The sequence below is a fragment of the Streptomyces sp. NPDC002403 genome, assembly GCF_053593015.1.
Genome location: NZ_JBSFBQ010000004.1, coordinates 53,532 through 280,548, shown reverse-complemented (window position 1 = coordinate 280,548; position 227,017 = coordinate 53,532). Strand labels below are relative to the sequence as shown.

202 protein-coding genes, 3 tRNA genes, 3 pseudogenes and 1 riboswitch (1 of these 209 running past the window's edge) are annotated in these 227,017 nt (G+C 71.6%); of the genes and pseudogenes, 116 read left to right on the top strand and 92 right to left on the bottom strand.

Annotation, left to right across the window (positions count from 1 at the left end):
• From ACWCPY_RS07725 to ACWCPY_RS07710, 4 genes are all read left to right on the top strand, one after another.
• Window positions 1–200, top strand: partial view of a RidA family protein gene (locus tag ACWCPY_RS07725; protein ID WP_451263431.1) — the 3' portion only. The gene continues 199 nt to the left of window position 1, outside the view; only the last 200 of its 399 coding nucleotides appear in the window; its start codon lies beyond the left edge, outside the window; the stop codon is at window positions 198–200.
• Window positions 197–952 (top strand): imidazole glycerol phosphate synthase subunit HisF, encoded by a 756-nt coding sequence (gene hisF, locus ACWCPY_RS07720; protein ID WP_451263429.1) that lies wholly within the window; start codon window positions 197–199, stop codon window positions 950–952. The genes ACWCPY_RS07725 and hisF overlap by 4 nt, the downstream gene beginning before the upstream one ends.
• Window positions 953–1,094: 142 nt before the next feature.
• Window positions 1,095–1,682 carry a winged helix-turn-helix domain-containing protein gene (locus tag ACWCPY_RS07715; protein ID WP_451263428.1) on the top strand — a complete coding sequence of 196 codons (588 nt, stop codon included), beginning with the start codon at window positions 1,095–1,097 and terminating at the stop codon, window positions 1,680–1,682.
• Between the two features lie 25 nt (window positions 1,683–1,707).
• Entirely contained in the window at window positions 1,708–2,958 is a 1,251-nt protein-coding gene (locus ACWCPY_RS07710; protein WP_451263427.1) for an MFS transporter, read from the top strand.
• Between the two features lie 17 nt (window positions 2,959–2,975).
• On the opposite strand, the gene ACWCPY_RS07705 is transcribed toward ACWCPY_RS07710, so the two are convergent.
• The gene (locus tag ACWCPY_RS07705) at window positions 2,976–3,608 is read right to left on the bottom strand and encodes a TIGR03085 family metal-binding protein (RefSeq protein ID WP_451263426.1); all 633 of its coding nucleotides are present in this window, start codon (window positions 3,606–3,608) and stop codon (window positions 2,976–2,978) included.
• A gap of 84 nt (window positions 3,609–3,692) precedes the next feature.
• On the opposite strand from ACWCPY_RS07705, the gene hisI reads away from it, so the two are divergent.
• The 11 genes from hisI (at window position 3,693) to lgt (ending at window position 12,536) form a co-directional block, all read left to right on the top strand.
• Complete coding sequence (gene hisI, locus ACWCPY_RS07700) at window positions 3,693–4,076, top strand: phosphoribosyl-AMP cyclohydrolase (RefSeq protein WP_451263425.1); 384 nt, start codon at window positions 3,693–3,695, stop codon at window positions 4,074–4,076.
• Between the two features lie 12 nt (window positions 4,077–4,088).
• The gene (locus ACWCPY_RS07695; RefSeq protein ID WP_451263424.1) at window positions 4,089–5,582 is read left to right on the top strand and encodes an anthranilate synthase component I; all 1,494 of its coding nucleotides are present in this window, start codon (window positions 4,089–4,091) and stop codon (window positions 5,580–5,582) included.
• 14 nt (window positions 5,583–5,596) lie between these two features.
• Complete coding sequence (locus ACWCPY_RS07690) at window positions 5,597–6,262, top strand: TIGR02234 family membrane protein (protein ID WP_451263423.1); 666 nt, start codon at window positions 5,597–5,599, stop codon at window positions 6,260–6,262.
• A gap of 133 nt (window positions 6,263–6,395) precedes the next feature.
• Complete coding sequence (locus ACWCPY_RS07685; RefSeq protein WP_266420573.1) at window positions 6,396–6,644, top strand: HGxxPAAW family protein; 249 nt, start codon at window positions 6,396–6,398, stop codon at window positions 6,642–6,644.
• Between the two features lie 80 nt (window positions 6,645–6,724).
• Window positions 6,725–7,180: a DUF2752 domain-containing protein gene (locus ACWCPY_RS07680; RefSeq protein WP_451263422.1), complete on the top strand. Its 456-nt coding sequence runs from the start codon at window positions 6,725–6,727 to the stop codon at window positions 7,178–7,180.
• Window positions 7,181–7,295: 115 nt separating this feature from the next.
• A complete protein-coding gene (trpC, locus tag ACWCPY_RS07675; RefSeq protein ID WP_451263421.1) occupies window positions 7,296–8,105 on the top strand; it encodes an indole-3-glycerol phosphate synthase TrpC in 810 nt (269 codons plus the stop codon).
• A gap of 8 nt (window positions 8,106–8,113) precedes the next feature.
• On the top strand, window positions 8,114–8,329 hold the full coding sequence (gene trpM, locus ACWCPY_RS07670) for a tryptophan biosynthesis modulator TrpM (RefSeq protein ID WP_362443636.1): 216 nt from the start codon (window positions 8,114–8,116) through the stop codon (window positions 8,327–8,329).
• Between the two features lie 133 nt (window positions 8,330–8,462).
• Complete coding sequence (gene trpB / locus ACWCPY_RS07665; protein ID WP_451263420.1) at window positions 8,463–9,743, top strand: tryptophan synthase subunit beta; 1,281 nt, start codon at window positions 8,463–8,465, stop codon at window positions 9,741–9,743.
• Window positions 9,740–10,552 (top strand): tryptophan synthase subunit alpha, encoded by an 813-nt coding sequence (trpA, locus tag ACWCPY_RS07660; RefSeq protein WP_451263418.1) that lies wholly within the window; start codon window positions 9,740–9,742, stop codon window positions 10,550–10,552. Before trpB ends, trpA begins: the two co-directional genes overlap by 4 nt.
• Window positions 10,553–10,626: 74 nt before the next feature.
• Entirely contained in the window at window positions 10,627–11,451 is an 825-nt protein-coding gene (locus tag ACWCPY_RS07655) for a DsbA family protein (RefSeq protein ID WP_451263417.1), read from the top strand.
• A gap of 107 nt (window positions 11,452–11,558) precedes the next feature.
• Window positions 11,559–12,536 (top strand): prolipoprotein diacylglyceryl transferase, encoded by a 978-nt coding sequence (gene lgt, locus ACWCPY_RS07650; protein WP_451263416.1) that lies wholly within the window; start codon window positions 11,559–11,561, stop codon window positions 12,534–12,536.
• A 63-nt stretch (window positions 12,537–12,599) separates the two neighbouring features.
• Here the strand turns inward: lgt and ACWCPY_RS07645 are convergent, their stop codons facing one another.
• The 7 genes and pseudogenes from ACWCPY_RS07645 to ACWCPY_RS07615 form a co-directional block, all read right to left on the bottom strand.
• On the bottom strand, window positions 12,600–13,406 hold the full coding sequence (locus ACWCPY_RS07645) for an HpcH/HpaI aldolase/citrate lyase family protein (protein WP_451263415.1): 807 nt from the start codon (window positions 13,404–13,406) through the stop codon (window positions 12,600–12,602).
• On the bottom strand, window positions 13,403–14,602 hold the full coding sequence (locus ACWCPY_RS07640; protein ID WP_451263414.1) for a CaiB/BaiF CoA transferase family protein: 1,200 nt from the start codon (window positions 14,600–14,602) through the stop codon (window positions 13,403–13,405). Before ACWCPY_RS07640 ends, ACWCPY_RS07645 begins: the two co-directional genes overlap by 4 nt.
• Window positions 14,599–15,483 carry a ribokinase gene (gene rbsK / locus ACWCPY_RS07635; protein WP_451263413.1) on the bottom strand — a complete coding sequence of 295 codons (885 nt, stop codon included), beginning with the start codon at window positions 15,481–15,483 and terminating at the stop codon, window positions 14,599–14,601. The genes ACWCPY_RS07640 and rbsK overlap by 4 nt, the downstream gene beginning before the upstream one ends.
• A complete protein-coding gene (locus ACWCPY_RS07630) occupies window positions 15,480–16,853 on the bottom strand; it encodes an ADP-ribosylglycohydrolase family protein (RefSeq protein WP_451263412.1) in 1,374 nt (457 codons plus the stop codon). The genes rbsK and ACWCPY_RS07630 overlap by 4 nt, the downstream gene beginning before the upstream one ends.
• Window positions 16,850–18,037 (bottom strand): ADP-ribosylglycohydrolase family protein, encoded by a 1,188-nt coding sequence (locus ACWCPY_RS07625; protein ID WP_451263411.1) that lies wholly within the window; start codon window positions 18,035–18,037, stop codon window positions 16,850–16,852. Before ACWCPY_RS07625 ends, ACWCPY_RS07630 begins: the two co-directional genes overlap by 4 nt.
• Window positions 17,979–19,157, bottom strand: coding sequence for an ADP-ribosylglycohydrolase family protein (locus tag ACWCPY_RS07620; RefSeq protein WP_451263491.1), 1,179 nt, complete (start codon window positions 19,155–19,157; stop codon window positions 17,979–17,981). Before ACWCPY_RS07620 ends, ACWCPY_RS07625 begins: the two co-directional genes overlap by 59 nt.
• A gap of 375 nt (window positions 19,158–19,532) precedes the next feature.
• Window positions 19,533–20,351: pseudogene (locus tag ACWCPY_RS07615) on the bottom strand (ADP-ribosylglycohydrolase family protein); the annotation flags it as partial.
• Window positions 20,352–20,685: 334 nt separating this feature from the next.
• Between ACWCPY_RS07615 and ACWCPY_RS07610 the strand changes: the two are divergent.
• The 3 genes from ACWCPY_RS07610 to ACWCPY_RS07600 all read left to right on the top strand — a co-directional run bounded on the left by ACWCPY_RS07610 (window position 20,686) and on the right by ACWCPY_RS07600 (window position 27,855).
• The gene (locus ACWCPY_RS07610; RefSeq protein ID WP_362443606.1) at window positions 20,686–21,420 is read left to right on the top strand and encodes a VIT1/CCC1 transporter family protein; all 735 of its coding nucleotides are present in this window, start codon (window positions 20,686–20,688) and stop codon (window positions 21,418–21,420) included.
• A gap of 413 nt (window positions 21,421–21,833) precedes the next feature.
• Window positions 21,834–26,402 (top strand): glutamate synthase large subunit, encoded by a 4,569-nt coding sequence (gene gltB / locus ACWCPY_RS07605; RefSeq protein WP_451263410.1) that lies wholly within the window; start codon window positions 21,834–21,836, stop codon window positions 26,400–26,402.
• A complete protein-coding gene (locus ACWCPY_RS07600; protein ID WP_451263409.1) occupies window positions 26,395–27,855 on the top strand; it encodes a glutamate synthase subunit beta in 1,461 nt (486 codons plus the stop codon). The genes gltB and ACWCPY_RS07600 overlap by 8 nt, the downstream gene beginning before the upstream one ends.
• Window positions 27,856–27,978: 123 nt before the next feature.
• Here ACWCPY_RS07600 and ACWCPY_RS07595 read toward each other — a convergent pair whose 3' ends face one another.
• Complete coding sequence (locus ACWCPY_RS07595; protein WP_451263408.1) at window positions 27,979–28,902, bottom strand: rhomboid family intramembrane serine protease; 924 nt, start codon at window positions 28,900–28,902, stop codon at window positions 27,979–27,981.
• Window positions 28,903–29,066: 164 nt separating this feature from the next.
• On the opposite strand from ACWCPY_RS07595, the gene ACWCPY_RS07590 reads away from it, so the two are divergent.
• From ACWCPY_RS07590 to ACWCPY_RS07580, 3 genes are all read left to right on the top strand, one after another.
• Window positions 29,067–29,813, top strand: a complete 747-nt coding sequence (locus tag ACWCPY_RS07590; RefSeq protein ID WP_451263407.1) for a vWA domain-containing protein — start codon at window positions 29,067–29,069, stop codon at window positions 29,811–29,813.
• Window positions 29,810–30,373 carry a HutD/Ves family protein gene (locus ACWCPY_RS07585; protein WP_451263406.1) on the top strand — a complete coding sequence of 188 codons (564 nt, stop codon included), beginning with the start codon at window positions 29,810–29,812 and terminating at the stop codon, window positions 30,371–30,373. The genes ACWCPY_RS07590 and ACWCPY_RS07585 overlap by 4 nt, the downstream gene beginning before the upstream one ends.
• 88 nt (window positions 30,374–30,461) lie before the next feature.
• The gene (locus tag ACWCPY_RS07580) at window positions 30,462–30,962 is read left to right on the top strand and encodes a pyridoxamine 5'-phosphate oxidase family protein (protein ID WP_451263405.1); all 501 of its coding nucleotides are present in this window, start codon (window positions 30,462–30,464) and stop codon (window positions 30,960–30,962) included.
• A 9-nt stretch (window positions 30,963–30,971) separates the two neighbouring features.
• On the opposite strand, the gene ACWCPY_RS07575 is transcribed toward ACWCPY_RS07580, so the two are convergent.
• From ACWCPY_RS07575 to ACWCPY_RS07565, 3 genes are read right to left on the bottom strand one after another with little or no spacing between them, the layout of a single operon-like run.
• Entirely contained in the window at window positions 30,972–31,961 is a 990-nt protein-coding gene (locus ACWCPY_RS07575) for an acyl-CoA dehydrogenase family protein (protein WP_451263404.1), read from the bottom strand.
• The gene (locus ACWCPY_RS07570; RefSeq protein WP_451263403.1) at window positions 31,961–33,106 is read right to left on the bottom strand and encodes an acyl-CoA dehydrogenase family protein; all 1,146 of its coding nucleotides are present in this window, start codon (window positions 33,104–33,106) and stop codon (window positions 31,961–31,963) included. The genes ACWCPY_RS07575 and ACWCPY_RS07570 overlap by 1 nt, the downstream gene beginning before the upstream one ends.
• On the bottom strand, window positions 33,106–33,984 hold the full coding sequence (locus ACWCPY_RS07565) for an enoyl-CoA hydratase (protein ID WP_451263402.1): 879 nt from the start codon (window positions 33,982–33,984) through the stop codon (window positions 33,106–33,108). The genes ACWCPY_RS07570 and ACWCPY_RS07565 overlap by 1 nt, the downstream gene beginning before the upstream one ends.
• A 94-nt stretch (window positions 33,985–34,078) precedes the next feature.
• Here ACWCPY_RS07565 and ACWCPY_RS07560 point away from each other — a divergent pair, with 94 nt between their 5' ends.
• The 5 genes from ACWCPY_RS07560 to ACWCPY_RS07540 all read left to right on the top strand — a co-directional run bounded on the left by ACWCPY_RS07560 (window position 34,079) and on the right by ACWCPY_RS07540 (window position 39,131).
• Window positions 34,079–34,861 carry an SDR family oxidoreductase gene (locus ACWCPY_RS07560; protein WP_451263400.1) on the top strand — a complete coding sequence of 261 codons (783 nt, stop codon included), beginning with the start codon at window positions 34,079–34,081 and terminating at the stop codon, window positions 34,859–34,861.
• A 45-nt stretch (window positions 34,862–34,906) separates the two neighbouring features.
• Entirely contained in the window at window positions 34,907–35,518 is a 612-nt protein-coding gene (locus ACWCPY_RS07555) for a TetR/AcrR family transcriptional regulator (protein WP_451263399.1), read from the top strand.
• 31 nt (window positions 35,519–35,549) lie between these two features.
• The gene (locus ACWCPY_RS07550; RefSeq protein WP_451263398.1) at window positions 35,550–36,707 is read left to right on the top strand and encodes an acetyl-CoA C-acetyltransferase; all 1,158 of its coding nucleotides are present in this window, start codon (window positions 35,550–35,552) and stop codon (window positions 36,705–36,707) included.
• A gap of 335 nt (window positions 36,708–37,042) precedes the next feature.
• Window positions 37,043–37,246 carry a cold-shock protein gene (locus ACWCPY_RS07545; protein WP_003969786.1) on the top strand — a complete coding sequence of 68 codons (204 nt, stop codon included), beginning with the start codon at window positions 37,043–37,045 and terminating at the stop codon, window positions 37,244–37,246.
• A 214-nt stretch (window positions 37,247–37,460) separates the two neighbouring features.
• Window positions 37,461–39,131 carry a DEAD/DEAH box helicase gene (locus tag ACWCPY_RS07540; RefSeq protein ID WP_451263397.1) on the top strand — a complete coding sequence of 557 codons (1,671 nt, stop codon included), beginning with the start codon at window positions 37,461–37,463 and terminating at the stop codon, window positions 39,129–39,131.
• 52 nt (window positions 39,132–39,183) lie between these two features.
• Here the strand turns inward: ACWCPY_RS07540 and ACWCPY_RS07535 are convergent, their stop codons facing one another.
• From ACWCPY_RS07535 to ACWCPY_RS07520, 4 genes are read right to left on the bottom strand one after another with little or no spacing between them, the layout of a single operon-like run.
• The gene (locus ACWCPY_RS07535; RefSeq protein WP_451263396.1) at window positions 39,184–40,254 is read right to left on the bottom strand and encodes an NAD(P)H-dependent flavin oxidoreductase; all 1,071 of its coding nucleotides are present in this window, start codon (window positions 40,252–40,254) and stop codon (window positions 39,184–39,186) included.
• On the bottom strand, window positions 40,254–41,009 hold the full coding sequence (locus ACWCPY_RS07530; protein ID WP_451263395.1) for a CoA-transferase subunit beta: 756 nt from the start codon (window positions 41,007–41,009) through the stop codon (window positions 40,254–40,256). The genes ACWCPY_RS07535 and ACWCPY_RS07530 overlap by 1 nt, the downstream gene beginning before the upstream one ends.
• Complete coding sequence (locus ACWCPY_RS07525) at window positions 41,006–41,875, bottom strand: CoA transferase subunit A (protein WP_451263394.1); 870 nt, start codon at window positions 41,873–41,875, stop codon at window positions 41,006–41,008. Before ACWCPY_RS07525 ends, ACWCPY_RS07530 begins: the two co-directional genes overlap by 4 nt.
• A 2-nt stretch (window positions 41,876–41,877) precedes the next feature.
• Window positions 41,878–42,621, bottom strand: coding sequence for an enoyl-CoA hydratase family protein (locus tag ACWCPY_RS07520; RefSeq protein ID WP_451263393.1), 744 nt, complete (start codon window positions 42,619–42,621; stop codon window positions 41,878–41,880).
• 98 nt (window positions 42,622–42,719) lie between these two features.
• Here ACWCPY_RS07520 and ACWCPY_RS07515 point away from each other — a divergent pair, with 98 nt between their 5' ends.
• On the top strand, window positions 42,720–43,631 hold the full coding sequence (locus ACWCPY_RS07515) for an SDR family oxidoreductase (RefSeq protein ID WP_451263392.1): 912 nt from the start codon (window positions 42,720–42,722) through the stop codon (window positions 43,629–43,631).
• Between the two features lie 256 nt (window positions 43,632–43,887).
• Window positions 43,888–45,147 (top strand): NADH:flavin oxidoreductase, encoded by a 1,260-nt coding sequence (locus ACWCPY_RS07510; RefSeq protein ID WP_451263391.1) that lies wholly within the window; start codon window positions 43,888–43,890, stop codon window positions 45,145–45,147.
• A gap of 46 nt (window positions 45,148–45,193) precedes the next feature.
• On the opposite strand, the gene ACWCPY_RS07505 is transcribed toward ACWCPY_RS07510, so the two are convergent.
• A complete protein-coding gene (locus ACWCPY_RS07505; protein ID WP_451263390.1) occupies window positions 45,194–46,114 on the bottom strand; it encodes a hypothetical protein in 921 nt (306 codons plus the stop codon).
• A 244-nt stretch (window positions 46,115–46,358) separates the two neighbouring features.
• Between ACWCPY_RS07505 and ACWCPY_RS07500 the strand changes: the two genes are divergently transcribed.
• The gene (locus ACWCPY_RS07500) at window positions 46,359–47,135 is read left to right on the top strand and encodes a S1 family peptidase (RefSeq protein WP_451263389.1); all 777 of its coding nucleotides are present in this window, start codon (window positions 46,359–46,361) and stop codon (window positions 47,133–47,135) included.
• Window positions 47,136–47,159: 24 nt separating this feature from the next.
• Here ACWCPY_RS07500 and ACWCPY_RS07495 read toward each other — a convergent pair whose 3' ends face one another.
• Entirely contained in the window at window positions 47,160–48,965 is a 1,806-nt protein-coding gene (locus ACWCPY_RS07495) for a glycoside hydrolase family 35 protein (protein WP_451263388.1), read from the bottom strand.
• Window positions 48,966–49,197: 232 nt separating this feature from the next.
• Between ACWCPY_RS07495 and ACWCPY_RS07490 the strand changes: the two genes are divergently transcribed.
• Window positions 49,198–50,091 carry a helix-turn-helix domain-containing protein gene (locus ACWCPY_RS07490; RefSeq protein WP_451263387.1) on the top strand — a complete coding sequence of 298 codons (894 nt, stop codon included), beginning with the start codon at window positions 49,198–49,200 and terminating at the stop codon, window positions 50,089–50,091.
• Between the two features lie 11 nt (window positions 50,092–50,102).
• Window positions 50,103–50,429: a chorismate mutase gene (locus ACWCPY_RS07485; RefSeq protein ID WP_451263386.1), complete on the top strand. Its 327-nt coding sequence runs from the start codon at window positions 50,103–50,105 to the stop codon at window positions 50,427–50,429.
• Here the strand turns inward: ACWCPY_RS07485 and ACWCPY_RS07480 are convergent.
• Window positions 50,410–51,171 (bottom strand): hypothetical protein, encoded by a 762-nt coding sequence (locus ACWCPY_RS07480; protein ID WP_451263385.1) that lies wholly within the window; start codon window positions 51,169–51,171, stop codon window positions 50,410–50,412. The genes ACWCPY_RS07485 and ACWCPY_RS07480 overlap by 20 nt on opposite strands.
• 135 nt (window positions 51,172–51,306) lie before the next feature.
• On the opposite strand from ACWCPY_RS07480, the gene ACWCPY_RS07475 reads away from it, so the two are divergent.
• From ACWCPY_RS07475 to ACWCPY_RS07460, 4 genes are all read left to right on the top strand, one after another.
• Complete coding sequence (locus tag ACWCPY_RS07475) at window positions 51,307–51,744, top strand: SMI1/KNR4 family protein (protein ID WP_451263384.1); 438 nt, start codon at window positions 51,307–51,309, stop codon at window positions 51,742–51,744.
• The gene (pepN, locus tag ACWCPY_RS07470) at window positions 51,732–54,236 is read left to right on the top strand and encodes an aminopeptidase N (RefSeq protein WP_451263383.1); all 2,505 of its coding nucleotides are present in this window, start codon (window positions 51,732–51,734) and stop codon (window positions 54,234–54,236) included. Before ACWCPY_RS07475 ends, pepN begins: the two co-directional genes overlap by 13 nt.
• A gap of 218 nt (window positions 54,237–54,454) precedes the next feature.
• The gene (locus tag ACWCPY_RS07465; RefSeq protein ID WP_451263381.1) at window positions 54,455–55,852 is read left to right on the top strand and encodes a pyridoxal phosphate-dependent decarboxylase family protein; all 1,398 of its coding nucleotides are present in this window, start codon (window positions 54,455–54,457) and stop codon (window positions 55,850–55,852) included.
• Window positions 55,849–57,267, top strand: coding sequence for a lysine N(6)-hydroxylase/L-ornithine N(5)-oxygenase family protein (locus tag ACWCPY_RS07460; RefSeq protein ID WP_451263380.1), 1,419 nt, complete (start codon window positions 55,849–55,851; stop codon window positions 57,265–57,267). The genes ACWCPY_RS07465 and ACWCPY_RS07460 overlap by 4 nt, the downstream gene beginning before the upstream one ends.
• Before the next feature lie 69 nt (window positions 57,268–57,336).
• On the opposite strand, the gene ACWCPY_RS07455 is transcribed toward ACWCPY_RS07460, so the two are convergent.
• A complete protein-coding gene (locus ACWCPY_RS07455) occupies window positions 57,337–59,148 on the bottom strand; it encodes a bifunctional metallophosphatase/5'-nucleotidase (protein ID WP_451263378.1) in 1,812 nt (603 codons plus the stop codon).
• A gap of 181 nt (window positions 59,149–59,329) precedes the next feature.
• Between ACWCPY_RS07455 and ACWCPY_RS07450 the strand changes: the two genes are divergently transcribed.
• Window positions 59,330–60,028, top strand: a complete 699-nt coding sequence (locus ACWCPY_RS07450; RefSeq protein ID WP_451263377.1) for an SIMPL domain-containing protein — start codon at window positions 59,330–59,332, stop codon at window positions 60,026–60,028.
• A 125-nt stretch (window positions 60,029–60,153) separates the two neighbouring features.
• Window positions 60,154–61,587 (top strand): pyruvate kinase, encoded by a 1,434-nt coding sequence (pyk, locus tag ACWCPY_RS07445; RefSeq protein WP_451263376.1) that lies wholly within the window; start codon window positions 60,154–60,156, stop codon window positions 61,585–61,587.
• Window positions 61,588–61,595: 8 nt separating this feature from the next.
• On the opposite strand, the pseudogene ACWCPY_RS07440 reads toward pyk, so the two are convergent.
• Together ACWCPY_RS07440 and ACWCPY_RS07435 are read right to left on the bottom strand one after the other, a co-directional pair.
• Window positions 61,596–62,361, bottom strand: a pseudogene (locus ACWCPY_RS07440) (transcriptional regulator).
• 108 nt (window positions 62,362–62,469) lie between these two features.
• Window positions 62,470–62,544 (bottom strand) — tRNA-Leu (locus tag ACWCPY_RS07435).
• A gap of 99 nt (window positions 62,545–62,643) precedes the next feature.
• On the opposite strand from ACWCPY_RS07435, the gene ACWCPY_RS07430 reads away from it, so the two are divergent.
• Window positions 62,644–63,294, top strand: a complete 651-nt coding sequence (locus ACWCPY_RS07430; protein WP_451263375.1) for an ANTAR domain-containing response regulator — start codon at window positions 62,644–62,646, stop codon at window positions 63,292–63,294.
• A 66-nt stretch (window positions 63,295–63,360) separates the two neighbouring features.
• Here the strand turns inward: ACWCPY_RS07430 and ACWCPY_RS07425 are convergent, their stop codons facing one another.
• The 7 genes from ACWCPY_RS07425 to ACWCPY_RS07395 form a co-directional block, all read right to left on the bottom strand.
• Window positions 63,361–64,077: an ABC transporter ATP-binding protein gene (locus ACWCPY_RS07425; protein WP_451263374.1), complete on the bottom strand. Its 717-nt coding sequence runs from the start codon at window positions 64,075–64,077 to the stop codon at window positions 63,361–63,363.
• Window positions 64,074–64,961, bottom strand: coding sequence for an ABC transporter ATP-binding protein (locus ACWCPY_RS07420; RefSeq protein ID WP_451263372.1), 888 nt, complete (start codon window positions 64,959–64,961; stop codon window positions 64,074–64,076). The genes ACWCPY_RS07425 and ACWCPY_RS07420 overlap by 4 nt, the downstream gene beginning before the upstream one ends.
• Window positions 64,958–66,748, bottom strand: a complete 1,791-nt coding sequence (locus ACWCPY_RS07415; RefSeq protein WP_451263371.1) for a branched-chain amino acid ABC transporter permease — start codon at window positions 66,746–66,748, stop codon at window positions 64,958–64,960. The genes ACWCPY_RS07420 and ACWCPY_RS07415 overlap by 4 nt, the downstream gene beginning before the upstream one ends.
• 5 nt (window positions 66,749–66,753) lie before the next feature.
• The gene (locus ACWCPY_RS07410) at window positions 66,754–67,683 is read right to left on the bottom strand and encodes a branched-chain amino acid ABC transporter permease (RefSeq protein WP_072483127.1); all 930 of its coding nucleotides are present in this window, start codon (window positions 67,681–67,683) and stop codon (window positions 66,754–66,756) included.
• A gap of 101 nt (window positions 67,684–67,784) precedes the next feature.
• Window positions 67,785–69,002, bottom strand: a complete 1,218-nt coding sequence (locus ACWCPY_RS07405) for a branched-chain amino acid ABC transporter substrate-binding protein (RefSeq protein ID WP_451263490.1) — start codon at window positions 69,000–69,002, stop codon at window positions 67,785–67,787.
• Window positions 69,003–69,673: 671 nt separating this feature from the next.
• Entirely contained in the window at window positions 69,674–70,144 is a 471-nt protein-coding gene (locus ACWCPY_RS07400; protein WP_451263370.1) for a PaaI family thioesterase, read from the bottom strand.
• Between the two features lie 100 nt (window positions 70,145–70,244).
• Window positions 70,245–72,521, bottom strand: a complete 2,277-nt coding sequence (locus ACWCPY_RS07395; RefSeq protein ID WP_451263369.1) for an FdhF/YdeP family oxidoreductase — start codon at window positions 72,519–72,521, stop codon at window positions 70,245–70,247.
• A 171-nt stretch (window positions 72,522–72,692) separates the two neighbouring features.
• Between ACWCPY_RS07395 and polA the strand changes: the two genes are divergently transcribed.
• Window positions 72,693–75,404, top strand: a complete 2,712-nt coding sequence (gene polA, locus ACWCPY_RS07390) for a DNA polymerase I (RefSeq protein ID WP_451263368.1) — start codon at window positions 72,693–72,695, stop codon at window positions 75,402–75,404.
• A gap of 32 nt (window positions 75,405–75,436) precedes the next feature.
• Window positions 75,437–76,237 (top strand): annotated as a pseudogene (locus ACWCPY_RS07385) (hypothetical protein); the annotation flags it as partial.
• Window positions 76,238–76,244: 7 nt separating this feature from the next.
• On the opposite strand, the gene ACWCPY_RS07380 reads toward ACWCPY_RS07385, so the two are convergent.
• The 3 genes from ACWCPY_RS07380 to ACWCPY_RS07370 form a co-directional block, all read right to left on the bottom strand.
• Complete coding sequence (locus ACWCPY_RS07380; RefSeq protein ID WP_451263367.1) at window positions 76,245–77,378, bottom strand: IS630 family transposase; 1,134 nt, start codon at window positions 77,376–77,378, stop codon at window positions 76,245–76,247.
• Between the two features lie 85 nt (window positions 77,379–77,463).
• Window positions 77,464–77,976: a DinB family protein gene (locus ACWCPY_RS07375; RefSeq protein WP_451263365.1), complete on the bottom strand. Its 513-nt coding sequence runs from the start codon at window positions 77,974–77,976 to the stop codon at window positions 77,464–77,466.
• Window positions 77,977–78,063: 87 nt separating this feature from the next.
• Window positions 78,064–78,888, bottom strand: coding sequence for a DUF4184 family protein (locus ACWCPY_RS07370; RefSeq protein WP_451263364.1), 825 nt, complete (start codon window positions 78,886–78,888; stop codon window positions 78,064–78,066).
• Window positions 78,889–79,075: 187 nt separating this feature from the next.
• Here ACWCPY_RS07370 and ACWCPY_RS07365 point away from each other — a divergent pair, with 187 nt between their 5' ends.
• The 3 genes from ACWCPY_RS07365 to ACWCPY_RS07355 all read left to right on the top strand — a co-directional run bounded on the left by ACWCPY_RS07365 (window position 79,076) and on the right by ACWCPY_RS07355 (window position 82,086).
• Window positions 79,076–80,752 carry a lytic transglycosylase domain-containing protein gene (locus ACWCPY_RS07365; RefSeq protein WP_451263363.1) on the top strand — a complete coding sequence of 559 codons (1,677 nt, stop codon included), beginning with the start codon at window positions 79,076–79,078 and terminating at the stop codon, window positions 80,750–80,752.
• 143 nt (window positions 80,753–80,895) lie between these two features.
• Window positions 80,896–81,033, top strand: a complete 138-nt coding sequence (locus ACWCPY_RS07360) for an SPW_0924 family protein (protein ID WP_451263362.1) — start codon at window positions 80,896–80,898, stop codon at window positions 81,031–81,033.
• 57 nt (window positions 81,034–81,090) lie between these two features.
• A complete protein-coding gene (locus ACWCPY_RS07355) occupies window positions 81,091–82,086 on the top strand; it encodes a DUF3068 domain-containing protein (protein WP_451263361.1) in 996 nt (331 codons plus the stop codon).
• Here the strand turns inward: ACWCPY_RS07355 and hrpB are convergent.
• Window positions 82,061–84,574: an ATP-dependent helicase HrpB gene (gene hrpB, locus ACWCPY_RS07350; RefSeq protein WP_451263360.1), complete on the bottom strand. Its 2,514-nt coding sequence runs from the start codon at window positions 84,572–84,574 to the stop codon at window positions 82,061–82,063. The two genes, ACWCPY_RS07355 and hrpB, sit on opposite strands and share 26 nt — an antisense overlap.
• A gap of 55 nt (window positions 84,575–84,629) precedes the next feature.
• The gene (locus tag ACWCPY_RS07345) at window positions 84,630–85,454 is read right to left on the bottom strand and encodes a class I SAM-dependent methyltransferase (protein WP_451263359.1); all 825 of its coding nucleotides are present in this window, start codon (window positions 85,452–85,454) and stop codon (window positions 84,630–84,632) included.
• Between the two features lie 398 nt (window positions 85,455–85,852).
• Between ACWCPY_RS07345 and rpsA the strand changes: the two genes are divergently transcribed.
• Window positions 85,853–87,364: a 30S ribosomal protein S1 gene (rpsA, locus tag ACWCPY_RS07340; protein WP_072483117.1), complete on the top strand. Its 1,512-nt coding sequence runs from the start codon at window positions 85,853–85,855 to the stop codon at window positions 87,362–87,364.
• A gap of 97 nt (window positions 87,365–87,461) precedes the next feature.
• On the opposite strand, the gene ACWCPY_RS07335 is transcribed toward rpsA, so the two are convergent.
• Window positions 87,462–88,424 carry a right-handed parallel beta-helix repeat-containing protein gene (locus ACWCPY_RS07335; RefSeq protein ID WP_451263358.1) on the bottom strand — a complete coding sequence of 321 codons (963 nt, stop codon included), beginning with the start codon at window positions 88,422–88,424 and terminating at the stop codon, window positions 87,462–87,464.
• A 472-nt stretch (window positions 88,425–88,896) separates the two neighbouring features.
• Between ACWCPY_RS07335 and ACWCPY_RS07330 the strand changes: the two genes are divergently transcribed.
• The 3 genes from ACWCPY_RS07330 (at window position 88,897) to ACWCPY_RS07320 (ending at window position 90,934) form a co-directional block, all read left to right on the top strand.
• Window positions 88,897–89,835 carry a PAC2 family protein gene (locus tag ACWCPY_RS07330; protein ID WP_451263357.1) on the top strand — a complete coding sequence of 313 codons (939 nt, stop codon included), beginning with the start codon at window positions 88,897–88,899 and terminating at the stop codon, window positions 89,833–89,835.
• Window positions 89,836–89,874: 39 nt separating this feature from the next.
• Window positions 89,875–90,477: a dephospho-CoA kinase gene (coaE, locus tag ACWCPY_RS07325; protein ID WP_451263356.1), complete on the top strand. Its 603-nt coding sequence runs from the start codon at window positions 89,875–89,877 to the stop codon at window positions 90,475–90,477.
• Between the two features lie 88 nt (window positions 90,478–90,565).
• Complete coding sequence (locus ACWCPY_RS07320; protein ID WP_329816973.1) at window positions 90,566–90,934, top strand: tetratricopeptide repeat protein; 369 nt, start codon at window positions 90,566–90,568, stop codon at window positions 90,932–90,934.
• Between the two features lie 40 nt (window positions 90,935–90,974).
• Here the strand turns inward: ACWCPY_RS07320 and ACWCPY_RS07315 are convergent, their stop codons facing one another.
• Window positions 90,975–91,253 (bottom strand): DUF6343 family protein, encoded by a 279-nt coding sequence (locus tag ACWCPY_RS07315; RefSeq protein WP_451263355.1) that lies wholly within the window; start codon window positions 91,251–91,253, stop codon window positions 90,975–90,977.
• Window positions 91,254–91,334: 81 nt separating this feature from the next.
• Between ACWCPY_RS07315 and ACWCPY_RS07310 the strand changes: the two genes are divergently transcribed.
• A complete protein-coding gene (locus tag ACWCPY_RS07310; RefSeq protein ID WP_451263354.1) occupies window positions 91,335–92,462 on the top strand; it encodes an ADP-ribosylglycohydrolase family protein in 1,128 nt (375 codons plus the stop codon).
• 64 nt (window positions 92,463–92,526) lie between these two features.
• On the opposite strand, the gene ACWCPY_RS07305 is transcribed toward ACWCPY_RS07310, so the two are convergent.
• Genes ACWCPY_RS07305 through ACWCPY_RS07295 form a run of 3 tightly spaced genes read right to left on the bottom strand, consistent with a single transcriptional unit; the run spans window position 92,527 to window position 96,556 of the window.
• On the bottom strand, window positions 92,527–93,624 hold the full coding sequence (locus ACWCPY_RS07305; protein ID WP_451263353.1) for a tyrosine-protein phosphatase: 1,098 nt from the start codon (window positions 93,622–93,624) through the stop codon (window positions 92,527–92,529).
• Window positions 93,625–93,664: 40 nt separating this feature from the next.
• On the bottom strand, window positions 93,665–95,656 hold the full coding sequence (locus tag ACWCPY_RS07300; protein WP_451263352.1) for a hypothetical protein: 1,992 nt from the start codon (window positions 95,654–95,656) through the stop codon (window positions 93,665–93,667).
• Window positions 95,657–95,662: 6 nt separating this feature from the next.
• Window positions 95,663–96,556 (bottom strand): SGNH/GDSL hydrolase family protein, encoded by an 894-nt coding sequence (locus ACWCPY_RS07295; RefSeq protein WP_451263351.1) that lies wholly within the window; start codon window positions 96,554–96,556, stop codon window positions 95,663–95,665.
• A gap of 193 nt (window positions 96,557–96,749) precedes the next feature.
• Here ACWCPY_RS07295 and ACWCPY_RS07290 point away from each other — a divergent pair, with 193 nt between their 5' ends.
• A complete protein-coding gene (locus ACWCPY_RS07290) occupies window positions 96,750–97,964 on the top strand; it encodes a PucR family transcriptional regulator (RefSeq protein WP_451263489.1) in 1,215 nt (404 codons plus the stop codon).
• A 278-nt stretch (window positions 97,965–98,242) separates the two neighbouring features.
• Here ACWCPY_RS07290 and ACWCPY_RS07285 read toward each other — a convergent pair whose 3' ends face one another.
• Window positions 98,243–98,590, bottom strand: a complete 348-nt coding sequence (locus ACWCPY_RS07285) for a hypothetical protein (protein WP_451263350.1) — start codon at window positions 98,588–98,590, stop codon at window positions 98,243–98,245.
• Between the two features lie 225 nt (window positions 98,591–98,815).
• Between ACWCPY_RS07285 and ACWCPY_RS07280 the strand changes: the two genes are divergently transcribed.
• From ACWCPY_RS07280 to ACWCPY_RS07270, 3 genes are all read left to right on the top strand, one after another.
• Window positions 98,816–99,847 carry an SPFH domain-containing protein gene (locus ACWCPY_RS07280; RefSeq protein WP_451263349.1) on the top strand — a complete coding sequence of 344 codons (1,032 nt, stop codon included), beginning with the start codon at window positions 98,816–98,818 and terminating at the stop codon, window positions 99,845–99,847.
• Window positions 99,848–99,937: 90 nt separating this feature from the next.
• A complete protein-coding gene (locus ACWCPY_RS07275; protein ID WP_451263347.1) occupies window positions 99,938–102,862 on the top strand; it encodes a DEAD/DEAH box helicase in 2,925 nt (974 codons plus the stop codon).
• Entirely contained in the window at window positions 102,859–104,157 is a 1,299-nt protein-coding gene (locus ACWCPY_RS07270) for an SWIM zinc finger family protein (RefSeq protein WP_451263346.1), read from the top strand. Before ACWCPY_RS07275 ends, ACWCPY_RS07270 begins: the two co-directional genes overlap by 4 nt.
• Before the next feature lie 39 nt (window positions 104,158–104,196).
• Here ACWCPY_RS07270 and ACWCPY_RS07265 read toward each other — a convergent pair whose 3' ends face one another.
• Window positions 104,197–104,508, bottom strand: a complete 312-nt coding sequence (locus tag ACWCPY_RS07265; RefSeq protein ID WP_451263344.1) for a hypothetical protein — start codon at window positions 104,506–104,508, stop codon at window positions 104,197–104,199.
• A gap of 88 nt (window positions 104,509–104,596) precedes the next feature.
• Entirely contained in the window at window positions 104,597–105,175 is a 579-nt protein-coding gene (locus ACWCPY_RS07260; protein WP_451263343.1) for a TetR/AcrR family transcriptional regulator, read from the bottom strand.
• Between the two features lie 100 nt (window positions 105,176–105,275).
• On the opposite strand from ACWCPY_RS07260, the gene ACWCPY_RS07255 reads away from it, so the two are divergent.
• The gene (locus ACWCPY_RS07255; RefSeq protein WP_451263342.1) at window positions 105,276–105,824 is read left to right on the top strand and encodes an HXXEE domain-containing protein; all 549 of its coding nucleotides are present in this window, start codon (window positions 105,276–105,278) and stop codon (window positions 105,822–105,824) included.
• 104 nt (window positions 105,825–105,928) lie between these two features.
• On the opposite strand, the gene ACWCPY_RS07250 is transcribed toward ACWCPY_RS07255, so the two are convergent.
• Window positions 105,929–106,447 carry a DUF3574 domain-containing protein gene (locus tag ACWCPY_RS07250; protein WP_451263341.1) on the bottom strand — a complete coding sequence of 173 codons (519 nt, stop codon included), beginning with the start codon at window positions 106,445–106,447 and terminating at the stop codon, window positions 105,929–105,931.
• 266 nt (window positions 106,448–106,713) lie between these two features.
• On the opposite strand from ACWCPY_RS07250, the gene ACWCPY_RS07245 reads away from it, so the two are divergent.
• Both ACWCPY_RS07245 and ACWCPY_RS07240 read left to right on the top strand, forming a co-directional pair.
• A complete protein-coding gene (locus ACWCPY_RS07245) occupies window positions 106,714–107,445 on the top strand; it encodes a DUF7873 family protein (protein WP_072483100.1) in 732 nt (243 codons plus the stop codon).
• 32 nt (window positions 107,446–107,477) lie between these two features.
• Window positions 107,478–107,563, top strand: a tRNA-OTHER gene (locus ACWCPY_RS07240).
• Between the two features lie 331 nt (window positions 107,564–107,894).
• Here the strand turns inward: ACWCPY_RS07240 and ACWCPY_RS07235 are convergent.
• A complete protein-coding gene (locus tag ACWCPY_RS07235) occupies window positions 107,895–108,512 on the bottom strand; it encodes a peptidase (protein ID WP_451263340.1) in 618 nt (205 codons plus the stop codon).
• Window positions 108,513–108,525: 13 nt separating this feature from the next.
• Window positions 108,526–109,737 (bottom strand): pyridoxal phosphate-dependent aminotransferase, encoded by a 1,212-nt coding sequence (locus ACWCPY_RS07230; RefSeq protein ID WP_451263339.1) that lies wholly within the window; start codon window positions 109,735–109,737, stop codon window positions 108,526–108,528.
• An 86-nt stretch (window positions 109,738–109,823) separates the two neighbouring features.
• On the opposite strand from ACWCPY_RS07230, the gene ACWCPY_RS07225 reads away from it, so the two are divergent.
• Window positions 109,824–110,492 carry a winged helix-turn-helix transcriptional regulator gene (locus ACWCPY_RS07225; protein WP_451263338.1) on the top strand — a complete coding sequence of 223 codons (669 nt, stop codon included), beginning with the start codon at window positions 109,824–109,826 and terminating at the stop codon, window positions 110,490–110,492.
• A gap of 66 nt (window positions 110,493–110,558) precedes the next feature.
• Here ACWCPY_RS07225 and ACWCPY_RS07220 read toward each other — a convergent pair whose 3' ends face one another.
• Entirely contained in the window at window positions 110,559–110,924 is a 366-nt protein-coding gene (locus ACWCPY_RS07220) for a nuclear transport factor 2 family protein (RefSeq protein WP_451263337.1), read from the bottom strand.
• A gap of 66 nt (window positions 110,925–110,990) precedes the next feature.
• On the opposite strand from ACWCPY_RS07220, the gene ACWCPY_RS07215 reads away from it, so the two are divergent.
• Window positions 110,991–112,154: a hypothetical protein gene (locus ACWCPY_RS07215; RefSeq protein WP_451263336.1), complete on the top strand. Its 1,164-nt coding sequence runs from the start codon at window positions 110,991–110,993 to the stop codon at window positions 112,152–112,154.
• Between the two features lie 7 nt (window positions 112,155–112,161).
• Window positions 112,162–112,818: a uridine kinase gene (locus ACWCPY_RS07210; RefSeq protein ID WP_451263335.1), complete on the top strand. Its 657-nt coding sequence runs from the start codon at window positions 112,162–112,164 to the stop codon at window positions 112,816–112,818.
• A gap of 70 nt (window positions 112,819–112,888) precedes the next feature.
• Here the strand turns inward: ACWCPY_RS07210 and ACWCPY_RS07205 are convergent, their stop codons facing one another.
• The gene (locus ACWCPY_RS07205) at window positions 112,889–113,785 is read right to left on the bottom strand and encodes a carbohydrate kinase family protein (protein WP_451263334.1); all 897 of its coding nucleotides are present in this window, start codon (window positions 113,783–113,785) and stop codon (window positions 112,889–112,891) included.
• Window positions 113,782–114,747 (bottom strand): pseudouridine-5'-phosphate glycosidase, encoded by a 966-nt coding sequence (locus ACWCPY_RS07200; RefSeq protein ID WP_451263333.1) that lies wholly within the window; start codon window positions 114,745–114,747, stop codon window positions 113,782–113,784. Before ACWCPY_RS07200 ends, ACWCPY_RS07205 begins: the two co-directional genes overlap by 4 nt.
• Before the next feature lie 200 nt (window positions 114,748–114,947).
• Here ACWCPY_RS07200 and ACWCPY_RS07195 point away from each other — a divergent pair, with 200 nt between their 5' ends.
• Window positions 114,948–115,310 carry a cupin domain-containing protein gene (locus tag ACWCPY_RS07195; RefSeq protein ID WP_329816937.1) on the top strand — a complete coding sequence of 121 codons (363 nt, stop codon included), beginning with the start codon at window positions 114,948–114,950 and terminating at the stop codon, window positions 115,308–115,310.
• Window positions 115,311–115,409: 99 nt separating this feature from the next.
• On the opposite strand, the gene ACWCPY_RS07190 is transcribed toward ACWCPY_RS07195, so the two are convergent.
• The 3 genes from ACWCPY_RS07190 to ACWCPY_RS07180 all read right to left on the bottom strand — a co-directional run bounded on the left by ACWCPY_RS07190 (window position 115,410) and on the right by ACWCPY_RS07180 (window position 118,343).
• Entirely contained in the window at window positions 115,410–116,729 is a 1,320-nt protein-coding gene (locus ACWCPY_RS07190) for an MFS transporter (protein ID WP_451263332.1), read from the bottom strand.
• Window positions 116,730–116,847: 118 nt separating this feature from the next.
• On the bottom strand, window positions 116,848–117,390 hold the full coding sequence (locus ACWCPY_RS07185) for a methylated-DNA--[protein]-cysteine S-methyltransferase (protein WP_451263331.1): 543 nt from the start codon (window positions 117,388–117,390) through the stop codon (window positions 116,848–116,850).
• A gap of 47 nt (window positions 117,391–117,437) precedes the next feature.
• Window positions 117,438–118,343 (bottom strand): glycerophosphodiester phosphodiesterase, encoded by a 906-nt coding sequence (locus tag ACWCPY_RS07180; protein ID WP_451263487.1) that lies wholly within the window; start codon window positions 118,341–118,343, stop codon window positions 117,438–117,440.
• A gap of 261 nt (window positions 118,344–118,604) precedes the next feature.
• Between ACWCPY_RS07180 and ACWCPY_RS07175 the strand changes: the two genes are divergently transcribed.
• The 5 genes from ACWCPY_RS07175 to ACWCPY_RS07155 all read left to right on the top strand — a co-directional run bounded on the left by ACWCPY_RS07175 (window position 118,605) and on the right by ACWCPY_RS07155 (window position 125,830).
• A complete protein-coding gene (locus ACWCPY_RS07175; RefSeq protein WP_451263330.1) occupies window positions 118,605–119,489 on the top strand; it encodes an MHYT domain-containing protein in 885 nt (294 codons plus the stop codon).
• A gap of 62 nt (window positions 119,490–119,551) precedes the next feature.
• A complete protein-coding gene (uvrB, locus tag ACWCPY_RS07170; protein WP_451263329.1) occupies window positions 119,552–121,672 on the top strand; it encodes an excinuclease ABC subunit UvrB in 2,121 nt (706 codons plus the stop codon).
• A gap of 131 nt (window positions 121,673–121,803) precedes the next feature.
• Window positions 121,804–122,382 (top strand): TerD family protein, encoded by a 579-nt coding sequence (locus ACWCPY_RS07165; protein ID WP_362443411.1) that lies wholly within the window; start codon window positions 121,804–121,806, stop codon window positions 122,380–122,382.
• 196 nt (window positions 122,383–122,578) lie between these two features.
• Complete coding sequence (locus ACWCPY_RS07160; protein ID WP_451263328.1) at window positions 122,579–124,513, top strand: TerD family protein; 1,935 nt, start codon at window positions 122,579–122,581, stop codon at window positions 124,511–124,513.
• A 312-nt stretch (window positions 124,514–124,825) separates the two neighbouring features.
• The gene (locus ACWCPY_RS07155) at window positions 124,826–125,830 is read left to right on the top strand and encodes a TerC family protein (RefSeq protein ID WP_451263327.1); all 1,005 of its coding nucleotides are present in this window, start codon (window positions 124,826–124,828) and stop codon (window positions 125,828–125,830) included.
• 102 nt (window positions 125,831–125,932) lie between these two features.
• Here the strand turns inward: ACWCPY_RS07155 and ACWCPY_RS07150 are convergent, their stop codons facing one another.
• On the bottom strand, window positions 125,933–126,589 hold the full coding sequence (locus ACWCPY_RS07150) for an MBL fold metallo-hydrolase (protein WP_451263326.1): 657 nt from the start codon (window positions 126,587–126,589) through the stop codon (window positions 125,933–125,935).
• Window positions 126,590–126,599: 10 nt separating this feature from the next.
• On the bottom strand, window positions 126,600–127,289 hold the full coding sequence (locus ACWCPY_RS07145; protein WP_451263325.1) for a maleylpyruvate isomerase family mycothiol-dependent enzyme: 690 nt from the start codon (window positions 127,287–127,289) through the stop codon (window positions 126,600–126,602).
• A 175-nt stretch (window positions 127,290–127,464) separates the two neighbouring features.
• Between ACWCPY_RS07145 and uvrA the strand changes: the two genes are divergently transcribed.
• Together uvrA and ACWCPY_RS07135 are read left to right on the top strand one after the other, a co-directional pair.
• A complete protein-coding gene (gene uvrA, locus ACWCPY_RS07140; protein WP_451263324.1) occupies window positions 127,465–130,500 on the top strand; it encodes an excinuclease ABC subunit UvrA in 3,036 nt (1,011 codons plus the stop codon).
• Between the two features lie 261 nt (window positions 130,501–130,761).
• Complete coding sequence (locus ACWCPY_RS07135; RefSeq protein ID WP_451263323.1) at window positions 130,762–131,190, top strand: Rieske (2Fe-2S) protein; 429 nt, start codon at window positions 130,762–130,764, stop codon at window positions 131,188–131,190.
• Window positions 131,191–131,232: 42 nt separating this feature from the next.
• Here the strand turns inward: ACWCPY_RS07135 and ACWCPY_RS07130 are convergent, their stop codons facing one another.
• Complete coding sequence (locus tag ACWCPY_RS07130; RefSeq protein ID WP_451263322.1) at window positions 131,233–132,159, bottom strand: hypothetical protein; 927 nt, start codon at window positions 132,157–132,159, stop codon at window positions 131,233–131,235.
• Between the two features lie 227 nt (window positions 132,160–132,386).
• On the opposite strand from ACWCPY_RS07130, the gene ACWCPY_RS07125 reads away from it, so the two are divergent.
• The 14 genes from ACWCPY_RS07125 (at window position 132,387) to ACWCPY_RS07060 (ending at window position 147,138) form a co-directional block, all read left to right on the top strand.
• The gene (locus ACWCPY_RS07125) at window positions 132,387–133,022 is read left to right on the top strand and encodes a papain-like cysteine protease family protein (protein ID WP_451263321.1); all 636 of its coding nucleotides are present in this window, start codon (window positions 132,387–132,389) and stop codon (window positions 133,020–133,022) included.
• 4 nt (window positions 133,023–133,026) lie between these two features.
• Window positions 133,027–133,887, top strand: a complete 861-nt coding sequence (locus ACWCPY_RS07120) for a hypothetical protein (RefSeq protein ID WP_451263320.1) — start codon at window positions 133,027–133,029, stop codon at window positions 133,885–133,887.
• A 118-nt stretch (window positions 133,888–134,005) separates the two neighbouring features.
• Window positions 134,006–136,042 (top strand): excinuclease ABC subunit UvrC, encoded by a 2,037-nt coding sequence (gene uvrC, locus ACWCPY_RS07115; protein WP_451263319.1) that lies wholly within the window; start codon window positions 134,006–134,008, stop codon window positions 136,040–136,042.
• Window positions 136,039–137,028: an RNase adapter RapZ gene (gene rapZ / locus ACWCPY_RS07110; protein ID WP_451263318.1), complete on the top strand. Its 990-nt coding sequence runs from the start codon at window positions 136,039–136,041 to the stop codon at window positions 137,026–137,028. The genes uvrC and rapZ overlap by 4 nt, the downstream gene beginning before the upstream one ends.
• The gene (locus ACWCPY_RS07105; RefSeq protein WP_451263317.1) at window positions 137,025–138,059 is read left to right on the top strand and encodes a gluconeogenesis factor YvcK family protein; all 1,035 of its coding nucleotides are present in this window, start codon (window positions 137,025–137,027) and stop codon (window positions 138,057–138,059) included. Before rapZ ends, ACWCPY_RS07105 begins: the two co-directional genes overlap by 4 nt.
• Complete coding sequence (gene whiA, locus ACWCPY_RS07100) at window positions 138,050–139,039, top strand: DNA-binding protein WhiA (protein ID WP_030919772.1); 990 nt, start codon at window positions 138,050–138,052, stop codon at window positions 139,037–139,039. The genes ACWCPY_RS07105 and whiA overlap by 10 nt, the downstream gene beginning before the upstream one ends.
• 260 nt (window positions 139,040–139,299) lie before the next feature.
• Window positions 139,300–140,310: a type I glyceraldehyde-3-phosphate dehydrogenase gene (gene gap / locus ACWCPY_RS07095; RefSeq protein WP_329816903.1), complete on the top strand. Its 1,011-nt coding sequence runs from the start codon at window positions 139,300–139,302 to the stop codon at window positions 140,308–140,310.
• Between the two features lie 108 nt (window positions 140,311–140,418).
• Complete coding sequence (locus tag ACWCPY_RS07090; RefSeq protein WP_451263316.1) at window positions 140,419–141,630, top strand: phosphoglycerate kinase; 1,212 nt, start codon at window positions 140,419–140,421, stop codon at window positions 141,628–141,630.
• Between the two features lie 6 nt (window positions 141,631–141,636).
• Window positions 141,637–142,413 carry a triose-phosphate isomerase gene (gene tpiA / locus ACWCPY_RS07085; protein WP_362443371.1) on the top strand — a complete coding sequence of 259 codons (777 nt, stop codon included), beginning with the start codon at window positions 141,637–141,639 and terminating at the stop codon, window positions 142,411–142,413.
• Between the two features lie 115 nt (window positions 142,414–142,528).
• The gene (secG, locus tag ACWCPY_RS07080) at window positions 142,529–142,765 is read left to right on the top strand and encodes a preprotein translocase subunit SecG (RefSeq protein ID WP_093539669.1); all 237 of its coding nucleotides are present in this window, start codon (window positions 142,529–142,531) and stop codon (window positions 142,763–142,765) included.
• 109 nt (window positions 142,766–142,874) lie between these two features.
• Entirely contained in the window at window positions 142,875–143,210 is a 336-nt protein-coding gene (locus ACWCPY_RS07075; protein ID WP_072483070.1) for an RNA polymerase-binding protein RbpA, read from the top strand.
• Window positions 143,211–143,397: 187 nt separating this feature from the next.
• Window positions 143,398–145,050: a glucose-6-phosphate isomerase gene (pgi, locus tag ACWCPY_RS07070; protein ID WP_451263315.1), complete on the top strand. Its 1,653-nt coding sequence runs from the start codon at window positions 143,398–143,400 to the stop codon at window positions 145,048–145,050.
• A 4-nt stretch (window positions 145,051–145,054) separates the two neighbouring features.
• On the top strand, window positions 145,055–145,558 hold the full coding sequence (locus ACWCPY_RS07065) for a PH domain-containing protein (protein ID WP_451263314.1): 504 nt from the start codon (window positions 145,055–145,057) through the stop codon (window positions 145,556–145,558).
• Complete coding sequence (locus ACWCPY_RS07060; protein ID WP_451263313.1) at window positions 145,555–147,138, top strand: PH domain-containing protein; 1,584 nt, start codon at window positions 145,555–145,557, stop codon at window positions 147,136–147,138. The genes ACWCPY_RS07065 and ACWCPY_RS07060 overlap by 4 nt, the downstream gene beginning before the upstream one ends.
• Window positions 147,139–147,144: 6 nt before the next feature.
• Here the strand turns inward: ACWCPY_RS07060 and ACWCPY_RS07055 are convergent, their stop codons facing one another.
• The 6 genes from ACWCPY_RS07055 to tkt all read right to left on the bottom strand — a co-directional run bounded on the left by ACWCPY_RS07055 (window position 147,145) and on the right by tkt (window position 154,159).
• Window positions 147,145–147,504 carry a VOC family protein gene (locus ACWCPY_RS07055; protein WP_451263312.1) on the bottom strand — a complete coding sequence of 120 codons (360 nt, stop codon included), beginning with the start codon at window positions 147,502–147,504 and terminating at the stop codon, window positions 147,145–147,147.
• 87 nt (window positions 147,505–147,591) lie between these two features.
• Window positions 147,592–148,374 carry a 6-phosphogluconolactonase gene (gene pgl / locus ACWCPY_RS07050; RefSeq protein ID WP_362443356.1) on the bottom strand — a complete coding sequence of 261 codons (783 nt, stop codon included), beginning with the start codon at window positions 148,372–148,374 and terminating at the stop codon, window positions 147,592–147,594.
• Window positions 148,371–149,384 (bottom strand): glucose-6-phosphate dehydrogenase assembly protein OpcA, encoded by a 1,014-nt coding sequence (opcA, locus tag ACWCPY_RS07045; protein WP_451263311.1) that lies wholly within the window; start codon window positions 149,382–149,384, stop codon window positions 148,371–148,373. The genes pgl and opcA overlap by 4 nt, the downstream gene beginning before the upstream one ends.
• A complete protein-coding gene (gene zwf, locus ACWCPY_RS07040) occupies window positions 149,381–150,913 on the bottom strand; it encodes a glucose-6-phosphate dehydrogenase (protein WP_451263309.1) in 1,533 nt (510 codons plus the stop codon). Before zwf ends, opcA begins: the two co-directional genes overlap by 4 nt.
• Before the next feature lie 5 nt (window positions 150,914–150,918).
• On the bottom strand, window positions 150,919–152,037 hold the full coding sequence (gene tal, locus ACWCPY_RS07035; RefSeq protein WP_451263308.1) for a transaldolase: 1,119 nt from the start codon (window positions 152,035–152,037) through the stop codon (window positions 150,919–150,921).
• Window positions 152,038–152,071: 34 nt separating this feature from the next.
• Window positions 152,072–154,159: a transketolase gene (gene tkt, locus ACWCPY_RS07030; protein WP_451263307.1), complete on the bottom strand. Its 2,088-nt coding sequence runs from the start codon at window positions 154,157–154,159 to the stop codon at window positions 152,072–152,074.
• Between the two features lie 394 nt (window positions 154,160–154,553).
• Here tkt and ACWCPY_RS07025 point away from each other — a divergent pair, with 394 nt between their 5' ends.
• Together ACWCPY_RS07025 and ACWCPY_RS07020 are read left to right on the top strand one after the other, a co-directional pair.
• On the top strand, window positions 154,554–155,507 hold the full coding sequence (locus ACWCPY_RS07025) for a heme o synthase (RefSeq protein WP_451263306.1): 954 nt from the start codon (window positions 154,554–154,556) through the stop codon (window positions 155,505–155,507).
• Window positions 155,508–155,617: 110 nt separating this feature from the next.
• Entirely contained in the window at window positions 155,618–155,974 is a 357-nt protein-coding gene (locus ACWCPY_RS07020) for a hypothetical protein (RefSeq protein ID WP_329816885.1), read from the top strand.
• Between the two features lie 99 nt (window positions 155,975–156,073).
• On the opposite strand, the gene ACWCPY_RS07015 is transcribed toward ACWCPY_RS07020, so the two are convergent.
• From ACWCPY_RS07015 to ACWCPY_RS07005, 3 genes are all read right to left on the bottom strand, one after another.
• Entirely contained in the window at window positions 156,074–157,087 is a 1,014-nt protein-coding gene (locus tag ACWCPY_RS07015) for a COX15/CtaA family protein (RefSeq protein ID WP_451263305.1), read from the bottom strand.
• Window positions 157,088–157,163: 76 nt separating this feature from the next.
• A complete protein-coding gene (locus ACWCPY_RS07010; protein ID WP_451263304.1) occupies window positions 157,164–157,931 on the bottom strand; it encodes an ABC transporter permease in 768 nt (255 codons plus the stop codon).
• Window positions 157,928–158,854, bottom strand: a complete 927-nt coding sequence (locus ACWCPY_RS07005; RefSeq protein ID WP_451263303.1) for an ABC transporter ATP-binding protein — start codon at window positions 158,852–158,854, stop codon at window positions 157,928–157,930. Before ACWCPY_RS07005 ends, ACWCPY_RS07010 begins: the two co-directional genes overlap by 4 nt.
• Before the next feature lie 136 nt (window positions 158,855–158,990).
• On the opposite strand from ACWCPY_RS07005, the gene ACWCPY_RS07000 reads away from it, so the two are divergent.
• The 9 genes from ACWCPY_RS07000 to ACWCPY_RS06960 all read left to right on the top strand — a co-directional run bounded on the left by ACWCPY_RS07000 (window position 158,991) and on the right by ACWCPY_RS06960 (window position 167,115).
• Window positions 158,991–159,731: a helix-turn-helix transcriptional regulator gene (locus tag ACWCPY_RS07000; protein WP_362443329.1), complete on the top strand. Its 741-nt coding sequence runs from the start codon at window positions 158,991–158,993 to the stop codon at window positions 159,729–159,731.
• Window positions 159,728–161,149 (top strand): Fe-S cluster assembly protein SufB, encoded by a 1,422-nt coding sequence (sufB, locus tag ACWCPY_RS06995; protein WP_362443326.1) that lies wholly within the window; start codon window positions 159,728–159,730, stop codon window positions 161,147–161,149. Before ACWCPY_RS07000 ends, sufB begins: the two co-directional genes overlap by 4 nt.
• Window positions 161,150–161,208: 59 nt before the next feature.
• Window positions 161,209–162,390, top strand: a complete 1,182-nt coding sequence (sufD, locus tag ACWCPY_RS06990) for a Fe-S cluster assembly protein SufD (RefSeq protein WP_451263302.1) — start codon at window positions 161,209–161,211, stop codon at window positions 162,388–162,390.
• A complete protein-coding gene (locus tag ACWCPY_RS06985; protein WP_072483053.1) occupies window positions 162,390–162,707 on the top strand; it encodes a bifunctional 3-phenylpropionate/cinnamic acid dioxygenase ferredoxin subunit in 318 nt (105 codons plus the stop codon). Before sufD ends, ACWCPY_RS06985 begins: the two co-directional genes overlap by 1 nt.
• Window positions 162,708–162,714: 7 nt before the next feature.
• Window positions 162,715–163,479 carry a Fe-S cluster assembly ATPase SufC gene (gene sufC, locus ACWCPY_RS06980; protein WP_266736468.1) on the top strand — a complete coding sequence of 255 codons (765 nt, stop codon included), beginning with the start codon at window positions 162,715–162,717 and terminating at the stop codon, window positions 163,477–163,479.
• Window positions 163,476–164,732 carry a cysteine desulfurase gene (locus ACWCPY_RS06975; protein ID WP_266420966.1) on the top strand — a complete coding sequence of 419 codons (1,257 nt, stop codon included), beginning with the start codon at window positions 163,476–163,478 and terminating at the stop codon, window positions 164,730–164,732. The genes sufC and ACWCPY_RS06975 overlap by 4 nt, the downstream gene beginning before the upstream one ends.
• Window positions 164,733–164,757: 25 nt before the next feature.
• Complete coding sequence (gene sufU / locus ACWCPY_RS06970) at window positions 164,758–165,213, top strand: Fe-S cluster assembly sulfur transfer protein SufU (protein WP_072483050.1); 456 nt, start codon at window positions 164,758–164,760, stop codon at window positions 165,211–165,213.
• Window positions 165,210–165,548 carry a metal-sulfur cluster assembly factor gene (locus ACWCPY_RS06965; RefSeq protein ID WP_093539690.1) on the top strand — a complete coding sequence of 113 codons (339 nt, stop codon included), beginning with the start codon at window positions 165,210–165,212 and terminating at the stop codon, window positions 165,546–165,548. Before sufU ends, ACWCPY_RS06965 begins: the two co-directional genes overlap by 4 nt.
• A 172-nt stretch (window positions 165,549–165,720) precedes the next feature.
• A complete protein-coding gene (locus tag ACWCPY_RS06960; protein WP_451263301.1) occupies window positions 165,721–167,115 on the top strand; it encodes a DUF3616 domain-containing protein in 1,395 nt (464 codons plus the stop codon).
• A 128-nt stretch (window positions 167,116–167,243) separates the two neighbouring features.
• Here ACWCPY_RS06960 and ACWCPY_RS06955 read toward each other — a convergent pair whose 3' ends face one another.
• Window positions 167,244–168,239 (bottom strand): hypothetical protein, encoded by a 996-nt coding sequence (locus ACWCPY_RS06955; RefSeq protein WP_451263300.1) that lies wholly within the window; start codon window positions 168,237–168,239, stop codon window positions 167,244–167,246.
• Between the two features lie 217 nt (window positions 168,240–168,456).
• On the opposite strand from ACWCPY_RS06955, the gene ACWCPY_RS06950 reads away from it, so the two are divergent.
• Together ACWCPY_RS06950 and ACWCPY_RS06945 are read left to right on the top strand one after the other, a co-directional pair.
• Entirely contained in the window at window positions 168,457–168,777 is a 321-nt protein-coding gene (locus ACWCPY_RS06950) for a DMT family transporter (protein ID WP_124718537.1), read from the top strand.
• Window positions 168,777–169,313, top strand: a complete 537-nt coding sequence (locus ACWCPY_RS06945) for a TetR/AcrR family transcriptional regulator (protein ID WP_451263299.1) — start codon at window positions 168,777–168,779, stop codon at window positions 169,311–169,313. Before ACWCPY_RS06950 ends, ACWCPY_RS06945 begins: the two co-directional genes overlap by 1 nt.
• Before the next feature lie 42 nt (window positions 169,314–169,355).
• On the opposite strand, the gene ACWCPY_RS06940 is transcribed toward ACWCPY_RS06945, so the two are convergent.
• On the bottom strand, window positions 169,356–170,243 hold the full coding sequence (locus tag ACWCPY_RS06940; RefSeq protein ID WP_451263297.1) for a winged helix-turn-helix transcriptional regulator: 888 nt from the start codon (window positions 170,241–170,243) through the stop codon (window positions 169,356–169,358).
• Between the two features lie 108 nt (window positions 170,244–170,351).
• Between ACWCPY_RS06940 and ACWCPY_RS06935 the strand changes: the two genes are divergently transcribed.
• Together ACWCPY_RS06935 and dapD are read left to right on the top strand one after the other, a co-directional pair.
• The gene (locus ACWCPY_RS06935) at window positions 170,352–171,581 is read left to right on the top strand and encodes an MFS transporter (RefSeq protein ID WP_451263296.1); all 1,230 of its coding nucleotides are present in this window, start codon (window positions 170,352–170,354) and stop codon (window positions 171,579–171,581) included.
• An 88-nt stretch (window positions 171,582–171,669) separates the two neighbouring features.
• Window positions 171,670–172,659 (top strand): 2,3,4,5-tetrahydropyridine-2,6-dicarboxylate N-succinyltransferase, encoded by a 990-nt coding sequence (gene dapD, locus ACWCPY_RS06930; RefSeq protein ID WP_451263294.1) that lies wholly within the window; start codon window positions 171,670–171,672, stop codon window positions 172,657–172,659.
• Here dapD and dapA read toward each other — a convergent pair.
• On the bottom strand, window positions 172,656–173,540 hold the full coding sequence (gene dapA, locus ACWCPY_RS06925) for a 4-hydroxy-tetrahydrodipicolinate synthase (protein ID WP_451263293.1): 885 nt from the start codon (window positions 173,538–173,540) through the stop codon (window positions 172,656–172,658). The two genes, dapD and dapA, sit on opposite strands and share 4 nt — an antisense overlap.
• A gap of 150 nt (window positions 173,541–173,690) precedes the next feature.
• On the opposite strand from dapA, the gene ACWCPY_RS06920 reads away from it, so the two are divergent.
• Window positions 173,691–174,383 (top strand): DUF4232 domain-containing protein, encoded by a 693-nt coding sequence (locus ACWCPY_RS06920; RefSeq protein WP_451263292.1) that lies wholly within the window; start codon window positions 173,691–173,693, stop codon window positions 174,381–174,383.
• A gap of 12 nt (window positions 174,384–174,395) precedes the next feature.
• On the opposite strand, the gene ACWCPY_RS06915 is transcribed toward ACWCPY_RS06920, so the two are convergent.
• Together ACWCPY_RS06915 and ACWCPY_RS06910 are read right to left on the bottom strand one after the other, a co-directional pair.
• Complete coding sequence (locus ACWCPY_RS06915) at window positions 174,396–174,839, bottom strand: N-acetyltransferase family protein (protein ID WP_451263290.1); 444 nt, start codon at window positions 174,837–174,839, stop codon at window positions 174,396–174,398.
• 31 nt (window positions 174,840–174,870) lie between these two features.
• A complete protein-coding gene (locus ACWCPY_RS06910; RefSeq protein ID WP_451263288.1) occupies window positions 174,871–176,004 on the bottom strand; it encodes a lipid II:glycine glycyltransferase FemX in 1,134 nt (377 codons plus the stop codon).
• Between the two features lie 136 nt (window positions 176,005–176,140).
• Here ACWCPY_RS06910 and ACWCPY_RS06905 point away from each other — a divergent pair, with 136 nt between their 5' ends.
• Complete coding sequence (locus tag ACWCPY_RS06905; RefSeq protein WP_451263287.1) at window positions 176,141–176,857, top strand: antibiotic biosynthesis monooxygenase; 717 nt, start codon at window positions 176,141–176,143, stop codon at window positions 176,855–176,857.
• An 8-nt stretch (window positions 176,858–176,865) separates the two neighbouring features.
• Here the strand turns inward: ACWCPY_RS06905 and ACWCPY_RS06900 are convergent, their stop codons facing one another.
• Window positions 176,866–178,725 carry an endonuclease/exonuclease/phosphatase family protein gene (locus ACWCPY_RS06900; protein WP_451263286.1) on the bottom strand — a complete coding sequence of 620 codons (1,860 nt, stop codon included), beginning with the start codon at window positions 178,723–178,725 and terminating at the stop codon, window positions 176,866–176,868.
• 195 nt (window positions 178,726–178,920) lie between these two features.
• Between ACWCPY_RS06900 and ACWCPY_RS06895 the strand changes: the two genes are divergently transcribed.
• The 5 genes from ACWCPY_RS06895 to ACWCPY_RS06875 all read left to right on the top strand — a co-directional run bounded on the left by ACWCPY_RS06895 (window position 178,921) and on the right by ACWCPY_RS06875 (window position 184,476).
• A complete protein-coding gene (locus tag ACWCPY_RS06895) occupies window positions 178,921–180,384 on the top strand; it encodes a hypothetical protein (protein WP_451263285.1) in 1,464 nt (487 codons plus the stop codon).
• 190 nt (window positions 180,385–180,574) lie between these two features.
• Window positions 180,575–182,047 (top strand): alkaline phosphatase PhoX, encoded by a 1,473-nt coding sequence (locus ACWCPY_RS06890; protein ID WP_451263284.1) that lies wholly within the window; start codon window positions 180,575–180,577, stop codon window positions 182,045–182,047.
• Window positions 182,048–182,161: 114 nt separating this feature from the next.
• Window positions 182,162–182,231: transfer RNA gene (locus tag ACWCPY_RS06885), tRNA-Ile, on the top strand.
• 355 nt (window positions 182,232–182,586) lie between these two features.
• Window positions 182,587–184,167, top strand: coding sequence for a TROVE domain-containing protein (locus tag ACWCPY_RS06880; RefSeq protein ID WP_451263283.1), 1,581 nt, complete (start codon window positions 182,587–182,589; stop codon window positions 184,165–184,167).
• A gap of 78 nt (window positions 184,168–184,245) precedes the next feature.
• Complete coding sequence (locus ACWCPY_RS06875) at window positions 184,246–184,476, top strand: hypothetical protein (protein ID WP_072483039.1); 231 nt, start codon at window positions 184,246–184,248, stop codon at window positions 184,474–184,476.
• 106 nt (window positions 184,477–184,582) lie between these two features.
• On the opposite strand, the gene ACWCPY_RS06870 is transcribed toward ACWCPY_RS06875, so the two are convergent.
• From ACWCPY_RS06870 to ACWCPY_RS06860, 3 genes are all read right to left on the bottom strand, one after another.
• Entirely contained in the window at window positions 184,583–185,794 is a 1,212-nt protein-coding gene (locus tag ACWCPY_RS06870) for a TerD family protein (protein ID WP_451263282.1), read from the bottom strand.
• A gap of 116 nt (window positions 185,795–185,910) precedes the next feature.
• On the bottom strand, window positions 185,911–186,129 hold the full coding sequence (locus tag ACWCPY_RS06865) for a hypothetical protein (protein WP_451263281.1): 219 nt from the start codon (window positions 186,127–186,129) through the stop codon (window positions 185,911–185,913).
• Window positions 186,130–186,194: 65 nt separating this feature from the next.
• Window positions 186,195–187,004, bottom strand: a complete 810-nt coding sequence (locus tag ACWCPY_RS06860) for an NAD-dependent epimerase/dehydratase family protein (RefSeq protein ID WP_451263280.1) — start codon at window positions 187,002–187,004, stop codon at window positions 186,195–186,197.
• A gap of 270 nt (window positions 187,005–187,274) precedes the next feature.
• On the opposite strand from ACWCPY_RS06860, the gene ACWCPY_RS06855 reads away from it, so the two are divergent.
• A complete protein-coding gene (locus tag ACWCPY_RS06855) occupies window positions 187,275–188,234 on the top strand; it encodes a 5-dehydro-4-deoxyglucarate dehydratase (RefSeq protein WP_451263279.1) in 960 nt (319 codons plus the stop codon).
• Window positions 188,231–189,409: a hypothetical protein gene (locus ACWCPY_RS06850; RefSeq protein ID WP_451263278.1), complete on the top strand. Its 1,179-nt coding sequence runs from the start codon at window positions 188,231–188,233 to the stop codon at window positions 189,407–189,409. The genes ACWCPY_RS06855 and ACWCPY_RS06850 overlap by 4 nt, the downstream gene beginning before the upstream one ends.
• Here ACWCPY_RS06850 and ACWCPY_RS06845 read toward each other — a convergent pair.
• From ACWCPY_RS06845 to ACWCPY_RS06830, 4 genes are all read right to left on the bottom strand, one after another.
• The gene (locus tag ACWCPY_RS06845) at window positions 189,392–190,624 is read right to left on the bottom strand and encodes an MFS transporter (RefSeq protein WP_451263277.1); all 1,233 of its coding nucleotides are present in this window, start codon (window positions 190,622–190,624) and stop codon (window positions 189,392–189,394) included. The genes ACWCPY_RS06850 and ACWCPY_RS06845 overlap by 18 nt on opposite strands.
• A 237-nt stretch (window positions 190,625–190,861) precedes the next feature.
• Window positions 190,862–192,313: a peptidoglycan D,D-transpeptidase FtsI family protein gene (locus tag ACWCPY_RS06840; RefSeq protein ID WP_451263276.1), complete on the bottom strand. Its 1,452-nt coding sequence runs from the start codon at window positions 192,311–192,313 to the stop codon at window positions 190,862–190,864.
• Between the two features lie 114 nt (window positions 192,314–192,427).
• A complete protein-coding gene (locus tag ACWCPY_RS06835; protein WP_451263275.1) occupies window positions 192,428–192,901 on the bottom strand; it encodes a GNAT family N-acetyltransferase in 474 nt (157 codons plus the stop codon).
• Between the two features lie 3 nt (window positions 192,902–192,904).
• Entirely contained in the window at window positions 192,905–193,675 is a 771-nt protein-coding gene (locus ACWCPY_RS06830) for an IclR family transcriptional regulator (RefSeq protein ID WP_072483027.1), read from the bottom strand.
• A 171-nt stretch (window positions 193,676–193,846) separates the two neighbouring features.
• Between ACWCPY_RS06830 and ACWCPY_RS06825 the strand changes: the two genes are divergently transcribed.
• Window positions 193,847–195,367, top strand: coding sequence for an aldehyde dehydrogenase (NADP(+)) (locus tag ACWCPY_RS06825; protein WP_451263274.1), 1,521 nt, complete (start codon window positions 193,847–193,849; stop codon window positions 195,365–195,367).
• A complete protein-coding gene (locus ACWCPY_RS06820; RefSeq protein WP_451263273.1) occupies window positions 195,364–195,975 on the top strand; it encodes a DUF1349 domain-containing protein in 612 nt (203 codons plus the stop codon). Before ACWCPY_RS06825 ends, ACWCPY_RS06820 begins: the two co-directional genes overlap by 4 nt.
• 41 nt (window positions 195,976–196,016) lie before the next feature.
• On the opposite strand, the gene ACWCPY_RS06815 is transcribed toward ACWCPY_RS06820, so the two are convergent.
• Window positions 196,017–197,438: a serine/threonine-protein kinase gene (locus ACWCPY_RS06815; RefSeq protein WP_451263272.1), complete on the bottom strand. Its 1,422-nt coding sequence runs from the start codon at window positions 197,436–197,438 to the stop codon at window positions 196,017–196,019.
• Between the two features lie 620 nt (window positions 197,439–198,058).
• On the opposite strand from ACWCPY_RS06815, the gene ACWCPY_RS06810 reads away from it, so the two are divergent.
• Both ACWCPY_RS06810 and ACWCPY_RS06805 read left to right on the top strand, forming a co-directional pair.
• On the top strand, window positions 198,059–198,766 hold the full coding sequence (locus tag ACWCPY_RS06810; RefSeq protein ID WP_451263271.1) for a DsbA family oxidoreductase: 708 nt from the start codon (window positions 198,059–198,061) through the stop codon (window positions 198,764–198,766).
• Between the two features lie 107 nt (window positions 198,767–198,873).
• A complete protein-coding gene (locus ACWCPY_RS06805) occupies window positions 198,874–199,935 on the top strand; it encodes an aminotransferase class V-fold PLP-dependent enzyme (protein ID WP_451263270.1) in 1,062 nt (353 codons plus the stop codon).
• 16 nt (window positions 199,936–199,951) lie between these two features.
• Here the strand turns inward: ACWCPY_RS06805 and ACWCPY_RS06800 are convergent, their stop codons facing one another.
• The gene (locus tag ACWCPY_RS06800; protein ID WP_451263269.1) at window positions 199,952–200,446 is read right to left on the bottom strand and encodes a MarR family winged helix-turn-helix transcriptional regulator; all 495 of its coding nucleotides are present in this window, start codon (window positions 200,444–200,446) and stop codon (window positions 199,952–199,954) included.
• A gap of 146 nt (window positions 200,447–200,592) precedes the next feature.
• Here ACWCPY_RS06800 and ACWCPY_RS06795 point away from each other — a divergent pair, with 146 nt between their 5' ends.
• Window positions 200,593–201,663 carry an alkene reductase gene (locus ACWCPY_RS06795; protein WP_451263268.1) on the top strand — a complete coding sequence of 357 codons (1,071 nt, stop codon included), beginning with the start codon at window positions 200,593–200,595 and terminating at the stop codon, window positions 201,661–201,663.
• Window positions 201,664–201,729: 66 nt separating this feature from the next.
• Here the strand turns inward: ACWCPY_RS06795 and ACWCPY_RS06790 are convergent, their stop codons facing one another.
• The 4 genes from ACWCPY_RS06790 to ACWCPY_RS06775 form a co-directional block, all read right to left on the bottom strand.
• The gene (locus tag ACWCPY_RS06790; RefSeq protein ID WP_451263267.1) at window positions 201,730–202,755 is read right to left on the bottom strand and encodes a VOC family protein; all 1,026 of its coding nucleotides are present in this window, start codon (window positions 202,753–202,755) and stop codon (window positions 201,730–201,732) included.
• Between the two features lie 42 nt (window positions 202,756–202,797).
• Window positions 202,798–204,075 carry a hypothetical protein gene (locus ACWCPY_RS06785; protein ID WP_451263266.1) on the bottom strand — a complete coding sequence of 426 codons (1,278 nt, stop codon included), beginning with the start codon at window positions 204,073–204,075 and terminating at the stop codon, window positions 202,798–202,800.
• Window positions 204,072–204,947 (bottom strand): class I SAM-dependent methyltransferase, encoded by an 876-nt coding sequence (locus ACWCPY_RS06780; protein ID WP_451263265.1) that lies wholly within the window; start codon window positions 204,945–204,947, stop codon window positions 204,072–204,074. The genes ACWCPY_RS06785 and ACWCPY_RS06780 overlap by 4 nt, the downstream gene beginning before the upstream one ends.
• A 207-nt stretch (window positions 204,948–205,154) precedes the next feature.
• Window positions 205,155–206,261: a pyridoxal-phosphate-dependent aminotransferase family protein gene (locus tag ACWCPY_RS06775; protein ID WP_451263264.1), complete on the bottom strand. Its 1,107-nt coding sequence runs from the start codon at window positions 206,259–206,261 to the stop codon at window positions 205,155–205,157.
• A 110-nt stretch (window positions 206,262–206,371) separates the two neighbouring features.
• Between ACWCPY_RS06775 and ACWCPY_RS06770 the strand changes: the two genes are divergently transcribed.
• Both ACWCPY_RS06770 and ACWCPY_RS06765 read left to right on the top strand, forming a co-directional pair.
• Window positions 206,372–207,472: an amidohydrolase family protein gene (locus ACWCPY_RS06770; RefSeq protein ID WP_451263263.1), complete on the top strand. Its 1,101-nt coding sequence runs from the start codon at window positions 206,372–206,374 to the stop codon at window positions 207,470–207,472.
• Window positions 207,473–207,797: 325 nt separating this feature from the next.
• Window positions 207,798–208,862, top strand: a complete 1,065-nt coding sequence (locus ACWCPY_RS06765; protein ID WP_451263262.1) for an SCO1860 family LAETG-anchored protein — start codon at window positions 207,798–207,800, stop codon at window positions 208,860–208,862.
• A gap of 55 nt (window positions 208,863–208,917) precedes the next feature.
• On the opposite strand, the gene cobC is transcribed toward ACWCPY_RS06765, so the two are convergent.
• Window positions 208,918–210,600 carry an Rv2231c family pyridoxal phosphate-dependent protein CobC gene (gene cobC, locus ACWCPY_RS06760; RefSeq protein WP_451263261.1) on the bottom strand — a complete coding sequence of 561 codons (1,683 nt, stop codon included), beginning with the start codon at window positions 210,598–210,600 and terminating at the stop codon, window positions 208,918–208,920.
• Window positions 210,601–210,692: 92 nt separating this feature from the next.
• On the opposite strand from cobC, the gene ACWCPY_RS06755 reads away from it, so the two are divergent.
• A complete protein-coding gene (locus ACWCPY_RS06755) occupies window positions 210,693–211,415 on the top strand; it encodes a ZIP family metal transporter (RefSeq protein WP_451263260.1) in 723 nt (240 codons plus the stop codon).
• Window positions 211,416–211,429: 14 nt separating this feature from the next.
• On the opposite strand, the gene ACWCPY_RS06750 is transcribed toward ACWCPY_RS06755, so the two are convergent.
• The 7 genes from ACWCPY_RS06750 to ACWCPY_RS06720 form a co-directional block, all read right to left on the bottom strand.
• Window positions 211,430–212,809 carry a cobyrinate a,c-diamide synthase gene (locus tag ACWCPY_RS06750; protein WP_451263259.1) on the bottom strand — a complete coding sequence of 460 codons (1,380 nt, stop codon included), beginning with the start codon at window positions 212,807–212,809 and terminating at the stop codon, window positions 211,430–211,432.
• 10 nt (window positions 212,810–212,819) lie between these two features.
• On the bottom strand, window positions 212,820–213,419 hold the full coding sequence (cobO, locus tag ACWCPY_RS06745) for a cob(I)yrinic acid a,c-diamide adenosyltransferase (protein ID WP_329816798.1): 600 nt from the start codon (window positions 213,417–213,419) through the stop codon (window positions 212,820–212,822).
• Window positions 213,419–215,437 carry a putative cobaltochelatase gene (locus tag ACWCPY_RS06740; protein ID WP_451263258.1) on the bottom strand — a complete coding sequence of 673 codons (2,019 nt, stop codon included), beginning with the start codon at window positions 215,435–215,437 and terminating at the stop codon, window positions 213,419–213,421. Before ACWCPY_RS06740 ends, cobO begins: the two co-directional genes overlap by 1 nt.
• Window positions 215,438–215,498: 61 nt before the next feature.
• Window positions 215,499–217,025: a cobyric acid synthase gene (locus ACWCPY_RS06735; protein ID WP_451263257.1), complete on the bottom strand. Its 1,527-nt coding sequence runs from the start codon at window positions 217,023–217,025 to the stop codon at window positions 215,499–215,501.
• A complete protein-coding gene (locus tag ACWCPY_RS06730) occupies window positions 217,022–218,020 on the bottom strand; it encodes a cobalamin biosynthesis protein (RefSeq protein ID WP_451263256.1) in 999 nt (332 codons plus the stop codon). The genes ACWCPY_RS06735 and ACWCPY_RS06730 overlap by 4 nt, the downstream gene beginning before the upstream one ends.
• Before the next feature lie 145 nt (window positions 218,021–218,165).
• Window positions 218,166–218,294, bottom strand: a riboswitch (cobalamin riboswitch).
• A 152-nt stretch (window positions 218,295–218,446) separates the two neighbouring features.
• Window positions 218,447–218,677, bottom strand: a complete 231-nt coding sequence (locus ACWCPY_RS06725) for a hypothetical protein (protein WP_329816790.1) — start codon at window positions 218,675–218,677, stop codon at window positions 218,447–218,449.
• 22 nt (window positions 218,678–218,699) lie between these two features.
• A complete protein-coding gene (locus ACWCPY_RS06720) occupies window positions 218,700–219,965 on the bottom strand; it encodes an anion permease (RefSeq protein WP_451263255.1) in 1,266 nt (421 codons plus the stop codon).
• A 209-nt stretch (window positions 219,966–220,174) separates the two neighbouring features.
• Between ACWCPY_RS06720 and ACWCPY_RS06715 the strand changes: the two genes are divergently transcribed.
• The 3 genes from ACWCPY_RS06715 (at window position 220,175) to ACWCPY_RS06705 (ending at window position 223,525) form a co-directional block, all read left to right on the top strand.
• Window positions 220,175–220,834, top strand: coding sequence for a class II aldolase/adducin family protein (locus ACWCPY_RS06715; protein ID WP_451263254.1), 660 nt, complete (start codon window positions 220,175–220,177; stop codon window positions 220,832–220,834).
• A 68-nt stretch (window positions 220,835–220,902) separates the two neighbouring features.
• Window positions 220,903–222,030 carry an alpha/beta hydrolase gene (locus ACWCPY_RS06710; protein WP_451263252.1) on the top strand — a complete coding sequence of 376 codons (1,128 nt, stop codon included), beginning with the start codon at window positions 220,903–220,905 and terminating at the stop codon, window positions 222,028–222,030.
• A 184-nt stretch (window positions 222,031–222,214) separates the two neighbouring features.
• Complete coding sequence (locus ACWCPY_RS06705) at window positions 222,215–223,525, top strand: hypothetical protein (RefSeq protein WP_451263486.1); 1,311 nt, start codon at window positions 222,215–222,217, stop codon at window positions 223,523–223,525.
• Between the two features lie 42 nt (window positions 223,526–223,567).
• Here ACWCPY_RS06705 and ACWCPY_RS06700 read toward each other — a convergent pair whose 3' ends face one another.
• Together ACWCPY_RS06700 and ypfJ are read right to left on the bottom strand one after the other, a co-directional pair.
• A complete protein-coding gene (locus ACWCPY_RS06700) occupies window positions 223,568–223,981 on the bottom strand; it encodes a VOC family protein (protein ID WP_451263251.1) in 414 nt (137 codons plus the stop codon).
• Between the two features lie 102 nt (window positions 223,982–224,083).
• Window positions 224,084–224,974 carry a KPN_02809 family neutral zinc metallopeptidase gene (ypfJ, locus tag ACWCPY_RS06695; protein WP_451263250.1) on the bottom strand — a complete coding sequence of 297 codons (891 nt, stop codon included), beginning with the start codon at window positions 224,972–224,974 and terminating at the stop codon, window positions 224,084–224,086.
• Window positions 224,975–225,249: 275 nt separating this feature from the next.
• Between ypfJ and ACWCPY_RS06690 the strand changes: the two genes are divergently transcribed.
• A complete protein-coding gene (locus ACWCPY_RS06690) occupies window positions 225,250–226,848 on the top strand; it encodes an ABC-F family ATP-binding cassette domain-containing protein (protein WP_451263249.1) in 1,599 nt (532 codons plus the stop codon).
• The last annotated feature ends 169 nt before the right edge of the window (window positions 226,849–227,017 follow it).

Sequence of the window (227,017 nt, the reverse complement as noted above, 5' to 3'; positions counted from 1 at the left end):
TCGGCCTGGGCCGCGAGGACGTCGTCCGTACCCGGATGTACATCACGCACGCCCGGGACGTGGACGAGGTCGGCCGCGCCCACAAGGAGCTCTTCGACGACGTGCGCCCCGCCGCCTCGATGATCATCGTGTCCGGTTTCGTGGACCCGAGCCTGGTCGTCGAGGTCGAGGTCGAGGCCTACCGGGCGGGTGCGCGATGAGCCTCGCGGTACGCGTCATCCCCTGCCTGGACGTCGACAACGGCCGGGTCGTCAAGGGCGTCAACTTCCAGAACCTGCGCGACGCGGGCGACCCCGTCGAGATGGCGAAGCTGTACGACGCCGAGGGCGCCGACGAGCTGACCTTCCTGGACATCACCGCCTCCAGCGGGGACCGGGAGACCACCTACGACGTGGTGCGCCGCACCGCCGAACAGGTGTTCATCCCGCTCACGGTCGGCGGCGGCGTCCGCACCGCCGACGACGTCGACAAGCTGCTGCGGGCCGGCGCGGACAAGGTCGGCGTCAACACCGCCGCCATCGCCCGCCCCGACCTCATCCGGGAGATCGCCGAACGCTTCGGCCGCCAGGTCCTGGTGCTCTCCGTGGACGCCCGGCGCACCCCCGCGGGCACCTTCGAGGTCACCACGCACGGCGGCCGCAGGGGCACCGGCATCGACGCCGTCGAGTGGGCGCACCGCGCCGCCGAGCTGGGCGCGGGCGAGATCCTGCTCAACTCGATGGACGCGGACGGCACCAAGGACGGCTACGACACCGAGATGATCACGGCGGTACGGAAGCACGTGACCGTCCCCGTCATCGCCTCCGGCGGCGCCGGCCGGCTCGCGGACTTCGCACCCGCCATCGAGGCGGGCGCCGACGCGGTGCTCGCCGCCTCCGTCTTCCACTTCGGCGATCTGCGGATCTCCGAGGTCAAGGACGCGCTCAGGGAGGCCGGACACCCGGTCCGCTGAGCAGCCGTACGTACGAGCCCGACGCCGGGCGGAGCCGGGGAACCGGCCCCGCCCGGCGTCGGGCTCTTTCTGCCCATGATTCCGCAACTTTTATTGCGCAATAAAGATTGCGCAAGTTTTCTTTTCCATCTACGGTCGGGGCATGGCAAGCAAGGAATCACGCCGGGTCTCGGACCTGGAGACCCTGAAGGCGTTCGGACACCCCCTGCGGATGCGCCTCTACCGGGCGCTCTACATCGCCCGCAAGGCCACCGCCTCCCAACTGGCCGACCAGGTCGACGAGGCGGTCTCGCTCGTCAGCTACCACCTGCGCAAGCTCGCCGACCACGGCCTGATCGAGGAGGCCGAGCAGCAGGGCGCGGATGCCCGCGAACGGTGGTGGCAGCCCGCCTCGAAGGGGCTGAACTTCCACGAGGAGGACTTCACCGACGCCCCCGAGAAGGCCGCCACGCACGCCGCCGTCGGCCGGCTCTCCTTCGACCAGCACATCGAGCTGTACCGCCGCTACCTCGACTCGGCCCCGAGCTGGCCGCTGGAGTGGCGCAGCGCCGCCTCCAGCTCCGAGTACCTGGCCCGGCTCACCGCCGAGGAGCTCGCCGCGCTCACCCGCGAGATGCACGAGGTGGTCGACCGCTACGAGGAACGCGGCCGCGCCCGCGAGGAGGCCGGTGACACGGAAGGCCGCGAGAACGTCGCCGTACACCTGTACACATTCCCGTTCCGCCCCTGACCCGCCGTCCCGGGAGGCCGACCCCATGACCGTCACCGACACCGGAACGACCGCCCCGGCCGCCGGACGCCCCGCCCACCGCGACGGCAACGTCCTGCGCTGGCTCGGCGCCTACACCGCCTCGATGATCGGCGACAGCGTCTACTACATGGCGCTCGCCTGGGCCGCAGCCCGCACCGGCGGCGACACCCGGACCGGGGTCGTCCTCGCCGTCGGCTCCCTGCCCCGGGCCGTACTGATGCTCGGCGGGGGAGTGCTCGCCGACCGGATCGGACCGCGCCGCGTCGTCATCGGCAGCGACGCCGTCCGCTGCCTGGTCGTCCTCGCCCTGGCCGGCACGCTGCTGCTCACCTCGCCCGCCCTGTGGATGCTGATCGCCGTCGCCCTCGTCTTCGGCGTGGTCGACGCCCTCTTCCTGCCCGCCGTCGGCGCCCTGCCGCCCCGGGTCACCGCCACCGGACAGCTGGCCCGCGTCCAGGGGATGCGCGGCCTGGCCACCCGGCTCGCCAATGTCGTCGGAGCCCCGCTCGGCGGCGTCGCGGTGGCCCTCGGCGGACCGGCGGCCGCCTTCGCCGCGGCCGGAGTGCTCTTCGCGGTGTCGCTGCCGCTGCTGATGTCCCTGCGGATCCGCCCGCTGCCCGAGCAGGCCGGCGCCGAACCGTCCGGCACCGCCTGGCACGACCTGGCCGACGGGCTGCGCCACATCCGCCGCCACCCGCTGCTCGGCCCCCTGATGCTCGTCGTCGCCGTCAGCGAACTGGGCTTCGTCGGGCCGCTCAACCTCGGCCTGATCCTGCTCGCCCAGGAGCGCCACTGGGGCGCGTCCGGCATGGGCTGGATCATCGCAGCCTTCGGGATCGGCGCCGGTGCGACGGCACTGCTGCTCGCCGTGCGCGGCCGGGTGCCGCGCGCCGGACTGGTGATGTGCCTGGCCGTGCTGGTCGGCGCGGTCGCCATCGGCACCCTGGCCCAGCTGCCCTCGGTGGCCCTCGCCGCCGCCGCGGCGGTCTGCGTCGGGCTCTTCGCGGGCCTCGGCGGCTCGCTGTGCGGGGCCCTGATCCAGACCGTCACCGAACCCGCCTATCTCGGCCGGGTCACCTCGGTCTCGACGCTCTTCACCCACGCGATCGCCCCGCTCAGCTACCCGGTCACGGGAGCCGCCGTCGCGATCTGGGGGACCGGCCCGGTCTTCACCACCAGCGCCGCGCTGTGCGCCGCCGGAGCGCTGACGGGCCTGGCCTTCACCCGGCTGCGCCGCGCGGAACTCCCCGGCTGAGCCCGCCCCCGTACGCCCTACATCCCCAGCTCCGCCGTGTGCAGCCGGTCCACAGCCTCCTTGTCGCCCTCCAGGCCCACCACGGCCGCGTCCTGCCGCCCGAACGCGAAGAGCAGCAGCTCGCCCGGCTCGCCGGTGACCGTCACCACCGGGGTGCCCTTGTGCGCCACCGCCGTCTGGCCGTCCGGGCGGCGCAGTACCAGTCCCACCGGGGACCTGCGGCCCAGCAGCCGGGCCGTCCTCTCGGCGCGCGACCACAGCAGATCGGCGAAGACCGGGTCCAGCTCGCGCCGCGACCAGTCCGGCTGGGCCCGGCGGACGTCCTCCGTGTGGATGTAGAACTCGACGGTGTTGGCGGCCTCGTCGACCTGCTTCACGGCGTACGGGGAGAACCTCGGCGGTCCCGTACGGATCAGCTGGATCAGCTCCTCGTAGGGCTTCGCGGCGAATTCGGCCTGCACCCGTTCGAGCCGGTTCCTCAGCACAGCCAGCAGGATCCCGCCCGCCGCGTCCGGCCGGCGCTCCCGGACCACCACATGGGCGGCCAGGTCCCGGGTCGTCCAGCCGTGGCACAGGGTCGGTGCCTCCGGCCCCGCCGCCTCCAACAGGTCGGCGAGCAGAAGTCGTTCGCGCTTCGCATGGGTCGACATGGTCGCCAGCGTACGACCGTCGCGCGCGGTCCGCCCAGTGGACGCCGCACGGAAACGGCCCCGCGGCCACGGCACAATGGGCGCATGACCAGCGCGCCCACGCCCAGCACTCCGCCGCCGTCCGGCAACCTCGATCCGGCCATCGCGGCCCGACTCAAGCGCGGTGCCGACGGACTCGTCCCGGCCATCGCCCAGCAGTACGACACCGGCGAGGTACTGATGCTCGGCTGGATGGACGACGAGGCCCTGCACCGCACCCTCACCACCGGCCGTTGCACCTACTGGTCCCGCAGCCGCCAGGAGTACTGGGTCAAGGGCGACACCTCGGGCCACATCCAGCGGGTCAAGTCCGTCGCCCTCGACTGCGACGCCGACACCGTCCTCGTCCGGGTCGACCAGACGGGTGCCGCCTGCCACACCGGCGACCGCACCTGCTTCGACGCCGACGTCCTCCCGCTCACGCAGTAAGGGCCGCCCGCCATGGATCTCGACACCTTCCGCAAACTCGCCGTCGACCGGCGCGTCATCCCCGTCAGCCGCAGGCTCCTCGCGGACGGCGACACCCCCGTCGGGCTCTACCGCAAACTCGCGGCCGAGCGCAGCGGCACCTTCCTCCTGGAGTCCGCGGAGAACGGCCGCACCTGGTCGCGCTACTCCTTCATCGGGGTACGCAGCGCCGCCACCCTCACCGCGCGCGACGGACAGGCCCACTGGCTGGGCGTCCCGCCCGTCGGCGTCCCCGTCGACGGGGACCCGCTGGAGGCCCTGCGCGCCACCATCGAGACCCTGCACACCCCGCACGACCTGGTCGTCGACGACGGACTGCCCCCGTTCACCGGCGGCATGGTCGGCTACCTCGGCTACGACATCGTGCGCCGCCTGGAGAAGATCGGCGACAGCGGCGAGGACGACCTGCACCTCCCCGAGCTGACCATGCTGCTCACCTCGGACCTGGCCGTGCTGGACCACTGGGACGGCAGCGTCCTGCTGATCGCCAACGCGATCAACCACAACGACCTCTCGACCGGTGTCGACGAGGCGTACGCGGACGCCGTCGCCCGCCTCGACGCCATGGAACGCGACCTCTCGCGCCCCGTCGAGAACGCCCCCGCCACCCTCCCGCCGTCCGAGCTGCCCCCGTACACCGCACTGTGGGGCGGCAAGGCGTACCAGGACGCCGTCGAGGACGTGAAGGAGCGCATCAGGGCCGGCGAGGCCTTCCAGGTCGTCCCCTCCCAGCGCTTCGAAACCCCGTGCACGGCAAGCGCGTTGGACGTCTACCGGGTGCTGCGCGCCACCAACCCCTCGCCGTACATGTACCTCTTCCGGTTCGACGGCTTCGACGTCGTCGGCTCCAGCCCGGAGGCCCTCGTCAAGGTCGAGGACGGACGCGCCATGGTCCACCCGATCGCCGGGACCAGGCACCGCGGCGCCACCCCGCAGGAGGACCAGGCGCTCGCCGAGGAACTCCTCGCCGACCCGAAGGAACGCGCCGAGCACCTGATGCTGGTCGACCTCGGCCGCAACGACCTGGGGCGGGTCTGCGCACCCGGCTCCGTCGAGGTCGTCGACTTCATGTCGGTCGAGCGGTACTCGCACGTGATGCACATCGTCTCCACCGTCACCGGCCGCGTCGCCGAGGGCCGCACCGCCTTCGACGTCCTCACCGCGTGCTTCCCCGCGGGCACCCTCTCCGGCGCCCCCAAGCCCCGCGCGATGCAGATCATCGAGGAGCTCGAACCGGCCCGCCGCGGACTGTACGGAGGCTGCGTCGGCTATCTCGACTTCGCCGGGGACTCCGACACCGCCATCGCCATCCGCACCGCCCTGCTCCGCGACGGCACGGCGTACGTCCAGGCCGGAGCGGGCGTCGTCGCCGACTCCGACCCGGTCGCCGAGGACACCGAATGCCGCAACAAGGCGGCGGCGGTGCTCCGCGCGGTGCATACGGCCAACCGGCTCCACCCGGCCTGAGACGGTAGGGGATAGTGGAGTACGTGAGCGCTGTCCCCGTACCCCAGCCCCGTACCCGAGCCGTCGCCGCGCCCGACGCGGCGCCCGACGCCTCGGGAAGCCGTCGCAGTCTGGCCGCCGGTCTGCTCCTCGGGGCGGCCGGCGCCACCGTCGTGCTCCTCGCCTCCGGCCAGACCTGGGCCGAGGGCGAGGCGTCCGTCGGCGGCGGCGCGCTGCCCCTGACCGCCGACGGGCAGGACGTCACCGGCCTCCCCGCGGCTCTCGCCATAGTCGGCCTGGCCGCCCTCGTCGCCGTCTTCGCGGTCCGGGGCGCCGGCCGGCTGGTCGTCGCCGGGCTCCTCGCCCTCAGCGGCCTCGGCGCCGGACTGAGCGCCTGCCTCGGCGCCTCCGACAGCGCGGCGCTCGACGAGAAGGCGGCCCAGTCCACCGGCGACGCCTCGGCGACCATCGGCGCGCTCGCCCACACCGCGTGGCCCTACGTCACCGCGGCCGGCGGCCTGCTGATCCTGCTCGCCGGGCTGCTCGCCCTGCGCTACGGGAAGCTCTGGCCCACCATGTCGGGACGGTACGAACGGGACGGCACCCCCCGCCCCCGCAAGGCCGCCCGAACAGCCCCGGACCCGGACCGGCCGGAGGACCTCTGGAAGGCCCTGGACCGCGGCGAGGACCCGACGCGCTAGGAGACACCCCCAGCTGACGGCCTACCCGCACGTACGGGACAATGAAGCCGAGCTTTCAGCACAGCGGCACCAACAGCGGCACCAGCTTTGCGTACAGCGATACCAACAGCGCAACACCAACAAGGAGCAACTCATGGCGGGCAGCAGCCACGGACACACCCCGGCCGCCTGGACCGGTGTCATCATCTCCTTCATCGGCTTCTGCGTCGCAGGCGTCTTCATGGTCGCGGCCAACCCCGTCGGCTTCTGGGCCGGAATCGCCGTCGTCCTCCTGGGTGGGGTCGTCGGCCTCGCGATGAAGGCCGCGGGCCTCGGCATGCCGAAGGAGTCCGCCGAGATGGCCCAGGCACGGGCGCGCGCCGCACAGGCCCAGGTCTCCTGACGCCGCGCGGCACCCGTACGCATGCGAGGCGCAGCCCGGCCCGGGCTGCGCCTTTCGGCGTCAGCGGGGACAATCACGGGGTGGACGCATCGCCTACCCCCGCCGCCCCGCCGGTCTTCCCCCCGGCCCCCGTACCGGCCTCGCGCATCCGGCGGCTGACCACGCCGGCCGGCGTCATGGCCGTCGTCGTCGGCGCGTTCGGCTACGTCGGTGCCGTCGACCCCAACGAGCCCGGCCACTACCCGCTCTGCCCGCTGCTGAGGTTCACCGGGCTCTACTGTCCGGGCTGCGGCGGACTGCGCAGCGCCCACGCCGTCGCGCACGGCGACATCGCCGCGGCCCTCGGCTCCAACGCGATGGCCGTCGCCGGCTACGCGGCCTTCGCCGTCCTGTGGGCCGTCTGGGCGGTCCGCGCCGCCCGGGGCAGACCCATGAGCCTCGCCGCGAAACCCGTCGTCTGGTGGGGGATCGGGGCCGTGCTGCTGGCCTTCTCGGTCGTCCGGAATCTACCGATCGGTTCGTTTCTGGCGCCTTGAATGCCCAGGTAGTGGGACATTCGCCCACCGGATTCGGGCCCTTCGCCCTCCTGCGGATAGCATTGACATGGCTGATCCTGTTCCCTCATCACCGTCCCGGAAGGGGGCCGCTCGCGTGAGTGTGCTCGACGAGATCATCGACGGCGTACGCGCCGACCTCGCAGAGCGGCAGGCGCGTGTCAGCCTCGACGAGCTGAAGGAGCGCGCGGCGCGCGCTCCCGGGGCCAAGGACGGAGTCGCCGCCCTGCGCGGCGAGGGCGTCACCGTCATCTGCGAGGTCAAGCGTTCCAGCCCCTCCAAGGGGGCCCTGGCCGCGATCGCCGACCCGGCCGCGCTCGCCGCGGACTACGAGGCGGGCGGCGCGTCCGTCATCTCGGTCCTCACCGAGGAGCGCCGCTTCGGCGGCTCGCTCGCCGACCTGGAGGCCGTCCGCGCCAAGGTCGACATCCCGGTCCTGCGCAAGGACTTCATCGTCACCTCGTACCAGCTCTGGGAGGCCCGCGCCTACGGCGCCGACCTCGCCCTGCTGATCGTCGCCGCCCTCGACCAGGAGGCCCTGGTCTCCCTGATCGAGCGCGCCGAGTCCATCGGCCTGACGCCGCTGGTCGAGGTGCACGACGAGGAGGAGGCCGAGCGCGCCGTGGACGCCGGGGCGAAGGTCATCGGTGTCAACGCGCGCAACCTGAAGGACCTCAAGGTCGACCGCTCCGTCTTCGAGCGCGTCGCCCCCGAGATCCCGGCCCACATCGTCAAGGTCGCCGAGTCCGGTGTACGGGGCCCGCACGACCTGATCGCGTACGCCAACGCGGGCGCCGACGCGGTGCTCGTGGGCGAGTCCCTGGTCACCGGCCGCGACCCGCGGGCCGCCGTCGCCGACCTGGTCGCCGCCGGCGCCCACCCGGCGCTCCGGCACGGACGGAGCTGACCCGACCCGTGTCCGCCGAACGTCCCGCGTCCCGTCGCCGGCGGGGCCTGCGCCCCACCGGGACCACGGTCCGGGTCCCGCACGCCCCGCTGGCACGCGGCTGCCGCCCCCGCGGCTGCCGCGCTCCCGCGCGCCGTGTGCACGGCCGGCGGGTGCGGTACGTGATCGGCGACGAGCCCGGCCAGGTCAACGGCATGCGATGGCGCACGGGGACCGCGCTGTAGCGAGCCCCGGCCGACGTACCCGCACCACTCCAGTCGTACGTACGACCGCACCGCCCGACCGCCGGTCGCGGTGGCGCTCCGCTCACGGCGCATACGGTGAATCCACCCATTGCGATGTCGAGGAGCACGTCGGATGTCATCTGACTTCTTCATTCCGGACCCGGAGGGTCTGATCCCCAGCGCCGAGGGGTACTTCGGTGCGTTCGGCGGCAAGTTCATCCCGGAGGCGCTCGTCGCCGCCGTGGACGAGGTCGCCGTCGAGTACGACAAGGCCAAGGCCGACCCGGCCTTCGCCGCCGAGCTCAACGAGCTCATGGTCAACTACACCGGCCGGCCCAGCGCGCTGACCGAGGTCCCGCGCTTCGCGGAGCACGCGGGCGGCGCCCGGATCTTCCTCAAGCGCGAGGACCTCAACCACACCGGCTCGCACAAGATCAACAACGTGCTGGGCCAGGCGCTGCTCACCAAGCGCATGGGCAAGACCCGGGTCATCGCCGAGACCGGCGCCGGGCAGCACGGCGTCGCCACCGCGACCGCCTGCGCGCTCTTCGGCCTCGAATGCACCATCTACATGGGCGAGATCGACACCGAGCGGCAGGCGCTGAACGTGGCGCGGATGCGGATGCTCGGCGCCGAGGTCATCGCCGTGAAGTCCGGCTCCAGGACCCTGAAGGACGCCATCAACGAGGCGTTCCGCGACTGGGTCGCCAATGTGGACCGCACGCACTACCTCTTCGGTACCGTCGCGGGACCGCACCCCTTCCCGGCCATGGTCCGCGACTTCCACCGGGTCATCGGTGTCGAGGCCCGCCGCCAGATCCTGGAGCGGACCGGCCGGCTGCCGGACGCCGCCGTCGCCTGCGTCGGCGGCGGTTCCAACGCCATCGGGCTCTTCCACGCCTTCATCCCGGACGCGCACGTCCGGCTGATCGGCTGCGAGCCCGCCGGACACGGCGTGGAGACCGGCGAGCACGCGGCGACCCTGACCGCGGGCGAGCCCGGCATCCTGCACGGCTCGCGCAGCTACGTCCTCCAGGACGACGAGGGCCAGATCACCGAGCCGTACTCCATCTCGGCCGGTCTCGACTACCCGGGCATCGGCCCGGAGCACTCGTACCTCAAGGACATCGGCCGCGGCGAGTACCGCGCGGTCACCGACGACGCGGCCATGCAGTCGCTGCGTCTCCTCTCCCGCACCGAAGGGATCATTCCGGCCATCGAGAGCGCCCACGCTCTGGCCGGAGCCCTGGAGGTCGGCAAGGAGCTCGGCAAGGACGGGCTGATCGTGGTCAACCTGTCCGGCCGCGGCGACAAGGACATGGACACCGCAGCCCGCTACTTCGGGCTGTACGACGGGACCGACGGGGTCGTCGAGGCCGATGTGGCCGACGGGGAAGAGGAGGTCACCAAGTGAGCGGCAACGTGGAGCTGTTGAACACCTCCCTCGCGCAGGCGAAGGCGGAGGACCGGGCCGCGCTCATCGCGTACCTCCCGGCCGGGTTCCCGACCGTCGACGGCGCGATCGAGGCCGTGAAGGCGGTCGTGGCGGGCGGCGCGGACATCGTCGAGGTGGGGCTGCCGCACAGCGACCCGGTGCTCGACGGACCGGTCATCCAGACCGCCGACGACATCGCCCTGCGCGGTGGCGTGAAGATCGCCGACGTGATGCGCACGGTCCGTGAGGCGTACGGGGCGACCGGTGTCCCGATCCTCGTCATGACGTACTGGAACCCGATCGACCGGTACGGCGTCGAGCGCTTCACCGCCGAGCTCGCCGAGGCGGGAGGCGCCGGGTGCATCCTGCCCGACCTGCCGGTCCAGGAGTCCGCGCTGTGGCGCGAGCACGCCGACAAGCACGGTCTCGCGACCGTCTTCGTCGTCGCGCCCAGCAGCAAGGACGAGCGCCTCGCCACCATCACCGCGGCCGGCTCCGGCTTCGTCTACGCGGCCTCGCTGATGGGTGTCACCGGCACCCGCGAGTCGGTCGGCGACCAGGCCCAGGACCTGGTCCGGCGCACCCGCGCCACGACGGACCTGCCGGTCTGCGTCGGCCTGGGCGTCTCCAACGCCCGGCAGGCCGCAGAGGTGGCGGGCTTCGCCGACGGGGTGATCGTCGGCTCCGCGTTCGTCAAGGCGATGCTGGACGCCCCCGACGAGGCGGCCGGGCTGGCCGCCGTCCGCTCCCTGGCGGGCGAACTCGCCGAAGGCGTTCGAAAGCGCTGAATCGGGTGTAACCCAAACGGGTGGACCTGGACCGGGGAGGCACGCACGTGCCTCCCCGGTTCGTTGCTGCGGGTGTGAGCGAGAAGAACGAACAGGGAAAAAGGGCCGCGCGAGACCGGCTCGTACAGCAGCGTGAGCGCCAGAAGGCCGGTGAGCGCCGCAGGCGCACACTGATCGTCTCCAGTGCGGTGGTGGGTGTGCTGGCGCTGGCCGCCGTCGTCGGCGTGATCGCCGCGAATTCGGGCGGCAAGAGCGACAAGAGCGAGGCGGGCCCCCTCGTCGCACCGTCCGGCGCGACCGGGAAGGACAGTCTGGCCATCCAGGTGGGCGCGGACGGTGCCCCGTCCACGCTCACCATCTGGGAGGACTTCCGCTGCCCGGTCTGCGCCCAGTTCGAGAACGCGTTCCGCGACACGATCCACCAGCTGGAGAGCACCGGACAGATCAAGGTCGAGTACCACCTCGCCACGATCATCGACGGCAATCTCGGCGGCAGCGGCTCGCTGCGCGCGGCCAATGCCGCGGCCTGTGCCCAGGACGCCGGCAAGTTCTCCGCGTACCACGACGTGCTCTACCGCAACCAGCCGCAGGAGACCGACGACGCCTTCGGTGACAACGCCAAGCTGATCGAGCTCTCGGGGAAGGTACCGGGGCTCGACACCCCCGGATTCCGCGGCTGTGTGGAGGACGGCAAGCACGACAGCTGGGTCAAGAAGTCCAACACGGCGTTCCAGAACGGCGGATTCCAGGGGACGCCGACCGCGCTGCTCAACGGGGAATCGATCTTCCCGAAGAAGGGGACCGAGCCGATCACCGTGGCCAACCTGAAGAAGTGGGTGGCCGAGGCCAACAAGGGCAAGAAGCCGGGCACGGCCACCCCGGCCCCGTCGGGTTCCTGACCGGTCCACACGCGGGGCGGGCAGGGGAAACGATGACCTGCCGTTACCCACACGTTGTCGGGTGGGTTGCCGTACGCCCCACCCGGCAAGGTAGCGTCGACCTTGCCATGGACCTTGCCTACATTCCCAGCCCGTCGACCGGCGTGATCGAGCTCGGCCCGATCCCGCTCCGCGGCTACGCGTTCTGCATCATCATCGGTGTCTTCGTCGCCGTCTGGTTCGGCAACAAGCGCTGGGTCGCCCGGGGCGGCAGATCCGGCACTGTTGCCGACATCGCCGTCTGGGCCGTGCCCTTCGGCCTCGTCGGCGGCCGGCTCTACCACGTCATCACCGACTACCAGCTGTACTTCAGCGACGGTGAGAACTGGGTCGACGCCTTCAAGATCTGGCAGGGCGGCCTCGGCATCTGGGGCGCGATCGCGCTCGGTGCCGTCGGCGCCTGGATCGGCTGCCGCCGCCGCGGGATCCCGCTGCCCGCCTGGGCCGACGCGCTCGCTCCCGGCATCGCCCTGGCCCAGGCCTGCGGCCGCTGGGGCAACTGGTTCAACCAGGAGCTGTACGGCAAGCCGACCGATCTGCCGTGGGCGCTGAAGATCAGCGAGGGCCCCAACCGGGTCGCCGGCACCTATCACCCGACGTTCCTCTACGAGTCGCTGTGGTGCATCGGTGTCGCCCTGCTGGTGATCTGGGCGGACCGCCGCTTCAAGCTCGGACACGGCCGGGCGTTCGCCCTGTACGTCGCCGCGTACTGCGCGGGGCGGGGCTGGATCGAGTACATGCGGGTCGACGAGGCCCACCACATCCTGGGCCTGCGCCTGAACGTGTGGACCGCGCTGATCGTGTTCGTGCTGGCGGTGGTGTACATGGTGATCTCGGCGAAGGTACGGCCGGGGCGCGAGGAGGTCGTGGAGCCGGGCGCCGCGGAGGAAGCGGCCCGGGCGGCGGATGCGAAGGCCGGCGACGCGGAGGACGACGCGGGCTCCAAGAGCGACGCGGATTCCGAGGACGCCGAGGACGAGGCGGTCAAGACCGCCGTCACGACACTGGAGAAGAGCGACACCGCGGAGACGGCCAAGAACGGCTGAGCCGTGTGAACCCGTGGAACGGGGCCCCGGACCGACCGGTCCGGGGCCCCGTCGCATGTGGCCTCACCCGTCGGCCAGCGCCAGCGTCCTCCTGGCCGAGGCCACCACCGCCGCGTCGACGAACCGGCCGTCCGGCAGGGCCAGCGCGCCCTCGTCCGTCACGGCCGCCGCCACGATCTCCTCCGCCGCCTCGATCTCCCTCGGCGTCGGGCGGTACGCCCGCTCGATCACCGGGAGCTGGCGGGGATGGATCGCGGCCCGGCCCAGGAAGCCCAGCGCACGGCCGTGCGCGCAGGATGCCCACAGGCCGTCCAGGTCCCGGACGTCCGGGAACACCGACTGGGCGGGTGGGGCCAGTCCGGCCGCGCGGGCGGCGACCACCACCCGGCTGCGCGACCAGTCGAGCCCGGCGTCCTCCCGTACCCCCAGATCGGCCCGGAGGTCCGCCTCGCCGAGGGCGATGGAACGCACCTGGGGATGGGAGGCGGCGACCGTGTACGCGTGCTCGATGCCGAGCGCCGACTCCAGCAGCGGACAGAGTGCGACGCCCGGCGCCACGGCCGCGATGTGATGGACGGACGCCGCGTGCGTGATCTTGGGCAGCCGCAGCTCGTCGAGGCCCGGCAGCCCGGCCAGGGCGAGGATGTCCGCCTCGGTGTGGACCCGGACGTGGATCGGCACGGCCGCATCCCCGGCCGCTTCGGACAGCAGCTCGGCGGTGGCCGCGCGCGCGTACTCCTTGCGGTCCGGTGCCACCGCGTCCTCCAGGTCCACGATCACCACGTCCGCGCCCGAATCCCGCGCCTTGCGCACCACCTCCGGCCGGTCCCCGGGGACATACAGCCAGGTGAGCGGGACCGCCGCCGTCACAGCACCCGCTCCGCCCGCAGCGCGGCGATCTCCGGGGCCGACAGCCCCAGCCCGGTCAGGATCTCCTCGGTGTCCGCGCCGTGCGGCCGGCCCGCCCAGCGGATCGCGCCCGGCGTCGCCGAGAGACGGAAGAGCACGTTCTGCATCCTCAGCGGACCCAGCTCCGGGTCGTCGACCTCGGTGACCGAGTCCAGCGCCCGGTACTGCGGGTCCTCCATCACGTCCTGGACGTCGTGGATCGGTGCGATGGCCGCCTCCGCCTTCTCGAAGGCCGAGACCGCCTCCTGACGGGTGTGCCGGGCGATCCAGTTGCCGACCGCCCCGTCGAGCTCGTCGGCGTGCTCGGCCCGGGTGGTGCCGGAGGCGAACCACGGCTCGTCGATCAGCTCGGCCCGGCCGACCAGGCGCATCACCCGCTCCGCGATCGACTGCGCGGAGGTGGAGACCGCCACCCAGTGCCCGTCCGAGGTGCGGTACGTGTTGCGCGGGGCGTTGTTCCGGGAGCGGTTGCCGGTGCGCGGCTGTACGTAGCCGAGCTGGTCGTACCAGATGGGCTGCGGGCCGAGCACGGTCAGGATCGGCTCGATGATCGCCATGTCGACGATCTGCCCCTGACCGGTGCGCTCGCGCCCGGCGAGCGCGGCCATCACGGCGTACGCGGTGGCCAGCGCCGCGATCGAGTCGGCGAGCCCGAACGGCGGCAGCGTGGGCGGCCCGTCCGGCTCCCCGGTGATCGCGGCGAACCCGCTCATCGCCTCGGCCAGGGTGCCGAAGCCGGGGCGGTGCGCGTACGGGCCGAACTGACCGAAACCGGTGACCCTGACCAGGACCAGCCGCGGGTTGGCCGCGTGCAGCTCCGGCCAGCCCAGACCCCAGCGCTCCAGCGTGCCCGGCCGGAAGTTCTCGATGATCACATCCGTCCCGGCGGCCAGCCGGAGCAGGACGTCACGGCCGCCGGGGGCGGACAGGTCGAGGGTCAGATTGCGCTTGTTGCGGCCGAGCAGCTTCCACCACAGGCCGACGCCGTTCTTCGTGGGGCCGTGGCCGCGAGAGGGGTCGGGCCTGCGCGGATGCTCGACCTTGATCACCTCCGCGCCGAAGTCGCCGAGCATGGTGGCGGAGAGCGGACCGGCGAAGAGCGTGGCGAGGTCGACGACCCGCAGCCCGGTCAGCGGAGCCTGCGCGGGCGCGGTCATGCGGCGTCGATCTCGGTGCGGTACGGCATGGAGGTCGAGGCACCAGGCCGCTGGACGCAGAGCGCGGCGGCCGACGACGCCCAGGCCAGCGACTCCGGTACGGGGCGCCGCTCGCCGAGCGCGACGGCGAGCGTGCCGACGAAGGTGTCGCCCGCCCCGGTGGTGTCGACGGCGGTGACCTCGGGGGCGGGGAAGAGGACGGGCTCGCCGCCCCGGGCCGCGTACAGGCAGCCCTTCGCGCCGAGCGTGACGATCACCGCGGGGACCTGGCTGAGCAGATGGCGTGCCGCCGCATGGGGGTCGGTGAAGCCGGTCAGCGCCGCCGCCTCGTGCTCATTGGGGATCAACAGATCGACACAGTCCAGGAGTTCGGCGGGCAGGGGCTGCACGGGGGAGGGGGTGAGGATGGTCCGTACGCCCTGGGCGTGGGCCACCCGTGCGCCCTCGATCACCGCGGACAGCGGCAGCTCCAGCTGGAGCAGCAGCAGATCGGCGCCCGCGATGGCGGCCATCTCCCCGGGGCCGAGGGCGGTGACGGTGCCGTTGGCGCCGGGGACCACCACGATGGAGTTGGCGCCCGTGTCGTCGACGACGATGTGCGCGGTACCGCTGGGGCCCTCGGCGGTGTGCAGCAGATCGGTGTCGAGGCCCGCGTGCTCCAGCCCGGCCCGGAGCAGCTCGCCGTACGCGTCGTCGCCCACCGCGCCGATCATCGTCACATCGCCGCCCGCGCGGACGGCGGCGACGGCCTGGTTGGCGCCCTTGCCGCCGGGGACGGTGCGGAACTCCCGCCCGGTGACGGTCTCGCCGGGCCCGGGAGCCCGTGCGACGTACGCGACGAGGTCCATATTGGTGCTGCCGAGCACCGCGATACGGGTCATGGGCACAGCGCCTCCTTCTGGGCGAGCCGGTGGGTCTGTTCGGCGAGTTCGTCGAAGCCGATGGAGTCGAAACCGGGGACGGACGAGGCGAGCCGGTTCTTCAGCGGGGTGGTCCAGCGGCCGGGCAGCAGCGGTGGGGCCCCGGCCAGCAGTCCGGCGAGCGAACCGGCGGTCGCGCCGTTGGAGTCGGTGTCCCAGCCACCCGACACCGCACGGCAGATGGAGAGCGAGAAGTCGCCGTCGGCATGGGTGAGGGCGGCGGCGAGCAGCGCGGCGTTGGGCAGCACATGGACCCAGTGGTACCTGCCGTACTCGGCGTGCAGCCGGTCGGCCACCGCGTCGAAACCGGCGCTGCTCCGGGCCGCCTCGACACCGAGGAGCACCGCGTGCGCGAAGCGCGAACGCGGCGGTACGACCCGCAGCCCGGCGGCCAGGCACCCGTGCACATCGCTCTCGCCCCCGGCCGCCTCGGCGAGCGCCGCGGCGGTGAACATCGCCCCGTACACCCCGTTGGCGGTGTGGCTGAGCACGGCGTCCCGGTGTGCCTGCTCGGCCGCGGCCGAGGGGTCGCCCGGATGGGTCCAGCCGTGTACATCGGCCCGGATCTGCGCGCCGATCCACTCCCGGAAGGGGTTGCGGTGGCGGGCGGTGTGCGGGGGCTCGATGCCGTCCAGCAGATTGCGGTACGCGACCCGCTCGGCGGTGAAGGTCCGGCCGGCCGGGAGCTCGTCGAGCCAGAGCCTCGCGAGATCCCCGGTGGTGAAGGACGATCCGTGCCGCTGGAGCAACAGCACAGTGAGCAATGGGTAGTTGAGGTCGTCGTCCTCGGGCATGCCGTCGATGTTCTCGGCCAGCGAGTTGGGCGCGGAGCGGCGGTTCCAGGGGTAGGTGGCGGCCAGTGGGGCGGGCAGGTTCACGGCGGTGAACCAGGTGGTCAGCGGCCAGTTGCCGGTGGCGCGGGCCAGGGCGCGGATGCCGTCCAGCGGCAGCTTCTCGACGGGCTTGCCGAGCAGACAGCCGGCCGCCCGGCCCAGCCAGGCGGCGTGCAGCCGGTCCCGGCTCACCGGCGGTGCGTCGGGGCGGGACTCCGGCCAGTCCGGGCACGCGGCCCGGATCGCGGCCAGCTCCGTCGGTTCGTCCCTCTCCAACGGCGAGTCCAGCAGGGCGAGTTCATCGAGCAGCAGCTCCGCGAGGGTGCGCAGCTCCGGTGCCGGGGGCGTGGAGGCGCCCGCGCGCTCCGGGGCGGGGGAACCGCCCGCCTCGTACCACCGGCGTGCGACGGCCCGTGCGTCCCGCCCGTCCTCGGCCGCCTGCCGCAGTTCGTGCCCGACGAGGTCCTCGGGCTGCACCCATGTCACCCGTACGGTCATGGCGTACCCGCCAGTGCGGCGAACGCCGACTCGTGCGCGCGGCGCCGGGCCGTGTCGCGTACGAACACCTCGCGGGCGACGTCCGCCAGGGTCCGCGCGGGTGCGCAAAGATCGAGGCGGCTGGCCTCGGCGACCGTTCTCACCCAGGTGGCGGGGATCGCCCGCTCCCCGTGGAGCGCGCCCGCGACGGCGCCGCTCATCGTGGCGATCGAGTCGCAGTCCCGGCCGTAGTTGACCGAGCCGAGGACCGTGTGCCGGTAGTCGCCGTCCGCGACGAGCAGCATCCCGAGCGCGATCGGCAGCTCCTCGATGGCATGCAGCCGCGACGGCCGGCGGGCGCCGAGGGACGGGGCGCGGTAGTCGGGGCCGACCGTGTCGAAGGGGGCGACCGCTTCACGCAGCGGGGTCAGCGCCGACTCGAAGTCACTGTGTCCGGCGGCCGCTTCGCACACCGCCTCGATCGCCGAGCGGGTGCCGTCCTTGGCGAGCGACAGACAGGTGTCGACGACGCTCGTGGGGGTCGCGCCCGGGACGCAGGCGGCGGCGACGGCCGCCGCGAAGACTCCGGCGGCCTCCCTGCCGTAGCTCGACTGGTGGGCACCGGCGACATCCAGCGCCTCGGCGTACGCGGCCTCCGGGTGGGCGGCGTTGACCAGGCCGACCGGGGCCATGTACATCGCCGCACCGCAGTTGACGATGTTCCCGTTGCCGGCCTCGCGCGGATCGACGTGGCCGTAGTGCAGCCGGGCGACGATCCACTTCTCGGCGAGGAAGATCCGCTGGAGCGGCAGCGCCTCGGCCTCCAGCTCCGGGATCCAGCGGGGGCCCGAGATCAGCTCGGGCACGAGATGCCCGGCGACCGCGTAGGCGTCCAGATGGTCGCGCACCGCGCCGTACACCCGTACCAGCGCATGGGTCATCAAGGTGTCGTCGGTGACGTGCCCGTCGCCCTTGTGGTACGGGGCGATGGGGCGTGCGGTGCGCCAGTTCTCGCCGTCCCACGGGCCCACGACGCCGTCGATCCGCCCGCCGTGACGGGCCACGATCTGCTCGGGGGACCGGCCCTCCACCGGACCGCCGAGCGCGTCGCCGACAGCGGCGCCGACGAGTGCGCCCGTGATCCGTTCATCGAGTGCGAGTGTCGTGGGTCCGGCCTCGGGCCGCAGGGGCATCGTGGATGTCATGTCCGAATTGTCCACCCGGGGGCTTCGGTTCCGTGTCTGCCAGCAGCCCGGCGAGTTCGATGAGATCGGTCCCCGCGAGCCGGGGCAGCGCACAGCCCGCGAGGGTGCGGCAGGACTCGCGCCAGCCGTCCGGGACGGCACCGATTCCGCCGAGCGCACCGGTCAGCGCGCCGGCCAGCGCGGGTGCCGAGTCGGCCACCCGGGACAGGCAGGCAGCGGCGGGAACGGCCTGGGCGATCTGGCCGCGGGCGGCGGTGGCCAGGGCGAGAGCGACCGGGACGGTCTCGGCGGCGGCGATCCCGTAGCTGTAGACATGGTCGACGATCTGATGCTCCAGCACCGGCACCAGGGCGAAGGCGCCCGCCGCCTCCCCGACGAAGTCACGGGCGATCCGGACGGCGTGGGCGGCGTTGCGGGCGATCTCGGTGCCGTCGGGGAGCTGGGCGAGCGCGGCGTTCACCGCGGTGTCCACGTCCGCGCCGCCGAGCGCCTCGGCGACCGCCGCCGCCATCGCGCGGGCCCCGTGGACCCCGTCCCCGTCCTGGGTGTAGCGCGCGTCGAACTCGGCGAGGTCGGCGGCGGCGGTGGGGTTTGCGGGGTGGGCGACGGCGAGCACGGCGGCCCGCACGCAGGCCGCGTCGTCGAAGTAGTGCGGGTTGTCGTGGCCGGTGGCGGGCGGGCGCAGCCCGGCGGCGAGATTGCCGAGCCCGGCCCGTACCGAGATCCGGGCGCGCAGCGGGAGCACCGCGGATTCGACCTCGGGGGCGCGGGCGGCGGCCGCGGCGACCTCGGCCGCCAGGGCGTTCCAGGCGACGTCGACGGCGGCCCGCAGCCGGCGTCCGGGGGAGAGCCCGTGCAGCGGACCGGCCGCGGAGGTGAGCAGGGTCCCGGCGGCGAAGGCCGCCCATTCGGCGTCGTCGGAGGGCCCCAGCCGCAACGGCTCGGGCGGCTGGTTGAGCGCGATGGGGACGGGCAGCGTGGTCGTGGCGTTCTGTTCGGCGAAGGTGTCGAGCTCCCGGGTCAGCCGCCGGGTCCACTCGGGCATCCGGGCCGCCCGGTGCCGTGCGGCGGGCCACCCGGCGGCATCCCCGGCGGCGAGCCCGAGCAGCAGTCCCTCGATCCGGGCCCGGTGCCCGGCGGTGGAGCGGGTACGGGGACGGGCGGCCGGGGACGCGGAGGCACGGGGGGTGCCGGCGTCCGCGGGCCGCGTCTGCCGTGTGCCCGCGTCCGCGGATGAACGGTGCCCGGCCGGGGCCCCGCCGCCGGGGCGGCCGCCGCGCGGGGCGGCGTTCTCGTACGCCCGGCCCGCCTCGTACACCCCACCCGTGTCGTCGGCCTCGTCCGGGGTGAGCAACTCCGCGATGTCCAGGACGTGATGGCCCCGCATGGTCGGCAGACAGCTGCCCCGGACCGGGCCGATGGCGTCCCCCCACTGCGGCGGGATCGCGGACTCCCCGTTCAGGGCGCCGGCCAGGGCCCCCGCCAGCGCGGCCGTGGTGTCCGCGTCGCGGCCCATGTTGACCGCCGTCAGCACCGCCGTGCGGAAGTCGCCGCGCGCCGCCGCGAACGCCCCGAAGGCCAGGCCCACCGCCTCGGGCGCCAGGTCCGTCCACGGGTAGCCGCCGATCACCACCGCGGAGCGCACCGCGCGTTCCATGGTGAGCCGGTCGGGGTGGGCGCGCTGCGCGGCGGTCACCGCGCGCCGCAGCGAACGCGCCGTCCAGGAGTCCATGGGGACGACCGACAGCGCGGCGGCGATCACCGACGCGACCCCGGCACCCGTCATCGCGGCGGCCACCCCGGCCGCCACCGCCTGGCCGCCGTAGATGCCCTCCCCGTCATGGCTGACCCGCCCGTCCACCGCGACCAGCCGCGCCGCCTCGGCCGGCCGGCCCGCCGCGAAGACCCCGAACGGTGCCGCTCTCATCGCCAGACCGTCGCTCCAGGCGTGCCGGTGCTGGGCGGAGATCGGGGCGGCGAGACCCCGGCGCAGATTCTCCAGCGTCCCCCGTTCGCTGAACCCGGCACCGCGGAACTGGCCCTCGTCGAGATCGGCGATCCACAGATGCCAGGCCCGCTCCACATGCGTGACGGTCAGTGCGGAGCCGTGCCGGGCGAGCAGCAGCCCGGAGAAGATCGCGTACTCCGTGTCATCGGTCCCCGCGGGGTCGTCGCTCACGAAGCCCTCGATCCGGCCCCAGCGGTGGCGGATCTCCGACGGCCGCAGATTCTCCGCCGGTGCGCCCAGCGCGTCCCCGACGGCGAGACCGAGCAGGCAGCCGCGGGCCCGGTCGGCGAGGTCTCCCCGGGGCATCTCGGACCGGCCCGTACCGCCCGTCCGCGGCTCCGCCGGATCCCCTGTGATCAACTCCATCGCGTCGACCCTTCGCTCGCGCCGAGCCAGTTCTCGTACTCCCTCGATCTGTGCCACGCGGAGCCCCGACATCGGCCGACAATCACAACAAAAGGGCCAGTCGGATGAAGAGTCGGACGTGGCGAGGAAGGCCGTACTCGGGCCGTACGACCTGCTCACGGAGGGTGGTAAGTACGGCCTGCCTTGCTGGCGGGGGGCGTTTTTCGTGCGTACTTTCGATGGTGTCGAGCGGGGGTGGGGCGAGTGGATTCCGCCGCCGGAGAAGGGGAGAGCTGTGTCCATCATCGAGACCGACGCCGTACTGCACGAAGCACACCGCGACAACCACACCCACCGTGACGTGAACGGCGGCTGGCTGCGTCCGGCGGTGTTCGGTGCCATGGACGGGCTGGTCTCCAACCTCGCGCTGATGACCGGCGTCGCGGGCGGCTCGGTCTCCCAGCAGACGATCGTGATCACCGGTCTGGCGGGGCTGGCCGCCGGTGCGTTCTCCATGGCGGCCGGCGAATACACCTCCGTGGCCTCGCAACGCGAGCTCGTCGAGGCCGAACTCGACGTCGAGCGACGGGAGTTGCGCAAGCACCCCAAGGACGAGGAGCGGGAGCTCGCCGAGCTCTACGAGTCCCGCGGAGTGGAGCCCGAACTCGCCCGCGAGGTCGCGCGGCAGCTGTCGCGCGACCCGGAGCAGGCCCTGGAGATACACGCCCGCGAGGAGCTGGGCATCGACCCCGGCGATCTTCCCTCGCCACTCGTCGCCGCGGTGTCGTCGTTCGGCGCCTTCGCGCTGGGCGCCCTGCTGCCCGTGCTGCCGTATCTGCTCGGGGCGAGCGCGCTGTGGCCTGCCGTGCTGCTCGCACTGGTCGGGCTGTTCGCCTGCGGCGCGGTGGTGGCCAGGGTGACGGCCCGCAGCTGGCTGTACAGCGGGCTGCGTCAGCTGGCGCTCGGCGGGGCCGCGGCGGCCATCACCTACGGTCTGGGCACGCTGTTCGGCGTGGCCGTCGGGAGCTGACCCCTCGAAGCTCCGGGCACCCATTCCCGCAGGCGGGCATGGGTGCCCTTCGTGTGTCCGCCATCCGTGTGACGTACGTCTTGGTGACTGCCCCTGGGCGGAGCAGCTCCCACGGGCGTAAAATGAGTCCCTATGCAGGGCTACACATAAGTAGCCATTACCTGGCGGTTTCATTTCCCTTGCCGCCGGGCAAGCCGTAGACACCGCGGGCAACGACGCCTGCTCTCTGCGGTCCCCCAGGGCGCCGATCCTCCGACTGCGACCCGCCCCCACTGCCTCGGGCGGTGTCCGTATGTTGGAACGAACTATCCGCTTCTTGAGAAGCGCCCCATTATGTAACCTGCACGAAATTTCGCAGAGGGCCAACGTCGTCCCTCGGCACTGCATATGCCACGACGACGACGGGAGAGCCGATGCGTTCCGACGCCTGGTCGCCCATGGACGGTCGCCCCGCCCAGCAGGGGATGTACGACCCCCGTAACGAGCACGACGCCTGTGGTGTCGGGTTCGTGGCCACTCTGACCGGTGTGGCCAGCCATGAGCTGGTCGAGCAGGCGCTGACCGTACTGCGCAACCTCGAACACCGCGGTGCCACCGGATCCGAGCCCGACTCCGGGGACGGCGCCGGGATCCTCCTCCAGGTGCCGGACGCCTTCCTGCGCGAGGAGACCGCCTTCGACCTCCCCGAGGCCGGCGGCTACGCCGTCGGAATCGCCTTCCTGCCCGCCGACGACTCCACCGAGGCCGTCCGCAAGCTGGAGAAGGTCGCCACCGAGGAGGGCCTGAAGGTCCTCGGCTGGCGCCAGGTCCCCGTCACCCCCGGAATCCTCGGCAAGGGCGCCCGCGCCACCATGCCCGAGTTCCGGCAGCTCTTCGTGGCGGACGGCGAGAACACCGGCATCGCCCTCGACCGCAAGGCCTTCGTACTGCGCAAGCGCGCCGAGCGGGAGGCCGGGGTGTACTTCCCCTCGCTCTCCGCCCGCACGATCGTCTACAAGGGCATGCTCACCACCGGGCAGCTGGAGCCGTTCTTCCCGGACCTCTCCGACCGCCGCTTCGCCACCGCGGTCGCGCTGGTCCACTCGCGGTTCTCCACCAACACCTTCCCGAGCTGGCCGCTCGCCCACCCGTACCGCTTCGTCGCGCACAACGGCGAGATCAACACGGTCAAGGGCAACCGCAACTGGATGAAGGCCCGCGAGTCCCAGCTCGCCTCCGGCCTCTTCGGCGAGGCCCAGCTCGACCGGATCTTCCCCGTCTGCACCCCCGACGCCTCCGACTCCGCCTCCTTCGACGAGGTCCTGGAGCTGCTCCACCTCGGTGGCCGTTCGCTGCCGCACTCGGTGCTGATGATGGTTCCCGAGGCGTGGGAGAGCCCCGAATCCATGAACGCCATGGATACAGCCCGCCGCGCCTTCTACCAGTACCACTCCACGATGATGGAGCCCTGGGACGGCCCGGCCTGCGTCACCTTCACCGACGGCACCCAGGTCGGCGCGGTCCTGGACCGCAACGGTCTGCGCCCCGGCCGCTACTGGGTCACCGACGACGGCCTCGTCGTGCTCTCCTCCGAGGTAGGTGTCCTGGACATCGACCCCGCGAAGGTCGTCCGCAAGGGCCGCCTCCAGCCCGGGAAGATGTTCCTCGTCGACACGGCCGAGGGCCGCATCATCGAGGACGACGAGATCAAGGCCGCCCTCGCCTCCGAGCAGCCGTACGGTGACTGGCTGGAGACCGGCGAGATCGAGCTGGAGGACCTCCCCGAGCGGGAGCACATCGTGCACACGCACGCCTCCGTCACCCGCCGCCAGCAGACCTTCGGCTACACCGAGGAAGAGCTCCGCGTCATCCTCGCGCCGATGGCCCGCACCGCCGGCGAGCCGCTCGGCTCGATGGGCACGGACTCGCCGATCGCCGCGCTCTCCGAGCGCCCCCGGCTGCTCTTCGACTACTTCACCCAGCTGTTCGCGCAGGTCACCAACCCGCCGCTGGACGCCATCCGCGAGGAGCTCGTCACCTCGCTGCGCTCCACGCTCGGCCCGTCGGGCAACCTGCTGGAGCCGACCGCCGCGTCGTGCCGCAGCGTCACGCTGCCCTTCCCGGTGATCGACAACGACGAGCTGGCCAAGCTGATACACATCAACGCCGACGGCGACATGCCGGGCATGAAGGCCGCCACGCTCTCCGGTCTCTACCGGGTCGGCGGCGGCGGCGAGGCCCTCGCCACGCGGATCGAACAGATCTGCGCCGAGGTCGACGCCGCCATGGAGGACGGCGCCCGCCTGGTCGTCCTCTCCGACCGGCACTCCGACGCCGAGCACGCCCCGATCCCGTCGCTGCTGCTCACCTCGTCCGTCCACCACCACCTCATCCGCACCAAGCAGCGCACCCAGGTGGGTCTGCTGGTCGAGGCCGGGGACGTCCGCGAGGTCCACCACGTCGCGCTGCTCATCGGCTACGGCGCCGCCGCGGTCAACCCGTACCTCGCGATGGAGTCCGTCGAGGACCTGGTCCGCGCCGGTACGTTCATCGAGGGCATCGAGCCCGAGAAGGCCATCCGGAACCTGATCTACGCGCTCGGCAAGGGCGTCCTGAAGGTCATGTCCAAGATGGGCATCTCGACGGTCGCCTCCTACCGGGGCGCCCAGGTCTTCGAGGCCGTCGGCCTGGACGAGGAATTCGTCGCTAAGTACTTCAACGGCACCGCCACCAAGATCGGCGGCGCCGGCCTCGACGTCATCGCCAGGGAGGTCGCCGCCCGGCACGCCAAGGCCTACCCCGCCTCCGGCATCTCCGCCTCGCACCGCGCGCTGGAGATCGGCGGCGAGTACCAGTGGCGCCGCGAGGGCGAGCCGCACCTGTTCGACCCGGAGACGGTCTTCCGCCTCCAGCACGCCACGCGCAACAAGCGCTACGACATCTTCAAGAAGTACACCGACCGGGTGAACGAGCAGTCCGAGCGGCTGATGACGCTCCGTGGTCTGTTCGGCTTCAGGAGCGAGCGCGAGCCGATCTCCGTCGACGAGGTCGAGTCCGTCTCCGACATCGTCAAGCGCTTCTCCACCGGCGCCATGTCGTACGGCTCGATCTCCCGCGAGGCGCACGAGACCCTCGCCATCGCGATGAACCAGCTGGGCGGCAAGTCCAACACCGGTGAGGGCGGCGAGGACGCCGACCGGCTCTACGACCCGGCGCGCCGCTCGTCCATCAAGCAGGTCGCCTCCGGCCGCTTCGGTGTGACCAGCGAGTACCTGGTCAACGCGGACGACATCCAGATCAAGATGGCGCAGGGCGCCAAGCCCGGCGAGGGCGGCCAGCTGCCCGGCCACAAGGTCTACCCGTGGGTCGCCAGGACCCGGCACTCCACCCCGGGTGTCGGTCTGATCTCGCCGCCGCCGCACCACGACATCTACTCCATCGAGGATCTGGCCCAGCTGATCCACGACCTCAAGAACGCCAACCCGGCGGCCCGCATCCATGTGAAGCTGGTCTCCGAGGTCGGGGTCGGCACGGTCGCCGCCGGTGTCTCCAAGGCGCACGCGGACGTCGTCCTGATCTCCGGCCACGACGGCGGCACCGGCGCCTCTCCGCTGACGAGCCTGAAGCACGCGGGCGGCCCCTGGGAGCTCGGCCTCGCCGAGACCCAGCAGACGCTCCTGCTCAACGGCCTGCGCGACCGCATCGTCGTCCAGACCGACGGCCAGCTCAAGACCGGCCGCGACGTGGTCATCGCCGCGCTGCTGGGCGCCGAGGAGTTCGGTTTCGCGACCGCGCCGCTCGTCGTCTCCGGCTGCGTCATGATGCGCGTCTGCCACCTGGACACCTGCCCGGTCGGCATCGCCACCCAGAACCCGGTCCTGCGCGACCGCTTCTCCGGCAAGGCCGAGTACGTCGTCAACTTCTTCGAGTTCATCGCCCAGGAGGTCCGCGAGATCCTCGCCGAGCTGGGCTTCCGTACGATCGAGGAGGCCGTCGGCCACGCCGAGCTGCTCGACACCGACCGCGCGACCACGCACTGGAAGGCACAGGGCCTCGACCTGGAGCCGCTGTTCCACGTCCCCGAGCTGCCCGAGGGCGCGGTCCGCCACCAGCGGATCGAGCAGGACCACGGCCTGGCCAAGGCCCTCGACAACGAGCTGATCAGGCTCGCCGCCGACGCCCTGAACGCGGACAGCGCCGAGACCGCCCAGCCCGTCCGGGCCCAGATCGCGATCCGCAACATCAACCGGACCGTCGGCACCATGCTCGGCCACGAGGTGACGAAGAAGTTCGGCGGCGCGGGTCTGCCGCAGGACACCATCGACATCACCTTCACCGGTTCCGCCGGCCAGTCCTTCGGCGCGTTCGTACCGAGCGGTGTGACGCTGCGCCTGGAGGGCGACGCCAACGACTACGTCGGCAAGGGCCTCTCCGGCGGCCGGGTCGTCGTCCGCCCGGACCGCGGCGCCGACCACCTCGCCGAGTACTCCACCATCGCGGGCAACACCATCGCCTATGGCGCCACCGGCGGCGAGCTGTTCCTGCGCGGCCGCACCGGTGAGCGCTTCTGCGTCCGCAACTCCGGCGCGACGGTCGTCTCGGAAGGCGTGGGCGACCACGGCTGCGAGTACATGACCGGCGGTCACGCCGTCGTGCTCGGCGAGACCGGACGCAACTTCGCGGCCGGCATGTCGGGCGGTGTCGCGTACGTCGTCGACCTGAACCGCGACAACGTCAACACCGGGAACCTCGGCGCGATCGAGGAGCTCTCGCAGGCCGACGGGCAGTGGCTGCACGACGTGGTGCGCCGTCACCGGGAGGAGACCGGTTCCACGGTCGCCGAGAAGCTGCTGGCCGAGTGGGACACCGCGGTGGCCCGCTTCAGCAAGATCATCCCGTCCACCTACAAGGCAGTGCTCGCCGCCAAGGACGCCGCTGAGCTCGCCGGTCTCTCCGAGCAGGAGACCACCGAGAAGATGATGGAGGCGGCGACCCATGGCTGACCCCAAGGGCTTCCTGACCACCGGGCGCGAGGTCGCCGAGACCCGCCCCGTGGGTGAGCGCGTCAAGGACTGGAACGAGGTCTACGTTCCGGGCTCGCTGCTCCCGGTCATCAGCAAGCAGGCCGGCCGCTGCATGGACTGCGGCATCCCGTTCTGCCACAACGGCTGCCCGCTCGGAAACCTCATCCCCGAGTGGAACGACTACGCCTACCGCGAGGACTGGTCGGCCGCGTCCGAGCGCCTGCACGCCACGAACAACTTCCCGGAGTTCACCGGGCGGCTCTGCCCGGCCCCGTGCGAGTCGGCGTGCGTGCTCGGCATCAACCAGCCGGCCGTCACCATCAAGAACGTCGAGGTCTCCATCATCGACAAGGCGTGGGGCAACGGTGACGTCACCCCGCAGCCGCCCGAGCGGCTCTCCGGCAAGACCGTCGCCGTGATCGGTTCGGGCCCGGCCGGTCTCGCCGCGGCCCAGCAGCTGACCCGGGCCGGCCACACCGTCGCCGTCTACGAGCGCGCGGACCGCATCGGAGGCCTTCTCCGGTACGGCATCCCCGAGTTCAAGATGGAGAAGTCGCACATCAACCGCCGCATCGAGCAGATGCGCGCGGAGGGCACCAAGTTCCGCACCGAGACGGAGATCGGCAGGGACATCGACGCCGCCAAGCTCCGCCGCCGGTACGACGCGGTCGTCATCGCCGCGGGTGCCACCGTCTCGCGCGATCTGCCCGTCCCGGGCCGCGAGCTGAACGGCGTGCACTTCGCCATGGAATACCTGCCGCTGGCCAACAAGGTGCAGGAGGGCGACCTGACGGTCACCCCGATCACCGCCGAGGGCAAGCACGTCGTCGTGATCGGCGGAGGCGACACCGGAGCCGACTGCGTCGGCACCGCCCACCGCCAGGGCGCGCTCTCCGTCACCCAGCTGGAGATCATGCCCCGGCCCGGCGAGGACCGGAACGCCAACCAGCCCTGGCCGACCTTCCCCATGCTCTACAAGGTGACCTCCGCGCACGAAGAGGGCGGCGAGCGGGTCTACTCCGTCTCCACCACCCACTTCGAGGGCGACGAGAACGGCGACGTCCAGTCGCTGCACCTGGTCGAGGTGGAGTTCAAGGACGGCAAACTGGAGCAGAAGCCCGGCACCGAGCGGTCCATCCCCGCGCAGCTGGTCACCCTCGCCATGGGCTTCACCGGCACCGACCAGGCCAACGGTCTGGTCCAGCAGTTCGGCCTGGAGCTCGACGAGCGCGGCAACGTCGCGCGCGACGCGGACTTCGCCACCAACGTCGGCGGGGTCTTCGTCGCCGGTGACGCCGGCCGCGGCCAGTCCCTCATCGTGTGGGCCATCGCCGAGGGCCGCTCCGCGGCACGCGGGGTGGACCGCTACCTGACCGGAGCCAGCGCACTGCCGGCCCCGATCCGCCCGACGGACCGTGCACTGACGGTCTGATCACGGCACACAGAGACGTCCCGCACAACGGCGTGCGGAACTGAACGCGGCGCCTGCCCGTCCCCGACCGGACGATTCGGCAGGCGCCGTGGCGCGTCCGGGGCCGGTCCGGCCGGCCCCGGCTCAGCCGGTCAGCGCGGAGGTCTTGAGCACCACCAGCAGCACCAGCACGGCGAACACCACCACACCCGCGGCGGCCTGGACCGTCGTACGGCGCTTCGCCGGGGCGTAGGCGTACGCGACGGTGACGGCGCCGCCCGTCAGCAGCCCGCCCAAGTGGCCCTGCCACGAGGCGAACCCGGCCGAGATCAGCATCCAGATCAGAAAGCCGGCCATGAACCGGTTCACCGCCCGCATGTCGCGGCCCAGCCGCCGGTTGATGACGTAGAACGCCGCCCCGAGACCGAAGATCGCACCCGAGGCGCCCACCGTGCCGTCCGACGGCGCGATCAGGTACACCAGCACCGAACCGCCCAGCGCGGACAGCAGGTACAGCGCGAGATAACGGGCCCGGCCCAGCTGCTCCTCCACGACCCGGCCCAGGTTCCACAGCGCGTACATGTTGAACAGGATGTGCAGCACCCCGAACGGCAGCGGTCCGAAGGACGATCCGTCCGGCGGGAGATGGAGAAAGGCCCCGGTCAGCAGCCGGTACCACTCGCCGCCCACCACCCCGACCACCTCGAAGCCGGGATAGTCCCCGGCCTCGTAGACGTACTGGCCGCCGTCCGGGCCGGTCAGCCCCGCACCGAGCATCGCGAACCGGTCGATGATCCCCGGGCGGATCAACTCGCCCAGGTACGCGGCGATGTTGAGGCCCATCAGCGCATACGTGACGAGCGGCACCGCGGACCGCGCGACCGTGCCGCCGAACACCGTGCGCGCCCGGCGGACCGAACGCTGCCCCTCCTTCACGCACTCCACGCAGTGGTGGCCGACCGCGGCCTCACGCATGCAGTCGGGGCAGATGAAGCGTTCGCAGCGGGTGCAGCTGACATACGTCTCGTACGACGGATGGCGGTAACAGGTGGTGACCGCTGCCTCCACGGCAGGCTCCTTCACATGAGCGGACCCGAGCGGCCGGTGGGGCGGCGGCAGATCAAGATACGGCGGCAGATCAAGATAGCGAACGCCGCCTGCCACGGGCATGCCCGGGTGGCTTACGCTCACGGTTCCGGCAGGTACGACACCCCGAGGATCGGAGAGCCCGCATGGCCGGTACGTCCGTCGCCGCCGCAGGTCCGGCCATCAGCCTCCGCAAGATGGAGGAGAGCGCCCCCGCGCTGGTCAGCCTCTACAAGAGCGCCGCGGTCTCGCTGACCAAGCACCGCATGAGCGGCGAGCGCGCCGCGGTCTATCTGGTGCTCGACTACTCCGGCTCCATGCGGGAGTACTACAAGGACGGCAGCGTCCAGGCACTCGCGGACCGGGTGCTGGGACTCTCCGCCCATCTGGACGACGACGGCCGCGTCCCCCTCGTCCTCTTCTCCACCGAGGTCGACGCCGTCACCGACATAGCCCTGGACAACCACCGCGGCCGGGTCGACGCCGTGGTGGCGGGCCTCGGGCACATGGGGAAGACCAGTTACCACCTGGCCATGGACGCCGTCATCGACCACTACATCGACAGCGGCTCCACCGCGCCCGCGCTCGTCGTCTTCCAGACGGACGGCGGCCCGATCAGCAAGCACGCCGCGGAACGCTATCTCTGCAAGGCGGCGAAGCTTCCCCTGTTCTGGCAGTTCATCGGCTTCGGCAACAAGCGGAGCAACCAGTTCGACTTCCTGCGCAAGCTCGACGAACTGGCCGTGCCCGCCAAGCGCGCCGTCGACAACGCCGGCTTCTTCCACGCCGGCCCCGACCCGCGGCAGGTCCCGGACGCCGAGCTGTACGACCGGCTCGTCGCCGAATTCCCGCAGTGGCTGGCCGCGGCCAGGGCCCAGGGGATCGTCAAGTGACGGCGCGGGTGCTGCGGGCGGCCGACCGTACGGCCACGCCCTGGAAGAACGGTGGTGGAGTCACCCGGGAGATCGCGGCACATCCCGAGGGCGCGCCGCTGGACGCCTTCGACTGGCGGGTCAGCCTCGCCGATGTGACCGAGGACGGGCCGTTCTCCGCGTTCCCCGGCGTCGACCGGACCCTGACCGTGGTCGAGGGCGCCGGGATGGATCTCCTGGTGGGCGGCGAGCACCACATCGTCGACGAGCCGTACTGGCCGCACGACTTCCCCGGTGACCCGGCGACCGACGGCAGGCTCCTCGGCGGCCCGGTCGTGAACGTCAACGTCATGTGCCGCAGGGGGCGGACGGCCGCGGCGGTCGCGGTGGTGCGCGGCACCGTCCGGCCGGCGGCGCCCCCGGGCGGGGCGGTCCTGGCCGTCGCGCTGGAGGACGGCGCGGTGCTCGACGGCACGGACGTCGTACTCGGCCGTTACGACGCGCTGCTGACGCGGGAGGAGGCGCCGGGCGTGCTGCGGACCCATGGCTGGGCCCTGCTGATCACCCTGTCGGCCGGATGACGACGGGCACCGGGCCGCCTCGCCGCCGATCGGATGCGGCCCATGAAACCGGACAGAGGATGTCGGGATTCCCGGGTTCCATGGACGCATGACATCGAGTTCCTGGGAAGGGTTCCGCTCGGCGGAGCCGGCCTTCGCCGACACCGTCCGGACCCGCTTCGAGCAGTACCGGCACCACGTCCTGGCGACGTTGCGCAAGGACGGATCCCCGCGCGTCACCGGGCTGGAGGTGGACTTCCGCTTCGGCGAACTGTGGCTCGGCATGATGCCGGACTCGCGCAAGGCACTGGACCTGCGCCGCGATCCGCGGTTCGCGGTGCACGCCAACCCCGGACCCGACGCCGCGATGGCCGACGGCGACGTACGGGTCTGCGGCCGCGCCGTGGAGGAGACCGACCCCGCGGTCCTGGCCCGCTTCATCGAGGAGGCGAAGCCGCCCGAGCCCTTCCACCTCTTCCGCGCGCGGCTCCAGGAGGTGGTCCGCACCTCCCTGGACGCGGAGGAAGTGGTGCTCCAGGTGTGGCGGCCCGGCGAGCCGGTGCGCGAGATCCGCCGGACCGGGGACGGCAGTCCCCCGTACGAGAAGTAGGGCCTCTCGTCAGGGCCCGGCCAGCACCCGTGCCCGGCACGCCCCCGGCGTCCCCCACGCATCGCGCAGCGGGCGTGCCTTGAGCAGCCACAGCGACAGGTCCAGCTCCTGTGTGTAGCCCACCGCCCCGTGCAACTGCAGCGCGGTCCGCGCCGCCGCGTACCCCGCCTCGCCCGCCGCCACCTTGGCCGCCGCCACCGCCGCCCCGGGGTCCGGTGCGTCCCCGGCGAGCGCGAGCGCCGCCCCGTACAGCAGCGGGCGGGCGAACTCCAGCCCGATCAGGGTGTCCGCGAGGCGGTGCTTGACCGCCTGGAAGGAACCGATGGCCGTGCCGAACTGGGTGCGCTGTTTCACGTATCCGACCGTGGTACGCAGCAGTGTCTCGCCCGCGCCGAGCGCCTGGGCGGCCGTCGCGAACGCCGCCCACCGGGCGGCCGTCTCCGCCGCCCGTGCCACCCGGGCCCCCGAGGCGAGCAGCTCTCCGCCCGGCCCGGGGCGCAGCAGCCGGCGGGCCGGGTCGGACGAGACGCTCAGCTCCCCGGGGCCCGGCGCCAGCCGCAGTTCGTCGCCGCTCACCGTGAACACGGCGTCCACCGCGTCCGCGTCCAGCGCGTACGGCCCGTACTCCGCCACCCGCAGCGTCGCCGATGCCGCGCCGGACGCCAGCCGGGGCAGCCACTCCTTGGCCGCGGGCCCGCCCACGTCCGCCAGCAGCACCGCCGCCGCGACCGTCTCCACCACCGGCCCCGGCACCACGTGCCGCCCCAACTCGGTGAACGCGACCGCGAGTTCGACCGGCAGCGGGCCGACGCCCTCGTACGCCTCCGGCACCGCGAGGGCGAAGACCCCCGCCCCCGCCAGCCGCGCCCACAGCTCCATGCCCGGTCCGTGGTCCCCGGCGGCCCAGGCCCGCACCACCGAAGGGGTGTCCGCGGCGGTCAGCATCGCGTCCAGCGAACGGGCGAACTCCCGCTGCTCGTCGTCGAGGAGGAAACGCATCAGCGCCGTCCCTTCGGCAGGCCGAGCAGCCGCTCGGCGATGATGTCGCGCTGGATCTCGTTCGTACCGGCGTAGACGGGGCCCGCGAGGGAGAAGACGTACCCCTCGGCCCACTCGGACTCGGCGAGTTCCGCGTCCGGGCCCAGCAGATCGAGCGCGGTCTCGTGCAGCGCGATGTCGTACTCGGACCAGAACACCTTGTTCAGGCTGGACTCCGCGCCGATGACCGCCCCGGCGGCGAAGCGGGACGCGTTGGCGCAGGTGAAGAGCTGGTACGCGCGCGCCCCGATCACCGCGTCCGCCACCCGGTCCCGCAGCGCCGTGTCCGACGGGTCGCCGTGGGTGCGCCGGAGCGCGGCCAGCCGGTCGGCGGCGGCCAGGAAGCGGCCGGGGGAGCGGAGCGTCAGCCCGCGCTCGTTGCCCGTTGTCGACATGGCGATACGCCAGCCCTCGCCGGGCTCCCCGATGACGTCCTCGTCCGGCACGAACACCTCGTCCAGGAACAGCTCGGCGAAGGCCGGCTTGCCGTCGAGCCGGCCGATCGGCCGGACCGAGACCCCCGGCGCCGACAGGCCGAACATCAGATACGTCAGCCCCTGGTGCGGCTTGGCCGCACCGGGATCGGTACGGAAGATGCCGAACGCCCGGTCCGCGAAGGCGGCCCGGGAGGACCAGGTCTTCTGCCCCGAGAGCAGCCAGCCGCCGTCCGTGCGCACCGCCCGCGAACGCAGCGACGCCAGGTCCGAGCCCGCCTCCGGCTCGGACCAGGCCTGCGCCCAGATCACCTCACCGCTCGCCATCGACGGCAGGACCCGGGCCCGCTGCTCGTCCGTGGCGTGGTCGAAGAGTGTGGGGGCGAGGAGGTTGATGCCGTTCTGCGAGACCCGGCCGGGACCGCCCGCCGCGTAGTACTCCTCCTCGAAGATCAGCCACCGGAAGATGTCGACGCCCCGGCCGCCGTACTCGGCCGGCCAGGAGACCACCGACCAGCGGTCCGCGTACAGCCTCGCCTCCCACTCCCGGTGCGCGGCGAAGCCCTCGGCGGTCTCCAGCGAGGGCAGCGGCGCGGCGGGCACGTTGGCGCGCAGCCACCGGCGCGCCTCGTCCCGGAACGCCGCCTCCTCGGCCGTCCACGACAGGTCCATCAGCCGTCCGCCTTCTTCTTCATCGCGGCGATGTCCATGCCGCCGAGCGGGTCGGCCGCCGTCTCCGCGTTGTGGGCGTGGGCGAGGTGGTGCAGCCCGAAGACCGAGTCCATCCCGGTGTGCATCCCCTGAAGGTCCTCGGCCTGGTTGACCGCGCGCTTGGTGAGGGCCAGCCCGAGCCGCGGCATCGCGGCGATCCGCAGCGCCAACTCATCCGTGCGATAGGCGAGTTCGGCCCGCTCCACCACCTTGTTCACCATGCCGACCTCGTACGCCCGGCGGGCGCTCATCCGGTCGCCGGTGTACAGGAACTCCTTCGCGATCCGGGGCGGCATCACCCACGGGTGCGCGAAGTACTCGACGCCGGGGATGCCCATCCGCACCACCGGATCGGCGAAGAAGGCGTCCTCGCTCGCCACGATCAGGTCGCAGACCCAGGCGAGCATCAGCCCGCCGGCCACGCAGGCGCCCTGGACGGAGGCGATGACCGGCTTCGGCAGCTCGCGCCACCGCCTGCACATGCCCAGATAGACCTCCGACTCACGGGCGAAGCGGCTCTCCGCGCCGGCCTTGTCGGAGTGGTCCCACCACAGGCCCGCCCGGCGCTCGAAGGGCAGATGCGCGTCGCGTCCGGGTGTGCCGATGTCGTGGCCCGCCGAGAAGTGCTCCCCGGCACCCGCCAGCACGGCCACCTTGACCTCGGAGTCCTCGGCGGCCCGGTAGAACGCGTCGTCCAGGGCGTAGGTCATGGCCGAGTTCTGGGCGTTGCGGTAGCGCGGGCGGTTCAGCGTGAGGTACGCGACCGGGCCGCGGCGCTCGTACAGCACCGGGCCGCCCCGGTGGTCGTCGTCGGCGGAGGCGTCATGGGCAGAGGGCATCGGCTCATCCTTCCCTAACAAGTGTTTGGTAGGTTAACGTACGGGCACGAGCACCGTCGAGGATCCGAAGGTCCGGGACCGAGGAGGCACGGGCGTGAGCGCACCGCAGTACGTATCCGGACACGGGCTGCTGGCCGGCCGCACCGCCGTCGTCACCGCGGCCGCCGGGGCCGGCATCGGCGGCGCCACCGCCCGCAGGTTCCTGGAGGAGGGCGCCCGCGTCGTCATCGGCGACGCGCACGCCCGCAGGCTCAAGGAGACCGAGCAGGCGTTCGCCGAGGAGTTCGGCGCGGACCGCGTCGCCGCACTGCCCTGCGACGTCACCGACGAGACCCAGGTCCAGGCACTGTTCGCGCTCGCCGAACGGACCCACGGCGGACTCGACATCGTCGTCAACAACGCCGGACTCGGCGGCACCGCCGCACTCACCGAGATGACCGACGAACAGTGGACCAAGGTCCTCGACGTCACCCTGAACGGCACCTTCCGCTGCACCCGGACCGCCCTGCGCTCACTGCGGGCGGCGGGCCGCGGCGGCATCGTCGTCAACAACGCCTCCGTCGTCGGCTGGCGCGCCCAGAGCGGCCAGGCCCACTACGCCGCCGCGAAGGCGGGCGTCATGGCGCTCACCCGGTGCGCCGCGGTCGAGGCCGCCGAGTACGGCGTACGCGTCAACGCCGTCGCGCCCAGCCTCGCCATGCACCCGCACCTGGTGAAGGTCACCTCCGCCGAACTCCTCGACGAACTGACCGCGAAGGAGGCGTTCGGCCGGTACGCCGAGCCGTGGGAGGTCGCCAACGTCATCGTCTTCCTCGCCAGCGACTACTCCTCGTACCTGACCGGCGAGGTCGTCTCCGTCAGCAGTCAGCGTGCCTGACCGCGGAGCGGCCGGCCGGGCGGCGGCCGGGCGGAGAATGGTCGGGTGCCTACCAAGAAGAAGCCCCAGGTGACCCCCTCGCCCGAGCGGCGCCGCGAACTGCTCGCCACCGCCGCCGAGGTCTTCGCCGCCCAGGGATACAACGCCACCACCGTCCGCAAGATCGCGGACGAGGCCGGGATGCTCGCGGGCAGCCTCTACTACCACTTCGATTCCAAGGAATCGATGATCGACGAGATCCTCTCGACCTTCCTCACCGAACTCTGGGAGGGGTACGACACGGTCCTCGCCGCCGGGCTGGCCCCCAGGCAGACCATCGAGGCACTCGTCACCGAGTCCTTCCGGGAGATCGACCGGCACCGCGCCGCGGTCGCCATCTACCAGAAGGAGTCCCGGCAGCTGGCCGCCCAGCCGCGCTTCCAGTACCTCGTCGACTCCCAGCAGAAGTTCGAGAAGGCCTGGCTCGGCACGCTGGAACGCGGCGTCGCCGACCACAGCTTCCGCGCCGACCTCGACATCCGTCTGACCTACCGCTTCGTCCGCGACACCGTCTGGGTCGCGGCGTCCTGGTACCGGCCGGGCGGACTGCACAGCCCCGAGGAGATCGCCCGCCAGTACCTCTCGATGGTCCTGGACGGCATCGCCCTCGACACCTGACCCCACCCGCGCTCACCAAGGAGCAGCAGACATGGCCGAGGCATACATAGTCGAAGCGGTACGTACCCCGGTCGGGCGGCGCGGCGGAGGCCTCGGCGCCGTCCACCCCGCCGACCTCGGCGCCCATGTCATCAAGGCCCTCGTGGAACGGAGCGGGATCGATCCGGCCGCCGTCGAGGACGTGGTCTTCGGCTGCCTCGACACCGTGGGACCGCAGGCCGGCGACATCGCCCGCACCTGCTGGCTGGCGGCCGGACTGCCCGAGGAGGTCCCCGGCGTGACCGTCGACCGCCAGTGCGGCTCCTCCCAGCAGGCCCTGCACTTCGCAGCCCAGGGCGTCCTCTCCGGCACCCAGGACCTGGTCGTCGCGGGCGGCACCCAGTCCATGACCCAGATCCCCATCGCCTTCGCCTCCCGCCAGGCCGCCGAACCCCTCGGGCTGACGGACGGCCCGTACGCGGGCAGCGCGGGATGGCGCGCCCGGTACGGCGACGCGCCGGTCAACCAGTTCCACGGCGCCCAGCTGATCGCCGAGAAGTGGGACATCAGCCGTCAGGACATGGAGGAGTTCGCGCTCCGCTCCCACCGGCGGGCGATCCGCGCCATCGACGAGGGGCGCTTCGCGCGCGAGACCGTCGCCCTCGGTGACGTCACCACCGACGAGGGGCCGCGCCGCGACACCACCCCGGAGAAGATGGCGGCGCTGAAGCCGGTCCTGGACGGCGGCACGATCACCGCCGCGTGCTCCTCGCAGATCTCCGACGGCGCCGCTGCCCTGCTCATCGCCTCCGAGCGCGCCGTGGCCGAGCACGGCCTCACCCCGCGCGCCCGCGTCCACCATCTCTCGGTGCGCGGCGAGGACCCGATCCGCATGCTGTCGGCACCGATCCCGGCCACCGCGTACGCGCTGAAGAAGACCGGAATGACCATCGACGACATGGACCTGGTCGAGATCAACGAGGCGTTCGCCCCCGTCGTGCTGGCCTGGCTGAAGGAGACCGGGGCCGACCCCGGACGGGTCAACGTCAACGGCGGCGGAATCGCGCTCGGTCACCCGCTCGGCGCAACCGGAGCGAAATTGATGACGACTCTGCTGCACGAACTGGAGCGCACCAAGGGCCGGTACGGACTCCAGACCATGTGCGAGGGCGGCGGTCAGGCGAATGTGACGATCATCGAACGGCTCTGACCCCGGACCCGGCCGGACACGGTCACCGAAGCGCTCCGACACCGGTCGCGACAACGAATCCGGCGGTGTTCCGGGACGGCTCCCGACCAGTTGCCGCAAGGGCCCGGGCAAGAATCCGCCGGTCGGTCCGCGGCGCGTCCCCGCCGCGGACCGACGGAACGTGCTACGGTTGCCGAGTTGCAGTTTTGGTACCCATGAACTTTATGTGCGCCTGACGGGAATGCTTCCTCAGGCGCATTATTGTTTTCCGGCTTTCTCCGGATGGGGCTCAATGCGGCGACTTGGAATTCGTAAAGTGCGGATTTCCGGCACTGCACCTCTTTTAGGAGAATGACATGGCTACTGGAACCGTGAAGTGGTTCAACTCGGAAAAGGGCTTCGGCTTCATCGAGCAGGACGGCGGCGGCGCCGACGTCTTCGCCCACTACTCCAACATCGCCACCTCGGGCTTCCGTGAGCTCCAGGAGGGCCAGAAGGTCTCCTTCGACGTCACGCAGGGCCAGAAGGGCCCGCAGGCGGAGAACATCGTCCCGGCCTAATCGCCGGACGCGTACCTCGCAGCCGGGGCCCGCACCGTGAAGGTGCGGGTCCCGGCTTGTGCTGTCCCCAGGACATGGCGAACACGTACGCCCGCCCACAGGGCTCCCCAGCAGCCCCAGCAGTCCCACGCAGTCCCAGCAGTCCCACGGAGTTCTCAGGAATCCCCAGGGCTTCCCGGGACTCCTCAGGAATCCCCCAGGAGGGCAATTCCGTATGACCCGCTCCGAACGCCAGGACCGACCCGCCCGCAACCGCCCGTCGAGGGGGCGCGGCACGGCCCCGGCAAAGGCAACCGCTAAGGGTTCCGGCAAGGGATCCGGCAAGGCGTCGCCCCGTCGCAGGGCCACGCCGCCGCAGGGCGAATTCGCCCTGCCGGAAACCATGACCCCCGCACTGCCCGCCGTAGAGGCGTTCGCCGAGCTGGACATGCCCGCAGCCCTGCTGAAGACCCTTGCCGCGCAGGGCGTCACCGATCCGTTCCCGATCCAGGGCGCCACCCTGCCGAACTCGCTCGCCGGCCGGGACATCCTCGGCCGCGGCCGCACCGGCTCCGGCAAGACCCTCGCCTTCGGCCTCGCCCTGCTGGCCCGCACCGCCGGACGGCGCGCCGAGCCGAAGGCGCCGCTGGCACTCGTCCTCGTCCCGACCCGCGAACTCGCCCAGCAGGTCACCGACGCGCTGACCCCGTACGCGACGTCCGTGAACCTGCGCCTGGCCACCGTCGTCGGCGGCATGTCGATCACCAAGCAGTCCGGCACGCTCCGCCGCGGCGCCGAGGTGCTCGTCGCCACCCCCGGCCGGCTGAAGGACCTCATCGAGCGCGGTGACTGCCGCCTCGACCAGGTCGCCATCACCGTCCTCGACGAGGCCGACCAGATGGCCGACATGGGCTTCATGCCGCAGGTCGTCGCCCTGCTCAAGCAGGTCGAGCCGGACGGCCAGCGGATGCTGTTCTCCGCGACGCTCGACAAGAACATCGACCGGCTGGTCAAGATGTTCCTGACCGACCCGGTCGTGCACTCCGTCGACCCGTCGGCCGGTGCCGTCACCACCATGGAGCACCACGTGCTCCATGTGATCGACGAGACCGACAAGAAGGCCGTCGCCACGAAGATCGCCGCCCGGGACGGCCGGGTGATCATGTTCGTGGACACGAAGCGGGCCGCCGACCGGTTCGCCAAGCGGCTGCTCGCCAGCGGTGTACGGGCCGCCGCCCTGCACGGCGGGCGCTCGCAGCCGCAGCGCAACCGGACCCTGGACCAGTTCAAGAACGGCCAGGTCACCGCACTGGTGGCGACGAACGTGGCGGCCCGGGGCATCCATGTCGACGACCTCGACCTGGTCGTGAACGTGGACCCGCCGACCGACCACAAGGACTACCTCCACCGCGGTGGGCGCACCGCGCGCGCCGGGGAGTCCGGCAGCGTCGTCACCCTGGTGCTGCCCGAGGAGAAGCGGGAGATGACCCGGCTCATGGCCGACGCGGGCATCGCCCCGCGGACCACCCGGATCAAGTCCAGCGACGAGGAGCTCACCCGGATCACCGGGGCACGTGAGCCGTCCGGTGTCGCGGTCGTCATCGAGGTTCCGCAGCCGACCCCGCCGAAGCAGCGCACGCGCTCGGGCTCGGCCGCGGCGGGCGGCACCGGCTTCCGCTCGGGCAGCCGCGGCCGGGGCCGCCGCGGTGGCGCCGGACAGGGCGGCGGCGAGGCCCGCGCCGCGGGTACGGGCGGCGCGTCGCGAGGCGCGGGCTCGGGTGCTGCTTCGCGCGGTGCCGGTGCGGCCGGCGGCCGGGGCAACGGCGAGTCGCGCGGCGCGGGTGCCGGGCGCTCCGGGGCCGGCCGCGGCGGCGCGGCGGCGGGACGTGGCCGCAGGGCCGCGTAGCCGTAGGGACACACGGCGGACAGGGCGGCGCCCGGAGAGATCCGGGCGCCGCCTACGCGTCCGCGCCCTCGGTCCGCTCCGCGCGGACCACCTCGCCCAGCGCCTCATGGGCCTGGGCCATCACCCGGTCCACCAGCTCCGCACAGCTGGGCAGATCCTCGATCAGGCCCGCCACCTGGCCCGATGCCATCACCCCCAGATCCGTCCGGCCGTCGACCATGGACGCCTTCAGCAGCATCGGTGTGTTGGCCGCCAGCAGGACCTGGCTCCACGACAGATCCTTGCCGTGCTTCATGGCGAGACCGTCGCGCACCATCCGGGACCAGCTCAGCCCGGAGATCCGCCGGAAGCCCGACGCCTGGCGCACCGCCTGGGCCAGCGCCCGGATCCGGCCCGCGTGCTCCAGCGCGGCGACCATCTCCGTACGCAGCATCCGGTGCGGGAGCCCGTCCACCGCCGTGGTGAGCGTGATGTCCTTGACGCCCGCCGCCAGATAGCGGGCCTTCACCGCGTCCGGCACGGTCGAGTCCGAGGTCAGCAGGAACCGCGTACCCATCGCGATGCCCGCCGCCCCGAACGCCAGCGCCGCGACCAGGCCCCGGCCGTCGCGGAAGCCGCCCGCCGCGATCACCGGGATGTCCACCGCGTCCACGACCTGGGGCAGCAGCACCGTGGTCGCCACCTCGCCGGTGTGCCCGCCGCCCTCGCCCCCCTGCACGATCACCGCGTCCGCGCCCCACGCCGCGACCTTCTCGGCATGACGCCGGGCGCCGATCGACGGGATCACGACCACTCCCGCGTCCTTCAGCTCGGCGATCAGCTCCTTCGAGGGGGCCAGCGCGAAGGACGCCACCTTCACGCCCTCGTCGATGATGATCCGTACCCGCTCGCGCGCGTCGCCCGCGTCGGCGCGCAGATTGACGCCGAACGGCTCGTCCGTGCGGGACTTGACCTCCCGCACCGCCGCCCGCAGCTGCTCGGCGGTCATCGTCGCGGAGGCCAGGATGCCGAGGGCGCCGGCGCGGGCCGTGGCGGAGACCAGGCGGGGGCCCGCCACCCAGCCCATGCCGGTCTGGACGATGGGGTGGCGGACGCCGACCAGTTCCGTGAGTGCCGTCCGCATCAGACCCTGACCTCGCGGTCCCGGGTGCCGTGCGGGTCGATGACCTCGCGGATCAGGGACAGCTCCGCGGCGGTCGGCTCCCGGGTGCACGGGACGTCGTCCGCGATCACGAGGTCGAAACCGGTGGCCTCGCGGACCTGGTCGACGGTGACGCCGGGGTGCAGCGAGGCCAGCCGCATCGAATGGTCCGGGGTCGCGAAGTCGAGGACGCAGAGATCGGTCACGACGCGCGGGATGCGGTGGTACCGGGCGGCCGACGGGCCGGCCGCCGCCGCACTGTCGTAGCCGACCCCGCAGATCACGTCGACCCGCTCGACGAAGACCCGGGTGGAGTGCCGGGGGATCCAGTAACTGACCGGATTGTTCAGGGTGTTGACCGGTGCGCCGCGCACGCCGAGCAGCTGGCGGGACGGCTGCTCCCAGTCGCCGATGCAGGAGATGTTCTGGTTGCCGAACCGGTCGATCTGGCTCGCCCCCATCATCACGTGGCGCCTGCCGCCGGTGACCATGGCGAGGTGCTGGCGGTAGGGCAGCCAGCCCTCCGTCGTGCCGTCCGGGCCGACGAGCAGTGCCTCGCCGTCGGTGAGCAGCAGATCGGGCGAGAAGGTGCGCCTGGCCAGCCGGGCGCCGACGGACGGGACGAGGCCCATCGGGCTGGCGAGCACCTCGCCGTTGTCGCGCCAGGCGTCGGCGCAGGCGATCACGCAGTACTCGGCCCGGGTGGCGGCGGTCGCGGTCGCGTTCTCCATGGTCATTTCTGCTCCTCGTGCCAGGTCCGGACGGCCGACCAGTAGCTCTTCTCGTCGCCCTCGGGGGGCAGGAAACGCGCACTGAAGGCCGCCCAGGCCCCGGGGTCGGCGGCGGCGCTCGCGTACGCCTTCTGGAATGCCTCGTCGCGCGGGTGGTCGGGCACGCAGGAGGTGAAGTGCGCGCCGTTCGGGGTCTCGACGACACCGGTGACGGAGTGCCGCTTGACGAGCAGGGTCTGCGGGGCGGCGTCCGCGGTCAGCTCGGCGGTGTCCACGAGGCGCTCGCAGGAGACGTACGCGGTGTCCGCGGCCTCGCAGAAGAGGTCGTCGAAGTACGGGTCGGGGCCGAGGTACTGGCCGTTGCCGAATTGGTCGGCGCGGTTCATGTGGACCAGCGCGGCGTCCATCCGCAGCGCGGGCATCGCGACGAACTCCTCGCCGTCCTCGTACGGCGAAACGACCGTGCGCAGGCCCGGGTTGACCCGCATCACGTCGGAACCGATGCCGGCGCGCACCGGGAGGAACGGCAGCCGGTTCGCGGCGGCGTGCAGCCCCCACATGAACATCGCCTCGTCGATCTCCGTCAGCTCGAACGCGCCACGCTGGCGGGCGGCCCTGAAGTGGGGTTCGAGCGGGACCGAGTCGAGCGTGACGAAGGCCGCGACCAGTTTGCGGATCCGGCCGGCGGCGGCGAGCAGGCCCACGTCGGGTCCGCCGTACGAGATCACGGTGAGATCGGTGACCGGGGAGCGGAGCAGTGCCCGCACCAGCGCCATGGGCTTGCGGCGCGAGCCCCAGCCGCCGATACCGATCGTCATCCCGCTGCTGAGCCGGGAGACGACGTCGTCGACGGTCATGGTCTTGTCGGTCATGGTCATGCCTCCTTGCCGAAGGTTCCGCGTACCCGGTCGGCGACTCCGCTGAGATTGGCCTCGAAGGTGAAGCCCTGCTCGAAGCGGTAGCTGCGGCGTACGTCCACCGGGTCGATGCCGTTGATGGCGGCCTTGGCCAGCCGGATCAGATATCCGTCCTTGCGGGCTATCTCGCCCGCCAGTTCCAGTGCCGCGCCGAGGAGTTCCGCGCGCGGTACGACCTTCCAGACCGAGCCGTGGGCGTGCAGTTCGGCGGCGGTGGCGGTGCGCGAGGTGTAGTAGAGCGCGCGCATCAGATGCTGCGGCACGAGCCGGGCCAGATGGGTCGCCGCGCCGAGCGCGCCCCGGTCCAGCTCGGGCAGGCCGAACGTCGCGTCGTCGCTCGCCACGATCGCGTCCGCGTTGCCGACGAGGCCGATGCCGCCGCCGAGGCAGAAGCCGTTCACCGCGGCGACGACCGGGACCTCGCACTCGTACACGGCGGCGAACGCCTCGTAGCAGCCCCGGTTGGCGCCGATCAGGGCCTCGTGCCCGGTGTCGCGCTGCATCTCCTTGATGTCGACGCCCGCGTTGAACCCGCGTCCGGCGGCGGCCAGCACGACGCAGCCGACCTCGGGATCGCGGCCCGCCGCGCGGAGCGCGTCGGCGAGCTCGTACCAGCCCCGCACGGGAAGCGCGTTGACGGGCGGGTGGTCGACCGTGACGAGCCGGATGCCCTTGCCGGGGCTTGTGGTGGAGACACCCATGAGCGAATCAGCTACCTTTCCACCAAACGTTTGTTAGGTGTGGAAGGTAGCAGCCTGCCCCCGCATCGCCAACAAGGAGACGAGTAGGGAGACGAGTGATGACTGGTCTGTGCGACGGCCGCGTGGTGGCCGTGACGGGCGCGGGGCGCGGACTCGGCCGCGCCCATGCGCTCGCCTTCGCCGCCGAGGGCGCGAAGGTGGTCGTCAACGATCTGGGGGTCGGCCCCGGCGGTGACGGCGGCTGTGACGGCCCGGCCCGGCAGGTGGTGGACGAGATCGTGGCGGCGGGCGGCGAGGCGGTCGCGCACGGGGGCGACATCGCCACGACCGAGGGGGCCGCGTCACTGGTCACGACCGCGCTGGAGAGCTTCGGGCGGCTGGACACCCTGGTCAACAACGCGGGATTCCTGCGCGACCGGATGCTGGTGAATCTGGACGAGGACGGCTGGGACGCCGTGATGCGGGTCCATCTCAAGGGTCACTTCCTGCCGCTGAGGCACGCGGCCGCGCACTGGCGGGCCGAGGCGAAGGCGGGGCGCGCGCCGGCCGCCCGGGTGATCAACACCAGCTCCGGCGCGGGACTGCTCGGCAGCGTCGGCCAGGGCAACTACTCCGCCGCGAAGGCCGGGATCGTCGGCCTGACCCTGGTCGCCGCCGCGGAGCTGGGCCGGTACGGGATCCAGGTCAACGCGATCGCCCCGGCGGCCCGGACCCGGATGACCGAGCAGACCTTCGCGCAGGCGATGGCGGCGCCGGGGGAGGGCGGCTTCGACGCGATGGCCCCGGAGAACGTGTCCCCGCTGGTGGTGTGGCTCGGCTCGGCCGCGAGCGACGGGGTGAGCGGGCGGGTCTTCGAGGTGGAGGCGGGCCGGATCACCGTCATGGAGGGCTGGCGGCCCGGCCCCACCGCGGACCGGGGCGCGCGCTGGGAGCCCGTGGAGGCGGGGGAGGCGGCACGGAAGCTGCTGGCGCGGGCGGAGCCGGCGCAGCCGGTGTACGGGGCGGGATAGGGCGGCCGACCGCGTCCGGGCCCGCCGCCGGACGTGCCGTCGCGTCTGCGGCCGTCGGGTCGCCGCTCGCCGTGGGTGTCCGCGTTCCGGCCGTCGGGTCGCCGCTCGCCGTGCGGGTGTCCGCGTCCCCGATCGCCCGGTCGCCGCTCGCCCCGCGGCGCTCGCGTCCCCGGCCGTGCCGGGGGCGGGCCCCGTCGGGCCCCGTAGGGCCCCGCCGTACACGCCCACCGTCCACGCCCACCCACCGGAGACCGGCATGCCTTCACAGCACCCCGCCCCCGTACCGACCGCACCGGACCCCTTCGCGCCTGCCCGCCTGGGGCCCCTGACCCTCCGCAACCGCGTCATCAGGTCCGCCACCTTCGAGGGCGTGACACCCGACGGCCTGGTCACCGACGAACTGATCGCGTACCACCGCCGACCCGCCGCCGGGGGAGTGGGCATGACCACCGTCGCGTACTGCGCCGTCGCCCCCGAGGGCCGCACCGAGCGCCGTCAGATCTGGATGCGCCCCGAGGCCGTGCCGGGGCTGCGCCGGCTCACCGACGCCGTGCACCGCGAGGGCGCAGCGGTCAGCGCCCAGCTCGGCCACGCGGGCCCGGTCGCCGACGCGCGTTCCAACCGGCTCCCGGCACTCGCCCCCGGACGGTTCCTCAGCCCGCTCGGCATGCGGATGACACGGGCGGCGACCGCCGAGGACATCGCCCGGGTCGTCCGCGCCCACGCCACGGCCGCCCGACTGGCCGTCGAGTCCGGATTCGACGCGGTCGAACTGCACTTCGGCCACAACTACCTGGCCAGTTCCTTCCTCAGCCGCCGCCTCAACCACCGCGACGACGCCTACGGGGGCAGCCTCGCCAACCGTGCCAAGGTCGCACTCGGCATCGCCCGCGCCGTTCGCGACGAGGTCGGCGACACCGTCGCGATCACCGCCAAACTCAACATGGACGACGGGGTGCCCGGAGGTTTCTGGCTCGACGAAAGCCTTCGGGTCGCCCGCCGGCTCCAGGAGGACGGCACGGTCGACGCCCTCGAACTGACCGCCGGGAGTTCTCTGTTCAATCCGATGTATCTGTTCCGCGGCGACGCGCCGCTCACCGAGTTCGCCGCGGCCTTCCCCCGGCCGGCGCGTCTGGGCATACGCCTGGCCGGTGGCAGGTTCCTGCGTTCCTACCCCTACGAAGAGGCGTTCCTGCTGCCCTCGGCCCGTCAGTTCAGGGCCGCGCTGGGTCTTCCGCTGATCCTGCTCGGCGGCATCACCCGCCGGGCGACCGTCGAACAGGCCATGGCCGAGGGCTTCGAGTACGTGGCCATGGCCCGCGCCCTCCTGCGCGAACCGGATCTGGTGAACCGCATGAGGGAGCAGCCGGGGGTGCGTTCCCTGTGCATCCACTGCAACAAGTGCATGCCGACGATCTACACCGGTACCCATTGCCCCCTCGCCGGGCCCCCGCCCGGCCGCCCGCAGCGCCTCTCACCGACAGCGGCCGACGATCCCTTCCGCGCGACGGACTGACCCGGACGGAGGTCTCCGCCCCGTGCGCCGTCGCGGAACGCGGCGTTCAGGTCTCGCAGTCCAGGACGGTCCGGCACAGCCCGCACCGGGCCCGCACCCGGCCGCGTACCGGAACACGGATGCGCTGATGGCAGACCGGGCACGCGAACGACACCCGCAGCCCGTCCGGGCCGCCCTCGAAGGCGTACGGAACGCCGGGGGCGGCGGGGGTGTCCGGATGGTCCCGGGCGTGCCGCCGGTCCTTCGCGTAACGACGGCGGCCCGCCCAGCCCGCCGCGGCGAGCGGCGGCTGCCGGACGTCCTGGAGCGCCCGCGCGCGCCCTTTCTCGTACGCCGTGTACGCCTGCGGGCTGGTGAACCACGGCGACGGGTCCTCGTCGAAGGCCAGCGCCCGCTTGGCGAGGACGTACCCGAACTCCTCCGGGGTGAGATAGCCGAGCTTCTGGCTGGAGACCTGGTCCTCGCGGAAGGCGTCGAGCAGCAGCCAGCCCGCGCCCAGGTACGTGGTCACGGTGTCGGTGAGGATCTCGTTGTCCCGCGTACCGGGGAACTCCAGGCCCAGCCGGTGCAGCAGCACATGGGTGACCTCGTGCGAGAGCGCGGCGCCGATGTCCCTGCGGTGGGTGCGGAAGCGGTCGTTGAGTTCGACGAAGTACTCCGGCCCCGCGGCCAGTTCGACACCGGCGGCGTGCTCCATCGCCCGGAAGCCGACGATCATGCGGGCGTCCGGCAGATGCAGATGCCGGACCATCGCCCGCGCCACCCGCTGGGCGCCGAGATGCAGATCGTCCTGGTCGAAGAAGGCGGCGTCGACGGGGGCGAGGCTCGTCGCGTAGCCGCGGACGCCGTCGTACGAGAGCCGCCGGTAGAGCGCCGTGATCGCGGACCGGACCGTTTCGAGGTGCGGGAAACCGTGGACCACCGGGCTTCCGGTGCTCCGGCCGTCGTTCCGGCTGCCGTCCGCCACGTCCCATCCCCCGTCCGCGAGGCCCGACCGGATTTCACTGTAGCCGGAACGCCGTGGGTGATCTTGGCCGGAAAGTGATCCTTGTGGGGGTCGTGATCATTTCCCGATAATCCGAATCACGTCCTTGTCGGGGGCATGACCATCGGCGCGGTGCCGTACCGCCCGTGGTCAGAACCCGCCCGGGCGCGAACACTCCCCACAAGTACCCCCCCCACAAGCACCCCCCACGAAAGAAGGCAGTCCCTTGAAGCAGCTTCTGCGTGCCGTGAAGAGATGTTCCGTCATAGCCGCCGTCGTCCTCGCGGCCGTCAGCCTCCAGCCCGCCGGGGCCTCCGCGGCCCCCCAGCCGGTCGTCGGCGGAACGCGCGCCGCCCAGGGCGAATTCCCGTTCATGGTCCGGCTGTCCATGGGCTGCGGCGGCGCCCTCTACACCAAGGACATCGTCCTCACCGCCGCGCACTGCGTGGACGGCTCGGGCAACAACACCTCCATCACCGCCACCGCGGGCGTCGTCGACCTGCAGTCCTCCAGCGCGATCAAGGTCAAGTCCACCAAGGTCCTCCAGGCCCCCGGCTACAACGGCGCGGGCAAGGACTGGGCGCTCATCAAGCTCGCCAAGCCCATCGACCTGCCGACCCTGAAGATCGCCACCACCACCGCGTACAACAACGGCGACTTCACCATCGCCGGCTGGGGCGCGGCCACCGAGGGCGGCGCCCAGCAGCGCTACCTGCTCAAGGCCTCCGTGCCGTTCGTCTCCGACGCCGAGTGCCAGGCCGCGTACGGCGGCGACCTCGTCCCCGGCGACGAGATCTGTGCCGGGCTGATCGACACCGGCGGCGTCGACACCTGCCAGGGCGACTCCGGCGGCCCCATGTTCCGCAAGGACAACGCCGGAGCCTGGATCCAGGTGGGCATCGTCAGCTGGGGCCAGGGCTGCGCCGAGCCCGGCTACCCCGGCGTGTACAGCGAGGTCTCGACGTTCGCCGCCAACATCGCGTCCGCCGCGGCCACGCTCTGACCCCGGCCCCGGCCGGCACCTGAGTCACACCTGAACACCCCCGGGGGTGCCCGTCCGGACGGGCACCCCCGGACCCAGCTCCGCATACGGCGCGCCCGCGCCCTCCAGCTCCAGCACCCACACCTCGTTGACCCCCTCCCGCAGCACCGGCCCCGGCACATACAGCGTCCGCTGCGCGCCCACCGACCAGTAGCGGCCCAGGCCGAAGCCGTTCACCCACACGAAGCCGCGCGTCCAGCCCGGCAGTTCGAGCCCCGCGTGCCCGGTGCCCGCCACCCCGGAGACCTCGAACGTCCCCCGGAACAGCCCGGTCGCCCCGGCGCCCCCAACACCGCCGAACGCCACCTTCGCCACCGCGTCCGGCTCCTCGAACGCGTCCAGACGCAGCGCCCGCGCCCGCACCCCGTGCAGATACTGCCGCTCGTGCCGCACCCCGCCCGTGATCCCCTTGGGCTCACCGAGCCGCGGCCCGTAATTGACCCGGCCCAGCGACTCCACCCACAGCTCGACCTCCGCGGGCCCCGCCACCGGCTCGTCCAGGACGCTGTCCTCCTCGCTCAGCACACCCTCCCGGACCCCGTTCACATACACCACGGCCCGGTCCCGGAGCCCCGTCACACTCAGCTCGTACGGCCGGCGCGGACCGGGCACAGCCACCTGGTAGCGCACCAGACCCCGGTCGACCCCCAGCTCCTCGAAGGTCGGCGGCACACCGGACGGCGTCGTCTCCTCGTCGCCCAGCGCCTCCAGCACCGCATCCAGCGGCGCCCACTCCGTCAGCTCCGCCCGCACCCCGACCGCGAGCCCGACGGGCTCCGGCGGAAGCTCCGGAAGCGGCCCGTCCGCGTACTCGGCGAGCACCTCCCGGAACAGCCGGAACTTCTCCGTGGGACGGCCGTACTCGTCGATCGGCGCGTCGTAGTCGTACGACGTCACCGTCGGCAGGAAGTCCTGGTCCTGGACCGGACCGGACCGGTTCGCCCCCGCCCACCCGGCGAAGTTCGTCCCCCCGTGCGCCATGTAGATGTTCACCGACGCCCCGCACTCCAGGATCTCCCGCAGCGCCTCGGTGGCCTGCGCGGGCTTCCGCACGATCGGCTCGGCACCCCAGTGCTCGAACCACCCGCACCAGAACTCCATGCACATCAGGGGCCCCTTCGGCTGATGGCGGCGCAGCACCTCGAACGCCTCGCGCGCACCCGATCCGAAGTTCGCCGTGGCCAGCAGCCCCGGCACGGAACCGCCCGTGAGCATGTGGTCCTCCGGCCCGTCGGAGGTGAACAGCGGCACGGTCACCCCGCGCTCACGCAGCATCCCGGCCACCCGCCGCAGGTAGACCTGATCGGAGCCGAAACTCCCGTACTCGTTCTCCGCCTGGACCATGATCACCGGCCCGCCGCGGCTGATCTGCCGCTGCACCACCTGCGGCAGCAGCGCCGTGAACCACCGCTCCACGGCCCCCAGATACTCCGCGTCACGCGACCGCACCCGCCGCCCGAACCGCCCCGTCACCCACGCCGGCAGACCACCGTTCTCCCACTCGGCACAGATGTACGGCCCCGGACGGACGATCGCCCACAACCCGGCCCGCTGCGCCGCGTCCAGGAACCGGCCGAGCGCCGTCACGTCCCGGAACCGGCCCGGCCGCGGCTCGTGCAGATTCCACGGCACATACGTCTCGACACAGTTCAGCCCCATGGCACGCAGCATCGACAGCCGGTGATCCCACTGCGCCTCGTGCACCCGGAAGTAATGCAGGGCCCCCGACAGCAGCCGTACGGGCTTCCCGTCGAGCCGGAAGTGGTCGTCCCCCACGGTGAAGTCAGCCATCGTGCTCGTACTCTCCTGTGCGTGCGGTCCCCGGAGCCGCACGGCCCCGGGCCCGTACGACGGCACGCACCACGGAGCGGGCGAACCCGGGAGGAATCTTGCCTCCCAGCCTCTCCCCCTGGCGTCCTGCCGGTCCATGGACAAAGATCACTGCTGTTTGGACACAATTGTTCGGACCAACTGTCGGACCAACTGTTCGGATCAAAGCAAGAAAGGGGAGGAAGGAAGGCCGATGTACCACACCTGGATGCGTTTCTTCACCCCCAGCCCGCTCCACCACCGGCTGGGCCTCGTCTGCCTGGGCGTGGGACTCCAGCACGGCGCGCTGCCCACCGTCGGCCCGCGCACCCTGGACCACCACGTGGCCGTCGTCATCCACTCGGGCAGCGGCTGGTTCACCGGCCCCGACGGCCGCCGGATCCCCGTCACCGCGCCCAGCCTGATCTGGCTCACCCCCGGCACCCCGCACCACTACGGCGCCGACCCCGGCACCGGCTGGGACGAGAGCTTCGTCGACTTCACCGGCCCCGCCACCGCCACCTACACCGAACTCGGCTACATCGAGCCCGACCGCCCGCTCGTCCCGCTCGCCGACACCGCGGGCCCACGCGCCGCGATCGGCCGGATCGTACGCGCGGCACGGCGCGGCAACCCGCTCCTGGAGGTCGAGACCGGCGCCGCCGTCCACGAACTCCTCGTCGCCCTGCGCCGGGCCCGCGCCGATGTCAGCCCCGACGGCGACCCCGTCCTGCAGGCACTCGCCCGGGACGCCTTCCAGCCGCTGTCCGTCGCCGAGCACGCCGCCCGGCACGGCATGACACCCGCCGAGCTGCGTACGGCGGTACGACGGGGCGCCGGGTGCAGCCCCAAGGACTACCTCCTCGGCATCCGGCTCGGCCGCGCCAAGGAACTCCTCGCCGCCACGGAACTCCCGGTCGCCGCCGTCGCCCGACGCGTCGGCTACGACGACCCGGCGTACTTCTCCCGCCTCTTCGCCCGCCGGGTCGGCACCGCGCCCGTCCGCTTCCGCGAACAGCAGGGCCGCAACGTACCCGGCGGCTGGAGCGACCAGGTCCCGGACCCGGCCAACCCACCGACGATCACCCCGCCGGGCCCGGCCGTCTAAGCTCGCTGACCATGACCACCAGGGACATCGACGCGTCCGTGAACGCCGAACTGAACCGGCTGCGCGAGAGCATCGACAACATTGACGCCGCAGTCGTCCATATGCTCGCCGAGCGCTTCAAGTGCACCCAGCAGGTCGGCCACCTCAAGGCCGCCCACCAGCTCCCCCCGGCCGACCCGGCCCGCGAGAGCAGGCAGATCGCCCGGCTGCGGCAACTGGCGGAGAGCGCACACCTGGATCCGGCCTTCGCCGAGAAGCTGCTGAACTTCATCGTGGCGGAGGTCATCCGCCACCACGAACGGATCGCGGAGGAATCGGCTACGAACGGGGAGGCGTGAAACCCGGGGACACCGGACCCACCGGCCGGCGCACCCTGCGCCGCCACCGCACCACCCAGGCACTCACCAGCAGCCCGAGCCCCGTGGCCAGCACGACCAGCCCGGCCGACGCCGACTCATTGACATGATCACCGTTGCCCACGGGTTCGGGCGCCCCCGAGGCCGCCCAGTCGGGCAGGAACAGCAGACCCGCCCCCACCAGGGCCGGCACCGCCCAGCCGAACCGCTCAGGGCGCGAGCACCGGACGGACACCAGAGCACCCGCGGCCAGCAGCACCGCACAGCCGAGCGCCGGCAGCACCGTGCACATCAGCCACTCGGACAGCAACGGCCGCCAGTACCACTCCGACTCCGGCCTCGGCCCGTCGAAGTAGTACAGGGTCCGCGGCTGCGGCTCACCCATGAAATCCCGGACGGTCCCCGGCACCAGACCGCCCAGCAGCCCTCCCGAGAGGACGAGCCCCGCGAACCGCGCCACCGCGACCCCGCCGCGCTCCCTCCACCAGGCGGGCGGGACGACCCGGAGCACGACCACGGCACACCAACCCGCCAGCAGCCCCAGGAACACCCCCTTGACCGCTCCGTAACCGATCGGAGTCCAGACGTTCCAGGGATAGTTCTCCAGACGCGCCGCCCGCCGGCACCCCACCAGACACCAGGCGACCGCACCCGCCGCCACACCCCACGGCACCACCCCCACGACCCACCGCCGCCCACCCCGCCCCGCCACCGCTGCGCACACGACCCGCCCCATCCACTCCGGCACCCCCGCCCACCACGAACCCGCGGGCCCCGTCCCAACGCGGGACGCGACAGCACCGCGCACGGTTGCAACGGGCCGGGCCGGGGTGTCGGCGGCTCCGCGTACTGTCCAGCCATGCCGGCCACAGAAGACCACGAGCCCACACCCGAACCCCGCCCCGCCGCCCACCCATGGCGCGATCTGCTCCAACGCTGGAGCGACGCATGGCTCGACCCCGTCCTGCACGAACAGGAAAGACACGAACCCTTACCCGACGAGATACGGACAGCCCGCTGGCTGGGCGGACCGGGCGCGACACCGGAGGAGCTCGCGGAACTGGAGGACCGCCTGGGCATCGGACTCCCACCGAGCTACCGGGAGTTCCTGCACACCAGCAACGGGTGGCTCGACACCACCACCGAGATCAGGCGACTCCTGCCCGCCCGGGAAGTCGACCGGGCCACCGATAACAGGCACCCCCTCCCAGCCCCGACCCGATACCACTCAGCCGTGGGAGAACCCGCCTGCGGCGCGCCCACCGCGTACGGCAGCATGGACACATGTCCGTACTGACGCGCGACGAAGCGCAGACCCGAGCCCAGTTCCTCGACGTACACCGGTACACGATCGACCTCGATCTGACCGCGGGGGAGGAGACCTTCGACTCCCGCACCGTCATCCAGTTCACCGCAGCAGCGGCCGGAGACACCTTCGTCGAACTCAAGCCGGCCACCCTGCGCTCGATCAGCCTCGACGGACACCCCCTCGACCCCGCCGACCTCGTCGAGAACCGCTTCCCGCTCACCGCACTCACCCCCGGCACCCACGAGCTGCGCATCGACGCCGCCATGAGCTACTCCCGCACCGGCGAAGGCATGCACCGCTTCACCGACCCCACGGACGGCGAGACATACGTCTACACCCAGCTCTTCATGGAAGACGTCCAGCGCGTCTTCGCCGCCTTCGACCAGCCCGACCTCAAGTCCGTCTTCGCACTCACCGTCACCGCCCCCGAAGGCTGGACCGTCCTCGGCAACGGCATCGCCGAACACCGCGGCGACGGCCACTGGACCCTCGCCGCCACCCCCCTCATCTCCACCTACCTCGTCGCCGTCGCCGCCGGCCCCTGGCACTCCGTGACCACCGAACACGCCGGACTGCCCTTCGGCATCCACTGCCGCCGCTCACTGGCCCCCCACCTCGACACGGACGCCGACGAGATCCTCGACATCACCCGGGCCTGCTTCGACCGCTTCCACGAGAAGTTCGACGAGCCCTACCCCTTCGACTCCTACGACCAGGCCTTCGTACCCGAGTTCAACGCCGGCGCCATGGAGAACCCCGGCCTCGTCACCTTCCGCGACGAGTTCATCTACCGCTCCGCCGTCACCGACACCGAACGCCAGACCCGCGGCATGGTCATCGCCCACGAAATGGCCCACATGTGGTTCGGCGACCTCGTCACCCTCGCCTGGTGGGACGACATCTGGCTCAACGAGTCCTTCGCCGAATACATGGGCTACCAGACCCTCGCCGAAGCCACCCGCTTCACCGACACCTGGGTCGACTTCGGCGTCGCCCGCAAGGGCTGGGGCTACGACGCCGACCAGCGCCCCTCCACCCACCCCGTCGCACCCGACCCGGACGCCGTCCCCGACACCGCGTCCGCCCTGCTCAACTTCGACGGCATCTCCTACGCCAAGGGCGCATCCGCCCTGCGCCAACTCGTCGCCTGGCTCGGCGAGAAGGACTTCCTGGCCGGCATCAACACCCACTTCGCCCGCCACAAATTCGCCAACGCCACCCTCGCCGACTTCATCGACAACCTCGCATCGGCCACCGACCGCGACGTCCACGCCTGGGCCGAAGCCTGGCTGCGCACCACCGGAGTCGACACCCTCACCTCCCATGTCGAGGAAACCGACGGCACCTGGACCCTCGCCGTCGACCACAACGGCAGCCGCCCCCACCGCATCGCCGTCGGCGCCTACGACCACGCCCCCGACACCCACACCGGCACCGACCGGCTCGTCCTGCGCGAACGCTACGAAATCGACGTCCCCCAGGACGGCACACCCCAAGCACGCCCCGGCCGCCGCCCCGCACTCCTCGTCCTCAACGACGGCGACCTCGGCTACGCCAAGATCCGCCTCGACCCCCGGTCCTGGGAAACCGTCGCCAACGGCCTCTCCGGCATCCCCGACGCCCTGACCCGCGCCGTCATCTGGAACGCCGCCCGCGACATGGTCCGCGACGGCGAACTCGCCCCCACCACCTACCTCGAAGCGGCCCGCACCCACCTCCCGCTCGAAACCGACCTCGCCCTCGCCCAAGGCGTACTCGCCTTCGCCGACACCCACATCGCCCGCCGCTACCTCACCCCCGAACACCGCCCCGCAGCCCTCGCCACCCTCACCGCCCTCTGCCGCGACCTCATCCGCCGCACCGAGGACGGCCACAACCCCGGCCTCCGCCTCATCGCCGTACGCCACCTCATCGACGCCGCCACCCAGCCCGACACCATCCAGGACTGGCTCACCAACGGCACCGTCCCCGGCGGACCCGAACTCGACCCCGAACTGCGCTGGCGCATCCTCACCCGCCTCGCCGTCCTCGGCGCCACCGACGAAACCACCATCGCCGCCGAACTCGAACAGGACCCCAGCGCCACCGGCCAGGAAGGCGCCGCCCGCTGCCGCGCCGCCCTCCCCACCCCCGACGCCAAGGCCACCGCCTGGAACGCCCTGTTCAACGACGACAGCCTCTCCAACTACCTCTTCACCGCCACCGCCCAAGGCTTCTGGCAACCCGAACAGGCCGACCTCGTCAGCGAATACGTCCCCCGCTACTACCCCGAGGCCACCCGCCTCGCCGCCCGCCGCGGCCCCGCCATCGCCGACGCCGCAGGACGCTACGCCTTCCCCGCCCACGCCGTGGACACCGACAACCTCCACCTCGGCGAACAGGCCCTCGAGGACAAGGCCCTCATCCCCGCCCTGCACCGCAAACTCACCGACCAGATCGACGACCTGCGCCGCGCCATCGACGTACGCAACACCCACTGACCCCACAACCCCGCACCACCCGTGCCCGGCGCCACCCCACCACACAGGGGGACGCCGGGCACACCCATACCACCAGAACCCACCCCCACACCCCCACACCCCACCACCCGTCCCCCTTTCGAGTTCACCTCACCCGGCTCCCCGGCCGCGCCCCCGGAAACCCGGACAAGCTGGCATGTCCACCCATGCCCCGCGCGCACCCGAAGGGCCCCACCACCATGCCCACCCCACCCCTCGCCGGAACCACCACCGGCCCCGCCGCCCTGCGCCCCCTCATCGACACCGTCCTCACCGCACTCCACGACGGAGCCCACCGACGCGACGGCCCCCTCCCCGCCGGCGGCCCCGACGCCGTCACCCCACGGATGCGCACCGCCACCCACCCCCTCATCCCCGACCACGGCACCGGCCCCCACCACGCCCTGCGCACCCTCGTCACCGCCCTCACCGAAGGCGCCGCAGACCCCGCCGACCCCCTCTGCACCGCCCACCTCCACACCCCACCCCTCGCCCTCGCCACCGCCGCGGACCTCGCCGCCTCCGCCCTCAACCCCTCCATGGACTCCTGGGACCAGGCCCCCGCCGCCTCCGCCCTCGAAGCCGACACCACCGCCGCACTCGCCGCCGAGATCTACCCCCACCAACCCACCCCCGACGCACTCATCACCACCGGCGGCACCGAAGCCAACCAACTCGCCCTCCTCCTCGCCCGCGAACGCAACGGCCCCGTACAGACCATCTGCGCCGCCAACGCCCACCACAGCATCACCCGCGCCGCCTGGCTCCTCGGCCTCCCCCGACCCGTCGTGATCCCCGCCCCCACCGGCGTCATGGACCTCGCCGCCCTCGACGAAGCCCTCACCCGCCACGACCACCCCCTCCTCGTCACCGCCACCGCCGGCACCACCGACACCGGCCAGATCGACCCACTCGCCGACATCGCCGACCTCTGCGCCACCCACGGCGCCGAACTCCACATCGACGCCGCCTACGGCGGACCCCTCCTCTTCAGCCCCACCCACCGAGGCAAGGTCCACGGCCTCGACCGCGCCCACAGCGTCACCCTCGACCTGCACAAACTCGGCTGGCAACCCGCCCCCGCAAGCATCCTCGCCGTCCCCCACCGCCACCACCTCGACCCACTCCACCACCGAGCCCCCTACCTCAACGCCGACGACGACACCGAAGCCGGCCTCCCCGACCTCCTCGGCCGCTCCCTGCGCACCACCCGACGCCCCGACGCCCTCAAGATCGCCGTCACCCTCCAGGCACTCGGCCGCACCGGAATCGCCGACCTCATCGACCGCACCCTCACCACCGCCCACCACCTCGCCGACCTCATCGCCAAAACCCCCACCCTCGACCTCTACGACCGCCCCACCATCAGCACCGTCCTCTTCCGCCCCACCGAAGCCGACGACACCACCGTCGCCACCATCCGCCGCACCCTCCTCACCCGCGGCCAAGCCGTACTCGGCCGCGCCCACACCGACAACCGCCTCTGGCTCAAAGCCACCCTCCTCAACCCCCACACCACCCCCGACCACCTCCGCACACTCCTCGACCTCGTCAACCGACTCGCCAACGACCTCGCGGAAGGCAACACCCCCCGATGACCGACCTGCCCACCCCCGACACCGACCAGCCGCACGACCTCATCGGCATCGGCATCGGCCCCTTCAACCTCTCCCTCGCCGCCCTCGCCCACGGCATCCCCGCCAACCCCCACCCCCTCACCGCCGCCTTCTACGAACAACGCCCCGCCTTCCACTGGCACCCCGGCCTCCTCATCGACGGAGCCAGCCTCCAAGTCCCCTTCCTCGCCGACCTCGTCACCCTCGCCGACCCCGCCAGCCCCTGGACCTTCCTCAACTACCTACGCAGCCGCGACCGCCTCTTCCCCTTCTACTTCGCCGAACGCTTCCACATCCAACGCGCCGAATACGACGCCTACTGCCGCTGGGTCACCGACCAACTCCCCGGCCTCCACTTCAGCCACCAGGTCGACGCCGTCCGCTGGAACAACCAACGCGAACTCTTCGAAATCGACTTCACCCAACTCGACAACGAAGGCGAAGCCGAAGCACTCGGCCGCGCCCACACCCGCAACATCGCCCTCGGCATCGGCACCGAACCCCACATCCCCGAACCCCTCAAACCCCTCACCGAAGCCGACAACGTCCCCGTCATCCACTCCGCCGACTACCTCCACCACCGGCAAGAACTCCTCGAAGCCCCCCACATCACCGTCATCGGCTCCGGACAGTCAGGCGCCGAAATCTTCCTCGACCTCCTGCGCGCCCGCCCCACCGGCCACGAGAACCTCCACTGGCTCGCCCGCACCCAGGCCTTCGCACCCATGGAGTACTCAAAACTCGGCCTCGAACACTTCACCCCCGACTACAGCCGCTACTTCCACGCCCTCCCCGAATCCGTACGCGACGAACTCGTCCCCCACCAATGGCAACTCCACAAAGGCATCGACGCCGACACCATCGCCGCCATCCACGACGAGCTCTACCGCCGCACCCTCCACGGCGGCTGGCCCGATACCACCCTCACCCCCGGCGTCTCCGTACGCACCGCAGGACGCGTAGCCAACAACCGCATCGAACTCCACCTCGCACACACCCAGCAGAACACCCGCAGCCGACTCACCACCGACGCCGTCGTCCTCGCCACCGGCTACCGCGAACGCCCCCTCGACCGCATCCTCACCGGCCTCGACCCCTACATGCGCCGCGACGCCTCCCAACGCCCCCGCATCGACGACCGGTTCCGCCTCGTCCTCGACCCCACCGTCACCGGCAACATCTACGTACAGAACGCCGAACGCCACACCCACGGCGTCGGCGCCCCCGACCTGGGACTCGCCGCCTGGCGCAGCGCCACCATCCTCAACGACCTCACCGGCACCAACCCCTACCCCCTCCCCGAACGCACCGCCTTCACCACCTTCGGCCTCACCCCCCAGCACCCCGGCGTCCCCACCCAGAACCCCGACCTCATCCCCCTCGCCCAGAACACCTGACCCCCACCACACACAGAAGGCGGCCGCCCCCTCCCGAAGGAGCAGACGGCCGCCCACCAGAACAACCCGCTAGAACACCGGCGTACCCTCACGCGTCAGACGCCAGTCCACCGAAGCGAACTGCGCACCATCCACCGAACCCTTCGCCTGCACCCAGGCGATGATCGTGTTACGGATCTCCTCGGAATTCGCCCACAACTGCTTGGCACCCGCCACATGCGGGAAGTTCCCGCCGCCACTGGCCCGGTAGTTGTTCACCGCCAGCACGAACTCCGCCGCCGGGTCGATCGGCTGGCCCTCGAACGAGAGATTCACGATCCGCGAGCCGTTCGGCTTCGCGACGTCGATCTCGTACGTCAGCCCCGACACCGCGTCGTAGTTGTAGTCCGGAGTGTTGTCCGCGTTCGTCAGCTTCGCGGTGTCCACCGGCGCACCCGCCGGGGTCTGCACGTAGTACCGCGCCGAGAACTCCAGGTAATCCTTCAGCTGGGCACCGGTCAGCAGCCGCGCCTCAAGCGTGTTCTCGAACGGGTACAGACCCGCCGCATCCTTGATCGTCACGTTCCCGGCCGGGATCTGCGCCGTGCGCGAGAAGCACGACGCCTGCGAGAGCACCGGAAGCGCCGCGTACGCGCCACCGGCCAGCGCCGCCTTCACCGTCTCCGCCTGGACCACATTGATCAGATCGATGATCGGCTCGTCCTTCCAGGCCGCCTCCGCCGTCGTCATCGCCGCCGTCGACGTACCGATGACCTGGTTGACGTACGCCACGACCTTCTTGTGCTCGTCCGCCAACAGCCCCGTGATCCTCGGGTCCTCCTCCACCGTGTTGGAGTTCAGCACCTGCGAACCCGCCTTCTCCACCACCCAGCGGCCCTTCTCCCACACCAGGTCGAAGTCGAACAACGTCAGCCGCTGCCCCCACTTCAACGGCTCCGAGAGCACCACCTTCTTGCCGGTCTGCTTGTTCTCCACGAAGTACTCGGGGATCTCCAGGTGCGCGTGCCCGACGAGAATGGCGTCGATCCCCGGAACCTGCTCGGCCACCAGACCGGCCGCGTTCTCGACGTACGGGATCTGGTCACCGTACGACGACGTCCCGCTGTTGCCCGAGTGCGCCGACACGATCACCACGTCCGCGCCCATCGAACGAAGCCGCGGCACGAACTTCGCCGCCTGTTCCTCCAGCCCCGGGAACACCATCTTCCCGCCGACATTCGCCTTGTCCCAGATGGCGATCCCCGGGTTGGTCAGCCCCAGGATCGCGACCTTCACATCCGGGCCGTGCGGGGTACGCATCCGCTTGATGACGTACGGGGCGAACGCCGGCCGCAGGGTCTTCGCGTCCAGCGCGTTCGCACCCAGCAGCGGGAAGTCGCACTGCTCCTCGAACTTCCGCAGCACCGGGATGCCGTAGTTGAACTCGTGGTTGCCGAGCGCCGCGGCGTCGTACCCGATCACGTTCATCGCCTGCGCCATCGGATGCACCGGACCACGCTTCGCCGTGATCGGATCGATCTTCGCGTAGTAGTACGACAACTGGGTGCCCTGGATCGTGTCACCCGCATCGATCATCAACGTGTTACGACGACCCTTCTCCCGGCGCACCTGCTCCACCAGAGTCGAGATCTTCGCCAGACCGACATCGTTGTGCGCCTTGTCGTCGAACTCCTTGTCGGTGAAGTAGTCCCAGTTGAAAACATTCCCATGCAGGTCCGTCGTCCCCATCACGGTGAACGAGTACCGCTTCGGCGGACGCCCGTGGCCGTGCCCATGGCCATGACCCTGGGCCACGGCGGGCACCGCGGAACCCCCCGCGATCGCCACACCCGCACCGGCAGCCGCCGATGTGCCCAGGAACGTCCTACGGTTCAGCGGCATTTCGTCTCCCACATCTCAGTTCTCACACAGCTCTGTACTGGCACGACGCGGCACCCTGACAACAACGACCACCGCGCACAACGCGCGTAGATAATGACCCACGAGCCACACCCGGCAACACCCCCTGCGGGTTTCGATCTGATGACCACCCGCTGTCCGACCCGGATGCGACAGTGGACCCATGACCACCGCCCCACCGCCCCACGGCACCCCCGAACACCCCCGCGTCGCCGTCCGCGGCGAAGCCCGCCACGAAGTCGACCCCGAAACCGCCCGCATCACCATCACCGTCACCGCCCGCGGCAAGGACCGCCGCCACGCCCTCGAAGACCTCACCCGCCGCAACAACCACGTACTCGAACTCGCACGCTCCTACGGACAATCCATAGAAAAACTCGAAACCGGCACATTCTCCATCACGCCCGAACTCACCAAGAAAGGCCGCAACGAACAAATCCACGCCTACCACGGCCGCGTCCACATCACCGCCGTCCTCAACGACTTCACCGCACTGGGCGAATTCACCACCAAAATCGCCGACCTCGACATGACCCGGGTCAACGGCCCCTGGTGGGGCCTGCGCCCCGACTCACCCGCCCACGCCACTGCCCGCCGCCAAGCCGTCCACGAAGCCGTTCAACGCGCCCGTGAATACGCCGACGCCCTCGGCGCCCACCTCACCGCCCTCCTCGAACTAGCCGACCTCGGCGCGGAGAACACCAGCACCACCACCCTCCCCGCACCCGGCGCCGCACGCGGCCGCGCCGCCTTCGGAGCAGCCCCACCCGAGCCCGCCCCCACCCTCGACCTCGAACCACAACGCCAGACCGTCCACGCCCAGGTCAACGCCCGCTTCCTCATGTCACCGCCAAAACTCTGAAGAGAATGCTCATCCGAGCACCCCGCCGCACAATTCAACACTTGTCAATAACCCTTCATCCAAAGGTCGTTGAGCAGTCACGGCACGCCAATCAACTACCCGTAGGTAAGGTCTAGGGTCGAACCATGCGCCGAGCAAAAATCGTCTGTACCCTGGGCCCCGCCGTCGACACATACGACCAGATCAAGGCATTGGTCGAAGCGGGAATGGACATCGCCCGCCTCAACCTCAGCCACGGCACCTACGCCGAACACGAAGAGCGGTACCACCGCGTACGCAAGGCCTCCGACGAGAACGGACGCAGCGTCGGCATCCTCGCCGACCTTCAAGGCCCGAAGATCCGCCTCGGACGCTTCCTCGAAGGCCCCGTACTCCTTGAACGCGGCGACAACTTCACCATCACCGTCGAACCCGTCGAAGGCGACCGCCACACCTGCGGCACCACCTACGACGGACTCGCCGCCGACGTCACCCCCGGCGAACGCATCCTCGTCGACGACGGCCGCGTCACCCTCGAAGTCACCGAGGTCGACGGCCCCCGCGTCCACACCACCGTCATCGAAGGCGGCATGGTCTCCGACCACAAGGGCCTCAACCTCCCCGGCGTCGCCGTCTCCGTCCCCGCACTCTCCGAGAAGGACATCGAAGACCTCCGCTGGGCCCTGCGCACCGGCGCCGACATCATCGCCCTCTCCTTCGTACGCAGCGGACGCGACATCGAGGACGTCCACCGCATCATGGACGAGGAAGGCCGCCGCCTCCCCGTCATCGCCAAGGTGGAGAAGCCCCAGGCCGTCGAGAACATCGACGGCATCGTCGCCGCCTTCGACGGCATCATGGTCGCCCGCGGCGACCTCGGCGTCGAGATGCCCCTGGAACAGGTGCCGATCGTCCAGAAGCGCGCGATCAAACTCGCCAGGCGCAACGCCAAGCCGGTCATCGTCGCCACCCAGATGCTCGACTCGATGATCGACAACTCCCGCCCCACCCGAGCCGAGGCCTCCGACGTCGCCAACGCGGTCATCGACGGCACGGACGCGGTGATGCTCTCCGGCGAGACCAGCGTCGGCAAGCACCCGATCGAGACGGTCCGCACGATGTCCCGCATCGTCGAGGCCGCCGAGGAGGACATCCTCACCAAGGGCCTCCCGCCCCTGACCGACCGCAACAAGCCCCGCACCCAGGGCGGCGCGGTGGCCCGCGCGGCGGCCGAGATGGGCGACTTCCTCGGTGCGAAGTTCCTGGTCGCCTTCACCCAGAGCGGCGACACGGTCCGGCGCCTCTCCCGCTACCGCTCGCCCATCCCGCTCCTCGCCTTCACCCCGGACCCGGCCACCCGCTCCCAGCTCAATCTGACCTGGGGCGTCGAGACCTTCCTCGGCCCGCACGTGGACTCGACGGACGCGATGGTCGCCCAGGTCGACGAGGAGCTACTGAGGATCGGCCGCTGCCGGAAGGGCGACGTCGTCGTCATCACGGCCGGCTCCCCGCCGGGCGTCCCGGGCTCGACGAACCTGGTGCGGGTACACCACATCGGCGAGGACGACAGCCCGAAGTAGGCCTGTCGTCAGTACTTCGGCCCGACATGGGCGTCCATCAGCGCTACGGACGCCCGTCGGGCGACGGAGATGTTCCGGCTGTTGGCCTGCTTCCAGTGGACGCCGACGAGGTCCAGGGCGTCGGTGAAAAGTCCCAGGATGTCGGCTGACAAGTTGGTGAAGAAGTACCGGGGGTACTCGTAGCGCTTCTGCTCGCCGCCGATGAGTCTCGTGGTCCAGTTGGTGACTCGGCATCCGTCGGAGTGGATCAGGCCGCGGATGAACTCCCAGGGGTGGGTGCGCACGATCTGCTGTTGCCAGGGTTCGAGAGAGATCGTGCGTTCGTGCTTCTTGCCGGGGCCGTGCTGGGGGAAGAGGCAAGGCCAGTGCTTGCTGTAGCAGGTCACGTTCTGACAGCCCTGGCGCTGAACTCGGAACACCTTGTTGCCGGGGCGCACGAGCTGCATGGCTTCGACGCAAGCGTCGATAAGGCCGGGCCAGCTGTCGGCGCAGGCGATACGGAGGAAATACACCCCCCTTTTTACTGGCGCTGATACAGCCGTCGCCGAGGTAGAGGCCCAGCAAGTAGGCGTACGCGGCGGGGTCTTCAGGATCACTCGGCGTGTCGCCGCACCGCGGACATCCCATGGCGCGATCCCTGCCGAGAGGTTCTGTTCGTGTCTGCCACGAACGGATTGCGGCGCGCGATATGCCGGTTTGCTTGCTTACGGAGTTCTGGCTGAAACCCTGAGCGATGAGGGCCAGAGCACGCTTGCGTGTATCAAGGTCGTACACCAGGCCGAGCCTGTCCGTATCCGGGCAACCTGGAGGCGGAACAAGGCGGCATTCACACGTTCACGTGAAGCCTCGCTATTCTCCAGCGGGCTTGGAATCGAAGGAAAGTACCCCGAGTCGGACTCGAACCGACACTGTATGGGTTTTGAATCCATTGTCTCTAACCAATTGGACTACCGGGGCTCGCTGAATCGTAGGTTTCCCTCGACCCGCTGCCCAACCACCTTACCGCAGCTGGGTAGGCTCTTGGCAGCAGTACCCCTGCCTTGATCAAGGAGCCCCGTGACCACGCCCGAGTCGCCCCAGCCCGCCGCCGACGACGACAAGTCGCACGTTCCGCCGCTGACGACCCGCGTCGTCATCGCCGAGGACGAGGCGCTCATCCGTCTCGACCTCAAAGAGATGCTGGAGGAAGAGGGCTACGCGGTCGTCGGAGAGGCCGGGGACGGGCAGCGGGCCGTCGAGCTGGCTCGGGAGCACCGGCCGGATCTGGTCATCCTCGATGTGAAGATGCCGGTCCTGGACGGGATCTCCGCGGCTGAGAAGATCGCCGAGGAGTCCATCGCGCCGGTCCTGATGCTGACCGCGTTCTCGCAGCGCGATCTCGTCGAGCGGGCCCGGGACGCCGGGGCGATGGCGTATCTGGTGAAGCCGTTCAGCAAGAGCGACGTGGTGCCGGCCATCGAGATGGCGGTGTCGCGGTTCGCGGAGCTGAGGGCGCTGGAGTCCGAGGTCGCGGACCTCGCTCAGCGGCTGGAGACGCGGAAGCTGGTGGACCGGGCGAAGAGCATTCTGCAGACGGATTACGGGCTCTCCGAGCCGGCCGCGTTCCGGTGGATCCAGAAGACGTCGATGGACCGTCGGCTGTCGATGCAGCAGCTCGCCGAGGCGTTGATCGAGGATGCCGAGGAGAAGAAGAAGGCGGCCGAGTAGGCCGTACGTGAGTACGAGGAAGGCCCGCGTCCCGGATGTCCGGGGCGCGGGCCTTCCTCGTGTGTGTCAGTCCTCGCCGAGGTAGGCCTTGCGGACGGACTCGTCGTGGAGGAGGTCCGCGCCGGTGCCGGAGAGGACGATCTTGCCGACCTCCATGACGTGGCCTCGGTCCGCGAGGGAGAGCGCGGCCTGGGCGTTCTGCTCGACGAGCAGGATGGTGGTGCCCTGGGCCTTGAGTTCGACGATGGTCTCCATGATCTTCTGCATCATGATCGGGGAGAGGCCCATGGAGGGTTCGTCGAGCATCAGGAGTTTGGGCCGGCACATGAGGGCCCTGCCCATGGCGAGCATCTGCTGTTCGCCGCCCGAGAGGGTTCCGGCGGCCTGTTTGCGGCGTTCCCCGAGGATGGGGAAGAGGTCGTAGGCGCGCTGGATGTCCTTCTCGATGCCTGCCTTGTCGTTGCGGAGGTAGGCGCCGAGCTGGAGGTTCTCGGTGATGGTGAGCCGGGGGAAGATGTGGCGTCCCTCGGGGGAGTGGGCGAGGCCCAGGGAGACGACCTTGTGCGCGGGTACGTCGGTGAGCGGTTTGCCGTCGAAGACGATGCGGCCGCCGGCCGGTTTGAGCAGGCCGGAGAGGGTGCGCAGGGTGGTGGTCTTGCCGGCGCCGTTGGTGCCGATGAGGGTGACGACCTGGCCGGCCTCGACGGTGAAGGAGATGCCCTTGACGGCTTCGATCTTGCCGTAGGCGACGCGGAGGTCCTCGACCTCCAGAAGTGCGGTCATCGGGTGTCCTCCTCCTCGGTGCTGGTGGTGGCTGTTTTCGTGGCGCCGGCTTCCGCGGCTTCGACCTCGGCGGCTTCTTCGGCGCCGGGGGCGCCTTCGAAGGGGGTGCCGAGGTAGGCGGCGACGACGCGTTCGTCGCTCTGGACGACGTCGGGGGTGCCTTCGACGAGCTTTTCGCCCTGGACGAGGCAGGCGACGCGGTCGCAGAGGTTGAAGATGAACCGCATGTCGTGCTCGATGACGAGGACGGCGATGCCCTGGTCACGGATGGCGAAGATGAGTTCTTCGGTGACGCGGGTCTCTTGCGGGTTCATGCCGGCGGTGGGCTCGTCGAGGAGGAGGAGTCCGGGGTCGCTGGCGAGGGCGCGGGCGATTTCCAGCTTGCGCTGGTCTCCGTAGGGGAGGTTGCGCGCGAGGTGGTCGGCCTTGTCGGCGAGGCCGATGAACTCCAGGAGTTCCATGGCGCGTTCGCGGCTGGCCTGCTCGGCCCTGGTGAAGCCGGGGAGGCGCAGGAGGGCGGACCAGAGGCCTTCCTTGGTCCTGGTGTGGCGTCCGACGAGGACGTTTTCCAGGACGGTCATGTTGGCGAAGAGCCGGATGTTCTGGAAGGTGCGGGCGATGCCTGCCTGGGTGACGAGGTGGGGCTTGGGCGGCAGGACGGTGTCCTTGTAGCTGACCGTTCCTTCGGTGGGGACGTACAGGCCGGTGAGGCAGTTGAAGAAGGTGGTCTTGCCGGCGCCGTTGGGGCCGATGAGGCCGACGATCTCGCCCGCGTCGACGGTGAGGTCGACGTTGCGTACGGCGGTGAGACCGCCGAAGCGCATGGTGACGCCGCTGGCGTCGAGGACGGTGGTGGCGGTGTTCGTGGTGGTCATGGTGGTCACGCCCCCGCCTTGGCGACGTCGGCGCCGGTCTCTTCGGACTGTCGTGGTTCCGGTACGTCGGGCTGGTCGTTCTCGTGGAATTCGAGCTGCTTCCTGCGGTCGGCGACCAGTCCTTCGGGGCGCAGGCGCATCAGGAGGATGAGTGCGATGCCGAAGAGGAAGAGCTGGTAGTCCTGCATGAACTGGAGTTTGGCCGGGATGAGGTAGAGCAGTGCGGCGCCGATGAGGGGTCCGCTGAGGGTTCCCATGCCGCCGAGGATGACGGCGGCGAGGAGGAAGGCGGAGTTGGGGGGTACGGAGCCGGCGAACTGGTACTGCTCGGGCGTCACGGTGTAGTTGACGTGTGCCTGGACGGTTCCGGCGAGTCCGGCGAGGGTGGCGCCGAGGGCGAAGGCGAGCAGTTTGAGCCGGAAGGCGTTGATGCCCATGGCGGTGGCTGCGGTTTCGTCCTCGCGGATGGCTACCCAGGCGCGGCCGATGCGGGATTCTCCGGAGCGGCGGAAGACGAGGACGACGACGGCGGTGAAGACGAGCATCAGCAGGTAGTAGTTGGCGGACCTGCCGAGGTCGAAGCCGAGGATGTTGTGCTTGAGGCCGAAGTCGAATCCGAAGAAGTTGAGGTCGGGGATGCTGGGGATGCCCTGGGAGCCGTTGGTGAGGTCGGGTCCGCTGTTGCCGTTGAGGTTGTTGACGGTGAGGCGGAAGATTTCACCGAAGCCGAGGGTGACGATGGCGAGGTAGTCGCCGCGCAGTCTCAGCGTGGGTGCGCCGATGAGTACGCCGAAGACGAGTGATGCTCCGGCGCCGGTGAGGACGGCGGCCCAGAAGGGGAATTCGACGCCGATGGCGGACATGGTGGAGCCGGAGACCAGGGCGGCGGCGTAGGCGCCGACGCCGAGGAAGGCGACGTATCCGAGGTCGAGGAGGCCGGCGAGGCCGACGACGACGTTGAGGCCGAGTGCGACGGTGCCGAAGATGAGGATGTTGGCGCCGATGAGCGCGTATTCCTCTTTCTGCTGGGTGAAGGGGAAGCAGACGGCTGCGACGAGGGCTGCGGCGAGGGTGATGTTGCGGTGCTTCGCGGTCAGTGCGGTGAGGCGGGAGACGAGTCCGGCCCGGTGCAGTGCGGTGAAGGCGAAGCCGACGGTGATGAGGAAGCCGATGAAGAGTTCGGTGTAGTCGGTGTCGATGCCGTAGGCGAAGACGTAGAGGCCGATGCCGAACGCGGCGACGATGATGAGGATTTCGGCCCAGGAGGGGAGGGTCTTGGGGCGGGGGGCCTGGGGGGCGCCGAGGCTGTTGCGGAAGCGTTGCCAGGCGGTGGCCGAGGTGTCGGCGAGTGGCTGGTCGCCGGGGAGTCCGAGTGCGGCGGCGGCGGCGATGAGTGCGCCGATGCCGCTGACCCAGGCGCCGGGTTCCAGGTTGACGATGCCGCCGAGGTCGTAGGCGATGGCGCCGATGGTGTAGCCGGTGGTGCCGAGGGTGCCGAGGGCGAGGAGGCGGACGGGGCTGTTGGTGCCGCCGGGGGTGAGCCAGTGCAGGCCTCGGATGCCGTACCCGGACAGGGTGAGGAGCAGGGTGAGTGCTGCGCTGATGAGGGTGAGGACCTGGAGGCCGCCGGGGTAGCCGGTGACGGTGAGGTCGCCGGGGAATTCGTCGGTCCAGGTCCAGGCGAGGAAGGTGCCGGCGAGGGCGACGGTGGCGCCTGCGGTGGTGCCGATGCGGGCCGCTGCGGCGGGGATCGGCAGGAACGCGGGGCCGGGTGCGGTGGTGTGGTTGGTGGTCATCCGTATCACGCCCGATCCGCGACGCGTTCGCCGAGCAGGCCCTGGGGGCGCAGCAGCAGGACGATGATGAGGAGGACGAAGGCCCATACGTCCTTCCAGGCGCCGCCGCCGAAGAGGTCCATGCCGGGGACGTTGCTCATGTAGCCGGTGGCGAGGGATTCGGCGATGCCGAGTACGACGCCGCCGAGCATGGCGCCGTAGATGTTGCCGATGCCGCCGAGTACGGCTGCGGTGAAGGCCTTGAGGCCCATGATGAAGCCCATTTTGAAGCCGATCTGGCCGTTCTTGAGCCCGTAGGCGACGGCGGCGACGGCGGCGAACGCGGCACCGATGGCGAAGGCCATGACGATGATGCGGTCGGTGTTGATGCCCATGAGCTTGGCGGTGTCGGGGTCCTGGCTGGTGGCCTGCATGCCGCGGCCGGAGCGGGTCTTGGAGACGAAGAGCCCGAGGGCGATCATGCAGATGGGGGCCGTGATGAGGACGAAGAGGTCACCGCGTTGGATGTGGGCGCCGAAGATGTCGATCGCTTCGCCCTTGAACTGGGGGAAGGAGCGGTCCTTCTTGGCGTCGGGGTACCACTTCCAGATGGCCTGCTGGAGTGCGAGGGAGAGTCCGATCGCGGTGATCAGCGGGGCCAGTCGGGGGGCGTTGCGCAGGGGCCGGTAGGCGAAGCGTTCGGCGGCTGCGCTGACGGCGACGGAGCATATGACGCCGCCGATGATCATGAGGGGGATGATTGCGAGGAGGGAGACACCGGCCGGCATCCAGAGGTACACGGTGAGAGCTCCGAAGCCTCCGATCATGAAGATCTCGCCGTGGGCGAAGTTGATGAGCTGGATGATTCCGTAGACCATCGTGTAGCCGATCGCGATGAGTCCGTACATCGCGCCGAGGATGAGTCCATTGGCCAGCTGTTGCGGCAGTTCGTTCACCGCAGGGCCTCCGTGGAGTGGTTCGGATATGGCACCGCGCGGGGGCGCTGGTGGCGCTCCCGCGCGGTCTGGGGTGGGTCAGGCGTGGGCCCGGGAGCTTGTTACGGCTTGTAGGCCTCGCTGAGCTTGGAGGTCCACTTGCCGCCGTCGACCTGGTAGGCGGTCATCATGGTGTTGGTGGTGTCGCCGTATTCGTCGAAGGAGACGGGGCCGGTGACGCCGTCGAACTTGACCTTGGCCATGGCTGCGAGGACCTTGGTGCGGGCGTCGTCGCCGCTGGGGAGCTTGCCGCCGTTGTCGGCGACGGCGATCTTGACGGCTTCGATGATCGACCAGGTGGCGTCGTAGGTGCCGCCGCCGTAGGCCTCGTAGGCGTCCTTGTATCCGGCGGTCTTGTAGTCGGCGATGAACTTCTTGGCGGAGTCGAGTTCCTCGACGGGCTTGCCGACGGAGGTGGCGATGTCGCCCTGGGCCTTCTTGTTGAGCTTGATGAAGTCGGCGCTGTACATGCCGTCGCCGCCCATGAGGGGGATCTGGACGCTGTCCTTGAGCTGCTGGCTCAGGGGTGCGCCGGCGGGGTATTCGCCGCCGTAGTAGACGGCCTTGGCGCCGGACTTCTTGACCTTGGTGACGACGGCGTTGAAGTCGCGGTCGTCGGGGTTGACGTGGTCGGAGCCGACGATCTTGCCGCCGAGGGTGGTGAAGGTGTTCTTGAAGGAGGCGGCGAGACCGGCGCCGTAGGGCTTCTGGTCGTCGATGAGGTAGACCTGCTTGATCTTCGCGTTGTTGAAGAGGTACTTCGCTGCGAAGGCGCCCTGGATCTGGTCCGTGGTGGCGGTGCGGAAGTAGGTCTTGAAGGGGCGCTTCTTGTCGCCGGTCTTCCAGTTCTCGCCCTGGGTGAGCTCGGTGCCGGTGTTGGCGGGGGAGACCTGGGTGAGGTTGGCGTCGTTGAGCGGCTTCTGCATCGACTGGGAGACGCCGGAGTTCAGGGGGCCGACGACGCCGACGACGGTGTCGTCGTCGATGAACTTCTGGGCGTTCTGCTGGCCGACGGAGGGCTGTGCCTGGTCGTCGAGGGGCTTGACCTCGAATTTGATGCCGGGGACGGTGTTTTCCTTGTTGGCCGTCTTGGCGGCGAGGTCGGCGGAGTTCTTGATGCCGAGGCCGAGGGCGGACAGGTCGCCGGTGATGGGTGCGTCGACGCCGATGACGACGGTCTGGGTGCCGCCGCTGTCGCCGCCCTTCTTGCTGTCGTCGCGCGACCCGCAGGCGGTGAGGGTCAGTGCTCCGGTCGTGAGCACGGTGGTGAGTATGAGCAAAGAACGGTGTCGCACGAAAGGTCCTTTCCCTGGCGCGGCCTCCTCTGCTTGAGGTGCCGTGACGTTCGCCGGGCCGTACTGGGGTGGTACAGGGCCGTGCTTGCAGACGCGCCCGGCGGCGCGGTGACTGGCCGTGACTCTAGGCGCAGGTGCGGGCGTCGCGGGTGGGTCCGCCGCAGGATGTGACTGTCTTGTTATGCCGTTGAGCAAGGCTTGAGGTGGCTGTGCGGACATGTACGGCTTTTTACCGGACGGTGAAGTGACCGCATGCTGAGAACGCCCAGCTCTGCTAAGGGGCTTGAGCCGATCATGGTGCTGTCGCGCGAGGTGGGAGGGGGTGCGGTGCGCGAGGGCATGGCGAGGCGCCCGGCGGCTGCGGGGGCCGGGTCCGGGGGCTGCGTGGGGGCGTCCGCGGATCGGGTGCCGGTTACGCAGTGTCACATCGGCGGTGATGTGGTCGACGCGGTGTTGTGTGCGTGGAGTGCGGGGCCGGTGTGCGTGGGGTGCCGAGTGGGCCACACAACAGGATTGTGCGTCAAGGGAGTTGACGTATTCCTTTGCCAATTCCCGTTCATGGGTGCGTGGTTGTGGGTGGGTATGGAACTGCCCGGCCGGATTGTGTTCCGGCCGGGCAGTGGTTCCGCGGTGTGTTCGGTGTGCGTTCCGGCCCGTCAGGCGGTCCCGGGCCGGGGGGCGTCGCGGAGCATGCAGGTGAGGCGTGCGGTGCAGACCCGCTTGTCCTGCTCGTCGGTGATGGTGATCTCGTACGTGGCGGTGGAGCGGCCGCGGTGTACGGGGGTGGCGACGCCGGTGACGAGTCCGCTGCGTACGCCGCGGTGGTGGGTGCAGTTCAGGTCGACGCCGACGGCGAGCTTGGTGGCGCCGCCGTGGAGCATGGAGCCGATGGAGCCGAGGGTCTCGGCGAGGACGGCGGAGGCGCCGCCGTGGAGGAGCCCGTAGGGCTGGGTGTTGCCCTCGACGGGCATGGTGCCGACGACGCGGTCCGCGGAGGCTTCGACGATGGTGACGCCCATGCGTTCGCCGAGGTGGCCGGCGGAGAAGAGCGCGGGCAGGTCGACGCCGAGTGCGGCGTACTCGTCGATGATCTCCTGGGGGAACTTGGGTGCGGTGTGCTCGCCCATGGGCCGGCTCCGATCGTCTGCGTGGTTCACGGCTTCGATGCCGTGTGCATCGTTCTTATCAGACGACTGAGCGGACGCTTAGGGCGTCCCGTCCGGTCGGTCACGCGGTGGTGTTCTCGAAACGGATGACGACGGACTTGCTGGCCGGGGTGTTGCTGGTGTCGGCGGTGGAGTCGAGGGGGACCAGCACATTGGTCTCCGGGTAGTAGGCGGCGGCGCAGCCCCGGGCGGTCGGGTAGTGCACGACGCGGAAGCCGGGGGCGCGGCGCTCCACGCCGTCCTTCCATTCGCCGACGAGGTCGGTGCGGGCGCCGTCGGGGAGGCGGAGGGTGCGGGCGTCGTCGGGGTTGACCAGGACGACGCGGCGGCCGCCCTTGATGCCGCGGTAGCGGTCGTCGAGGCCGTAGATGGTGGTGTTGTACTGGTCGTGGGAGCGCAGGGTCTGCAACAGCAGCCTGCCCTCGGGGAGTTCGGGGTACTCGACCGGTGCGGCGGTGAAGTTGGCCTTGCCGGTCGCGGTGGGGAAGCGGCGCTCGTCGCGGGGGGCGTGCGGGAGGGTGAAGCCGTCGGGGTGTGCGACGCGGGCGTTGAAGTCCTCGAAGCCGGGGACGACGCGGGAGATGCGGTCGCGGATCGTCGCGTAGTCCTTCTCGAACTCCTCCCAGGGGGTGGCCGATGCGGGGCCGAGTACGGCGCGGGCGAGGCGGGCGACGATGGCGGGTTCGGAGAGCAGGTGGGGGCTTGCGGGGGTGAGGTTGCCGCGTGAGGCGTGGACCATGCTCATGGAGTCCTCGACGGTGACGAACTGCTTGCCGCCGGCCTGGATGTCCTTGTCGGTGCGGCCCAGCGTCGGCAGGATCAGTGCGCGGGTGCCGGTCACGGCGTGCGAGCGGTTGACCTTGGTGGAGACGTGGACGGTGAGGCGGGCGCGCCGCATCGCGGCCTCGGTGACGTCGGTGTCGGGGGTGGCCGCGACGAAGTTGCCGCCCATGGCGAAGAAGACCTTGGCGTCGCCGTCGCGCAGGGCCCGGATGGAGCGGACGACGTCGTAGCCGTGGTGGCGCGGTGAGGTGATGCCGAATTCCTGGTCGAGGGCGTCGAGGAAGGCGGGGGCGGGGCGTTCGAAGATGCCCATCGTGCGGTCGCCCTGCACGTTGGAGTGGCCCCGGACGGGGCAGACTCCGGCGCCGGGGCGGCCGATGTTGCCGCGCAGCAGCAGGAAGTTCACGACTTCGCGGATGGTCGGTACGGAGTGCTTGTGCTGGGTGAGGCCCATGGCCCAGCAGACGACGGTGCGCTTCGAGGCGAGGACCATGGTGAGGGCCTGCTCGATGGCGGTGCGGTCGAGGCCGGTGGCGGTGAGGGTCTGTTCCCAGTCGGCCTCGCGGGCGGCCCGGGCGAATTCCTCGTAGCCGTGGGTGTGTTCCTGTACGAAGGTCTCGTCGACGGCGCCTTCGGTCTCCAGGATCATTTTGTTCAGGAGCCGGAAGAGGGCCTGGTCGCCGCCGATCCGGATCTGGAGGAAGAGGTCGTTGAGCGCGGCGCCCTTGATCATGCCGAGGGGGGTCTGGGGGTTCTTGAAGCGTTCCAGGCCGGCTTCGGGGAGCGGATTCACCGAAATGATCTTCGCGCCGGCCGATTTGGCCTTCTCCAGGGCGGAGAGCATCCGGGGATGGTTCGTGCCGGGGTTCTGTCCGGCGACGATGATCAGGTCCGCCCGGTGGAGGTCTTCGAGGGAGACGCTGCCCTTGCCGATGCCGATGGTCTCCGTCAGTGCCGAGCCGGAGGACTCGTGGCACATGTTGGAACAGTCGGGGAGGTTGTTGGTGCCGAATTCGCGGGCGAACAGCTGGAGGAGGAACGCGGCCTCGTTGCTGGTGCGGCCCGAGGTGTAGAAGAGGGCCTCGTCGGGGGAGGCGAGGGCGTTGAGTTCCTCGGCGATGACGGCGAAGGCGCGTTCCCAGCTCACCGCCTCGTACCGGTCGGCGCCCTCGGGGAGGTACATCGGCTGGGTGATGCGGCCCTGCTGGCCCAGCCAGTACCCGCTGCGGGTGGCGAGGTCGGCGACGGGGTGCGCGGCGAAGAAGTCGGGGGTGACCCGGCGCAGCGTCGCTTCCTCGGCGACGGCCTTGGCGCCGTTCTCGCAGAACTCGGCCGTGTGCCGCTCGTCGCCCTCGGGCCAGGCGCAGCCGGGGCAGTCGAAGCCGTTCTTCTGGTTGACCTTGAGGAGGGTCTGCGCGGTGCGCCGCACGCCCATCTGCTGCTGGGCGATGAGCAGGCTGCGGGCGACGGCGGGGAGGCCGGCGGCGGCGTGCTGTGCCGGCTCGACCCGCGGTGCGTCCTGGACCGGATCTCCGGTGGGCGGCTTGGTGGCCATTGCGTGCTCCCCTTCGAGCCGACTGCGAAGCCGTGCGGTGCGCGGTGTGCGTCGAGGCTGTCCGTGTTCCTCTTCCGATCCTGTCACGCGGTGCCGGGGAGCGGCACGGACGGGGAGGGCGGCCAGCGGGGCCGGTCGGGATTGTCGGTGGTCCGTGGCAGGATCGGGGGCGTGGCTGAGACGGCATCGAAGAAGACGGCAGACAACCGACCGCGCCTGCTCCTGATGGACGGGCACTCCCTGGCGTACCGGGCGTTCTTTGCGCTGCCTGCGGAGAATTTCACGACAGGGTCGGGACAGCCGACGAACGCGGTGTACGGCTTCGCGTCGATGCTCGCGAACACGCTGCGTGATGAGGCGCCGACGCATTTCGCGGTCGCGTTCGACGTCTCGCGCAAGACCTGGCGCTCGCAGGAGTTCCCGGAGTACAAGGCGAACCGCTCGAAGACCCCGGACGAGTTCAAGGGGCAGGTCGAGCTGATCGGCGAGCTGCTGGACGCGATGCACGCGGACCGTTTCGCGGTCGACGGCTTCGAGGCGGACGATGTCATCGCCACGCTGGCCACGCAGGCCGAGGCGGCCGGTTTCGAGGTGCTGATCGTCACCGGTGACCGGGATTCGTTCCAGCTGATCACGGAAAACGTCACCGTGCTGTACCCGACCAAGGGCGTTTCGGAGCTGACGCGCTTCACCCCGGCGAAGGTCGAGGAGAAGTACGGGCTCACGCCGCAGCAGTACCCCGATTTCGCGGCGCTGCGCGGTGACCCGTCGGACAACCTGCCGGGCATCCCCGGTGTGGGTGAGAAGACCGCCGCGAAGTGGATCAATCAGTTCGGTTCGTTCGACGAGCTGGTCGAGCGCGCCGAGGAGGTCAAGGGCAAGGCCGGGCAGAATTTCCGGGACCACCTGGACGCGGTGCGGCTGAACCGGCGGCTGACCGAGATGGTCCGTGACGTGGAGCTGCCGAAGACCCCGCAGGACCTGGAGCGCGCACCGTACGACCGCACCGCGGTGACGGGTGTGCTGGATGTCCTGGAGATCCGTAATCCGAGCCTGCGCGAGCGGCTGCTGGCCGTGGACCCGGGCGCGGCCGAGGGCGAGGCCCCGGCGCCCGCCGCGGGCGTCGAGCTGGACGGCGTGGTGCTGGGCGCGGGTGAGCTCGCGCCCTGGCTCGCCGAGCACGGGAAGCAGCCGCTCGGTGTGGCCACGGTCGACACCTGGGCGGTGGGCAGCGGCGCGGTCACCGAGATCGCGCTGGCCGCGGCGGACGGCGCGGCGGCCTGGTTCGACCCGGCCCTGCTCGACGGGGGTGACGAGCAGGCGTTCGCCGCCTGGATCGCCGACGCGGACCGGCCCAAGGTCATGCACAACGCGAAGAGCGCGATGCGGGTCTTCCCCGAGCACGGCTGGCAGGTCGGCGGCGTCACGATGGACACCGCGCTGGCCGCGTATCTGGTCAAGCCCGGCCGTCGTTCCTTCGCGCTGGACGCGCTGGCGGTGGAGTACCTGGGCCGTGAGCTGGCCCCCGCCGCGGCGTCCGACGGGCAGCTGGCCTTCGGCGCGGACGACCAGGCCGAGGCCGAGTCCCTGATGGCGCAGGCCCGGGCGGTCCTGGACCTGGGCGACGCGTTCACCACCCGGCTCGCGGAGGTCGGTGCGGCGGAGCTGCTGCATGACATGGAGCTGCCGACGTCCGCGCTGCTGGCCCGTCTGGAGCGGCACGGCATCGCCGCCGACCGGGCTCACCTGGAAGGCATGGAGCAGCAGTTCGCCGGTGCGGTGCAGCAGGCGGTGAAGGAGGCGCACGCCGCGGTCGGGCGTGAGTTCAACCTCGGTTCGCCCAAGCAGCTCCAGGAGGTCCTCTTCGGCGAGCTGGGCCTGCCGAAGACGAAGAAGACGAAGACCGGGTACACCACGGACGCCGACGCGCTGGCCTGGCTCGCCGCGCAGACCGAGCACGAGCTGCCGGTGATCATGCTGCGCCACCGTGAGCAGGCCAAGCTGCGGGTCACGGTCGAGGGCCTGATCAAGACGATCGCGGCGGACGGCCGTATCCACACCACGTTCAACCAGACGGTGGCGGCGACGGGCCGGCTGTCCTCCACCGACCCCAACCTGCAGAACATCCCGGTCCGTACGGACGAGGGCCGGGCCATCCGCCGCGGCTTCGTCGTCGGCGAGGGTTTCGAGACGCTGATGACGGCCGACTACAGCCAGATCGAGCTGCGGGTGATGGCGCACCTCTCGGAGGACGCGGGCCTGATCGAGGCGTTCACCTCCGGCGAGGACCTGCACACGACGGTCGCCTCGCAGGTCTTCGGCGTCGACAAGTCGGCCGTCGACCCGGAGATGCGCCGCAAGATCAAGGCCATGAGCTACGGACTGGCGTACGGGCTCTCCGCGTTCGGTCTCTCCCAGCAGCTGAACATCGAGGCGGGCGAGGCGCGCGGTCTGATGGACACCTACTTCGAGCGGTTCGGCGGAGTGCGTGACTATTTGCACCGGGTGGTCGAGGAGGCCAGGGCCACGGGATACACGGAGACGGTCTTCGGCCGCCGCCGTTACCTCCCCGACCTCAACAGCGACAACCGCCAGCGCCGCGAGATGGCCGAGCGGATGGCGCTCAACGCACCGATCCAGGGCACGGCCGCGGACATCGTCAAGGTCGCCATGCTCCAGGTCGACCGGGCGCTGACCGGGGCGAAGCTGAAGTCCCGGATGCTGCTCCAGGTCCATGACGAAATCGTGCTGGAGATCGCCGGGGGCGAGCGGGCCCAGGTGGAGGAGATCCTGCGCCACGAGATGTCCACGGCCGTGCAGTTGCGCGCCCCGCTGGATGTCTCGGTGGGCGTCGGTGCGGACTGGGAGTCCGCGGCGCACTGACCTGCCGAAGGCGCCGGACGGGCCGGGGGAACAGCGCGCCCCGGGCCCGTCCGGGACCGCGGCGTGCTCATGCGATCATTCGGGCGGCTCTCGCCGAACCCTTCCGGGGTTCGCCCGCCGCCCGCTGGGCCGACGGAGCGGCAGGGATCACGGTGCCACCGGCCGGAGCGACCGGCTGGATGGACGCCGCCCAGGTCGAGCGGGCACTGCGGCAGAGCCGGGACTTCCTGGTGGCCTCGGGGCTCGACTCCCGTGTGCTGCGCGGTGAGCGGCCCACGAAGGCGATCTCGCTGCTGAACCCGCATCAGAAGGACGTCCAGGAGTATCTCCGTACAGCCCTGTCGTCGGCGGCGCCCACGGACAGGACCGACCCACTGTTGTTGTTCAGCCGTTTCCGGCCGGAGCAGTCCCGGCTGGTCGGTGACGTGGTCAAGACACGTGGCCGGCTCACGTACCGGGAGGGGAAACAGGGGGCGGTCGAGGTGACGGCGGACGTCACCTTCGTGTACCCGGTCACCCCGGCGGGCGACGGCGGGCGGGACGCCGAGGTCGTCCGTACGATCGTGCGGCGCGAGGTGGTGATGAGCTGGGACGACCCGGCCGAGATCATCACCGAACCGGGCACGATGTCCCTCGTCTCGTACGCGCTCGACATGGTCAACGGCGGCTGCTCCGACCCGACCGGCTATTTCGTGCCGCCTTTCGGCACGGCCGACGAGCAGCCCGCCGACGGGGCCCGCCGGGTCGATCCGTACGACCGCAGCAAGCCGATCGGCACGAGCAACGGGACGACGGCCACGGGCGACAGCTGCGCGACCGCCACCCGCCCCTAGTGCCGCATCAGGCAACGTTCGCCCTGTTGACCACCTCGCGGAGCCGTTCGTCGGCGGCGTGCTTGTTCCGCCAGATGATGTAGCGGCGGATCAGGCTGCCCTGTTCCTTGTGGCTAGGGTGGTCGGTGCCGTCCAGTGCGAAGTAGCGCAGGGCGGTGAACTGGGCCTCAATACGGTTCAGCCAGGAGTTGTTGGTCGGTGTGTAAGCGAATTCGACGTTGTTGGCTGCGGCCCAGTCACCGACCCGGGAGTCCTTCTTCGTGGTCAGATGCGGGGAGAAGTTGTCGAGCACGATCGCGATACGGACCGTGGGCGGGTTGAGGCTGCGCAGGGAGCGGCAGAACTCCAGGAACCTGGTCCGGTTCTTCCTCGGCTTGATGTGGCCGTAGAGCCTGTCCTTGCCGAGGTCGTAGGCGGAGAACAGATGCCGTACCCCGTGCGGGCGGGTGTAGGTCGCCCGCCGGCGGGGCCGGGGCTCCCGCTCGGGGTCTTTGTGTCTGCCGCCGCGTTCGGCCCATTGCCGGCCGGGGTGGGGCTGGAGGTTGAGCGGACCGAACTCGTCCGTACAGAAGATGACTTCAGGCTCGTCTTCGTCGGGTATGACTTGGCCGTCGGTGATCGCGTAGAGGTGCTCGATGCGGGCCTTCTTGGCCGCGTAGTCGGGTTCGCGGGAGCTCTTCCAGGTCTTTACGCGTTGAAAGGAGACGCCCTCCTCGCGGAGCATGACCCGCAGGCCCTCGTGGCTGATGTCGTCGACCACCCCCTCGGCGACCAGGAAGTCGCCCAGTTTGGCCAGGCTCCAGGTCGAGAACGGCAGGCCGTGCTCGGCCGGTTTCGACTTGGCGATCTTCTTGATCTCCCGGCGTTCCGGGAGGGTGAAGGTCTTCGGCCGGCCGCCCTTGTACTTGGGATAGAGCGAGTCGAAGCCATCGGCGTTGAATTTGTGCAGCACGTCGCGGACCCGGTCGGCGCTGGTGAACGTGACCTCGGCGATCTTCGCCACGTCCATGCGCTGCGCGGATAGCAGCACCATCTGGGCCCGGCGCCAGGTCACCACCGACCCGGTGCCTCTGCGGATGATCCGCAGTAGCCGCCGGCCCTCGTCGTCATCGATCTCGCGCACGCGCACACGTTCAGCCACCTGGGCACCCTGGCACGACGCGCCGCCCGGTACGGAACCCGGCGGTGCGTCACTCACAGTAGGGCGGGCGCGACCTGATCTGGTGTCATACGCCAGTGGTACCGTCGACGCGCTCCCGGACCAGGTCGGCGTGGCCGTTATGACGGGAGTACTCCTCGATCATGTGGACGTAGATCCAGCGGAGGCTGACGTCCTGCTCCATGAAGCGGCCAGTGTCGGTCAGAGCGCGGCCGGCGCAGTGCTCGCGGGCGCGGGCGATCTCCGCTTGCCAGGTGGTGAGAGCGTCGCGCAGGGTGGCGCCCTCGGCCAGTTCGAATCCGCCGTCGGGAGCATTCGGATCGGCCTGCGGGTCGTAGATGGGCGGGGCCTGTTCTCCGGCGAACACCCGGCGGAACCAGTTCCGCTCCACCTCCGCCATGTGCTGGACGAGGCCGGTCAGCGTGAAGCCGGACGGCGGCACGGACGCAACGGCGGCCTGCTCATCGTTCAGGCCCTCGCACTTCATGGCGAGGGTGGTGCGGTGAAAGTCGAGCCAGCTCTCAAGCGTGGTGCGCTCGTTGGCGTTCAGGGGCGGCATAGGGCGTTCGATGGCGTTCACCGGTCGATTATCGCCAGCGGCCGAAGCCGTCGACAGTCAGGGCTGCACAACAGAGCGAAGGGCGAACGTTGCCTGATGCGGCACTAGCTACGCCCGTCCGGCGACCGCCGGCGCGGCTGTGCGCCGTCGCCGCAGCCGCATCCACGCCCCGTACAGCACCAGACCCACCGCCAGCCCCGCCCCGGCGCCGAAGCAGGCGGTCGGGATGATGTCCAGCGGGGTGTCGATGTGCCCGAAGTACGCGTACCAGCGTGCGCACCGGTGGGCGACACCGAGCAGTACGCAGACGCTCAGCAGCACCCCCGCCGACCGACGCGCCCGGCGGTTCAGCACCGGCACGGACGGCGGGGCCGGGCGCGCCCCGGTCCGCCGCAGCCCCGACGCCGTGAACCAGGCGAGCACGGCCAGGGCCACCGCCGAACTGCCGTACTGCACCAGCTGGAACACCGGAAGTCCGCCGAAGCTCCCGTCGAGCAGCGGCACCAGGCGCACACCCCATCGGTCGTGATGGGTGAAGGCGTCCCAGACGACATGGGTGGCGGCCCCGATCACCGCCGACAGCACGAACCCGGCGGCCTCCCGGACGCCCCGCGCGCCGGGCCGCCCCCGCAGGAACGCGTGCACCCGCCCCTGCCAGGCCCTTGGCAGCAGTGCCACCAGCGGTTCGCGCAGCAGCAGCCACAACGCCACCACGGCCGCGGTGATCAGCACGTCGACCGTGAACACGCCCCACACCGAGTGGGTGACCCGCCCGAACTCCATGGCGCCGGGAACCGCGGTGTCCGCGTAGTACGTCATGTCGGGGGCGAACGATCCCGCGACGAGGGCCGAGGCGAACAGCGGCCCGCGCGCCGTCCCGTTCCGCCGCATCCCGGGGAGAACGGCGGCGGCATGACTCAGTGTGAACGGCATGGCGGCAAGTATGGGCGAGCCGTCGTCGCCCGCCCGACCACCGCCGTACAACTTGCCGTCCGGAACGTGAAAAAGAGGTAAGAACCGGTCAGTGCACAGTGTCCCGGCGGCACAAGTTGCCGTAGGGTCGCCTGAGTCCTGCTGCTGGGGAGCGCGGACAGTCGTCGAAGGGGAGGGGCCAGAGGTTATGGCAGCGCAATTCGGTCGCCGACTTCGCAAGGGGGCGACCACCACCGCTGTGGCCGCCGTCGCCGTGGCGGCACTCTCCGCATCGGGGGCCCCCGGTGCCACACTCGTCACCGACAGCGGCGACCAGCAGTCCACCGGGACGACCCCCGCGCCCGACGACAGCGCGGCCACCGGCAACTCGCCGTACTACACGGATCTGCCCCCGCTGAACACCCCCAACAAGCCCGGCACCACCACGAATCTGCCCGTCACCGGCAGCGCGGAATCCGGCATCCCGGCCTCGATCCTGGCCGCGTACAAGAAGGCCGAGCAGACCGTCGCCGACACCGACGCCGCCTGCCGGCTGCCCTGGCAGCTGCTCGCCGCGATCGGCAAGGTCGAGTCCGGCCAGGCCCGCGGCGGCAGGGTCGACGCGAACGGCACCACGTTCTCGCCGATCCTCGGTCCGGTCCTCGACGGCCGGGGCTTCGCGATGATCAAGGACACCGACAACGGGGCGTACGACGGGGACTCGACCCACGACCGCGCCGTCGGCCCGATGCAGTTCATCCCGTCCACCTGGGCGACCTGGGGTCAGGACGGCAACGGCGACGGCCGCAAGGACCCCAACAACATCTACGACGCGGCGCTCGCCGCCGGACGCTACCTCTGCGCCGGCTCCCGCGATCTGTCCCTCGCCGCGGACCTCGACCGGGCGGTCCTGAGCTACAACCACTCGGACGCCTATCTGCGCACCGTCCGCTCGTGGTTCGACTACTACAACCGCGGCGCCCACGAGATCCCCGACGGAACCGGCGCCGTGCCGCCCGGCCTCGGCGGAGGTACGGACCACGGCTCCGGCAGCCCGAGCCCGTCCCCCTCGCCGTCCGGGACGCCCAAGCCGAAGCCCGAGCCGAGCCCGGACCCGACGAAGCCGGGTGACGGCGGATCGACCGGCCCGACCACGCCGACGACCCCGCCGACGACCCCGCCGGCCCAGACCCTCGCGGGCGTGGAGAACGCCGGTACCGGCACGCTGACCGCCACCGCGGGCGACGCCTTCGCCGAGCGGATCAAGGTGCGGGCCAGGAACAGCCTCGGCGGCCCGCTCGCCAAGGTGTCCGTGACGTTCACCATCGCCGGTGACACCGACGCCGCCTTCGACGGCGGGAAGACCGCCGTCACCCTCCCCACCGCGGCCGACGGCACGGTCACCGCCCCGGTGCTCAAGGCGGGCGAGAAGGCCGGGAAGTTCACGGTGCGGGCCACCGCCACCGGCCGCTCGCTGCCCGCCGTCACCTATACCGCGACCGTCACCGCCCGCCAGGCCGACGCGATCGCCAGGACCGACGACAAGGCACTGACCGCGGCGCCCGGCACCGAGTTCGCCGACACCGTCGAGGTCAAGGCCACCTACAAGGGTGCGCTCGCGGCCGGTGTCGCCGTCACCGCCACCATGATCACCGACGCCGAGGAGCCGGCCGAGAACGACAAGGGCCCCTACTTCAAGGACGCCGACGACAGGCCGGTCCGCACCCTCACCGAGCTGAGGACCGGCGCCGACGGCACCCTGAAGCTGCCCGAGATCTACGCCGACGACAACGCGGGCACCTACAAGCTGCGCCTCACCACCGAGGGCGGCGCCACCATCGTCATCGAGCTGAAGGTCGAGGCCCCCGAGGCACCCGCCGTCTGACCCCGCCCGGCCGCACGAAACAGCAGCCCCTCCGCCACCACCCGGCAGAGGGGCTGTTCTACGTGTTCTCATCTCGCGCCCGCGTTGCTACGGTGCCCCAACCCTGACGACCCATCAGATCCATGCTCTCCGGGAGGACCGGCATGCGTGCTCTCGTCGCCGCCGCCATCGGGCTGGCCGCAGCCCTCGCGCTCGTCCTCACCATCAGCGCGATCGGCGCCCCGCCGGGAGAGACCTCGCCCAAACCCCTGCTGACCACCATCCCGGGCCCCAAGGACTAGTGCCCCTGAGGCACTGACCACCGCAAGAAGCAACCGAAGCCGAGGGAGGACACCACCATGCGCCGCCGAGCCAGCCTCGTACTCCTGGCGTTCGCCGTCTTCTTCGCCGCCATGTCGCCACTGCTGCGCTGGTACGCCTTCCCCAGGCTGGCGAAGATCCCGCCCAGCCAGTACCAGGAGACGGTGCTGGAGGCGAAGCCCGCCACCCTCCTCGACTACAACGACAACATGAAGGTGAAGAAGGTCCCCAAGGTCACCATCGTGCAGACCCTCAAGGGCAACGTCGAGGAGTCCGAGAGGATCGAACGCAGCGCCGGCCGCGACGTCGTCGTCTGGGACGCCCTCAGCTTCGTGGCCGGCCCGGACGGCAAGATGGTCTCCGAGATCCCCGAGCGCTACATCTTCGACGCCCACAGCCAGGCCCCCGTCCACGCCACCGGCGAATCCGTCGACGGCGACCCGGTCCGGCGCGAGGGCATCGAGTTCAAGTGGCCCTTCCTCACCGAGAAACGCGACTACGAGTACTTCGACGCCCAGGCCCGCACCAGCTCGCCCATCCACTACAAGGGCACCCGCACCTTCCACGGCATGGACGTCTACTACTTCGAGCAGACCATCCCGTGGACCAAGGTCCCGATGCCGAAGAAGATGCCGATCAAGGGCGTCACCCCGGAACAGATCGCGAAGACGGGCATGACCCGCTGGTACACCACCAAGCGGATGTTCTGGGTGGACCCGGTCACCGGAGCACCGGTCAACGGCGAGGAGATCCACAAGGAGGAGCTGCGCAACGCCAGGAAGATGGGAATGCCGCAGGACACCATGACCGTCTTCGCCGGGCACGTGAAGATGCGCCCGGACTACGTGGAATCGATCGTCGACCTGGTCAAGTCCCAGCGCCTGCTGGTCCTGCTGCTCACCTCGTACCTGCCGTGGGGCTTCCTGGTACTCGGCGCCGGACTGCTCGCGCTCGCCCTGTGGCTGGAGGCCCGCTCCCGCCGCCCGGACGGGACACCGGACCCCGCCCCTACTCCTGCCCCTGCTCCCGCTTGAGCCGCGCCTTCGTGAACCGGGTCGCCTCCACGGTCGTCGGATCCTCCGGCCACGGATGCTTCGGGTAGCGGCCACGCAGCTCCGCCCGCACGGCCCGGTAGCCGTCCCGCCAGAACGACGCCAGATCGGCGGTGACGGCCGCGGGCCGGCCGGCCGGGGAGAGGAGATGGACCAGGACCGGCACCCCGGCGACCCTCGGGGTCTCCCGCAGGCCGAACAGCTCCTGGAGCTTCACCGCCAGTACCGGCTGCGCCCCGCCGTACTCCACCCTGATACGGGAGCCGCTCGGCACCTCGATCCGCTCCGGCGCCAGCTCGTCCAGCCGCACCGCCTCGCCCGTCGCCCACGGCAGCAGCCGCCGCAGCGCCTGCCCGGCGTCGATCCGCGCCAGATCGGAGCGCCGCCGGGCCCGTGACAGCTCGGGCTCCAGCCACTGCTCGGTACGCTCCAGCAGCGCGTCCTGCGACACATCCGGCCACGGCGCGCCCAGCTCACGGTGGAGAAAGGCGAGCCGCTCCCGCAACTGCTCGCTCTCCCGCGTCCAGCGCAGCAGCCCGAGCCCTTCCCGCCGCAGCCCCTCGACCAGCGCCTCGCGCACCGGCCCCGGCGCCGGCTGCTTCAGCGGACGCGCCGACAGCTCGACGGCGCCCAGCCGCTCCACCCGGCGGGCCACCACGTCGCCGCCGGACCAGTGGACCTCCTCGCCCGCGAACCGCAGATGCCCGGCGGCCGCCCGTGCCGTGTCCTCGTCGATGACGGCCGCGAGCCGCACCCGCGCGGACGCCGCGTGCGCGGGCCGGTCGGCGACCGCGACCGCCAGCCAGGGCGCACTGCGCAGCCCCGAACCGTCCCGCAGCTCCGCGCCCGTCCCCGACGCCATCAGGAACACCCCCTCGCCCCGGGCCCGCGCCACCCGCTCCGGGAACGCCAGCGCGGCCACCAGGCCGACGGCCGCGTCGTCCGCACCGGACCCCCCGGCCACCTCCCGCACCGACGAGGACAGCCGCCGCACCTCCTGCCGCCAGCGCGCCGCGTACCCGTCCCCGCCCCGCCGTGCGGTGCGCAGCGCGGCCGACAGATCGTCCCCGTACTCCCGCGGCGGCTCCTCGCTCAGCAGCGCCACCACCTCGGCCGCCCGCCGCCCGCCCACCTCGGCGGCGCCGTCCAGCAGCGCGCGCGCCAGCCGGGGATGCAGCCCGAGACGGGACATCCGTACGCCCCGGTCGGTCACCCGTCCGTCCGCGTCCACCGCGCCGACCGCCGTCAGCACCTCGCGCGCCGCACCCATCGCACCCGCCGGCGGCGGGTCGAGCAGCGCCAGCCCGGAGGCGTCCGGGTCGCCCCAGCACGCCGCCTGCAGGGCGAACGCCGCCAGGTCGGCGACCTTGATCTCCGGGGACGGGAACCGGGCGAGCCGCCCGTCCTCCGCCCGGGCCCAGCACCGGTACACCGCCCCGGGCGCCTCCCGCCCGGCCCGGCCCGCCCGCTGCCTCCCCGCCGCCTGCGAGGCCCGTACCGTCGTCAGCGCGCTCAGTCCCCGGGCGTGATCGGTGCGCGGCTCCCTGGCCAGCCCCGAGTCGACCACGACCCGCACCCCGGGCACCGTGAGGGACGACTCCGCCACCGAGGTCGCCAGCACCACCCGCCGCCCCTCGCCGGACGACCCGGCCAGCACCGCGTCCTGCACCGCCGCCGGAGCCCGCCCGTGCACCTGGAGCACCTCGGCGGCCACCCCGGCCAGCTGCCCCGCCACCCGGCCGATCTCGCCGACACCCGGCAGGAAGCACAGCACGTCGCCGTCCCGCTCCGCGAGCGCCCGGCGCACCGTCGCGGCGACATGCGTCAGCAGCGCCGGATCGACCCTCATCCCGTGCGGCGGCCGCACCGGGGCGGCCGGCGGCGCCCAGACCACCTCCACCGGATGCGAGACACCCTGCGCCTCGACCACCGGGGCGTCGCCCAGCAGCCGTGCCCAGCCCTGCGCGTCGGTCGTCGCGGACGCGGCGACCAGCCGCAGATCGGGCCGGATCGCCTCCCGCACATCGAGCAGGAACGCGGCGACGGTGTCCGCGTCCAGGTGCCGCTCGTGGCACTCGTCGATGATCACCGCGTCGACCCCGGCCAGCTCCTGGTCGCGCTGGAGCCGCTGGAGCAGCACACCGGTGGTCACCACCTCCACCACCGTGTCGCGCCCCACCACCCGCTCCCCGCGGACCGTGAACCCCACCCGGCCGCCGGCCTGCTCCCCGATGAGCCACGCCATCCGCCGCGCCGCCGCCCGCGCGGCGATCCGCCGCGGCTCGGCCACCACCACCCTGCGCACCGGGCCGCCCCCGGCCAGACCGGCCAGGACCAGCGGTACGAGTGTCGTCTTGCCGGTGCCGGGCGGCGCGCACAGCACCGCCACGCCGCGGTCGTCGAGCGCCCGCTCCAGGGCGGGCACAGCGGTGCGTACGGGCAACTGGTCCAGGGCGTCGGTACGGATCACGCCCCCAGTCTCGTACGGCGCGCGCCCGCTCCCGTACCCCGGTGGCGGTACGGGATCAGTCCCGTTCGCAGACGAAGATCGCCGTGCCGGGGATGAGGTTGCCGCGCAGCGGGGACCAGCCGCCCCACTCCTGGTGGTTCCAGGCGGGCCACTCCGGTTCGACGAGGTCGACCAGCCGGAAGCCGCCGGCCACCACGTCCCGCACCCGGTCGCCCAGGGTGCGGTGGTGCTCGACGTACACGGCGTCGCCCCGCTCGTCCTGTTCGACATAGGGAGTGCGGTCGAAGTAGGAGGCCGCGACCGAGAGGCCCTCCGGCCCCGGCTCGTCCGGGAACGCCCAGCGGACCGGGTGCGTCACCGAGAAGACCCAGCGGCCCCCGGGGCGCAGCACCCGGTGCACCTCGCGGAAGACCTGCACGGGGTCGGCGACGAAGGGCACCGCGCCGTAGGCGGAGCACGCCAGGTCGAAGGAGCCGTCCCGGAACGGCAGCACCCCGGCGTCCGCCTCCACCAGCCGGACCGCCGGCGCATCGCTGCCGCCGATCCGCAGCGCGTGCTGCAACTGGCGGTGCGAGAGGTCCAGGGCCACCGGACGGGCGCCCTGCGCGGCGAGCCAGCGCGAGCACTGCGCGGCGCCCGCACCGATCTCCAGGACGTCCAGGCCGCGCAGCGACGCGGCGGGACCCAGCAGAGCGGCCTCCGCCTCGTCGAGCCCTTCGGGCCCCCAGACGAAACGGTCGTCGCCGAGGAAGGCGCCGTGGTCGCTCTGGTACTCGTCGGCGTTCCGGTCCCACCAGCCGCGACTGGCCCGGCTGCTCTCGGCCTCCGACGCCTCGCGACGGGTCGCTTCCGGTTCGGCCGCGTAGATCTCTTGGCTCATCGTGTCCGTCGTTGTAGTTTGCCCGTACCCCGCCGCACGCGGTATGCGGCTCGGGGCACCTGTGAGTACGGCTCCCGTGCCCATGGGATGTCTCCTGGGCCGATCTGGCCTCGGGGAACACGAGTTGCGCCGGATATGAGCCGTTGCGCCCCCGGTGTGCGCCTTCGCGCATTGACCGTGCCCGGCTGCCCCCGTATGCTACAAGTTGCGCTGCGAGCCTGCGCGCCTCAGACCTAGCAGGCCGCGCTCGCATCTGTTGTATGTCCCCTCGGTTCACGAGGCGCCTCCCGTCCGGCGGGATCGGCGCTTCCCGAGCTGTCCGGCTTCTGCAGAGGTGATACGGGCTCCCGGCGTAGCAGTACCTACGACTCACTGTCCGTACCGGAGCCCTTTCCCACATGACGAGCAGCACCGAGACCACCGCCACCACCCCGCAGGTAGCGGTCAACGACATCGGTAACGAGGAAGCCTTCCTCGCCGCGATCGACGAGACGATCAAGTACTTCAACGACGGCGACATCGTCGACGGCGTCATCGTGAAGGTCGACCGGGACGAGGTCCTGCTCGACATCGGTTACAAGACCGAAGGCGTCATCCCTTCCCGCGAGCTTTCGATCAAGCACGACGTCGACCCGAACGAGGTCGTCAAGGTCGGCGACGAGATCGAGGCCCTGGTTCTCCAGAAGGAGGACAAGGAAGGCCGTCTCATCCTGTCCAAGAAGCGCGCTCAGTACGAGCGTGCCTGGGGCACGATCGAGAAGATCAAGGAAGAGGACGGCATCGTCACCGGTACCGTCATCGAGGTCGTCAAGGGTGGTCTCATCCTCGACATCGGCCTCCGTGGCTTCCTGCCGGCCTCCCTCGTCGAGATGCGCCGCGTCCGCGACCTCCAGCCCTACGTGGGCAAGGAGCTCGAGGCCAAGATCATCGAGCTGGACAAGAACCGCAACAACGTGGTCCTGTCCCGCCGTGCCTGGCTGGAGCAGACCCAGAGCGAGGTCCGCCAGACGTTCCTCACGACCCTGCAGAAGGGCCAGGTCCGCTCCGGCGTCGTCTCCTCGATCGTCAACTTCGGTGCGTTCGTGGACCTCGGCGGCGTCGACGGTCTCGTGCACGTCTCCGAGCTCTCCTGGAAGCACATCGACCACCCCTCCGAGGTTGTCGAGGTCGGCCAGGAAGTCACCGTCGAGGTTCTCGACGTGGACATGGACCGCGAGCGCGTCTCCCTGTCGCTCAAGGCGACGCAGGAAGACCCGTGGCAGCAGTTCGCCCGCACGCACCAGATCGGGCAGGTCGTTCCCGGTAAGGTCACCAAGCTCGTTCCGTTCGGTGCGTTCGTGCGCGTCGACGAGGGCATCGAGGGTCTGGTCCACATCTCCGAGCTGGCCGAGCGCCACGTGGAGATCCCGGAGCAGGTCGTCCAGGTCAACGACGAGATCTTCGTCAAGGTCATCGACATCGACCTCGAGCGTCGTCGCATCAGCCTCTCGCTGAAGCAGGCCAACGAGTCCTTCGGTGCCGACCCGGCCTCGGTCGAGTTCGACCCGACCCTGTACGGCATGGCCGCGTCCTACGACGACCAGGGCAACTACATCTACCCCGAGGGCTTCGACCCCGAGACCAACGACTGGCTCGAGGGCTACGAGACCCAGCGCGAGGCGTGGGAGACGCAGTACGCCGAGGCGCAGCAGCGCTTCGAGCAGCACCAGGCCCAGGTCATCAAGTCCCGCGAGGCCGACGAGGCCGCTGCTGCCGAGGGCGCTGCCGCCCCGGCCGGTGGCGCCCCGGCTGCCTCCGGCGGCAGCGGTGGCGGCTCGTACTCCTCGGAGTCCGCGGACAACTCCGGCGCCCTGGCGTCGGACGAGGCCCTGGCCGCCCTGCGCGAGAAGCTGGCGGGCGGCCAGAGCTGACGCTCTGCACCCCCTCCGGTCGATGATCGACCGCAGTAGCTGAAAAGTGAGGCCCGCTCCCTTCGGGGAGCGGGCCTCACTCGTTTCCGCCGGGCGGTTACGGCGTGACGGCGATATTGGTGAGGCCCTTGCCGCCGGTCACCGTGTTGCTGCTGTGGACGGTGGTCGGGCAGCTCGCGCCGTAGTTGGTGACGTTGATCGCGATCTGCTTGTCGCCCTTGGCGCCGGTCAGGTCCGAGGTGTTGTCGCGGAAGACGCTGCCGCAGCCCCAGCCGCTCTGCTGGGTGTGGGTCTCGTAGCCGTTGTTGGTCGTACGGGAGCCCCTGTTGCCCTCGACCAGGACGTCGTTGCCCTTCACGTCGACCCAGGAGTCGTCGTAGTTGGCGCCGGTCAGCCCGCTGCCGTCGAAGGTGTTGCCGATGATCCTCGCCCCGGTGGTGCCCTCCTTGATGTCGACGTTCTCGCCGCCGACCCCCGGACCGATCGTGTTGTCCAGGATCTGGACCCGGTCGCTCCGGTCGGAGAGATCGCCGGCCGTTCCGACGTAGACGCCCTCGCCCATGCCGCGGCCGTCGTGCCCGGTGTCGTAGATCCGGGAGTTCCTGATGACGCCGTCCTTGCTGGACTTGCGGAAGTGGACGCCCTCCATGTCCAGGTCGTGCACGGTCACCGAATCGATGACTACGCCGGTGGCGGTGTCGGCCATGATGCCCTTCTGGCCGCCGGTGACGGTGATGCCCTTGACGGTCCAGTAGGAGGCGCCGTTGAGGTGCAGTCCGTAGCCCCCGCCGGCCGTGAGGACCGCCTTGGCGGAGCCGGTGAGGGTGATCCGGGCGGAGGCGGTGCCGGGGACGGTCGCCTTGAAGTTGCCGGTGTAGGTGCCGTCGGCGAGCCGGATCGTGTCGCCGGGACCCGCGGCGGTGAGGGCCGACTTGAGCTGGGCGGCGGTGCTCACATCGATGACCGTGGCCGCGCCCGCCGTGGTGGCGGAGGCGAGGGCCGGGCCGCCGGTGGCGAGCGCGGTGGCCAGCAGGGCGGGGAGCAGCGTGCGGGTGCGCATGGGGGTGCCTTCCCGTCGAGGTGTTCGAGATTCTCGTACATGAATGTGGGGCGAGTCTCTGAACGTGCTGCCCAGTGACGGTAGGGACGCGGTGCGGCCGTGTCAATGTCTGGACCAATGCCCGCAGGGCGGGGGAGTGGGGCGGGCGAGGTGTGCGGGTGAACGGGAGAACGCTTGTGGGGTACTTGGGAATCGGGCGCCCGTGACGCACCCCGGTGAGGGTCCCGGCGGTCCCTGACCTGTCGTGAACTCGGCTTTCCCGCACGGTTGTTCACCGACGTGAACATCAACGCCCGTGCCCTTGGCGCCGATGCTGGTGTTCCCGGCGGACGGGCGGGCGTCCGCCGCTGTCGACGGGACCCGGGTTCCCGCACTCGTTCCGGCATGAACCGGTGGCTGAAAGGGCACAGTCCGGGAATGCATGTGCCCTGCCGGACGTTCTTCTCCAGGAACACGAGGAGGAGCGGTAACCGTGGCTGATCCGCAGAGTTTGTACGAATGGGAGCCGAAGGGCCTGGCCGTCGTCGACATGGCGCTCGCCCAGGAGTCGGCCGGCCTGGTCATGCTCTACCACTTCGACGGATACATCGACGCGGGCGAGACCGGCGAGCAGATCGTGGACGGCCTGCTCGAAACGCTGCCGCACCAGGTGGTGGCCAGCTTCGACCACGACCGTCTCGTCGACTACCGCGCACGGCGCCCGCTGCTGACCTTCCGGCGCGACCGCTGGGCCGCCTACGAGACCCCGACGCTCGACGTCAGGGTCGTGCAGGACGCCACCGGAGCGCCCTTCCTGCTGCTGTCCGGGCCCGAGCCCGATGTGGAGTGGGAGCGCTTCGCCGCCGCCGTCGAGCAGATCGTCGAGCGCCTCGGCGTCCGCCTCGCGGTGAATTTCCACGGCATCCCGATGGGCGTCCCGCACACCCGCCCCGTGGGCATCACCCCGCACGGCAACCGCACGGACCTCATGCCCGGCCACCGCAGCCCCTTCGACGAGGCACAGGTGCCCGGCTCCGCGGAAGCCCTGGTGGAGTACCGGCTGATGGAGGCCGGACACGACGTCCTCGGTGTCGCCGCCCACGTCCCGCACTACGTGGCCCGCTCCGCGTACCCGGACGCGGCGCTCACCGCGCTGGAGTCGATCACGGCCGCGACCGGCCTGGTGCTGCCGACCGTCGCCCATGCCCTGCGCACGGAGGCGCACCGCACCCAGACCGAGATCGACCGGCAGATCGACCAGGGCGACGAGGAGCTCGTCTCGCTCGTCGAGGGCCTTGAGCACCAGTACGACGCGGTCGCCGGATCCGAGACCCGCGGCAATCTGGTGGCCGAGCCGGTGGACCTGCCGTCCGCCGACGAGATCGGCCTCGAATTCGAGCGGTTCCTCGCGGAGCGCGAGGGAGACGCCTGACCCCTTCCGCCGCTCCGTGCGCGTACTAGGCTGCCGGTCATGCTGAAAGTGGGCCTGACCGGTGGGATCGGTGCCGGCAAGAGTGAAGTGTCCCGGCTGTTCGTCGGATACGGAGCCGTGCTGATCGACGCGGACCGGATCGCCCGCGAGGTCGTCGAGCCGGGGACACCCGGGCTCGCGGCCGTCGTCGAGGAGTTCGGAGCCGGTGTCCTCACCGCCGACGGCACCCTGGACCGGCCGAAGCTCGGCTCGATCGTCTTCTCCGACGCCGACCGGCTCGCCGCGCTCAACGCGATCGTCCACCCGCTGGTCGGCGCCCGCTCCGCCGAGCTGGAGCGGGCCGCGGGGCCGGACGCGGTCGTCGTCCACGACGTACCCCTCCTCACCGAGAACGGCCTGGCGCCGCTCTACGACCTGGTCGTCGTCGTGGACGCGAGCCCCGCGACGCAGCTCGACCGGCTGGTACGGCTGCGCGGCATGACCGAGCCCGAGGCCCGCGCCCGGATGGCCGCCCAGGCCACCCGGGAGGAGCGCCGGGCCGTGGCCGACCTGATCATCGACAACGACGGACCGCTGGAGGACCTGGAGCCGCAGGTGCGCAAGGTCTGGTCGGAACTGACCGAGCGGGCCGCGGCCGGCTGACCCCGGCAGCCGGTCCGCCGGCCCCGGCGCGGAATACCGGCCCCCGGCCGGACGTTGTGGACCCGGTGACGAAGGGAAGGACGAGACCGTGCCCGAGAGGACCCCCGAGACCGACGTCATCGATTTCCGCGCCGCCGAACACCTGCTGGCGGCGCGCGACCCCCGTGGCGCGGTGAAGCTGCTCGATTCGGTGATCGCGGCCCATCCGGAGAACACCGCCGCCCGGCTGCTGCGCGCCCGTGCGTTCTTCGCCGCCGCCCAGCTGCGCCCCGCCGAGCTCGAATTCGAACTCGTCCTGGAACGCGAACCGGACAACGCCTTCGCGCACTTCGCGCTGGCCCGCACCTTCGAGCGCGCCGGCCGCACCGACCGGGCCGCCCGCCACTTCCGGCTGGCAGCCGCGCTCGACCCGAACCCGGAGTATCTGAAGGCGGCCCGCTTCCCCGCCCAGGACTGAGACCGCGGCGCCGGGCGGGTACGCGCCCGCCCGGCCCGGTTCAGTGCCCGTATCTGCCGCGGCCGCCGTGGTCGGGTTCGTACGGCGGTACATCGCGGCCGGGCTGGTAGTGCGGGCCCTGGTGGATGTGGTGGACGATCACCGTCAGGTCCACGAGGACCAGCAGGAGCAGCAGGCCGCAGGCGGCGGCCCAGCCCGGCCGGTCGGTCATCGTGAAGGCGGCCAGGCCGAAGACGGCCCAGGCCAGCCCCCATAGACTCAGCCAGAGCCGCAGCCGCAGTGGACTGCGGGCAGTCGTCGGTTCATTGCCGGTACGCATGGCGATCGCCTCTCCTACCAGGATGGACCCGCGACGGATTTTTTGGGGCGACCCGTCGACACCGGATTGGGGAGAGCGTGCGTGAACGGCACATCGTGGGAGGACCGCACAGGCCGCAGGGCGAGGGTCCGGGGCTGTCTGCTGGGCGGGGCGATCGGGGACGCGCTGGGCAACCCGGTGGAGTTCCTGTCCCTGGCCGGTATCCGCCGCGCGCACGGTGAGCACGGCGTACAGGGGCTGCTCCCGGACGACGAGGGCGTCGTCGGGCGGGTCACGGACGACACACAGATGACCCTGTTCACCGCCGAAGGGCTGATCAGGGCCCATGTCCGGGCGATGTCGAAGGGCGGCACCGACGACGGCGGCGCCGAGACCCGGATCGTACGGAACGCCTATCTGCGCTGGCTGGACACCCAGAACCATCCCGCGCCGCCGGCCCGCGGCGGCGACAACCCGGTGCGTACCGGCCGGCTCAGGCAGCAGCCCTGGCTCTACGCGCGCCGCGCCCCCGGCAACGCCTGCCTGACCGGGCTCGCGACCGGTCACGTCCCCGAACCGAGGGGCCGGCTCGGTGAGCCCGGACCCGTCAACACCGGCTCCAAGGGATGCGGGACGGTGATGCGGTCCGCCCCCTTCGGCCTGGTGGGGGAGGATGCCGAGGCGTCCTTCCGGCTCGCCTACTGGTGCGCGCAGATCACCCACGGCCACCCCACCGGTGCGTACGCAGCCGGGGCCTTCGCCGCGATCGTCGCCCACCTCCTGGAGGGGGACTCGACGGAGGGCGCCGTACTGCGGGCCATGGAGCTGTTGCGCCGCCACCCGGGGCACGAGGAGACGTCCGCGGCGCTGCGTGCCGCCGTCGACCTGGCCGCACAGGGCGCGCCGAGCGGCGAGAAGGTGGAGACGCTGGGCGCGGGCTGGGTCGCCGAGGAGGCCCTCGCCATCGCCGTGTACAGCGCCCTCGTGCTGCCCCGCGCCGATCAGGTGGCCGGGGCGCTGCTGCTCTCGGTCAACCACTCGGGCGACAGCGACTCCACGGGCGCGATCTGCGGCAACCTGCTCGGCGCGCGCCACGGGGACGTACACCTTCCGCCGGCCTGGCTGGTGTCGACCGAGGGCCGGGGCGTGATCACCGAGCTGGCCGACGATCTGTGCGTGGAGTTCGAGCACGCGGTCGCCTGGCCGGCCGACCGCTACCCGGCGTACTGACGGCGGGCCCCGCCGGTGAGCGGCGGGCGCACCACTCGTCGGTACACCGGGTGCCGGCGGTGCGTCAGTCCGTCAGCAGTTTGTCGCGCAGGGCGGCCACCGTCGCGTCGTCGAGCTTCAGGCCCTCGCGTACGTAGGTGTCGAAGTCGCCGTACAGGTGGTCCACCTCGTCGAACGCCGCGCGCAGCCAGCTCAGTTCGACGGCCTTCGGGTTGCCCAGGTAGTCGTTGCTGGCCAGGAAGTCCGCCTCGACGGTCTCGCGCGGGACGCCGAGCAGGGTGAGCAGGACGGCCGTGCTCCAGCCGGTGCGGTCCTTGCCCGAGCTGCAGTGGAAGACCGTCGCGCCGGAGTCGTTCGTCGCGACGGCCGTGAGCAGGTCCCGGAAGGCGTAGTCGGCGCCCACGAAGTTGACCATGAACGGGTAGCCGATGGACTGGCCGAGGTCGGACGAGCCGGAGAACAGCCCGGCCGCGATGGCCTCGGCCAGTGTCATCAGCGCCGAGTCGTGGAAGCGGATGCCGTGGCTGAGCGACACCACGTCGGCGACCTGGTACTTCACACCGGCGGGCAGCCGGTCCGGGTCGTCGTGCCGCTCCACCGCGTTGCGCAGGTCCACATCGAGGGTGAGCCGCTGGGAGAGCAGGCGCTGCTGCTCGGCGTCGGTGAGGCTGTTGATCTTGTTGGAGCGGTAGACCAGCCCCGGGCGCACCCAGCGCCCGTCGGTGGTGCGGTAGCCGCCGATGTCCCGGAAGTTGCGGGCGGACTCGATCCCGAGCGAGCGTTCGGCGACGACGAGCGGCGAACCGCTGTCCGGCACCAGCCGGAAGTACCAGCGTCCCGCTTCGGCGAGGGTTCCGGCGGGGACGGTCAGCGAACCGGTGCCGGGAGCGGTGCCCACCGGGGTGCCGGTGGTGGCGTCGGGGGAGGTCACGGCGGTGACGGTCATCGAGGCGGCGGCGGAGGACCAGGAGAGCGTGTAGCCGCCGTCGGCGGCGCGCTCGACGGTGGCCGCGGTGAACGGCACGGCGGCGGCCCGCGCACGGGCTTCGGCGCTCGCCGCGGGCGCGCCGGCGGGAGTGGCGGCGAGGGCGGGCGGGACGAGGACCGTACCGGCGAGCAGGACGGCCGCGACGGCTGCCTGGGTGATGCGGTGCGTGCGCATGGTGCTCCTTGTCTGCATCCCTGTCGGGGTGTGGGGGGTGTCAGGAGGTGGGGGCGGCGGTGCACGGTGTGCCGCCGCAGACATCGATGACACGTCCGGTGGTCAGGAAGGTGGCCTTCTGCTGACGGGCGGCCGGCGAATTGCGGGGGTCCGAGTGGGGGTCGTGGCCGTAGACCGGCCCGGCGGGCGGGGTGTTGGTGAGCGGCGGGGTGGGCGTGCCGCTGTCCCACACCGTCATCGCAGAGCCCCGGTACGGCAGTTGTCCCGACACGACGGTCCCGATGCCCCAGTACGGAACGGTGTCCGGGCTGCGGCCCGGAGCGAGTGCCGGGGTGATCAGCCGGGCGCCGATGGTGCGCGCCTCGACGTCGGCCGCCGCGTTGGCGACCTGGTGGTCCCCGTACGCGATGTGCATCAGCACCTGATGGCGGTCGGTGAGGTGGTTGGCGTACGCGTCGGTCTCGCCGCGGTCCCACACCATCTGGAACAGCTGCAGGACGATCTGCTGGTGCAGCTTGTCCGGGTAGGCGAGGTCCAGGACCTGCTGGAACGGCGCGAAGTCGACGCTGCGGTTGAGGAGCAGGCCGTAGTTCATGCCGGTGACGCCGAGGACCCCGCGCCGGATGTCGGGCGAGGCGGCGACCAGGGCGCCGCCGAGGATTCCGCCCTGGCTGTTCCCGTCGTACCCGATGCCGTGCCGGAGGTCGACGAGAGGGCGGCCGTCCGCGTCGCGGAAGGCCGCGTCGGTGGTCAGTCCGTCGGCGTGGATCAGTGCGCGGGCGAGGAAGAGGGCGTTCAGCATGCCCTGTTCGCTGCGCTCGGGAACCGCGGGGAAGAGGTTCGGGTCGGCGAGCGCGCCGAGGACCACGGGGATGTCCTCCTCGGCCATCCCGATCCAGTCCGTCGCGCAGAACGTGAAGTTGTGCTCCGCCGCCATCGCCTTGACGTGGCCCGCGCCGACCTCGGAGCGGCGGCCGAGGAGGCCGTGCCCGTAGAGCGCGGGGTGCGAGGGGGTACGGAAGGCGGAGCGCGGTATCTCGCAGCGGAACTCGGCGGGTCGGCTGCTCCCCGGGAGCCGCCGGGGCAGGCCGTCGCGGCCTCGGTGCAGTACGGAGCCGGGCGGGCCGCCGGGCAGGTCCAGATAGCCGGGCACGCTGATCCGGCCGGTCACCTCCCGGGCGATCCGGGGGTCCTGCCCGGCCGTGAAGTCGGTGACACCGGTGACGGTGAACGCGGGCGAACGGCCGCCGAGCCGGCGGAACGCGTCGTCGCGGACGGTGAAGAGGTCGCCGGTGAGGCTGCGGGTGCTCGCGACGGTGAAGTCCCAGGCGAGGTACGTCTCTTCGGACCCCACACCGGCCCTGCGCAAGGCCTTCAGGGCAGGGCGGAGCTGATGCTGCCGGGCGTACAGCGGATGCCCCGCGGGCAGCGGTCTCCCGGCGACGGCGGCGAACGGCGCGGCGGCCGGGATCGTGCGGCCCGCCCCGTCCTTGAGGTGCCTCAGGGCGACGGCGTAGTGGTGGCCGTCGCGGAAGTTGCGCGCGGGGTGGATCAGCAGGGCCCGGCGCGCGGGGTCGGTGGCGTTGGCGTCCGCCTCGGCCCAGTACGGCCACCGCTCCCCGGTCCGGGTGTCGATCAGCACCACGGGGGCGTCCGGGGCGAGGGAGCGGCCGATGTCGGTGAGCGGGGCGGTGCCGGTCGCCGCCGGGTCGAGGCCGGGAACGTGCGCGATCAGCGTCGAGCCGGGGGAGAAGCCGTCGGACCGGTTCCAGGCCGTCGGGTCGACGGGCCGGCCGGCCGCGGCGCGCGGCAGCGTGGTGGTGCCGAAGGACACCCGGCGGCCGGTGTCGGTGGCCGGGTCGGCCCGGGTGTACCAGTCGTTCGGGAAGGGCAGCAGGCACTCGGCGGGCGCGAGCGGGTCGCAGCCGGGCCCGGACGACCCGGCGGCCCGTGCCGCGGGGGCGTCCGGGACGAGCAGGGCGGCGGCGCCGAGCGCCGCCGCCAGCAGCCCGCGCAGCAGGCGGTGGAGCAATTCCGGTCAGCTCCCCTGGAGGTGCGCGCCGATGATGGCGGCGTAGTTCGCCTCACCGTTGCGGTTGGGGTGCAGCGGGGCGGCGGCCGCGGTCGGCACGTACCCCTCCACCCACTTGTCCGACGGGGCCTGGCAGGAGTCGTGGCCCTTGCTGGGCGTGGCGAGGTCGATGTACTCGGCGCCGTGCGCCGCGCTCTGCTCGGCGATCACCGCGTTCATCCGGTCGACGCTGCCCTGGAGGAAGTCGGCGTCCACCGGGAGGACCGGCTGCAGCGGCCAGCAGCCGCCGGGCTTGATGTACAGGCCGTAACCCGTGACGATCACCCGGGCGTGCGGTGAGCGCTGGTGGATCGAGTCCAGTACGACGCCCAGCTTCGGCGCGAACTCCGCGATGCGCTGACCGACCTGGTCCACACCGCCCTCGTTGTACTTCTCCTTGCACGGCGTGGCGTTCGGGTCCAGGGTGGTGCACTTCTGCGCGATGCCGACCAGGCCGGCGTCGTTGCCGCCGATGGTCAGCGTCACCAGGTCGGTGTCCGGGCGCAGCGCGTCGAACTGCGGCGGGGCCGAACCCATCGGGATGTCGAGCAGCGACAGCGACTGCTTCTCCGTCATGTGCTTGGACGCGGCACCGCTGCAGGTGACGTCGCGCAGCGACGCACCGAGGCGCTCGGCGAGCTCGTGCGGGTAGTTGTGCGTCGAGCGGCCGCAGGCCACCGGCCCAGTGATGTCCGGAATGAGCGGCCCGGAGGCCATGGAGTCGCCGAGCGCGACATAGGACGTGGTGCCGTCCTCGGCGGCGGATGCCGGAACCGCGCCGGTTCCCACGGCCAGACCGGCCAGGGCGAGCGCGCCCACGACGGTCCTGACGGATCGACAGAAACCTTTGTGCTGCGGCATGTTCACGGAATCCTCCGACGGTGGGGGGCGGGACGTGGCATGGCGTGTGACGCCGGTCATCATGCAGACTCAACAGCCGTCGTTTAACTGGTGGGTAACGCAGACTTCTGCGGGGGAACTTGTGACGCGTGACAATCGGCCGCTCGTCATCACGGGGGACCACGGCGCCCCGGAAGGGCCGGAGGAACGGCCGCTGTCCATCGCCGGGCGCCCGGTGGCCGCGCATCTGCGCGCCCGCGTCCCGGCGCTGACCGGCCGTGTCGTCGCCCGACTGCTGGCCGATCTGCCGGTCTACGCCGGACTGCCGCACGAGGAGATCTCCGGCGACATCGCCGACATCGTCCAGCACAACCTGCGGCTCTTCGCCGACGTCGTCGAGCACCGCCGCCCCGCCACGGACACCGAACTCGCCCAGCAGCGTGACTCGGCGGCCCAGCGCGCCGAGGAGGGCGTGCCGCTGGACGCCATCCTCACCGCCTACCAGGTCGGCACGGCGATGTGCTGGCGGGAGACCGCGAAGGGGGCGCTTCCCGGCGACCTCCCCACCGTCCTGGAGATCATGGACCGGATCATGGTCCTTCAGCAGCAGCTGACCACCGCCGTCAGCGGCGCGTACCTGGAGGCGCGGAGGATCCTCGACAGCCAGGAACACGGCGGCCGGCACGCCCTGATGGCCGCCCTGCTGACCGGCGAACCCCTGGACCGTTTCACCCACCGCACCGGACTGCGCCCTGCCGCCCGCTATCTCACGATGACGCTCGCGCTCGCCCCGCACCCCGACGAGCTGGGCCAGTCACCGGGGCCGGGCGCGGGCGTCGCGGCCCGGCGCAAGATCCGCCGCGTCCGCACGGCCCTCGACCACTTCGCCGGTACGCCGACGCTCACCGCGCTCGACGCCTCCGGCGGCACGGTGCTGCTGCCCGCCGCCGAGCCACCGCCGCCGTGGCGCGGGCCGGGCGGCCTGTGCGCGCTGATCGAGGAGGCGGCCCGTGCGGCGGGTGTGCCCATCACCGCCGCGGCGGAGACCGCGGAGCCGGAGGCGGTGCCGGCCGCGGTGGCCCGTAACGCCGAGATCGTCGACCTGATCGCCCGTACCGGCCGGCCGCCCGGCCTGTACCGGCTGGCCGATGTCCTGCTGGAGTACCAGCTCAGCCGGCCCAGCGAAGCCCTGCACGGGCTCGCCCAGCTGCTGCGGCCCCTGGAGGCGAAGCCGGAGCTGCTGCGCACCCTGGAGACGTATCTCGAACTGGGTCTGGACCGGCGTGCCACCGCCGCCGCGCTGCACATCCACCCCAACACCGTCGACTACCGCATCCGCCGTATCGACCGGCTGACCGGCCTCTCCCCGGCCCGCCCGGCCGATCTCCAGCACATCAGCGCGGCACTGGTCGCCCGTCGGTCGGTGTGAAACGGGAGCGGGGCACTGTCCGCGGCCGGAACCACCGTCAACGGCCTTTCGTCCGGCGGTGCATGAGCGGACGACCGGTGCGCGGGGTCATTCGGGGACGGGTCCCGGCGTGATCGCGCCGGGCCCGGACGTTCCGCTCGCGGGAGCTCTCGAAGGATCGGTTCGAGGCGCATCTGGCGGCGGTGGGTCTGACCGTCGAACGGTATCCCACGGATGGCGGGACATGGGTGCGCGCCCTGCCCGCGTGGACGGCGGGCAGGGCCGGACGCGGTGGCCGGTCAGTGGACCGTGCTGAAGCTGCGCCACGGCAGGGCGGAGCGCCCGTTGACATCGCTGAACGTCGTCGCGAGGTACGTCGTCCCCGGACCGGTGCAGTCGAGCGTGCGGTACAGGATGATGTCGACCAGGGTGCCGTTGTCCACCGCCTTGGCGCCCGCGGGGGCGAGCCGGTGGCAGCCCTTCACGGACGGGCTGTTGACCATGATCACGGCACCCCGCTCCGTCGTGTAGGTGATCGGTCCGACCGCGGTCCGGCCGAGGCCGGAACAGCCTGCGACGGTGAGTGTCAGGAGCGCGGTCCCGGCTGCGATGCCGAGGCGGCGGCGTCGGTGAGCGATCACGGGCATGGGCGGGTCCTCGTCTACGGAGTACGTGCTGACGCTGGACACCCTGCCCCCTCCGCCGCGCCCCGGCATCCGGGGCGCGGCCGGGCGGGGGGACGGCCGCAGCGGCGGGGTCCCGTCCGTGTTCCTATTGATTGATACTGGGCATACCGTGGTAATAGCGGCTGAATCGTACAATTCATTTGATTCAGTCGGATTCAGTCAGTTTTCGGCTTTCAGGGGGCCGACATGGTCCAGGATCTCGTGATCGCGATAGTGGCGGCGGCCTCGGTGGGCACGCTGTACCTGGCTGCGGCGGCCAAGGTCGTCAAGCAGTACGAGCGGGGCGTCGTGCTGAGGCTGGGCCGGCTCCGTGACGACGTTCGAGGACCCGGTTTCACCACGGTGATCCCCGGCATCGAGCGGCTGCGCAAGGTCAACATGCAGATCGTGACGATGCCGGTGCCGGCGCAGGACGGGATCACCCGGGACAACGTGACGGTGCGGGTGGACGCGGTCATCTACTTCAAGGTGGTGGACGCGGCGAGCGCCGTGATCCAGGTGGAGGACTACCGGTTCGCGGTGTCGCAGATGGCACAGACCTCACTGCGGTCGATCATCGGCAAGAGCGATCTGGACGATCTGCTGTCCAACCGCGAGAAGCTGAACCAGGGCCTTGAGCTGATGATCGACAGCCCCGCGGTCGGATGGGGTGTGCAGATCGACCGGGTGGAGATCAAGGACGTCTCGCTGCCGGAGACGATGAAACGCTCCATGGCCCGCCAGGCCGAGGCCGACCGTGAGCGGCGTGCCCGGGTCATCAACGCGGACGCCGAGCTCCAGGCGTCGAAGAAGCTCGCCGAGGCGGCGGGGGAGATGTCCGCCCAGCCGGCCGCGCTCCAACTGCGTCTGCTGCAGACGGTGGTGGCGGTCGCGGCGGAGAAGAACTCCACGCTGGTGCTGCCGTTCCCGGTGGAGCTGCTCCGCTTCCTGGAGCGGGCGCAGCAGCCCGCGCAGCAAGAGCCGGCCCCACCGGCGCAGAGCGCCCAGCCGCCGCGGCCGGCACAGCCGCAACGCCATGCGCAGCCGTCCCGCCCCGCCGACCGCTCGCAGCGCCCCGCGCAGGCCCAGCGCCCGGCCGCGGCCCAGGCCCGGCCGGGGCCGCAGCAGCCGTCGGCCGTGGGGCCGGCGCCCATGCCGGCGCCCCCGGCCGCCGTGCCCGCGCCCCCGGCCGCCGTGCCCGCACGGCCGTCCCGTCCGAAGCCGCTGGCCAAGCACTGAGGACCGGTTGTCGGACCCCCCGCCTAGACTCGCAGGAGTCATGAGGATCGAGCCGGTCAAGAGGACCGGCGCGGGAGGGGAGGGGGACCGATGACCACGGCACAACACCAGCAGGACGCGTCCGCTGCCCGGCTCCTGCGCTGTGCCGCGGTCTTCCTGCCCGCACCGCTGCCGAGGGCCGGGAGCGTCGCCTTCTGGGATCCCGACGGCGGTGCCCTCCCGGAGCCGGGCGCGGTCTGCGCACACCCCGCGGACCCGGAGAGTCCGGCACCCGGCGCGCGTACGGGGGAGATCACCGTCGTCCGCCGGCACGGGCAGGGGGACGACGTCCGCCGGCGTACGGTGCCCGCTGTCCTGCTGCCCGTCGCCGACGCGCTCCCGCTGCTGGCCCGGGCCCGGCACCAGGAGTCCGCCCACCCCGCCACGCGGTGCTGGGGCGCCGCCGCGCTCCAGGCGCTCAACCTGGTGGCGCGCGGCAGACTGCTCCCCGGCCTGACGGACGACGACCACGACGCCTGGCGGGCCGGTCCGCGCGACGCCGAGGACATCGCCCACCTCCGGGCGATAGCCGCCGCCATGCCCGCCGAGGGCCACGCGGTCCCGCTGCCGGACCGCACCCCGCTCCGGGTCCCCGACCCGCAGTGGCTGCTCGGCTCGTTCCTCGACGCGGTCGCCGACACCCTGCCCCGTACGCCCGCCGCGGCGTACGCGATGGGGGCGCCCTTCGCGGCCCGCGAGGCCCAGCACCTGCCGGCGGCCCGTGACTGGGCGGTCGAGGTCGCGGCCGGGCTCGACGCGGGCGTACGGGTGTCGCTGCGCCTCGACCTGTCGGCGTACGAACTCTTCGACACGGCCGACGACGGGGACGATGCCACCGGTTCCGCCGGGGCCGGTGCCACCGCCGCGCGGCACGCCGCCGCTGCCGTCACGCAGGTGCACAGCCTCGCCGACCCGACCTACGTCACCGACGCCGCCGCGCTCTGGAACGGCGGGGCGGGCGAGCCCTTCGGCCCGCGCGCGAGGATCGACGCCGTGCTCGCCCTGCGCCGCGCCGCCCGCGTCTGGGTGCCGCTGGAGCGGTTGCTGGACCAGCCGGTGCCCGATGTGCTCGCCCTGACGGAGGACGAGCTGTACGAGCTGCTCGGCGACGCCGGGGCCCGGCTGGCGGCGGCCGGCGTGAGCGTCCACTGGCCCAGGGAGCTCGTCCGCTCGCTCACCGCCTCCGCCGTCGTGCGGCCCGCGCCCGGATCGGCCACCGACGGCACCTCGTTCTTCGACGCCGAACAGCTCTTCGCCTTCGACTGGCAGCTGTCGCTGGGCGACGAGCGGCTCACCGAGGCGGAGATGGACACCCTCGCCGAGGCCCACCGGCCGGTGGTGCGCCTGCGGGACCAATGGGTCGTCGTCGACCCCGCGCTCGTACGCAAGGCACGCAAGCGGGAGCTCGGCCTGCTCGATCCGGTCGACGCCCTCGCCGTCGCCCTGACCGGCACCGCCGAGGTCGACGGCGAACAGGTGGAAGCCGTGCCCGTGGGCGCGCTGGCCGCACTCCGCGAGCGCATCACCGCCGACCACACCACCATCGCCCAGCCGCCCGGCCTGGACGCCACGCTCCGCGACTACCAGCTGCGCGGCCTGGCCTGGCTGGACCGGATGACCTCGCTCGGCCTCGGCGGCTGCCTCGCCGACGACATGGGCCTGGGCAAGACGATCACCCTCATCGCCCTCCATCTGCACCGCGCCCGTCCCGAGCCCACCCTGGTGGTCTGCCCCGCCTCCCTCCTGGGCAACTGGCACCGCGAGATCAGCCGCTTCGCCCCCGGTGTCCCCGTACGCCGTTTCCACGGCACCGACCGCTCGCTCGCCGGGCCCGACGGAGGCTTCGTCCTCACCACGTACGGCACGATGCGTTCCAGCGCCGCGCAACTGGCGGGCCACGGCTGGGGGCTGATCGTCGCCGACGAGGCCCAGCACGTGAAGAACCCGCAGTCGTCCACGGCGAAGGCGCTGCGCACCATCCCGGCCCCGGCCCGGGTCGCCCTCACCGGCACCCCGGTGGAGAACAACCTCTCCGAGCTGTGGGCCCTGCTCGACTGGACCACTCCCGGACTGCTCGGCCCCCTCAAGGCCTTCCGGGCCCGGCACGCCCGTATCGTCGAGAACACCGGATCGGCCGCCGGGCTCGCCAACGACGAAGCGGTCGAACGGCTCGCCCGCCTGGTCCGGCCCTTCCTCCTGCGCCGCAAGAAGTCCGACCCGGGCATCGCCCCCGAACTGCCGCCGAAGACGGAGACCGACCACCCCGTCTTCCTCACCCGCGAGCAGGTCACGCTCTACGAGGCGGCGGTCCGCGAGACCATGGCGTTCATCGAGGCGTCGGAAGGCATCGCCCGGCGCGGCCTGATCATGAAGCTGCTGGCCTCGCTCAAGCAGATCTGCAACCACCCCGCGCAGTATCTGAAGGAGGAGCCGACCCGCCTCGTCGGCCGTTCCGGAAAGCTCGCCCTGCTCGACGAACTCCTCGACACGATCCTCGCCGAGGACGGCTCCGTCCTGATCTTCACCCAGTACGTGACGATGGCCAGGCTGCTCTCCGCCCACCTCGCCTCGCGTGCCATCCCCTCCCAGCTCCTGCACGGCGGCACACCGGTCGCCGAGCGGGAACGGATGGTGGACCGCTTCCAGTCCGGCGAGGCCCCGGTCTTCCTGCTCTCCCTCAAGGCGGCGGGCACCGGACTCAATCTGACCAGGGCCGCCCACGTCATTCACTACGACCGCTGGTGGAACCCGGCCGTCGAGGAACAGGCCACGGACCGGGCGTACCGCATCGGCCAGACGCAGCCCGTACAGGTCCACCGGCTGATCGCGGAAGGCACCGTCGAGGACCGGATCGGCGAGCTGCTGGAGGCGAAGCGCGCCCTGGCCGACACGGTCCTCGGCACCGGCGAGACCACGCTGACCGAGCTCAGCGACCGCGACCTGGCCGATCTCGTCTCGCTCCGGAGGCCGGCATGAGCCCCCGCCCGCACACCGGCCCCGACCCGCGCCCGGTGGCGCGCCCGCGCCCGGGCCCCGACGACCTGCGGCGCACCTTCGAGGCCGTGCCGCCCCGCACCGGCGACGGACCCTTCGCGGACAGCTGGTGGGGCCGTGCCTGGGTGGCCGCCCTGGAGTCCCTCTCGATGGACGAGGGCCGGCTCTCCCACGGCCGTACGTACGCCGACAGCGGCAAGGTCGCCGCGATCACCGTCACCCCCGGCCGGGTCGTCGCCTACGTCCACGGCAGCCGCCCCCGCCCCTACCGCTGCGAGCTGCGGCTGCGGACCCTCGCCGACCCCGACTGGGACACCTTCCTGGACGCGGTCGCGGCCCGGCCCGGTCATCTCGCCGCGCTGCTCACCAAGGAGATGCCGCACTCGCTGGCCGACACGGCGGCCGAGGCCGGCATCGGGCTGCTGCCCGCCGCCGGGGACCTCGACCCCGGCTGCTCCTGCCCGGACCACGGCTGGCCCTGCAAGCACGTGGCCGCGCTCTGCTACCAGATGGCGCGGCTCCTGGACGCCGACCCGTTCGTCCTGTTGCTGCTGCGCGGCCGGGGCGAGCGGGAGCTCCTCGAAGAGCTGGGCCGCCGCAACGCCGCGCACTCCGCCCGGGAACGTCCCACGGCCCCCGCCACCCCTTCCGTAACGGCGCGCGAAGCCCTCGCCGAGCGCTACCTCCCGCCGCTCCCCGCTCCGCTGCCGGTGCTGCCGCATCCGGCGCAGCCGCCCTCGTACCCGAGCCTGCCCGGTGCACGGGAAGCGCTCGCCCTCGATCACCTCGCCACGGACGCGGCGGCCCGCGCGCACACGCTCCTCACCACCCGCGCCGACCCGCTCGCCGGACTCACCCCCTGGCAGGACGCGGTGCGTCTGGCCGCGTCCCGTCCCACCGCCGGCCTCACCGCCACCACGCGCGCCCTCTACCGCGAACTCGCGTACGCCACCGGCCGCACCACCACCGACCTGGCCAGGGCGGTCGCGGCCTGGCGGCAGGGCGGCGCCGGCGGGCTGGCCGTCCTCGAAACCCCCTGGGACCCCCCGGCCGGTCCCTTCGACCGGGCCCGCCCCGCACTCGCGGCAGCAGGCTTTCCGCGATTCCAGCCCCGGCGCAACCACCTCACCCACCCCGGCGGCACGCTCCAGCTCCGCTTCGGCCACGACGGCCGTTGGTACGGCTACGAGTCCGAGCCCGGCGAGGACGACTGGTGGCCCCGCGCCACTCCGGACAGCGACCCGGTGAGCGCGCTCATGGAGCTCGGCGGAGGCTGAAGCCCCCGCCGGTCCGGTCAGGGTCTCAGCAGCTCCGCCTCAGTAGCTCTGCAGATAGACGAAGAGTCCGATCAGGAACACGGCGACGATCGGCAGCACGATCAGCCGGGCCTTGCGGAACCCCTCGTCCTCCTGGTCGGTCCGGCCCCGGCCGGCGCCGTGCACCGACGCCAGATGCTCCCAGGCCATGTCGGTGATCCGCTCCGTCGTCAGCAGTGACGGCGACCAGTCGCAGTGGGCGCAGATGAGGAAGTCGCGGTACGGGTCGTACCGGAAGTCCCGCTCGATATCGACCGTGAACACCTGACCGTCCGGTGTCGTGGCCGTGAAGTGACGTACTGGCGTGCCCATGTGGATCGTTCCCCGTTCGGTGCGTGTGTACGGTCCCGTACCCGGCCGCGGCACAGTACCCGACCGGGCGTGCCCGCTCCCGGCACCGTCAGCGAGGCAGTACGGCATCGACGACATCCCGGGCGAAGCGCGGCGGCACCGGTTCGCGGCGGAGCAGCACCCGCATCCAGACCGCCCCCGCGATCAGGTCCAGCAGCAGCATCGGGTCGGTGTGCGCGGGGAGTTCGCCGCGGGCGGCGGCGCGGATGAAGACCGGCTGTTCACGGGAGAAGCGGTCGGCGAAGAAGTCGCGGGTGAGAAGAGCGAGTTCGTCGTCGGGCAGGCCGGTGCCCGAGGTCATCGCGCGGGCGACGGGTTCGGTGCGCCCGTCGGTGAGCAGGCGGGTGATCTGTTCGGTGAGGGAGACCAGATCACCGCGGAGGCTGCCCGTGTCGGGGATGTCGATGTCGAGGACCCGGGCATGGATCAGGGCCGCCCGGAGGAGCGCCGGTTTCGAGGGCCACCAGCGGTAGATCGTCGTCTTGTTGACCCCGGCCTCCTGGGCGACGGCCTCGATGGTGAGCCGGGCGTAGCCGCGTTCCGCGAGATGGCGCAGCGTGGTGTCGAAGATCGCCCCGGCGGCGCGGGGACCCCGGCCCGGGCGGCGGTTCACGGTCGGGTCGGACATGGGCACTCCAGGGGAAAGCGACCGGGAAAAGCAACGCAACGTTGCGTTGCGATGTAAGGTGCGGTCATCGTACTTCGTACTGCGACGCAGGGGGCCCGGTATGGCGGAGGCAACGGTTTCCAAGGCGGTGACCTGGGGGCTGTTCGCCGCCTGGGTGACCAATGACCTGGAGGAGCTGGTCACCATGGCCGGCTGGGCGCGGGCGGCCCGGCCCGGGCTTCAGGAGCGCTTCCCACGAGTGCCCGAGGCGCTCTGGAAGCGGATGGAGCTCTCGCAGCGGGACGTCGGTGTCGCGATCGGTCTCATGGGCGGGGTCATGGCGGCGGCGTCGGCGGACGGGGCGCGGACCGGTGGCCGCAGCCCGTTCTTCCGGAGCGTGCTGGTCGGCTTCGGGGTGCACGGTGTCGCGCACCTCGCGCAGTCGGTGGCGTACCGGGGCTACACGCCGGGGGTGGTCACGGCGCCGACGGTCGTCGTTCCGTACTCGGTCTGGGCCGTGGGGCGGCTGAAGGCGGCCGGGATCAGGAGTGGCGGCGCCGGCGCGACGGTTGCGGCACTGGCACTTCTTCCGGTGACCGTGGCGGGAGTTCACGCGCTGGCGCACCGGATCAACCGGCCGCGCGGGCGCGGGGCCCGCGCGGCGGCGTGACCGGGCGACGGAACGGCCGCGCGGTCGCCGTGCGGCGGAATCCGTCGGCCGTCGGCCTGCGCCCGGGTGCCGGAATCCGACGGCCCTCGGCCTGCGGCCGGGTGTCAGAAGTCGGCGGTCGTGCGCTCCTCGATCCGGGCCACCGAATCCTGGGCGTAGGCCTTCTCGTAGGCGTCGCGGATCCGCTCGATCCGGATGTCGCGCACGCGCGCCTCGGACGCGGGGTAGAGCAGGGTCACTTCGTAGCTGCGCTCCCGTTCGATGACCCCGTGGGAGTCGCGCCACTGCCCCCGGCCGTCGTGGACGGTCAGCCCGTTCGGGAAGCGAGGGGTGACCTCCTCGTCGATGAACGCCAGGAACTGGCGGTCGGTCACGGCGGGTCCGCCGTCCGGGCGTTCGGTGCCGAAGAGGAGCCGGGTCTCGACGTAGGCCTGCCCGCGCGAGGCGACGGCTTGCGCCGTGGACCGCGAGGCCGCGGGCGCCTCGTCGCCCAGTGTGGCGTACGCGACGGGCGTCGAGACGGTCAGTACGGCCAGGGCGACGGCCGTCGTGGTGAGCGCGGTGCGCTTCTTCTTCGGGCCGGTGAGGCCCTTCGGGGCGGTGAAGCGGGGGAGACGGGGCACGGCGGGGACCTTCGTTCGGCGCCTGGGAACGGCGGTGACGGATGGTGTCCGGCCGCGGGCGGGGAGGAGTCCACGCGGGTGAGCCCGTGCGCGAACGGGGAGCCTGCGGGCCGGTGGCGCGGATGCGCGGGCCTCACTGTCGCAAGCGGTCCCCGCCGGGCGGCGGCAAGGACTGGTGCGTCCGGCGGAATCCACCCGTACGGGAAGAGGCGGACCATAGGAAAAGCGTTTGTCCCGGCCGGATCGGCGTTGCTAGCTTCCTCGTCGTGGCGAAACTCAATCAGATCATCGCAGTGGAGAAGGGCGTCAAGTCCAAGGCCCACCAGGACCTGACGGCGGCACATCACGGCCTCCAGAAGACGGGTCTGCTGGCCGGGATCTCCCGGACGTACCAGCCCAAGGACGAGGAGGGCGAGCAGCTGCCGCCCGAGTCGACGCTGGTGCAGATCAAGGCCGAGGACGTGCTGCGGGAGACCGCGGCGACCCTGACCCGGCTCTTCGACGTGACCGCCACGAAGGACTGGGCCAACTGCACGGCCCGCGCGGACGTGAAGGTCGACGGGCGGGTGCTCGTGAGCGACGTCCCGGTCTCGTATCTGCTCTTCCTGGAGAAGCAGTTGACGGACCTCAACACCTTTGTCCGCAAGCTGCCGGTGCTCGACGCCGCGGAGGCATGGACCCAGGACCCGTCGACGGACTCCTGGAAGACCGAGCCGGTACGGACCCTCCGTACGAAGAAGGTGCCCCGCAACCACGTGAAGGCGGAGGCCACCGACAAGCACCCGGCGCAGGTCGAGGTGTACTACGAGGACGTCCCGATCGGGTACTGGACGACGGTGAAGTTCTCCGGCGCCCTTCCCGCGCGGCGCGTCAACGAACTGCTGGACCGGGTGGAGAAGCTCCAGCAGGCCGTGAAGTACGCCCGCGAGGAAGCCAACGGCGCGGACGTCACCGACCAGCGGGTGGGTGATGCGGTATTCGGTTACCTCTTCGGGTGACCGACCATTGATTCCCCGGCCGATTCATTGCGGCCGGGGTGCGCCAGGAGCGCAAGCTGAAACTGAAGCTTGTCGTGACGACGCGGTTCCAGTGGAGGTTCGAGTCCTCCCCCCGGCATTCGGTGCCTCCCGCACAGGAACGGGCCGGGGTAGCCCAAATGGAAGAGGCAGACCGCGATCAATCTCAGACTCTTGCTCCAGACTCAGCATTCGCCACCCATCGCCGAATCAAACGGGCCCGTGCCCATGGGCGTCGAGATGCCGGTTCGACTCCGGCTCGCAGAGCTTCGATCTGCGGTCGTCTAAAGGCAGGACGCGGCGACATAAACCTGACACGGGTCCTTAAAAGTGTCGGCGTGCCGAACGGGTGGCAGACCAGGGCTCGGGGGCCGGCTACGCCCCCGGGCCCGCTCCCGTTCCGGACGGCACACGGCTCACGGGTGCGCCGTTCACACCCGCGCGGGCAGCGACACCCCGCGCCCCGCGAAGAAGCGCTCGAAGTCGGACAGCGCGAGCTCCGCGGCCCGCGTCCCCGCCGTCGTGCCCGACGGGTTGTGGAAGTGGACGCCCGTGCCGTCGGCCGTACGGGACGTCAGCAGCACCAGATGCCCGCCCCGCCCCGGAGCGGGCCGCCCGGGGTACCGGATTCCGTAGTGCACCGAGGCCATGACCGTACGGCCGCCGTCCAGCAGACCGAGGATCTCCTCCGGTGCGAGATGGCGGTGCACCGTGGCGTCCACGCCGTGCACCTCGCGCGCGTACGCGGCGAAGGGGGCGTAGACCAGACCTCGGATCCCGTCCCGCGCGTCCTCGGTGTACGCGCCGTACCGGAGCGCCCCGTCGCGCAGCGCGAACAGGGGCGGGGCTCCCGCGCCGAGCGCCATGCGCAGGCAGGTCATGCCGCACAGATGACCGGCCCAGCGCGCGTACTCGGCCGGTGACCGCGCCCCGGACTCCGCCCAGGCCGGATCGGTGGCCGGATCGAGCCCGTCCTCCACGATCGGGCCGACCAGTTCGGGCGAGGCGAACTGGGTATGGACGGGAAAGCTGCACGTGGAGCAGGTCACCGGGGGCATCCGATCACTGGCGGTATCCGGTCAGGAAGCGGCCGATGCGGCTGATCGCCGCGTCGAGATCGTCAGCGTACGGGAGGGTGAGGATCCGGAAGTGGTCGGGCCGCGGCCAGTTGAAGCCGGTTCCCTGCACGACCTGGATCTTCTCCCGCAGCAGCAGATCCAGTACGAACTTCTCGTCGTCGACGATGCGATGCACCTTCGGGTCCAGGCGCGGGAACGCGTACAGCGCGCCCTTCGGCCTCACGCACGACACGCCGGGGATCTCGTTCAGCTTCTCCCAGGCCCGGTTGCGCTGCTCGTACAGTCTGCCGCCCGGCGCGACCAGCTCCCGGATCGACTGCCGGCCGCCGAGCGCGGCCTGAATGGCGTACTGCGCGGGCGCGTTGGGGCACAGACGCATGGAGGCGAGCGTGGTCAGCCCCTCCAGATAGCTGCGGGCGTGCTGCTGCGGGCCGGAGACCACCATCCATCCGGAGCGGAAGCCCGCCACGCGGTAGGTCTTCGACAGGCCGCTGAAGGTGAGGCAGACCAGGTCGGGGGCGAGGGCCGCCACACTGTGGTGCTCGGCGTCGTCGTACAGGATCTGGTCGTAGATCTCGTCGGCGAACACCATCAGGCCGTGCCTGCGCGCCAGATCGAGGATGCCTTCGAGGATCTCGCGGGGGTAGACGGCGCCGGTCGGATTGTTCGGGTTGATGATCACGACGGCCTTGGTGCGGTCGGTGATCTTCGAGGCCATGTCGGCGAGGTCGGGGTTCCAGTCCGAGGCCTCGTCACAGGTGTAGTGCACGGGCTTGCCGCCCGCGAGGGTCACCACCGCGGTCCACAGCGGGTAGTCGGGGGACGGGACGAGCACCTCGTCGCCGTCCTCCAGCAGCGCCTGGACAGCCATCGAGATCAGCTCGGAGACGCCGTTGCCGAGAAAGATGTCGTCGACCCCGACGTCCGTCAGCCCCATCGCCTGGTAGCGCTGCGCCACCGCCCGGCGGGCGGACAGGATGCCGCGCGAATCCGTGTAGCCGTGGGCCTGCGGAAGCATCCGGATCATGTCCTGGACCACCTCCTCCGGTGCCTCGAAACCGAAGAGCGCGGGGTTGCCCGTGTTGAGCCGGAGCACGCTGTGGCCCGCCTCCTCCAGGGCGTTGGCGTGCTCGATGACCGGGCCCCGGATCTCGTAACAGACCTCGTCGAGCTTGCTGGACTGCCGGAATTCCATGCGGTGGCCTCCCCGACCTGATTGCGATACTTGGTTTTACCAAGCTCGGGCTTGGAAAGTCCAACAACATGTCTAGACTGCGTCGCATGCCACGTCAGCAACAGCCCGCAACGCGCCCGGTCCGCCGCCGGAGTTACGACCAGTTCTGCGCCACCGCGCGTGCCCTCGACTCCGTGGGCGACCGGTGGACCCTGCTGATCGTCCGTGAACTGCTGGCGGGCCCCCGCCGCTACACCGACCTCCACGCCGACCTGCCCGGCGTCAGCACGGACGTGCTCGCCTCCCGGCTCAGGGACATGGAGCAGAACGGCCTCGCCACCCGCCGCCGGCTCCCGCCGCCCGCCGCCGCCTCGGTCTACGAACTGACCGCGCGCGGCCACGGCCTGATGCCGGTACTCGCCGCGCTCGCCGAGTGGGGTGCGCCCGTGCTGGCCGAACGGCGGGCCACCGACGCGGTGCGGGCCCACTGGTTCGCCCTCCCGCTGCTGCGCGCGCTGGACGGGCTGACCCATGCGGGGACCGTCGAAGTCCACCTGGACGAGGGTGAGTTCCACGTGCGGGCCGGTGGCGCGCAGGACGGAGCGGCGGTGTACGGGGACGGTCCCGCCGCCCGCGCCGATGCCCGTATCGCACTCGACGTCGAGGTCTGCCTGGAACTGGCGCGGGGCGGGCTGACCCTGGCCGAGGCCGTCAAGGACGGGCGTGCCGAGGTGTCGGGCGACGGGCCGCTCGCCGCCGAGCTGCGCGGCGGGTGACGGCCCGGCCCGGAGAGGTTCCCGCCGCCGGCTCCTGTGCGGCCACCGGCGGCGGTCGGCCGGACGTCAGTTGGCGAGCGTCTCCCCGTACGCCCCGAAGCCGGAGATCACCAGCCCGTCGCGGAAGGTCAGCACCTCGCTGACCCGGCCGCCGATCTGGTTGCGGTAGTCGATCACCAGGGCTTGGACGCTCACCCGGACGTCCACCAGCTCGAACCGGAGCTCGGGGATGCGCTCCAGGGCGGTGGTCCAGTACGCGCGCAGCGCCTCCTTGCCGTGCACCGTGCCGGACGTGTCACCGGTCATCCGCGCGATGACGGGCGAGCTGAACGTCACGTCCTCGTGATAGTGCGTCAGAATGCGTTCCAGATCATGGGAGTTCCAGCCGTCCAGCCACTCCGAGGCGAACGTGCGGGCGAATTCGAGGTCCATGGGGAAGATCGTAGGAGGCGGACGCGCCGGGGTGGTGTGTTTTCCGTACGACGGGAGGGAGCGGTCATGAACGGGGAGGACGCGTGGGACGGGGCGGACGCGCGCACACTCGACCCGGCGCGGCGCGCCGCGTTCGCGCGGGAGCTGATGAGCGCGCTCACCGCGCACTGCCCCGGCTCGCGGGCGGAACTGCGGGGCTCGCTCGCCGGCGGGACGGCGGACCCGTACAGCGACATCGACCTCGCCTGGACCGTGCCCGGCGACCGGTTCGACGCCTGCCTCGCCGCCGTCCGCGAGGTGCTCGAAGCGGTGCGGCCGCTGGACTCCCTGCGCACGGACCCGGAGTCGCGGAACTCCTGGGAGCGGCGGCTGGTCTTCGCCGCCTTCCGCGGGCTTCCGCTGTTCTGGCGGGTGGACCTGGAGATCGTGGCGTCCCCGGCCGCCCACGGCCGGGGAGACCCCGCGGTGCACGGTGACGACTGGTCGCCGTACGCGAGCGCGCTGGCCAACGCGGTCGCCGCGACGAAGGCCGTACTGCGCGGGCGGCCGGAGAAAGCCCGGGGGCTGCTGGAACGCGGCTTCCGCCGCATCGACGCGCCGGACGGCCTGTCCGGACAGTGGTCCGCCGACATCCGCCGGCTCGCCGGGACGGCGGCCGACCGCGAACCCGGCCTGCGCCCGCTCGCCGACCGGGTGCTGCGCCTCGCCGAGAGCCACCGGGCACAGCTTCTGTGGTGGGCGTTCCCCGCCGGTGTACGTGAACGGGTCGACGAACTGGTCCTGGCGGGCCGGAACATCCAGGCCGTCCACGCGATGCGGGAGAGCGGCACCGGACCCCGTCCGGAGCTGCACGTGTGCGTGGACGTGCTGGCCGGGCGCCACCGTGTACTCACGGACCGCATGCCGCCCCCGCCCCACCACGACGTGGACACCCTGGCCGCCGCGGCCGCCGCCCTGCCCCGCGACCCCGTGGCCGTCGAGGCGGTCTGGGACGGTGACACCTCGGGCTGGATCGTGGTGCTGACCGCCGTGTCGGCCCGGCCGTGGGAGGGCGTTGCCCTGGCCCACTTCCGGATCGGTGCGGCGGGGAGCGGCGAGGCGGCGCGGACGGGCCGCGAACTGGCGGAGCGGCTCGGCGTCCCGTTCCGCTTCGCGAGCCCCGACGAACCCGACGAGGACGCTCCCCGCTGGTGGGACGGCCGGGACGGGGCGCCGGGTCCGAGGCGATGATGGTGGGGTGCGATTCGAAGCGATCACCTGGGAGCGGCTGGCCGAAGCCTTCGCCGCGCATGCCGACGCCCTCGAAGCCGCCGACGGCGGACCCTGGCTGAAGGTCGCCGTCGACGGTGCTCCGGCGGCCCGGACCGGCGAACTGGCCGGGCGCGTCGCGCAGGCGCTGCGGGTCCGGGGCCGTGCGGTGCTGGTCGTGTCCACCGCGGGATTCCTGCGTCCGGCGAGCCTCCGGTACGAGTACGGCAAGGAGGACCCCGACTCGTACTACGACAGCTGGTTCGACACGGGCGCGCTGTGGCGCGAGGTCTTCGGGCCGCTGGAGGCCGGCGGCAGCGGGCGGGTGCTGCCCGACCTCTGGGATCCGGCGACCGACCGGGCCACCCGCAGCCCGTACCGGCCGCTGCCCGAGGGCGGAGTGCTGGTGGTGCACGGCCCGTTGCTGCTGGGGCACTGGTTCCCGTTCGATCTGAGTGTCCATCTGCGGCTGTCGCCGGGCGCGCTGCGGCGGCGAACCGAGGAGAGCGAACGCTGGACCCTGCCCGCTTTCGCGCGGTACGAGGACGAGGCGGCACCCGGCGACCGCGCGGACGCGGTCGTGCGGGCCGACGATCCGCTGCACCCGGCCTGGACGGGGTGGGCGGGGCCGCGAACCGACGCCTGATCACGGGCCGGTGTCGTGGTGCATGCGTCGGGCCGCGGGCACGGGCCCGGGCGGTGGGCCCGTGTCCGCGTCATGGGCCGGGGCGGCCGCCCATGGTGGTGACCGCCTCCGCGCCCGCCCGGCAGCCCGCCGCCACGGCCGAGGCGTCGTCCGCCCCCGCCAGGTGCGCCGCGAGAAAGCCGCCGGTGAAGGCGTCGCCCGCACCGGTCGAGTCCACCGCGCCGCGCACCCGGACGGCCGGGACGCGCCGGGTCACCGTGCCCCCGGCGGCGAGCAGCGCCCCGCCCTCGCCGAGCGTGACGACCACCCGGCCGGCCTGGAGACTCAACTTGGCCGCCGCGTCGGCCGGTTCGGGCAGTCCGGTGAGCAGCCGGGCTTCGTCCGCGTTGGGCAACAGCAGACCGGCGCCCTCCGCGGCGGCCAGGAACCGGTCGGCGCCCAGCTCGGCGAGGAAGCCGGCCGAGGCCGGATCGATGCTCACCGGGATCCGTCGCCGCCGCGCCTCCCGCAGGGCGAGCAGGGCCGTCGCACGGCTCGTCGCGGCGAAGAGGAGGTAGCCGGAGAGATGGAGATGGGCGACGTCGTCCAGCATCGACGGTGACCAGTCGTCGGGGGAGAGGCGGAGCACGGCGCCGCTGTCGGTGAGGAAGGTGCGCTCGGCGTCGGAGTCGACCAGTGCGACGACGGTGGCGGTCGGCACGTCGTGGTCCACGGCCAGCAGGCAGCGCACCCCCGCCCGCCGCAGCGCGGCCCGGTGCCAGTCCGCGCTGTCGGCGCCGACCCTGGCCAGCAGCCGTACGTCGGCACACCCCGAACGGGCCGCCCAGCAGGCGACATTGGCCCCCGCGCCGCCGGGCAGGGTGCGGATCCGGGCCACGGTGTCCGTACCGTGGACCAGTGCCGTTCCGTGCCGGGCCACCACGTCCGTGACCACGTCCCCGACGACGAGCAGTGCGCCCTCGGTCATCGTCCGGCCGCCGGGTCCCGGGGCGCGGCGGCCCACGCGCCGGAGATCCGCGCGGCGAGCGACACGTTTCCGCGCACGGCCGCCAGATTGGCCTCCAGCGAGGCGCCCCCGGTACCCCGCATCAGCCGGTCCAGCAGGAACGGCGTGACGGCCTGGCCCACGATGCCGCGTTCCCGGCACTCGTCCAGTGCCTCGGCCAGCACACGGTCGTGGAGCGCGGGATCCAACTGGTCCGCCACGGCCACCGGATTGGCGACGACCAGCGCGGAGCCGGCACCGCCGAGCCCGTCCTGGGCCCGCATCACCTCCGCGACCTCCTCGGGCGTCCGCACCGTCCAGTCGACCGGCTCGCCCGAACTGGTCAGATAGAAGCCGGGGAAGCGGTCGGTGCCGTAACCGAGCACCGTGACGCCCAGCGTCTCCAGGCGCTGGAGCGTGGCCGGGACGTCCAGGATCGACTTCACTCCCGCGCACACCACGGTGATGCCGGTCCGTGCGAGGAGCCGGAGATCGGCGGACTCGTCCTGGGTCCGGGTCCACTCCCGGTGCACGCCACCGAGGCCGCCGGTGGCGAAGACGCGCAGGCCGGCGCGTGCGGCCAGGAACGCCGTCGCGGACACGGTCGTCGCCCCGCTCGCCCCCGTCGCCAGGGCCGGCGCGAGGTCACGGTGGCCCAGCTTCCGCATCGCGGGATCCGTGGCGACCCGCTCCAACTGGTCCTTGTCCAGGCCGATGTGGGCCCTTCCGTCGAGTACGGCGATGGTTGCGGGCACCGCGCCCGCGGACCGTACGAGCCCTTCGAGCTCCTCGGCGACCCGCAGATTGCGCGGGCGTGGCAGACCGTGGGCGATGATCGTCGATTCCAGGGCCACGACGGGGTGGTGCGCGGCGAGGGCCGCCCGTACCTCGGTGGAGAGGGCGGGGGCGCAGGGATGTGCGCTGTGCGACGCGTTGGATGACATGTCCACATCCCTGTCGCGGGCGCGGCCGCCTCAAACGTGCGACGGTGGCGGCGGCCCCGTGCGGGGCGGCCGGGCCGTCGGTCGAGAGGGCCGGTCGGTGGGTCGGTCGGTGGGCCCGTGGGAGGGCCGGGATTCCGTCGACCGGTCCTGATGCATCCTGCTGCCGAGCCGTCTTCCGGCGGTCGCTAAGGTGACCGGCCATGACCACATTTGATCAAGCTCCTGCCTCGTTCGTCGTACACATTCCGGACGCCGAACTCGAACCGGAACCGCTCGACCCCGCACAGATCGTCTCGGGCGAGCCCGTGGTGACCGGCAAGGTGCTCTGGGAGTCGCCCGACGGCAAGCAACTGCGCGGGATCTGGCAGATCACGCCCGGCGTGGTCACCGACACCGAGGCCAACGAACTCTTCGTGGTCGTGAGCGGCCGCGCGACCGTGGTGGTCGAGGGCGGCGCGACGCTGGAGCTCGGGCCGGGGGACGCCTGCGTGCTGCGCGAGGGCGACCGTACGACGTGGACCGTGCACGAGACGCTGCGCAAGGCGTACCACATCAGCCTCTGAGGCATCGGGAGCCGTCCGAGGCCTCGGACGGCTCCGACGAAGGCTCCGGAACCTCAGGCCGCCACCGGAACCTCACAAGGCCATGGAACCTCAGAAGCCTCAGGCGTCGCGTGGAGACGTCGGTGCCGCGGGCCGGGCGAGTGCCCGGCGCAGTGCCAGCGCCGCCATCGGCAGCAGCAGACACGCTCCGACCACGTTCAGCCAGCCGTAGCTCGCCCGGGCGACGATGACCCCGGCGACGGCTCCGCCGATGCCCGCCGCCGTGTTCATGGTCAGATCCGACAGACCCTGTACGGCGGCGCGGGCGGCCTGTGGCACGGAGTCGGTGAGCAGTGCCGAACCGGCGACCAGCCCCGCCGACCAGCCGAGACCGAGTGTGAAGAGACCGGCCGCCGTCTGCCCGTGGCTGGCGCCCGCGGTTCCGGCCAGCAGCGCGGCGCAGGAGAGCAGTCCGACCGCCAGACCGATCACCGCGAGCCGGCCGAAGCGGTCCGACAGCCAGCCCATCACCGGGGAGAACGCGTACATCCCCGCGATGTGGCCGCTGATGACCAGGCCGATCAGCTGGAGCCCGGCGCCGTGATGTCCCAGGTCGACCGGGGTCATCACCATGATCGAGACCATCGCGGTGTGCGAGACGGCCACAGTCACCAGCGCCAGCCGTGCCATCGGCGAGGCCCGGACCGCCGCGACTCCGGCACGCAGTGAACGGCCGGCCCGGGACTCGTCGCCCTGCGGTGCCAGCGCCCGCGCCGTGAGCAGCGGGTCCGGCCGCAGCAGCACCCCGACCACCGAGGCCGCCAGCAGGAAGATCCCGGCCGCGAAGACGAACGGGCCCGCCTGCTCGGATATCGCGGAGCCGCGGAAGACACGGCCCACCGGGGCGGCGATGTTCGGCCCGAGGACCGAGCCGATCGTGGTGGCCCAGATGACCGTGGAGATCGCCCGGCCGCGCCGGTCGGGCTCGGCCAGATCCGCGGCGGCGAACCGGGCCTGCAGATTGGCCGAGGACCCCGCACCGAACCCGGCCATGCCCAGCAGCAGCAACGGGAAGCTCTCCACCAGAGTGGACAGGACCACCAGCCCCGCGCCGAGCGCACCGATCAGATACGCCAGTACGAGACCGGGGCGCCGGCCGCGCGCGGTCATCAGCGCGGCCAGCGGCAGCGAGAGCAGCGCGGTCCCGGTCACCGAGGCGGTCGGGGCCAGGCCGGACAGCGCCTCGGAGCCGCTCACCTCCGTGGCCAGCACGGGGGCCAGGGCGATACCGATGGGCACGCCGAGGCCGCCGAGTATCTGGCTGCCTATGAGCACCGCGGACGTTCTGCGCCGCAGCCCTGGAAGCTCGGCCGCCGAGACCGGGGTGGCGGGACGGCCGGGCCCGGCGGGGGTGTCAGGTGCGTCAAGGGTGTTCGTCACTGACGCAGTGTGCCAGTCCGTACACGGGTGCGAAACCGGGTCCGCACCGGGCACGGGCGCGTCCCCACGACGGCGGTCACCCGGGACCGCCCCGGTGCGGAGGCTCCCGGCGGCCGGCTCAGAACAGTGGCTGGGGCAGCACACCCTCCAGCGCCAGCAACTGCCGCTTGGTGTCGAGCCCCCCGCCGAAACCGCCGAGTCCGCCGTCGCTCTCCACCACCCGGTGGCACGGCACCACCACCGGCAGCGGATTGGACGCCATGGCCACCCCGACCGCCTGCGCGGCACCCGGCCGGCCCACGCGCCCGGCGAGCTCCCCGTATCCGACGACCGTCCCGTACGGCACGCCCGTCGCCAGCTCGCGGAGCACCTGGCGGTTGAAGCCCGAGGTCAGCGACCAGTCCAGGTCGAGCGAGAACTCCCGCGACGAGCCCGCGAAGTACGCCGCGAGCCTGCGTATCGGCTCGGCGAGCCGGGCGGAGCCGGGATTCTCCACCGGCTCCGCACCGAGCCGCGTCCGCAACTGCCCGAGCGCCTTCTCCCGCACCTCGGGACGGGCGTGGAAGGCCACGCTCACCAGGCCCGTACCGGTCGCGGCAAGGAGCAGCGGGCCGATGTCGCTCCCGACGACGGCCCACTCGACAACTCCGGTGCTGTTCATGGGATCCACGGTACGGCCGCCCACTGACAACCGGCCGCGGCCCCGGTTCAGCCCGTGGCCTCGCGCACCACGTCGGGGTTGTTGGTGATGATCCCGTCCACGCCGAGGCCCGCCACCTTCTGGGCGCTCGCCGCGTCGTTGACCGTCCAGGTGTTGACCCGGAGCTTCTTGCCGTGCGCGCCCTTCAGCGCGTGCACCGCGTTCACGTAGTCGGCCGAAATGGATGTGTAGGAGGGGTTGATCTGGTCGGTGAAGGCCGCGTACGACGGCAGGTCGGCCACCGCGGGGGTGCCGAGGAACCCGGTCGTGACGTCCGGGCGCAGCTGGTGCACCTTCTTCACGCTGTCCGCGCCGAAGCTCTGGATGACGAGCCGGTTCTTCACATGAGCGCGGTCGAGCCACCCCTTCTGGCGCAGCACCCGCAGGGTCTCCTTCTCGATGCCCGGGTAGATCTCGGGGCTCTTGATCTCCAGCAGCAGCTTCTGCCGGTTGCGCTCGACCCGGTCCAGGTACTGCTTGAGCGTGGGCACCCGGGTCCCGGCGAACTGCGGGCCGAACCAGCTGCCCGCGTCCAGCCGGGCGATCTCCGCCGCCGTGAAGTCCTTGACCGCCCACGAGGTCCGGTCCGGGAAGACCTCCTCGACATCGGTGGTCCGCCTCAGATCGGTGTCGTGCACGACCACCAGCACACCGTCCTTGGTGAACTGGACGTCGTTCTCCACCCAGTCGAAGCCGAGGGCGTCGGCCTTGTCGACGGCGGCCAGGGTGTTCTCCGGCGCGTAGGCCGAAGCGCCCCGGTGGGCGAGGACGACGGGCACGGTCCGCTTCACGTCCGTGGACCGGGCGCTCACGGCGCTGATACCGGTGACCGCGGTCACGTGCCCGGCGCCGGCCGTGGCCCGTTCCGTGGTCCGAGTCTCGGAGCCCGACATCAGAAAGGCGCCGGTGCCCATCAGGGCGGCGGCGGCGAGAGCGGCGGTTGCGGTGCGTGCGTACACGTGTACTCCTTGCGTCGGAAGTTGCGGACGGGCCGAGAGTGACAGTCGCGCCCCAACACGGGACAGGCGAAGGATGGCCACAACGTGAACGCGACCGCCGATGCCGGGTCACAGGCCGAATTCCTGCTCGATAAAATGCAGCTCTTCTGTTTGTTTGCCGGGACTCGCGCCTTAGGGTCACCCCGAAACCCGGGCTTCCGCGAAGGGCGTACGAGCATGCAGGGCACGATCGACGGTTTCAGCTACGGAGCGGTGACGCCCGTCGCGGCCTTCCTCATGGCCTGCCTCGGCGCTGCGCTCGGGCTGCGCTGCACGAACCGTTCGCTGCGTACCGAGCGCTCCTTCAAGGCCGGCTGGCTGGCCCTCGGCGCGACGTCCATCGGCTCCGGTATATGGACCATGCACTTCATCGCCATGATGGGTTTCTCCGTCGACGGGGTGGTCATCGGCTACGACAAGCCGATCACCTTCGCCAGTCTCGCGGTCGCCATCGGCATGGTCGGCGTCGGCATCTTCATCGTCGGGTACCGCGGTGCCACCGGAATGGCCCTGGTGACGGGCGGAACCATCACCGGACTCGGCGTGGCCACCATGCACTACCTGGGTATGGCCGGAATGCGCCTCGAAGGGCAGTTCGAGTACGACACGGTCACCGTGGCCCTCTCCGTCGTCATCGCCGTGGTGGCCGCCACCACCGCGCTCTGGGCGGCCGTCTCCGTCCACGGGTTCCTGCCCAGTCTCGGGGCCAGCGTCGTGATGGCCGTCGCGGTGAGCGGCATGCACTACACGGGCATGGCCGCCCTCAGCGTCCATCTGCACCCCGGCGCCCTCCCCGACACCGCCGCGGCCGACGCGGCGACCGCACCGCTGGTGCCGCTGCTGATCGGCCCCGGCTGCTTCCTGATCCTCGCCGCGGTGGTCGTGATGTTCGACCCGCTGATGGTGATGGGCACCCCGGACTGGAACGACCCGGGGAACGCGGGGGCCGGCCGGCCGCCCGGGATACCGGCCCAGCGGCAGGTGCCGCGGTTCGGCACGCATGCCGACCCGGCCTCGTTCCACTCCCGGCCGCGCGACCCCGCGCCGCCGGGAGAATGGTGATCGGGGCCCGGCACATCGGCTGACCCCGTCCGGTTGTCAGTGGTGGGTCGTACGGTGGTTGCATGCGGCCCGTTTCGAAGATCGAACGTTCGGTGGCGCCTTTCGAGGTCGTCAGTCCCTACCAGCCCAGTGGCGACCAGCCCGCGGCCATCGCCGAGCTGGAGCGGCGCATCCGCGCCGACGAGAAGGACGTCGTCCTGCTCGGCGCGACCGGCACCGGTAAATCGGCGACCACCGCGTGGATGATCGAGAAGCTGCAGCGCCCCACACTCGTGATGGCACCGAACAAGACGCTCGCCGCTCAGCTGGCGAACGAGTTCCGCGAGCTGCTGCCCAACAACGCCGTCGAGTACTTCGTCTCGTACTACGACTACTACCAGCCCGAGGCGTACGTCCCGCAGTCGGACACCTACATCGAGAAGGACTCCTCGATCAACGAGGAGGTCGAGCGGCTGCGCCACTCCGCGACGAATTCGCTGCTCACCCGGCGCGATGTCGTCGTGGTCGCCTCCGTCTCCTGCATCTACGGCCTCGGTACGCCCCAGGAGTACGTGGACCGGATGGTCCAGCTCAAGGTGGGCGACGAGATCGACCGGGACCAGCTGCTGCGCCGCTTCGTCGAGATCCAGTACACCCGCAACGACCTCGCGTTCACCCGGGGCACCTTCCGGGTGCGCGGCGACACCATCGAGATCTTCCCGGTCTACGAGGAGCTCGCCGTCCGCATCGAGATGTTCGGCGACGAGATCGAGGCCCTCTCCACCCTCCACCCGCTCACCGGCGAGGTGATGAGCGAGGACCAGTCCCTCCACGTCTTCCCCGCCAGCCATTACGTCGCGGGCCCCGAGCGCATGGAGAAGGCGGTCAGCGGCATCGAGCAGGAGCTGGAGCAGCGCCTGGCCGAGCTGGAGAAGCAGGGCAAGATGCTGGAGGCCCAGCGGCTGCGGATGCGCACCACGTACGACATCGAGATGCTCCGGCAGATCGGCACCTGTTCCGGCGTCGAGAACTACTCGATGCACTTCGACGGCCGCTCGCCCGGCACCGCCCCCAACACCCTCCTCGACTACTTCCCCGAGGACTTCCTCCTCGTCCTCGACGAGTCGCACGTCACCGTTCCGCAGATCGGTGCGATGTACGAGGGCGACGCCTCCCGCAAGCGCACCCTCGTCGACCACGGCTTCCGGCTCCCCTCCGCGCTCGACAACCGCCCGCTGAAGTGGGAGGAGTTCCTGAGCCGGATCGACCAGACCGTCTACCTCTCCGCCACCCCCGGGAAGTACGAGCTGTCCCGGGGCAAGGGCTTCGTGGAGCAGATCATCCGCCCCACCGGCCTCGTCGACCCCGAGGTGGTCGTCAAGCCCACCGAGGGTCAGATCGACGACCTGGTGCACGAGATCCGCACCCGCGCCGAGAAGGACGAGCGGGTCCTGGTCACCACCCTCACCAAGAAGATGGCCGAGGACCTCACCGACTACTTCCTGGAGCTCGGCATCCAGGTCCGCTATCTGCACAGCGACGTCGACACGCTGCGCCGCATCGAGCTCCTGCGCGAGCTGCGCTCCGGGGAGTACGACGTACTGGTCGGCATCAACCTCCTGCGCGAGGGCCTCGACCTGCCCGAGGTGTCGCTCGTCGCCATCCTCGACGCGGACAAGCAGGGCTTCCTGCGTTCGGGGACGTCCCTGATCCAGACCATCGGCCGTGCCGCCCGGAACGTCTCGGGGCAGGTCCATATGTACGCGGACAAGATCACCCCGGCGATGGAGCAGGCCATCGACGAGACCAACCGCCGCCGCGAGAAGCAGATCGCGTACAACACCGAGCGCGGTCTCGACCCGCAGCCGCTGCGGAAGAAGATCAACGACATCGTCGCGACGATCGCCCGCGAGGAGGTCGACACCGAGCAGCTGCTCGGCACCGGCTACCGCCAGGCGAAGGGCGCCAAGGCACCCGTTCCCGCACTGGGCGTCAAGGCTGCCGCGTCCAAGAAGGCCAAGGGCGGCGGCGCAGCGGTCACCGACCGGCCCGCCACCGAACTCGCCGGAATCATCGAGGAGATGACCGACCGGATGCGGGCCGCCGCCGCGGACCTCCAGTTCGAGGTGGCGGCGCGACTGCGCGACGAGGTCGGGGAGTTGAAGAAGGAGCTGCGACAGATGCGCGAAGCGGGCCTTGCCTGAGCCCGTCGCATCAGGTGTGTTGCAGGACCGACACAAAACGGCCCTGAGCGGCCGCGCCACCGGCGCGACTGCGTAGGGTGCTGGGAAACCGCGCACGGACGGTTGCGGGGAAAGCGGAGAGGGGACAGCGCGTGACGGTCAATATGACCAAGGGTCAGGCCATCAGCCTGCAGAAGAGCGACGGGGGGACCCTGACCGCGGTGCGGATGGGGCTCGGCTGGCAGGCGGCACCGCGCCGGGGTCTGTTCGGTTCACGTACACGGGAGATCGACCTCGACGCGTCGGCGGTGCTCTTCGCCGACAAGCAGCCGGTCGACGTGGTCTTCTTCCGTCACCTCGTCAGTGATGACGGCTCGGTCAAGCACACCGGGGACAACCTGGTCGGCGGCGCCGGTTCCGGCGGCGACGACGAGGCGATCCTCGTCGACCTGCAGCGGGTGCCGGTCCACATCGACCAGATCGTCTTCACGGTGAACTCCTTCACCGGCCAGACGTTCCAGGAGGTGCAGAACGCCTTCTGCCGCATCGTCGACGAGACCAACGGCCAGGAGCTCGCCCGCTACACGCTGGACGGCGGCGGGCAGTACACCGCCCAGATCATGGCGAAGGTGCACCGCTCGGGGAACGCCTGGCAGATGACGGCCCTCGGCAACCCGGCCAACGGCCGTACCTTCCAGGACCTGATGCCGGCGATCCTGCCGCACCTGTAGGCAGGGCCCGACCGGGGGAGGGGGCCGGGACCTTTCGGCACCCTCCGAGCCGGTACACATCGGTACCCGCAGCTCCCGGAGGCATCGGCCGCCGGGAGCTGCACCGCATGACGCCGCACCACACAACGCCGCACCGCATGACGCTGCACCGCACGCGGCGCACCACGCAGCAGTGAATCGTCGAGGGGACAGGGCAATGACGGCCGAGCTGGTCCGGGGGCAGAACCACACCTTGCCCCAGACCCGTCTGGAGATCCGGGTATCGGCCGGCACGCCTGTCGTGGCCGGCGCCACGCTCGGCGACGAGAACGGAACGGTGCACGGCACCGAATGGATCGCCCACCCGGGATCGCCCCAGCTCCCCGGGCTCGAAGTGTCCAGGCAGGCCGCCGCCGACCACCGGCTCGCCGTGGACCTCGACGCCCTGCCCGCCTCGGTGCACCGGGTCACCGTGCTGCTGGCCCTGCCGACGGGAGTCGGCGGCCCGGTCCGGTTCGGCGCGGTCGCCTCCCCGTTCGTCGCCGTCACCGGGCTCGACGGCACCGAGATCGCCACCTTCACCCTCACCGGACTGGACACCGAGTCCGCGGTCGCGGCCCTGGAGCTCTACCGCCGCCAGGGCGCCTGGAAGGTACGCGCCGTCGGCCAGGGCTACGCGGGCGGCCTCGCCGCCATGCTCGCCGACCAGGGTCTGCCCCGGGCCGCCGAGCTGGCCCACTCCATCCAGGACGCGGTCACCCGGGCGATGGCCCGCTCGGTGGCCCCGCCCCCGCCGCGCACCCCGGACGCCGGCCGGGTCGGATCCGGCGCCGGCCCCGTGCCGCCCCCGGACGGCCGCCGGCCCGCCGCCCAGCAGCCCGAACCGCTCACGGAGCCGGTCACCCCGCCGCCCTCCGCCCCGACGGGCGGGCCCATCAACTACGCGCACCCGCGCCGCCAGTCCGCCGCACCCCCGCCGCCCCCGCCCACCGCGCCGCCCGCCGAGCCGGGCCGCCCCGCCCGGCCCGTCGCCGGGGACGCGACCGGCTGGTCCATGGACGAGCGCCTCTACAACCAGATCTGGGGCATGTTCGAGGACCTGGCCCGCACCACCGCCGCCTACCGCAGCGCCGTCGACTTCGCCGAGTCCCGCATGGAGCAGGAGCTCGACCGCACCCTGTCCGACCCGCGCAGCCGGATCGGCGGCGCGGGGGACCGGGCCCGCGCGGAGGCCCGGGCCAAGCGCGACGAGCTGACCACCCGGGCCCGCGAGGCCCTCGACCGCGACCTCGCCCAGCTCGCCGCCGAGGCCGACGTGGTGGAGCCCGCGCTGCCCGCCCCGTTCGCGGGCTGGGACAACCCCGTCTGGCACGCCTACCGCGTCCCGATGGAGATCCCCATGGCGCTGCGCATCGGCGACCTCCACCTGCCCGAGAACCCCGGCCTGCACATCCCGCTGCTGGTCCGGCTGCCGCTGGAGCGCGGCATCTGGATCGACAGCGGTCGTACGGCGTCCGAGGCCGCGGCCGTGCTGGACGGTGCCCGGCTGCGCGGCCTCGCCATGGAGAGCGCGGTCGCGCACGCGGCCCGGCTGCTGGCCGTCTACCCGGCCGGCGAGTTCTCGGTCCATGTCATAGACCCCGCCGGCTCGGCGGCCGGAGCGCTCGCGCCCCTGGTGCGGTCCGGGGCGCTCGCGGGGCCGCCCGCCTCCGGAGCGGGAGGCGTGGCCACGGTCCTCGCCCATCTCACCCGGCGCGTGGACCTGGTGCAGATGGCGATCCGGGCCGGCGCTGCCGACTCGCTTCCGCCGGACGTGGACACGGGCGAGCAGCTGCTGATCGTCAACGACTTCCCGCACGGCTTCGACGACCGGGCCGTCACCCAGCTGCGCTACCTCGCCGACGAGGGGCCCTCGGTCGGCGTCCATCTGCTGATGGTCGCGGACCGGGAGGACGCCAGCGCGTACGGGCCGGTGCTCGACCCGCTGTGGCGCTCGCTGCTCCGGCTCACCCCGGTCGCCGACGACCACCTGGCCGATCCCTGGGTGGGGCACGCCTGGACGTACGAGCCGTCTCGGATACCGCAGGGCAGCCGGGTCCTGGAACAGGTGCTCGCCAAGGTGGCCGCGGCCCGTCGCCCCCGGCGCTCCTGAGCCGGGCGCACCGGCACCGACCTGAGCCGGGCGCACCGGCCCGTACCGGGGCCGGTGCGCCCGGCTTTGCTCTCTCACCACTCCTACCAGCGCTTTTGAATGATCTTTACCCTCTTCTTTACCTTTCCTTGGTGTTCCCTGTACTGTTCTTTGAGCGGAGGGGAGTACTCCCATACGCGGCGTTCCCGTCAATACGGACCGTGACCGGTCCCGGGGCGCCGGCCCGTGGCGCACAGCCCGTGCGCCCGGGTGGAAGAGACCTCCGGCAGCGACGACGCTGATCAGTAGCCGTAGCGAACTGCCGGAGGCGCAGTGGACGTTTCATGGACCCTCTGGGTGCTGACCATTCTTGGTCTGTCAGCCCTTATCGCCGTCGACTTCTTCATCGGGCGCAAGCCCCATGACGTGACGACCAAGGAAGCCGGGATCTGGACGGTCGTCTGGATCGCGCTGGCCGTCCTCTTCGGGCTCGGCCTGCTGCTCTTCGGCGAGAGCCAGGCCTCGGGCGAGTTCTTCGCCGGCTTCATCACCGAGAAGTCGCTCAGTGTCGACAACCTCTTCGTCTTCGTCCTGATCATGGCGAAGTTCTCGGTCCCCTCGCACCTCCAGCAGCGGGTGCTGCTGATCGGTGTGCTGATCGCGCTGGTACTGCGGGCGGTCTTCATCGCCGCCGGTGCAGCCGTGATCGCCAACTTCTCGTGGGTCTTCTACATCTTCGGCGCGTTCCTGATCTACACCGCGTGGAAGCTCATCCAGGAGGCGCGGGCCGGCGAGGAAGAGGAGGAGTTCGAGGAGAACCGTCTGCTCAAGACGATCGAGCGCCGCTTCGGGGTGGCCGACCGCTACCACGGCACCAAGCTCTTCATCCGGAACAACGGCAAGCGCGTCCTGACGCCGCTGATGGTCGTCATGCTCGCCATCGGCACCACCGACGTGCTCTTCGCCCTGGACTCCATCCCCGCGATCTTCGGTCTGACCCAGGACCCGTACATCGTCTTCACCGCCAACGCCTTCGCCCTGATGGGGCTGCGGCAGCTGTACTTCCTGATCGGCGGGCTGCTGAAGAAGCTGGTCCACCTCAGCTACGGGCTCTCGGTCATCCTCGGCTTCATCGGGGTGAAGCTGGTGCTGCACGCACTGCACGAGTCCGGGGTGCACGTCCCCGAGATCTCCATCCCGGTCTCGCTCGGCGTCATCTGCGGCGTGCTGGTGATCACCACGATCACCAGTCTCGTGGCCAACAGGAAGCAGGCCCGGGCGGAGTCGGCCGAGGACGCGGACGAGACCGCCGGCAAGGGCGCGGGCGTAGACGCCTGACCACTGCGGCGGACGGGAACGGCACGGGCCGGGGCGGGCGGCGATTCGCTGCCCGCCCCGGCCCTTCCGCACCTCATGCGCGCGGGCTCGCCCCGGCCGGTGTCACCAGCCGCGGGCGCGCCACTGCGGCAGCTGCGGACGCTCGTCGCCGAGCGTGGTGTCGTGGCCGTGTCCGGGGTAGACCCATGTCTCGTCGGGCAGCTGGTCGAAGAGCTTGGTCTCCACGTCGTGGAGCAGGCTCGCGAAGGCCTCGGGGTCCTTGTGCGTATTGCCGACCCCGCCGGGGAAGAGGCAGTCCCCGGTGAACAGGTGCGGGGCGCCGTGCGGGTCGTCGTAGACCAGCGTGATGGAGCCCGGGGTGTGACCCACGAGGTGGCGGGCGGTCAGGGCGACCTCGCCCACCCGGATCGTGCCGCCGTCGTCGACGAGGACATCGGTCGGGACCGGGATGCCCTCGGCGTCGTACCGCCCGGCGTAGGTGCTCGCTCCGGTGGCCGCCACCACCTCGGCCAGCGCCTGCCAGTGGTCGCCGTGCCGGTGGGTGGTGACGACGGACGCGATGCCGTCGTCACCGATCAGCCGCAGCAGCGTGCCGGCCTCGGCGGCCGCGTCGATCAGGAGCTGCTCGCCGGTGGCCCGGCAGCGCAGCAGATACGCGTTGTTGTTCATCGGGCCGACGGCGACCTTGGAGATCATCAGATCCGTCAGCTCGTGCACGTCCGCGCGTCCGCCGACCTTGACCGCTCCGCTGTACGTCATGACTCTCAGCCTATAGCGGGGGCAGTGCGGGAAGCGGGCCGCCTTCGACGGTCAGCGCCGCCCCGTCGCGGCGGCCGCAGAGCCAGCCGAGGAGTTCGGGGGCCGCGCCGCGGACGGTGACGGGACCGCCCTCCGCGCCGCCGCCGGTCGTCCGGATCGGCCCCCGGCCGTCGTCCAGCCTCGTGGACACGACATCGGGGTGCCCCTCGAACCGCTCGGCGAGGAACTCGATCTCCCGGGCGACGAACTCCTGGGGCAGGTCCTCCAGCTCGTAGCCGATCCCCAGGTCGACATGGTGCAGCTCGACCTCGACCCGGCGGCGGAAGGGGAGCCGGGAGGCGGAGTCCGTCACGCCGTTGCGCAGGGTGACCGTGCGGGACCAGTCGGCCGGGGCCGCGGCCGCGGCCGCGAAGCGGTCCGCGCTCGCGGACAGGTCGGCCAGCTGCTCGGCCGGCGGCCGGGGCGCGTCGCGCTCGATGTCTCGGTCGCGGGTTTCGCTGTCTGCGTACATGGGCCGGCTCTGGAGAACATTTACGAGCGCATCGGCGTTACGGGAGAGGTGCGCAACGACATGACCCCGGCTCCAGCCGGGAAGACGGGACGGCTCGGCCAGTGCGGCGGCGTCCAGTTTTCCGGTGGCGCTGAGCAGTCGATCGGTTGCTTCACGTACGGCTTCCAGGTCGTGCGCATGATCAATCATGAGGCTGAGCCTAGCCTCGCCACTCATTCGGGTGAAGGAGTCCACAGGCGTCCATAAATCGAATGCGCGTGCTATACGCTCGGGGTCGAAAGCTTCGTACATCGCTGTGGCGCCCCCCATACCCTGGGACAGGGGCTCAGTTCCCCCACTTCTCTCCAGAAAGGTGCGGACCGGCGTGGCCGACCGTCTCATCGTCCGTGGCGCTCGCGAGCACAACCTCAAGAACGTCTCGCTCGACCTCCCCCGCGACTCCCTGATCGTCTTCACCGGGCTCTCCGGGTCGGGCAAGTCGTCCCTCGCGTTCGACACGATCTTCGCCGAGGGCCAGCGGCGCTACGTGGAGTCCCTCTCCTCGTACGCCCGCCAGTTCCTCGGCCAGATGGACAAGCCGGACGTCGATTTCATCGAGGGACTCTCGCCCGCCGTCTCCATCGACCAGAAGTCGACCTCGCGCAACCCGCGCTCGACGGTCGGCACCATCACCGAGGTCTACGACTACCTCCGGCTGCTCTTCGCCCGGATCGGCAAGCCGCACTGCCCGGAGTGCCGCCGGCCCATCTCGCGCCAGTCGCCGCAGGCGATCGTCGACAAGGTGCTCGGCCTGCCCGAGGGCAGCCGGTTCCAGGTGCTCTCGCCGCTGGTGCGCGAGCGCAAGGGCGAGTTCGTCGACCTCTTCGCCGATCTGCAGACCAAGGGCTACAGCAGGGCCCGGGTCGACGGCGAGACCATCCAGCTCTCCGAGCCGCCCAAGCTGAAGAAGCAGGAGAAGCACACCATCGAGGTGGTCATCGACCGTCTCACGGTGAAGGAGAGCGCCAAGCGCCGGCTGACCGACTCGGTCGAGACCGCGCTCGGGCTCTCCGGAGGCATGGTCGTGCTCGACTTCGTCGACCTCCCCGAGGACGACCCCGAGCGTGAGCGGATGTACTCCGAGCACCTCTACTGCCCGTACGACGACCTCTCCTTCGAGGAGCTCGAACCGCGTTCCTTCTCCTTCAACTCGCCCTTCGGCGCCTGCCCCGACTGCACGGGTATCGGTACGCGGATGGAGGTCGACCCGGAGCTGATCGTCCCCGACGAGGAGAAGTCGCTCGACGAGGGCGCGATCCACCCCTGGTCGCACGGCCACACCAAGGAGTACTTCGGCCGGCAGATCAACGCACTCGCCGACGCCCTCGGTTTCCGTACGGACATCCCCTGGGCCGGGCTGCCGCAGCGGGCCAGGAAGGCCCTGCTCCACGGCCACAAGATCCAGACCGAGGTCCGCTACCGCAACCGCTACGGACGCGAGCGCGCGTACACCACCCCCGCCTTCGAGGGCGCGGTGCAGTTCGTCAAGCGGCGCCACTCCGACGCCGAGAGCGACTCCAGCCGGGAGCGCTTCGAGGGCTACATGCGCGAGGTGCCCTGCCCGACCTGCGAGGGCACCCGGCTCAAGCCGATCGTCCTCGCGGTGACGGTGATGGAGAGGTCCATCGCCGAGGTCGCCGCGATGTCGATCAGCGAGTGCGCCGAGTTCCTCGGCCGGATGAAGCTCAACGCCCGTGACAAGAAGATCGCCGAGCGCGTGCTGAAGGAGGTCAACGAGCGCCTGAGGTTCCTGGTCGACGTCGGCCTCGACTACCTCTCGCTCAACCGCGCGGCCGGCACCCTGTCCGGCGGCGAGGCCCAGCGCATCCGGCTCGCCACCCAGATCGGCTCGGGCCTGGTCGGCGTGCTGTACGTGCTGGACGAGCCGTCCATCGGCCTGCACCAGCGGGACAACCACCGGCTGATCGAGACCCTCGTCCGCCTCCGCGACATGGGCAACACGCTCATCGTCGTCGAGCACGACGAGGACACCATCAAGGTGGCCGACTGGGTCGTCGACATCGGCCCCGGTGCCGGTGAGCACGGCGGCAAGGTGGTCCACTCCGGATCGCTCAAGGAGCTGCTGGCCAACGGCGAGTCGATCACCGGTCAGTACCTGAACGGCGAGAAGTCGATCCCGATGCCCGACGTCCGGCGCCCCGTCGACCCGCAGCGCAGGCTCACGGTGCACGGAGCCCGGGAGAACAACCTCCAGGACATCGACGTCTCCTTCCCGCTCGGTCTGCTCACGGCCGTCACGGGCGTCTCGGGTTCGGGGAAGTCGACGCTGGTCAACGACATCCTCTACACCCACCTGGCGCGCGAGCTGAACGGCGCCAAGTCGGTCCCCGGCCGGCACACCCGGGTCGACGGCGACGACCTGGTCGACAAGGTCGTCCACGTCGACCAGTCGCCCATCGGCCGCACGCCCCGGTCCAACCCGGCCACGTACACCGGTGTCTTCGACCACGTCCGCAAGCTGTTCGCGGAGACGATGGAGGCGAAGGTGCGCGGCTATCTGCCGGGCCGCTTCTCCTTCAACGTCAAGGGCGGCCGCTGCGAGAACTGCTCCGGCGACGGCACCATCAAGATCGAGATGAACTTCCTGCCGGATGTGTACGTCCCGTGCGAGGTCTGCCACGGTGCGCGCTACAACCGGGAGACCCTGGAGGTCCACTACAAGGGCAAGTCCATCGCCGAGGTGCTGGACATGCCGATCGAGGAGGGCCTGGAGTTCTTCGAGGCCGTCCCGACGATCGCCCGCCATCTCCGTACGCTCAACGAGGTGGGCCTCGGATATGTGCGGCTCGGCCAGTCCGCGCCGACGCTCTCCGGTGGTGAGGCGCAGCGCGTGAAGCTCGCCAGCGAGCTCCAGAAGCGCTCCACCGGCCGCACGGTCTACGTCCTGGACGAGCCGACCACGGGTCTGCACTTCGAGGACATCAGCAAGCTCATCAAGGTGCTCTCCGGGCTGGTCGACAAGGGCAACTCGGTGATCGTCATCGAGCACAACCTCGATGTGATCAAGACCGCGGACTGGGTCATCGACATGGGCCCCGAGGGAGGCAGCGGCGGCGGTCTGGTCATCGCCGAGGGCACTCCCGAGGAGGTCGCGGGGGTTCCGGCCAGCCACACCGGCAAGTTCCTCCAGGGCATCCTGGATCCGGAACGGGTGAGCGAGGCCGCGGTGCCCGCGGCCCGCAAGCCGGTACGGAAGGCGGCCGCGAAGAAGGCGGTCGCCGCCAAGTCGACCCCGGCGAGGAAGACGGCCACGGCCAGGACGAACTCCGCGGGGACCGCGAAGACGGCCGCGGCGAAGAAGCCCGCGGCGAAGAAGGCGACCCGCACGCGCAAGGCCTGACGCCTCCGGCGTGAACAGGGCGGCGGCTCCCGGACCTCCGGGGGCCGCTTTCCCTGTTCCTCCGCCACGGCCGAGCCTCTGACCAGGGACGACCGTTCCCGGGTGGCCCGGCCGCAGGGCCGCCGCTCTCCGCCGGTATCGTCGGTTCTGTCACCGATGGCACCGATGGCTCCGACGACTCCGATGCCCGCGTACCCCTGGTACCCGCGGCGCTTCGGTCGTGCCCGGCGCCCATCCACCCCTTCGACCAGTGGAGACCGCATGTCCGGCCAGCCCGCCGCCCGCCGTACCGTGCTGAAGGGCGCCGCTCTCGCCGGCGCCGCCGGGCTGGGAGTGGCCGCCTGCTCGACCGAATCGAAGCTCGGCCACGCCGAGACGCCGACGCCGACCGCCCCCGTCGAGCTCGGCGCGCCGGACGACGTTCCGGTCGGCGGATCCAAGCTCTACCGCAACGAGCGGGTCATCGTGAACTGCCCGGCCAAGGGCCAGTACAAGGCGTTCAGCGCCCAGTGCACCCACGCCGGCTGTCTGCTGGACAAGGTCGAGGACAACGTGGGGACGTGCCCCTGTCACGGCAGCCACTTCGACACCACGACCGGCAAGGCGACACGTGGCCCGGCGACCGCGCCGCTGCCCGCGGTCCCGGTCAGGGTCGAGGGCGGAAGGCTGGTCGCGGGCCCCGAGGCCTGACCCGGTCGGCGCCCCGACGCCCGACGCCGGCCCGGGACCGGTTCACTCCCAGTCCCAGTCGATGCCGACCAGACCGGGCCGTACGCCCTGCTCCACCAGGTGAACGGTCCGGTGCCTGCCGGTCAGCGTGAGGTCCGTACGGGCGCCGCGCGGCGCCCCCGCCGAGACCTGGGCGAAGCGCCGGCACCGCACCGGCAGCGCGGCCTCGTCGAAGGCCACCTGCAGCACGTACTGCCCGCCGCCGAAGCTGAACCCCCGCACGTACTCGCCGCACGGGCCTCCCGTGCCGTCGTCGAAGCCGTAGCCGAACAGGTAGGTGTCGCCCGCCCTCAGCCGGGTGTCGAAGAGCAGTTCGGCGACGAGCACCCCCGTCCCGCGGTCCCAGCGGACCCGCCCCGTCCGGCAGTTCTCCCGGGCCGCCACCGTCACCCCCGCCGGATCGCAGCCCGGATCGCCCCGGTGGACGGCGAGGTAGCGGTCGATGTCGTCCCGGTGGGCGCGCACCACGTGCTGCGACTCGCGCTGCCGCAGCTCCCGGCCGGAACCGATCCGCACCCGCTCGTGATGCCCCACCGTGTGCAGCCCGCCGTCCACCGGTGACCCCATGTCCGCGAGCAGCCGCTCCACGGCCCCGGACGACTCCATCAGGGACCGGTACGAACGGGCGGCCGGCCGGTCGGCGTCCGGGCGGGCACTCCCCGTCCCCAGCAGCCGGAGCAGCGAGTTCCGCGGCAACTCCAGCACCTCCTCAAGCGCCTTCACGGCCCGCAGGGACTCGGCGCGCTGCGGACGCCTGGCCCCCTGCTGCCAGTAACTCAGGCTCGTCACCCCGACCTTGACCCCGCGGTGTGCGAGATGGTGCTGCACCCGCTGGAGCGGCAGCCCCCGCACCGAGAGCGCGGTGCGCAGCGCCAGATGGAACGGGCCGGTGTGCAGCACCTGCGCCAGTTCGGCCTCGGTGTGCTGCATGGGGTCCTCCAGGTGAACGTTCACGACGCGGCGTGGGAGAACGCGTCGCCGGGGGCGGTGCCGCAGGTGGCCGGGGGAGGGCCGTTCACGTATCCGCCACGCCGTTCACACCGCGATGTTCCCCCGCATTGAAGCGTGTTGACCCGTCCCCGACAACGGTTGATGCTCCTCGGACAGCGTCCGGACGCGCTCCTCCGACCCCACACCCCCGCCTCGGGAGGAACGTCATGCGTAACCGAAGAATCCGAACGGGACTGCTCCCGGCCGCGGCCGCCCTGGCCGCCGCACTCCTCGCCGTGCCGTCCGCGACCGCCTCGGCGGCGCAGCACCCCGTCCGCGCCGAGGCCACGGCCCGAAGCGCCACCGCGGGCACCGCCGTCGCCGCCACCCAGCGTCTGAACATCACCATGCAGGCCCAGCAGAAGACCAACTGGTGCTGGGCGGCCTCCGGCAACACCATCGCCACCTGGTTCGGCCGCACCTACTCGCAGAACCAGTTCTGCAACGCCGCCTTCGGCCGCGCACAGGGCTACGAGTGCCCCAACTCGCAGGCCACGCTCGGCAATGTCCAGGACGGTCTGTACTGGGCCGGCATCACCCCCGGCTCGTACGTCACCGGCTGGCTGCGCTACCCCACCGTCCAGGCCGAGATCGCCGCGGGCCGCCCCGTCGAGACCCGCATCCAGTGGTCGTCGGGCGGCGGCCACATGCATGTCCTGTACGGGTACGACGACTCCGACAGCTGGGTCTACTGGGGCGATCCCTGGCCCTCCAACAACCGCTACAACTGGGCCTCGCACGCCTGGTACGTGAACAACAACGAGTTCTCCTGGACCCACTCCCTCTACCGGATCGGAGCGTGACGAGATGATCCGCAGGACCGCACGCACCGCCCGGTCCACGGCCGCCGCCCTGGCCGCCACCGGAGTCCTGGCCGGCGCCGCCCTGCTCACCGTCGCCCCGGAGGCGGCCGCTGCCACCGGACCCACCGCCGGCCCGGCCGCCCTGACCGCCGCCCGGCAGGCGGCGACCGACCCCGCGACCCTGGACACCCTGGCCCGGTTCTTCGCCCGCGAGTCCACCCTCACCAGGTCGGCGGCGCCGCCGCGCATCGAGGGTGCCGCCGTCCCCGTGCACACCCTCGATCCGGACTTCGTCGCCGGGAAGCCGGGGGCGCCCGTCGCGAGACTGGACTACCTCGCCACCACGGCCGTCGCCTCGGACGGCCGGAAGGCGTCGCTGTGGACCCTTCCGAAGGAAGGGAAGGACGGCGGCTGGCAGGTGGTGAACATCGCCACCGGCGACGACGAGACGAGGTACGCCGCCGCGGGCGCCCGGAAACTGCCCGGCGGGACGGTGTTCCGTGAGCCGCAGGTGGACGCCTGGTACGTCCAGAAGGGGGCGAGGGTGCTCCCGCTGGACCAGGACGCGGTCCGCGCCGTCGGCGCCCGCGGCACCACACTGGCCGCCTACCGCGCCCGGGTACGGGAGGCGTACGGCGACAAGCTTCCCGGCTCGGGATACGCCCGCTCCGGCAAGGCGGGCGGCTATGCCCCGCCCGCCGCCCCCGCACCCGGCAGCCGGGAGACCCGGACGGCCGCCGCGAGCACGGTGCCCGGTCCGGCCCTGACCGCCGCCTCGGCCGCCGCCGGAGCGGGCGCCCTCGTGGTGCTCGGCCTCGGCGCGTTCACCTTCCTGCGCAACCGCCGCCACCGGGAGAACCCCTGACCGGCGGCGGCACCCACTGACCCGTGCTCCGGGGCGCGCTCCCGCGATCCGCGCCCCGGAGCACGGCACCACTTCCGGTCCGGCCGCACTGTCACTGCCCGCAAGTAGGGTGGGACACATGGCAGACCCCTCCAGCTACCGCCCCAAGCCGGGACAGATCCCCGACTCCCCGGGGGTCTACAAGTTCCGCGACGAGCACCGCCGGGTGATCTACGTCGGCAAGGCCAAGAACCTGCGCCAGCGCCTGGCCAACTACTTCCAGGACCTGGCGGCGCTCCATCCGCGCACGCGCACGATGGTCACCACGGCCGCCTCGGTGGAATGGACGGTCGTCTCCACCGAGGTCGAGGCCCTCCAGCTGGAGTACTCCTGGATCAAGGAGTTCGACCCGCGGTTCAACGTCAAGTACCGCGACGACAAGAGCTATCCGTACCTCGCGGTCACGCTCAACGAGGAGTTCCCGCGCGTCCAGGTCATGCGCGGCGCCAAGAAGAAGGGCGTGCGCTACTTCGGTCCGTACGGTCACGCCTGGGCGATCCGCGAGACGGTCGACCTGATGCTCCGGGTCTTCCCGGTGCGCACGTGCTCCGCCGGAGTCTTCAGGAACGCCGCCAGGACCGGCCGTCCGTGCCTCCTCGGCTACATCGGCAAGTGCTCGGCCCCCTGTGTCGGCCGCGTCACCCCCGAGGAACACCGCGAACTGGCCGACGACTTCTGCGACTTCATGGCCGGCCGGACCGGTACGTACATCCGCCGCCTGGAGAAGGACATGATGGCGGCGGCCGAGGAGATGGAGTACGAGCGGGCGGCCCGGCTCCGCGACGACGTGGAGGCCCTCAAGCGGGCCATGGAGAAGAGCGCCGTCGTGCTGGCCGACGCCACCGACGCCGACCTCATCGCGGTCGCCGAGGACGAGCTCGAAGCCGCCGTCCAGATCTTCCACGTACGCGGCGGCCGGGTGCGCGGCCAGCGCGGCTGGGTCACCGACAAGGTCGAGAACGTCGACACCTCCGGCCTGGTCGAGCACGCCCTCCAGCAGCTGTACGGAGAGGAGGCGGGCGACGCCGTTCCCAAGGAGGTCCTCGTCCCGGCCCTGCCCGAGGACCCGGACGCGGTCTCCCAGTGGCTCGCCGGCCGCCGCGGCTCCCAGGTCAGCCTGCGCATCCCGCAGCGCGGCGACAAGAAGGACCTGATGGCGACGGTCCAGCGCAACGCCCAGCAGGCGCTCGGGCTGCACAAGACCAAGCGCGCCTCCGACCTGACCACCCGCTCCCGCGCCCTGGAGGAGATCGCCGAGGCACTCGGCCTCGACACCGCCCCGCTGCGCATCGAGTGCTTCGACATCTCGCACCTCCAGGGCGACGACGTGGTCGCCTCCATGGTCGTCTTCGAGGACGGGCTCGTCCGCAAGAGCGAGTACCGCCGCTTCCAGATCAAGGGCTTCGAGGGCCAGGACGACGTCCGGTCGATGCACGAGGTGATCGGCCGCCGCTTCAAGAGGTACCTCCAGGACAAGGAGCGCACGGGGGAGTGGGAGGAGACCCCCGCCCCGACCGGACCGGTCCCGGACACCGCGTCCGACCCGGAGACCGCCCCCGACCCGGACACCGAGCCGCGCGAGGACGACGGGCGTCCCAAGCGGTTCGCCTATCCGCCGCAGCTCGTCGTGGTCGACGGCGGCCGGCCCCAGGTCGCCGCGGCCAAGCGGGCCCTCGACGAGCTGGGGATCGACGACATCGCCGTCTGCGGCCTCGCCAAGCGCCTAGAAGAGGTCTGGCTGCCCGATGACGACGACCCCGTCGTCCTGCCCCGCTCCAGCGAGGGCCTCTATCTCCTCCAGCGGGTCCGTGACGAGGCTCACCGCTTCGCGATCACGTACCAGCGCGCCAAGCGGGCCAAGCGCCTCCGTTCCAGCCCGCTGGACGCCGTCGCAGGCCTCGGCGAAACCCGGAAACAGGCGTTGCTCAAGCATTTCGGCTCCGTGAAGAAGCTGAAGCAGGCGACAATCGACGAGATCTGCGAGGTTCCGGGGATAGGCCGCAGGACTGCGGAATCAGTGGCTGTCGCCCTCGCCTCGGCCGCCCCGGCCACGCCCGCCGTGAACACGGCGACAGGAGAGATCATTGAAGAGGACGACGGGGGCAGCACGACATGACCGACCGTGAAAACGAACACGAAGCCGAGCGCGAGCAAGAAGTCGAGCACGACGGCACCGACCGAGCAGACGGAGCAGGACACGTGAGTACGGGCACCACGATCGAGACGGGCGACGGGAATGCGACCATTCCCGAGCTGGTGATCATCTCGGGGATGTCGGGCGCCGGGCGCAGCACGGCGGCCAAGTGTCTGGAGGACCTCGGCTGGTTCGTCGTCGACAACCTGCCGCCCGCCCTGATCCCCACCATGGTCGAGCTCGGCGCCCGCTCGCAGGGCAACGTGGCACGGATCGCTGTCGTCGTCGACGTCCGCGGGCGCCGCTTCTTCGACAACCTCCGCGAATCCCTCGCCGACCTGGAGGCCAAGCACGTCACCCGGCGGATCGTCTTCCTGGAATCCTCCGACGACGCCCTCGTCCGCCGCTTCGAATCGGTCCGCCGCCCGCACCCCCTCCAGGGCGACGGCCGGATCGTCGACGGCATCGCCGCCGAGCGCGACCTGCTGCGCGAGCTGCGCGGCGACGCCGACCTGGTGATCGACACCTCCAGCCTCAACGTGCACGAGCTGCGCGCCAAGATGGACGCCCAGTTCGCCGGCGACGAGGAGCCGGAGCTGCGTGCCACGGTCATGTCGTTCGGCTTCAAGTACGGCCTGCCGGTCGACGCCGACCTGGTGGTCGACTGCCGATTCCTGCCCAACCCGCACTGGGTCCCCGAGCTGCGCCCGTTCACCGGGCTCAACGAGGAGGTCTCCGCCTACGTCTTCGACCAGCCCGGCGCCAAGGAATTCCTCAACCAGTACACGGAGCTGCTCCAGCTCATCGCCGCCGGGTACCGCCGCGAGGGCAAGCGCTATGTGACGATCGCCGTCGGCTGCACCGGCGGCAAGCACCGTTCGGTCGCCATGTCCGAGAAGCTGGCGGCCCGGCTCGCGACCGAAGGCATCGAGACCGTCCTCGTCCACCGGGACATGGGGCGCGAGTGACCAGCCGCAATCTGCGCCTGCGGCGGCTGCGCAGAGCCACCTCCGCGCTGGCCGGCCGCAAGCGCGGCGCGCAGCCCAAGGTCGTCGCACTCGGCGGCGGCATGGGGCTGTCCGCGTCGCTCGCGTCGCTCCGCCGGATCACCGGCGATCTCACCGCCGTGGTCACCGTCGCCGACGACGGCGGCTCCAGCGGCCGGCTCCGCGAGGAGCTCGGCGTACTGCCGCCCGGCGACCTGCGCAAGGCGCTCGCCGCCCTGTGCGGCGACGACGACTGGGGCCAGACCTGGGCCCGGGTGATCCAGCACCGCTTCCAGTCCAAGGGCGATCTGCACGAGCACGCGGTCGGCAATCTGCTGATCGTCGCCCTCTGGGAGCAGCTCGGCGACCACGTCCAGGCACTCGACCTGGTCGGCAGGCTCCTCGGGGCGCACGGCCGGGTGCTGCCCATGTCCGCCGTGCCGCTGGAGCTCCAGGCCCTGGTCCGGGGACACGACCCGGCCCGCCCGGACGACGTGGACACCGTGCGCGGCCAGGCCACCGTGGCGCTCACCCCCGGCGAGGTGCAGTCCGTGCACCTCGTCCCGAACGACCCGCCGGCGGTCCCCGAGGCCGTCGCCGCGGTGCTCGACGCCGACTGGGTGGTGCTCGGCCCGGGGTCCTGGTTCTCCTCGGTGATCCCGCACCTGCTCGTCCCCGAACTGCTCGACGCGCTCATCGAAACCAAGGCCCGCAAGGTCCTCTCGCTCAACCTCGCACCGCAACCCGGTGAAACTGATGGCTTCTCCCCGCAGCGTCATTTGGAGGTTTTGGGACGACACGCCCCTAAACTCGCCCTGGACGTGGTGCTGGCCGACGAAGCCGCTGTGCCCGATCGTGAGTCCCTCGCCGATGCCGCCAAACGGCTCGGCGCCGCGGTCGAGCTGGCGCCGGTGGCCTCACCCGACGGCGTTCCGATTCATGATCCGGAGCTGTTGGCCGCCGCGTACGACCGTATTTTTCGGATGCATGGAAGGATCGGCCCATGGCGATGACGCCGGCGGTGAAGGACGAAATCTCTCGGCTTCCCGTGACCCGGACCTGCTGCAGGAAGGCAGAGGTTTCGGCGATTCTTCGGTTCGCGGGTGGGCTGCACCTGGTGAGCGGCCGGATTGTGATCGAGGCGGAGCTGGACACCGCGATGGCGGCGCGCCGGCTCAAGCGGGACATCCTCGAGATCTTCGGGCACAGCTCGGAGCTGATCGTGATGGCCCCCGGAGGTCTGCGGCGCGGCTCCCGCTACGTCGTACGGGTGGTGGCCGGCGGCGACCAGCTGGCCCGCCAGACCGGCCTGGTGGACGGCCGGGGCCGCCCCATCCGCGGGCTGCCCCCACAGGTGGTCTCGGGGGCCACCTGCGATGCCGAGGCGGCCTGGCGCGGAGCCTTCCTGGCCCATGGCTCGCTCACCGAGCCGGGCCGCTCCTCCTCGTTGGAGGTGACCTGCCCCGGCCCCGAGGCGGCGCTCGCACTGGTCGGCGCGGCCCGCAGGCTCTCCATCGCGGCCAAGGCCCGCGAGGTGCGCGGGGTGGACCGGGTCGTCGTCCGCGACGGCGACGCGATCGGCGCGCTGCTCACCCGGCTGGGCGCCCATGAGTCGGTGCTGGCCTGGGAGGAGCGGCGGATGCGCCGCGAGGTCCGGGCCACCGCCAACCGGCTCGCCAACTTCGACGACGCCAACCTGCGCCGTTCCGCGCGGGCAGCGGTCGCCGCGGGCGCCCGGGTGGGGCGCGCGCTGGAGATCCTGGGCGAGGAGGTGCCCGAGCACCTCGCGGCTGCCGGACGGCTGCGCATGGAGCACAAGCAGGCCTCCCTGGAGGAGCTGGGCGCGCTCGCCGACCCGCCGCTGACCAAGGACGCGGTCGCCGGCCGGATCCGCCGGCTGCTGGCGATGGCCGACAAGAGGGCCCAGGACCTGGGTATCCCGGGCACCGAATCCACCCTCAGCGAGGAGCTCGCCGACGGCCTGGTGGGCTGACCCGGGGCGGAGACGAAACCGGCCGGATCCGGGACACGCCGAGCTCCCAGGGATGTTGACGCTGCGTAATTTTCGCAGCGTGTGCGAACGAACATCCGGAGGCCCGTACTCCTACCGAGGGGTACGGGCCTCCGGCGTTCCCGAGGCCCCGCTCGATGTCACCCCGGAGCCCTCGGAGAGGTAGGGTCGGAGGCGGTCGGGGACATCTCATACAACTCGCCGGGGTGAAAACCCCGCGTACCTAACGAGGAGATCGGTTCGTGACGATCCGCGTAGGCATCAACGGCTTTGGCCGCATCGGTCGTAACTACTTCCGCGCGCTGCTGGAGCAGGGTGCGGACATCGAGATCGTGGCTGTCAACGACCTGGGTGACACCGCGACCACGGCCCACCTGCTGAAGTACGACACCATCCTGGGTCGTCTGAAGGCAGAGGTCAGCCACACCGCCGACACCATCACCGTCGATGGTCACACGATCAAGGTTCTCTCCGAGCGCAACCCGGCCGACATCCCCTGGGGTGAGCTGGGCGTCGACATCGTCATCGAGTCGACCGGCATCTTCACGAAGAAGGCCGACGCCGAGAAGCACATCGCGGGCGGTGCCAAGAAGGTCCTCATCTCGGCTCCGGCCAAGGACGAGGACATCACCATCGTGATGGGCGTCAACCAGGACAAGTACGACGCGGCCAACCACCACGTCATCTCCAACGCGTCCTGCACGACCAACTGTGTCGCGCCGATGGCCAAGGTTCTGGACGAGAACTTCGGCATCGTCAAGGGCCTCATGACGACGGTCCACGCGTACACCAACGACCAGCGGATCCTGGACTTCCCGCACTCGGACCTGCGTCGCGCCCGCGCCGCCGCCGAGAACATCATCCCGACCACCACCGGTGCCGCCAAGGCCACCGCCCTGGTGCTCCCGCAGCTGAAGGGCAAGCTGGACGGCATCGCCATGCGCGTCCCGGTCCCGACCGGCTCGGCCACCGACCTGGTCGTCGAGCTGCAGCGCGAGGTCACCAAGGACGAGGTCAACGCCGCGTTCAAGAAGGCCGCGGACGACGGCGACCTCAAGGGCATCCTGTACTACACCGAGGACCCGATCGTGTCCTCGGACATCGTCAGCGACCCGGCGTCCTGCACCTTCGACTCCTCGCTGACCATGGTTCAGGAGGGCAAGTCGGTGAAGATCCTCGGCTGGTACGACAACGAGTGGGGTTACTCCAACCGCCTCGTCGACCTGACCGTCTTCGTCGGCAGCCAGCTCTGACCGTCGAACCGGCAGGCACCCAGATGTGAGCACGGGGCTCGAACAGCGCAACGCCGCGCCGTTCGGGCCCCGTCGCATGCTCTCCCGCCCTCCAAGGAGTCCAGCAAGATGAAGACGATCGACGAACTGATTGCCGAAGGGGTCAACGGCAAGCGCGTATTCGTCCGCGCCGACCTCAACGTGCCGCTGAGCGGCACCACCATCACCGACGACGGCCGCATCCGCGCCGTCCAGCCGACCGTGGAGAAGCTCGTCGCGGCCGGCGCGCGGGTCATCGTCGCCTCGCACCTGGGCCGCCCCAAGGGCGCCCCGGACCCGGCCTTCTCGCTGGCGCCCGCCGCCGCCCGTCTCGGTGAACTCATCGGCGCCGACGTGGCCTTCGCGACCGACACGGTCGGCGAGTCCGCCCGCGCCACGGTCGCCGCGCTCGGTGACGGCGAGGTCGCCGTCCTGGAGAACCTCCGCTTCAACCCCGGCGAGACGTCCAAGGACGACGCCGAACGCGGCGCGTTCGCCGACCGGCTGGCCGAGCTCGCCGACCTGTACGTGGGCGACGGCTTCGGCGCCGTGCACCGCAAGCACGCCTCGGTCTTCGACCTCCCGGCCCGGCTGCCGCACGCCGCCGGTGACCTGATCGCCACCGAGGTCGGCGTCCTGAAGAAGCTCACCGAGAACGTGGAGCGCCCCTACGCCGTGGTGCTCGGCGGCTCCAAGGTCTCCGACAAGCTCGGCGTCATCGACCACCTCCTGGAGCGCGCCGACCGCATCCTGATCGGCGGCGGCATGGCGTACACCTTCCTCAAGGCCCAGGGCCACGAGGTCGGCAGCTCGCTCCTCCAGGAGGACCAGATCCCGGCGGTGCTGGAGTACCTCAAGCGGGCCGAGGACAAGGGCGTGGAGTTCGTGCTCCCCGTCGACGTGGTGGTCTCCGAGCAGTTCCCGGACCTCAAGGCCAAGGCCCCGACCGAGCACCGCACCGTGCCCGCGGACGCCATGCCGGCCGGGTTCATCGGCCTGGACAACGGCCCGGGGACCAACGCGCTGTACGCATCGAAGCTCGCCGACGCGGCCACCGTCTTCTGGAACGGCCCGATGGGCGTCTTCGAGCACCCCGACTACGCCGAGGGCACCCGGGCCGTCGCCCAGGCCCTCGTGGACTCCTCGGGCTTCAGTGTCGTCGGCGGTGGCGACTCCGCCGCGGCCGTCCGCACCCTGGGCTTCGACGAGAATGCATTCGGACACATCTCGACCGGTGGCGGTGCCAGCCTCGAATACCTCGAGGGCAAGACGCTTCCCGGGCTCGCCGCACTGGAGGACTGACCTTTCATGACCACTCGTACCCCGCTGATGGCGGGCAACTGGAAGATGAACCTCAACCACCTCGAGGCCATCGCACACACCCAGAAGCTCGGCTTCGCGCTGACCGACAAGGACTACGACGTCGTCGAGGTCGCCGTCCTGCCGCCCTTCACCGACCTGCGCTCCGTGCAGACCCTGGTCGAGGGCGACAAGCTGAAGATCAAGTACGGCGCCCAGGACATCTCGGCGCACGACTCCGGCGCGTACACCGGTGAGATCTCCGGCCCGATGCTCGCCAAGCTGCGGTGCACCTACGTGGCCGTCGGCCACAGCGAGCGCCGGCAGTACCACGGCGAGACCGACGAGATCTGCAACGCCAAGGTGAAGGCCGCGTACAAGCACGGCCTGACCCCGATCCTCTGCGTCGGCGAGGGTCTGGACGTCCGCAAGGCCGGTGACCAGGTCTCCTACACCCTGGCGCAGCTCGACGGCGGCCTGAAGGACGTCCCGGCCGAGCAGGCCGAGTCCGTCGTGATCGCGTACGAGCCGGTCTGGGCCATCGGAACCGGTGAGGTCGCCACCCCCGAGGACGCCCAGGAGGTCTGCGGTGCGATCCGCGGCAGGCTGGCCGAGCTGTACTCGCAGGAGCTGGCCGACGCCGTCCGTATCCAGTACGGCGGCTCGGTGAAGTCCGGCAATGTCGCCGCGATCATGGCGCAGCCCGACGTGGACGGCGCGCTGGTCGGCGGTGCCGCGCTGGACGCCGACGAGTTCGTCAAGATCGTCCGCTTCCGCGACCAGTGAGTATGCGGTAGCGCGGATCCGTCGTACCCTTGCGGGGGCCGTGGAGGGTGTAGCCTCCCGGCCCCCGTCGTTCGCACATGCAGTCCAGAGGAATTCCGGAAAGTAGGGACCAGCCGTGATTTTGGCGTTCGAGATCGCCCTGATCGTCTTCAGCCTGCTGCTGATGCTGCTGGTGCTGATGCACAAGGGAAAGGGCGGCGGCCTCTCCGACATGTTCGGTGGCGGCATGCAGTCCTCGGTCGGCGGCTCCTCGGTCGCCGAACGGAACCTCGACCGGATCACCGTGGTCGTCGGTCTGGCATGGTTCGCGTGCATTGTTGTGCTTGGTCTGCTGATCAAGCTGGACAACTGACCCGTCGTACGCGATTCCCGGTGATGGTGTAACTCCTTTCACTGGACGCGCGTTGGGCCTTACGTAGACTGGGGCATCTTCGAGCACCATCACGCAGGGAGTTACGACCGTGGCAAGTGGCAACGCGATCCGGGGAAGCCGGGTCGGAGCGGGGCCGATGGGGGAGGCCGAGCGCGGTGAGTCCGCGCCGCGCCTCCGCATCTCCTTCTGGTGCTCGAACGGGCACGAGACGCAGCCGAGCTTCGCCAGTGACGCGCAGGTACCGGAGACTTGGGACTGCCCGCGCTGCGGCTTCCCGGCAGGACAGGACCGGGACAGCCCGCCGGACCCGCCGCGCACCGAGCCGTACAAGACGCACCTCGCATATGTGCGCGAGCGGCGCAGCGACGCGGACGGCGAGGCCATCCTCGCCGAGGCCCTGGCGAAACTCCGGGGCGAGATCTAGAAGTTCACCGGCCGGGCACCCACAGGGTGTCCGGCCGGACCGTTTCAGGGCCTGTCCGGCCCTGCTCCGCCGGACAGGCCCTGGCCGTGCCGCAGGTCTCCATTGCCTCGTCCGCCCCTCCGATCAATTAGGTTGGAGGGGCAGCGGGGCATCTGCAGGCACGAGAAGAATTGGGCTGATATCCGGGATGAATACAAGAAGCCGAACCAGGCTCAACCAGACGCCCGAGTGGACCGCTCTGGGCAAGCACCGCGAGCAGCTCGGAGCGACACATCTGCGCCGGCTCTTCGCGGACGATCCGCAGCGCGGCACCGGATACACCCTCACGGTCGGCGATCTCTACGTCGACTACTCCAAGCACCTGGTCACCGACGAGACGCTGCGGCTGCTGCGCGAGCTCGCCGCCGCCACCGGGGTGGCCGGGCTGAGGGACGCGATGTTCCGCGGCGAGAAGATCAACACCACCGAGGACCGCGCGGTCCTGCACACCGCGCTGCGTGCCCCGCGCGACGCGGTGATCGAGGTCGACGGCGAGAACGTGGTGCCGGGTGTGCACGCGGTGCTCGACCGGATGGCGGCGTTCTCCGACCGCGTCAGGTCGGGGGAGTGGACCGGTCACACCGGCAAGCCCATCAAGAACGTCGTCAACATCGGCATCGGCGGCTCCGACCTCGGCCCCGCCATGGCGTACGAGGTGCTGCGCTCCTTCACGGACCGCGAGCTGACCGTCCGCTTCGTGTCGAACGTCGACGGCGCCGACCTCCATGAGGCGGTGCGGGATCTCGACCCCGCCGAGACTCTCTTCGTCATCGCGTCGAAGACGTTCACGACGATCGAGACGATCACCAACGCCACCTCCGCCCGCAACTGGCTGCTGACCGGTCTGAACGCCGGTCAGGACGCGGTCGCCAAGCACTTCGTGGCGCTGTCGACGAACGCCGGCAAGGTCGCGGAGTTCGGCATCGACACCGCCAACATGTTCGAGTTCTGGGACTGGGTCGGCGGCCGTTACTCCTACGACTCCGCCATCGGCCTCTCGCTGATGGTCGCCATCGGCCCGGAGCGGTTCCGCGAGATGCTCGACGGCTTCCACCTCGTCGACGAGCACTTCCGCACCGCCCCCGCCGAGTCCAACGTCCCGCTGCTGCTGGGCCTGTTGGGTGTCTGGTACGGGGCGTTCTTCGACGCCCAGTCGCATGCCGTGCTGCCGTACAGCCACTATCTGTCCAAGTTCACCGCGTACTTGCAGCAGCTGGACATGGAGTCCAACGGCAAGTCCGTGGACCGGGACGGCAACCCGGTCGACTGGCAGACCGGACCGGTCGTCTGGGGCACCCCCGGCACCAACGGACAGCACGCCTACTACCAGCTGATCCACCAGGGCACCAAGGTCATCCCGGCCGACTTCATCGGCTTCGCCGAGCCGGTCGCCGATCTGCTGCCCGGCCTGATCGCCCAGCACGATCTGCTGATGGCCAACTTCTTCGCCCAGACCCAGGCGCTGGCCTTCGGCAAGACGCCGGAGGAGGTCCGCGCCGAGGGCGTCGCCGAGGAACTGGTGCCGCACAAGACCTTCCGGGGCAACCACCCGACGACGACGATCCTCGCCGACCGGCTCACCCCGTCCGTGCTCGGCCAGCTGATCGCGCTGTACGAGCACAAGGTCTTCGTCCAGGGCGCCGTCTGGAACATCGACTCCTTCGACCAGTGGGGCGTCGAACTCGGCAAGGTCCTCGCCAAGAAGATCGAGCCGGTGCTCACCGAGGGCAAGGGGAGCGAGCAGCTGGACAGCTCGACCGCCGCGCTCGTCGACGCGTACCGCGCCCGCCGGGGGCGCTGAGCCGATGACCACGGGGGAGGGGACGGTGCGGCTGCGGCCGCCGAACAACACGCTGGACCCGAGGGCCGTGGGGTGGTGGCGGACGCAGTGGGTGCTGCTGACCGCCGCCCCCGTGGTCGTCCTGGCCGTGCTGGGCGCGCTCATCGGGCCCGCCCGGTTCTGGCTGCTGCTGCCCGCCGCGGTCCTCGCGGTCCTCGGCACCGGCTGCGCCGTCCTCCTCCCCGCCTGGTGGTTCCGCACCCACCGCTGGGAGGTCACCGACGAAGCGGTGTACGTCAGGACCGGGGTCTTCCGGCAGGAGTGGCGGATCGCCCCGATGTCCCGGATCCAGACCGTGGACACCGTGCGCGGACCGCTCGAACAGCTCTTCAGGCTCGCCACGGTCACCGTCACCACCGCCTCGGCCAAGGGCGCGGTGCGGATCGAGGGCCTCGACCACGAGACGGCGGCCGGGCTGGCCGAGCGGCTGACCCGGATCACCCAGGACACCCCCGGGGACGCCACATGAGCTCCGGGACGGCGCTCTCCCCCTTCCCGGACGCCGGGGACGACCGGAGCCCGGCCCAGGAACCCGGCGCGGCGGCCGGCACCGCCGACTGGCGGCGGCTGGACCGGCGCACGGTCCTCCTCAGCGCACTCCTCACGGCCGGAGTCGCGGCCGGCGCGGCCGTGCCGACCACGCTCGGCCTGTCCGGGCGGCTCGGCCTCGGGCCCGCGATCGCCTGGGTCGTCGCCGGGTCGGTCCTGCTGATCGGCTCCGCGGCGGCGGGCGATCTCGTACGGTGGCGTCGCACCCGCTACCGCGTCGGCGCCGACCGGGTCGAACTCCACACCGGGCTGCTCCTGGTCAAGAAGCGCTCACTGGCCCGTGAACGCATCCGCAGCGTCGACGTCACCGCCCATCCGCTGCAACGGGTGCTCGGCCTGGTCACCGTCCGCATCGGCACCGGCGAGCACTCCGGCAACGACTCCACCCTCGAACTCGACCCGGTCACCCGGCCCGAGAGCGAACGGCTCCGCCGCGAGCTGCTGGCACGCGCGGCCACCGGCACCCCGGGCACCCACCGCGAGGGCGAACTCGCCGCCCTTGACCCGCGCTGGATCCGCTACGCACCGGTCTCCTTCGTCGCCCCCGCGCTCGGCGGTGCGGCGGCCGGCGCCGTGATGCAGGTCAGCGACTGGTTCGGGGCCCAGGGTCAGGTGATCGAGTGGGTCGGCGACCGCTTCCGGGACACCTCGCTGCTCACCATGATCGTGATCCTCGCCCTCGCCGCGGTGCTCGCCGGAGTCGTCGGCGCGCTCGGCCTGTGGGTCGAGATGTGGTGGAACTACCGGCTGGAGCGCGAGCCGGGCGGCACCCTGCGCATCCGGCGCGGACTGCTGACCTCCCGCTCCGTCTCCATCGAGGAGCGCCGGCTGCGCGGGGTCGACCTCGTCGAACCGCTCGGCATCCGGACCTTCGGCGCGGCCCGGGTCGACGCCATCACCACCGGACTGGCCAAGGACGACGAGGAGCAGCACGGCGACCACAACACCCTGCTGCCCGCCGCGCCCAGAGCCGTCGCCGACGCGGTGGCCGCCGACGTCCTGCGCGAGACCACGTCCCCGACCGGCGCAGGGCTCACCGGGCACCCCCTCGCGGCCCGTGGCCGCAGGCTGCGCCGGGCGCTCTGGGCCGTCGTGGTCCCGGTGCTGGTGCTGGCTCTCCTGGGCGTGCTGCTGACACCCGTACTGCTCTGGGCCGCGCTCGGCTGCGCCGCCGTGGGGTCGGTGGCCGGGGTGTTCCTGGCCCGGGACGCCTACCGCGGGCTGGGGCACACCATCAGCGGCGACTACCTGGTGGTGAGGTCCGGCAGCGTCAGGCGTTCGACCGCCGCGCTGGAGCGGGCCGGAGTCATCGGCTGGACGGTCCGCCAGACGTACTTCCAGCGGCGGGCCGGGGTGCTGAGCGTCACCGCGACGACGGCCGCCGGAGCGGGCGCGTACACGGCGTACGACACGGATGTGAGCGAGGGCCTGGAGTTCGCCTCCGAGGCCGTGCCCGGCCTGCTGGAGCCCTTCCTGGAGCGCGTCCCGCCCACCGGGTGACCCCCGTCAGCCGTGAGTGGTGTCGATGACGCAGAAGCGATTGCCCTCGGGGTCCGTCAGCACCACGAAATCCGGGTCGTCCGGGTACAGGTCCCAGTCTGCCCGCGCCGCCCCGAGCGCGATCAGCCGGTCCACCTCGGCGTCCTGCTCCTCGGTGTACAGATCGAGGTGGACCCGGGGGACCTCCTGCACCGGCGTACCGCTGCGGCCCAGGGCCAGCCCGGCGCCGGACCCCTCGGCCGGGACCAGTACCACCCAGTCGTCCTTCGCCGGCCCACGCTCCACATAACCGAGGGCCGCCTTCCAGAACTCCGCCGCACGCCGTACGTCCGACGCGCCCATCACCACGGTTCCGATACGCACCATGGCCCGAGTCTCGCACGCCGCCCATGGGACGGGCCCGGCCGCTCCGAGGAGCGAACCGGGCCCGTGCGCCACTGTGCTGACGATCCCTCAGGGGGAGGCCGGCGGATACAGCGCGCGCGGCAGCCGGGAGGCCGCCGCCGCGTCCATCAGCCACAGGGTGCGGCTGCGGCCGTACGCGCCTGCCGCCGGGGCCTGGATCTCCCCGGCACCCGAGAGCGCGATCTCCGCGGCCTCCGCCTTGTCCTCGCCCGCGGCGAGCAGCCACACCTCGCGCGCCGCCCGGATCGCGGGCAGCGTGAGCGAGACGCGGGTGGGCGGCGGCTTGGGGGCGCCGTGCACACCGACGACGGTGCGCTCGGTCTCCCGTACCGCGGGCAGCTCCGGGAAGAGCGACGCGACATGTGTGTCCGGGCCGACGCCCAGCATCAGCACGTCGAACGTCGGCACCGGGCCGTGGTCCTCGGGACCGGCCGCGGCGGCCAGCTCCGCGGCGTACGAGGCCGCCGCGGCGTCGGCGTCGTTGCCGAACGGGCCGTCCGAAGCGGGCATCGCGTGCACCCGGGACGGGTCCAGCTCCACCGAGTCCAGCAGGGCCTCGCGGGCCTGCGTGACATTGCGCTCCGGATCGCCCTCCGGCAGGAACCGCTCGTCGCCCCACCACAGGTCGAGCCGCGACCAGTCGATCGCGTCCCTGGCGGGCGCACCGGCGAGCGCGGCCAGCAGGCCGTTGCCGTTGCGCCCGCCGGTGAGCACCACCGAGGCGTAGCCGCGTGCGGCCTGGGCGTCCACGACCCTCGTGATCAGCCGGGCCGCGGCGGCCTGCGCCATCAGCTCCTTGTCGCGGTGCACGACGAGTTGAGGGGCACTCACTTCGACGCCGCCTTCTTGGCCGCGGTCTTCTTCGCGGCGGCCGGGGCGGTGGCCGGACCGGGCTCGGCCGGCTTCGGCTCCGCCGGTCCGCCGAGCTGTGCCACGCCGAACTTCACCGTCGCCTCGTAGGTGTTGTCCGGGTCCAGACGGCGCAGCTCCTCGGCGAGCAGCTCGGCGGTGTCCCGCCGCTTGAGCGCCACGGCGCGGTCCGGCTGGCCCTGCATCGAGAGCGTGGCCAGCGAACCGTCGGGACGGTCCAGGACGATGACCCCGTTCTTGGTCTCCATCCGCACGGCCGTCAGACCGGGACCGGCGGAGACGGTGCGCTCCACCGGCACCCCCAGGCGGTCCGCGAGCCACATGGCCAGCAGCTCGCAGCTCGGGTTCTCCGACTCGCCCTCGACCGTCGCCGAGACGAGCTCGACATGCTGCTGGTCGAGCGCGGCGGCCAGCATCGAGCGCCACGGCGTGATGCGGGCCCAGGCCAGATCGGTGTCGCCCGGGGTGTACGAGTCGGCGCGCGCCGCCAGCTCCCTGGCCGGGTCCTCCGCCGAGTACGCGTCCGTGATCCGGCGCTGGGCGAGCGCGCCCAGCGGGTCCTTCGCCGGATCGGCGGGGGCGTCCTCGGGCCACCAGACCACGACCGGGGCGTCCGGCAGCAGCAGCGGCAGGACCACCGACTGGGCGTGGTTGACCAGCTCGCCGTGGAGACGCAGCACGACCGTCTCGCCGGTGCCCGCGTCGGAACCGACCCGCACCTCGGCGTCGAGCCGGGCGTCCCGGCGGCTGCGCGGCGAGCGGCTGACCCGCTTGATCACCGCGATGATCCGCGAGGGATGCTCGCGCGAGGCGTCACCGGCCGACTTGAGCGCGTCGTAGGCGTTCTCCTCGTCGGTGACGATGACCAGGGTGAGCACCATGCCGATGGCCGGGGTGCCGATGGCACGGCGGGCCGAGACCAGCGCCTGGTTGATCTTGCTGGAAGTGGTCTCCGTGAGATCGATCTTCATGGCCGGCGCCAGCTCCGTCCGTCTCGTGCGAGCATCTCGTCGGCCTCGGCCGGACCCCAGGTGCCCGCCGGGTACTGGGCGGGCTTGCCGTGCTTGTCCCAGTACTCCTCGATCGGGTCGAGGATGTTCCAGGAGAGTTCGACCTCCTGGTGCCGGGGGAAGAGGTTGGCATCGCCGAGCAGCACATCGAGGATGAGCCGCTCGTAGGCCTCCGGGCTGGACTCCGTGAAGGACTCGCCGTACGCGAAGTCCATCGTGACGTCCCGGACCTCCATCGAGGTGCCGGGCACCTTGGAGCCGAACCGCACGGTCACGCCCTCGTCCGGCTGGACCCGGATGACCAGGGCGTTGCCGCCCAGCTCCTCGGTGGCGCCGGACTCGAAGGGCAGGTACGGGGCCCGCTTGAAGACGACCGCGATCTCCGTGACCCGGCGGCCGAGCCGCTTTCCGGTACGGAGGTAGAACGGCACGCCCGCCCAGCGGCGGTTGTTGATCGTCAGCTTGATCGCGGCGTAGGTGTCGGTCTTCGACTTGGGGTCGATGCCGTCCTCTTCGAGGTAGCCGGGGACCTCCTCGCCGCCCTGCCACGCGTGCACGTACTGGGCGCGCACCGTGTGCTTGCCCAGGTCCTCCGGCAGCTCCACCGCCGTGAGCACCTTGAGCTTCTCGGCGACCAGGGCCTTCGGGTGGAAGGAGCCGGGCTCCTCCATCGCGGTCAGCGCCAGCAGCTGGAGCAGGTGGTTCTGGATGACGTCACGGGCGGCGCCGATGCCGTCGTAGTAGCCGGCCCGGCCGCCGATGCCGATGTCCTCGGCCATCGTGATCTGGACGTGGTCGACGTACGACCTGTTCCAGATCGGCTCGAACATCGTGTTGGCGAACCGCAGCGCCAGGATGTTCTGGACGGTCTCCTTGCCCAGGTAGTGGTCGATCCGGAAGACCTCGTTGGGCGGGAACACGTCGTGCACGATCTGGTTGAGCTCCTGAGCGCTCTTCAGGTCGTGGCCGAAGGGCTTCTCGATGACGGCACGCCGCCAGGAGCCCTCCTTCTGGTCGGCGAGTCCGTGCTTCTTGAGCTGCTGGACGACCTTGGGGAAGAACTTCGGCGGCACGGACAGGTAGAAGGCGAAGTTGCCGCCCGTGCCCTGCGCCTTGTCCAGCTCCTGGATCGTGGTCTTCAGCTGCTCGAAGGCGTCGTCGTCGTCGAAGTTGCCCTGGACGAAGCGCATCCCCTGGATGAGCTGCTGCCAGACCTCTTCGCGGAACGGCGTGCGCGCGTGCTGCTTGACGGCGTCGTGGACCTCCTGTGCGAAGTCCTCGTCCTGCCACTCACGGCGCGCGAAACCGATGAGGGAGAAGCCCGGCGGCAACAGGCCGCGATTGGCCAGGTCGTAGACGGCGGGCATCAGCTTCTTGCGGGACAAATCGCCCGTGACTCCGAAGATCACCAGACCCGACGGTCCCGCGATGCGCGGGAGCCGTCGGTCCTGGGGGTCACGAAGCGGGTTGGCTCCGGGAACACCAGACAAGGTGGTCAGCCCTCCGAAGGGGCGAGGCGCTTGAGCTCCGCCTCGGTCGAGTTGAGCAGGTCGATCCAGGCCGCCTCGAACTTCTCGACGCCCTCGTCCTCAAGAAGCTGGACGACGTCGTCGTAGGAGATCCCGAGCTTCGCCACGGCGTCGAGCTCGGCGCGGGACTGCTCGTAGGTACCGGCGATCGTGTTGCCGGTGATCCGCCCGTGGTCGGCGGTGGCGTCCAGGGTGGCCTCGGGCATGGTGTTCACCGTGCCGGGGGCGACCAGGTCGTCCACGTACAGGGTGTCCTTGTACGCGGGGTCCTTGACGCCGGTCGAGGCCCACAGCGGACGCTGCTTGTTGGCCTGCGCCTTGTCCAGGGCGGCCCAGCGCTCCGAGCCGAAGACCTCTTCGTACGCCTGGTAGGCGAGCCGGGCGTTGGCGAGCGCGGCCTTGCCCTTGAGGGCCTTGGCCTCGTCGGTGCCGACGGTGTCGAGGCGCTTGTCGATCTCGGTGTCCACGCGGGACACGAAGAACGAGGCCACCGAGTGGATCAGCGAGAGGTCCAGGCCCGCGGCCTTCGCCTTCTCCAGGCCCGCCAGGTAGGCGTCCATGACCTCGCGGTAGCGCTCCAGCGAGAAGATCAGCGTGACGTTGACGCTGATGCCCTTGCCGATGACCTCGGTGATCGCCGGGAGACCGGCCTTCGTCGCCGGGATCTTGATGAGCGTGTTGGGTCGGTCCACCAGCCAGGCCAGCTGCTTGGCCTCGGCGACGGTGGCCGCGGTGCGGTGGGCCAGACGCGGGTCGACCTCGATGGAGACCCGGCCGTCCTGGCCGTCCGTGGCGTCGAAGACCGGACGCAGGATGTCCGCCGCGTCCCGTACGTCGGCCGTCGTGATCATGCGGATGGCCTCGTCGACGGTGACCTTGCGGGTGGCGAGGTCGGTGAGCTGCTGCTCGTATCCGTCGCCGTGCGAGATCGCCTTCTGGAAGATCGACGGGTTGGTGGTGACGCCCACGACGTGCTGCTGGTCGATCAGCTCGGCGAGATTGCCCGAGGTGATCCGCTTGCGCGACAGGTCATCGAGCCAGATCGCCACGCCCTCGTCGGAGAGGCGCTTGAGTGCGTCTGTCATGAGAATTGCATCTCCTACTAGTCGTATAACGGCGTCAGCGCGTGGCTGCGGCGAGAGATTCCCGCGCGGCGGCGGCGACGTGCTCGCCGGTGAAGCCGAACTCGCGGAAGAGGACCTTGGCGTCGGCCGAGGCACCGAAGTGCTCCAGCGAGACGATCCGGCCGGCGTCACCGACGTAGCGGTACCAGGTCAGACCGATGCCGGCCTCCACGGCGACACGCGCCTTCACGGACGGCGGCAGGACGCTGTCCTTGTACGCCTGGTCCTGCTCCTCGAACCACTCGACCGACGGCATCGAGACCACCCGGGTCGGGATGCCGGCCGCCTGCAGCTCCTCGCGCGCCTCGACCGCGAGGTGGACCTCGGAGCCGGTGCCGATGAGGAGGACCTGGGCCTCGCCGCCCTCGGCCTCGAAGAGCACGTAGCCGCCCTTGGCCGCGTCCTCGTTCGCCTCGTACGTCGGAACGCCCTGGCGGGTCAGCGCCAGACCGTGCGGGGCGCCCTTGCCGAACACCTTGGTGTAGCGGCGCAGGATCTCGCGCCAGGCGATGGAGGTCTCGTTGGCGTCGGCCGGGCGGACGATGTTCAGGCCCGGGATGGCGCGCAGCGAGGCCAGGTGCTCCACCGGCTGGTGGGTCGGGCCGTCCTCGCCGAGACCGATCGAGTCGTGCGTCCACACGTACGTCACCGGCAGGTGCATCAGCGCGGACAGGCGCACGGCGTTGCGCATGTAGTCGGAGAACACCAGGAAGGTGCCGCCGTAGATACGGGTGTTGCCGTGCAGCGCGATGCCGTTCATGGCCGCGGCCATGGCGTGCTCGCGGATGCCGAAGTGGATCGTGCGGCCGTACGGGTCCGCGCCCGGCAGCGGGTTGCCCACCGGGAGGAACGACGAGGTCTTGTCGATCGTGGTGTTGTTCGAGCCCGCGAGGTCGGCGGAGCCGCCCCACAGCTCGGGGATGATCTCGCCGAGCGCCTGGAGCACCTTGCCGGAGGCGGCACGGGTGGCGACACCCTTGCCCGGTTCGAAGACCGGAAGCCTGTCCTCCCAGCCCGCGGGCAGCTCGCCGGCGGAGATCCGGTCGAACTCGGCGGCGCGCTCCGGGTTGGCGGTGCGCCACGCGGCGAAGGACTTCTCCCACTCGCCCCGGGCCTCGCGGCCGCGGTCCAGCGCCTCACGGGTGTGGGCGATGACCTCGTCGGCGACCTCGAAGGTCTTCTCCGGGTCGAAGCCGAGGACCCTCTTCGTGGCGGCGACCTCTTCGTCACCGAGTGCCGAGCCGTGCGAGGCCTCGGTGTTCTGGGCGTGCGGCGCGGGCCAGGCGATGATCGAGCGGGCCGCGATGAACGACGGGCGCCCGGTCTCGGCCTTGGCGGCCTGGAGCGCGCGGTACAGACCCGCCGGGTCCAGGTCGCCGTTCGGCAGCTGCTCGACGCGCTGGACGTGCCAGCCGTAGGCCTCGTACCGCTTCAGGGTGTCCTCGGAGACCGCGGTCTCCGTGTCGCCCTCGATGGAGATGTGGTTGTCGTCCCAGAGCAGGACCAGGTTGCCCAGCTTCTGGTGGCCGGCCAGCGAGGACGCCTCCGCGGAGATGCCCTCCTGGAGGCAGCCGTCACCGGCGACGGCCCAGACCATGTGGTCGAAGGGGGAGGTGCCGGGGGCCGCCTCCGGGTCGAACAGGCCGCGCTCGTAGCGGGCGGCCATCGCCATGCCCACCGCGTTGGCGACGCCCTGGCCCAGCGGGCCGGTGGTCGTCTCGACGCCGGTGGTGTGGCCGTACTCCGGGTGACCGGGGGTCTTCGAGCCCCAGGTGCGGAAGGCCTTGAGGTCATCGAGCTCCAGGCCGTACCCGGCCAGGTAGAGCTGGATGTAGAGGGTCAGGCTGGTGTGACCGGCCGACAGCACGAACCGGTCGCGCCCGGCCCAGTCCGCGTCGGCGGGGTCGTGACGCATCACCTTCTGGAAGAGGGTGTACGCGGCGGGAGCGAGGCTCATGGCCGTACCAGGGTGGCCGTTTCCGACCTTCTGTACGGCGTCCGCTGCAAGGACACGGACAGTGTCCACGGCCCGCTGGTCCAATTCGGTCCACTGGAGATCTGTGGTGGTCGGCTTGGTGCTCACCCTGAGTCAGGGCTCCTCTCCACTGTTGTAAACCGGTGACTGTGACCGCACCGGGCGTTGTCGAGCCTACCCCCGCCGGAACAAGCATTTTCCGCTGCTTTCCAGGGTGCAGGCGGCCCGCGGAGTTCGCCTCCCGTATGAGCGCGACGGCTCACTTCTGCGCCACTCCGATGAGCGCTTCTCCTTACTTATGGGCCCTCCGGTGAGCACGCCCCGTTCCTTCTGTTCCGTTCCGCCGGGCGGGACCCCTGCTCATGGGCGCTGCTTCCCTGCCGCTCCAACACGAGCCACCCCCGCGAAGATCGGCCTGTCCCCAACGTCTACAGTGGTCTGGTTCGCGCAAGTCTTTACCGGGCCTTCACGCCCGGAGCTTGCTGGGATTTCTCTGTCAGGGGTGTGCGTGACGGCCGTCGAGTCCCGACCCGCAGGGGTCGCCTTGACTCCCAGCCCAGGGGGCCATCGCCCGTTCGGGGCCCGTGTCAAGGCTTTCGTGGCGTTGACCAAGCCGCGGATCATCGAGCTGCTGCTGATCACCACCGTTCCGGTGATGTTCCTCGCCGCGCAGGGTGTACCCGACCTGTGGCTCGTGGTCACCACCACCATCGGCGGATATCTCTCCGCCGGCGGTGCCAACGCGCTGAACATGTACATCGACCGCGACATCGACGCCCTGATGGACCGTACGTCGCAGCGCCCGCTGGTCACCGGCATGGTGAGCCCGCGCGAGTGCCTGGCCTTCGGCTTCGCCCTCGCGGTGATCTCGACGGTCTGGTTCGGCCTGCTGGTGAACTGGCTCTCGGCGGCGCTCTCGCTCGGCGCGCTGCTGTTCTACGTCGTCGTCTACACGATGCTGCTCAAGCGCCGTACCTCGCAGAACATCGTCTGGGGCGGCATCGCGGGCTGTATGCCGGTCCTCATCGGCTGGTCGGCCGTGACGAACTCGATGTCCTGGGCCGCGGTGATCCTCTTCGCCGTCATCTTCTTCTGGACGCCGCCGCACTACTGGCCGCTCTCCATGAAGGTGAAGGAGGACTACGCCCGGGTCGGCGTCCCGATGCTTCCGGTCATCGCGTCCAACCAGGTGGTGGCCCGCCAGATCGTCGTCTACAGCTGGGTGATGGTGGCCGTGTCGCTGCTGCTGACCCCGCTGGGCTACACCGGCTGGTTCTACACGGCGGTGGCGCTGGCGACCGGCGGGTTCTGGCTCTGGGAGGCGCACGGCCTGCAGAACCGGGCCAAGGCCGGCGTGACCGGCGCGAAGCTCAAGGAGATGCGGCTGTTCCACTGGTCCATCACCTATGTCTCGCTGCTCTTCGTGGCCGTGGCGGTCGACCCCTTCCTGAGGTAGTCCCGCAGCCCGGTCCCTGTTGACGATTCCTGCCGACGGGCGGGGTGCGTGGCCCAGGCCACGCACCCCGCCCGTCGCGCGTCGGGCTACCCGTCGGTAGCATCCTGGGCATGGCTGAGACGGCAGAGACCCAGGTGGAGAGCGGCAAGCAGGCGGCCCGCGCGGAGCGCAGGGCGGCGAAGCTCGCCAAGGAGATCGGCGCCTTCTCCAAGGCGCACGGCGGCGCGGAGGGACAGCTCGCCTACATCGGGCAGCGGGGCGCCCGCATCGTGCTCGTGGGCGAGGACGGCGGCTGGGGCGATCTGGTCGCACCCTCGTACGAGATCGCCGAGAGCGCCACCCGGAAGGCCGGGATCACGATGCACGAGTCCTTCGACGGGGAGTTCGCGGCGAAGGTCCGCACCGGTCCGTACGAGTGGACGCGGATGGCCGGCATCCAGATCGGCGGCCCCTCCGACCGGGCCTGAGCCCGCACGGTTTCCCCGCGTACGCCGATCGCCGGACGGTTCCGACAAGGAACCCGTCCGGCGATCGGCGTACGTATGGGCGGAGGAGGCGGTCGCAGGTCAGCCGGCCGCCGCGGGCTCCGGCTGCTCGGCCGCGGGGCCGGGCACCGCGGCCACCGCCACGGGGCGCTCACGCAGCGACAGGACCACCCGCACGACCGCGATCCACACCAGGCACGAGCCCAGCATGTGCAGGCCGACCAGGATCTCCGGCGTGTCGGTGAAGTACTGCACGTACCCGATGACGCCCTGCGCCATCAGCACCAGGAAGAGGTCGCGGGCGCGGTGCAGCGGGCCGGCCGGCGCGTCGACGGCCTTCAGCACGAACCAGAGCGCGACGGTCAGCGCCACCACGACCCAGGCCAGATCGGCGTGCAGCTGCGAGATCATCTTCCAGTCGATCGGAATGCGGTGCACATCGCTGGAGTCGCCCGCGTGCCGTCCGGCGCCCGTGACCACCGTGCCGACCGCGATCAGCAGCCCCGCGGCGACCGCGAGCAGCCAGGTCAGCTGGGAGACCGCCTTGCCGACCAGCGGCCGGGGCGCCTCGTCGCCCTCGCGGACCCGCTGCCAGGTCACCATCGCGACGGTGAGCAGCGCCGTGGAGAGCAGGAAGTGCGCCGCGACGGTGTACGGGTTGAGGCCGACCAGCACCACGATGCCGCCGAGCACGGCGTTGCCCATGACCACCCAGAACTGCACCCAGCCGAGCTTCGTCAGGCTGTGCCGCCAGGGCTTGGCGGACCGCGCGGCGATGATCGCCCAGCCGACGGCCGCGCACAGGACGTACGTCAGCATCCGGTTGCCGAATTCGATGGCGCCGTGGAAGCCCATCTCGCTCGTCGCCGTGAGGCTCTCGTCGGTGCACTTGGGCCAGGTCGGGCAGCCGAGGCCGGAGCCGGTCAGCCGCACCGCGCCACCGGTCACGACGATGACCACGGCCATGACGACCGCCGACATGGCCGCACGGCGGACCGTACGGGGGGAGGGGGTCCATCGCTCGGCGATGTACAGGAGCGGGTTCCGCGCGGCTTGAGCGACTTCGGCTCGGGTCAGCTTGGGCACGCGCACCATCGTAGGCGGCGGCTTGTGCAAGCTTTCACGAGGGGGACGAGTTACCCCGAATCGTCGACGGAGCGCGTTCGCCGCCTCACTCCCAGCGGAAGAACCTCGCCGCCGCGCCCAGCCCCAGGACCGCCCACACCGCCAGGGTGCCGAGATCGCCCCACGGCATCGGCGCACCGTGCTGGAGCACCTCGCGCAGACCGTCGGACAGGGCGGCGATCGGCAGCAGCCCCAGCACCGACTGCACCGCGTCCGGGAACTTGTCCAGCGGCACGATGACCCCGCCGCCGACCAGCAGCAGCAGGAAGACCAGGTTGGCCGCGGCGAGCGTCGCCTCCGCCTTGAGCGTCCCGGCCATCAGCAGCCCGAGCCCGGAGAAGGCCGCCGTGCCGAGCACGAGCAGCAGCAGGACGGCGAAGGGGTTGCCGTGCGGCGACCAGCCCAGCGCGAACGCGATCACCGTGAGCAGCACCACCTGCAACACCTCGGTGACCAGCACCGCGAGGGTCTTCGCGGTCATCAGCGCCCAGCGCGGCAGCGGCGAGGCGCCGAGCCGCTTGAGCACCCCGTAGCGCCGCTCGAAACCGGTGGCGATGGCCTGGCCCGTGAAGGCCGTGGACATCACGGCCAGCGCGAGGATGCCGGGCGTCAGGAAGTCGACGGACTCGCCCGCGCCGGTGTCCACGATGTCGACCGCGCTGAAGAGCACCAGCAGCAGCGTCGGGATGATCACGGTCAGCAGCAGCTGCTCGCCGTTGCGCAGCAGCATCCGTGTCTCCAGGGCGGTCTGCGCGGTGATCATGCGGCCCAGCGGGGCCGCGCCCGGGCGCGGGGTGTACGTACCGGCGCTCATGTGCGCAGCTCCTTGCCGGTCAGTTCCAGGAAGACGTCCTCCAGCGTGTGCCGCTCCACGGAGATGCCCGACGGCATCACCCCGTGCCGGGCGCACCAGGAGGTGACGGTGGCCAGCAGCTCCGGGTCGACGTCACCGGAGATGCGGTACGCGCCCGGGAGGATCTCGGCCGCCTCGGAGCCGTCGGGCAGCGCCTTCAGCAGCGAGCCGATGTCGAGACCGGGGCGGCCGGTGAAGCGCAGGGTGTTCTCGGCGCCGCCCCGGCAGAGCGTCTCGGGGCTGCCCTGGGCGATGACCTTGCCCGCGTCGATGACGGCGACGTCGTCGGCGAGCTCCTCGGCCTCGTCCATGAAGTGCGTGGTGAGGACCACGGAGACCCCGTCGGTGCGCAGCTCGCGCACGAGCTCCCAGGTGGAGCGGCGGGCCTGCGGGTCGAGGCCGGCGGTCGGCTCGTCGAGGAAGACCAGTTCGGGGCGGCCGACGACGGCCATCGCCAGGGCGAGCCGCTGCTGCTGGCCGCCGGAGAGCCGTCGGTAGGCCGTGCGGCCGCAGCTGCCGAGGCCGAGGCGCTCGATCAGGGTGTCGACGTCCAGCGGATGGGCGTGGAGCTTCGCCATGTGGCGAAGCATCTCGTCGGCGCGCGCCCCGGAGTGGACGCCACCCGACTGGAGCATCACGCCGATCCGGGGGCGGAGCTCCGCCGCGTCGGCGACCGGGTCGAGGCCGAGGACCCGTACCGTCCCGGCGTCCGGGCGGCGGTAGCCCTCGCAGGTCTCGACGGTGGTGGTCTTGCCGGCGCCGTTGGGGCCGAGGACGGCGGTGACGGTGCCGGTGCGCACACACAGGTCGAGGCCGTCCACAGCGGTCTTGGGGCCGTACCGCTTCACCAGGCCGCGGACCTGTACGACGGACTCGCTCTTCATGGCCGGTAAGTCTAGGCAGGGGCGGAACGAGCCCGTCTCCCGGGGCCGAATTAGGTAACCCTAAGTGATGAATGGCACCATAGATCGTTTCGGACCGTGGTTGTCAGGGCCGGATGAATTACGCAACAATGGCGTTGTGAAATACGTTGGCGAGGCTCCGCAGGAGGAACTCGCGACCGGTGAGCGCTCGACGCGCAACCGGGTCGCGCGCTCCATCCTGGACCATGGCCCGTCCACCGTCGCCGAGCTGGCGAAGCGTCTCGGCCTCACCCAGGCCGCGGTCCGCCGCCACCTCGACGCCCTCGCGTCCGACAGCGTCGTCGAGGCCCGTGAGCAGCGGGTCTACGGGGCGCGGACCCGTGGCCGGCCGGCCAAGGTGTTCGCCCTCACCGACTGCGGACGGGACGCCTTCGACCAGTCCTACGACAAGCTCGCGGCGGACGCCCTGCGCTGGATCGCCGAGACCGCGGGCGAGGAGGCGGTCACCGCTTTCGCCCGTGCCAGGATCGCGGCCGAGTCCGAGGCGTACCGCACGGCGGTCGAGGCCGCGGACCCCGAGGCCCGCACCGAAGCGCTGGCCAAGGCCTTGTCCGCCGACGGGTACGCTGCTACGGCGCGTAGCGCGCCCGGTCCGCAGCAGGGCGAGCAGCTCTGTCAGCACCACTGCCCGGTCGCCCACGTCGCCGAGCAGTACCCGCAGCTGTGCGAGGCGGAGACGGAGTTCTTCTCCAGCCTCCTCGGGACGCATGTGCAGCGTCTGGCCACCATCGCCCACGGCGACGGTGTGTGCACGACGTACATTCCGCGCAGCGGCCACTCAGCACCACAGACCACCAATTCAGCATCTGCAAGCACGGCCGGGAGGAACCCCGCATGACGCTCCCCACGGAGACTGCCCACCCTGAGCTCGAGGGTCTGGGCACGTACGAATTCGGCTGGGCCGACTCCGACGCGGCAGGCGCCGCGGCCAAGCGCGGGCTCTCCGAGGATGTCGTCCGCGACATCTCGGCGAAGAAGAACGAGCCCGAGTGGATGCTGAAGCTGCGCCTCAAGGGCCTGAAGCTGTTCGACAAGAAGCCCATGCCGAACTGGGGCTCCGACCTGTCGGGCATCGACTTCGACAACATCAAGTACTTCGTGCGGTCCACGGAGAAGCAGGCGGAGTCCTGGGAGGACCTGCCCGAGGACATCAAGAACACCTACGACAAGCTCGGCATCCCGGAGGCGGAGAAGCAGCGCCTGGTCGCCGGTGTCGCCGCGCAGTACGAGTCCGAGGTCGTCTACCACCAGATCCGTGAGGACCTGGAGGAGCAGGGCGTCATCTTTCTCGACACCGACACCGCGCTGAAGGAGCACCCGGAGCTCTTCAAGGAGTACTTCGGCACCGTCATCCCGGTCGGCGACAACAAGTTCGCCTCGCTGAACTCGGCCGTGTGGTCCGGCGGCTCGTTCATCTACGTGCCCAAGGGTGTCCACGTCGACATCCCGCTCCAGGCCTACTTCCGTATCAACACGGAGAACATGGGCCAGTTCGAGCGGACGCTGATCATCGTCGACGAGGACGCCTACGTCCACTACGTCGAGGGCTGCACCGCCCCGATCTACTCCTCCGACTCGCTGCACTCCGCGGTCGTCGAGATCATCGTGAAGAAGGGCGGCCGCTGCCGCTACACGACGATCCAGAACTGGTCGAACAACGTCTACAACCTGGTCACCAAGCGCGCCGTGGCCTACGAGGGCGCGACCATGGAGTGGGTCGACGGCAACATCGGCTCCAAGGTCACCATGAAGTACCCCGCCGTCTACCTGATGGGCGAGCACGCCAAGGGCGAGACCCTGTCCATCGCCTTCGCGGGCGAGGGCCAGCACCAGGACGCCGGCGCCAAGATGGTCCACATGGCGCCGAACACCTCCTCCAACATCGTCTCCAAGTCGGTGGCGCGGGGCGGCGGCCGCACCTCCTACCGCGGTCTGATCGAGATCGGCGAGGGCGCGCCGGGCGCGAAGTCCAACGTGCTCTGTGACGCGCTGCTGGTCGACACGATCTCGCGCTCCGACACCTACCCCTACGTCGACGTCCGTGAGGACGACGTGTCGATGGGGCACGAGGCGACCGTCTCCAAGGTCTCCGAGGACCAGCTCTTCTACCTGATGAGCCGCGGTCTGACGGAGTTCGAGGCGATGGCGATGATCGTGCGCGGCTTCGTCGAGCCGATCGCGAAGGAGCTGCCGATGGAGTACGCCCTCGAGCTCAACCGGCTGATCGAGCTGCAGATGGAGGGTTCGGTCGGCTAGCGCAGCCTGACGACCGGATTCCCCGACCACTGACAGAGAAAGCGAGCACTACGACAGCCATGGCTGAGGCTCAGAACATTCCGGCGGGTTCCACCACCACCGGGTCCATCGCGGTGGCCGCCGAGTCGACCGTCGCCACGCGCATGAGCGCGCCCCCGTCGTTCGACGTCGCGGACTTCCCGGTCCCGCACGGCCGCGAGGAGGAGTGGCGGTTCACCCCGCTGGAGCGGCTGCGCGGGCTGCACGACGGCACGGCCGTCGCCACCGGCGGCGCCGTGAAGGTCGCGATCGAGGCCCCCGAGGGCGTCACGGTCGAGACCGTCGGCCGCGACGACTCCCGGCTGGGCAGGGCGGGCATCCCGGTGGACCGCGTCGCCGCCCAGGCGTACACGTCCTTCGAGCAGGCGTCCGTGGTCACGGTCGCCAAGGAGGCCGTGCTCACCGAGCCGATCCGCATCGCGGTGCACGGCGAGGGCGGCGTGGCCTACGGCCACCAGGTCGTCGAGCTGGGTGCCTTCGCCGAGGCCGTCGTCGTCATCGACCACACCGGTGACGCGGTGCTCGCCGCCAACGTGGACTACGTCCTCGGTGACGGCGCGAAGCTCACCGTCGTCTCCGTGCAGGACTGGGACGAGAACGCGGTCCACGTCGGCCAGCACAACGCGCTGGTCGGCCGGGACGCCTCGTTCAAGTCGATCGTCGTCACCTTCGGCGGCGACCTCGTCCGCCTCCACCCGCGCGTCGCCTACGCGGGCACCGGCGGCGAGGCCGAGCTCTTCGGCCTGTACTTCACCGACAAGGGCCAGCACCAGGAGCACCGCCTCCTGGTCGACCACAACACCCCGCACTGCAAGTCCAACGCCGCCTACAAGGGCGCGCTCCAGGGCGACGGCGCACACGCCGTGTGGATCGGTGACGTCCTCATCCAGGCCAGGGCCGAGGGCACCGACACCTACGAGATGAACCGCAACCTCGTCCTCACGGACGGTGCGCGGGTCGACTCCGTGCCGAACCTGGAGATCGAGACCGGTGAGATCGTCGGCGCCGGCCACGCCTCCGCGACCGGCCGGTTCGACGACGAGCAGCTCTTCTACCTGATGTCCCGCGGCATCGACGCCGAGGAGGCCCGCAGGCTCGTCGTGCGCGGCTTCTTCGCCGAGCTCGTCCAGCAGATCGGCCTGCCGGACGTCGAGGCGCGGCTGCTGGAGAAGATCGAGGCCGAGCTGAAGGCATCCGTCTGATGGCCTTCGTCAAAGCCTGCGCGCTGAGTGAGCTGGAGGACGACACCCCGAAGCGGGTGGAGCTCGACGGCGTCCCGGTGTCCGTCGTCCGTACCGAGGGCGAGGTGTACGCGATCAACGACATCTGCTCGCACGCGAACGTCTCATTGTCCGAGGGAGAGGTCGAGGACTGCATGATCGAGTGCTGGCTGCACGGCTCCAGCTTCGATCTGCGCACCGGCAAGCCGTCCGGCCTTCCCGCGACGCGCCCCGTCCCCGTATACCCCGTCAAGATCGAAGGGGACGATGTGCTCGTCTCCGTCACCCAGGAGTCCTGAGTCACCCATGGCAACGCTTGAAATCCGCGACCTGCACGTCTCCGTCGAGGCCGACAACGCCACGAAGGAGATCCTCAAGGGCGTCGACCTGACCGTGAAGCAGGGCGAGACCCACGCCATCATGGGCCCCAACGGGTCCGGCAAGTCCACCCTCGCTTACTCCCTCGCGGGTCACCCCAAGTACACGATCACCAGCGGTTCGGTGACCCTGGACGGCGAGGACGTCCTGGAGATGACCGTCGACGAGCGGGCCCGCGCCGGCCTGTTCCTCGCGATGCAGTACCCGGTCGAGATCCCCGGTGTCTCGGTCTCCAACTTCCTCCGCACCTCCGCCACCGCCGTCCGCGGCGAGGCGCCCAAGCTGCGCACCTGGGTGAAGGAGGTCAAGGAGACGATGGGCCGGCTCCAGATGGACCCGGCGTTCGCCGAGCGCAACGTCAACGAGGGCTTCTCCGGCGGTGAGAAGAAGCGCCACGAGATCCTCCAGCTGGAGCTCCTCAAGCCGAAGGTCGCGATCCTCGACGAGACCGACTCCGGTCTGGACGTCGACGCCCTGCGCATCGTCTCCGAGGGCGTCAACCGGGTCCGCGAGACCGGCGAGGTCGGCACCCTGCTGATCACGCACTACACGCGGATCCTCCGCTACATCAAGCCCGACTTCGTGCACGTCTTCGCCAACGGCCGCATTGCCGAGTCCGGCGGCGCCGAGCTCGCCGACAAGCTGGAGAACGAGGGCTACGAGGCATATGTGAAGGGTGGCGCTTCCGCGTGACACAGCTGCCGGGCCTCCTCGACACCGAGGCGATCCGCAAGGACTTCCCCCTGCTGGATCGGACGGTCCACGACGGGAAGAAGATCGTTTACCTGGACAGTGCTGCGACCTCGCAGAAGCCGCGCCAGGTGCTCGACGCCCTCAACGAGTACTACGAGCGGCACAACGCCAACGTGCACCGCGGCGTGTACACGATCGCGGAGGAGGCCACGGCGCTGTACGAAGGCGCCCGTGACAAGGTCGCCGCGTTCATCAACGCGCCCAGCCGCGACGAGGTGATCTTCACCAAGAACGCCTCCGAGTCGCTCAACCTCGTGGCCAACATGCTCGGCTGGGCCGACGAGCCCTACCGGGTGGACCACGACACCGAGATCGTCACCACGGAGATGGAGCACCACTCCAACATCGTGCCGTGGCAGCTGCTCTCGCAGCGCACGGGCGCGAAGCTGAAGTGGTTCGGCATCACCGACGACGGCCGCCTCGACCTGTCCAACATCGAGGAGATCATCACGGAGAAGACGAAGATCGTCTCCTTCACCCTGGTCTCCAACATCATGGGCACGATCAACCCGGTCGAGAAGATCATCCGCCGGGCCCAGCAGGTCGGCGCGCTGGTCTGCATCGACGCCTCGCAGGCCGCCCCGCACATGGTGCTCGACGTGCAGGCGCTGCAGGCCGACTTCGTGGCCTTCACCGGTCACAAGATGGTCGGCCCGACCGGCATCGGCGTGCTCTGGGGACGGCAGGAGCTCCTGGAGGACCTGCCGCCGTTCCTCGGTGGCGGCGAGATGATCGAGACCGTGTCGATGCACTCGTCGACGTACGCCCCCGCGCCGCACAAGTTCGAGGCCGGTACGCCCCCGATCGCCCAGGCCGTCGGCCTCGGCGCGGCCGTGGACTACCTCTCGGCGATCGGCATGGAGAAGATCTACCGGCACGAGCACGCGATCACCGAGTACGCGGTGAAGCGGCTCCTGGAGGTCCCGGACCTCCGGATCATCGGTCCGGCGACGGCCGAGGACCGAGGCGCCACGATCTCCTTCACGCTCGGCGACATCCACCCGCACGACGTGGGCCAGGTGCTCGACGAGCAGGGCATCGCGGTCCGGGTCGGACACCACTGCGCACGGCCGGTCTGCCTGCGGTACGGAATTCCTGCGACCACACGAGCGTCGTTCTATCTGTACTCCACGCCCGCCGAGGTCGACGCCCTGGTGGACGGTCTGGAGCACGTACGGAACTTTTTCGGATAATGGGCGAGCGGCTGAGGGTTGACTGGTGAAGCTTGATTCCATGTACCAGGAAGTGATCCTGGACCACTACAAGCACCCCCACGGGCGCGGCCTGCGGGACGGCGACGCCGAGGTGCACCACGTCAACCCGACGTGCGGCGACGAGATCACTCTCCGGGTGAAGTACGACGGCGAGACCATCGCCGATGTGTCGTACGAGGGTCAGGGCTGCTCCATCAGCCAGGCCAGCGCCTCCGTGCTGAACGACCTCCTGGTCGGCAAGGAGCTGGGCCAGGCGCAGAAGATCCAGGAGACCTTCCTGGAGCTGATGCAGTCGAAGGGCCAGCTGGAGCCCGACGACGCGATGGAGGAGGTGCTGGAGGACGCGGTCGCGTTCGCCGGTGTCTCGAAGTACCCGGCCCGGGTGAAGTGTGCGCTGCTGAGCTGGATGGCGTGGAAGGACGCGACGGCGAAAGCGCTGTCCGAAGGGAAGACGGCATGAGCGACAACGAGACTCTGACCACCAAGCCGGCCTCCGAGGAGGAGGTCCGCGAGGCGCTGTACGACGTGGTCGACCCCGAGCTGGGAATCGACGTCGTCAACCTGGGCCTGATCTACGGCATCCACATCGACGACGCCAATATCGCCACCCTCGACATGACGCTGACGTCCGCGGCCTGCCCGCTGACCGATGTCATCGAGGACCAGGCGAAGTCGGCGACCGACGGCATCGTCAACGAGCTGCGGATCAACTGGGTCTGGATGCCGCCGTGGGGCCCGGACAAGATCACGGACGACGGCCGCGAGCAGCTGCGCGCTCTGGGCTTCAACGTCTGAGTCCTGATCCTTCGGGCGGCCCCTGGCCCACCACTGACGACGAACGGCTCCCGGCTCCGCGCCGGGGGCCGTTCGTCGTCGTTGCTTCGCCCGCCGTACTCGTGATGTGTGTCCCTCGTTGGCACGGGTAGCGGAACCTACCCGCGACACCCACGCCGACGAGAGGCATGCCGTGCTGCATCAGTCTTCGCTCCCCCACCGCAGGACGGCCGCCGCCGCGGGCGGTGTTCTCCTGCTGGCCGTCCTGGGGCTCAACGCCCCCGCGCACGCAGCGAGTTACGGAACGCCGACGATCGGGCTCTCGGTCTCCTACCTCTCCGGCGCCGTGGGCGCGAGCGGTGACCCCGCGGTGACCGTCACCGTCGCGCAGAGCGGGGCCGATGCGGCCGAGCTCGGCGTGGCGGCGTCCGCCAGCTCCAGGCCTTCCGTCGCCGGGACCGGCGACGTCACCGTGACGGGGACCGGCGGCACCCGGAAGCTCACGGTCGCCGCGCACGGGCGCGGCTACACCGACCTCACGGTCGAGGTCACCGGACTCGGCGGCAAGACCGCCACCAGGACGCTGCACTACGCCGCGTCCGCCGCCGTCCAGAACGCCGCCGACACCCGTTATCTCACCGGCTCCTCGGACTCCTCGGCCGCCGTGGACGTCGGTGGCGGGTACGTGGTCGTGGCCGACGACGAGTCCAACACGCTGCGCCTGTACGACCGTTCCGCGTCCGGCGGGCCGGTCAGGAGCTGGGACGTGGGTTCGGCGCTCGGGGTGTCGAAGGAGGTCGACATCGAGGGCGCGGCCCGGGCCGGCGACACCATCTACTGGACCGGTTCGCTGGGCAACAACAAGGACGGCGAGTACAAGTCGCCCCGCAACACCGTCTTCACCACGAAGGTGACCGGGTCGGGCGCCGCCACGCAGCTGACGGTGGGCGGCTCGTACAAGAAGCTCCGGGACGACCTCGTCGCCTGGGACAGGGCCAACGGCAACCGGCTCGGCTTCGCCGCGGGGACGGCGGACGGTGAAGTGCCCAAGCAGATCGACGGGTTCAACGTCGAGGGCCTGGAGTTCGCACCCGGCTCGACGACCACCGCGTATCTCGGCTTCCGCGCACCCCTGGTGCCGCCGAAGGCGGGCGGCAAGGCCCTGATCGTGCCCGTCACCAACTTCGACAAGGTGGCCGGCAGCGGGGCGAAGGCGGTCATGGGCGCGCCGATCGAGCTGGACCTCGGCGGGCTCAGCATCCGGGACATCCGCAAGAACGCCGCCGACCAGTATCTGATCGTGGCCGGTTCCTGGGCGGCCGACGACAACTCAGATCCGTACGCCCTCTATGCCTGGGACGGCGTCGCCTCGCACGCACCGGTCAAGCGGGCCGATCTCCCGACGGCGGACCCGGGCGGCTGGGAGGCCGTCGTGGACGTTCCGGACCTGACGGTTCCGGGCGCCCGTGCGCAGCTGATCACGGATGCCGGATCGGCGGATCTGTACGGGGACGGCACCGAGGCGAAGGACCTCGACCACGCCGAATGGAAGAAGTCCCGGGCCACCTGGTTCACCGTCGGCGGCTGACGGAACGGACGGCCTCGCGAGGTACCGCCTCGCGGACCGAGGACACGGACGGCCGTGCCCGCCGGACGGACCGGCGGGCACGGCCGTTCCCTTCGGGGGCGGACGCGGGTGTACCCGCGCGGCCCGCCCTAGAAGCCGTACTGCGGACCGGGCTGCGCGGGTACGCCAGCCGCCTCGGCAAGGGCCGGGCCCAGGTTCTCCGTGCGCATGCGCCGGTCGACGTAGAGCAGGCCGGTCACCAGCGGTGGGAAGACCGCCGTGATGAACTGGCTGACCAGCTGTCCCAGGGCCATGATCACCATGTAGCCGCTCATGGCGAAGACGATCGCGGTGGGGTTGGGGTCCTCGTCCAGCGTCGTCCCGCCGATGATGCCGGAGAACATGCCGAGGAACGAGAACGGGATCTGGACGATGTAGCTCGCCACGGAGGCCAGGATCAGGGCCAGCAGACCCGTCCCGAAGATCCGCCACCAGTCGCCGCGCACCAACTGGGCCGAGCGGCGCAGGGAGGCCACCGCGGACTGTCCCTCGAACACCGCGGCCGAGGGTGCCAGGCAGAACTTCACGCAGAGCCAGATCGCGAGCGGGGCCGTGGCGAAGGCGCCCACGAAGCCGAGCACGACCCACAGGGCGGTGCCGGTGTCGTGCGCCAGGGTGATCGAGCCGATCACGAGCGCGAAGAACCCGGCCACCACCAGCACCATCGGGATCAACGCGATCAGATAGGTCAGGATCACCGTCCCGATCACCGTCGGAACACGCGACCAGGCCCGGCGCCAGACGGCGGAGAAGGTGGTCGGCCTGCCCAGCACCGCCTCCTGGAGCACGGTGGGCACGGTCGCGTACATCATGGCCGTCGCGACCGAGAAGACGATCACCGCGAGCAGGCAGATGATGCCGAGAGCGATCACGAGCGGAATCACGTCGGAGGCAGGCGGGTCCTCGTCGGCGCTGAGCGAGAAGACCGTGTGCAGATGGCCGCTGACCGCGGAGTACGCGATCACGACCGTGACGACCATGATCGCCAGCGCCCCGCCGAACACGACGGCGCCCATGCCGAACAACTGCTTCCAGTAGCGCCCCAGCGTGCTGAAGGCGCCGCCGAGTATGTCGCCGAGCCTCAAGGGTGTCAGCGGAATCACCCCGGGCTTCGGCGGTGGCGCCCAGGCCCCCCACCCCGGGGGTCCTCCGTACGGTGCTCCGCCCCACCCTGCGTCCTGCGCCACTGTCGCTCCGTCGTCTCGTCGTACTGGTGTGCTGTCGGTCGGGACACCGTAACGTCTCGGCTGTCCGGAAGCCGCCGTGCTTTCCGTGCGGACGGCGATGCGTACACTTGTACACATGGGATACGGACTGCTGGCCGCGGCGATCGCGGCGGAGGTGGCCGGCACGACGGCCATGAAGTACAGCGAGGGCTTCACCCGGCTCTGGCCCTCGCTGATCACCGTCGCGGGATACCTCGTGGCCTTCGGGCTGCTCGCCCAGACGCTGAAGACGCTGTCGGTGGGCACCGCCTATGCCATCTGGGCCGGGATCGGCACCGCGGCGGTCGCCGCGATCGGCATCCTCTTCATGGGCGAGTCCGGCAGCCCGGTCAAGCTGGCGGGCATAGCGCTGGTCATCGCCGGAGTGGTGGTGCTGAATCTGGGCGGGGCCCACTGATGGCGCGCCGCTACGACCCCGAGCGGCGCGACCGCATCATCGACGCCGCGATCAGGGTGGTCGGCGCCAAGGGCATCGCGGGGCTGAGCCACCGCTCCGTCGCGGCCGAGGCCGATGTGCCGCTCGGCTCGACGACGTATCACTTCGCCTCGCTGGACGAGCTGTTGACCGCCGCGCTGCGCCGCTCGAACGAGAACTTCGCCGAGGTAATGCGGGAGAGCGAGGCGCTGGCCGACCCGGATGCCGACCTCGCCGGGGAACTGGCCGGGCTGCTGGGCGCGTACTTCTCCGGCGGGCGCGGGCGGGCCGAGCTGGAGTACGAGCTGTATCTCGCCGCGCTGCGCAGGCCCGCGCTGCGCCCCGTCGCCGCCGAGTGGACCGACGGCACCGCCGAGCTGCTGTCCCGGCGGACCGATCCGGCAACGGCGCGGGCGCTGATCGCGCTCATGGACGGGATCTGTCTGCAGGTGCTGCTCACCGGCGGTGAGTACGACGAGGCGTACGCGCGCGAGATGCTGGGGCGGATCGCCCACTGACGGCGCCGTCGGCGGGGTGAGCGCCCCGTCCCCGGGCGTTCCTCATTCCCCGGACGGGCCCCCGCTCCGTACCGCCGCCAGCGCCGCTCGGACGCTCTCCTCGATGTCCGTGATCGGATACAGCGCCTCGCGGACCGTCCGGTCGCGGTCCACCACCAGCGTCAGCCGCTTCATCCGGCTGGTTCCCCCCGCGCGGAAGGTCGGCAGGCGCAGCGCCGCCGTCAGTTCCAGCTCGGCGTCGGACAGCAGCGGGAACCGCAGCCGCTCCGCGTCCGCGAAGGCCCGCTGCTCGTCCGGGCGCTGGGTGGAGACCCCGTGCACGGTCGCGCCGGCCGCCGTGAACTCGGCCGACCGGTCGCGGTACGTACAGGATTCGAGCGTGCAGCCGCTCGCGCCCGGGATCTCGGCCCAGCCCGGCGGATAGGCGTCCCGGCGGGCGTAGGCGCCGGGGAAGAAGTACAGGACGGTGTACGGGGTGCCGGCGACCGGGTCGCGCGACCCGCCGTCGTGGTCCAGCAGTCGCAGCGCGGGCAGGCGCGTGCCCACCAGGGCGTGCACCCGGGCCGCCTCCTTCGAGGTCTCCGCGGCCGTCGCCATCATTTCCCCTTCCCCCAGGACCCAGGTGTCGCCCCAGTCCTGGAGCGCGATCAGTACGGGCAGCAGCGCGCGGCCGCGCGGGGTGAGCCGGTACTCGTACCGGGGCGGCCGGTCCTGGTACGGCTCCCGGAAGAGCACCCCCGCGTCGACCAGCAGCCGCAGCCGCTCGGTCAGCACCTTGCGGGACACGCCCAGCTCCTGCTGGAGCGCGTCGAAGCGGTGCACCCCGCGCGCCGTGTCCCGCACGATCAGCAGGGTCCACCAGTCGCCCACGACGTCGAGCGCCTGGGCGATCGCGCAGTCGGCGTCGGCCAGGCTGGTGCGCTGGGGCATGGGCTCCTCCGTCTGTCTCCCGTATGTGACGCTCACCGGATTGACCTGCAGGAAACCACGATGCCATAGTCCGTTCCCAAAGGAAACTTACTGGGGAGGGTGCTGGGGATGAGCTTTTTCGGGGTCGTGCGGGACGTGCCGCGCACGGTGCGGCTGCTGGCCTTCGGCTCCTTCCTCAACGGAGTCGTCAGCTTCACCTTCGTCTATCTCTTCGTCTATCTGACCGGCCCGCGCGGGCTGAGCGTCCCGCAGGCCGGGGTCGTCGCGGGCATCGGCGGCATCGGCCTGGTCGCGGGGAACTTCACCGGTGGCTGGTTCGGCGACCGCTACGGTCACCGCCGGATGCTCCTGACCGGCGCGCTGGTCAGCGGGACGGCACTCGCGGCGCTGCCGGTCCTTCCGGTGGCGGCGATGTACGGGGTGCTGCCGCTCGCGCAGTACGCGGCGGGCGTCGTGCGCGCGGCGAACTCCGCACTCGTCGCGGTCTCCGTCCCCGGGGGCGGGCGGCGCCAGAGCTTCGCCCTCGTACGGTCCGCCGGAAACGCCGCGTTCGCCGTCGGGCCGCCGCTGGGCGCCCTGATCGCCGCCCGGTTCTCCTACGACTGGCTGTTCGTGGCCGACGGGCTCGGCACCCTGCTCTTCGCCGGGTACGCGGCGGCGGTGCTCCCGGCGCACGGCACCGGGCACACCCGGCCGGCCCACGACCCGGGCGCGCCCGGACTGTGGCGGGAGCTGCGGGCCAGGCCCGCCGTGCTGGTGCTGCTCGCCGCGATCCTCTGCGTCGACCTCGTCTACCGGCAGCAGTACTCGACCCTGCCCGTCTTCCTCGCCGAGCACGGCCACGGGGCCCAGTTCTACGGCTGGCTGCTGTCGGTCAACGGCGGCGTCATCCTGCTGCTGGAGCTCCCCGCGGCGCACGCGCTGCGCAGACGGGCGCCGCTGTCCATCGTGGGCACGGGGCTGCTGCTGGTGGGACTGGGCTACGCGCTGCTGATCCCGGGTGCCGGGGCGCTGTTCGCCATCACCATGATGGCCTCGCTGACCATGGGCGAGATCCTCTACAAGACCACCGCGACGGCGTACGTCGCCGATCAGGCTCCCGCCCATGCCCAGGGCCGCTTCCAGAGCCTGTACGCGGGCGCCTCCATCAGCGGCCAGGTGCTGGCGCCACCGCTCGGCGGCGCGCTCTACGCCCACGCGCCCGGACTGCTCTGGCCCGCGTGCGCGGTACTGGCCTGCGGCGCGGGGGCGGCGGTGCTGGCGGCGCGGCGGTTGCGGGGGCCGGTGCGGGGGCCGGCCGCCGTGACGGTGCCCGGACGGCAGCCGCAGCCCGGCTGACCTGGCAGGTCCGGGCTCCCGGGCCGGACCTGCCCATCCGGTGGGACCGGTTGGCCCCGGTGGTGCCTCGCCGGTTAGGTTTCGTGTCATGACCGACACGACTCCTGCTCGCACCACCGGCGCCGTCGCCGCCGGCCTCGCCACCATCGCCGGCGACGGTTCCGTTCTCGACACCTGGTTCCCCGCCCCCGAGCTCACCGACGGGCCCGGCCCGGCCGGAACCGAGCGGCTCAGCCCCGACCAGGCCGTCAACCTCCTCGGTGAGGGCGCCGCCAAGGCCATCGGCGTGGACGCCCGCCGCGGTGTCGAGATCGTCGCCGTACGTACGGTCATCGCCTCGCTCGACGACAAGCCGCTCGACGCCCACGACGCGTATCTGCGCCTGCACCTCCTCTCGCACCGCCTCGTCCAGCCGCACGGCCAGAACCTGGACGGGCTCTTCGGCCTCCTCGCCAACGTCGCCTGGACCTCGCTCGGCCCGGTCGCCGTCGACGACGTGGAGAAGGTGCGGCTGAACGCCCGCGCCGAGGGCCTGCACCTCCAGGTCACCTCGGTCGACAAGTTCCCCCGGATGACGGACTACGTCGCGCCGAAGGGCGTCCGGATCGCCGACGCCGACCGGGTCAGGCTCGGCGCGCACCTCGCCGCCGGCACGACCGTCATGCACGAGGGCTTCGTCAACTTCAACGCGGGCACCCTCGGCACGTCGATGGTCGAGGGCCGCATCTCCGCGGGCGTCGTGGTCGGCAACGGCTCCGACATCGGCGGCGGCGCCTCCACCATGGGCACCCTCTCCGGCGGCGGCAAGGAGCGCATCGTCATCGGCGAGCGCTGCCTGATCGGCGCCGAGGCCGGCGTCGGGATCGCACTCGGCGACGAGTGCGTCGTCGAGGCCGGGCTCTACGTCACGGCCGGTACCCGCATCACGCTCCCGGACGGCCAGATCGTCAAGGCCCGTGAGCTCTCCGGCGCCTCCAACATCCTCTTCCGCCGCAACTCGGTCACCGGCGCCGTCGAGGCCCGCCCGAACAACGCGGTCTGGGACGGCCTCAACGACGTCCTGCACAGCCACAACTAATCCGTGGCGGCCAGCAGTTCCTCGTAGACCCTCCGCAGCCCGTCGGTCGCCCCGCGCCCGGCGGGCTGCAGCGGTTCGCGGACCGGTCCGGCGCCGAGCAGCGCCTTGGCGGTGACCGTGCCGGGCAGCCCGGAGCCCATCATCGCCTCGGCGAGCGGGAGGACGAGGCGATTGAGCCGGGCGGCCTCCGTGGTGTCCCCGGCGTCGAACGCGTCCAGCACCGCCCTCAGCTGACGGGGCGCCACATTGGCGACCGTGCTGACGAAGCCCGCCGCGCCCACCGCGTACAACGGCAGATTCAGCTCCTCGCAGCCCGAGTAGTACGCCAGCGAGGTCGCGCCGATCACCTTCGTGGAACCCATCAGGTCGTACGCGCAGTCCTTCACGGCCGCGATGCGCGGGTGCTCGGCGAGCCGCAGCACGGTCTCCGGCTCGATGCGGGTGCCGGTGCGGCCGGGGATGTCGTACAGCATCAACGGGAGGCCGCTCGCGTCGGCGATGCGCCGGAAGTGTGCCTCGACAGCGTCCTGCGGCGGCCGGCTGTAGTACGGGGTCACCACCAACAGGCCGTCCGCGCCCGCCTGTTCGGCCTGCCGGGCGAGGGTGACGGTGTGCCGGGTGTCCGCGCTGCCGACCCCGGCGACGATCGGCACACCGTCGCCGACCGCCGCCCGGACCGCCCGCAGCAGCGCGGTCTTCTCGGCGTCGGTGGTGGTCGGGGACTCGCCGGTGGTGCCGCTGAGCACCAGTCCGTCGCAGCCGTCGGCGACCAGGGCGGCCGCATGCTCGCCGGCGGCGTCCGGGTCCAGGTCGCCGGCGGCGGTGAACGGCGTGATCATGGCGCAGAGCACGCGGCCGAAGGGGGTTGCGGGTGCGGTCATTCCCGCAGTCTCCGTCGAGCGGACCGTGAAGGTCCACTTAGATCTGCTTGAGGTGAGGGGCAAGCAGGACTCAACAGTCACCGCGCGCCCGGGCCCCGCGCTCTGGCATGATCGAACGCCTATGCGGCAGGCCGAGACCGGGGTGGGTGCGTGAGCGTGCGAGGACTGGCGGGGGCGGGGACCGGAACGGGGCAGGGGAGACGACGGCCGGTGGCGGCCGGGCTGCTGGCCGGGGTGCTGGGCCTGACGCTCTCCGGGTGCGCCGGGTTCCTCGTACCGGCGGGCGAGGGCGAGCCGGAGCCGACGCCCAGCGATCCGTACCGGGTGCACGCCGACAAGCTGCCGACCCCGTTCCCCAGTGTCCCCGCCGGGGTCTCCGGCCGGCCGGGCGCGCAGGGGCCGGCGCCCACACCCACCGTCCCGGCCGGGTGCCCGTCCTCCGGCGTCGTCGTCGGCATGGGCGAGGTGGAGGCGGCGCTCGGCCACCGGGCCGTCGGGCTCACCCTCACCAACTGCGGCAGCAAGCCGTACCGGGTCGACGGCTACCCGTCCGTCCGTGCCCTGGACGAGGCCGGCGACCCGCTGCCCGTCCCCGTGAATCCCGGGTCCTCCTACATGGGCACCGACCGCGGGCCGAAGGAGGTCATGCTGAAGCCGGGGCAGACCGTGCGCTCGCTCCTGGCCTGGGTCTCCACCCCGACCGGCGGCGACCTCATCGAGGGGGACGCCCTGGAGATCGCACCGGCGCCCGGACTGGAGGCGCGCATCTTCCCGCTGAAGGGCAGCGACGTACGGCTGCTCGACGAGCTCAACATGACCGCGTGGCGGACCGGCCCCGCCTAGGACCGAGCGGGGTCACAGGGCGAGCTTGAAGCCCTCGTGGCTGCGGGCGAAGCCCAGCGACTCGTAGAACCGGTGGGCGTCCGCACGCCGCTTGCCGCTGGTCAGCTGCATCAGCCCGCACCCCCGCAGCCGGGCCCGGTCCGCGGCCCGCTTCATCAGCTCCCGCCCCAGCCCACCGCCCCGCCGGTCGGCCCTGACCCGCACCGCCTCGATCAGCGCCCGCTCCTCGCCGTGCCTGCCGAGCCCCGGTATGTACGTCGCCTGCGCACAGCCCAGCACCGTGTCGCCGTCCACCAGTACCAGCATCTCGTTGCGCGGGTCGCTCTCGATGGCGGCGAAGGCCCGCTCGTACGCGTCGTCGACCACGACCGAGGCCGGATCGACGACCCGCTCCTCGTCGGCGAGCAGGGCGAGGACGGCCGGCAGGTCGGCCCGGGTGGCGGTGCGAAGGATCATGCTCCGGAGTCTGCCACGGGCGCCGCGCCGCTCAGCGACGGGCCATGTAGAGCGTGAATGCCTTGTGGAGCACTTTGTTGATCGGGTAGTCCCACTCGCCGATGTACTCCGCGGCCCGGCCCCCCGTGCCGACCTTGAAGCGCAGCAGACCCACCAGATGGTTGCTCTCGTCGAGGGTGTCGGTGATGCCGCGCAGGTCGTAGACGGCCGCGCCCCGTTCGTGCGCGTCGCTCATCATGCGCCACTGGACGGCGTTGCTGGGCTGCACCTCGCGCTTGCGGCCGGTCGAGGCGCCGTAGGAGTACCAGACGTGGTTGCCCACCGTCAGCATCGTCGCCGCGGAGAGGATCTCCCCGTCGTGCTGTGCGAGATAGAGCCGCATCCGGTCGGGGTCCTCGGCCCGCAGCACGGTCCACATGCGCTGGAAGTAGCCGAGCGGACGGGGGATGAAGCGGTCGCGCGCGGCCGTCTCGCGGTAGAGCTCGTAGAAGGCCGGGAGGTCCTCGTAGCCGCCCTCGACGACCTTGACGCCCGCCTTCTCGGCCTTCTTGATGTTGCGCCGCCACTGCTGGTTCAGACCGCCCCGGACCTCCTCCAGCGACAGCCCGGCGAACGGCACCTGGAAGACGTACCGGGGCTGCCCCGCGCTGAAACCGTCCTCGCTCTCCTCCTCGCCCCGCCGCCAGCCCAGGGCGCGCAGCTGCTCCACGACCTCGGCGGCCCGCGGCTCCTGCGAATCCGGCGGCACGTCGCGCAGCCGCCCGGCGGCCGGGTCGGCGATGGCGTCCTTGACGGTCCGGGCGTCCCAGTGCCGGGCCACCACCGGCGGGCCCATCCGGACCGAGAACGCGCCCTGTGCCTTCAGATGCGCCAGCATCGGATCCAGCCACTGCCCCAGCCCCGTGCCGTGCCAGTCGACGACCGGGCCCTCCGGCAGATAGGCCAGATAGCGCTTCACCCGGGGGATCGGCCGGTACAGGACGAGTCCGGCTCCGACGATCCGTTCCTGTCCCGCGCCGTCCCGGTCGAACCAGCCGATGCTCTCCGTGCGCCAGTCGGGCTTCACATCGCCCCACGACGGAACCTGCATATGGCTCACGGCGGGACGGCTCGCGACGAACGCCAGATGCTCCTCGCGGCTGATCGTCCTGAGGTGCGGTGCCATGCGCTACTCCGTTCGTTGTGCTGTCGGTGTGCCCGACGGTGGCGACAGGGTGTGCTGTTGACCTCAAGCGCACTTGACGTATCAGGGTGGTCGGCAACGGCGCACCGCCCCGGTGCCCAGGTCAGGAGGACCCGTCATGAGCGTGCGATTCGACTCCCGCCCCGATCTTGCCCGTAACGACGTCGGACTCGTCAAGGCGAGCACCTGGGATGTCGGCACCCCGGAGCGCCAACGGCGGACGGTCGAGGCCATCCGTGAGGCGTGGGACAGCCGGGACTGGCCGCATCCGGGACTTCTTTCGTACACCGTCCATGCCGGTGAGGACGGGAAGACCCTCTTCCACTACAGCCAGTGGAGTGGTGAGCAGGCGTACCAGGACTTCTTCCGGCACGGCAGGGACGAGCGCAACGCGGACATCGACGCCGCGGTGCCGGGCATCCGGCGCCTCGGGCTGCACACCCTGGAGCTCTACCGTTCCACGCCGCCGGGGGAGGGCGACGTACGGGAGCCGGGCTGCGTCGTGATCGTCGACGTCGAGTTCGAGGGCCCGGACAAGGCGCGGCAACGGGACTGGGTGGACACCGTGTTCGAGGCGCTGGGGACGGACCCGGCGCCCGCCCCCGGCGGCATCTCCGGGCACTTCCATGTGAGCACCGACGGGACGCGGGTGCTCAACTACGCCGAATGGGAGAGTGCCGAGGCCCACGTCGACGCACTGGCCGCGCCCGGTGCCGGGATCGGGTCGAGCACGCCCCAGTGGGAACGGGTGCGGTCGTACCCGGGGGTCACCGGCGGCGGCGGGGTGCACCGCTACACGCCCGCCCTCGGCATCGGGCCGGGGACGGGCGCGTAGCGCCGCCGCTACGGGCGGAAGCGGAGCACCTGCGGGTCGTGGTCGCTGTTCTGGTCGGCGAACTCGGCGTTGATGTGGACGCTGTCGTACTGGTAGTCGTCGATCGACGGGCTGGTCAGGATCTGGTCGAGGACCTGGCTGTTGCCCTGGTAGACGTAGCTGTAACGCTCCGAGCGCGGCAGGGACTTGATCGCCGGGTAGAGCGCGCCCCCGGCCGTCAGGGCCTTGGCCGTGCCGGAGAACTCGAAGTCGTTGATGTCGCCGACGACCAGCACGTCCGCGTTCTTCTGGACGCTCAGCAGCTTCTTGACGAAGGTGTTGACCGCCTGGCCCTGCGCGTGCCGCTGGACCTCCGAGGAACGGGCCGGCGGCTGGTGCTCCGAGAAGATGGACTCGTCGCCGCCCTTGGACGCGAAGTGGTTGGCGACGACGAAGACCGTACGGCCGCGGAAGGCGAACTCCCCGACGAGCGGCTTGCGGCTGTTCTCCCACGCCGCGTTCGTCGGGTCGATCCGGCCGGGGGAGAAGGTCAGGGCGGCGTGGCCCCGCTCCCGTACGACACCGGTCGCCGTCGTCGCGTCGCCGCCGGCCCGGTCGGTGAACGAGACCCGCTCCGGGTTGAAGAGGAACACCTGGCGGATGTTGCCGCCGGGCTCGCCGCCGTCCTTCTTGTCCTCCGGGTCGATGGAGCGCCACTCGTACGCCGGGCCGCCCGCCGCCACGATCGCGTCGGTGAACTTCTTCACCGTCAGGTCGGCGGCGACCGTGCCGTCGCTCTTCGCCCCGTTGTTGTCCTGGATCTCCTCCAGCGCCACGATGTCGGGCGAGGCGAGGTTGTCGACGACCGCGGCGGCGAGCGCGTCGAACTTCTCCTGCGGGTCGGTCGGGTCGAGGTTCTCGACGTTGTACGTCGCCACGGCCAGCTCGCCGCCGCGCTGCTTGCGGGTGGTCTCCCGCCGCAGGCCCTCGGCGGTGACCGTGCCCATGGTGCGGGCGGTCAGCGTGTAGCCGCCGTACTGGTTGAAGTCGAGTGGGCCCTCGGTCGCGCCGGTCAGCACGTCGCCCACGTCGGCCTTGGGGAAGGGCTGCTGGGCCAGCGGCACCAGCGACTGGATCTGCAGCCGTCCGGTGTTCTGCGCGTCGTACGAGCCGTAGACGGTGCCGCCGCGGCGGGCGTCGTTCTCGTGCGGCTTCACCGTCACCCACAGCTCGGCGTGCGCGTCGGTGGCGCCGACCACCCGCGAGGTGCCGACGCCGATGTTCATGCCTTCGAGCGACTCGTAGTAGTCGAGGGCGTAGCGGGACGGCCGCAGCGGCAGCGCGTTGATGGAACCGCCCGCCGCGCGGTCGCCCTCCGGGGCGTACCGGGACGGGACGGAGCGCTTCGTCACCCGCACCGGCTCGGGCAGGGCGTTGCCGGAGGACACCACCGCGACGGTGGGCTTGCTGATCTCGGTCATCGACTGGTTGCCGGAGTCGAGGCCGCCCGGGACGTACTCGGTGACCGTGCCGGAGACGGTGACCGCGTCACCGACCGCGACGGTGGGCGCGGAGCCGGTGTAGACGAAGACGCCCTCGCTGGTGGCGGGGTCGGCGTCCGGGTTCGGGTCCTGGAACCAGAATCCCTTCGTACCGTAACTCCGCACTCCGGTGACGATGCCCGGCACCTTTGCGACCTGCCGGCCGACGAGCGGGGATATCCGGGTGGAGCCCTGGATGTCATGGATCCGGACCTGGCCGTCCGCGGCCTGGCCGGAGGCGGTGGATGCGGACGCGGAGGTGGTGGCGGCGCCGGTGAGCAGTCCGGCGGCGAGCGCGGCGGTGACTACGGCGGAGACGGCGGTCGTTCTGGACGATGCGGCGGGCATCACGGGCTCCGGGGGTATCGAGGGCCAGAGTGGAGGTCTACGCGCGTCAATCTCTTGTGTGCGCAAGGGCGTTGTCAAGGTCTTCCGGGTGGACTGCCGTTGTCCGTTGCATGAACCGGGCGGCATGGGTCGAAATGCGTCTACGCTTGGGCCGCCCGATCCGTACGCCCGGTACGCCCCGAGGAGAACCACCTGATGTCCGCAGAGCCCCCCACCCTGCCGCCCGTACGGCTGCGCACCGAGGCCGAGCTGGCACGGGACGCGCTCGCCTCGCCGCTGCTCGCCCGCGCCGTCCGGCTCGCCCGCTGGGCGGGCCCCGGGACCCGGGTCGGCGCCGGCGGCGAGCTCGTCGACGCGCAACTGCCCGCGGCGGCCGAGCACCTGGGCCTGACGGCCGACGAGGACGGCGCGGCGGAGGCGAGCGAGGCGTGGCGGCTCGCGGTCGACACGGGGCTCGTCGATGTCGAGGACCCCGAAGAGGCCGCCGGGCCGGACGCCGAGGGGCCCGCGACCGCCGGTGAGAATCTGGCGCTGGTCACCGGCGGTTCACCGGCGGACGTCCTGTCGATCTGGCTCGACGGTCTGGAGGCCGTCCACGCCGACGCCACCGCGCCGGTCTTCGACGACCTCGCCGATCTCGTCGGCGAGGACGGCTCGATCGATTTCGAATCCCTGGACTGGGATCCGGAGGCCGAGGCGGAGTTCCTCGACGGGGTCCTCGGCAACCTGTATCTGCTCACCGTCGGCGACGGCCAGGGCGGCACGGACCCCGTCCCCGTTCCGCTGCCCGCACTCGCCGCGTCGGTGATCGTTCCCGACGACATGGGAGAGCCCACCGACGACATCCTCGAGCAGGTGTCCGAGGCGATGATGCGCCTCGACGACCAGTTCCGGGTCCTCGAACCCATCGGGATCGTCGAATACCGCCCGGTGGACGAGGCGTTGCTGTTCGAGGAGGGCGAGGACGCCGCCCCGCCTGCCGACGACGAGGACGTCACCCGGTACGGAATGGTGAAGCTCACCCCGCTCGGCCTGTACGGGCTGCGGACCCGGATGCTGGAGGCCGGGGTGGACGCCCCGGCCATCGGCGACCTCGCCGACAAGGGCGCCGACGCGCTGCTCGGTGGCGTCGCGTACTACCCCGAGGCGGCGGCCCGCAGCGAGGTCGAGCTGTGGCTCGCCCGGCGCGGTGGCGCGGACGGTGCGGCGGGCGAACTCCTGGCCGCGGCGCGCGGGACGGACCGCCAGGCCCCGCTGCGCAGGCTCCACTGCCAGCAGGCCCTCGCCCTGGTCGGCGCGGAGGCGGAGCCCGCGGTGCGCGCGGTGCTGGACGACCCCGAGCTCGGCGGTCTGGCCCGGGTCTGGCTCGCGGAGCTGGGCGCGGCCGGCGTGCCCGCCCCGCCGGAGTCGATGATCTTCTGGCTCGCCGTCGACACGATCGCGGCGCAGCTGGAGGCCGACGGAGACCTGGAGGAGCTCCAGGGCCTGGTCGAGGGACTGGCGGGCCAGCACAGCGGCTTCTTCGACGAGGCCTGGCGGGTGGAGCACCCGGCGACCGCGGACGTCCTCGAAGCGATGGGGCGGCTGCACAGCGACAAGAAGAAGGCCAAGGAGGCCCGCAAGGCGGCCTTCAAGGCCCGGTCGCGCAAGGGAGCCTGACTCACCGTCCGGGGTGAAGCGGGCGGCGCGGGCGGGGTGGCCCGTGGCGAACGGCGAGTTCAGGGCATGCGTTCCGGCCAAGTGCACAGGAAGGATGCCCCTCGGCGTCGCCCGCAGTTCAACTGGTGTTGGCGCAGGGGCGCGACTGTGGGCGCGCCAACAACCCGCCCAGTTGCCCCAGGAGTACGTGATGCCCTTCACGCGCAGGGAATTCACCAAGCAGTCCGCCCTCACCGGTGCCGGCATCGCGCTGACCGGTACCGTCGCGGCGCTGGCCACCGCACCGGGCGCCCTGGCCGCCGGGGACCCGAAGCACGGCCACGGCCACGGCCACGACGACCACGACCACGGCCACGGGCACGGCCACGAGCCCGGCTACGGGCCGCTGATCGCCGACCCCGAGGGCCTGCTCGCGCTCCCCGCAGGCTTCTCGTACAAGGTCATCACCCACAGCGGTGTCACCAAGCTGGAGTCCGGCGAGTTCACCCCCTCCAACCACGACGGCACGGCCACCTTCGAGGGCCCGCGCGGCGTCACCCTGCTCGTCAACAACCACGAGCTCAGCGGCGTCCGGTCCGGCTGGGAGCACCCGGTGCCGCTCACCGAGGGTCTCGTCTACGACCCGGTCGCGGCCGGCGGCTGCACCGTCGTGGAGACCCGCCGCGACGGCCGTACCGCCGAGTGGGTCGGCATCGCCGGCACGTCCACCAACTGCGCCGGTGGCGCCACCCCGTGGGGCACCTGGCTCACCTGCGAGGAGACCGAGGACAAGGCCGGCAAGAACGGCCTGCTCAAGGACCACGGCTACGTCTTCGAGGTCGACCCGTACGACCGGCACGCCAACCGTGACCCGCGCCCGGTCAAGGCGTTCGGCCGGTACGCCCACGAGGCCGTCGTCATCGACCCCAAGCAGGGCCACGCCTACCTGACCGAGGACGCCTCCGGCCCCAACGGGCTGCTCTACCGCTGGGTCCCGCCGCACGGCTTCCGGCACGGCCGCGGCAAGCTGCGCACGCTCGCCGACGACGCCGGTGTCCTCCAGGCCACCAAGTGCTTCGACAGCAACGGCAAGTTCGTCGACGACCTGTCCCGTGCCACGAAGACCGGAACGGTGTACGGCGTGGACTGGGTCGACGTGCCCGACCGTGACGCCAGGACGGTCTCGGTGCGCAAGCAGTTCGCCGACGGCGAGGTCACCCGCGCCCGCAAGCTCGAAGGCATGTGGTGGGGCGACGGCGGCGTGTACATCGTCTCCTCGTTCGCCCGTTCCGAGAGCCCGGTCCAGCACGACGGCCAGGTCTGGTTCTACGACCCGAAGCGCCGCACGCTGACCCTGAAGGTGCTCCTCGGGGTGAACGCCGACCCGTCGAAGGACGGCGCCTTCGACGGCCCGGACAACATCACCGTCTCGCCGTACGGCGGACTGGTCATCGCCGAGGACGGCGAGGGCGTCCAGCACCTCTTCGGGGCGACCGAGAGCGGCCGCACCTACCCCATCGCGCGCAACGAGCTGAACATCGGCAGCGAGGAGGAGCCGGAGTACAGCGAGTTCACCGGAGTCACGTTCTCGCCCGACGGCCGGACGCTGTACGCCAACATCCAGACGCCGGGCATCATGCTCGCCATCACCGGTCCGTGGAAGCGCCAGCCGAACCGCCACTGACGGTCTGCCGGCCGGCGTCCTGCCACGGGTGTTCCTCCGGCCGGTGCTCTCCCGGCCGGCGCGCGTAATTCCCTCGCGCGCCGGCCGGGCATCCCCCTAGAGTCCTGTCCGTGCCCAGGTGCGCAGGCAGGACCTACTTCCACTGATAATGGGGATGTCGCGGGTTCGAGTCCCGCCACCGGATCCCGTTCCGGTGTAGCTCAGTCGGCAGAGCACCTTCGTCGGTTCCGCCGACCCTGATCTCTGGGCGCCACAACTTCATCAGCACGACTGCATCGCACCTCCCGGTGCGCGGGCTGCGGCTACTTCCTCTCACGAAACCGCCGCCGCCGACTCTGATCTCGGGAGGCACAGACGCCGGGGGTGCCCGGTGCGCAGGCGACGGCTACTTCCATTGGACTGACGGTTGCGGGTTCGAGTCCCGTCCGGCCACGGCCGGTAGCTCAATCGGATAGAGCATCAGTGAGCCCGTCGCCGACTCCTGATCTCGGGCACCCCTTTCCGCTGTGCCTTCCCCCAATGAATTCGGGGGGATTCACATGGCACGCTTCAACACCCGCACCACCAGGCCCCGTGCCACCTCGCCGGTGAGGACGACCGGGCGCACCGCGCCGACCCATCAGGGCGGCCGGGGACATCTGCGCGACAACCGCTCCGAGCTCTTCCTGCTCGCGGTCGCCGATTTCGTTTCCCAGCAGACCTTCTACGAGGACGGCGAGCAGCGCGACGAGCGCTTCGCCGAGCTGGTGCGGGTGCTCGCCGTCGGTGACCCCGAATGGACCGCGGGCCTGCTGCACTGGCTGCGCCGGGACGGCCGGATGCGTACCGCCTCGATCGTCGGCGCCGCCGAGTACGTGAAGGCGCGGCTGGACGCGGGCGCCGAGGACGGACCGTCCAACCGCCAGGTCGTCGACTCCGTCCTGCTGCGCGCCGACGAACCCGGGGAACTCCTCGGGTACTGGACCTCCCGCTACGGCCGGGCCGTGCCCAAGCCGGTCAAGCGCGGCATCGCCGATGCCGTGCGCCGGCTCTACAACGGCAGGTCGCTGCTGAAGTACGACACCGCGTCCAAGGGCTACCGCTTCGGCGACATCCTGAACCTGGTGCACGCCTCGCCCGACCCGCAGAAGCCGTGGCAGGGCGAGCTGTTCCGGTACGCCCTCGACCGCCGCCACCACCCCGAGGCGGCCGTGGTGCCGGTCGCGGACCGGGTGCTGAACGCCCACCGCGCGCTGATGGAGCTGCCCACCGGGGAACGGCGGGCCGTGATCGAGGGCGCCGACGGGGCGGACCGGCTGGCCGCCGCCGGCATGACCTGGGAGGCCCTGGCGGGCTGGCTGCAGGGCCCGATGGACGCCACGGCCTGGGAAGCGGTGATCCCGTCGATGGGCGCGATGGCGCTCATCCGCAATCTGCGCAACTTCGACGAGGCGGGCGTCTCGGACGAGGTGGCCGCGCGGGTGGCGGAACGGATCCGCGACCCGGCAGCGGTCGCCGCGTCCCGGCAGTTCCCGTTCCGCTACCTCGCCGCCTACCAGCACGCGCCCTCGCTGCGCTGGGCCCATCCGCTGGAGCAGGCGCTCGGCCACTCGCTGGACAACGTGCCCGCCCTGCCGGGCCGGACACTGGTCCTGGTCGACCGCTCGGGCTCGATGTGGTCGCCGCTCTCGGACCGCTCCCAGCTCAACCGGGCCGACGCGGCCGCGATCTTCGGCACGGCGCTGGCACTGCGGGCGGCCGATGCCGACCTGGTGCAGTTCGGTATGAACAGTGCACCGGTGACATATCGCCGGAGTGAGTCCGTGCTGAAGGTCCTGGAGCGCTTCGGCAACCTCGGCGGCACCGAGACCGCGGAGGCGGTGAGCCGGCACTACCGGGGCCATGACCGGGTGCTGATCGTCACCGACGAGCAGGCGTCGTTCTCGTACGCCGCGGACGTCACCGAGGCGGTGCCGGCCACCGTGCCCGTCTACACCTGGAACCTGGCCGGGTACCGGGTCGGACACGCCCCCTCGGGCGACGGGACGCGCCACACCTTCGGGGGTCTTTCGGACGCCGCGTTCCGCATGGTGCCGCTGCTGGAAGCGGGCCGGGACGCGGACTGGCCCTGGATCCGCTGATCACGAATCCGGTATCAGTGGGACCCCTGCGGTGAACGGGCATGGCGTCGGGCGTTCCCAGGGCGCATACTCAAGGTAATGAAACAGTCAGCCGGTTCCCGGCGCCATCTGCCCTCCAGTCCCTTCAACCGCCCGGCCCAGGCGGACCCACCGGTCGAATTGTTCGATGTGGGCGACCGGGTGTCGCACGATCAGTTCGGACTCGGCCGCGTCCTCGCCGTCGAGGGCGACAACGACGCGGTGCTCATCGACTTCTCGGGGCGGCAGGGGAGGATCCTGAGCCCGTACTCCAAGCTGACCAAGCTCTGAGGGAGGCGGCGAGCACGCGCGGCGTCCGCGTCCCCGTCCCGCTCTCCGACTCCAGGGGCTGCCCGTACTCGCGGGCAGCCCCTGAAACCGTATCGGTGGCCCTCCCTCACAGCGCCTGGGCGGCGGGCTTCACCATGCCGCGGACGGTGCGCGACTTCACGAAGTCGCCCATGGCCGTCATCTCCCACTCGCCGGAGAACTGCTTGATCAGCTTGGCCATCATCACGCCGGTCTGCGGCTCGGCGCCGGTCAGGTCGAAGCGGACCAGCTCCTCGCCGGTGGTCGCGTCGACCAGCCGGCAGTAGGCCTTGGCGACCTCGGTGAACTTCTGGCCGGTGAACGAGTTGACCGTGAAGACCAGCCCGGTCGCCTCCGCCGGGATCCGGCCCAGGTCCACGACGATCACCTCGTCGTCACCCGCGCCCTCGCCCGTGAGGTTGTCGCCGGAGTGCTTGATCGCGCCGTTCAGGATGGAGAGCTTGCCGAAGTAACAGCTGTCCAGGTGGTTGCGATTGGGGCCGTAGGCGATCACGGAGGCATCGAGGTCGATGTCCTTGCCCCGGAACGCGGGCTCCCAGCCAAGGCCCATCTTGACCTGGGAGAGCAGCGGTCGGCCGCCCTTGACCAGGGAGACCGTCTGGTTCTTCTGGAGGCTGACCCGGCCCTTGTCGAGGTTGATCTTGCCGCCGGCGGGCGGAGCGGCGGGCGGAGCCGGCGGGGCGGCGGGAGCCGGGGGCGCGGCGATCCGGGGGTCCACCGGGGCCGCGGCGGGCATCGGGGGCGCCACGGGCGCGGGGGCGGGCGCGGCGGCGGGCTCCTCCTCGACCGAGACGCCGAAGTCCGTGGCGATGCCGGCCAGTCCGTTCGCATAGCCCTGACCGACCGCGCGGGCCTTCCAGGCGCCGTTGCGGAGATAGACCTCGATGACCACGAGCGCCGTCTCGGTACCCAGCCGGGGCGGGGTGAACGTGGCGAGCACGCTGCCGTCGTCGGCGTTGCGCACCGTCGCGGTGGGCTCGATGCCCTGGAAGGTCTGGCCCGCCGCGTCCGGGCTCGCCGTGACGACGATCTTCTCGATGCCGGGCGGGACCGCGGTGGTGTCCACCAGGATCGCGTCCGGCGCGGTGCCGCCGCCGGAGCGGTAGGTCACGCCGGGGCCGTTGGGCTGGTTGTAGAAGATGAAGTCGTCGTCGGAGCGCACCTTGCCGTCGGCGGTGAGCAGCAGGCCCGAAACGTCGAGCCGCACCGGTGCGGAGACGTCCACGGCCACGCGGGCCGCGGAGAGAGGGATGTTCGAGCCGGGGGTCATAGCGGTCATGCTCGGGGTAACGAACGACCCCGCTTTGCCGTTCCCTTACCTTCGAGGACCTTCGAGGACCTTCGAGGACCTTCGCGACCTTCGAGGCCTTCGCGGACATACGTCCGCACGCTCCGTCAGCGGTTGCGCGGGTGGTTGCGGGCGGTGCGCTCGTTGCCGTGCTTGTACGCCCCCGTCCAGCGGGCCATCACCAGTTGCGCGTCCCCCGACTCCACCTCCGCCAGGAACTTCTCCGCCCGGCCGCCGCGCAGTGTGCCCGCGGGGCGGCCGCGGTGGGTGATGGTGACGCTCGCGTCGCCGCGCTGGTCGTACAGGAATCCGGAAGGTCTCGGCATGGCTCCGCATACTGCCCGGCGCACGCGCGCCCGGTCGCGGGGATTTCCTGCGGCCCGGGCCGTCGTCAGCGCGGCCAGATCGGCGGGTTGGTGCAGAAGTGACCGCCGAGGTGGGCGTGGTCGGGGTTGTCCGGGTCCAGTTCGCCCTGTTCGGCGATGAGCCGGGCCGCGTAGGGCTCCGAGTCGTCCTTCGGTTCGTACCCCAGCGCGCGGGCCGTCGTCAGGTCCCACCACAGGCGGGTGTTGTCGGACGAACCGTGGACGACGGTGTGCCGCACGTCCTCGGCGGTGAGTGCGGCGTGGAAGAGCCGGGCGCCGTCCTCGGGGCTCATCCAGACCGAGAGCATCCGTACCGAGGTCGGCTCGGGGAAGCAGGAGCCGATCCGCACCGAGACGGTCTCCATGCCGTGCCGGTCCCAGTACAGCTGTGCGAGGTCCTCGCCGAAGGACTTGGACAGGCCGTAGAAGGTGTCGGGGCGGCGCGGGGCGTCGACGGGGATCAGCGGGTCGCCGGGCAGCGGGCGGGGGGTGTGGCCGACGACATGGTTGGAGGAGGCGAACACGATGCGCCGTACGTTCTCCTCGCGCGCGGCCTCGTAGAGGTTGTACGTGCCCTCGATGTTCGCCTTGAGGATCTTGTCGAAAGTGGATTCCAGGGAGATGCCCGCGAGGTGGACGATCGCGTCGACACCCCCTACGGCCTCACGCAGTGCCTCCCGGTCGCCGAGGTCGGCGGTGATCGCGTCCGGCTCGCCCTCGACGGGGACGGCGTCGAAGAGGCGGAGTTCGTAGCCGTACGCGGGCAGCAGGCCGCGCATCAGGGTGCCGAGGCCGCCGGCGGCGCCGGTGAGCAGGACGGTGCGGGGAGCGGGCATACGCGAATCTCCTCGGGACATCAAATCCATGGACGACATTCATATGCATGGACAAGCTAAGAAGTCCTGGCTTTCGGAGTCAAGTGTGGCGGCGAGGGTCGGCCCCCGCGGGCCCGGAGCCGCCGACTCCGCCTCCGGGGTCGATCGCCGGATTCCTTCGCCCGCTCCCCCTCCTTGACCTGCGCCCGACGGCTGCCTTAGCGTGAAGCTGTTCATGAATATGGACACCGATCAGAATTGTGCACGCCTGAACCCGCTCAGGGAGCGCCAGTGACCTCAGCCCCTCTTGCCGCCCGACTCGGCCGTGTCGCCGGGCCGCTCTTCTTCCCCGTCACCGCGTACGGACCGGACGGCGACATCGACCTCGATGCCTTCCGCGCGCATGTGCGGGCCGGTGTCGACGCCGGTGCGGCGGCGGTCTTCGCCTGCTGCGGCACCGGTGAGTTCCACGCGCTCACGCCGCAGGAGTTCCGCCGCCTCGTCGCCGCGGCCGTCGAGGAGACCGCCGGCGAGGTGCCCGTCGTCGCGGGGGCCGGATACGGCACGGCGCTCGCGATCCAGTACGCGGAGCTCGCCGAGGAAGCGGGCGCGGACGGGCTCCTCGCCATGCCCCCGTACCTCGTCGTCGCCGACCAGGAGGGGCTGCTGGGCCACTACACCGCGCTCGCCGCGGCCACTTCCCTGGAGACGATCGTCTACCAGCGCGACAACGCCGTCTTCACCCCCGCGACCGTCGTCGCGCTGGCCGGGACGCCCGGCGTCATCGGCCTCAAGGACGGCTACGGCGACCTCGACCTGATGCAGCGCATCGTCAGCGCCGTCCGCACGGAGCTGCCGGGCCGGGACTTCCTGTACTTCAACGGACTGCCCACCGCCGAACTCACCGGCCCCGCCTACCGGGGCATCGGCGTCACGCTCTACTCCTCCGCCGTCTTCGCCTTCGCGCCCGACATCGCGCTCGCCTTCTACCGGGCGGCGGACTCCGGCGACGACGAACTGACCGGGGCCCTGCTCGACCACTTCTACCGGCCGCTCGTGGAGCTGCGCGCCAAGGGCCGCGGCTACGCCGTCTCGCTCGTCAAGGCCGGGGTCCGGCTGGGCGGCCTGGACGTGGGCGAGGTCCGCACCCCGCTCACCGAGCCGTCCGCCGCCCACGTCGAGGAGCTCACCGCGATCATCGCGCGCGGCCGGGCCCTGCTGGAGAAGTACGGGCGGGAGCGGCGCGGGTGAAGACCTCGGCCTTCCTCTACCCCTGGGACGTCGTCGGCGACCCGGACGCGGCAGCCCGCGTCGCGGACCTGGGCGTCGAGCAGGTGACGCTGGCCGCCGCCTACCACTCCACCCGGGCGCTGACCCCGCGTCACCCCGGCCGCCGCATCGTCACCGCAGAGCACGCCGCGGTGCTCTACCCGCCGGACGCCGCCCGGTGGGCGGGACGACCGCTCCGCCCCTACGAGCAGTCCTGGGTGGCCTCGGGCGATCCGTTCGCCGAGGCGGCCGAGGCCCTCACCGCCGCCGGCCTGGAGGTGCACACCTGGGTGGTCCTGGCCCACAACTCCCGGCTGGGCGCCGAGCACCCGGACACCTCCGTCGTCAACGCGTACGGCGACCGCTACCCCTGGGCACCGTGCATCGCCCGGCCCGCGGTCCGCGCATACCTGGTCGCACTGGCGGCGGAGGCGGCGGCACGAGGCGGCGCGCGCGGCACGGAGCTGGAGTCCTGCGGCTGGTACGGCTTCGCGCATCTGCACGCCCACGACAAGATCGCGGGCGTCGGTCTCGGGGATGCGGCGCAGTATCTGATGTCGCTCTGCTTCTGCCCCGACTGCCGGACCGGCTACGCCGGACACGGCCTGGACGCCGACGGGCTGGCGGCGGCCGTACGCACCGCGCTGGAGCCGGTCTGGGCCGGTTCCGGCTCCCCGGAGGCGGGCCGGGCGGGCATCGGGAAGCTCCTCGGCGCCGACCTCGCCGACGCGACCCTCCAGTGGCGCGGCGAGGCCGCCCGTACGCTCCAGGAGTCGGCGGTCGCCGCCGTGCGGGCGGCGACGGAGCCGGGGTTCCAGGTGCTGCTGCACGCCGACCCCGCCCCCCACCGCACCGGTGCGAACGTCGGGGTCGACCCGGAGCACATCCTGTCCGTGGCGGACGGCGTGGTGCTGCCCTGCACCGGCGACGACGCGGCGCGCGAGGCCGTACTCGCCCCGTTCGCCGGGCACGACGGGGTGCTCGCGGCCAACTTCTCCGTGGTCACGGGGATGGGCGGCAGCCCCGCCACGCTGGAGCGGGACGCCGCGCACGCCGCGTCGCTCGGCGCGGACCAACTGCGGCTGTACCACGCCGGGCTGGCCTCCGATCCGGACCTCCAGGCCGTCGCCGGAGCGCTCTCACGCCTCCGCCGATGAAGGAGCCGGGCCGGCGGGGGCGTCCGTCAGCCTCCCCCGCCGGCCCGTCACCAACAGGGCCGCGGTCAGCAGCCCCGCCGCGCCGACCAGCGGCAGCAGCACCCGGATGTCCACCAGCGCGATCAGACCGGCGCCGAGTGCCAGCGCCACCGCGTTCGGGACCATCATCAGCGTGTTGGCGGTCGCGGCGGTGCGGCCCAGTACGGCCTCCGGGGTCTCCCGCTGCACCGCCGTCATCGCGGCGATCAGCACACACGGCAGCCCGATCCCGATGGCCGCGCTCGCCGCCAGCGCCACCGCGTCGTACGGCAGCGCCCGCGCCCCCACCGCCACCGCGAACAGCGCGATCCCGGCCGCCGTGAACACCCGCTCCCCGAGCCGCCGCAGCAGCGGGCCGGCCAGCAGCCCGATCACCACGGACCCGGCGCCCTGCACCGCGTACAGCACACCCGCGTACGTGGGGGAGTGCCCCAGACCGTCGTCGACGACCGCGTAGACCGCGGCCCCGTTGAGCCCCGCGCACAGCATCGTCATCGAGCCCGCCAGCACCAGCGGCCGCAGCGCCGCGGAATCCCGCACCTGGCGGATACCCGCCGTGAGTTCGCCCCGTCGGCCGGCACGGGCGGCCCGGCCCGGCTCCCCGGCCGGCAGCAGTGCGCAGACCCCGGCCGCCAGCGCGAAAGACACCGCGTCCAGCAGCGCCACCGCCCCGCCCCCGAAACGCGCGTACAGCCCGGCACCGGCCAGCGGCGCCAGCAGCTTCATGCCCTCGCCCGCCGTCATCCGCAGCCCGTTGAAGTCGCCCAGCAGCGGGGCGTCGACGGCCCCGGCGACCAGCGTCGACTCGGCCGCGTCCACCAGCACGGAACTCGTGCCGTACAGGACGAGCACGACGAAGAGGATCCAGATCCGGCCCGCCGAATCGACCAGGGTCAGCGAGGTGAGCAGCCCCGCCATGACGAGGTTCGACCCGACCAGGAGCGGCTTTCCCGGGATCCGGTCGGCGATCGTCCCGAGCGCCGGCCCCACCAGCACCGGCAGCCACATGGCGAACACCGCGAGCGCCGCCAGACTGTCCGACCCGGTGAGGGACTTGACCCAGACCCCCGCCGCGAGCCACATCGCGGAGGTCCCGAAACCCGAGACGACCACCGCCGTCAGAAACAGCCCGGCCGTACGGTCCTTCAGCACCCGTACCGTCCCCGACCCCGTCACCGAACCCACCGAACCCACCGCACCCTTCCTGCCGGCGCCTTCGCCATGGGGACCAGGCTGCCGACCGAGGTGCCCCGGAGGCATCGGGAGGATGACCTACTCCGCACCCGGCGCGAGGAACCGGCCCCGCCCGGGGATAGGGCACATGCCGGACGCCCGCGAAACGCGTCCGGCGCGGGTGCGTGCCCGAGGTCACGCGCCCGCGCCGGATCCGGCGTACGGCTCCCGCCGTCCCTTTCAGTCCGTCAGTGCCGCCTTCATCATCTTCTGGGCGATCGGCGCCGCCAGACCGTTGCCGCTGACCTCCGAGCGCGCCGCGCCCGAGTCCTCGACGACCACGGCGACCGCGACCTCCTTGCCGCTGGACGCGTCCTTCGCGTACGAGGTGAACCAGGCGTACGGGGTCTTGCTGTTGCCGACGCCGTTCTGCGCGGTACCCGTCTTTCCGCCCACCTCGGCCCCGGCGATCCGGGCGTTGGTGCCGGTGCCCTCCTCGACGACCGTCACCATGGCGCTGCGCAGCTGCGCGGCGGTGGACTCGGAGACGACCCGCTCGGTGTCCCCGTCCGCGAACTCCTGGAGCGAGCTGCCCTTGGAGTCGGTCACGGCGGACACCATGTGCGGCGCGGCGAGTTCGCCGCCGTTGGCGAGGGCGGCGGAGACCATGGCCATCTGCAACGGCGTCGCGGTGACCTCGAACTGGCCGATGCCGGTGAGCGCCGTCTGCGGGCGGTCCATGCCCGACGGGTAGACGCTCTTGGAGGCCCGCACCGGCACGTCGAGCTTGTCGGTGTTGAAGCCGAACTTCTCCGCCATCGCCCTGACCTTGTCCTGGCCGAGGTCGACGGCGGCCTTCGCGAAGACGTTGTTGCAGGAGTACTGGAGCGCGGTGCGCAGCGTGGCGTTCTCGCAGGGCGCCGAGGGGTTCTCGTTGCTCAGGACGGTGCTGGTGCCGGGCAGCGTGTACGGATTGGGGCTGGCGGTGCGCTCGTCGACCGAGCCGTACAGCCCGTCCTCCAGCGCGGCTGCCGCCACCACCAGCTTGAACGTGGAACCGGGCGCCAGCGGCTGCCGCAGCGCGCGGTTGACCATCGGCTTGTCCTCGTCGTCGAGCAGTTTCTGCCAGGCTTCGCCGTCCGTCGTCCCGCTGATCGTCGAGGGGTCGTACGAGGGAGTGGAGACCATGCCCAGGATCCGGCCGGTCTTCGGGTCGATCGCGACCGCCGCCCCCTTGTCGTCGCCGAGCGCCTCGTACGCGGCCTTCTGCACATCCGGGTCGATCGTCGTCAGGACGTTGCCCGGGGCCGCCTGCTTGCGCGTCAGCGCGTCCATCGGGTTCTTCAGCCGGTCGTCGGTGCCGTCCAGCACCCGGCTGTAGATCCCTTCGAGCTGTGTGGCGCCGTACGCCTGCGAGCTGTAGCCGGTGACGGCCGCGTAGAGCTCGCCCTGTGTGTACGTGCGCCGGTAATCGAGGTCGCTGCCCACCGTCCTCTTCGATCCGGTGACCGGGTTCCCGGCCACGATGATGTCGCCGAGCGGCTGCGCGTACTGCGCGATGGTGTTCCGCCGGTTGTGTTCGTCGTCTGCGAGCGCCTTTGCCTGGTACGCCTGCACCCAGGTCGCCCGCCCCAGCAGGGCGAGAACCAGCAGCAGGCAGAAGACCGAAGCGCGCCTGATCGTTCTGTTCATCCCGCCCGAGGGACGAGCGGGGCAAAGCGTGCCGTTCCCGAATGCGGTGATTCTCACCGGTTTCTCATACGGGCCGGGGGCGCTCGGGCACGGCGGCGGAGGGCCGCCGTCCGCTCACTCCGGCAGCGTGAACAGCAGCTCGTCGGTCTCCTCGCCGCGGGCGTGCGCGTACCCGTGGTCCGTGCCGGTGACGGTGAACCCGCACTTCTCCAGGACCCGGCGCGAGCCGGCGTTGTCGGCCGCGGCCCGGGCGTGCAGAGGGCGTTCGGGCACGGCGTCGAGCAGCGCCGACAGCGCGGCCGTCGCGAGCCCCCGGCCCCACCGCGCCCGGTCGATCCAGTAGGTGACCTGGCGGTCGCCCAGGGGTCCGTACACCCCGGCGTTGCCGACCACCGTGCCGTCCGCGACCACCGTGCGCATCACGACGGAGTCATTGGCCAGGATGTACCGCCAGTGGGCGTCGAACGCCCGCCGGTCGGTGGGGTCCTCGCTGGTGAAGGCGGCCGTCCTGACCGCTTCCGGGTCGGACATGAAGGCGAAGAACAGCGGCAGATCGCCCTCCAGGACCTCGCGCAGGGTGATCCCCATGCTTCAGAGCCTCCGGGTGGCGAGCGTCAGCCGGTCCCGGGCGTCGAACAGCGCGTCCTTCACCATCTGTTCGTGCGCGGGCGTGAGCCGGGCGACCGGCACCGAGCAGCTGATGGCGTCGCGGGCGGGGGTGCGGTACGGGACGGCGACGCCGAAGCAGCGCAGTCCGAGGGTGTTCTCCTCGCGGTCCACCGCGTACCCCTGTTCGCGGATGAGGTGCAGTTCCTCGATGAGCTTCTCGCGGTCGGTGATGGTGTGCTCGGTCAGCGCGGGCAGCGTCTCGGGGAGCAGCTTACGGACCTGCTCGTCGCTGTGGGTGGCCAGCAGCGCCTTGCCGAGCGAGGTGGAGTGGGCGGGCAGCCGGCGGCCGACGCGGGTGAAGGGGCGCAGATAGTGCTGGGACTGCCGGGTGGCGAGGTACACCACGTTCGTTCCGTCGAGACGCGCCAGGTGGATGGTCTCCGTCGTGTCGTCGGAGAGCCGGTCCAGGGTCGGCCGGGCGGCCGCGACGACCTCGTCGCCGTCGATGTACGAGGTGCCGACCAGCAGGGCCCGTACGCCGATCCCGTACCGCGTGCCCGTAGCGTCGGTCTCCACCCAGCCCAGCTCCACCAGTGTGCGCAGCAGCATGTAGAGGCTGGACTTGGGATAGCCGACGGCCTCCTGGACCGCGGCCAGCGAGTGCATGCCGGGCCGCCCCGCGAAGTATTCGAGCAGCTCCACCGTCCGTACGGCGGACTTGACCTGTGCCCCACCGGATTCGGCAACCGACATCGCCCTACGCCCCTTCCAGCCCACTTGCGAAACCCTGAGACTTCTTGAACCGGCGACTTCTTGCCAACACGGAACGCCCGGAAATAGAGTCGCTTTATATTCACGATCAGGAACTATGTTCAGAATACCGAACAACTTCTGATGTGTGGCAGTGGAGCGGAAGGAATCGCGGTGGCAGCAGCACCAGTCTGGAGCGTCGACCCCCGTACCGGGAACCCGCGTGAGCAGGTTGCGGTGGAGGCTACAGCGGAGGAGGTCGACCGTGCGGTCCGGGCCGCCCACGCGGTACGCGAATCGCTCGCCGACCGCACCGTACGCGCCGCCTTCCTGCGCACCGCGGCCGATCTGCTCACCGAGGCCGGGGAGCACGTCATCGAGGCCGCCGACGCCGAGACGGCGCTCGGACCGGCCCGGCTGACCGGCGAACTCGCGCGCACCGCGGCCCAGTTGAGGGCCTTCGCGGAGGTCGTCGACGAGGGCGCCTTCCTCGACGTCCACATCGACCACGCGGACGCCACCCGGACCCCGCCCTGGCCCGACCTGCGCCGCTACAAGATCCCGCTCGGCGTCGTCGCCGTCTACGCGGCCAGCAACTTCCCGCTCGCCTTCTCCGTACCCGGCGGCGACACCGCGAGCGCGCTGGCCGCCGGCTGCCCCGTCGTCGTCAAGGCGCACCCCGACCACCCCGCCACCTCCGAGCTGTGCGCCTCCGTGCTGCGCAGGGCGGCGGCCCGGGTCGGCCTGCCCGAGGACGTGCTGATCCTGGTGCACGGCTTCGACGCGGGAGTCGAGCTGATCGGGCACCCGCTCGTCGCCGCCGCCGGGTTCACCGGCTCGGTCCGCGGCGGACGCGCCCTGTTCGACGCCGCGGCGGCCCGCCCCCGGCCCATCCCCTTCCACGGCGAACTGGGCTCCCTCAACCCCGTCGTCGTCACCGAGGCGGCCGCCGACGAGCGCGCCGAGGAGATCGGCGCGGGGCTCGCGGGCTCGATGACCATGGGCGCCGGCCAGTTCTGCACCAAGCCCGGCTTCGTCCTGGCCCCGGCGGGCGAGACCGGCGACCGGCTGCTGAAGTCCCTCACGGACGCGGTCAGCGACACCGAGGCCGCGGTCCTGCTCGACCACCGGATGCGCGCGGCCTTCGTCGAGGGGGTACGGACCCGCGCCGGACTCCCGGACGTGGAGGCGCCGGTCACCCCCGGCGCGGGCGGCGACCACACCGTCGCACCCGGCTTCCTCACCGTCCCCGCACAGCTCCTCGCCACCGAGGGCCCGCACGACGAACTGCTGGAGGAGTGCTTCGGCCCCGTCACCGTCGTCGCCCGCTACACCTCCGAGGCGGAGATCACCGCCGTGCTCTCCCGGCTCCCCGGCAACCTCACCGCCACCCTCCACACCGCGACGGACGGCGCCGACGCCGACGCCCCCGGACTCCTCGCGGCCCTCACCCCGCTGGCCGGCCGGGTCCTCGTCAACGGCTGGCCGACCGGCGTCGCCGTCGCCCCCGCCCAGCACCACGGGGGCCCCTACCCGGCCACCACCTCCACCTCCACCTCGGTCGGCGCCACCGCGATCGAACGCTGGCTGCGCCCGGTCACCTACCAGACGACCCCCGAGGCCCTGCTCCCGCCGGAGCTCCGCGAGGACAACCCCCTGAACCTTCCCCGCCGAGTGGACGGACGCCGGGCATGACCCCACGAATCCCCGAACTCCCCTTCGAACTAACCGAGTTCGGTCCCAGCGGTGACTGGACGTACGAGAACGGCACCCTGACCGGCCGCGCCGGCGCCCGCCAGGACCGCTTCGTACCGCCCGGCGGCGAATCCCTCGACTCCATCAGCGACGCCCCCCGCCTCCTCGGCCCCGCGCCCCGGGGCGACTTCCAGCTGCTCGCCCGGGTGAAGGTCGGCTTCGCGGCGGCCTTCGACGCCGGGGTGCTCTACCTCCACGTCGGGGAACGGGAGTGGGCCAAGATCTGCCTGGAGCTCTCCCCGGACCGCCCCACCGTCTGCACGGTCGTCACCCGCGGCCACTCCGACGACGTCAACTCCTTCGTGGTGGACGGCGACACCGTCTGGCTGCGCCTCGGCCGCACGGGCAACGCCTTCGCCTTCCACGCCTCGTCCGACGGCGAGAAGTGGACCTTCGTCCGCGTCTTCGCCCTCGGCGCCCCGGACCACGCGGCCGAGGCGTCGATCGGCTTCCTGGTCCAGTCACCGACGGGCGAGGGCTGCGAGGCGTCCTTCGACCGGATCGCGTTCCGTGCGACGGGGGTGGGGGACCTGCGGGACGGGAGCTGATCCGTCCCGCCCGGATCCCCCGACGCGCGGCGGCGGCGCGGTCAGCGGCCGTCCGCCGCGCCGTCGGCCCGGGTCGTCGTCAGCGGCACGCCGTGCCGTGCCGTGAAGGCGCGGAGGGCGTCGGGCAGAAGAAGCGAGTCGCCGACGGGGAGGAGCCCCCGCACCCGGATCAGCGTGACCCCGTGCCGGCTGCGGACCCACGCCGGATGCTGGAAGCCCTGCGGCAGGAACTGTTGCGCGTCGAGCCGTACCGACAGCGAGCTCGCCTTGGCGCCGACCGTCAGGTCCACGGATCTGATGGCATCCCACCGCAGCACCACCAGATCGTTGCCGGGACCGACCCCGATGCCGGAGTCGCCGAGGACGAGACCCTCCTTGGCGCTGGTGAGCAGACCGACGAGGCGCATGCCCAGGAGAACCGCGGCGAGCACGGCCACCACGGTGACGGCCATGGGGAGCTGGTGGGCCGGGCTCTGGAAGGCGGCGGTCACGAGTACGACCGTCCCGAGCAGGTTCCGTACCACCTGCGCGAACCAGGTCCGGCGCGGGCGCAGATAGGCGGCGGGCGGCGGCGCGGACACCGCGCGGGGCCGAGCGGGCACGGTCTCGGGAAGGGGCAGGGGCTCCGTGGCGGGTTCGTCGAGCACCGTGACCGGGGCGGTGACGGCGGCTTCCGGACGATGGGTGCGCTCCGCGCACAGGTCCAGCAACCGATGGGGCGTGGGCCTGCTTCCGGGAGCCTTGCGGAGACAGGCGAGCACCAGGGGCCGCAGTGGTCCGGGCACCGCGGACACGTCCGCGTCCTTGTGCACCACGCTGTACAGCAGCCCGTATGCCGAGCCGGAGCCGAACGCGCTGCCACCCGCCGCCGCGACCAGTACGGCACCCAGGGCGAAGACGTCGCAGGCCCCGGTGACCGGATGGCCCTGGGCCTGTTCCGGAGAGTGGTACCCCGCCGTACCCACCACCACGCCGTCACCGGTCAGCCGGGTCCCCTCCAGGGCATGGGCGATCCCGAAGTCCAGGACGCGGGCGCCGTCCTCGGCCATGACGATGTTGGCCGGCTTGAGGTCGCGGTGCACCAGACCGCAGGAATGGATCGCCTTCAGCGCCTCGGCCAGTTCGGCGGTGAGCCTCCACAGTTCGGCCTCGGTCAGCCGGCCGCGCCGGGTGATCTCATCGGCCAGGGTCGGTCCCTCGACGTAGGCACTGGCCATCCACGGCCGCTCCGCGTCGGGATCGGCGTCCACCAGCGCCGCCGTGTGGAAGCCGCCGACCTTCCGGGCGGCCTCGACCTCCTTGCGGAAGCGCTCCCTGAACCGGGGATCGGCCGCGTACTCGGCCCTGACCACCTTGATGGCGACGGCCCGGCCGGAACGCGAACGCCCCAGGTAGACCGAGCCCATCCCCCCGGCGCCCAGCTCGCGCTCGATCACGTACTCCCCGATACGTGCCCCTGTCACGGCAGCCCCTCTTGACGTCCGGCGCGATACCCGTAGTGCGTCCCGGCACGACGGCAGGCGGCCACCCGGTTCCTGCCCCCGTCCGGTCACCGTACCCGCGGCGGAGGAGATCCGGGCCCGCCCGCGGAAACGGGCCGCCGGTCCGGGCGCACCGCCCGCGGAGACCCGGGTAGGTCGGCGGCCCCGCACCTTGGAGGTCCGGCCATGCCGCCCGCGCACCGTGCCGTCGTCGTGGCGCCGTGGCCGCCCGGGCCGGGGAGGCATTCGGGACCGGCCGCGCGGTCCGCGACATCGAGGCGCTGCTCGCCGGACCCGTACCGGCCGAGGGGCCGACGGCCGACGAGGGCGAGCCGGACACCGGGTCCCGGGGACCTGGCGGTGTGGGGGCCGGTGGACGGCAGATGGGTCGCCGTATCCCTCGATCAGTGCGACGGCGACGCGCCGATGATCCTGGTGGCCGTGGTCGCCGACCGGCCGATCGTCGAGCTCGACGACGGGGAGTGAGAGGGAATGAGGCAGTCCGCTCCGGTGTTGTGCACGGGGGCGGAGGGTGGCTCCGCACCGGCTGAGCCGTACGCCGTCCGAGCCGTACGTACGAGGACACGGAGAGAAGAAGAGACATGCGCGTCGAGATCTGGAGCGACATAGCCTGCCCCTGGTGCTACATCGGGAAGGCCCGCTTCGAGAAGGGCCTGGCCGGGTTCGCCCACCGCGACCAGGTCGAGGTCGTGCACCGGTCCTTCGAGCTCGACCCCGGGCACGCCAAGGGGGAGACCGCGCAGGTCATCGACATGCTGGCGCAGAAGTACGGGCGCACCCGTGAAGAGGCGCGGGCCATGGAGGCGAACGTCGCGGCCAACGCGCAGGCCGAAGGGCTCGGCTACCTCACCGAGGGCCGTGACCACGGCAACACCTTCGACATCCACCGGCTGCTCCACCTGGCCAGGGCCCGCGGCCGCCAGGACGAGCTGCTGAACCTGGCCTACCGGGCGAACTTCGCCGAGGAGCGGTCCGTCTACGACACGGACGTGCTGGTCGAGCTGGCCGTGGAGGCCGGGCTCGACGCGGACGAGGCGCGCACCGTGCTCGCCGACCCGGAGGCGTACGCGGCCGAGGTGCGGGCCGACGAGCGGGAGGCGTCCGAGCTGGGCGCCAACGCGGTGCCCTTCTTCGTGCTCGACCGGCGCTACGGCATCTCCGGCGGCCAGCCCGCCGAGGTCTTCGCCCAGGCACTGGAGCAGGCGTGGAAGGACCGTCCGCTCACCGCGATCGGCGGGGACGCGGCGGCGTGCGACGCCGACGGCGCCTGCGAGGTTCCGAGGGCCTGAGGCACGGCCTTCCGGGCCGTTTCCGGCGGCACGGACAAGCAGCGCTCGGGTGTTCCCCTCAACTTTTCGTCATTGACCAGCGGTTGAGGGGGCCCCAGGCTGGGCCTATGGAGATTACTTCGCTCAGCAGTGCGGTGGACGCCGAGTTCGCGCCGAGGACGACCTATCTCAACACCTCCACCTGCGGGCTGTTGCCCCGGCGGACCGTGGCGGCCGTGCGGGGGCTCGCCGAGGCGCTCGCCGAGGGCGTCACGGACGGCTCCGGCGACTCCGGAACGGTGGAAGCGGCCCGGACCGGCTTCGCCCGCCTCGCCGGGGTCGGCACCGACCGGGTCGCCGTCGGCAGCTCGGTCTCCGTCCACGTCGGGCTGATCGCCGCCTCGCTGCCGCCGGGGGCCGAAATCGTGGCGCCCGAGGGTGAGTTCAGCTCCGTCGTCGGTCCCTTCGCGGCCCGCGGCGACCTCCGGATGCGCTACGTCCCGCTGGACCGGCTGGCCGACGCGGTGGGACCGGACACCGCGCTCGTCGCCTTCTCCTCCGTGCAGTCGGCCAACGGCCGGATCGCCGACCTGAAGGCGGTGCGCGCCGCGGCCGCCGCCCACGGCGCCCGGACGCTCCTCGACGCCACCCAGTCGGCCGGCTGGCTGCCGCTGGACGCCGGGGAGTACGACTACACCGTCACCGGCGGTTTCAAGTTCCTGCTGTGCCCGCGGGGCGCGTCGTTCCTCACCGTCACCGAGGAGGCGCAGCAGGCCCTGCCGCCGGTCTTCGTCGGCATGTCCGCCGCCGTCGACCCCTGGAGCAGCACATACGGACCGGTCGAGCGGCTCTCGCCGACCGCGCGCCGCTACGACGAACCGCCCGCCTTCCTCTCGTACCACGGCGCCGAGCGGTCCCTCGCGCTGCTGAGCGAGGTCGGTGTGGAGACCATCCACGACCATGCCACCGGGCTCGCGGCCCGCATGCGGGCGGGGCTGGCCGGGCTGGGGCACGAGGCGGTGCCGGGGGAGTCGGCGATCGTGGCCGTGCCCGGCCTCGGCGTGCGGGAGCCGGAGCTCGCACGGGCCGGGGTGGTGGTCTCGAACCGGGCGGGGAGCCTGCGCGCCGCCTTCCACCTGTACAACACGGAGGCCGACGTGGACCGGGTCCTGGACGTGCTCTCCGGCTGACGCCGCACGCCGGGGGTCAGCGGAGCCCGGGGCAGTCCCCGGCCTCCCGGCAGAGGTTCTCCTCGACCTTGGCGAGCAGCCGGGTCAGCTCCTCGCGTTCGGCGGGTGCGAGACCGGTGAGGGTGTGCTCCTCCAGATCCGTCCAGGCCTGCTGGACGTCGGAGTGCAGCGCACAGCTGTCGTCGGTGGCCTCGACCAGGACGGCCCGGCGGTCGTCCGGGTCGGGGCGGCGGCGCACGTGCCCGGTCTGTTCGAGGCGCTGGAGCATCTTGGTGACGGTGGAGGGGTCGAGGTCGACGGCTTTGATCAGCTCGGACTGGCGCACCGCACCGGCATCCCAGAGATACATCATCAGGAACTCCTGGCCGGGGTAGAGCCCGAGCCCCTTGAGCAGCTTGCCCGCGGCGGTCCGGTGCAGCCGGGCGACCCTGGACAGGGCATGGCTGACGGGGCCGCCCAGGGCCGCGCTGGGCAGGGCCGTACAGGCGGATTCGGCGGGTTCGGCCTTCACGGGGACTCCTCGGGGCGATGCGCCGGCCGGCTCCGGTGCCGGGTCCGGCGGCTTTCTCCGAACTTTACATTGGTCGGCCAAGCAATGGGCTACAGTGGCCCGAGCAGAGATAGTTGGCCGACCATATAAATTTTCCGGGAGCCTCCGTGACCACCGCATTCGACCCGATCGACCTCGCCGGAACCCGGCTCGCCAACCGCATCGCCATGGCCCCGATGACCCGCAGCCGGGCCGGCGAGGGCGGCACCGCCACGGATCTCGTCGTCGAGTACTACACCCAGCGCGCCTCGGCCGGCCTCATCATCACGGAGGGCGTCCAGCCCTCGGTGGTGGGCCAGGGCTACCCCTCCACCCCCGGGCTGCACAGCGCCGAGCAGGTCGCGTCCTGGCGCAAGGTCACCGACGCCGTGCACGCGGCGGGCGGCCGGATCTTCGTCCAGCTCATGCACGCCGGCCGGATCGGCCACCCGGACCTGCTGCCGGACGGACTGACCCCGGTCAGCGCCTCCCCGGTCCGGCCCGCCGGCCGGCTCTTCACCGGCACCGGCATGAAGGACTTCACCACGCCGCGCGAACTGACCGGCGACGAGGTCCGGCAGACCATAGCCGACTTCGCCACCGCCGCCCGCAACGCGGTCGACGCCGGTTTCGACGGGGTCGAGCTGCACGGCGCCAACGGCTATCTCATCCACCAGTTCCTCGCCCCCAACACCAACCTCCGCGACGACGAGTGGGGCGGCTCGGACGAGGCCCGCATCCGGTTCGCCGTCGAGGTGGTCAGGGCGGTCGCCGCCGAGATCGGCGCGGAGCGGACCGGGCTGCGGATCTCGCCCAGGAACCCGTACAACGACATGGACGAGCCCGCGCCGGAGGCCGTCTACACCGCGCTGGTGCGGGAGATCGAGCCGCTCGGCCTGGCCTATCTGCACGTCCTGGAGGCGGTGGAGATCCGCGAGCTGACCCTCGCGCTGCGCAAGCAGTTCTCCGGCACCTTCGTCCTCAACGCGCTGACGGACGGCCCGACCGGACCGGACGACCACTTGCTCGTCGACGACGGGACCGCCGACGTCATCACCTACGGTGCCCTGTTCATCGCCAACCCGGACCTGCCGGCCCGGCTGAAGGCCGGCGGCCCGTTCAACACCCCGGACCCGTCGACCTTCTTCGGCGGGGACGCGAAGGGGTACGTCGACTACCCGGCGCTCGACGCTTCCTGAGAGCCGTCCGCGGCATCGATTCCGGCAGCCGTCACGACCGGCCGGCCGCCCGGAACCCGCCCCGCGCTACTCCCGGCCGGACTCGTCCAGCGGAGCGCTGTGCCACTTCCACGAGGTGACACGCGGGTGGCCGGGCAGCTCGGCGCGGCCGGTGGCCCAGCGCAGCACGGCCCAGCGGTCGGCGTCCCCGGGGGCGTCCGGGAACAGCCGGGCCAGCACCCGGTCGCAGAGGCCGGCGGGCGGCGCCCAGTCGACGCCCAGGCTCGCGGCGACATCGTGCATGTGCACCAGGGTCTCCACGATCCCCATCGCGGCGAAGCCCTCCGGGTCGGACACCCCGTAGGAGTGGTACGAGCGCAGCTCGGGCGGGGCCGTCCGCACCATCGCGACGAGCAGCGCCCCGTTCGCCTCCAGCGTCCGGAGCAGACCGGCGGGCCCGGCCGTCGGGTCCGCGAAGAGCGCGTTCCACGGACCTCCCTCGCGGTCGGGGCCCCAGCGGTACGGGAGGTACGCGTCCAGCGAGGGCTGCCGCGGGCCCAGTTGGGCCGCGTAGGAGAACAGGTCGTCGCTCAGATGCTCCGCGGTCTCCCAGCAGCTCCACTCCAGCGACCCCGCCGGAATGTTCCAGTCCGTCACCGGGGACTCCCGGAGCGCGGCGACCGCGAGGTCCACCGCGGTCGTCACGTCGTCCGCCGTGACCGGCGGCCGGGCCCCGGACAGGGCCGCCCGTTCCGCCGCACTGCACTCGACGCAGAACTCGTTGCCCTCGGGATCGGCGAGCAGCGCCCAGCCCCGCCCGTCGGGCCTCCGGTGGTCGGCGACGAGGGTGGCGCCGAGACCGAGCAGCCGTTCGACCTCCTCGTCCCTGGTTCGGTCCTGCGGCTGGATGTCCAGGTGGACGCGGTTCTTGGTGCTCTTGGGCTCCGGCACCTGGATGAACAGCAGCGCGGCACCGGGGGACTCGACGAGCGCCTCGGGATCACCGGGGGCGTCGTCGTCCGAGAGCCGTGCGCCGAGCACCCCGGCCCAGAAGCCCGCCAGCTTGTAGGCGTCGGCGCAGTCGATCGTGATGTGACGTACGAGTGAGGTCATGGGCTCCACTCTGGCCGCCGGTGTCCGCCGGAGTACAGCGCTTTACGGCTGGGGGGCCGGGTCGGCGGGCGGGCCGTCCGGATCGGGCGCGGGCACAGGTGCGGGCGCCGGGGCGGCCGTGCGCGGGCGCGGCACCCGTCGCGACGGCCCGGCACCGCCGCGCCGGGACGGACGCCTCCACCGGCGGTGGTTGGGCAGGAACACGGCGAGGATCCCGGCGGCGGTCAGCGCGATCAGGCTGCTGACCACACCGATCCGTGGTCCCAGCGAGACATCGGGCAGCAGGAACACCGCGACATCGAGGCTGAAGGACGCCGCCGCGACCATGGCGAGCGAGGAGGCGACACGGTTGAGCCGTGTGTCGAGTGCCTCGGTCCGTTGCGAAGCGGCGGCCAGCAGGGAACTGCCGACGTAGCCGAGGAGTTTGTCGGTCCGCTCCTGGGTGTTGTCCAGGCCGATGGACTCACGGGCGGCCAGATAGGTGGCCCTGGGGCCCTGGGTCGACTCTATGCGGTAGCCGTCGAGGTGGTGGTAGTCGGACCAGACGCCGTCGAGGAAGCGCCGGAACGCGTGGACGTCGGTGGTGGGGTGCTCGGCCTTGGCGAGGTCGGCCAGAATCCGGCGGCCACCCAGCAGGGCGCCGACGAGCAGGGACTGCTGGGCCGTCGCGATGTCGGTGGGCTCCAGCATCGTCCGCAGCTCGGGCAGCGGGGTCGACGGGTCGTGGTCCCAGGCGTAGGTGTACGGCAGCAGTATTCGGCAGTGCGGTCCCGGGGTGAGCTGCGGCAGCCGGGGATCGGTGGCCCAGGGCGGTTCCCGGGTGACGAAGTGGCAGTTGTACCGGGCGGACTGACGGTCCACCGGCGCCGCCTCGCCGTTGCTCGCGAGGTCCGGCCGCAGTGCGAGCCCCTGCACCAGTCCGCAGGCCGCCGCGGCTGTCAGCACCGCGGCGAGGACGGGGGCGTCCGCCTCGCGGAGCACGTTGTTCACCCGCGCGTCCAGCGCGTCCAGCTCGGCGAGGGGGAGCAGGCGCAAGTCCGCGTCGTGACTGAGCGCGTACGTCACCAGGATGCTGCCCGCGCTGAGGATTCGGGCGTGGCAGCCGACGATCTCCGTACCGGGAAGTGTGATCACCCCGGTGACGATCTCCTTCAGGTCCAGCTCGATCGTGTGGTCCGGGTTGTACACGAGCGTCCCGAGCTCACCGGCGGTCGGGCGTAACTCGCCGTGTCCCGGCACCTGGAAGGACTCCAGGCTCAGGACCGGGGAATTGTGGTGCACCGGGTACGCCCTGCTCTGCAGGTGCAGCACCTCGCTCAACGCGTCACCTCGGCCTGCCCCGGGAGACCCTGCCCGGGAACGTTCCGCGCGGGCGCGTTCCAGGAAACGGCCACGTACTCGGGGATCAGGTCGGACTCGGGCACGTCCACCCGGTCGAGGTAGCGCTGCTGCAGATCCTCCGGACCGCAGTCCTCGATCTCCTTGCCGAGCAGCGACGTCAGGCCGTGATGGGTCAGGTAGGAGGCTTCCTCCGGGACCGAACGGCTGCGGAACCACTTCCGCTGGTCGGCGAGGACCTTGCTGCCCGCGGCCGCGGCGGGCCAGTAGCTGACGGCGGTGACCACGCAGGTACCGAATTCGGCCCCGAGGCCGACGACCGCGCGGGCCGCCTCCGACGGCAGATAGAAGACCAGACCCTCGGCCACGTACGCCACCGGGCGCCCGTCGGCCAACTCGCGTACCAGGGAGACGAGTTCCGCGCGAGCTTCCGGGCTGCCGAGGTCCGCCGCGTGATGGTGGACATCGCGCTCCGGCAGGACCCCGGACGCCACCAGCTGTGCCGTCCGGGCCCGCTTGGCCGCGGCCATGTCCGGCAGATCCACTTCGAGCGCCGTCCGGAACGGCAGGAGCCACGGGTACGAGGAGAAACCGGCCCCGCACACGACGAGCACCGTGTCCGGGTCCTCGCGCAGCGAGCGGGCCAGGGTGTCCGCGATGTACCTGCCGCGCAGCGAGACGACCAGATCGTCGTGGGGGTAGACGGTGCCGGCGAACTCGTCCCACAGCTCACGCACCGCGGGCCGGTCGCCGTCCGGGATCCACGCGGCCGCCAGGGGGTCCTCGGCGAGCTCGGGCATCCTGGCGCGCGACTCGTTGACGAGATAGGCGGTCAGTTCTACTCCACAGTGCATGGGCGATTCTCCCGCTGGTGCTTGGTGTGCCGGCGCCTGATCCCTGCGGTCCGGCCCCTGGTCCCGGGATCACCGACGGTCGTGATCAGGTCCCACATAGTACGCATCGGCTCTCGGCACCCGCCAGGGGCCGAGAGACCAACGCGCCCCCGGGAGCTGGCACTTCGCGGGATCAGGCCCCTCGCACACCGGAGGAGCGGTGCGGGTCTACTCGCTGGGCCAGGCCTCCGAGACGGCCTTGCGGGCGGCATCGAGATCGACCTGCCGGCCCGCGTCGGCCAGCGCCGCCCCCAGCGCCGCGAGCGAGGACTGCACCGCGCCCCGCGTCGCGTCCACACCGTAGTGATTGACCCGGATCATCTCCTTGGACAGCGCGCCGCCGCCCGCGATCAGCGGCAGCGACGGGTCGGCCGCCAGGGCCCGCGCGACCAGCCCGGCGGCGTCGACGCCCTCGGGGGTGCGCAGCGTCGTCGCGACCGGCGCCGCCTCCGCGGCCGCGTGCACATACGGCGAGAGCCCGCCGCCGAGCGCCACCGCACCCGCGCGCGTCGCCGCGGCCGCAGCGGCGTGACGGGCCATCAGCGCGTCCAGGCCTTCGGCCTCGATCCGCTCCACACAGGCCTCCAGCGCCAGCATCTCCAGCTGGGCGGGGGCGTGCAGCAGGGCCTTGCGGCCACCGTCGATCCAGCGCTCCTTCCAGTCCAGCAGCGAGAGGTACGAGCGGCGCGGGGCCTCGGGGTTGGCGGCGATCCGCTCCCAGGCGCGCCCGCTCACCGACACCGCCGACACCCCGGCCGGTCCGCCCATCGCCTTCTGCGCACCGATCACACAGAGGTCGACGCCCCACACGTCCGGCAGCAGCGGTTCGGCCCCCACCGAGGCGACGGCGTCCAGCATGAACAGCGCCCCGTGCGCACGGACCGCCTCACCGATCTCGGCGACCGGGTTGGTGTTGCCGGTCGCCGCCTCCGCGTGGACCAGGGAGACGAAGTCGATCTCCGGGTGCTCCGCCAGCGCCCGCGCGACCTGGTCGGCGGTGACCGCCGTGTGGAAGGGGACCGCGAGATCGATCACCTGGGCACCGCAGTCCCGCAGCCAGTTCCCGAAGGTCTGCCCGTACGGCCCGGTGACGACGTTCAGCGCGGTCGAGCCGGGCCGGGCACCGCCCCGGATGCAGCCTTCGAGGGGGAGCAGCGCCTCGCCCTGCATGATGACGACGTCCTGCTCGGTGGCGAGGAGGCCGGCCACCCGCTTCTCGATGGCCGCGAAGTGCGCGGCGGTGAGCGGGGCGAGGTCGAGGAAGGGGTGCGTCACGGTGGTGCTCTCTTCGGGTCGTGTCGGGTCGGTGCGCTGTGGCGCGTACGGACAGTGCTTCCGTCGAAGCGTACCCAGGGCCCCGCACACCGCCTCGTACAGTGCTGCCCATGAGTGATCACAAGGCATCGCAGGTGCTGCACGTGAAGGGGCGGGTGCTCGTCGGTCCCGAGGACGTCCGGGACGAGCTCTGGGTGGTCGACGGGCGGATCTCGTACGGGCGACCGGCCCGTGCGGATGGGGCGGTGACCGTCACCGGCTGGGTGCTGCCGGGCCTGGTGGACGCCCACTGCCACGTCGGGCTCGACCACCACGGCGCCGTCGACGCGGCGACCAGCGAGAAGCAGGCCCTCGCCGACCGGGAGGCGGGCGCGCTGCTGCTGCGGGACGCGGGTTCGCCGGCCGACACCCGGTGGATCGACGACCGCGAGGACCTGCCGAAGATCATCAGGGCCGGCCGGCACATCGCCAGGCCCCGCAGGTACACCCGGAACTACGCCCATGAGATCGAGCCCGACGAGCTGGTCGCCTACGTCGCGCAGGAGGCGCGCCGCGGCGACGGCTGGGTGAAGCTGGTCGGCGACTGGATCGACCGGGAGGTGGGCGATCTGACCGCCCTCTGGCCGCGTGAGGCGGTCGAGGAGGCCATCGCCGAGGCGCACCGTCTCGGCGCCCGGGTCACCGCGCACTGTTTCGCCGAGGACTCGCTGCGCGATCTCGTCGAGGCCGGGATCGACTGCATCGAGCACGCGACCGGGCTCACCGAGGACACCATTCCGCTCTTCGCCGAGCGCGGGGTGGCGATCGTCCCCACGCTGATCAACATCGCCACGTTCCCCTCGCTCGCGGCGGGCGGCGAGGCCAAGTTCCCCCGCTGGTCGGCCCATATGCGGCGGCTGCACGAGCGGCGTCACGACACGGTGCGCGCCGCCTACGACGCCGGGATCCCGGTCTTCGTCGGCACCGACGCGGGCGGGGTGCTCGCCCACGGGCTGGTGGCGGACGAGGTCGCCGAGCTGGTGAAGGCGGGCATCCCGGCCCTGGACGCGCTCTCCGCGACGACCTGGGGCGCCCGGCGGTGGCTGGGACGGCCGGTGCTGGAGGAGGGCGCCCCGGCGGACCTGGTGGTGTACGACGAGGACCCGCGGGCGGACGTACGGGTGCTGGCGGCGCCGCGGCGGGTGGTGCTGAACGGGCGGGTGATCGGCTGAGCCGGGCGGTCCCGTGACCGGGGTGTGCCGTGTTGACGGGCAGTTACCGCACCCGCTGCCCCGTCGTTGAAACACTTTTGTGCGCACCCCGGCGCAGTCGGCTCCGGCACCGTCCGCGCTCGGCGGATCGGGTGACCCGGAGGAACGAACGTACCGAGATAATCGAATACAGGCGCGGAAACCCCCCTTTGGGGTGAACTCACGTCAGGTGTCCGCAAGTTCACCCTCCGTGCGTAAAGCTTTCGGGGTCGAGGCCACCGGAGCTCTCGATGTCCCCCATGGACGGCACCGGTGGCTCCATGTCTCTTGTGGGGGTTCCACCAACTTGAACAGCAACACCTTCCGCCTGGCCGCCCTCGTGGTCGCCGTCGCTCCCGTCGCCCTGCTGGCCGCCGCCCCGGCGCAGGCCACCGACGCGACCACCACGACCACCGGCGACGGGAAGGCGAGCGCGGTCGTACTCCGTGCCGCACTCGACGTCTCGCTCCTGAACAAGACGGTCGACGTGCCGCTCAGGGCCACGCTCAACGAGGTGAAGGCACCCGCCGACGCCAAGGAGACCGCGCTCAGCGTGCGGCTCGACGGCGTGGACGGCGGCCGGCCGGTCAGCGTGCTCGCCGCGGACGTGGCCACCGCGAACGCGACCGTCGACAAGCACCGGGCCGAGGGCTACAGCAATGTGGCCAAGGCCCGGGTCCACGTCCCCGGACTGCCGCTGCTCTCGCTGATCGAGGTGGAGAAGGTCACCTCCAAGGCGGTCTGCGAAGTGGGCCGCAAGCCGGTCGCCGAGTCGAACGTACTGGGGCACGTGTCGGTCCTCGGCAAGCGGATCGACCTCACCGCGGGCGGCACCACGCAGATCAGGGTTCCGGGCGTCGGCGAGGTGACGCTCGACCTCTCGAAGACGCACACCACCTCGCGCACCGCCGCGGCGACCGCGCTGCGGCTGAAGGTCTCCGTCAACCCGCTCAAGCTGAACGTCGCCGATGTGCAGGGCGAGGTCACCCTCGTCGAGGCCACCTGCGAGACGCCGAAGCCGACCGGACCGGGCGGCGGGGACAACGGCGGGTCGAACAGCGGCGGGTCGAACAGCGGCGGGTCGACCAACGGCGGGTCGACCAACGGCGGTTCCGGCAACGGCGGTTCCACTGACGGAGGCACCTCCGGCAACGGCGGAAGCACCACCGGCTCCACCGGCGGCCACGGCGGTTCCACCGGAGGCGGCGGGGTGAAGCCGCAGACCGGCACCGGTCAGGAACCCGCCGTCGGCTCGAACCTCGCGGAGACGGGCAGCAGCTCCACCACGCCGTACATCGCGGGCGGCGCGGCCGTACTGCTGGCGGCGGGTGCCGGGGCGGTGGTCGTGGCCAGGCGCCGCGCCCAGGGCTGACCCCTTCCGGAGCCCGAGCGGGGCAGCCGGTGCCGGTCGCGCGCCGGCTGCCCCCTCAGCGCACCGCCGCGCCCAGCGTCTGCAGTGCCTGGTCGAAAGCCTGGAGGAAGCGGTTGGTCGTGACACGGTCGCGCACGGCCAGCCGCAGCCACTCGGGGCCGAGCCCCGGAAACGTGTCTCCCCGGCGCGCTGCGAACCCCAGCATCCGCAGCCGCTCCCGCACCTCGGCGGCCCGCTCCAGCCGCACCAGGACGAACGGGCCCTCGGCCAGCTCCGCCACCCGGACCTCGGTGAACTCCATGAGCCCCGCCACCAGATGGGCCCGGTCCACCGCGATCTGCTCCGCGGCGGCGGCCGCCTCGGCCAGGGCCCGCGGCTCCATGCACGCCTCGGCGGCCGTCAGCGCCGGGGACGACACCGGCCACAGCGGCTGGGTCTCCTCCAGCACGCGGACGGTCCCCGGCTCGGCCAGCACATAACCGATCCGCAGCCCCGCGAGCCCCCAGGTCTTGGTGAGGCTCCGCAGCACGACGAGCCCCGGGACGTCCGTGCGCCCGCACAGCGTCTCGCGCTCGCCCGGCACCGCGTCCATGAACGCCTCGTCGACCACCAGCGTCCGGCCGGGACGGGCCAGTTGCTCCAGCACCGTCGCCGGATGCAGCACCGAGGTGGGGTTGGTCGGATTGCCGACCACCACCAGATCCGCGTCCTCGGGCACCGCCGACGGATCCAGCCGGAATCCGTCCTCGGCCCGCAGCAGCACCCGCCCCACCTCGTGCCCGGCCGCGCGCAGCGCCGCCTCCGGCTCGGTGAACTGCGGATGGACCACGACCGGACGGCGGACCGGCAGTGCCCGGGCGATCAGCACGAACGCCTCCGCCGCACCCGCCGTCAGCAACACCCGCTCCACCGGCAGCCCGTGCCGTGCAGCGACCGCGGCCCGCGCCGGACGGCCGTCCGGGTAGGCGGCGAGCGAGCCCAGCGACGCGGATATCCGGTCCCTGAGCCAGGCCGGGGGAGTCCCGGCCCGTACGTTGACGGCGAGATCGGTCAGATCCCGGTCCCGTCCCCGTACTTCCGCGTCACCGTGGTGCCGCAGATCGTGCGTGCCCGCGCCGGTCGCGTCGGGACTTTCCGTGGGAGTGTGCATGGCCGCCGTGGGGTGGGGGTGAGGGCCGTCGTCGGGGCGGGAAGCCGGTTGTCGCGGTGGTGCCGCCCGGTTCCCGGAGTCCGGCAGAACGACTATGCGCCCGGCACCCGGCTCCACGCAACGGCCGGGACCGGCCGGCGCATCCGCCGCGTCCGCCCGTTCGCACGGATCGCGGCGCGCCACCGCACAGGTCACCATCGGCGCCCGGCCCCGGGGGGCCGACTTCCGCTTCGGTACGAGGAGCTCGCCCCCCGCCGCGAGCGCGGCGGCCTCCGCGACCGACGGCGTACCGACCGCGGCGAGCGGCGCGCCGGACGGACCGGGCACCTCGACACGGGCCAGCTCCCCGGCCGGGTACGTACGCAGCGGTACGCCGAGCGCCGCGGCGGCGGCGACGATTCCCGGCTCGTCCGCCTTGGCGTCCACGGTCACCAGCTCCGCCACGTCCAGCAGGGGGAGCCCGGCCCCGCGCAGGGTGTCCCGGACCAGGCCGAGGACCTCCTCGGCCGGTGCGCCCCTGGACGCGCCGACCCCGACGGCCAGCGACGCGGGCCGCAACACGGCGGCTGCGTCGGCTGCTTCGGACATGGGCCGGGGTCCTTTCGGAGCGCGGGGGAGGAGGGTGCGGCGCGGGGCGCGCTGAGATGCGCGCACCGGGGTCGATCGGCTAGCAAGAGCGCATGGCGGTGTTCGTCGCGCTCGGCGCGTTCCTGATGACCCTGGCGGGCGGCTGGGTCGCCCAGCGCGTCACCGACCGCCGTCATCTGGTCCTCGGCTTCGCCGGCGGGCTGATGCTCGGAGTGGTCGGCCTGGACCTGCTGCCGGAGGCGATCGACGCAGCGGGCGAACCCGTCTTCGGCGTCCCGGCCGCCCTCCTGCTGTTCGTCGGCGGCTTCCTCGTCGCACACCTCGTGGAGCGGCTGCTCGCGGTGCGCCAGGCTGCCCACGGCGCGGGCGAGGAGCGGGTGCCGCAGGTCGGGCTCACGGCGGCGGCGGCGATGGTCGGCCACAGCCTGATGGACGGCGTCGCGCTCGGCGCGGCCTTCCAGGTGGGCGCCGGCATGGGGGCCGCCGTCGCCCTTGCCGTCATCACGCACGACTTCGCCGACGGCTTCAACACGTACACGATCACCAGCCTGTACGGGAACGCCCGCCGCAGGGCCCTGTTCATGCTGTTCGCGGACGCCCTGGCGCCGCTCGTGGGCGCCGCGACGACCCTTCTGTTCACCCTTCCGGAGGAACCCCTCGGCTGCTATCTCGGCTTCTTCGGCGGCGCGCTGCTCTACCTCGCCGCCGCCGAGATCCTCCCCGAGGCGCACCACGCACACCCGGCCCGCTCCACGCTGCTGTGCACCGTGGCCGGAGTGGGCTTCATCTGGTTCGTGGTGGGCATCGCGGACTGAGCGCCGCACGCGGCTCATGCCCCGCACCGCTCGACGAAACGGCGGGCCATGCCGGGCTCCGAGGCCCAGTGCGTGTGCAGATAGCTGGCGTGCACGCCGCCCTGAACGAACCCCTCGACCCGCCGCTCCGGCTGGTGCATGCCCCACGCCGGAGCGGCCCCGGCACCCGGCTCCAGCACCGTGCGGTGGAACTCGTGCCCGCGCACCCGGGTGCCGGGCGCCGCCAGCACGCTGTCGGAGACCGCCACCGCCTGCCGGTAACCGAGCGTCAGCCGCTTCGACATCCGGGCCTCGGCGTCGAGGACCCCGCACATCGGCAGACCGTCGAGCGAACGCGCCAGATACAGCAGCCCCGCACACTCGGCCGAGACCGGGGCCCCCGACTGCGCCAGCCCGGCCACGGCCCCGCGCAGCGCCGCGTTGGCCGACAGCTCGGAGGCGTACACCTCCGGGAAGCCCCCGCCGATGACCAGCCCCCGCGTGCCCTCGGGCAGCACCTCGTCCCGCAACGGGTCGAACGGCACGACCTCGGCCCCGGCGGCGGTGAGCAGCTCGGTGTGCTCGGCGTAGGAGAAGGTGAACGCGGCGCCGGAGGCCACCGCCACGACCGGGCCCCGGCCACCGGCGGCGGAGGACGGCGGCACGGGCCCGCCGCAGGCGCCGATCGCCTCCGCCGCGTCCCACGCCTCACCCGGCAGCGCGGGCGCGGACCGGGCCAACGCCATCAGCGCGTCCAGATCGCACCCCGCGACCACCTGCTCCCGCATCGCCGCGACCGCGCCCACCGCGTCGCCGCGCCGCTCGGCCACCGGCACCAGCCCCAGGTGCCGCGACGGCACCGCCACCTGCTCGGCCCGCCGCAGCACCCCCAGCACCGGCAGACCGGACTCGTCCAGCGCGTCCCGCAGCAGCGCCTCGTGCCGCTGCGAGGCCACCTTGTTCAGGATCACCCCGCCGATCCGTACCTGCGGATCCCACGAGGCGAAGCCGTGCACCAGCGCGGCCACGGAACGCGACTGCGACGACGCGTCGACCACCAGCACCACGGGCGCCTTCAAGAGCTTCGCCACCTGGGCGGTCGACGCCAGTTCGCCCTGGCCCGCCGCCCCGTCGTACAGCCCCATCACACCCTCGACCACCGCCAGATCGCACCCCCGCGCCCCGTGCGCGAACAGCGGGGCGACCGGATCGGGGCCGCACATGTACGCGTCGAGGTTGCGCCCCGGCCGGCCCGTGGCCAGCGTGTGATAGCCGGGGTCGATGTAGTCGGGCCCGACCTTGTGCGGGGACACGGCCAGGCCGCGCCCCGCGAAGGCCGCCATCAGCCCCGTGGCGACGGTGGTCTTGCCGCTGCCCGAGGAGGGCGCGGCGATCACCAGACGAGGAACGTTCACCGCGGGTCCTTCACCATTCGATGCCCCGCTGACCCTTCTGACCGGCGTCCATCGGGTGCTTGACCTTCGACATCTCGGTCACCAGGTCTGCGGCGTCCAGCAGCTTCTGCGGTGCGTTGCGCCCGGTGACGACCACGTGCTGCGTGCCGGGACGGCTGCGCAGCACGTCGACCACCTCGTCGGTGTCGACCCATCCCCAGTGCATCGGGTACGCGAATTCGTCGAGGACGTACAGCCGGTACGTCTCGGCGGCCAGGTCGCGCTTGACCTGCTCCCAGCCCTCGCGCGCCGCCTCCTCGTTGTCCATCTGGCCGTCGCGCTGGACCCACGACCAGCCCTCGCCCATCTTGTTCCAGACGACGGACCCGCCCTCGCCGCTCGCGCCGAGGACCTTCAGCGCGTTCTCCTCGCCGACCTTCCACTTCGCCGACTTGACGAACTGGAAGACGCCGATGGGCCATCCCTGATTCCAGGCGCGCAGCGCGAGCCCGAAGGCCGCCGTCGACTTCCCCTTGCCGATGCCGGTGTGCACCATCAGCAGCGGCCGGTTGCGGCGCTGCCGGGTGGTGAGCCCGTCGTCGGGCACGGTGGTCGGCTGTCCCTGCGGCATTACGCAGCCCTCCTGTTGGTTTCCTGAACGTCCTTGACGAGCCCGGCGATCGAGTCGGCCCGCAACTCGTCGAGCGTGACGGCACCGCCCCCGAGGGCGTGCGCCAGGCTCCCCGCGAGGCCGAGCCGTACCGGCCCCGACTCGCAGTCCACGACGACGGACGCGACGCCCTCCGCCTCGTGCAGCCGCGCCGCCCGGGCCGCCAGCGCCACCGGCTCGGGCCCCCCGGTCGCCCGCCCGTCGGTCACCACGACCAGCAGCGGCCGCCGCGACGGATCACGCAACCGCTCCACCCGCAGCACCTCATGGGCCTTCAGCAGCCCGGCCGCGACGGGGGTGCGCCCACCGGTCGGCAGCAGCTCCAGCCGCGCCGCCGCGGCGTCCACCGAGGACGTCGGCGGCAGCACCACCTCGGCGTCCTTGCCCCGGAAGGTGATCAGCCCGACCTTGTCCCGGCGCTGGTACGCGTCCAGCAGCAGCGAGAGGACGGCGCCCTTCACGGCGGCCATCCGCTGCCGGGCGGCCATCGACCCGGAGGCGTCCACCACGAAGAGCACGAGATTCCCCTCGCGCCCCTCCCGGACCGCCTGCCGCAGATCGTCCCGCCGGACCACCAGCCCGCGCCCCGACCGCCCCCGCGCCCGCTGGTGCGGGGCGGCGGCCTGCACGGTCGCCGCGAGATGCAGCTTGGTCAGGGCGCCCTGCGGACGCCGCGCGCCGGTCGTGCGCCCGTGCTCGGTGCGCGCCCGGGACCGCCGCCCCGCCGCGCCCTCGCCCAGACCGGGAACGCTCAGCATCCTGGTGCGGAACGGCTCGGCGGCGCGCACCGGCTGCTGCTCACCGCCCCCGGAGGACTGCCCCTGCCCCTGTTCCTCTCCCTGCCCCGGTACGGACGGTGCGGGCGTGTCGCCGGCGCCGTCCTCGGGCCCCTGCGGCGTGTCGGGGCCGTCGCCCTGCGGGGGCCGGCCGCCGCCACCCGGGCCGTCCGGGTCCGGGTCGTCGTCCTCGCCGCCGTTCTGCTCCAGCGTGTCGTCGAGCTTGTCCTCGTCGAGCCCCGGCGCGTCGAACGGATTGCGCCGGCGCCGGTGGGGGAGCGCGAGCAGGGCCGCCTGCCGCACGTCCTCGGCGAGCACGTCCGTACGCCCCGCCCAGGCGGCCAGTGCGGTGGCCGTCCGCGCCATCACGATGTCCGCGCGCATCCCGTCGACCTCGAAGGCCGCGCAGGTGGCCGCGATCTGCCGCAACGCCGCGTCCCCGAGCCGCACTTCGGGCAGCAGTGCCCGCGCGGCGGCGATCCTCGCCCGCAGCGCGTCCTCCTCGTCGGCCCACCCGGCGGCGAAGGCCGCGGGGTCGTCGTCGAAGGCGAGACGCCGCCGCACGACCTCGACCCGCTGATCGGTCTCCCGGGAGGCGGCGACCTCGACGGTCAGCCCGAAGCGGTCCAGCAACTGCGGCCGCAGCTCGCCCTCTTCGGGATTCATCGTCCCGACGAGCAGGAAACGTGCCGCGTGCCGTACGGAGACGCCTTCGCGCTCGACGTACGAGGCCCCCATGGCGGCCGCGTCCAGCAACAGGTCCACGAGGTGGTCGTGGAGCAGGTTGACCTCGTCGACGTAGAGGATCCCGCGATGCGCGTCGGCCAGCAGGCCCGGCTCGAAGGCCTTCACGCCCTCCGCGAGCGCCCGTTCGATGTCGAGCGCCCCCACGAGCCGGTCCTCGGACGCGCCGACGGGCAGCTCGACCATCCGGGCGTCCCGCGACACACCGGCCCCCGCCTCATGGGGACCGTCGGGACACGCCGGGTCGGGCGATACGGGGTCGCAGGAGAAACGGCAGCCGGCCACGACGTCCACCTCCGGCAGCAGCGCCGAGAGCGCGCGCACGGCGGTACTCTTCGCGGTGCCCTTCTCGCCCCGTACGAGCACGCCACCGATGTTCGGCGCGACGGAGTTGAGCAGCAGGGCGAGTTGCAGGTCCTGCTGCCCGACGACGGCGGTGAACGGGAAATGCGTGCTCACGAGGCGGTCCTTCCTGCGGGTGAATGGGCGTGAAAAAGGCGGCCCCCGGCACGGCCCGGGGTCATCGGAGGCCTCCCGGGGACGCGGGGGCTCCGGGAGCGATGAAGGGAAGCCCCGACGGCGCGCCCGACTCCAGGAGCCGCAGCAACGCGTCGGTGTCCGCGTGCTCCTCTATGAGATCGCCGAGACGGTCGAGCTGTTCCTCGCGCAGCGCCGCGAACGCGGTGTCGGGGGCGGGGACGAAGCGCCGGCCGGCGGCCCGTGCGACCTCGGTCAGGAAGCGCCGGCGGAACGCGTCGCTCTCCAGCGAACCGTGCCAGTGGGTGCCCCACACGGCGCCGACCCGGCAGCCGTCGAGGAACGGCTCGCCGCCGCGCACGTCCGCCACGCCGTGGTGGATCTCGTATCCCTCGACCGGCGCGCCGAGCGCCTCGCCGACGGGCCGGGCCAAGGTCTTCTCGCGGTCGAAGCGGATGCGTACGGGGAGAAGGCCGAGGCCCTCGACCCGCCCGGCCCGCGACTCGACCTCGTCCTCGATCTGCTCGCCGAGGAGCTGGAAGCCGCCGCAGATGCCGAGGACCGGCCGGCCCTCGGCCGCGCGCCGCGCCAGCGCGTCGGCGAGGCCGCGCTCGCGCAGCCAGGCCAGCGCCTTCACGGTCCCGCGGGTGCCGGGCACGACGACGAGGTCCGCGTCGGAGAGTTCCTCGGCGCGGTCCACGAACCTGACGACGACGCCGGGCTCGGCGGCCAGCGCGTCCACATCGGTGAAGTTCGACATCAGCGGCACTGCGCACACCGCGACGCGCAGCACGTCCTCGCCGTGCGGCGGCGCGACCACCGATTCGCGCACGGCTCCGCGCAGCGAGACCCGCAGACCGTCCTCCTCGTCGATGCCGAGGCCGTGGGCGAAGGGCAGCACCCCGTACGTCGGCCGCCCGGTGATGTCCCGCAGCATCTCCAGGCCCGGCTCCAGCAGCGACACGTCGCCGCGGAACTTGTTGACGAGATAGCCGGCGATCAGCGACTGGTCCTCGGCGGCGAGCAGCGCCGTCGTACCGAAGAACGAGGCGAAGACACCGCCGCGGTCGATGTCGCCGACGACCACCACCGGGAAGCGCGCCGCCCGTGCGATACCCATGTTCACGATGTCCGTGCGCCGCAGATTGATCTCGGCCGGGCTGCCCGCGCCCTCGCAGATCACCGCGTCGTACGTGCTCCGGAGCTGCTCCAGGCAGTCCACGACCGTGGAGAGCAGTGCCTGCTGCCGTCCGCCGTGGTAGCCGCGGGCGCTCATCTCGCCGACCGGCTTCCCCATCAGGACGACCTGGCTGGAGCGGTCGCTGCCGGGCTTGAGCAGGACCGGGTTCATCAGCGCGCTCGGCTCCACGCGGGCGGCCTGGGCCTGCATGGCCTGGGCGCGCCCGATCTCGGCGCCCTCGCGGGTGACGAAGGAATTCAGCGACATGTTCTGCGCCTTGAAGGGCGCCACCTTCACGCCCCGGCGCACGAGCCAGCGGCAGATGCCCGCGGTGACGACGCTCTTGCCCGCGTCGGAAGTGGTTCCGGCGACCAGCAGCCCGCCGCTCATGCGCTTCTCCGTCCTGCGATGCGGGGCCCCGCCGTGCGGCGCCCCGTGATCCGTCGTGCGGCCAGGGCCGCGCCGAGCCGTCCCGCCACGCACACGCCGAGGGCCAGCGCCCCCACCCGGCGCGACAGCCGCACCGCGCGCTCGATGTCCTCGGTCTCCACCGCCCGGCCCGTCTCCCCGTTGAGCACGGGGCGGTGTTCGACCCGGCCGCCGTACGCGAGGGTGCCGCCGAGCCGTACGCCCAGCGCGCCCGCGAACGAGGCCTCCACCGGGCCCGCGTTGGGGCTCGGATGCTTGGCGGCATCGGCCCGCCAGGCGCGGACCGCTCCGCGCGGCCGCCCCCCGGCGGCCACGGCGAGCAGGGCCGTGAGCCGGGCACCGGGCCAGCCCGCGAGGTCGTCGAGGCGGGCCGAGGCCCAGCCGTAGCGGCGGTGGCGGGGCGACTTGTGCCCGACCATGGCGTCGAGGGTGTTGGCGGCCCGGAAGCCGGCGAGCCCGGGGACCCCGGCCAGCGCGCCCCACACCAGGGCGCCGACCACGGCGTCCGAGGTGTTCTCCGCCACGGACTCGACCACGGCGCGGGCTATCTGCGGACCGTCCAGGGACTGCGGGTCGCGCCCGCACAGATGCGGCAGCCGCTTCCGGGCCAGGTCGATGTCACCGGCCGTCAGGGCGGAGCCGATGGCCCGTGCCTCGCGGCCCAGGGAGGTGCCGCCGACGACGGACCAGGTGGCGGCCGCGGTCAGCGCCACGGAGGCGGCGGGGCTGCGGCGTACGGCGTGGGCGAGCAGCGCGGCACCGCCCGCGGCGCCACCGGCGCAGACGAGGGTGTGCAGCGTGCCCCACCCGCGGTGGTCGTGCCACAGTCGGCGCTCGACGACCGCCGCGGCCCGCCCGAAGGCGGCGACCGGGTGTCCCCGGCGGGGATCACCGAGCAGCAGATCGCCGATCAGACCGGCCGTGGCGCCGTACGCGAAGATGCGGTCGGCTCGCACGGCTCAGCCGGCCGTCGCGCCTCGGCGGACCTTCGTACAGGAGGCTCTCGGCGAGAGCACCGGAACAGCGGACGCACGGCAGCCGGGCATGGCGATATGTCCTCACTCAGGGTCCGCGCCCTGGTTCGACGTGACCGGCGACGAGAGTCTCCTGGCTCCCGGATCCGCGGTGCCCCCGGCCTTCCAGCCCGCTCGCGCGTGCCGTGACTTCCGGTGTGGGGGACCGCTCCCCGGTGACAGTGGCGGGACCGCGCCGGATTCGCACCGGCTTCCTCTGCTGTCGCCGTAATTGGCTCCGGCAGTCCACCACGCTCCGCGAACGCCCGTCAACCTGCCGTTGACCTGCGGCGGCGCAGTGTGCTGATACCCACATCGGGCCGGACACCTGTGGTGTCCGGCCCGACGGGGGAGCGTACGCGGGGTGGTTCAGGCGACGATCAGATAGATGCCGTACGCGACGGCCGCCGCGCACAGCGTGAAGCAGACGTACGCGCCGGCGCGGGCCAGCAGCACCGAGCCGCCGGAGCCGCCCTGCGCCGCCGGTTCCGGCTGCTTGGAGAGGCCGACGATGCCCAGGGTGAAGAGGCCCACCAGCGCGACGGTGACGACGAGGGAGACGCCGAATACGGAGCCGAGGGCTGCCCAGTCGATGTTCATGCTGAATCCTTAGACGGCCGGGTCAGACGGTGGCGGGTCGCGCCGGGTCCTGGGTGGTTCCGGCCGGGGCCGGAATGGTGGTCATGAGGTCCTGGGCCATTGCCTGGGCCGTGGTGGGCGGCGGGCTGACGGCGGCGATGGCCGTGGTGACGACACCCGCGGGCTCGTCGTCGACGTCCGCCGGCGCGACATCGTCGTGGCCGACCGGCTTGCGGCGGGACACCAGCCAGATCGCACCGGATCCCGCGACCAGCAGCGCCGCGACGACCACGACACCCCAGGTGCCCTGCTTGGTGAGGAGTTCCGCGCCCGCACCGACCAGACCGGCGGCCGGCAGGGTCAGACCCCAGGCGACGAACATCCGGGTGGCGGTGGACCAGCGGACCACACCGCCCTGGCGGCCGAGGCCCGCGCCCATCACGGCGCCGGAGCAGGACTGGGTGGTGGAGAGGGAGAAGCCGAGGTGCGAGGAGGCCAGGATGACGGTGGCCGCACTGGTCTGGGCGGCGAAGCCCTGCGGCGGCCTGAGGTCGGTGAGGCCGCTGCCCATGGTGCGGATGATGCGCCAGCCGCCCAGGTAGGTGCCGAGCGCGATGGCCGTACCGGCGCAGACGATGACCCAGACCGGCGGGTTGGCGCCCGGGTGCAGGACGCCGCCGGTGACCAGGGCCAGGGTGATGATGCCCATGGTCTTCTGCGCGTCGTTGGTGCCGTGGGCGAGGGAGACCAGCCCGGCCGAGGCGATCTGGCCGGCCCGGTACCCCTTGGCGGTGGCCTTCTCCTGGGCGTCGTTGCGGACCTTTCCGCCGATCCGGTACGTCAGCCTGGTGGCCAGCAGCGCGGCCAGACCGGCGACGATCGGGGCGGCGAGAGCGGGGAGCAGCACCTTGGTGACGACGGTGCCGCCGTTGACGGACGACCAGCCCGCGGACATCACGGCCGCGCCGATCAGACCGCCGAACAGGGCGTGCGAGGAGCTGGAGGGCAGTCCGACCAGCCAGGTCAGCAGATTCCACAGAATGGCGCCGACGAGTGCCGCGAAGATGACTTCTGTTCGCAGCCCGTCCTCGTTGATGATCCCGCCGGAGATCGTCTTGGCGACCTCCACCGACAGGAACGCGCCGACGAGATTGAGAACGGCGGACATGGCCACCGCTGTCTTCGGTCTGAGTGCACCGGTCGAGATGGTCGTCGCCATCGCGTTCGCGGTGTCGTGGAAACCGTTCGTGAAATCGAACACTAGAGCTGTCACGATCACAATCGCGAGTAGCAGCGTGATGTGTTCCATTTACCCAGGCAATCGTTCGACGTCATTGGCATGTGGACCGTAGGCAACCTGGGTGAACGGAAGATGAACTGGGCAGGGCGTTGGGGTGTTACAAACCGGAGCGGAGGCATTCCGCTTGTGCCCGATACGGGCGTGGCCCGGCTTTCCGGCGGTGCGCGGCTGTGGCCGATCGCATACCCGTTCGTCCTCGGGGCTGACAGGATCGGCGCATGAGCGATCAGCAGCGGAACGCGATCGAACGTGCCTGGGACGGTGTCGTCGCCACCGCCCGCAGGACGGCGGCCGAGGGCCTCGTCGTCGGGACCTCGGGAAACGTCTCGGCACGGGTCGGCGACACGATCCTGGTCACACCGAGCGGAGTGCCGTACGACCGGCTGGGCCCGCAGGACGCCGTCGGCGTCGATCCGGAGGGCAACCGCGTACTCGGCTCACTGGCCCCGACCAGCGAACTGCCGCTCCACCTCGCCGTCTACCGGAACACCGACGCGGCCGCCGTCGTGCACACCCACGCGGTGCACGCCACGGCCGTCTCCACGCTGGTGCCCGAGGTCCCGTCGGTCCACTACGCCGCCGCCATGCTGGGCGGCCCCGTCCGCGTCGCGGCCTACGCGCGCTACGGCACCGCGGAACTGGCCGGGAACATGCTCGCCGCCCTGCGCGACCGCACGGGCTGCCTCCTCCAGAACCACGGGGCCGTCACCTACGGGGCCACCCTGGACCAGGCGTACGACCGGACCGCGCAGCTGGAATGGCTCTGCAGGCTCTGGCTCGCCGCGAGCTCCGTGCCCGGGCTCACCCCGAACCTGCTCTCGCCGGAGCAGCTGAGCGATGTGCGGGAGGCGCTCAAGGGGTACGGACAGCCGGGCTGACCCGGCCCGGCCCACCGGACGGGCCAATGCCTGTGGCGGGGTCCCGCACCCGCCGTGACACTGAAGCCGTGCGCCCGGCAAAAGTCACGGCAGCAGCCGTCACCACGATCCTCGGCGTCGGAGCGGCAGCGGTCGCGGCCGGCCGGCTGGCCAGCGACGCGGTCCTCAGGGCGCCGTCCGGGCGGCCGCTGCCCGCCGACCGCAGACTCACCGTGCACGCCACGGCGGCCGGGCAGGTCACCTTGACCCGCTCCCTCACCGCCCTGCGGCCCGGCACGTACGGGCTGGTCGGCAAGGGGGTCCACGCGGTGGTCGGCCCGGTGATCGAGCACGCCCACCACGCCCCCGACACCGTCGTACGCAGACTGGAACGCGTCGACCACGGCAGCCTGGACACCGGCGCCAAGGTCCGCGTCACCCCGCAGCTGCACAGCGGCGACCCGTCCTCGGCGCTCGGCCTCCACCACCAGGAGGTCGAGATCCCCGGCGAACTCGGCGCCCTGCCCGCCTGGTTCCTCCCCGGCCCGCGCGACACCTGGGTCATCACCGTGCACGGCCTCGGGACCACCAGGGAACACCCCATGAATGTCATGAGGTTCCTGCACGGCCAGCGCCTGCCCGTGCTCGACCCGGCCTACCGGGGCGACGCCGGAGCCCCGCGTCCCCCCGACGGCCTCGCCCATCTCGGCGAATCCGAGTGGCGCGACCTGGACGCGGCGATCCGCTTCGCCGTGCGCTACGGAGCCGAGAAGGTCGTCCTGCACGGCTGGTCCACCGGCGCCTCGATGGCGCTGCACGCGGCCGTCAACTCCGCGCTGCGCGACCGGATCTGCGGCCTCGTCCTGGACTCCCCGGTACTGGACTGGGCCACCACCCTGCGCGCCCTGGCCGTCGCGCGCGGCGTCCCGTCCGCACTGCTGCCGCTCGCCGTCCGCGCCGCCCAGGGGCAGACCGGACTGCACGGCGCCCGGCTGCTGGACGGCTCCCTCGCACCGGCACTGCACGTCCCGACCCTGATCTTCCACGGCCCCGACGACCGGCTCGCCCCCTGGCAGCCGTCCCGCGATCTCGCGGCCCGCCGCCCGGACCTGATCGCCCTGCACGCCGTACCGCAGGCTCCGCACGGGGCGATGTGGAATGCCGACCCGGACCACTACGAAGAGGTCCTGCGCCGCTTCCTGACGCCCCTGATGTGAGGTGATGCGAGGGTTCGGCCGTTTGGTACCGGGCCCCGTCCGCCAGCCCCTCCACCGGGAATTCGGGTTCCGTTTGGGCTTTCGGGCCGTCAGGGGCAAGACTGCTCCCGTGACGTCCCGTAACCCGCGCGACTCCAGGCTGCGACTTGTCCGCCCGCGACCCCTTGCCACCGCTCGCAAGGCCGTGACCACCCGGCGCACCAGGCCGGCCCCCCGCCCTCCGGAGGGCACCCCGCCCCGGTCGGAACTGGCCCGGCAGGCCAGGACCGCCCTCGCCGACGCCGTACGGATCGCCCGCTGGGCAGCCGACGGCGCGATCCCCGGCGCACCACCGCTCGCCGCCCAGGCCCTCCAACGGGCCGCGACAGCCCTGGAATTGTCCCCGGCCCAGGTGCGCTCCGGCTGGGACCGGGCCAGGCTCGCCGGCCTCGTCGAACTGCACGGCGACACCGCGCGCCCCGGCTGGCGGCTGCGCGCCTGGGACCGTGACGACTCCGCCGTGCTCCGCGGCTGGGTGGCGCTCTTCGACGCCTGGTCGCTGGTCCACCCGGCGCCCGCGGACATCGAGTCCGCCGCGGTCGCCGAGGCCGTCGAGGCCGTGCCGCAGGTCCTCTCCCTCCTCCAGCTCTCGGCCGGCCCGGTCACCGTGCCCGCGCTGCTGGACCTGCTCGGGCAGCGCGTCGCGGAACTCCGCGAGGAGCGCTGCGAAGTGCCCTACGGCCCCCAGCCGCTGCCCGCACCGGCCGAATCCGCACCCGCCCCGCACCCCGCCGCCCTGGTGGCGCAGCTGCTGGACTGGGCCCTGGACGGGCTGGCCGCCGTCGGCGCGCTCACCCTCGGCGCCGGACACGCCACCCTCACCCCGCTCGGCAACTGGGCGGTCTGGGTCAAGCTGGAACAGATCTGCGTCGCGGCCCAGAGCCCGGCCGGGAACATCGAGCAGTCCGCCGCCGACATGCTGCTCGGCTGCGCCCGGCTCACGCCGGGCCCGGCCCGCGACGAATACCGGGCCTGGCTGGCCGCCCGTCCCGTCGGCAGTGCCGTCGCCGAACTCCTCGCCGTCGCCCGCGGCGAGGACGCGCTCCTGCGGGGGCTCGCCTTCGAGGCGCTCCGGGTCGTCGGCGCCCCCGCCGAGCCCGAGGTGCGTTCCGTGGCCGCCGACCCCTCGCTGCGCCCCTACGCCCTGCTCTGGCTGGCCGAGTACGACGGAACCGACCCCGACGACGCCCAGGACGTCCTGAGCCGGGAGGAGGCCACCTGGCTCTGGGTCGACACCGCGGCGGCCGTCGCCGACCACGGCGAGACCGGGCTGCTGGTCCGCCATCTCGACTCGGCCGTCCAGGGCACGGTGCCCGCCCTGCTGGACGAGGTACGGGCCGTGGGCCATCCGCGCACCGTGCAGGTGCTGGTGGCCCTGGCCGCCGCGCACCCGGACCCCGCGCTGGCCAAGGCGGTGCGCCGGGCCGCGTTCCAGGTGCACACCGGCGGCGCCTGACACCCCGCGCCGGACGGGCCCCGCCCCGGGCTCGTCCGGCCGTCAGTCCTGCGATCCCGGCGCGTACGTACCGAAGCTCCACACATTGCCCTCGGCGTCCCGCGCCATGTAGTCGCGCGAGCCGTAGTCCTGGTCGGTGGGCGGCATCAGGATCTCCACCCCGTGCTCCACGGCTCTGGCATGGTGCGCGTCGACCTCGTCGACCACGACGTAGACCCCGGCGGGGCCGGCGTCCCGCATCGCCTTGGCGAAGACGCCGTCACGGCCCTTGGAGCCCAGCATCACCCTGCCGTTCCCGCAGGACAGCTCGGCGTGCAGCACCTGGCCGCCCTCGCCCTCGTACACCGCTTCCTGGGTGAAGCCGAGGCCCTCCGTCAGCGTCCTGATCGCGGCCTTCGCGTCGTCGTACAGAATCGTCGGATAGATCGTCGGAACGCCGGCCGGTGCGCCTGCCATGGCGCTTACCCCTTCTCGTACTCCCGTGACCCGCTTGTGTGATCTGCGTCTCAGTCTTCCATCGGCCACTGACAACGGCCCGGCGCGGTTCCGGGCCCGGGGTCAGCGGAAGGTGTTGCAGTCGGCCATGTCGCCGCTGCGGAAACCGGTGGTGAACCACTGCCGGCGTTGCGCGGCCGAGCCGTGCGTCCAGGACTCCGGCGTGACCCGGCCCTGGAACTTCTCCTGGATCCGGTCGTCGCCGACCGCGGCCGCCGCGTCGAGCCCGTCCCGGATGTCCGCCTGCGTCAGCGAGGTGATCAGCGGACGCCCGGTCGATTCGTCGGGGGTGGTCGTCGCGTGGTGCGCCCAGACCCCGGCGTAGCAGTCCGCCTGGAGCTCCACCCGGACCGCGTTGCTGTTCGCGCCGGTCCGGCCGTCCTGGGACCGGTCCAGCGTTCCCATCAGGTCCTGCACATGGTGTCCGTACTCGTGGGCGACGACATAGGCCTGGGCGAACGGGCCGCCGCTGGAGCCGAACTTCGTCCGCAGCTCGTCGAAGAACCCCAGGTCCAGATAGACCTCCCGGTCGCCCGGGCAGTAGAAGGGCCCGACCGCCGAGGTCGCGGCGCCGCACGCGGTGTTGATCCGGTCGCTGAACAGGACCGTGCGCGAAGGCGTGTACGTGCCCCGGCGCCGCTGGAACTCCTGCTTCCAGAAGTCCTGCACGCTGTTGACCACCGCCACGATCCGGCAGTCCTCCCTGGTGTTCGCGTCCTGCCCGGTCCGGCAGGACTGCTCCACCTGCGCCGCCGACGACGCGGTCGCCGTCGTGTCCGGGCCGCCGGAGGAGAGGCCGAGCTGATCGGGGCCGACGCCGAAGAGCAGCCCCAGGATCAGCGCGATGATGCCGACGATGCCGCCGCCCACGGTGGCCCTGCCGCCCGGGATCCGGCTGCCGCGCACATCCTTGACCTCGGACGTGTCCAGGTCGGCGTCGTCGTCGAACTGCATGGGCCACCACCCTCCGCTCCGGCCGTGGTGGTCCCACCACCTCCGTACCTCAGCCGAGTATCAGCCAGTTCAAACACCTATGCCCTTTTTGATCGCGTGGTGGAGTGGAGCGGCGACGCGCGGCGACCGTCCGGCGGGTGCCACGGGCGCACGCGGAAAAGCAGTTGCACACCGCCAGTAGAATGGCCCGTATGGCAATTCTCCTTGTGCATTAGCGGCGTCGAGACACCTCCGCCCTCGTCCCGTCAGCCGTCCAACCGCCCTGGAGTATTTCCGTGATCACCGCTTCCGGCATCGAGCTGCGTGCCGGCGCCCGCATCCTCATCGAGTCCGCTTCCTTCCGTATCGCCAAGGGCGACCGCATCGGCCTCGTAGGCCGCAACGGAGCGGGCAAGACCACGCTCACCAAGTGCCTGGCCGGCGAGGGCAACCCCGTCGGCGGCACCATCACCCGCTCCGGCGAGGTGGGCTACCTCCCGCAGGACCCCCGCACCGGCGACCTCGACGTGCTGGCGCGCGACCGCATCCTCTCCGCCCGCGGCCTCGACGAGATCCTGCGCAAGATGCGGGAGAACGAGGAGCGGATGGCGAACGGCAAGGGCGCCACCCGCGAGAAGGCGATGAAGAAGTACGAGCGCCTGGAGACGGAGTTCCTCACCAAGGGCGGATACGCCGCCGAGGCCGAGGCCGCCACCATCGCCGCCGCGCTCAGCCTGCCCGACCGGGTGCTCGGCCAGCCCCTCCATACGCTCTCCGGCGGTCAGCGCCGCCGCATCGAGCTGGCCCGGATCCTCTTCTCGGACGCCGACATCCTGCTGCTCGACGAGCCGACCAACCACCTCGACGCCGACTCGATCGTCTGGCTGCGCGACTACCTCAAGACCTACCGCGGCGGCTTCATCGTGATCTCCCACGACGCCGAACTCGTCGAGACGGTCGTCAACAAGGTCTTCTACCTCGACGCCAACCGCGCGCAGATCGACATCTACAACATGGGCTGGAAGCTCTACCAGCAGCAGCGCGAGGCCGACGAGAAGCGCCGCAAGCGCGAGCGGCAGAACGCCGAGAAGAAGGCCGCGGCCCTCAACTCGCAGGCCGACAAGATGCGCGCGAAGGCCACCAAGACCGTCGCCGCGCAGAACATGGCCAAGCGCGCCGAGCGGCTGCTCTCCGGCCTGGAGGCCGTCCGGGTCTCCGACAAGGTCGCCAAGCTCCGTTTCCCCGAGCCCTCGCCGTGCGGCAGGACCCCCCTGATGGCGGAGGGGCTGTCCAAGTCGTACGGCTCGCTCGAGATCTTCACCGATGTGGACCTCGCCATCGACAAGGGCTCCCGGGTCGTCATCCTCGGCCTCAACGGCGCGGGCAAGACCACGCTGCTGCGGCTTCTCGGCGGTGCCGAGAAGCCCGACACCGGCCAGGTGATCGAGGGCCACGGCCTCAAGCTCGGCTACTACGCCCAGGAGCACGAGACCCTCGACCCGGACCGCTCCGTCCTGGAGAACATGCGCTCCGCGGCGCCCGACCTCGATCTCGTCGAGGTCCGCAAGACGCTGGGTTCCTTCCTCTTCTCCGGCGACGACGTCGACAAGCCCGCCGGCGTCCTCTCCGGCGGCGAGAAGACCCGTCTCGCGCTGGCGACCCTGGTGGTCTCCTCCGCCAATGTGCTGCTCCTGGACGAGCCGACGAACAACCTCGACCCGGCCAGCCGGGAGGAGATCCTCGGCGCGCTGCGCACGTACAAGGGCGCCGTCGTCCTCGTCACGCACGACGAGGGAGCGGTCGAGGCACTCCAGCCGGAGCGCATCATCCTGCTGCCGGACGGTGTCGAGGACCTGTGGGGCGCGGACTACCAGGACCTGGTCGCACTGGCCTGATCCGGCCCCGCTCTCCGTCTGATCCACTCCGTCTGGATCATTCGGCCTACGCGTGATCCATCATCTGCGTGAGTACGTCTCGTACCTCGGCGCGGCGCCCGGCAGATACCTGCCGGGCGCACCCATTCGGGGGCCGCGATCCCCGTGTGGCCCTGACCTGCCCGTTCTT

Excerpts from the sequence above, each read along its gene's own strand:
- ACWCPY_RS07010 (WP_451263304.1), bottom strand. The coding sequence starts at position 157,931 with ATGAGCGCCGGTACGTACACCCCGCGCCCGGGCGCGGCCCCGCTGGGC.
- ACWCPY_RS07200 (WP_451263333.1), bottom strand. The coding sequence starts at position 114,747 with ATGTCATCCAACGCGTCGCACAGCGCACATCCCTGCGCCCCCGCCCTC.
- lgt (WP_451263416.1), top strand. The coding sequence starts at position 11,559 with ATGGACCTTGCCTACATTCCCAGCCCGTCGACCGGCGTGATCGAGCTC.
- ACWCPY_RS06805 (WP_451263270.1), top strand. The coding sequence starts at position 198,874 with ATGGAGATTACTTCGCTCAGCAGTGCGGTGGACGCCGAGTTCGCGCCG.
- ACWCPY_RS06865 (WP_451263281.1), bottom strand. The coding sequence starts at position 186,129 with ATGCCGAGACCTTCCGGATTCCTGTACGACCAGCGCGGCGACGCGAGC.
- ACWCPY_RS07710 (WP_451263427.1), top strand. The coding sequence starts at position 1,708 with ATGACCGTCACCGACACCGGAACGACCGCCCCGGCCGCCGGACGCCCC.
- ACWCPY_RS07630 (WP_451263412.1), bottom strand. The coding sequence starts at position 16,853 with ATGACCGTACGGGTGACATGGGTGCAGCCCGAGGACCTCGTCGGGCAC.
- ACWCPY_RS07565 (WP_451263402.1), bottom strand. The coding sequence starts at position 33,984 with ATGCCCTCTGCCCATGACGCCTCCGCCGACGACGACCACCGGGGCGGC.
- ACWCPY_RS07015 (WP_451263305.1), bottom strand. The coding sequence starts at position 157,087 with ATGGTGCGCGTGCCCAAGCTGACCCGAGCCGAAGTCGCTCAAGCCGCG.
- ACWCPY_RS06840 (WP_451263276.1), bottom strand. The coding sequence starts at position 192,313 with ATGAACAGAACGATCAGGCGCGCTTCGGTCTTCTGCCTGCTGCTGGTT.
- ACWCPY_RS07550 (WP_451263398.1), top strand. The coding sequence starts at position 35,550 with ATGGCCGAGGCATACATAGTCGAAGCGGTACGTACCCCGGTCGGGCGG.
- ACWCPY_RS07590 (WP_451263407.1), top strand. The coding sequence starts at position 29,067 with ATGGCCGGTACGTCCGTCGCCGCCGCAGGTCCGGCCATCAGCCTCCGC.
- ACWCPY_RS06810 (WP_451263271.1), top strand. The coding sequence starts at position 198,059 with ATGCGCGTCGAGATCTGGAGCGACATAGCCTGCCCCTGGTGCTACATC.
- ACWCPY_RS06945 (WP_451263299.1), top strand. The coding sequence starts at position 168,777 with ATGGCGCGCCGCTACGACCCCGAGCGGCGCGACCGCATCATCGACGCC.
- ACWCPY_RS07145 (WP_451263325.1), bottom strand. The coding sequence starts at position 127,289 with ATGATTGATCATGCGCACGACCTGGAAGCCGTACGTGAAGCAACCGAT.
- ACWCPY_RS07360 (WP_451263362.1), top strand. The coding sequence starts at position 80,896 with ATGCGTGCTCTCGTCGCCGCCGCCATCGGGCTGGCCGCAGCCCTCGCG.
- ACWCPY_RS06755 (WP_451263260.1), top strand. The coding sequence starts at position 210,693 with ATGGCGGTGTTCGTCGCGCTCGGCGCGTTCCTGATGACCCTGGCGGGC.
- ACWCPY_RS06985 (WP_072483053.1), top strand. The coding sequence starts at position 162,390 with ATGGCCTTCGTCAAAGCCTGCGCGCTGAGTGAGCTGGAGGACGACACC.
- ACWCPY_RS07540 (WP_451263397.1), top strand. The coding sequence starts at position 37,461 with ATGACCCGCTCCGAACGCCAGGACCGACCCGCCCGCAACCGCCCGTCG.
- pyk (WP_451263376.1), top strand. The coding sequence starts at position 60,154 with ATGCGCCGAGCAAAAATCGTCTGTACCCTGGGCCCCGCCGTCGACACA.
- ACWCPY_RS07705 (WP_451263426.1), bottom strand. The coding sequence starts at position 3,608 with ATGTCGACCCATGCGAAGCGCGAACGACTTCTGCTCGCCGACCTGTTG.
- rbsK (WP_451263413.1), bottom strand. The coding sequence starts at position 15,483 with ATGACCCGTATCGCGGTGCTCGGCAGCACCAATATGGACCTCGTCGCG.
- ACWCPY_RS07205 (WP_451263334.1), bottom strand. The coding sequence starts at position 113,785 with ATGACCGAGGGCGCACTGCTCGTCGTCGGGGACGTGGTCACGGACGTG.
- ACWCPY_RS06880 (WP_451263283.1), top strand. The coding sequence starts at position 182,587 with ATGGCACGCTTCAACACCCGCACCACCAGGCCCCGTGCCACCTCGCCG.
- ACWCPY_RS07335 (WP_451263358.1), bottom strand. The coding sequence starts at position 88,424 with ATGCGCACCCGCACGCTGCTCCCCGCCCTGCTGGCCACCGCGCTCGCC.
- ACWCPY_RS06950 (WP_124718537.1), top strand. The coding sequence starts at position 168,457 with ATGGGATACGGACTGCTGGCCGCGGCGATCGCGGCGGAGGTGGCCGGC.
- ACWCPY_RS07600 (WP_451263409.1), top strand. The coding sequence starts at position 26,395 with ATGGCTGACCCCAAGGGCTTCCTGACCACCGGGCGCGAGGTCGCCGAG.
- sufD (WP_451263302.1), top strand. The coding sequence starts at position 161,209 with ATGGCTGAGGCTCAGAACATTCCGGCGGGTTCCACCACCACCGGGTCC.
- opcA (WP_451263311.1), bottom strand. The coding sequence starts at position 149,384 with ATGAAGATCGATCTCACGGAGACCACTTCCAGCAAGATCAACCAGGCG.
- pgi (WP_451263315.1), top strand. The coding sequence starts at position 143,398 with ATGAATACAAGAAGCCGAACCAGGCTCAACCAGACGCCCGAGTGGACC.
- hisI (WP_451263425.1), top strand. The coding sequence starts at position 3,693 with ATGACCAGCGCGCCCACGCCCAGCACTCCGCCGCCGTCCGGCAACCTC.
- ACWCPY_RS06875 (WP_072483039.1), top strand. The coding sequence starts at position 184,246 with ATGAAACAGTCAGCCGGTTCCCGGCGCCATCTGCCCTCCAGTCCCTTC.
- ACWCPY_RS06700 (WP_451263251.1), bottom strand. The coding sequence starts at position 223,981 with ATGGCAGGCGCACCGGCCGGCGTTCCGACGATCTATCCGACGATTCTG.
- hisF (WP_451263429.1), top strand. The coding sequence starts at position 197 with ATGAGCCTCGCGGTACGCGTCATCCCCTGCCTGGACGTCGACAACGGC.
- ACWCPY_RS07255 (WP_451263342.1), top strand. The coding sequence starts at position 105,276 with ATGGCGGAGGCAACGGTTTCCAAGGCGGTGACCTGGGGGCTGTTCGCC.
- ACWCPY_RS07530 (WP_451263395.1), bottom strand. The coding sequence starts at position 41,009 with ATGACCATGGAGAACGCGACCGCGACCGCCGCCACCCGGGCCGAGTAC.
- ACWCPY_RS07450 (WP_451263377.1), top strand. The coding sequence starts at position 59,330 with ATGACCACCGCCCCACCGCCCCACGGCACCCCCGAACACCCCCGCGTC.
- ACWCPY_RS07695 (WP_451263424.1), top strand. The coding sequence starts at position 4,089 with ATGGATCTCGACACCTTCCGCAAACTCGCCGTCGACCGGCGCGTCATC.
- ACWCPY_RS07515 (WP_451263392.1), top strand. The coding sequence starts at position 42,720 with ATGACTGGTCTGTGCGACGGCCGCGTGGTGGCCGTGACGGGCGCGGGG.
- ACWCPY_RS07060 (WP_451263313.1), top strand. The coding sequence starts at position 145,555 with ATGAGCTCCGGGACGGCGCTCTCCCCCTTCCCGGACGCCGGGGACGAC.
- ACWCPY_RS06860 (WP_451263280.1), bottom strand. The coding sequence starts at position 187,004 with ATGCCCGCTCCCCGCACCGTCCTGCTCACCGGCGCCGCCGGCGGCCTC.
- sufB (WP_362443326.1), top strand. The coding sequence starts at position 159,728 with ATGACGCTCCCCACGGAGACTGCCCACCCTGAGCTCGAGGGTCTGGGC.
- pepN (WP_451263383.1), top strand. The coding sequence starts at position 51,732 with ATGTCCGTACTGACGCGCGACGAAGCGCAGACCCGAGCCCAGTTCCTC.
- ACWCPY_RS07495 (WP_451263388.1), bottom strand. The coding sequence starts at position 48,965 with ATGGCTGACTTCACCGTGGGGGACGACCACTTCCGGCTCGACGGGAAG.
- ACWCPY_RS06835 (WP_451263275.1), bottom strand. The coding sequence starts at position 192,901 with ATGGGGATCACCCTGCGCGAGGTCCTGGAGGGCGATCTGCCGCTGTTC.
- ACWCPY_RS07135 (WP_451263323.1), top strand. The coding sequence starts at position 130,762 with ATGTCCGGCCAGCCCGCCGCCCGCCGTACCGTGCTGAAGGGCGCCGCT.
- ACWCPY_RS07400 (WP_451263370.1), bottom strand. The coding sequence starts at position 70,144 with ATGGGCGAGCACACCGCACCCAAGTTCCCCCAGGAGATCATCGACGAG.
- ACWCPY_RS06820 (WP_451263273.1), top strand. The coding sequence starts at position 195,364 with ATGACCCCACGAATCCCCGAACTCCCCTTCGAACTAACCGAGTTCGGT.
- dapD (WP_451263294.1), top strand. The coding sequence starts at position 171,670 with ATGACCGACACGACTCCTGCTCGCACCACCGGCGCCGTCGCCGCCGGC.
- ACWCPY_RS07345 (WP_451263359.1), bottom strand. The coding sequence starts at position 85,454 with ATGAGCCAAGAGATCTACGCGGCCGAACCGGAAGCGACCCGTCGCGAG.
- ACWCPY_RS07230 (WP_451263339.1), bottom strand. The coding sequence starts at position 109,737 with ATGGAATTCCGGCAGTCCAGCAAGCTCGACGAGGTCTGTTACGAGATC.
- tal (WP_451263308.1), bottom strand. The coding sequence starts at position 152,037 with ATGACAGACGCACTCAAGCGCCTCTCCGACGAGGGCGTGGCGATCTGG.
- ACWCPY_RS07295 (WP_451263351.1), bottom strand. The coding sequence starts at position 96,556 with ATGCCGCAGCACAAAGGTTTCTGTCGATCCGTCAGGACCGTCGTGGGC.
- ACWCPY_RS06715 (WP_451263254.1), top strand. The coding sequence starts at position 220,175 with ATGAGCGATCAGCAGCGGAACGCGATCGAACGTGCCTGGGACGGTGTC.
- ACWCPY_RS07425 (WP_451263374.1), bottom strand. The coding sequence starts at position 64,077 with ATGACCGCACTTCTGGAGGTCGAGGACCTCCGCGTCGCCTACGGCAAG.
- ACWCPY_RS07225 (WP_451263338.1), top strand. The coding sequence starts at position 109,824 with ATGCCACGTCAGCAACAGCCCGCAACGCGCCCGGTCCGCCGCCGGAGT.
- uvrC (WP_451263319.1), top strand. The coding sequence starts at position 134,006 with ATGGCAGACCCCTCCAGCTACCGCCCCAAGCCGGGACAGATCCCCGAC.
- ACWCPY_RS06895 (WP_451263285.1), top strand. The coding sequence starts at position 178,921 with ATGTCCGCAGAGCCCCCCACCCTGCCGCCCGTACGGCTGCGCACCGAG.
- ACWCPY_RS07575 (WP_451263404.1), bottom strand. The coding sequence starts at position 31,961 with ATGCGTTTCCTCCTCGACGACGAGCAGCGGGAGTTCGCCCGTTCGCTG.
- ACWCPY_RS07285 (WP_451263350.1), bottom strand. The coding sequence starts at position 98,590 with ATGCCCGTGATCGCTCACCGACGCCGCCGCCTCGGCATCGCAGCCGGG.
- ACWCPY_RS07215 (WP_451263336.1), top strand. The coding sequence starts at position 110,991 with ATGAACGGGGAGGACGCGTGGGACGGGGCGGACGCGCGCACACTCGAC.
- ACWCPY_RS07275 (WP_451263347.1), top strand. The coding sequence starts at position 99,938 with ATGACCACGGCACAACACCAGCAGGACGCGTCCGCTGCCCGGCTCCTG.
- ACWCPY_RS07455 (WP_451263378.1), bottom strand. The coding sequence starts at position 59,148 with ATGCCGCTGAACCGTAGGACGTTCCTGGGCACATCGGCGGCTGCCGGT.
- tpiA (WP_362443371.1), top strand. The coding sequence starts at position 141,637 with ATGACCACTCGTACCCCGCTGATGGCGGGCAACTGGAAGATGAACCTC.
- ypfJ (WP_451263250.1), bottom strand. The coding sequence starts at position 224,974 with ATGCAGTTCGACGACGACGCCGACCTGGACACGTCCGAGGTCAAGGAT.
- ACWCPY_RS07520 (WP_451263393.1), bottom strand. The coding sequence starts at position 42,621 with ATGGGTGTCTCCACCACAAGCCCCGGCAAGGGCATCCGGCTCGTCACG.
- ACWCPY_RS07090 (WP_451263316.1), top strand. The coding sequence starts at position 140,419 with ATGAAGACGATCGACGAACTGATTGCCGAAGGGGTCAACGGCAAGCGC.
- ACWCPY_RS07160 (WP_451263328.1), top strand. The coding sequence starts at position 122,579 with ATGACGGCCGAGCTGGTCCGGGGGCAGAACCACACCTTGCCCCAGACC.
- ACWCPY_RS07020 (WP_329816885.1), top strand. The coding sequence starts at position 155,618 with ATGGCTGAGACGGCAGAGACCCAGGTGGAGAGCGGCAAGCAGGCGGCC.
- ACWCPY_RS07280 (WP_451263349.1), top strand. The coding sequence starts at position 98,816 with ATGGTCCAGGATCTCGTGATCGCGATAGTGGCGGCGGCCTCGGTGGGC.
- ACWCPY_RS07270 (WP_451263346.1), top strand. The coding sequence starts at position 102,859 with ATGAGCCCCCGCCCGCACACCGGCCCCGACCCGCGCCCGGTGGCGCGC.
- trpB (WP_451263420.1), top strand. The coding sequence starts at position 8,463 with ATGTCATCTGACTTCTTCATTCCGGACCCGGAGGGTCTGATCCCCAGC.
- ACWCPY_RS07580 (WP_451263405.1), top strand. The coding sequence starts at position 30,462 with ATGACATCGAGTTCCTGGGAAGGGTTCCGCTCGGCGGAGCCGGCCTTC.
- ACWCPY_RS07260 (WP_451263343.1), bottom strand. The coding sequence starts at position 105,175 with ATGTCCGACCCGACCGTGAACCGCCGCCCGGGCCGGGGTCCCCGCGCC.
- ACWCPY_RS06870 (WP_451263282.1), bottom strand. The coding sequence starts at position 185,794 with ATGACCGCTATGACCCCCGGCTCGAACATCCCTCTCTCCGCGGCCCGC.
- ACWCPY_RS07355 (WP_451263361.1), top strand. The coding sequence starts at position 81,091 with ATGCGCCGCCGAGCCAGCCTCGTACTCCTGGCGTTCGCCGTCTTCTTC.
- ACWCPY_RS07125 (WP_451263321.1), top strand. The coding sequence starts at position 132,387 with ATGCGTAACCGAAGAATCCGAACGGGACTGCTCCCGGCCGCGGCCGCC.
- ACWCPY_RS06935 (WP_451263296.1), top strand. The coding sequence starts at position 170,352 with ATGAGCTTTTTCGGGGTCGTGCGGGACGTGCCGCGCACGGTGCGGCTG.
- ACWCPY_RS06780 (WP_451263265.1), bottom strand. The coding sequence starts at position 204,947 with ATGCACTGTGGAGTAGAACTGACCGCCTATCTCGTCAACGAGTCGCGC.
- ACWCPY_RS07185 (WP_451263331.1), bottom strand. The coding sequence starts at position 117,390 with ATGAACAGCACCGGAGTTGTCGAGTGGGCCGTCGTCGGGAGCGACATC.
- ACWCPY_RS07175 (WP_451263330.1), top strand. The coding sequence starts at position 118,605 with ATGCAGGGCACGATCGACGGTTTCAGCTACGGAGCGGTGACGCCCGTC.
- rpsA (WP_072483117.1), top strand. The coding sequence starts at position 85,853 with ATGACGAGCAGCACCGAGACCACCGCCACCACCCCGCAGGTAGCGGTC.
- ACWCPY_RS07465 (WP_451263381.1), top strand. The coding sequence starts at position 54,455 with ATGCCCACCCCACCCCTCGCCGGAACCACCACCGGCCCCGCCGCCCTG.
- sufC (WP_266736468.1), top strand. The coding sequence starts at position 162,715 with ATGGCAACGCTTGAAATCCGCGACCTGCACGTCTCCGTCGAGGCCGAC.
- rapZ (WP_451263318.1), top strand. The coding sequence starts at position 136,039 with ATGACCGACCGTGAAAACGAACACGAAGCCGAGCGCGAGCAAGAAGTC.
- ACWCPY_RS07130 (WP_451263322.1), bottom strand. The coding sequence starts at position 132,159 with ATGCAGCACACCGAGGCCGAACTGGCGCAGGTGCTGCACACCGGCCCG.
- ACWCPY_RS07485 (WP_451263386.1), top strand. The coding sequence starts at position 50,103 with ATGACCACCAGGGACATCGACGCGTCCGTGAACGCCGAACTGAACCGG.
- cobC (WP_451263261.1), bottom strand. The coding sequence starts at position 210,600 with ATGTCCGAAGCAGCCGACGCAGCCGCCGTGTTGCGGCCCGCGTCGCTG.
- whiA (WP_030919772.1), top strand. The coding sequence starts at position 138,050 with ATGGCGATGACGCCGGCGGTGAAGGACGAAATCTCTCGGCTTCCCGTG.
- ACWCPY_RS07475 (WP_451263384.1), top strand. The coding sequence starts at position 51,307 with ATGCCGGCCACAGAAGACCACGAGCCCACACCCGAACCCCGCCCCGCC.
- ACWCPY_RS06905 (WP_451263287.1), top strand. The coding sequence starts at position 176,141 with ATGAGCGTGCGATTCGACTCCCGCCCCGATCTTGCCCGTAACGACGTC.
- ACWCPY_RS07370 (WP_451263364.1), bottom strand. The coding sequence starts at position 78,888 with ATGCCGTTCACACTGAGTCATGCCGCCGCCGTTCTCCCCGGGATGCGG.
- uvrB (WP_451263329.1), top strand. The coding sequence starts at position 119,552 with ATGCGGCCCGTTTCGAAGATCGAACGTTCGGTGGCGCCTTTCGAGGTC.
- ACWCPY_RS07415 (WP_451263371.1), bottom strand. The coding sequence starts at position 66,748 with ATGACCACCAACCACACCACCGCACCCGGCCCCGCGTTCCTGCCGATC.
- cobO (WP_329816798.1), bottom strand. The coding sequence starts at position 213,419 with ATGCCGCAGGGACAGCCGACCACCGTGCCCGACGACGGGCTCACCACC.
- ACWCPY_RS06900 (WP_451263286.1), bottom strand. The coding sequence starts at position 178,725 with ATGCCCGCCGCATCGTCCAGAACGACCGCCGTCTCCGCCGTAGTCACC.
- ACWCPY_RS06890 (WP_451263284.1), top strand. The coding sequence starts at position 180,575 with ATGCCCTTCACGCGCAGGGAATTCACCAAGCAGTCCGCCCTCACCGGT.
- ACWCPY_RS07365 (WP_451263363.1), top strand. The coding sequence starts at position 79,076 with ATGGCAGCGCAATTCGGTCGCCGACTTCGCAAGGGGGCGACCACCACC.
- ACWCPY_RS06720 (WP_451263255.1), bottom strand. The coding sequence starts at position 219,965 with ATGGAACACATCACGCTGCTACTCGCGATTGTGATCGTGACAGCTCTA.
- ACWCPY_RS07220 (WP_451263337.1), bottom strand. The coding sequence starts at position 110,924 with ATGGACCTCGAATTCGCCCGCACGTTCGCCTCGGAGTGGCTGGACGGC.
- ACWCPY_RS06915 (WP_451263290.1), bottom strand. The coding sequence starts at position 174,839 with ATGATCCTTCGCACCGCCACCCGGGCCGACCTGCCGGCCGTCCTCGCC.
- ACWCPY_RS07180 (WP_451263487.1), bottom strand. The coding sequence starts at position 118,343 with ATGGGCACCGGCGCCTTTCTGATGTCGGGCTCCGAGACTCGGACCACG.
- ACWCPY_RS07395 (WP_451263369.1), bottom strand. The coding sequence starts at position 72,521 with ATGGCCACCAAGCCGCCCACCGGAGATCCGGTCCAGGACGCACCGCGG.
- ACWCPY_RS07460 (WP_451263380.1), top strand. The coding sequence starts at position 55,849 with ATGACCGACCTGCCCACCCCCGACACCGACCAGCCGCACGACCTCATC.
- ACWCPY_RS07490 (WP_451263387.1), top strand. The coding sequence starts at position 49,198 with ATGTACCACACCTGGATGCGTTTCTTCACCCCCAGCCCGCTCCACCAC.
- ACWCPY_RS07685 (WP_266420573.1), top strand. The coding sequence starts at position 6,396 with ATGGCGGGCAGCAGCCACGGACACACCCCGGCCGCCTGGACCGGTGTC.
- ACWCPY_RS07525 (WP_451263394.1), bottom strand. The coding sequence starts at position 41,875 with ATGACCGACAAGACCATGACCGTCGACGACGTCGTCTCCCGGCTCAGC.
- ACWCPY_RS06940 (WP_451263297.1), bottom strand. The coding sequence starts at position 170,243 with ATGCCCCAGCGCACCAGCCTGGCCGACGCCGACTGCGCGATCGCCCAG.
- ACWCPY_RS06735 (WP_451263257.1), bottom strand. The coding sequence starts at position 217,025 with ATGAGCGGCGGGCTGCTGGTCGCCGGAACCACTTCCGACGCGGGCAAG.
- ACWCPY_RS07535 (WP_451263396.1), bottom strand. The coding sequence starts at position 40,254 with ATGCGGACGGCACTCACGGAACTGGTCGGCGTCCGCCACCCCATCGTC.
- ACWCPY_RS07545 (WP_003969786.1), top strand. The coding sequence starts at position 37,043 with ATGGCTACTGGAACCGTGAAGTGGTTCAACTCGGAAAAGGGCTTCGGC.
- ACWCPY_RS07065 (WP_451263314.1), top strand. The coding sequence starts at position 145,055 with ATGACCACGGGGGAGGGGACGGTGCGGCTGCGGCCGCCGAACAACACG.
- gltB (WP_451263410.1), top strand. The coding sequence starts at position 21,834 with ATGCGTTCCGACGCCTGGTCGCCCATGGACGGTCGCCCCGCCCAGCAG.
- ACWCPY_RS07265 (WP_451263344.1), bottom strand. The coding sequence starts at position 104,508 with ATGGGCACGCCAGTACGTCACTTCACGGCCACGACACCGGACGGTCAG.
- ACWCPY_RS07055 (WP_451263312.1), bottom strand. The coding sequence starts at position 147,504 with ATGGTGCGTATCGGAACCGTGGTGATGGGCGCGTCGGACGTACGGCGT.
- ACWCPY_RS06725 (WP_329816790.1), bottom strand. The coding sequence starts at position 218,677 with ATGAACATCGACTGGGCAGCCCTCGGCTCCGTATTCGGCGTCTCCCTC.
- ACWCPY_RS07005 (WP_451263303.1), bottom strand. The coding sequence starts at position 158,854 with ATGAAGAGCGAGTCCGTCGTACAGGTCCGCGGCCTGGTGAAGCGGTAC.
- ACWCPY_RS07305 (WP_451263353.1), bottom strand. The coding sequence starts at position 93,624 with ATGCGCACGCACCGCATCACCCAGGCAGCCGTCGCGGCCGTCCTGCTC.
- ACWCPY_RS07640 (WP_451263414.1), bottom strand. The coding sequence starts at position 14,602 with ATGACCGCGCCCGCGCAGGCTCCGCTGACCGGGCTGCGGGTCGTCGAC.
- ACWCPY_RS07570 (WP_451263403.1), bottom strand. The coding sequence starts at position 33,106 with ATGGACCTGTCGTGGACGGCCGAGGAGGCGGCGTTCCGGGACGAGGCG.
- ACWCPY_RS06910 (WP_451263288.1), bottom strand. The coding sequence starts at position 176,004 with ATGGCACCGCACCTCAGGACGATCAGCCGCGAGGAGCATCTGGCGTTC.
- ACWCPY_RS07315 (WP_451263355.1), bottom strand. The coding sequence starts at position 91,253 with ATGCGTACCGGCAATGAACCGACGACTGCCCGCAGTCCACTGCGGCTG.
- ACWCPY_RS06770 (WP_451263263.1), top strand. The coding sequence starts at position 206,372 with ATGAGTGATCACAAGGCATCGCAGGTGCTGCACGTGAAGGGGCGGGTG.
- coaE (WP_451263356.1), top strand. The coding sequence starts at position 89,875 with ATGCTGAAAGTGGGCCTGACCGGTGGGATCGGTGCCGGCAAGAGTGAA.
- ACWCPY_RS06830 (WP_072483027.1), bottom strand. The coding sequence starts at position 193,675 with ATGTCGGTTGCCGAATCCGGTGGGGCACAGGTCAAGTCCGCCGTACGG.
- ACWCPY_RS07715 (WP_451263428.1), top strand. The coding sequence starts at position 1,095 with ATGGCAAGCAAGGAATCACGCCGGGTCTCGGACCTGGAGACCCTGAAG.
- ACWCPY_RS06965 (WP_093539690.1), top strand. The coding sequence starts at position 165,210 with ATGAGCGACAACGAGACTCTGACCACCAAGCCGGCCTCCGAGGAGGAG.
- ACWCPY_RS06790 (WP_451263267.1), bottom strand. The coding sequence starts at position 202,755 with ATGACCTCACTCGTACGTCACATCACGATCGACTGCGCCGACGCCTAC.
- dapA (WP_451263293.1), bottom strand. The coding sequence starts at position 173,540 with ATGACCGCACCCGCAACCCCCTTCGGCCGCGTGCTCTGCGCCATGATC.
- ACWCPY_RS07625 (WP_451263411.1), bottom strand. The coding sequence starts at position 18,037 with ATGACATCCACGATGCCCCTGCGGCCCGAGGCCGGACCCACGACACTC.
- ACWCPY_RS07510 (WP_451263391.1), top strand. The coding sequence starts at position 43,888 with ATGCCTTCACAGCACCCCGCCCCCGTACCGACCGCACCGGACCCCTTC.
- ACWCPY_RS07195 (WP_329816937.1), top strand. The coding sequence starts at position 114,948 with ATGACCACATTTGATCAAGCTCCTGCCTCGTTCGTCGTACACATTCCG.
- ACWCPY_RS07150 (WP_451263326.1), bottom strand. The coding sequence starts at position 126,589 with ATGACGTACAGCGGAGCGGTCAAGGTCGGCGGACGCGCGGACGTGCAC.
- ACWCPY_RS07120 (WP_451263320.1), top strand. The coding sequence starts at position 133,027 with ATGATCCGCAGGACCGCACGCACCGCCCGGTCCACGGCCGCCGCCCTG.